The organism is Synechococcus sp. A18-25c (genome assembly GCF_014280035.1).
Classification (GTDB): domain Bacteria; phylum Cyanobacteriota; class Cyanobacteriia; order PCC-6307; family Cyanobiaceae; genus Synechococcus_C.
In genome coordinates, this window is record NZ_CP047957.1 from 334,658 (window position 1) to 551,629 (window position 216,972).

A 216,972-nucleotide genomic window follows, 5' to 3' on the forward strand; every position below is an offset into this window, starting at 1 on the left:
GAGTCGAACCACACATCCATGGTGTCTGTGCCCTTGCGCCACTGGTCAGCCTGGTCGGAATAGGCGGGCGGGAGCAGATCCGCTTCGTCGTTCTCCCACCAGACATCGGCACCGTGTTCGGTGATCAACGCTTGGATGTGCTCCAGGGTGTCGGCATTCAGCAGCACATCGCCATTGTTGCGGTGATAAAACACGGGGATCGGCACACCCCAGGTGCGTTGCCGGGAGATGCACCAGTCGCCCCGCTCCTTGACCATCGATTCGATGCGGTTGCGCCCGGTGGCAGGAGTCCACTCCACTGCGGCGATTGCATCGAGTGCCTGTTGGCGGAACCCTTCCACGGAGGCAAACCACTGTTCGGTGGCTCGGAAGATCGTGGGTTTCTTGGTGCGCCAGTCGTAGGGATAGCGGTGGCTGTAAGCCTCCTGCTTGAGCAGGGCCCCAGCGGACGCCAGTGCCTCAATGATTGTGGGGTTGGCGTCTTTGAGCACATTCAGGCCCGCGAACGGCCCGGCTTCGTCGGTGAGATTGCCGGCTTCGTCCACGGGACAGAGCACCGGCAGGCCGTTCTTCTGGCCGGTGTGGAAGTCGTCGACGCCGTGACCCGGCGCGGTGTGCACGAGCCCAGTGCCCGATTCGGTGGTGATGTAGTCGCCGCCGATCACCACCGGACTGGTGCGATCCAGCAATGGGTGGCGGTAGGTCAGACCGGCGAGCAGAGCGCCTTTGACCGTGGCGCGCCGGCTCAGCGGTCGTTCCAGGGTGCTGCTCAGCGTTTCGATCAGATCGGCTGCCACCAGCAGCAGGCGACCGTTACCGTCGTCGGCCAGGGCGTAATCAAGCCGTTCATTCACCGACACCGCCAGGTTGGCGGGCAAAGTCCAGGGGGTTGTGGTCCAGATCGCTACTTGCAGGGCCTGGCCCAGGGCGTCTGTCTCGGTGGGCAGCTCTACGCCCTCCGCTTCGAGTGCATCTCGCAACGCTGCCGGCAGCTGCATTGCGGGGAAGGCCGCGTAGACGCTAGGGCTGGTGTGGCCGTCGGGATATTCCAGTTCCGCCTCAGCCAAGGCGGTGCGTGAGCTCGGGCTCCAGTGCACCGGTTTGAGCCCCCTGTAGATGTGCCCCTTGAGCACCATCTCGCCAAACACGCGGATCTGGGCGGATTCGTACTCCTTTTGCAGGGTCAGATAGGGCTGTTCCCAGTCCGCCCAGATGCCCCAGCGCTGGAAGCCTTTCATCTGGCCTTCTACCTGTTTGCGGGCGTAGGCGGCGGCCTTTTTGCGCAGCTTGATGGGTGTCAGGGCCTTGCGCTGCTCCTGATCCATCGACTGCAGCACCTTGAGTTCGATCGGCAGGCCATGGCAGTCCCATCCCGGCACGTAACGCACCCGCCGCCCGTTCAGCACCTGATATTTGTTGATGACGTCCTTCAACACCTTGTTGAGGGCATGCCCCATGTGCAGGGCGCCATTGGCATAGGGGGGGCCGTCGTGGAGTGTGAAGGTTGGACCGGTGTTGTCGAGGCCCAGCTCGCCATCAATTCCCTGGTCTTTCCAAAAGGCCTGCAGTTCAGGCTCACGCTTCACGGCATTGGCACGCATGCCGAAGCCCGTCTGCAGCAGATTGAGTGTGTCCTTGTAGGAGGGGCGTCCTTCGGCAGTGGCGTCGCGCGTCTCCTTGCTCACATTGGGGCAGCTGCAGAGGAAATTATCCGTCCTCGTTGGCCGAAGTGGTGACGACGTTGCTCACTGGGCTTTCGCTCTTGCCGCTGGAGTCATGGTCAGAGGCTGCTTGAGGCTCGGATTCTTCCGGACGAACCCAGCGCTTGCCACTGCGGCTGCTGCCCTCCGGTTTCTCGGCGGCGGGCGCCGGAGAGCGCAGGCTGCCGACGGCTTGGCCGGTGTTGCTGATGAGGGTGTTGAAGGCGGTTCCGAGCTGCTGAACGCTGGTGGACCAGCGTTCCCGTGAACGAAGACGTTGTTGCTCTTCCGGGCTGAGGCGCTGCCAGCGGGATTGCGCCACTTCCGCGGTGAGGCGACTGATCAGCAAGCCCCCACAGACGACGGCGAGCATCGGGGCACCGCGCAGTCGATCGCTGCTGGTGACCAGCACCAGGCCAAGCAGCAGCACCACTCCGCCCCAGGCACCATCTCTGGGCCGACTGAGTTCCGTGGCCAGCAACGGCAGCAGCAGCACTGCCAGGCCCAGTAGCAGGCAGACGTCTCCAGCAAAAGTGGCCAGCATCAGCACACAGGGATGTCTGAGTTCATTGTGGGTCGCTGCCTAAAGTTGTGGCTTGCCCATCTGGCGGAATTGGTAGACGCGCTGGTTTTAGGTACCAGTGGCTTCGGTCGTGGGGGTTCAAGTCCCCCGGTGGGCATTCATTTACCTAATTTGGTATCGATTTCTGTCAACGGCCAACGCGCTTCGCTGAATGACCCAGGCTTTTGCACAACCCGCAACGCCGCCCAGTGAGGGGCGTCTGCGTTCGGTGCCGAAGCGCTTCGTGGATCCACCCGCGGCGTTGAACCCCACGGTGGGTCTGTTCCTTGGGGGCTATGCCTTGGCAGCACTGACGATCTGGGGCTGGTTTGTCGCCGATTGGCCGTTGCTGGTGCTGCTCTGCACAGGGTTTTTAGCGCTGCATCTTGAAGGCACCGTTGTTCATGACGCTTGCCACAAGTCGGCCCATCCCGTGCCCTGGATCAACCAGGCCATGGGCCACGGTTCGGCCTTACTGCTCGGTTTCAGTTTTCCGGTGTTCACGCGGGTGCACTTGGAGCATCACGCCCATGTGAACGATCCGAAGAATGACCCGGATCACATCGTCAGCACATTCGGCCCCCTCTGGCTGATCGCGCCACGATTTTTTTATCACGAGGTTTTCTTCTTTCAGCGCAAACTCTGGAAGCGCTGGGAATTGATGCAGTGGGGATTGGAGCGTGCTGTGTTCTTCACGATCATCGCCGCTGCCGTGAGCTTCGATTTCCTGTCGTTCATCTTCAACTGTTGGTTTGCACCGGCGCTGATGGTGGGTGTCACTCTCGGCTTGTTTTTCGACTATTTGCCTCACCGGCCCTTCACGTCCCGCAACCGCTGGACGAACGCACGCATTTATCCCGGTAGGATGATGAACTGGCTAATCATGGGCCAGAACTACCACCTGGTGCATCACCTCTGGCCATCGGTGCCTTGGTTTGAGTACAAACCGGCCTACGAAGCCACCAAGCCTCTGCTGGATGCCAAGGGTTCACCGCAACGTCTGGGCATCTTCGAAACACGCGCTGACAGCGCCAATTTTCTTTACGACATCTTGGTTGGCGTGCGCAGTCATAAGCGCCGCAGCGGCAAGATGCGCCGTGCGGCACGCTTCATTCCTGGACGCTCCTTGCAGCGCAGCTGGCTGGGTTTCGTCGACCGCATCGCGATCAAAACCCAGCCACGCCGGCCCCATCAGCGTTGATCACTCAGCCAGGATCTTCGGCACACGGAAGAAATCGCCTTCCCGCAGAGGGGCTTGATCCAGAAGTTCCTCTCTGACTTCGGTCGCCACCACCTTGTCTTGACGCGTCACGTTGACCACCTCCACAGCGCGCGTGGTGGGTGGCACTCCATCGGTGTCGACTCCCTGCAACTGATCGACGTAGTCGAGGATGCGCTCGAGTTGACCGGTGTACGTCGTGATCTTGGCTTCGGGGAGATCCAGACGCGCCAGATGGGCCACTTTGCGAACGTCGTCGGCCGTGATCTTGCTCATGCGGCGTTGAGAAATGTACTCAGATCTTCGCGCAACGCCTCCGCTGCTGTGTGGAGCAGCTCTTGACCGTGTTCCGGTTGGGCAAGAAAAGGATCTGATCCCATGCGTCCGTCGGGGTAACGGCGGCGGAAATCGGCTGGTCCATGAATCGATCCGCAGGGGGCCGCCTCAGGCAGCGGGCGCTGTTTGCCGATGAGGCTGTCGTGCAGGTGGAGCGTGACGGCGATTTCGCTGGGTGTGGCGTGCTGGCCCTCGCGATCGCCGTAGAGCTCACGGGCCCGCCGCATGACGGGGCCCGCCATGAACCAATTAGAGAGCCTGCAGCGCAGTCGGGGTGCAACTTCGAGGCCGCGGCTGGCAGCTGTGCCGTAGGCCTGAGCAAAAGCGGCTCTCGCCGTGGCGATGTTGCCTCCATGACCATTCACCACCAGGATCCGCTCGAATCCATGGGTGGCTAAAGACAGCACCAGGTCATGGAGCACGGCTAGCAGTGTGGCCGGCTGCAAGCTCATCGTTCCTGAAAAGCCGAGATGATGTTCGGCCATGCCGAAGGCCTGAACGGGGGTCACCAGAACGCCGCTCCTGCGGCCCAGTTCCAGTGCGACGGCTTCGGCGGTTAAAGCATCGGTGCCGATGGCACCGGTCGGGCCATGCTGCTCGGTGGATCCCAGTGGAATGATCACGCCTTTGCAGGTTTCGAGGTAGCGATCCACATCCGGCCAGCTCTGCAAAGCAAGGCGGATGGCATCCGTGCTGGCGACAGGTCCTGGGAGCGAAGCGGTCATGTCCACATTCGGGCGGATCCTGATGATGGCGCTCAGTGCGCTGTGCCGTTGCCGTCGTACTTGTCGGTGTTGTAGTAACCGCCGCGGGTGCCGAAGAACGCTGTGGCCAGCACGAACAGGCCGCTGCCGAAAAGAAGCACGGTGCCCAGGTTGAATCCAGAGAGTGCGGCGTCCATGGCAATGCTCGATGTCTTATCAGCCTGGCAGGGACGAGCCCGTTGTCATCGCCTGCATGAGCGGATCGTCATCGCCGCCGATCTCACTGCCGGAGCTGGGGATGTTCAGCCACTGCCGTAAGGCCCGGGTGATCCAGATGAAGGGCAGGGTGTCGGCGAGGGCCGCGACCGCTTTAAACAAATAGCCGCTGGCAATGAAAGCCAGCAGTTGCGGCGCCACCGGCTCGTCGGGCCTGACGGGAAGCACACCTGCGGCATAGTGGCTGATCAGCACCACGGCACTGGTGTCCACCAGTTGACTGACCAGGGTGGAGCCGTTGTTGCGCAGCCAGAGCGCCCGTCCATGGCTGAATTGCTTCCAGAAGTGGAACATGCGCACGTCCACAAACTGCGCGGCGAGATAGGCCGCCATGGAGGCGAGTACAGCTCCAAATGCCAGCCGCTGGATCTCAAAAAAAGTGTCGTCAGGAGCCCCTTCCAGGCCCGGAAGCATGCCCCCAAGCCAGAGAATCAGCACCACCCAGCCATTGAGCAGCAGGCCCACCCACACCACTTGGGCGGCGCGTTCTTCTCCCCAGATCTCGCTGATCAGATCCGTGCAGAGGAATGTGATCGGGTAAGGAAGCGCCCCGACCGCCACCACAATCGGCCAGGAGCCGATGTGCCCTAAAGCCAGAAACCGGGTCAGCCCAAGGATGTTGAGCATGGCCAGAGTTCCTAAGAACAGTCCTGCCAGCACCAGAAAGGCCAGATCACGCCTGGCCTGTAAGGCCTTGGCTTGCTGAGCATCGAGCATCAGTGGGGGCAGCACGGTTGGCCGTGGCCAATCAAACGTTGTTTTAAGACAGATCCACGACGAAGCTCAGTGGATCAACTGAATCATCACCATCGGGATAGTTGGCGAAGCCCACCACTTGATCGGCGTAGATCGAATTGGCTGTGCTGAAGCCACTTTCAATGTCGGTTCCGCTTTTCATGATGTCGAGGGTGTTCCACTCCGCTGCTTCCTTGAAGGAACCGCTGCGATCGCGTTCAATGGTTGCCACTGAGGCGATGGCTAGCCCTTCGTCACCGTTCAGATCAACCGACGTCGCAGGCAGGTGGTAAGCCCTATCGTCGTCTCGATAGATTCCTTCGAAGTGAGTGATTAGATCGGCGCAGTCTTCCCCATTGTTGTAAGAAAAAGTTTGATAATTAAAAAACCGACCGGTGATTGAGTCGTAATCAATCAAGTAGCCATTGCCAATGGTGAGTGTGTCGTCTTTTGAGTCGAGGACTGAGCCGCTTCCTCCGGCAATTGTGTAAAACCGGTTGTTGTTCTGCCAGATGCCATAAGCGGTATGCGTGACCAGAGGATTGCGATCTCCAGGGAAGCGAATGAATTGCTGTTTTCCGCTTTGAAGGTCAACGAGAAAAGCTGTGGATTTCAAGCTGAAATATCCTGTTCTTCCGTCGCGATCCGCCTCGTCGGTATTGCCAACGGCCAAGCCGCCGTCCACGGAGTGGACAAAGGTGTAGGTCGCGCGTTGTCTGGACTTGGTAATGCCTTGGATGGCGTTCCAGCCACGGGTGGTGGAGCCGTCCGAGCGTCCGGTATACGTGAAAAGCCCACAACCGCCGGGTCGAAGGGGGTCGGGCTGCCCTCGATATCTCTGGTGAAAGCGCCCACGTAATTGACGCGGTCAACCCCCGGCAGCCGATCAGGTCCGTACACGCTGGTGCCAGCTGCTTCGAATCGCTTAGGGATGGAAACAATGGACCAACTCCCTGATCCGCTGACGCCATTGGATTGCACCGCGTCCAAGGGGCCTTGATAAACCAGGCCGACGGGATTGGGGCCGGACGAGTTATTCGCGCCGACCAGCAAATAGCTGTTGTCTGTCTCGCCGCCTTTAATTCCCTGCAGGTAAGTGACGACCTTGGGCGAAGATTCTGGGTTGTACTGAAAGGGCGAGATGGTTGATTCAGGCTTGGTCATTGCAACCCATTTCCTATTCATCAATTCTGGCGTCTGCTGCAGGTAGGCATGCGTTGCTCAATGTTTTTTAAAATCTTCCAAGATAAAGTTGTTTGATCTGTTGCGGCTGGATATTTAGCGTTGATGAATGATATGCTGGCTTTTGTGACTGTTGCTTTGCTTGAAAATTCTCTCTAGTCGATATGCAGTCTCCTGTAAATGATTTTATTGTTTTATTTTGTTCGAATTTGATTCGAGTTCTGGGCTCGTTTGCGGACGCTGAAGTGATGAGGCTGGGCCAAGAAAAGCGCCTCCTTTAGCATCAATGGCGTGCGCCATTGGCCTTTTAATGGAAGTTTCTTCAGTGCACGCTGTCGATGCGGTTTTGGAGAGAATTATCAGCCGTAACCATATCTTGCTGAGCTTGAGTTGCCGTCAATCACCTTCTGAATAAGAAGAGAGCATAAACTCGCCAACACAGGCATCGGTCCACGGATCCAGGGACGTGGCACTGGCAAAGAGTTCCGAATCACCACATCCAAGACTGCAAGGGGCAAGATTCAATGCCGTGGCAACCAGATAGAGCTGCTGCATGATGCCCCCCACATGTTTGAGGATTAAGGCGTAAACAATTCCCTCATATTTCCAGCTCAAGCGCCCGTAACGAGCAGCGAATTGAAACAGCACATCGGGTGACTGCTCTGCGCCTGTCGCGTGACAAGCATTCTGGAGAAGCTGCTCACAAGCGTTATTCAGCGCATCGAGGCGCAACAATTGATGCCCTTGAGGGTCATAGCGATACACCCCGGACGCCACCCCATCGCAGCGTTGAATCAGCAGATAGGTATCAATCTCTTGCATGCCACCACCGCAGGCCACCGGTCGTGAAGCCCCTTCATAGGAGTGGGCCATCCCTGGCTTGGCAGGAACGACCTTTCGAATACGCAGGGATGCCCAAAGCAGTTGGCCGAGCTGCTGCAGGGTCGGCGGCTGCCGGCCAGGACGACGATGCGAACGGCGTTGTTCGAGAACGCTGAAGAAACCGGGGTCTGGAGCATCGGGTTCCGGTCGAGGCAGGCGAACAGCATCCAGACTTGAGCCCTGATGAAGTAGAGGAGGAGCAGGGCCGCGCACAGCACCCGGAAACGTGGCCCCCAGATTGCGGTCGGCCCACCCGTCTCGGGATCGATGATGAAGGCTTAGATCCTCCCTTGACCAACGCTGCTGATTCGCTTGGTGATCGCAGCTTGGCGTGCCATCAGCCTCTACAACTCCCGCCACGCCAGCGGTGAGCAAGAGCATCAACAGATCATTCCTCAGCTCTTGAAACTCCTGCGGCAAGCCTCGGACTGTGTCGATCCAGTCGCTTGGGCCAGCCAGCTCCCAAATCAAAGGCAACAGGCCGGCGTGTTGCAGCAACAGTCGGGTCCCTTGGAGCGGCCCCTCCAACAGCACGCCATCAGTCTCTGGCGTGATCTGAATCAAGCGCGACCAGCGGATACACACTGCGCCAGCAGGGGGGTGACAGCGTTCCAGAACCGTCGACTGCGGCTCCAGCGTGACAAGCGACTTCTCCCCGCTGACCAGTTCCAGTGCCAGCCAACCCCGCTGCTCCAACTGCTGCAGGGTGAAAAATGGAGCAAGAGATGACATCCCCTGCATCAAAGACAGAAGCGTTCCGCCCCCCTCGCCCAAGCGCCGCAGCATGGTGACCAAAGGCTGTGACGGTGCCGTGAGCCGCAAGGTGCGCCCCCGTTGATCGACCAGCAGCAGATCGTCCGCATCGCGGTGCTCCTTCACGCCGTGCTTGAAACGAAGTTGAAGCGCCATCTCAGAAAAAGATCGGGATCGGATTGAGTTGGTCTTCCGTCAGGGGCTGAGGTAGCTGTCCCATTCGCACCGGCACGTCGTAGAGACGCCCAGGGGCAAAACGGGCCCAGAAATGGCGCAGGCCAGGAACCACCACCTTCACCACCGGCAACCCCACCAGCTCACGGGTTTGATCCAGCACCAGCACCTCAAAACCATGCGCTTCCACGCAAGCGCAACAGTGCTGGATGTCTTGCAGCAAATCACCACTGTGGTGATCGGCGAGCGTGTCCACTTGGCGCAGTGGGGATTCCGAATCAGGCAGCAGATAGGGCTGATTCACCACGCTGGCCGTCTGGAGCCATTCGAGGGTCTCCCAGTCATCAAGCCTGTTTGCAGGATCTTCGAGATTGGCGTCAGCAATGCCAAGCATCTGATTCATTTCAGCTAGGGCTCGCTGCACGGCAATGCGGGGGTCGAGGTGAGAGCCCAACCCCATCAGAATGCGATCAGCATCCCCCTCGCGATCGCGGGAGACGGCCACCACGGTGGTGATGCCTAGGTCACTGGTGAGATCCAGGGCCCAAACGTCGCGGCCGATGGTGTTGTAGTCCTGAATCAGGCGCGTGATCCAGGCATCTCCGCAGCTGGTGAGATCAATTCCTGGACGCGTAAGGCGGTTGTACCACCAGATCGCCACCGCGTCGCGTTCCACCAACTCCAAAAACCCCTGCAACACCGCTTCTTCGAGGGTGTTGCCGGCGGCATTGCCATTGGAACAGCCCATGGCGATCCAGGGGTCGGCGTTGTCGCCGTTGCAATCAGGCTTGCGCCCTCGAACCATCATCAAGAACTGCGTGGGTAGGAAGCAGCGGCGTTGTCGACTGATCGACCAGATCGGTGTCCAGTCGATCTCCTGGTCATGATCCAGCGGTCTTGGTACGCAGTTGAAACGGCTGCCTTTGGCATTCCACTGATCACGATCAGCGAACTGCTGTTCACTGAAGTGCATGACGTCATTGGGAACGATCACGGCATCGCCATAACGCCGCTGCATCTCGTGCACACTGCCCCTTTCACGCGGAACACCAGGGTGATCTTCTGCGCAGAAGCGCTCCAGCGCTTCTGCCAACGCACTGGCCCTGGCCTGCTCCAAGGACGCCCCTTTCCCCGCCGCGGAACTGCGGAGGTTGCGGCGTAGATCGTTCAAACTCTCCACCTCTAGCCCCTGCGCAGGGTTATGGCCGGCCACCACCACGTGCGCAGACGTCAAGGAGCTGGGAATAGACCGCAACTCCGTCACGATCCCAGTGATGGGACTGATCAAGCCGCTAAAGCGTTCCAACGTCTCTGCGGCTGAGACATGTCGATGACCTCCGTCGTGGTCGAAGCGAACCTTGCAGGGCTGCAACGCGATCGGTTCACTGCGAGGCTCAACGGGGCATCCACAGGCTGGGCAATGGGGATCCACTACCAGGGCATGCCGCCCACTGCTGTAGTCGACCAGATTGAAGGTGACGACATGGTTGGTGGTTTGCGGCGAAACACCCGCCAGGATCCGAGCCACCTCGAGCGCCGACCAGTGACAAGCCGCCACAGCACCACCGGGGGCCTGCATAGGTTTAGAGATCTGATCTAACGACGTCTTCGTAACAACAGCAGCAAACCGCTCCACTTGACGTTGGCGCACGAGCAAGCGCTGCAGGCAAGCCCAACACCCCGGTTGCTTGGGATCGAAGAATGGGCCCAACCAGAGCTCACGTCCGTGGGGTTTGACCAGGAGCCAGCGTCGCCCCTGCCGGCGATAGCTCTGATTCAGAGCATCCAGATCCGGATGCAGGTAGTTCTCACACACCACCACGGTGAGATCAGCCTCCGCATCAACATCCACCACGGCCAGTCCCAGGTTGACCAAGGCCTGGACCATCTGCTGCACGGAGGCATGATGGTGCGGCAAACCCACCGGCTTTAGTGCCACGCGCGACGCCTGGATCAGACCAACCGCCTGCTCTGGATCAAGACCAAGATCAGCCCAGTACGCCGCCGCCTCCGGAGACAGGGTCGTGAGGGCTTGACAGAGATAGTTTCGAGATTGGAGCGAAATGAGCGTGAAGTACACCTGCGCCGCGGAAAACTCCGGGGTCAGCGCCTGGACCAGCTGATCGGCGGAGCGGGTCCCATCGAGCAAGGGGATCAAACGCTCATAGAGATCGCCACGCAGCACACGCGCCGCTCTTTCATTCAGCAGTAAGACGCCCTCTCCGGGGCTGATCACAGGGACGAAGTGCGGCTGAAGGCGTGGATGACGAAGCACAGCCATCGAGGCCATCACTATTGAATGTGCAACCTAGGCGTGATGAAACAATCTGGCATAAACATTGTGAAATCAAAGAGCCACGATTGGTGGTTAGTTGAAACCAAATTGTTCTAATTCAAGGCATTCTCACCGGCGCTTGATTTGATTGTAAAGGCTGGCTCCACCGTTGAATTTCAGCATACTGATCATTTCCGAAGCCCCGACGAAAGATCCTCAGGTAGATCGTCGTCGATGTCTGCATTGATACCCATCAAAGGCTTGCAGCGATGCTCGCTTTCGGTGTACAAATGCATGATTCATCCACTCAATCGTTCCAGGTATCGGAGGCTGATTGATGGGGTTAGTCAGACTATTGACGCAATAAAAAGCCCCTGTCAATGCAGAGGCTTGGGGGCGTAGGGTTGAGGGTTGCACACATCCATAAGTATCGTTAACAGATCATTGCGCGGCGACCGCTCTGTGTAAATTGAAGGGTGTTTCTGACCCAGTGCCGACCTGGCGTTCTCCCCTTCACGCCATCCCTAGTCCCGTTGTTCCTCCATGCTCCAGCCCCGCCTGTTGCACCATCCAGCTCCTTATCTGGCACTTCTGGCTCGGTTGTAGATTGCACTGGTTGAATATCTTCTGCGGTGATTGCAAACCCAGATTCTTTGGCGATTGCAACAGTAGCTTCGAAAGTAGTTGCTGCTGCGAGCTTTTCATGAAGGCTGGTGTTTCTTTTGACAAACTCTATAAAGGCTTTGAGTTGCTCTTCTGGAATTATTGATTGAGAGTGTATTTGCTGCTACTAGCACGATCAGTCGTTATCGACTGTTCTTTGTCAAATAGTCAAACAGCAACTTCTGTTGAGCAACGCCCATAGCCACCCAGCCCTTCACCGAGCATTTCCAAGCCCTGCCCCACGCTTTCTTCTGCCGTCCAGCAGAAGTTGTCGGACCAGAATTAGTGGGCTGCAGGTTGGTGAAACGCCAATCGGACGGAGGTTTGCTGTGGGGCGTGATTGTGGAAACGGAGGCGTATTTCCAGGACGACCCCGCCTGCCACGGCTACCGCCGCCGCTTACAGCAAAAGGAGATTCTGCAGTGCACATGTTATGCCTCTGCTAAGGAGTATCTAACTGCAAGAGTCACCAGCTCCTGCCACGCCGTGAAGAGAGGCAAGAAGTTGGCGTAAAATGGCAGTTGGAGGGAGATGCCTGGTGGATCAAGAGGAGATCATGCAGCAGCTGCAAGCTGCAGCTGCATTACATAACCAGGGAGAGCTGGATCGGGCGGAAGCGATCTATCGGCAAATATTAGCTATCGATGTAAATAATTTTTATGTTCTTAATTTCTATGGTTGTATCTGTCGCGAGAGGAAGCGGTATCAAGAAGGAATTTATCTATTGAGCAGAGCAGTGTCACTGCAGCCTGGTAATCCAGATTCCGTTTACAACCTAGGGAATGTCTTTAAGGATACTGAGCGATGGGATGAGGCGATCTCTTGCTATGAAAAGGCTCTTTGTTTGAGAGCAGAGTTTCCAGAGGTCTTGAATAACCTTGGTATCTGCCTAAAGGAGGCTGAGCGCTATGAGTACTCAGGAAAAGTCTTGACGCGAGCAGTCTCAATCCAGCCAGGTTTCTCAGGGGCTTGGTTAAATCTAGGCAATACGTTTAAAGCTCAAAAAAAGTACAAGGAAGCTGTCGCAAGTTATCGGAAGGCGATCGAAGTAAAGCCTGATTATGCGGAAGCTTATTTAGCTCTTGGTTTAGTGTTGCAGGATGGTGTAGATATGGAGCAAGCGGTTACGTGTTATCAGAAGGCTATCGCATTGAAGCCTGATTTTGCGGATCCTTATTTTGCCCTTGGTTTGGTGTTGAAGGAAGAAGGAGATGTAGAGGGAGCGATCAAATGTTATCGGAAAGCTATTAGGGTGAAGCCCGATTTTGCAGATGCATATTTAAATCTTGGTGGCGTCTATCAGGAAAATGGAGAGGCTGAGGCGGCTGCAGATGCTTTTGCTGAGCACTATCGCCTTAAGCCAATTGCGCAGAGTTTCTCCCTCGCATCTGCAGCCGCTTTGCAGTCTCTTAGTGCTTCAGCTGAGTTAGTAGTGCCTGAGTGCGCAGAATTCATTCCTTCTTGTATTTCGGATGCGATTCCATTCGGGAATCACCTGATGTATGTGCACATACCCAAGGCAGGAGGTGTTCGGTTCTCGAATCCGATTTTTGAGTGTATTAAAGAGATGTTCTTCAGGGGAGGGTGGGAAAAGTATCAAGATCTCACTGTTAGTGCATTTGGGCGGCATGAGTTTGCCGCGATGGCAAGTCATCGTATTGATTCTGCTCCGATGCGAGATGGAATTATTGCTGCTTTTTCTTCATATGATCTTCCTTCCCTGGACTTTTCATTCCTTACCTCTCATGGAGTCTCTTCTCGTGAGCTCTCGCTTGCGATGAGGGATCAGTTTGATGTGCAGCCGATTCGCCTTGCGACTTGGAGAGATCCTTGGGAGCGTTTGAAATCAGCTCTGCACTACTGGTATCGGACCTCTGGAGGTGATCTTGACGTTGTTAAGGCTAAGATTGATCAAAAGGATCCTTTTCTTGACAATGCAATCTGTCGGGGGTGCTTTAGTAACTTCTCATCTCAGCTGTCGCCTGATGAGCTGCATGATGCCCAGATCGATTATCTGATTGATATCGGAGACTTCTCTGTGATGAATCAGGTCATGAGCTCTTTTCTATCCAGGTGCCGTCTTCCAAATATTGTCGTCAATAAAAAGGTAAATGTTACATCTGATGATAAGAGGATGGATGCTGACGTCGCTGATTCTCTGGCCGATCAGTGTGTAGAGGCGGGATTTATTTCTCTTGACTGTGCTCCTGAGATTGAGCAGATGGTTTCCAGGGGGCTGCCAGCGGAGCTTGATCTCAAGATTGATGCTTCTTCCACGTCTTTGCATCCTCTAACATTTGTGGTCAATTCAGTGACTGATGTGAAGACTTCTGGCGTTACTCATCTTCTGCCTACGAATTATTTGATCACTGGACAGGGTCAGGAGTTTTTGCAGAAGACTTTTGCTAAGTGAGCAATTAGCTGCCATAAGCCTAAACCAAGCCAGTTTGGGGGGTATGGAGGCATTACCACTGAGTTTCTTCTGCCGTCCAGCAGAAGTTGTTGGACCTGAGTTTGTGGGCTGTCGGCTGGTGAAACGCCAAGCGGATGGAAGTTTGCTGTGGGGTGTGATTGTGGAAACCGAGGCGTATTCCCAGGACGACCCCGCTTGCCACGGCTACCGCCGCCGCTCACCGCAAAACGAAACCCTTTTGGTGAGCCAGGGCGTTTTTATGTCTATGTCAGCTATGGCATCCACCACTGCGTGAATGTGGTCACCGATCGCTGAGAAATAAGGCTGGGCGTGGGTTGGAGTTTGAGGTGTTGCAGAAATAAGCCAGAAACAAAGCCGCAAACGGGGAAAGACGAGGAGTGGCAGCTGAGGGGGAAGCAGAGGAGCTACGGATGGCTACGGCAGTGGCGGGTGGGATTGGCTTGTGATGTGAATCGGCTCTAGCCCGCAGGGAAGCCAGGTCCAGAAGCGAGTGAGCGGGGGAGTTGTGATGCGGAGACCACCGTCATTGCGCAATAACAACGGTGCGGTGCAGGTCAGGGTGCGCCTGGGAGGGAGAGATCACTTCATCAACCGCTTGGGCAGGTGGGATGACCCTGTGGCTGTTGCGAGGGCACAGGCACTGACCGCCAGGATCTGGAGTGATGCCACCGCTGGAAGCCTGGATCTGAGCCTGAAGAGCTATCGGGACTCAGTGATGAGTGCATCAGGTGAGGAGATGGCTGCTGAGTTGCCTTTGGAGGAGGTGCTGAGAGTCAAAGCAGAGCGGACTCGGCAAGCGGTAGTGATCCATGCCCATCGGACGCTGTTGAGGTTTGGAGCACCGCTGAGGACTGCTGCTGAGGTGCAGGGATTTGCCGACTGGATGCGGGACGAGGGATTAAGCCTGCGGACAATTGCAGGGGTGCTGGGTCACTGCAGAAGTTGCAGCGGCAGCCAGAGGTATCTGTTTGAAGCCGTGCTCAAGAAAAGATTGCCGAAGCGATCAGTGCATTCCGATGTGCTCAGCACCGAGGAGATCCAAGTCGTGCTGATGGATCTGCAGAGCAAGGAGCCATGGTTTTATCCATTGTTTCTGCTGTGGCTGAGCACGGGATTGAGAAACGGAGAGATCAGAGGACTGACCTGGGACTGCATCAGGTGGGACGAGGGTGAGTTGCTGGTGTGTAAGACCCTGAGGCGAGACGGATTCAAGACGGGGCAACACAGCTGGGCACCCACCAAGACAGGAAAGGAGAGGGTGGTGCCGCTGCCTGTGCAGGTGCTGGAGGTGTTGAAGAAGCATCAGATCGCAATGAAGGAGCTGATTCTTGATCACCCCAACGCTTTGGTGTTTGTGACGCCAAGCAGTCATGGCGTTGTTTACGACCAACTGCTGGGGAGGGTGTGGAAGCGGAGCCAGAAGCGATGTGGATTGCAGCCCAGGCGTCTTTACAGCCAACGGCACAGTTTCTTGAGTCATGCGTTGGCGATGGGGAATTCACCAGCGGACCTGGCAGCAGCGGCTGGACATTCCACCAAGGTGCTACTGGAGACTTATGCGAAACCAACAGGCAGGTTGAGGCTGCCCCAGTGGCAGAGGGCTGTTGGATGAGGGAGGAGAAGAGAAAGGAGATGTATCGCTGCGGTTATTGCGGGCAGTTGGTGGGTTGCAGTGAGCAAGACGAGATCGGAATGTATTCAATGAAGATATTGAGAAGTCACGAGAGAAGTTGCACTAACAATTCTCGACCAAACTTATTTAAAGATGATATAATCAATTGTCGTAAATGATATCTAGTATGGAATTAAGTGATTGGATGAATCGTCTTTGTGGTCGCCTTGGAAAGATCCAAGAAGCTTCATCTTGCTATCGCTTTCGTTGTCCCTATTGCGGCGATAGTCAGAAGAGCCATGCGAAGGCAAGAGGGCATGTGGTGGAGAAGTGGGGCAAGCAATTCTTTAAGTGCCACAACTGCGGAATCTCGAAGACTTTTGATCAATTCTTGAAGGATCTAGATGCTGATCTGTATGCCGAGTATGTCAACCAGGAATGCCCTGAGAGGCATCTAGAAGACGCTGCAACACCCCTGAAGGAGGAAGAGGGTGTGAAGCCTGCAGCCACACAGTATTTGCCCAGAGGTGGATGCAGTGATTATCAATCTTGGAGGCGATGCAAAAGATCAATGCCTGCTCATTTGCATCGAGGAGAGAAGAAAAGATTCTAGAAATATTAGAGATCACTGATAATTGAGCAGAAAATGACTCGAAGTTATATAGATAGAATGCGCCCTTTGAGAATTCAAGTCTTTAAGGGTGGCTTGAGGGGATGCGGAAGAAGCTCTGGGGAGTCAAGATCTCTGCAGAGGATGGTTGGAGCCTAAATAGATTCAGGGTCAGTTTTGATGGAATCTTGCTCAAGATAGATGAAAAGGATCTTCTTAAGGTGACTGTGTTTGTTGTCTCAGAGAGCTTGCTTCCGCAACTGCTGATCTGGTCCCATCAAGGCTCCATCCATTATGTCACTAACGATAAGACGATGCTAAACACACCAACAAGCAATATTTCCTTTAGTCAAAGGGAGAAGACCTTCTTCCATCGCCTCGAGGAGGAGTTGATGAAGAGGACCAAGATGAGCAAGTCAGGTTGCTATAAGCAGGCATTGCTGGAGTATCACGCCAGGTTGACCCAGTCAGCCGCCATTCGCTGATGGAGTCCCCCCATGCTGAAGATCAACAATCGAAAGATAGAAGATCAGATCAAAGAGATCCTGCAACGCACGAGTTATGCCTCTGCTGAGGAGTATCTGACCGCAAGAGTCGCTAGAGACCACCAGGCAGTGAAGCGCGGTAAGAAGTTGCAGTAAAATAGTGCCAGGTGAGAGATGCCTGGTGGATCAAGAGGAGATCATGCAGCAGCTGCAGGCTGCAGTTGCATTGCATAACCAAGGTGAGCTGGATCAGGCAGAAGCGATTTATCGGCAAATACTTACTGTTGATGGGAATAACTTTTATGCATTGAGATTTTTAGGTTGCCTGCAATCTTCCAAGGGATTTTATCAATCTGCGATCTCACTTTTGCGTAAAGCAACAGTTGTCTCGTCTGAAGACTCAGAATGTTGGTTTAACTTGGGTAATGCTTATAAAGGGGCGACTCAGCTTGAGGAAGCAATAGTTTCATATCGCTCAGCAGAAGAGCATGGATCGACCAACCCTCAGATTTTTAATAACTGGGGGCGGTGCTTGCAGGATTTGTCTAGGCAAGGAGAATCAATTCCGATTTTAGAAAAGGCTGTTGGGATCGATAGTGATTGCTTTGGGGCTTGGTTTGCGCTTGGAAATAGCTGGAGGGATGTCGGTGACATTTCACGAGCTGTTTTTTGTTATTTGAAATCAATCGATGCATCTCCATCATTTGTAGAGGCATATTTGAATCTGGGAATTTTATTGAAGGAAGAGGGAGAAGTGGAGGAAGCGATCGCAAGTTATCGGAAGGCGATTGAAGTGAAGCCTGATTTTGCGGATGCGTATTTGAATCTCGGTTATGCGTTGAAGGAAAAGGAAGAGGTTGAGGCGGCTACAGATGCTTTCTCTGAGCACTACCGCCTTAAGCCGATTGCGCAGAGTTTCTCTTTCCCTCCTGCTGTCGCTTCCCAGCCTCTGAATATTGCATCTGAGGTGAAGGTGCCTGAGGGCGCAGAATTCATTCCTTCTTATGTTTCAGATGCGGTCCCTTTCGGGATGCATTTGATGTATGTCCATATTCCCAAGGCTGGGGGTGTCCGCTTCTCGAGTCCGATTTTTGGGTGTATTCAAGCGATGCTCCTGAAGGGGGGATTGGAGAAGTTTCGAGATCTTTTCGCTAGTGCTTTTGGGTGCCAAGGGTTTGCCGCGCTGGCAAGTGATCGGATTGACTCTGCTCCGATGCGAGATGGGATTGTGGCTGCTTTTTCTTCATACGATTTTCCTACGCTGGACTTTTCATTCCTCACCCCTCATCGGGTCTCTTCTCGTGAGCTTTCGCTTGCGATGAGAGATCAGTTTGACGTGCAACCGATTCGCCTTGCGACTTGGAGAGATCCTCGGAAGCGTTTGAAATCAGCTCTGGATTATCTGTATCGGACGTCTGAGGGTGATTTAGATCTTGTCAGGGAAAAGATTGATCAGAAGGATCCTTTCCTCGATAATGCGATTTATCGCGGGTGCTTTAGTGACTTCTCTCCTCAGGTGTCACCTGATGAGCAGCGTGATGCCCAGCTCGACTATCTGATTGACATCGGAGACTTCTCGGTGATGAATCAGATTATGAGCTCTTTCCTTTCAAGATGTCGTCTTCCAAATATTGTCGTTAATAAAAAGGTCAATGTCACATCCGCTGATAAGAGGATGGATGCTGGTATTGCTGCTTGCTTTATGGAGCAGTGTGTGGAGGCTGGATTTATTTCTCTCGACTGTGCTTCTGAGATTGAGCAGTTTGTTTCTAAGGGGCTGCCAGCCGAGTTTGATCTGGAGGTCGATCCTTCTTCCACGTCTTTGCATCCCCTCTCGTTTGTTGTGAATGCTGCGACTGAGGTGAAGACTTCGCTGAATAATTGCCTTCTCTCTACGGAGTATTTGTTGACTGAGGAAGGTCAGGAGTTTTTGCGGAAGACCTTTGCTTAGTGAGGAATCTGCTGCCATAAGCCAGAAACCAAGCCAGTTTGGGAGGTATGGAGGCACTACCGCTGAGTTTCTTCTGCCGCCCTGCTGAGCTGGTGGGACCAGACCTGGTGGGTTGCAGGTTGGTGAAACGCCAAGAGGACGGCAGCTTGCTTTGGGGCGTGGTGGTGGAAACGGAGGCGTATTCCCAGGACGATCCCGCTTGTCACGGTTATCGCCGTCGCTCCCCCAGCAACGAAACGCTGTTTGGTGAGCCTGGACGGTTTTATGTGTATGTGAGCTATGGCATCCACCACTGCGTGAATGTGGTGACGGATCGCGCTGAATGGGCGAACGGCGTGTTGCTGCGTGCGGTGGCGCTCCCGGATGAACCCGAACGGGTGGCTGCTGGCCCGGGTCTGCTGGCGCGCCGTTTTGGCATCGATCGCCAGCGTGATGCCTGCTCAGTCTGTGATGAACATGGCCTGTGGCTGGCGCCGCGCTCCGCCGGATTGATCGATCCAGTGTTGATCACCACCACCCGCATTGGCATTTCCCAGGGGCAAGAGCTGCCTTGGCGCTGGTATCTGCAGGCCAGCCGCAGTGTGAGCAAGCGCGCGCGCGGCGATCGCTCCCCCAAGCCGGTTGATGCCATTCGACCTGGTTGAGCTGTGGGCGGATGCACGGTGTGCCTCTACGGTGATGGATAGTGATCGGCCGCCCAGTTGAGCGCCTGGACCCACCGTCACATCCTTGATCTTGCGGACTTTTCCCGCGAGGACTTCACCATGGTGCTGGAGCTGGCTCATCGCTTCAGCTCGATGCCAGCGACGGGCGCCCGGAGGCTGCCGGCCCTGCAGGGACGTCTCGTAGCCACATTGTTTTTCGAGCCCAGCACCCGCACGCGTAGCAGCTTTGAATTAGCCGCCAAGAGGCTTTCGGCGGATGTCTCCACGTTTTCGCCGTCCAGCAGTTCACTAAGCAAGGGTGAGTCGCTGCTGGACACTGCTCGCACCTACGTGGCGATGGGTGCGGATGTGCTCGTGGTGCGGCATCGCTGCACGGGTGTTCCCCGTCAGCTGGCTGAAGCGTTAGAGCGCACTGGTGAACGCACGGTGGTGCTCAATGCCGGTGATGGTCTGCACAGCCACCCCAGCCAGGGTCTTCTGGACCTCTACACACTCGCTCATTACTTCGATCCGAACAATCCTTTGCCCGAGGCCCTGCGGGGACGTCGCATCGTGATCGTGGGTGATGTACTCCACTCCCGTGTAGCGCGTTCCAATCTCTGGGCGCTCACCGCTTGTGGCGCGGATGTTGTGCTTTGCGGTCCCCCCAGTCTGGTGCCGGAGGCGTTCGCTCATTTTCTCGATGCTCCACCACCGGGTCAGCGGCAAGATCCGGTGTCGCAACGCGGTTCGCTCACGCTCAGCCGGGATCTCGATGCCGCTTTGGAGGGAGCAGATGCCGTAATGACATTGCGCTTGCAGAAAGAACGCATGCGCCAGAACATGCTCACCGATCTCGATCGTTACCACCGCGATTACGGACTCAGCCATGAACGGCTAAGGCGGAATCGATGCAGCATCCCAGTGCTGCACCCAGGGCCTGTGAATCGGGGCATCGAGATGAGCGGCGCTCTGCTCGACGACCTGAACGCCAATCTTGTGGAACGCCAGGTGACCAACGGCATCCCGATCCGCATGGCCCTCCTCTACTGGATGGCGGCAGCTGAATCCGCATTGGATCCGCCGTCGTTGGTTTGAGTGGGTTGGCCTGATACCTGGTTGGAGTAGTAATCCATCGCTGCGCGGAGCGCCGCCCCGGGTTCGGCAATTGAAGGACCTGTCTCAGGAGCCATCGGGAACGCAGCATCCGGTGAATCAAGCCCCATGTGCTGGCTGGGCATGCCTGTGAGAAGCATGGAGGCGCGAGCCTGTGACACCACAGCAAACATCCACTTCACCAAGAGTGTGACTCGGTTTTCACGGGTGGGCATGAAGGCCAGGTGGGCTGCGGCCCAAAGCAGCCAGCCGATGCCGCCTTTGAATTTCAAGCCTCGCAGGTCAGCGACGGCATCGATGCGGTCGAGCACTGCCATGCTGCCGAAATCAAACCAACTGAAGCTGGGCCGTGTCGTGCCGGCCACGATGGCGGCGATGTCTTTGCCGACGAATCCACCAGCCTGGGTGGCCGGTCCTGCCATGCCTGGCAGCGGCTTGCCGTTTCGGGTGTGCTTGTAGCTGCAGAGGTCTCCCACCACGCGAATTTCGGGATGGCCAGCCACTGAGAAGTCGGGTTCGACCACGACGCGCCCGGCTCGATCGGTCTCACAGCCGATGGCATCGGCCAGCTTGCGTCCCAGATGAGAGGGGCGCACACCTGCGGTCCAGATCACCGTGGCGGCCTGCAGGCGCTGTTCACCATTGGGTGTCCCCACAATCACCTCGCCGGGTTTCATGGCTTGCACCCGGCCTTTGAAGAGAAATTCAACGCCAAGATCGCTAAGTGAAGACTGTGCCGCTTCGGAGAGTTCTTCCGGCATTGCGCGAAGCACTCTTTCGCCCGGATCCACCACCACGATGCGGGTGTCGGCTAGATCCAGCTGTCGGAATTCCTTGCGCATGGCATTGCGCATCAATTCCGATGTGGCACCAGCCATCTCGCAGCCTGTAGGGCCAGCACCAACAATCACGACGGTTTGCAGGAAGCGCCGGGCCTGCGGATCGGGAGTTTGTTCGGCCTGTTCCATGGCCATCAGCAGACGACGGCGAATCTCTTCGGCGTGCTCAAGGATTTTCATCGGTGGCGCAAAGGTGCGCCAGTCCTCGTGACCGAAGTAAGTGCTGCCCGACCCCGTGGCCATCACCAGGTGGTCGTAGCTGTAGGTTTTGCCGTTGAAAACGATCTGTTGGCTGTCGGCTTTGATCTCGGTGACTTCACCAAGCAGGACCTGCACATTGCGCTGACGTCCCACCAGCTGGCGGAGCGGTGTGGCGACATCACCTCGCGACACCAGCCCTGTTGCCACTTGATACAACAGCGGCTGGAAAAGGTTGAAATTGCGCTTGTCGACCAGGGTGACGCGCACGTCAGCCTGCGCTAGCGCTTTGCAAGCCCGGACGCCTGCAAAGCCACCACCAACCACCACCACATGGGGAGCTTTGCGCAGGCGCTCTTCGGGTGGCTCCAGCTCGAGGAAGAAATGCTCTCCAGCCATGGATGCAACGGCGGCAGGTTCGTTTGCAGCGTATGGATGCCAATCCGATTTGTCTGCGCTTTTCGCAGCACTTTCGACTTTCAGAGAAGTTTGAAACCTTCCAGCAGTAGCCCGTAAAGCAGACCCATTCGCGTCATGTCGAGCAGTTGCCGGCCAAGGTGACTGCGCTTGTCACGTGCCCAATGGCGCCGCACTCGCACCATTACTTCCATCAACCCCACGCTGAGCATGGCGGCCACGGGATCCATCAGACCCAGGCTGCCTGAGATTGAGGCAATCCCGTTTCCAATCATGAAACTGCCGGTCAGTGCAATCAGCAGTAAAGACGCGCGTCTCCAGGGATTGGTGGCCCACAGATCCAATCGGGTCAACGCGTCGCCGACGCTGCGCTGCAGACGGGTGGATTGGAGGCGTGCTGTCACTCGAAATCTCCCCCACGAAAGGGGCAGGGAGGACGACCGATGATCCCCATCACCCGGCCCGCGACCCTGCCTCCAAATGTATACACCATTTGTGGCGTGTTTGCCTTTATCAAGCGCTACATATTGGGGCTTTTTATGAAAAAAGCTCGGAGAATGTCCGAGCCGGATGATGGGGACTGGCGAAGGAAAGCCTGAACAGTCCTCTCTTGCAAGGGGTTATTTCCGGATCAGTCAGATTCGGCCTTGGCTTTGCGGGAGCTCTTGCCTTCAAGAAGTTCAAGTAACGCTTCCATCTGCGCCATCACACCACGCACCTCTCCGGCTTCTGGCAGCAGACCGTCTTCCATCACGCCTTGATGCATTTCGCGCAGTTCCTGGCGGATGTAACGCAGGTGGCTGACCACCTGTTCGCGTTTCGACTGAGACATCAATCGTGGCTTTCTCAACCTCTCTTTTACCGCATGGCCTGAACCTGAGGCCTCATCGGCTGAACATCAGCGGCGCGCCAGCCCTCCAGCCAGCAGAATCAGCCCGTAGGTGAGCAGTGCCGACGGGCGCATCAGCACAGACAAAAAGGTGGTCATCGTCAACGCGCTCAGCAGCACCGGTCGGATCGAACGTCGGTAGCCGTTCAGAAAGCGTGCCATCACTCAGCGTTGTGCAAATTGTGCGCGTGCTTCGGCGTAAAAAGCAGCATCGATGCATTCGAGCTGACGTTCTTTTGCCAAGGATTCGATTCTCCGCCGTACGGCGGGACGCACGAAGAAAGGAACTTCTTTGAGTGATTTTTCCGCTTCAGCGCTCCAGTTCACTCAACTTCAGTCAACCACGATGGAGAATAGGGGATTCGAACCCCTGACCTCTGCGGTGCGATCGCAGCGCTCTACCAACTGAGCTAATTCCCCGCGCTGCGCAACTTAGCGCCTGTGTTCGTGATCTTCTGGAGGCAGGATGGACACAAGTTCCAACGTTTTGGATGCCAATTTCACCGGAGCGACTGGCCGCCTTTGATGAAGCCTCGGTGGCCACGTTGGCCCGTCGTCTTGAAGATGACGACTATCCGACGCCGTTTGAGGGTCTCGGTGATTGGCATCTGCTGAGGGCGCTTGCGATTCACCGTCCGGAACTCACGGCTCCTTATGTCCATCTGATTGATCAGGAGCCCTTCGACGAGGACTGAAAATGGAGGGTCTGCTCAAGGGGCGAAGGGTTCTGGTAGCGGCCAGTGGGAGCATTGCCGCCGTGAAGACGCCGCTGCTGGTCAGCGCGCTGGTGAAGGCCGGTGCTGAGGTGCGTTGTGTCGTCACTAAAAGCGCTGCCGAGCTGGTTAGCCCACTGGCCTTGGCCACCCTCAGCCGTCAGCCCTGCTTGCAGGATTCCGACCAGTGGGATGCCGCCAGACCCCGGCCTCTGCACATCGAATTGGCGGAATGGTCCGAGCTGGTGATCGTTGCTCCTCTGAGTGCGTCATCGCTGGCCCGTTGGGTTCATGGGGATGGCGAGGGCTTGCTGGCCAGTCTTTTGTTGGCCTGTGAATGCCCCGTGCTGGCTGCAGCCGCCATGAACACCGCGATGTGGCAGCACCCTGCCGTGCAGCGCAACTGGCATCTATTGCAACAGGACCCTCGCGTGTTGCCTCTGCAGCCTGAGGGTGGGTTGCTGGCGTGTGATCGGATTGGCACCGGCCGGATGGCGGATCCAGGTCAGATCGAATTGGCTGCAGCCAGTGCCCTTCTTCAGACGGATGCGGAGGGCAGCATCGCCCGAGATTGGCAAGGACGCCATGTGTTGGTGAGTGCCGGTCCAACGCAAGAAGGCCTGGATGGCGTTCGTGTGTTGTCCAATCGCAGCAGTGGCCGAATGGGGGTTCTGATGGCTCAGGCCGCTCGCCTGCGGGGTGCCAGCGTTGATTTGGTGCACGGCCCGCTGCAAGTGCCTGTCTCCTGGCTGGAGGGGTTGCGATGCCATCCGGTGCAGTCGAGCGCGGCGATGGGTGACTGCCTGGATCAGCTACAGCCCTCCGCAGATACCGTGTTGATGTGTGCGGCTGTTGCGGATCTTCGACGTGTTGAGCCCGAGGGGAGCGTTGATCCCAAGATGTCCAAAGATCAGCTCCTGCAAGCGATGGAGAGTGGCTGGGAGCTGGTCCCTGATCTGCTCGGGCAGTTGGCGGGCAGGCGCCCCGAAGGTCAGCTCGTGCTGGGTTTCGCTGCTTTGGCTGGTTCCGAAGAGCACTTGCTGTCCCGTGGTCGTGAAAAGTTGCTCTCGAAAGGGTGTGATTTGTTGATGGTCAATCCAATCGATCGTCCCGGCCAGGGCCTTGAGAGTTCTCAAAACGGTGGCTGGCTGCTCGGACCTGCCGAGGAGATCGAGGCGTGCCCGCCACAACACAAGCTCGAGCTTGCACACCATTTGCTGAATTGCCTGCGGAGATTGGCGGCTTAGGCAGCCATATCGGCGGGACCTTGATCAAGAAGATCAATAAACGTTCGCAACTGCAGCCGCGGGATGTAGGGCCACCCTCCGCTGCGTTCCATGGTCTGTAGCAGTCCGAACAGCTTCTGGCGATCTTCTGGAAGGCTGGCCCGGAAAGCACCGTCTTGAATCTCCCGATGCAGTGCTTCGAGATTCCGCAGCAGCATCAGCAATGTTTCTGGATCACCCTGGTGCTCTTCAGACAGATCGCGAAGCTGATCCAGCATTGGCTGCAGCGTGTCGTGAATGGATTGGGCGCCGTTGCTCTCCACTAGAGAACGCTTCACGTTGTTGAGACGTGCGAAAGGCTAGCCGGTACGGCCGTTTGCCCCTTGTAGGATCCGCAAAACCGGTGGATACCGACATCGTCCGGCCTTTGGGCTTCTCCTCCATGCGCTTCCGTCCTTTGCTGGCCCTGGTGCTGGCTTTCTGTCTCACCTTCGTGACCGCCTGCAGTGGCGGTGCCAAGGCTGTTGAACGTTCCAACGTCACGTACGACGACATCCGCAACACAGGCAAGGCCAATGATTGCCCCACCCTGTCTGAATCGGCGCGTGGCTCGATCGCTCTGACCCCTGGCAGCGCTTACGAGTTGCGTGGCATTTGCATGCATCCAACCCAAGTGTTCGTGAAGGGTGAGCCTGCCAACAAGCGTCAAGAAGCCCAGTTCGTTGAGGGCAAAATCCTGACGCGCTACACCTCCAGCCTTGATGAGGTCTATGGCTCGCTCGTCGTGGGCGAGAACGGCATCGCCTTCCAGGAAGAGGGTGGCATCGATTTCCAGCCCATCACGGTTCTGGTTCCCGGCGGTGAGGAGTATCCCTTCACCTTCTCCAGCAAGAATTTGCAGGCTGAAGCTGAAGGTGCTGCGATCACCACCAGCACAGACTTCGAGGGCACTTACCGCACCCCCAGTTATCGCACCAGCAACTTCATCGATCCCAAGGGACGTGCCCTGACCACAGGCGTTGACTACCCCCAGGGTCTGATTGGCCTGGGAGGTGACTACAAGGAGCTTGAGACTGAAAACGTCAAGCGCTACATCGATGGCCAGGGCGTGATGAGTCTGTCCATCACCAAAGTGGATCCAGAAACCGGAGAATTTGCCGGTGTGTTCTCAGCCATTCAGCCTTCCGACTCCGACATGGGTGGTCGTGAAATCGTTGACGTGAAGATCAACGGTGAGCTGTTTGGTCGTCTGGAAGAGGCCTAATCGCACGCCGAGTTGATCCATCCCTAGTGATGGGTTTTCGGCAGAGGGGGGCATGGCCCCCCTTTTTAATGTCTTGGTGTCGGATGTCAGCCTTCACGCTGCGGTCTGGGAGAATCGCGCCGATATCCATCCGCTCCGGCCTGCCATGACCGCCAGCACCTCTGCTTCAAAGACCGGTGTGATCGCCCCCTACGGCGGCACGCTCGTTGATCTCATGGCGCCGGAGGCTGACCGGACCGTCGTGAAGGCCTCGGCGACCAAAACCATGGAGTGTTCTGATCGCAATGCCTGCGACGTGGAGCTGCTGACGGTCGGTGGTTTCTCGCCCCTGCGTGGGTTCATGCACGAGGAGGACTATGACGCGGTGGTCAGCGGCCATCGTCTGGCCTCAGGTCAGCTGTTTGGTTTGCCGATCGTCATGGACACCGACCGCGAGGACGTGGGCGTGGGCGACAAGCTGCTGCTTACCTACAAGGGTCAGGATCTCGCTGTTCTTTGCGTGGAGGACAAATGGGAGCCCAACAAGGTCGCTGAAGCACAGGGGTGTTACGGCACAACGTCGATCGAACATCCGGCGGTGCGAATGATCACGATGGAGCGCAAGCGTTTCTATCTCGGAGGCAGCGTTCAAGGTCTTGAGCTTCCCCAACGCGTTTTCCCTTGCAAAACCCCTGCTGAAGTGCGTGCCGGTCTTCCTGATGGCGAAGACGTTGTGGCGTTCCAGTGCCGCAACCCCATTCACCGCGCCCACTACGAACTCTTTACGCGTGCGCTGCACGCCCAGAACGTCAGTGAGAACGCCGTTGTGCTGGTGCACCCCACCTGTGGTCCCACCCAGCAGGACGACATCCCTGGCGCTGTTCGCTTCCAGACCTATGAGCGCCTTGCAGCGGAAGTAAATAACGACAGCATCCGCTGGGCCTATCTGCCCTACGCGATGCACATGGCAGGTCCGCGTGAGGCTCTGCAGCACATGATCATCCGCCGCAACTATGGCTGCACGCACTTCATCATCGGCCGAGACATGGCCGGCTGTAAGTCGTCCCTCAGCGGCGACGACTTCTATGGCCCCTACGACGCGCAGAACTTCGCCAAGGAGTGTGCGCCTGAGCTCACCATGGAGACCGTGCCTTCGCTCAACCTCGTGTACACCGAGGAGGAGGGATACGTCACCGCTGAGCACGCTGAAGCCCGTGGGCTGCATGTGAAAAAACTCAGCGGTACCCAGTTCCGCAAGATGCTGCGTGGTGGTGAGGAGATTCCTGAGTGGTTTGCCTTCCGCAGCGTTGTTGAAGTGCTTCGGTCCGCCTGAGCTCTCAGGTTCCTATTAACATTCCTTCACCAGAGGCGGTAGACCCTTGAACAAGCGTTGGCGGAACATTGGCCTCGGGGCCTTGCTGGTGCTGGCGATCGTTGTGATCGCTCCGGCTTTCTTTGGAGGTGGCAGCGGTCCTCAACCGGAGGCTCGCTCGCTGCGCTACAGCGATTTCGTTGAGCGCGTGCAGGAGGATCAGGTCAGCAGAGTGCTGCTCTCCCCTGATCGCGGCACTGCCCAGATCGTGGAGACCGACGGTCGCCGTGCAGAGGTGAATCTTGCTCCCGACAAAGACCTCCTAAAGCTGCTCACCGACCACAACGTCGACATCGCCGTTCAGCCCTCCCGTCAGCCTGGAGCTTGGCAGCAAGCTGCCACCAGCTTGATCTTCCCCTTGCTCCTCCTTGGGGGGCTGTTCTTCCTCTTCCGTCGTGCCCAGGGCGGCGGAGGTGGCGGCAATCCCGCCATGAACTTCGGCAAGAGCAAGGCACGCGTTCAAATGGAGCCCTCAACACAAATCACCTTTGGTGATGTGGCCGGGATCGAGGGTGCCAAACTCGAACTCACGGAAGTCGTTGACTTCCTCAAAAATCCGGATCGCTTCACCGCCGTCGGAGCCAAGATTCCCAAGGGTGTGTTGTTGGTTGGCCCTCCAGGAACCGGTAAAACTCTTCTCGCCAAAGCTGTTGCAGGAGAAGCTGGAGTTCCATTCTTCTCCATCTCGGGTTCTGAATTCGTCGAGATGTTCGTCGGTGTTGGCGCGAGCCGCGTTCGGGATCTGTTCGAGCAAGCCAAGAAAAATGCGCCCTGCATCGTCTTCATCGACGAAATCGATGCTGTCGGTCGTCAGCGTGGTGCTGGTCTCGGCGGTGGCAACGATGAGCGTGAGCAGACCCTCAACCAGCTCCTAACTGAGATGGATGGTTTCGAGGGCAACACCGGCATCATCATCGTGGCAGCCACGAACCGTCCAGACGTCCTTGATGCAGCACTGATGCGTCCCGGTCGTTTTGACCGTCAAGTGACAGTGGATCGTCCCGACTACGCCGGACGCCTCCAAATTCTCGGCGTTCATGCCCGAGGCAAAACCCTTGCCAAGGACGTGGATCTCGACAAGGTGGCGCGGCGGACGCCTGGCTACACCGGCGCCGATTTGTCCAATCTGCTCAACGAAGCGGCCATCCTGGCGGCGCGCCGGGATCTCAGCGAAGTCAGCAACGACGAGATCAGCGATGCCATTGAGCGTGTGATGGCCGGTCCGGAGAAAAAAGACTCCGTCATGAGTGATCGCCGCAAGCGTTTGGTTGCCTATCACGAGGCCGGCCATGCCCTTGTTGGTGCCTTGATGCCCGACTACGACCCGGTTCAGAAGATCTCCATCATTCCCCGCGGCAATGCGGGAGGCCTCACGTTCTTCACTCCCAGCGAAGAACGGATGGAGTCAGGCTTGTATTCACGCACCTATCTGCAGAATCAGATGGCCGTGGCGCTCGGCGGCCGTGTGGCTGAGGAGATCGTCTATGGCGAAGATGAAGTCACCACCGGTGCTTCCAATGACCTGCAGCAGGTGGCGTCCACGGCACGGCAGATGATCACGCGGTTTGGAATGAGCGACAAACTCGGTCCGGTAGCACTTGGTCGCTCCCAGGGAGGCATGTTCTTGGGCCGCGATATCGCCGCTGAACGTGATTTCTCGGAAGACACCGCCGCCACCATTGATGAGGAAGTCTCTGAGTTGGTCGCCGTTGCCCACAAGCGTGCCACCAAGGTCCTGCTAGACAACCGCTCGGTGCTCGACGAGCTTGCCGAAATGCTCGTGGACCAAGAAACCGTCGATGCTGAGGAGTTCCAAGAGCTTCTGATTCGCAGCGATGTCCGCATTGCCGAATACGTCTGATCGATCAGAGAGGTTGATTCGCAGCCTGCGTGTTCAACCTCTCTTGGTCGTTCTGCGTCCTGACGCCAACGACTTTCAATCTGCTTTGCCTCACACCCGTCTCTGTCGTCAGCTGGATCAGCTGGCCGAGGCGGGTGTTCTTCATGTTGAGTTGGCCTGGACGGCTGATCCTGGCTGGGCCGATCTGGTGATGGATTTGAAGTGTCGTCATCCTCAGTTGCAGCTTGGTGCCGCGTCGATCACAGAGCTGTCTGCTCTCGAGCAGGTAGCCGAGCTCGACATCAGCTACGCCATGTCTCCTTTGCTGGATCCAGCGCTTCAAGACAGAGCCGTTGCGCTGGATTGCTTGCTGGTGCCAGGTGTGATGACGCCATCCGAGATTCGCCAGGCGGCCAAGCTCGGTTGTCGTTTGGTCAAGTTGTTTCCAGCCAGCGTGCTGGGTTGTGCGTTTCGTCAGCAGATTGCTGTTCCGATGGGTGCGCTTCCGTTCTTGATTGCAGCAGGAGGGCTGCGTGCCAAGGATCTATCTCCTTGGCTTTGCGCTGGTTATGACGCCATCGCTCTGGGGCGAACGGTGTTTGAAGACGATCAACTGGATCCTTCGCTGGCCGCGTGGCTCAGCGATCAGTGGTGATTGTGAGACTCATCTGCTACACCTGAGATAGATATTGCGTTGCTGATGTCTCAGCTCTCCATCAAGTTGAGCGATAAGGCTGATGCCTTAATCGCTCAGTTGCAGAAGGAGATCTTCAATCGACGCCGAAAGAAGGTCACCGCTGCTGGTGTTGTCGAGTCTCTCGTTGAGAGTGGTGCTCGCTCCCAATCCGACAAGCGTTTCGCCACCTCTTGGGTCAATCTGATCAAAGACATTGAAAAGGCGGCCAAACTGGCGAATGCGCATGGCAGCAAGCCGTCTTCACTAACCGATGAAGAGTGGGTGATGGTGCTCAGCCATCGCAACCGCCAGGCTGCTGCGAAGCCAGCGCGCCAATCAGCCGCCAAGCAGCGCACGGCCATCACGAAGTCAGCTGCAAAGGCGGCAACGTCTCGCAAGACGGCTGCCAAGACAACGGCTGCCAAAACGACGGCAGCTCGCGCCACCAGGAAGGCTGCGAAAACCAGCACCTCAAAGGTTGCTGCTGCCAAGAGCGCCCCAGCGAAGACCACGTCCGCCAAAACCACTGCGTCGGTGGCATCCGCTGGCAAGTCGCGACCCGCACGGAGAGCGCGCAAAGCCACCAAGTCTGCGTCGGTCGGATCAGCAGCCGGTCGCATGGCCAAGGCTGCCGCTCAGCTTGCGAGCGCCAACGGGTTCAGTTCCCCCGCACGCAGCTGATGAGTTGCATGCAGCCTTCTGCTACCAGAGGCTGCATTGACCCTGCTGTCTCAGCAGGTGATCGGCCAGGACGAGGTTCACCATCGCTTCCACCATCGGCACGGCCCTTGGCAGCACGCAGGGGTCGTGACGTCCTTTGGCGGCGAGGGTCGTCGCTTCCCCCTTGTCGTTGATGGTCTGCTGCTCCTTGCGGATCGTGGCGGTGGGTTTGAAAGCCACGCGAATCACAATCGGCTCACCGTTGCTGATGCCGCCCTGAATGCCGCCGGAATTGTTGGTGGCTGTGCGCAGTCGACCGTCTTCGCTGGGGAGGAAGGCATCGTTGTGCTCGCTGCCTTTCAGCTGTGTTCCGGCGAAGCCAGAACCAATCTCGAATCCTTTGGTCGCCGGCAGTGACATCACTGCCTTCGCCAGATCGGCTTCCAGCTTGTCAAACACCGGCATGCCAAGACCCACCGGTGGACGATGGACCACGCATTCGATAAGGCCACCGCAGGAATCTCCCTCCCGGCCAATGGCTTCGATGCGCTCGATCATCCGGTCTGCCATGACGGGATCAGGACAACGCACGATGGTCGCTTCCACGTCATCTCTGCTGACACTGTGAATGTCGATGCTGGCCTCCAGATCGTGAATGCGTTTCACCCAGGCAACCACCTCGGTGCCATGGGCCTTGAGCAGCATCTGTCGGGCAATGGCCCCGGCCGCTACCCGTCCAATCGTTTCGCGCGCTGAGGCGCGACCTCCGCCGCTGCGTGCCTGAATGCCATATTTGGCCTGATAAGTGGCATCCGCATGGGATGGCCGGAAGGCCACTTCCACCTCCTTGTAATCCTGCGGCCGCTGGTCTTTGTTGCGCACCACCATGGCGATCGGTGTTCCCAGCGTCATGCCGTCCATCACGCCGCTGAGGATTTCCACTTGATCGGCTTCCTTGCGTGGTGTCGTAATGCGACTTTGGCCAGGCTTGCGTCGGTCCAGTTCGGCTTGGATGGCCTCTCGACTGATCTCCAGCCGTGGTGGACAACCCTCCAGGATCACGCCAACCCCGCCCCCGTGGGATTCCCCAAAGGTGCTGATACGGAAGAGGGTGCCGAAACTGCTGCCCAACGGAATGCCTTCGCTGGCACGAGCGTAAGAGAGCTCAGATCAGCGTGTTCAACGCACCAGGTGGGTGCTGGTCAGAGGAGCGGTCTCGCAGCATCTCGAAGTCATCAAAGTCGAAGCCAGGCCCGACGCAGCAGCTCACTAAGGAGTACTGACCTTCCGCCCGGGCCGCCATCCAAGTCCCGGCAGGCACCACATGAACCGGTTGATGCAGGGACAACACCGTCTGTTGGGCCACGCCACCCTCTGGTTGCAGGGTCCAGAGGCTCAGGGGTGAGCCTTGAAGGTGTGTCCAGACTTCGTCAGCGTGGTGAACGGCATGCCATCGGCTGAGGGACTCTGCATCCAGCAGATAAAGAATCGTGGTGATGGCTGGGCGTTGCTGCCCATCGTCTCGCTGAACCGACAGCGCGCTGCGGTGCAACTCCTTAAACCAGCCGCCTTCCGGATGAGGGGTCAATTGCCACTCTCGGATCAGTTGATCCACCACTTGTTGGGGGGATCGCGTCGATGAGGGGGTGTCCGGGGGCGAGTCAGGCATCAGTTCTGAGCTTTCACGAGGCGCAGCTGTCCCCAGAAGAACCTGAGCTCATCGTGAGCGCAACCCACGGATCCATCAGCGTCACGGGCGGCTTCCCCCGAGAGAGTGGTTCAAGAGCCGCAGGTCACGCTGTTGGCATCGCTGCTGAAAGGTATGGTGATCGTGGCGGTCTGTTTCGGCTGTCGACTCAGCCCGCCGCGGGTATTGCCGGCTTGTTGGAGTGCAGGCCTCGCCGCCAAAGGATGAAGGGAAGGATGGTGACCGTCATCAGCACGCCGTAGACCGCTGAAGGAAGGCTGAAGCCGTTCAGTTCTCCCTGCGTCAGTGCGGGGCCAATCAGCGAGCCGACGACGATGCCGATGGTGCCGTTTTGAAAGCCCGCTTCAATCGACAGGGTTGTGGTCTGAGCCGTGGGTAGCTGTAGCAACGCACCGAGCGCAAGGCCGATGGCCAGCATGAGCACATTGAGACTTAGCAGGGTGGGTCCGATGATCGAAAGATTGGAGGTGAACACGCTCCATTGACTGATCAGGGTTCCAACCACGATGAGCAGGAACAGCAGATTGGCCAGCCGACTGGCTGTCGGTTCCACACGTTCACAGAACTGTGGCGCGAGCTGTTTGAGCCACACGCCAATCAGCACCGGCACGGTCGCGATTGAAAACACCTTCAGGCTGAGTGGAAGGATCGAGAGCTGCATGGTTTGATTCGGCACGAACACTGGTGCTGTGACGCCAAGAATCAGCGGCAGGCTGATGGCCGTGAACAAACTGGCCAGCGCGGTGTAGGAGATCGACAGGGCAACATCACCACGTGACAGGCGTGTCATCACATTGGAGGTAATGCCACCCGGGCAGCAGCTCAGCAGCATCACGCCGACGGCCAGTTGACCATCGAGACCGAACAGGCGGAGCAGCAGGAACGCCACCACTGGTAGCACGATCACCTGAGCGAGCGAACCGGCCAGCAGTGCTCGTGGTTGTCGAAAGGCGCGGGTGAAGTCTTCCAGTTGGAGCGACAAACCCAGGCTCAGCATGATGAAAGCCAGGCCGACGGAGAGAACGAGTTCGATCAAGGGCGATCCAGCCGCACAAAAAACTTCGGCAAGACTATTGGCAAAACTAACTGTGGCCCTCCAGGCAATCGTTGAGGCTCGCGACCAAAGTTTTTATTGCATCATCAGTGCGTCTGAATGCACATGAAAATCATTCCAGTCGCGACGCACTTGCTCTGCATAAGGTTGTGACACTGAGCGCACGAAATATTGGAACTCTGAGGGCTGATCGTAAGCAATGAGATTGAGCTTGTCCTCGAAAGGGGATGTTGCTTGATTGTTGGCGAGACGCCGCGCTGCGCGTCGATGTTTGAGAGCAAGCACTTCTCCCCACTGCTTCGCCATCAGGAGAAATGCTTTGGAAGAAAGTTGTGTTGTATCAAAGTCGCGCTTGTAAGGACAGCGCTCGCGTATCGAGTAACTTTCATGTTCGAGGTTGAGCCATCCCAGATGATGATCTGGGAAATCAGAGAGTGCCCTGTAAGCATCAGCATGACGAATAGCATGACTAGAGAAGTTCTGGTTGTATTCGTCTGTCTCCTCTCGGCTCATGTATCCATAGGCTGTGGGTTGATGTTGGAGTTTGATATCTAGGATGAGGTCATGCTCTTCTGAACCATGATCCCTTTCGCGGATCAGAGCATAAAAGCGTTGATTGCCCAATGAGCCTGTGCCTGCCCCGATTCGCTCAACAACATCAAGAATTTGCATGGGGCTTTCTGTAAGTTCGAGACCTAACGATTCATCGCGACGTTTTCGATAGCTGTTGAGAGCAGCCCTTAATTGTTCACTCCGCTGGGCGTCCAGTGGCTTAACTTTACTTGGGTTATCCCTGAAAAGACGTTTTTCTGAACCGATTGTCCATTTTTCGAGCATTCTTCTCCTGGAGCTTTTCTTTTCAGTTTTTTTTAGAAATTCCGAGAGTGGTTTGCAGGTGTTGTTGGAGGTGAATGTGGCGGCGAATAGTTTTTCTGCTTTGATTGTTTTCTTAAAACTCTTTAAGTAAGAGCTGGAAAATGTATCGAGCGCGGTGCTGATTGTTTCTGCGTCAAAGAGGTGGCGTTCCCAGCAGTCGAGAACGATGCTCGTTGAGAATCGCCAAATGTCGTACTGATAGTCGGCAACAAGCGAATCGTCGAAATCGTCAAAGCCAAAACAGACACTTTCGCCTTGATGCTTGAAGGCGCCCATGTTGTAAACATGAGAATCGCCTTGAAGCCATGTTCTAGACCATGCAGCTCCTCCGAATTGATGGAGTCTCCAGGATCCTGCAAAATCCGCCCAGAACAAATGGTTGGTTCCGCGATAAAAAATATAAGGGGATTGAGCCATCTTTTGGAATTTGATCCGTTTTGGCTCCTGTGGCAGATACGAATTTTGGCCCCGAATCGCTTCTAAGATTTTGCCGTTCCGGTCATAGCTTTTTGATTCGCCAATCAGGTCTCTCATGCTGGTGGCGCCTCTCCCTTTTCTGCTGTTGTTCTAGCTAGGAGCGTTCCACCGATTCGTCTTTAAGCCAACAAAAAGCCCCCTCGTGAGAGGGGGCTTTCCGATTCAACCGAAGCTGAATCTTTTGCAGACTTCAGCCTCAGCCGATGGCGGGAGCTTGCAGAGCCACAGGAGTGGACTCAGCAGCAGCCAGGTCGAGGGGGAAGTTGTGAGCGTTGCGCTCGTGCATCACTTCCATGCCGAGGTTGGCGCGGTTCAGCACATCAGCCCAGGTGTTCAGGACGCGGCCCTGACCATCAAGGATGGACTGGTTGAAGTTGAAACCGTTCAGGTTGAAAGCCATGGTGCTGACGCCCAGGGCAGTGAACCAGATGCCGACAACGGGCCAGGCAGCCAGGAAGAAGTGCAGGCTGCGGCTGTTGTTGAAGGAGGCGTATTGGAAGATCAGGCGACCGAAGTAACCGTGGGCAGCCACGATGTTGTAGGTCTCTTCCTCTTGGCCGAACTTGTAACCGTAGTTCTGGGACTCGCTCTCGGTGGTTTCACGCACCAAGGAGGAGGTCACCAGGGAACCGTGCATGGCGGAGAACAGGGATCCACCGAACACACCTGCGACGCCCATCATGTGGAAGGGGTGCATCAGGATGTTGTGCTCAGCCTGGAACACCAACATGAAGTTGAAGGTGCCAGAGATGCCCAGGGGCATGCCGTCAGAGAAGGAACCCTGACCGAAGGGGTACACCAGGAACACGGCGGAGGCAGCAGCCACAGGTGCGCTGTAAGCAACGCAGATCCAGGGGCGCATGCCGAGGCGGTAGGAGAGTTCCCACTCGCGGCCCATGTAGCAGAAGATGCCGATCAGGAAGTGGAAGACAACCAGCTGGTAAGGACCGCCGTTGTACAGCCACTCGTCGAGAGAGGCAGCTTCCCAGATGGGATAGAAGTGAAGGCCGATGGCGTTCGAGGAGGGCACAACAGCACCGGAGATGATGTTGTTGCCGTAGATCAGGGAGCCAGCAACGGGCTCACGGATGCCGTCGATGTCGACGGGGGGTGCTGCGATGAACGCAACGATGAAGCAGGTGGTGGCAGCCAGCAGGGTGGGGATCATCAGCACACCGAACCAGCCCACATACAGGCGGTTGTTGGTGGAGGTGACCCACTCGCAGAAGGACTGCCAGCCATTGGCGCCGGAGCGCTGCTGAATGGTGGTGGTCATGAGAACGGGAAAGAATGTCTCCGAGGAGACGGGTTATGGAAGGGCAGGAAGCCCTGCCGAGCCAGAGTGTAAAGCAACATTGAGCAACGTGTAGGCACGTTCATGAAGCTGACATGAAGAACCGTTGAGCTGGTGGTTCGGCGCTCCAGCAGAGGTGCTTGTTAGCGTCCGATCCATGCAGGGAATCACTCAACAGCCAGCGTTATCAGCTCTGAATGATCCGTCAGACGAACGGGTGCTTCTTGTTCGCCTGCCTTGCAACCCCATCTTTCCGATCGGCCCGATCTATTTGGCTGATCATCTGCACAAGTGTTTTCCCGGCATGCCACAGCGCATCCTGGATCTCGCGGCGTTGCCGGTGCTGGATGTGCACCGCGTGCTGCGCATCACCATCGATCAGTTCCGTCCCACGCTTCTGATCTTCTCCTGGCGAGACATCCAGATTTATGCACCGGTGGATGGGCGTGGTGGTAACCCGCTGCAGAACTCTTTTGAAGTGTTCTATGCACGCAATCCGCTGAAACGGATGCATGGGGCCCTCGGTGGTTTGCGGCTGATGACCAGCCACTACGGAGAGTTATTCCGCAATCAAGCGCTGGTGCGCCAGGGAGTGAAACGAGCGCGGCGCCACCATCCCAAAGCTCGCGCTGTGCTCGGTGGTGGTGCCGTCAGTGTGTTCTATGAGCAGCTGGGGCGTTCACTGCCGAAGGGAACCATCGTCTCCATCGGAGAGGGAGAGCCTTTGCTCGAAAAGCTGATCCGCGGTCAGTCACTTCAAGCCGAGCGCTGTTTTGTTGTTGGAGAAGCCATCCGACCAGGGTTGATTCATGAGCAGCCGGAAAGTCGTCCCAAGACAGCCTGCGATTACGACTACATCGCTTCAATTTGGCCCCAGCTCGACTGGTACCTCGAAGGTGGTGATTTCTACGTTGGCGTGCAGACCAAGCGCGGTTGTCCCCACAACTGCTGCTACTGCGTCTACACCGTGGTTGAGGGCAAGCAGGTGCGCCTTAATCCCGTGCAGGAAGTGGTGAAGGAGATGCGACAGCTCTACGACCGCGGTGTGCGCGGGTTCTGGTTCACCGATGCACAGTTCATCCCCGCTCGGCGTTACATCGAAGACGCCAAGGAGCTTCTCCGTGCCATCAAAGCTGAGGGGCTGACCGGCATCCGTTGGGCGGCCTACATCCGTGCCGACAATCTTGATCCCGAGTTGGCTCAGCTGATGGTCGAGACCGGCATGAGCTACTTCGAAATTGGTATCACCTCGGGTTCGCAGGAGCTCGTCCGCAAAATGCGCATGGGATACAACCTGCGCACAGTGCTCGAGAGCTGTCAGATGCTTGCGGAGGCCGGATTCCGTGACCACGTCTCGGTCAACTACTCGTTCAACGTCATTGATGAGCGCCCAGACACGATCCGTCAGACGATCGCTTACCACCGAGAACTGGAACGCATCTTCGGCGCCGAGCAGGTGGAGCCGGCCATCTTTTTTATCGGCTTACAGCCCCACACACACCTGGAGCAATACGGATTTGAACAAGGGCTGATTAAGCCGGGCTACAACCCGATGAGCATGATGCCCTGGACGGCACGCAAGCTGCTCTGGAATCCTGAGCCCATGGGGAGCACCTTCGGCCAGGTATGTCTTGAGGCCTTTGATCGCAACCCCTCCGACTTCGGGCGCACGGTCATGAATCTGCTTGAACGTGATTACGGCGAAGCCCCACTGAACGAAGCACTCCGTGCCTCACTTCATGGTCGCGCTGCCCTGGCTAAAGCCGTCAGTTGACGCTGAAGCAGCAGGCTGAGGGCCGCGATGCCGATAAGTCCACCCAGGGGGTTTGCATGAGGTCCCCCCGGACCAATGAGCCACTCCGGTGCACTAGGCGAGATCTGCAGCAGTCCGGCCCTCAGGGCGAACCAGCCGCCAACTAGGCCACCGTGAAGTCCAACGCATCCCCATAAGGACCCTCCATCCAGTCGGCGTTGCACGGCAAGCACCAGCCCAAGCAGCATCAGACCTGTCAGCAACCCCATCATCGGGATGACTCCTTGATCGAAGCGGGTGTGCGCCAAGCTGAAAATGACCGCCTGAGCGATCACCGCGAGACGGCTGCCGGCGAGCTCATGCAACTCTCCCCAGAGCCAGCCGCGGAAGAGCAGCTCTTCCGCCAGGCCCACGCCGAAGCAGAGCAAAATCGCATTGAGGACGTCTCCGCTGGTGAGCTCTCCCAGCCATCGTCCCCATGACCCAAAGATGAGTGGGAAGCAGATCAGCGCCAACAGACCTACGGAGCGCAGCAATCCGTAGCCCAGGCAAACAACACCAGCGGGCTCTCCCCTGCGACTGCGAAGCCCCAGTGTCAACCAGGGGTGGCGACTGTTCCAGCGCTGCCGTACCCAGCTCGGCAGCAAAAGAATGAATAGCAGCAGGCTCCCGATCGTGCCGATCAACGACAGCCGTGCCGCCGAGGCCTCGGGCAGCACTTGGGCCAGCGGTTGCGCCAGGAGCCACCCCAGCCCATAGAGCACCGGAATCAGCAAGGTGGTTGTGATCCAGCGCGGATGTGCCTGGAGCAGACGTCTCCAGGTCTTCACGATGACGTGAACGATCAGTTTTCCGGCTCGATACTGCTAGTGAGGCCCTTGCCTTTCAGCGTTTCGCAGTAGAACTCGGCTGGCTCAAGGTCGCAGACGATGACGAGCCCGACCCCCGTGTTGTGAGCTTCGAGCATCACTGCCATGCAGTCCTGTTCACTCAACTGCGGGACCACCTGACGCAGGGTGGCGACCACGTACTCCATGGAGTTCACGGGGTCGTTGTGAAGCAGCACCTTGTAGCGGGGTGAGCGCTTGCGCACCCGCTCCGTTTCTTTATCTAGAACCGCAGCACCACCGGGTTTTGAGCTGGGAGACTCCACTGCCATCGCCATGGTTTTCAGCTGATTGAAATGTAAAGCGACCGAGGTCAAGGTGGGATCAGAGGGCCTTGATCCGAGCCATCGCCATGTCGACATTTTCGCGACTGTTGAATGCCGACAGTCGGAAGTACCCTTCTCCGGCTGCACCGAAACCACTTCCTGGCGTGCCCACAACATTCGCCTGATTGAGCAGGTGGTCGAAGAATCCCCAGGAATCCATGCCGTTGGGGGTTTTGATCCAGACATAGGGAGCATGTTCACCGCCATAGGTGGTGAGACCCGCGGCATTGAGTTCACGGCGAATGATCGCGGCGTTCTCCATGTAGAAGCCCACCAGGGCCCTCACCTCCTGTTGTCCCTCTTCGGAATACACCGCTTCAGCACCGCGCTGAATGATGTAGCTGACTCCATTAAATTTGGTGCTCTGGCGGCGATTCCAGAGTCCCCAGAGTTCCACGGATTCGCCGTTGGCGGCCTTGCCTTTCAACCCTTTGGGCACCACCGTGAAGGCGCAACGGGTGCCTGTGAAACCTGCGTTTTTGGAGAACGAGCGGAATTCAATAGCGCACTCCCGCGCTCCTTCGATTTCAAAGATCGAACGGGGCAGGCTCGGATCCTGAATGAACGCTTCATAAGCAGCATCAAAAAGGATCAGAGCACCGTTGCTGCGCGCGTAATCCACCCAGGCCTTGAGCTGCTCCCGTGTGGCCACTGCACCGGTGGGGTTGTTAGGGAAGCAGAGATAGATCAGATCGACCGGCTCATTGGGGATCTGAGCAGCGAAGCCATTGTCAGCGCTGATCGGTAGATAGCTCAGGCCCGCGTAGCGCCCCTCATCGCCGGCATCACCAGTGCGTCCGGCCATCACATTGCTATCGACATACACGGGATAAACAGGGTCGGTCACCGCGATGCGATTGCCTTTGCCGAGAATGTCGAGGATGTTGCTGCTGTCGCACTTGGAGCCATCAGAGACAAAGATCTCCTCAGCGCTGATCTCGCAGCCTCGGGCTTGAAAGTCGTGCTTGGCGATCGCATCGCGCAGCCAGCCGTATCCCTGCTCAGGGCCGTAGCCGTGGAAGCCCTCCGCAGTCCCCATTTCATCGATGGCCGCTTTCATGGCCTCTCGGCATGCCAGCGGCAGCGGCTCGGTTACATCACCAATGCCGAGGCGAATCAGAGCCGCGTCGGGATTGGCAGTGCTGAAGGCTTTCACTCGACGGCCGATCTCGGGGAATAGATATCCCGCCTTGAGTTTGAGGTAGTTGCCGTTGACCTGAACCACGGAAAAGCCGCTGTGTTGCGGGCATCCTCCTACATACGATGCAGTGAGCCGGGTCGGCACAACGTGACCGTCGCTCTGAACCCATCCATCGCACCGGTCGCGTTCGATGCCCTTGTGGATGCCGGCATCAACCGGCCAGCCCGCTACATGGGCCATGAACTCGGTGTGGAGCCCCGTGACTGGCAAGGAGCACGCGTGCGCTGGGCGCTCACCTACCCCGAGATCTACGAGGTGGGCTCCAGCAACCTCGGGCACATCATTCTCTATTCGATCCTCAATGCCCTTCCCGGCCAAGTGTGTGATCGGGCCTATCTCCCTGCCGCCGATCTGGCTCAACGTTTGAAGGAGCGTGATCAAGCACTCTTCGGTGTGGAAAGCCGTTGGCCGTTGAATGCCTTCGACATCCTGGGCTTCAGCCTCAGTTATGAGCTGGGTGCCACCAACATCCTGCAGATGCTGGATCTCTGCAGGGTGCCGATTCGTGCCGCGGATCGCGGTGATCGACCTTTGGGTGACCCTGACGCTCCGCCGCTGATCTTCGCTGGGGGCCCCACGGCCACCAGCAATCCGGAGCCCTATGCCGCGTTCTTCGATTTCATCGTGCTTGGTGACGGTGAAGAACTGCTGCCTGAGATTGGGCTTGTGCTGGCGGAGGGGAAAGAGGCGGGGCTGAGTCGCTCGGACTTGTTGCGCGACCTTGCTTTGTTGCCAGGGGTCTATGTGCCCTCGCTCTATGCCCCCGGGGCGGACGGAGTCACCATCGAACCCTTGGAACCAGGCCTGCCTCCGAGGGTATTGCGTCGGGTGGCAACGCCGATGCCCCATTACGCCATGGGTCTTGTGCCTCATGTGGAGACGGTGCATGACCGGCTCACCGTGGAGATCCGTCGCGGCTGCACCCGTGGCTGCCGGTTCTGTCAGCCAGGAATGCTGACCCGCCCTGCCCGCGATGTGGAGCCGGAGGCGGTGATCGAGGCCGTGGAGACCGGTATGCGCAAAACCGGCTACAGCGATTTCTCGCTGCTGTCGCTCAGCTGCAGTGATTACCTGGCCCTGCCTGCCGTTGGTGTTGAGCTCCGCAACAGACTTGCGGACCGCAATGTCACCCTGCAGCTGCCCAGCCAACGGGTGGATCGCTTTGATCAAGACATTGCCCACATTCTTGGTGGCGCGCGTCAGGCAGGGCTGACCTTTGCGCCCGAAGCAGGCACGCAACGCCTCCGCGACATCGTCAACAAGGGCCTCACCGATGACGACCTGTTGCAGGGGATCCGAACGGCGATGCAGAACGGATATCGCAAGGTCAAGCTCTATTTCATGGTCGGCCTTCCCGGGGAAACGGATGCCGATGTGCTGGGTATTGCAGAGACCTGCCGGATGCTGCAAGAGCGGTGCAGGGATCTGGGGCGCCTGAGCCTCAACATCACCATCAGCAACTTCACACCAAAGCCGCATACGCCATTTCAGTGGCACAGCGTGTCGACGGCGGAATTCATCCGGCGCCAGCAGTTGCTCAGGGACGCCGGACGGCGATTGCGGGGTGTGCGCTTCAACTTCACCGATGTCCGTCTCTCGGCCATGGAGGATTTCATCGGGCGCGGTGACCGACGTCTGGCGCCCGTGATCGAGGCCGCCTGGCGCGCAGGTGCCGGAATGGACGCCTGGTTCGAGGCGCTCGATCGCACCTATGAAGCTTGGACAGGTGCCATCGCAGCGGCCGGTTTGGACGGGCGTTATCGCCAGATGGAGCTGGGTGGCTGGGCTGCTGTGGCTGCTCTGGAACGAGAGGATCTCAAAGGATTATGTGCTCAGCCTTTGCCCTGGGATCACATCGACAGCGGCATCGACAAGGCCTGGCTGGCGGAGGATCTTCAGCAGGCTCTAGCGGCCACTGTGGTGCCTGACTGCTCCTTCGAAGGATGCAGCAGTTGTGGGGTTTGTGGGTCTGATCTGGGGCACAACGTGGTGGTGCCTCCACCTCCGGTGCCCGGTGCTTTTGCCCAGCAAGCCCCTCCGAGTGAACGGGTCTGCCGTCTACGTTTTCGCTTCAGCAAAACTGGGGCCATGGCCCTGCTGAGTCACCTCGATCTGGTGCGATTGCTGGAACGCGCCCTGCGTCGCAGTGAATTACCGGTGAGCTTCACCGGTGGCTTCCACCCCTTGCCCCGCCTGCAGTTGGCCCTGGCTTTGCCTTTGGGTGTTGAGGCGGAAGGGGAATGGATGGACCTTGAGTTCCTCGAGCCCATGCCTCCCGCCGAGGTGATGGAACGTTGGCAGAAGGCACTGCCGCCAGGACTGCGCCTGCTGGAGGTTCAGGAGGTGCCGGTGTCGTCGCCCAAGCTCTCGCAGCAGCTCCAGGCCAGTCGGTGGCGCTTTGTGCTCAGCGGTACTCTCAATGCGCCGTCGAATGGGGGTTCTCTCTGGCAGCAGGCCATCCGTGATCTGCTCGATCTGCGGGAGCTGATCTGGGAGGACACCGATAAGAAAGGACGACCGCGTCGCCGCGACATGCGGGGGCTGCTCCAAAGCCTCAGCCTCGTGGAACTGATCGCTGACAACCCTGCTGCTGAGCCATGCGCTGCCGAGCTCGAGTTGATCGCTGCCATTGATTCTCAGGGCCGCAGTCTCAAACCAGCGCAGCTGCAAAGCTGGTTGGCTTGCCAGCTGGGTTTTGAGTTGTCACTGTCGCGCGTGCGACGGATGGAGCTCACCCTGCTGCAATGTTAAATTCGGGTCAGGACTTCAATCCAGAGGCTTGAGCCATGGATGCGTCCCGGTCTTCTTGTCCCATTCATTGTTTGGAACGAGAGGTCTGAGCCTTCGTTCCAGCCGGCGTCACAGCGCTGAAGCGGATCGACCATAGGAGTGTTTCACTCCGTGCCATTGCGACCTGCGGGTCCTTTCCAGAAGCAATTTCAATTTCCTCCGTTTAACGGCCCAGTTGGTCCGTTGAACGGCATTTGTCCTGACGGGCTGCGTCAGTTCCTGTTTATGCCCCAACAAATCGTCATCGCCGAGCAGCTGCGCATCGCGGCAGTTCTGTCTGATGACCGCGTTGATGAACTGATCGTGGCGCAGGGCCGCTATCAAATCGGCGATGTGTATCTCGGCACAGTGGAAAACGTTCTGCCGGGCATCGACGCCGCTTTCGTGAACATCGGCGAGAGTGAAAAGAACGGTTTTATTCATGTCACGGATCTCGGTCCGCTGCGTCTCAGGAAAGGGGCGGCAGGAATTACAGAACTGCTGGAGCCTCGCCAGAAGGTGCTGGTTCAGGTGATGAAGGAGCCCACCGGCACCAAGGGCCCCCGTCTGACCGGCAATCTTGCTCTGCCGGGGCGCTACCTCGTGCTGCAACCAAGCGGACAGGGCGTGAACATCTCCCGTCGGATTGGTGCTGAGGGGGAGCGCAACCGTTTGCGTGCCCTCGGTGTTCTGATCAAGCCACCGGGCGCAGGCCTCCTGATTCGCACCGAAGCTGAGGGAATCAGCGAAGATCTGCTGATCGACGACCTGGAGTCACTGCTTCGTCAGTGGGAAGCCATCCAGAAAGCAGCGGAAACGGCATCCCCCCCTGTTCTGCTCAATCGAGATGAGGACTTCATTCACCGCATCCTTCGGGACCACATTGGTCTTGATCTGGTGCGTGTGGTGGTCGATGAAGCGGATGCCGTTGAGCGGGTGACCAGCTTCCTCGGTCAGGAAGGCGCCAACGTGTTAGTGGAAGCGCACAGCGAATCCGATGAGCTGCTGGAGCACTTCAAGGTGAACGCCGCGATCCGTGATGCGCTCAAGCCGCGGGTTGATCTCCCTTCAGGCGGCTACGTGATCATCGAGCCCACCGAGGCGCTCACGGTGATCGATGTCAATTCGGGATCGTTCACCCGGTCCGCGAATGCGCGTGAGACGGTTCTTTGGACCAACTGTGAGGCGGCTGCTGAGATCGGCCGGCAGCTGAAGCTCCGCAATATCGGTGGGGTGATCATCGTCGACTTCATCGATATGGATTCCCGCCGGGATCAGCTCCAGCTTTTGGAGCACTTCACGACCGCGATCCGTGATGATTCCGCGCGCCCTCAAATTGCGCAGCTCACGGAGCTGGGGCTTGTGGAGCTGACACGCAAGCGCCAGGGGCAGAACATTTATGAGCTGTTTGGGCGCGCGTGCCCGAGCTGCGGCGGACTGGGCCACGTGGCGGTGCTGCCCGGTAAAGATCTCCTGCAGCCTCTGGCGACCGCGACCGGCTTGGTGCGGTCGGCAGCCTCTGCACGAGCGGAGGTCTCTGCTCCATCCGAGACTGGTGGAGGGCGCCGTCGTCGCGGTGGCCGTGGTCGTGTAGGAGCTGCGTCTGAAGCAGTAACCCCAGCGGAAGCACCCCTGGACGCTCAGGTTGCTGGCGAATCCAACACGGAGGCGACGGAACCCGCAGCTGCCACCCGTCGCCAGGATCCAGAACTGGTGGCCGTTCCGATGGATGACGATCAGGTAAAGGTGTACGGCTGGCTCGGCCTGAATCCTGTGTTGCTTCTGGATCCCCCGCCAGAGAACGACAACTTGATGGTTCGCGTTGTGCGACCTGGGGAGGATGCCGACACTGTGCTCGAAGATGCGCGTCAGCAACTGGCCGCAGGTTCTGGGCGTCGCCGGCGTCGCGGCAATCGTGGTGGTCGAGGCAGCGCGCGCACTGCTTCTGCATCCCCCACGTCAGCACCTGAACCCATCGCTGCGCGCGCGGACGAGAAGCCGTTGTTGGTGGAGATCACACCCCTGGAAGTGGCCCCCCTCATCGAGCTGCCACCGGAACCCACTCCGGCGGCTGTTGCGGCCCAGGAACCTGTCGCCGTGGCTGTTGCAGAGCCCGAGATGCCTCTAGCTGAAGCGCGTCCTGGTCGCCGCCGGCGTCGCTCTTCGGCCGTCATGGAGTGATCGTTGGTGTTGATGAGGTTGGTCGTGGCTGTTGGTTCGGTCCCGTCTTTGCTGGCGCGGTGTGCCTCACCCCTAAAGCCGCCGAAGCGCTTTCTGATCTTGGACTGACCGACAGCAAAGCGCTGTCTCCGAAACGACGTGCGGCACTGGTTCCGGAAATTCAAGCCCGGGCCATGGTTTGGGCCCTTGGTCAAGCATCAGCGCGTGAAGTGGATGCCCGTGGCATTCGTGTCGCGACGGAGCTGGCGATGTTGCGGGCCCTCCAACGCCTTCCGAAAGCGCCGGATCTGTTGCTCGTCGATGGTGTTCTCCCCCTGCGCCTCTGGCCCGGTGCACAGCGCACCATTGTCCGAGGAGACAGCAAAGAAGCCTCAATTGCTGCAGCCAGTGTGCTGGCCAAAGAAGCGCGCGATGCCCTGATCCGCCGCATGGCGCTGCGTTTTCCCGGGTATGGGTTGGAGCGTCATGCTGGTTATGGCACAGCCCGCCACCGGGCGGCGCTGCTCGAGGCAGGGCCGACGCCGATGCATCGCCAAAGCTTTCTCAGCAAAGTCTTGCCGGCTTCATGACCGGGCCTCATTGAGCCCCGCCTCTTGATGCGGAGATTGGGCACACCAATCTTGAAAATCTCTGACCAGTTGCCGGCCCACCCGGCCCTTGATCGTTACCAGGATGCCGTTGAGAATCGACTCACCGGTGCTCTCCAAAACACGTTTTGGAATCAGTTTCAGCAGCGGTGGCTGGCTCACGGTAACGCCCAGTCGGGCTTCACCCTGCAACCCATGATCGCTGACTTCCAGCACGGCTTCCAGGCTCAGCTGAAAATCGTCCACCAGACCCAACCCCTGCAATGTGGCGTCTAACGCCTGAATGGAAATCGATCCGTCTCCGCACTCAGTTTTCAGGGAGACCACGGGTGCGACCTGAAGTTGAAACACCTGCAGGGTCGTCACCGTGTAGCGATACCGCGAGGGGCCGGTTGCTTCCAGTTGCTGGGGATCCAGCAAGGCCTTGATCACGCGGTCCTCTTCCTGCAGGTAGCGGCGCAGGCGGTCCGTCTGATTCGCAACCGGCAGATCGAGATGCTGTCTGGCGCGGAAGGCCAGGCTCATGCCCCTTGTGCTGACACGGCATGATCCTATCGATGCGAGTGCAGGGATCCATGCCGATGCGGGTGGCGTTTCTAGGGCCGAAGGGCACCTATGGCGAGCGGGCTGCCAAAGCAATGCTGCAGTTGGAGCAGCTCGGCGATGCTGATCTTGTGGCTTGCACCGGATTGCGGGCGGTGGTGGAGCACGTGGCAGATGGCCGCTGCGAGGCCGCCGTCGTGCCTGTTGAGAACTCGGTCGAGGGAGGGGTTACTGCCAGCTTGGATGCGCTCTGGACCCATCGTGAGCTCTGCATCCGCCGCGCTCTGGTGTTGCCCATTCGTCATGCGCTGCTGAGCAGTGGCACTCTGGAGGGCATTAGCGAAGTGCTGTCGCACCCACAGGCTTTGGCGCAATGCAGCGGTTGGCTGGCCACGCATCTGCCACAGGCGCTGCAGTTGCCCACCACTTCGACAGCCGAAGCCGCCCGGATGGTGAAGGGCAGTCGCTTCAGAGCGGCGATTGCGGATCGAGCGGTGGGCGAGCATCAGGAGCTCGATCAACTCGCCTTCCCCATCAACGATGTGGCAGGCAATTGCACACGGTTTTTGCTCCTCTTCCGAGGAGAGCCACTACGGGAGGGACAAGTCGCAAGTTTGGCGTTCTCGCTGCATCGGAATGCGCCTGGTGCTCTCATTGAGGCACTCCAGGCCATCGCGGGTTTAGGGCTCAATATGAGCCGGATCGAGTCACGTCCCTCGAAGCGTGAACTTGGTGAGTATGTATTTTTCGTTGATGTGGAACTTCCAGCCGAGAACTCTGCAGCAGCGCTGACCCAACTGGCGAGCCGCCTTGAACCGCTCTGCGAGCACCTGGCGGATTTTGGTGCTTACCCCAGCTCTGAGCTCAGTTGATCAGGATTGAGGCGGAACACCCCGAACTGCATCATCCCCCGCGCAAAGGCCCAGCGCATCAGCATCAGGGTCGGTGTTTCCCGCAATCCCTGCAGCACGGCGGGTGGTCCGAGTCTGAGCACGGCCGCCGGTCGGCGAAAACCTTCAAGGATGGAATCATTCCAGGATGGCAGCGTGGATTCCGTCCAGTCGCTGGTGTCGACCAGGCCGCGACGTTGATCACTGCATTCCAGGTTGTGCTGGAACCCAGGGATGCTGGCAAATTCCGGATGAGCCCATTGGGTCAGCAACTGATGCATCACCCAGCGTTCCCGTGAATCAAGGGCACCGTCGCGAGGGTCGCGGCGGTTCCAGTCGGCGACGGCCAATGCCCCTCCGGGCTTGAGCACTCGGAGCAACTCATCGGCGAAGCGTTGTTTGTCAGGCATGTGAGGACCTGCTTCAACACTCCAAACGCCATCGAATTCGCCATCGGCGAGGTTCAGATCCAGGGCATCCATCACGGCGAAGCGGCAGGACAGCCCCTCCGGAGTCAATTCGGTGGCTCGTCGGATTTGGGCCGGGCTGATGCTGATGCCGAGCACATCAAAGCCATAGTCGCGAGCCAGGATTCTGGCGCTGCCGCCAATGCCACAGCCCACGTCCACCACCTTGGAACCCGGCGGCAGCCGATCCAATCCACTCCAGTGCACGAGTTCATGTACGAAATCAGCCTTGGCTCGCCTGAAATCACGACGTCTCGGCGGATTGCCGTAATGCCCGAGATGGACATGCTCACCCCAGAGGGTTTCCAGTAATCGATCGTCGGTCCAGGCGTCGTAGGCGGAGGCCACGCTTTCGCTGGAGTGGTAGGCCCGGTTGCGGCGCGTCCAGAGTGCGTATATGCCGGCAGCAGCAGCAATCCCAACGGCAGTTGGGGCAAGGAAAGTGGGGAAAGACATCAACCGTCGTTGCCGGAATCGGCGGAGGAAAGGGTGTCGCGCAGCACCGTGCGAGCCGCGAGCTGACGCCGCGTTTCATCGAGCATTTCGAACTCCTGTTCGAGCCTGGTGCGGGTGCAAGTGAGTTCCAGCAGTTCCTGCTGTTGATCGGCCACGGGGCCGCCGAGATGTGCACCGATCCAGAACGACAATTCCCGAGGTAGATCAGGAAGGTCTTCCGGCAGTGCGGTGGGAGAGTCGGTGAGCTTGCCTGTGAGCTCGACCACATCACGGAGGGCGGTGGTCACCGATTCAGTGAGCGTGTGCAAAGCATCGATGTTGTCTTCCGGATCGTCTTCGATCCAGCTGACCATGGCACTTCGGAACGGAGTTTCACGGGTGACGTTCAGCACTCTGAATCGCTGTTGGCCCAGCGTGATGATGTTGCTCCGGCCGTCCTCGCCGGTCTGGTGTTGAATCACTTCCGCGCAGCAGCCGATCGGGGCCATGCTCTGGCTGCGGGGATCCCAACGCACCACTCCAAAACGTCGATCGGTTTCGAGGACGCTCTGCAGCATCATTCGGTAGCGCGACTCGAAGATGTGCAGCGGCAGAACGTCGCTTGGAAAGAGAACGACATCCGGCAGAGGAAAGAGAGGCAGTTCTCTGACGGACAGATCAGCCACGCAGGAATCAATCGAAGGGGGAGATCCTAGGCAGCTGATCGGGGCTTTGTGCTCGGCTCAGAGCTTCACTTCGATGTCAACGCCACTGGGCAGATCCAGCTTCATCAGGGCATCAATCGTCTTGGCAGACGGGCTATAGATGTCGATGATGCGGCGGTGGGTGCGCGTCTCGAAGTGCTCACGGGAGTCTTTGTCGACGTGCGGGGAGCGGAGCACGCAGTAGATCTTGCGCTTCGTGGGAAGAGGGATCGGGCCGATAGCAGTCGCTGCTGTGTTGTCAGCCGTTTCAATGATTTTGTCGCAGGACAGATCCAGCATGCGGCGGTCAAACGCCTTGAGGCGGATGCGGATCTTCTGCTGAGCGATGGCAGTGGACATGAAGCGCGAAGAAATCTCCGAAGGAGATGACGAAAGGTGGATTGTCGAGGTGCAGATCGAATGTCAATCAGACAGTTCGACTCGATCAAAAAATAGTAAGGGATGGCCCGGCCGGAACCGGACCACCCTCAGAGATCTGGGACTCAGATCACTCGATGATCTTGGAGACCACGCCGGCACCAATGGTGCGGCCGCCTTCGCGGATGGCGAAGCGCATGCCTTGCTCGATGGCCACGGGGCAGATCAGTTCGCCGGTCATCTGGATGTTGTCACCAGGCATCACCATTTCAACGTTGCTGCCGTCTTCGGCAGTGAAGGCGGTGATCTGACCGGTCACGTCCGTTGTACGGATGTAGAACTGCGGGCGGTAACCAGCGAAGAAGGGGGTGTGGCGACCACCCTCTTCCTTCTTCAGCACGTACACCTGACCCTCGAACTTGGTGTGAGGTGTGATGGAGCCGGGCTTCACGAGCACCATGCCGCGCTCGATGTCTTCCTTCTGGATGCCGCGGAGCAGGAGACCAACATTGTCACCAGCCATACCCTCGTCGAGAAGCTTGCGGAACATCTCAACACCGGTGACGGTGGTCTTGCGGGTGTCCTTGATGCCGACGATTTCGATTTCTTCGCCGACCTTGACGATGCCACGCTCGATCCGGCCGGTGGCCACGGTGCCCCGACCGGTGATGGAGAAGACGTCTTCAACGGCCATCAGGAAAGGCTTGTCAACCTCACGCTCGGGCTCGGGGATGTTGGCGTCAACAGCCGCCATCAGCTCTTCGATCTTGGCTTCCCACTCGGCTTCGCCTTCGATGGCCTTCAGGCCGGAGACCTGCACCACGGGGATGTCATCGCCGGGGAAGTCGTAGCTGGAGAGCAGCTCGCGGATCTCCATTTCCACCAGCTCGATGATCTCCTCGTCATCGACCATGTCGCACTTGTTCAGTGCAACCACCAGTGCGGGAACACCCACCTGCTTGGCCAGAAGGATGTGCTCCTTGGTTTGAGCCATGGGGCCGTCGGTGGCGGCACACACCAGGATCGCGCCGTCCATCTGGGCGGCACCGGTGATCATGTTTTTCACGTAGTCCGCGTGACCGGGGCAGTCAACGTGGGCGTAATGACGGCTATCGGTTTCGTACTCAACGTGGGCGGTGTTGATGGTGATGCCGCGCTCACGCTCCTCAGGAGCACCGTCGATGTCGGCGTAATTTTGCACTTCTGCCTGACCCTTCTTGGCGAGCACGTTGGTGATCGCAGCGGTGAGGGTGGTTTTGCCGTGGTCAACGTGGCCGATGGTGCCGATGTTGACGTGGGGCTTGTTCCTTTCGAACTTCTCGCGTGCCATTTGTGTAAAGAATCGAGGGGTGAATTAAGAGTGTTTAGAGATCAGGAATTGCCCTGATTCTTGGAGATGATGGCCTCGGCCACATTGCGAGGAACATCCTCATAGTGGCTGAATTCCATCGAGAAAATACCCCGACCCTGGGTCATGGATCGGAGCTCGGTGGCGTAGCCGAACATCTCGGCCAGGGGCACCTTGGCCGAGACTTTCGACGTGCCATCGTCAATTGCCTGACCTTCAACCTGTCCTCGACGGGAGGACAGGTCACCGATGATCGAGCCGAGGAAATCCTCGGGGACCTCGACCTCAACTTTCATCATCGGTTCAAGAAGCACAGGATTGCACTTCTTGACCGCATCTTTGAAAGCCATGGAGCCGGCGATCTTGAACGCCATCTCCGACGAGTCCACATCGTGGTATGAACCATCGACCATGGTGACTTTCACGTCGATCATGGGGAATCCGGCAATCACGCCGGACTCGCAGGTTTCCTTCATGCCCATTTCAGAGGGCTTGATGAATTCCTTGGGGACCACGCCGCCAACAATTTTGTTGACGAATTCGAAGCCGGATTCAGGCTCGCCGGGCTCCATTTCGATCACAACGTGACCGTACTGACCCTTACCACCGGTCTGACGGGAGAACTTGCCTTCACCACCAGCAGAGCTGCGGATGGTTTCGCGATAGGACACCTGAGGAGCGCCGATGTTGGCTTCCACTTTGAATTCTCGCAGCATGCGGTCCACGAGAATCTCGAGGTGCAGCTCGCCCATGCCGGCGATCACGGTCTGACCAGTTTCCGCATCGGTGTTGACGCGGAAGGTGGGATCTTCCTCAGCCAGTGCAACCAGCGCTTTGGAGAGCTTCTCCATGTCGCCCTTGGTCTTGGGCTCAACAGCCACAGAGATCACAGGCTCAGGGATGAACAGGGTCTCCAGGACGATCGGAGCGTCAGAGGAACACAGGGTGTCACCTGTGGTGGTGTTCTTCAGTCCGAGCACGGCACCAAGATCGCCGGCGCGCAGGGCGTCAACTTCCTCGCGGTCATCCGCCTTGAGCACCACGAGGCGGGAGATGCGCTCCTTCTCACCCTTGGTGGAGTTGAGCACGTAGCTGCCTTTCTCGAGCACGCCGGAATACATCCGGACGAAAGTGAGCTTGCCATAGGGGTCGGCCATGACTTTGAACGCCAGAGCGCTAAAGGGTGCGCTGTCGTCAGACGGACGGACGGCTTCCTTGCCATCGGGCAGCACGCCTTGGATGGGAGGAACGTCGATCGGCGCAGGCAGGTAATCGACAACGGCATCGAGAACCAGCTGGACGCCCTTGTTCTTGAAGGCGGAACCGCAGAGAACCGGCACCAAACCATGCTTCAGCACGCCTTCACGGATGCCTTTCTTCAGCTCTTCAGTGCTGAGTTCGCCAGATTCCAGGAACGTCTCGATCAGGGCCTCGTCGGTCTCGGCGACGGCTTCCATCAGGAAGTTGCGCCATTCCTCAACCTGATCCTTCATGTCTTCAGGAACATCGGTCACTTCGATGTCCTGTCCAAGGTCATCTTTATAAATGTGTGCCTTGTTCTCGACGAGGTCGATGATGCCGCTGAGTTCCCCTTCAGCTCCGATGGGGAGCTGTATCGGTGCTGCGTTGGCCTTAAGGCGATCTTTGATTTGGCCGTGGACCTTAAGAAAATCCGCACCGGTGCGGTCCATCTTGTTGACGAACACCATCCGGGGAACGGAATAGCGATCGGCTTGCCTCCAAACGGTTTCCGATTGGGGCTGAACACCGCCCACAGCACAGAACACGGCGATCACTCCATCGAGCACACGCATCGAGCGCTCCACCTCAATGGTGAAGTCAACGTGCCCAGGCGTGTCGATGATGTTGATGCGGTGATCCTTCCAGCTGGTGGAGATTGCTGCAGCTGTGATGGTGATGCCACGCTCACGCTCCTGGGCCATCCAGTCGGTCACTGCGGCGCCATCGTGAACCTCGCCGATCTTGTGAACCACACCCGAATAAAACAGGATCCGTTCTGTCGTGGTGGTTTTGCCAGCATCAATATGCGCGGCAATACCGATATTTCTGACGCGTTCCAGGGGGAAGTCGCGGGCCACAGGAATTCTCCGGGGTGGGGCGTGAAAAGGCGGGTGAGACTCTACAGGTCAGCCATGAACATTCGTGTTGATGGCTGTCCTGTAAGGAATCAGTAGCGGTAGTGGGCGAAAGCCTTGTTGGCCTCGGCCATTTTGTGGGTTTCTTCGCGCTTGCGAACGGCGCTGCCCGCTTCGTTGGCAGCGTCCATCAGTTCACCAGCCAGTTTCTGGGCCATGCTCCGGCCGTTGCGTGCACGGGAGAAGCTCACCAGCCAACGCAGAGCCATGGCTGTGCCCCGCTCCTGGCGCACTTCCATGGGCACCTGGTAGGTCGCACCACCAACACGACGTGCACGCACCTCAACCAAGGGAGTGGCGTTCTTGACAGCGGTTTCGAACAGTTCGATGGGGTCACCGCCGGTCCGCTCGCCGATCAGGCTGAACGCATCGGAAAGAATCCGCTGTGCGGTCGACTTCTTGCCGTGCTTCATCAACCGAGCCACCAGCATGGTGGCGAGGCGGTTGTTGAACTGAGGATCAGGAAGAACCGGGCGCTTAACGGCGGCGTTACGGCGTGACATGGACTGTCAGATCTGAATGAAGAACAGGGTGTTGGGGGTGACGGTTACGGGGCGGTCCCGATGAGGACCGCATGGCATCACTCCTTGGGAGTCTTGGCTCCGTACTTCGAGCGGGACTGGCGACGGTCCTTCACACCGGCGGTGTCAAGCGTTCCGCGAATGATGTGGTAACGCACGCCAGGCAAGTCTTTGACACGACCACCGCGAATCAGCACCACCGAGTGCTCCTGAAGGTTGTGGCCAATGCCGCCGATGTAAGCGGTCACCTCGAATCCGGAGGTGAGGCGCACACGGGCCACCTTGCGAAGGGCCGAATTGGGCTTTTTGGGTGTGGAGGTGTACACGCGGGTGCACACGCCACGGCGCTCGGGGCAGGCCTTCAGGGCGGGTGATTTGGTTTTCGCCTTAGAGCTCTGGCGCTCAGTGCGGATCAGTTGCTGGATGGTTGGCATCGACGGTCGCGTGGCGGCCGGAGATCCGACCTGGTTCGACAATCCATCACTTTACCGGGTCGCCTTCCCTGTTCCTTTCAGATCCGGCTGAAGGCGCTTCCGCAGGCGCAGCAGCGCACTTGATCACTGCTGAGGATCAAAAAGCCTCCCCCGCTGATGTCGCTTCGGTAGTCGAGGGTCAGCCCTTCAAGCAATTTGAGCTGCGCTTCGGGGGCGTGGAGTGTCACGCCATCAGCCCGGGCAACGGGAGTGCCAGCGAGATGCCCTGGCTGCAGGCGAATCACGTTCTGTTCGCAGTGCCCCTTGGTGAGATCGAGGTGCATCAAACCTGGGGTGCCAGCAACCGCGGCCTGGCGGCCCAACTCAGCGGCGGCGGTTGCGGTGATCTGCAGCACGGCTCCCATGGTCTGCGGCACGACGGTGTATTGAGTTTCGCAGCATCGCGTTCAGGGGCGGACAAAGCCAAGCCCGTTCTGAATGCGGGGTGTGACGCCGCGACCGGTCATCAAGGTGTGGTTGGCCGCCACCAAGGTGGTGGAGCTGCCGCCATCAAGATTGAGGGCGTCGCTAATCCCCAGCTGCTGCAAGGCCAGTGTGGTCTCCAACAACGTGGGATCGCTGCCGGAACGACCTCGCAGGGTGAACAGCCACACGCGTTTGTCGTCCTGTCCCACCACAGTGCGAGGGGCTGATTGGGAAAGGAACCCTTGACTGAAGCCTTCCTGACGTCCTTTCAGCACCACCTGGCCCCCCCTCAACAGCAAGGGGCCTCCCCCAAGAATCTGAGGTTGTTGGCCGACTGGGCTTGAGGGTCGAAGGTTGATGCTGACCTGATCCCCTGGCTTTGCGGGCAGCGCTACTCCCGCCCGCGACACGATCAAGGAGCTGCCGGCGGCAAGAGGCACGCCGCGTATCAATGCGGCTCCATCGTGCAAACCGATGACCTTCCCAGCGCGGATGGAGATGGCTTTCTCCTCGCCACTGAGCGCTGTGTAAACCGGCCCCCAGGCGCGGGTGTAACGACTCAGCCCCCGCTGCACATAGCCGCTGTTGAGCTGGCCGAGATCCCATCGACGTCCTCCAGCGACCTCGAGGGTCTGATCCAGCTGCAAGCGGTCGAAGAGCAGGGGCTGGCCGATGGACCAGCCGACCGCACCGCGGTTGAGAATCGGGCCTGAGACCCAGGTGCCATCGACGCGAATGGCACCCAGCGGGAGTTGACGCACTCGATTGAAAAACCCACCGTTCACAGCGGTGAGAGCCCGTTCCTGCTGCGCCAACTGCGTCAGATAGCGGAGTCCGGTCTGGGATCCCTGGGCTGCCAGCGGACGCAGGCTGAGGTTGTTGCTGTCAAAGCGCGTGCCAGCGCGGTAGATGAGCAGCGGTTTGACCCCAACGCGCACGGTTCGCACATCGAGCACCAGTCCCTGAGCTTGCGCGGTCTTGATCGCAGGGCTCATCAATGCCGCATGCAACGGGTTGCCTTGGGCCAAAGGGCTTGGACTCTGTGTCGCGTTCAGGCCATCGATCACGATCCGCCAAGGCCCCGCCAACGTGAGCGTTGGCTGTTCGCTTTTGCCCATCAAAACCAACGATTCAGACTGGCGTCGCGTGGTCAGTCCGATCCGCTTGAGCTGCGCGTTCTGTGCAGGGGTTGTCCTCACTCCGAGGAGCAGGTCATCATCCCTGCGTTGCATCAGCGCCGGGCCACTGAGGTCAAGCACCAGGCGTCCTGCTGTGCTGCCTTTGCCTTGACGCAGTGCGAGCACGCGTGGCGAGGGGAGTGTGAGCGATAAAACCTCGCCGTTTCTGCTGCTGCTCACATTCAGAGATCTGAACCAGGGTGCGGCATCCACGGCGACCTCATCGTCCAAGGTGCGCGTCGGTAGTGATGCCAGCAGGCGCCGCTCTCCGAACCATTCGAGCGCCTCGCCCGCTCGCTCCTGGACTCGGTGGAATCCCAGCCTGCCGATGAGGATGTCGAGGGGAATCCAAAGCTGTCGAGGGGATCGTTGGTTGCCACCGATCCAGGACCAAGCTCCCTCGGTGGTGATTCCACCGATGCGAATCGCATCGCCTTGGCTCTGCTCCGCTTCCCGAATCTCAATGGTGGGAGGAGGGGGAGGAGGAGGTGGTAAAGGCATGCGAAAACGCTAGCCGGGGTGGTCAATCCTTAGGATTTGATAGTGCGGCGTATGGATGAGGCATCCAGCTGCGGCGTTCATCCGACTTTTCTGCAGGTCATGACTCACCTTCCCGGTTCCCATTGGCCCTACAGCGACAGTGCTGCGCCTGAGGCCGTGGCCGGTGAAAAGGATGCTTGCGGCGTGGGATTCCTCGCGAATCTTCAGGGTGAGACCAGTCATTGGGTTTTGCAGCAGGCCTTGCGTGGTCTGGGTTGTATGGAGCACCGGGGGGGATGTGGCGGCGATGGGGACTCGGGCGACGGTGCCGGTGTGCTCTGTCAGATCCCCTGGGCTTATCTACGAGAGGTCTGGCCGGAAGCCGCTGCAGCGAAAGGTCTCGGCATGATGTTCATGCCCACGGATGCAAGCTGCCGGGCGGATGTTCGCCGCGTCTGTGACGCGGAGGCCAGTGCTTTGGGGTTGCGTCCGCTGGGGTGGCGAACCGTTCCTGTGGATCCAACCGTGCTGGGTCCCATGGCGCGAGCAACGGCGCCTGTGATCGAGCAGTGGGTGCTTGATGGCCACGCGGATGACTCGGCTTTCGAAGGTCAGCTGCTGCGTTTGCGCCGCAGGATTGGAGCTCGCATCCGCGCCGAATTTGGCACCTCTGGTGGTTACGACCTCTATGTGGCGTCCTTGAGCAGCCGCACGGTTGTTTACAAAGGCATGGTGCGTTCCGAAGTCTTGGCGCACTATTACGCCGACCTCAGGGATCCGCGCTTTGCCGTCAGTTTCGCGGTTTATCACCGTCGTTTCAGCACCAATACCCTGCCGCGCTGGCCCCTGGCGCAGCCGATGCGGCTTCTGGGCCACAACGGTGAAATCAACACCCTGCTGGGCAACCTCAACTGGGCCAAGGCGTCAGAAGCCAGCCTCGAGAACGTCTGGGGGGAAGCTGCCGACGATCTGATTCCGGTGGTGAACCCTGCCTTCAGTGATTCCGCCAACCTTGATGCCACTTTGGAGCTGATGGTGCGCAGCGGGCGTTCGATCACCGACAGCCTGATCACGCTGGTGCCCGAAGCCTTCCGCAATCAGCCCGACCTCGACAGCCGTCCCGATGTGACGGCGATGTACGAGTTCAATGCGGGCATTCAGGAACCCTGGGATGGTCCGGCCCTGTTGGTCTTTGCCGACGGCAAGCGGGTGGGTGCCACGTTGGATCGCAATGGGTTGCGCCCGGCGCGTTGGTGCACCACCGATGACGGCTTCGTGATCATGGGATCGGAGACCGGTGTGGTGGATCTCAGCGGCAAGACCATCGTCAGGAAAGGGCGACTTGGACCTGGACAGATGGTGGCCGTGGATCTGGAACGCGGCGAGTTGCTGGACAACTGGTCTGTCAAGGAGGACGCGGCGCGTCGATTCCCTTATGCCGAATGGCTGAAGCAGCACCGCCGCAGCGTGGCCCCGCAGCCTTGGATCCAGGATCAACAGGTCAGTGAACTCGATCTGCTGCGCTTGCAGACCGCCATGGGTTTCACCGCCGAGGATTTCGATCTGATCATTGAAGACATGGCGGCCCTCGGCAAAGAGCCGACCTACTGCATGGGGGATGACATTCCACTGGCGGTGCTCTCCGAGAAGCCACACCTGTTGTTCGACTATTTCAAGCAGCGCTTCGCCCAGGTCACCAATCCGCCGATCGACCCGCTCCGGGAAAAGCTGGTGATGAGCTTGGAGATGCATCTCGGTGAACGACGACCGGCCCTGAAGCCCCAGGCCGAGGCTGCCGCCGTGATTCATCTAGAGACCCCGGTGTTGAACGAGGCCGAATTGGCGGCCATCAGCCAGCAGGGGCTGCCGGTGCAGACCTTGTCCACGCAAGTCGCGGTTGAAGCTTGTGCCGGCGGGTTGCAGCCTGCGCTCGAAGCTCTCTGCCACGCCGCAGAACGAGCAGTCCGCGGTGGTGCTCAGGTGTTGGTGCTTTCCGACCGTGTCGATGCGTCAGGGGTCGCTACTCCGCTCACCCCCACCACGGTGGCCATGCCATCGCTGTTGTCCGTAGGGGCGGTGCACCATCACCTGCTGCGACAAAAGCTGAGGCTGCAGTGCTCCTTGGTGGTGGATACCGCGCAGTGCTGGAGCACGCATCACTTGGCTTGCCTGATCGGTTACGGCGCTAGTGCCGTCTGCCCTTGGCTCACCTGGGAGACCACCCGTCACTGGCTGGAGCACCCCAAAACCAAAAAACGCATTGAGCAGGGCAAGCTGCCGGCCCTCGACGCTGATCAGGTGCAGGCCAATGTGCGCGAGTCCCTTGAAAACGGCCTTCGCAAAATTCTGTCCAAGATCGGAATTTCTCTGCTGGCCAGCTACCACGGCGCTCAAATCTTTGAGGCGATTGGTCTTGGTGCCGATGTGATCGAGATCGCCTTCAGCGGTACCACCAGCCGGGTGGCAGGCATGACCCTTGCCGAATTGGCCAATGAAACCCTGTCGATGCATGCCAAAGCTTTCCCCGAGCTGAACCGCAGCAAGCTGGAGTTCATGGGTTTTGTTCAGTACCGCAGTGGTGCGGAATACCACCGCAACAACCCTGAACTCTCCAAGGCGCTGCACAAGGCCGTGGCACAGGGCCCCGGCTACGACCATTTCTCCACTTACAAGGCCTTGTTGGAGAACCGACCGGTCATGGCCCTCAGGGACCTGCTCGAGTTCAAGTTGGCGCCCACCCCGCTTCCCCTCGATCAGGTGGAGAGTGTGGAGAGCATCTGCTCCCGCTTCTGCACGGGTGGGATGAGCCTCGGCGCCCTGTCTCGTGAAGCCCATGAAGTGCTGGCCGTGGCGATGAATCGCATCGGCGGCAAGAGCAACAGCGGCGAAGGCGGTGAAGACCCAGCCCGTTTCCAGGTGTTGAAGGACGTCGATGGGGAGGGGCGATCGGCGTCCTTCCCCAGCATCGGCGGACTGCGCAACGGCGACACCGCCTGCTCCGCGATCAAGCAAGTGGCTTCAGGGCGCTTCGGAGTGACGGCTGAATATCTGCGCAGTGGTAAGCAGCTGGAGATCAAGGTGGCGCAAGGGGCCAAGCCCGGTGAGGGCGGCCAGTTGCCAGGTCCGAAGGTGGACAAGTACATCGCCTGGCTGCGCAACAGCAAGCCAGGTGTGGCCTTGATTTCGCCGCCCCCGCACCATGACATCTACTCGATCGAAGATCTCGCCCAGTTGATCCACGATCTCCACCAGGTCCATCCAGCAGCACCTGTCAGCGTGAAGTTGGTAGCTGAAATCGGCATCGGCACCATCGCTGCTGGTGTGGCGAAAGCCAACGCCGATGTGATTCAGATTTCGGGCCACGACGGCGGCACTGGAGCCTCACCGCTGAGCTCGATCAAGCATGCCGGCGGCCCCTGGGAGTTGGGCCTGACTGAGGTCCACCGAGCCCTCTTGGAGAACGGTCTTCGTGATCGGGTTCTGTTGCGGGCCGATGGTGGCCTTAAAACCGGCTGGGATGTGGTGATCGCCGCGCTCCTCGGCGCGGAGGAGTACGGCTTCGGTTCGATTGCGATGATTGCCGAAGGCTGCGTGATGGCCCGCGTTTGCCACACCAACAACTGCCCAGTCGGTGTGGCCACACAAAAGGAGAACCTGCGCAAGCGCTTCACCGGGGTCCCCGAGCACGTCGTCAACTTCTTCTGGTACGTGGCTGAGGAAGTGCGCCAGCTCATGAGCTTGCTGGGTGTGAGCAGTTTTGAAGATCTGATCGGACGCACGGATCTGCTCAAGGCCCGATCGATTGAGCTGGCCAAGACCAAGTGTGTGGATCTCTCCAGCCTGCTCGCTCCAGTCCATGGTGCTGAGGATCGCTCTTGGCTTCGCCACAGCGCTCAGGCCCATGGCAATGGCCCGATCCTCGAAGACCGATTGTTGGCTGATGTGGAGCTGATGGCTGCGGTGGAAAGCCATGGTTCGCTCAGCCGCAGTGTGGAGATCATCAACACCGATCGCAGTGTCTGCGCTCGACTGGCGGGTGAAATTGCCCAACGCCACGGCAACCGTGGTTTCAACGGACAGCTTGATCTGACCTTCCGTGGCGCGTCTGGGCAGAGCTTCGGTGCTTTCCTCGTGCAAGGGATGAATGTTCGGCTCGAGGGTGAGGCGAATGATTACGTCGGCAAGAGCATGAACAGCGGCAGGATCGCTTTGGTGCCCGCTGATGCCACCGCCAACCCTGGTGATCAGGTAATTCTCGGCAACACCTGTCTCTACGGAGCGACCGGTGGTGAACTGTTTGCCCTTGGTCGTGCCGGTGAGCGCTTTGGTGTTCGCAACAGTGGAGCCCGTGCGGTTGTGGAGGGTGCTGGAGATCACTGCTGTGAGTACATGACTGGTGGTGTTGTGGTGGTGCTCGGCAGCACTGGACGCAACGTCGGTGCTGGCATGACTGGTGGCGTGACCTTCCTGCTCGACGATGGCGAACGGGTTACTCCCCGCGTCAATCCTGAGATCGTGGAGGTGTGCAGCATTACTACCGATGAGCAGGCCTCATTGCTGAAGCAACTGCTCGAGTTGCATGTGGCTGCCACAGGTAGCGAGAAGGCCTCATCGCTGCTGGCGGATTGGTCAGCGGCCAAGGCAGGGTTCAAGGTGCTCATTCCTCCCAGCGAACGTGAGGCTATGGGCTTGCTGGATCGGGCTGCCGTGGCGGTCTGATCGCTGCCGATCCATGCCTTGGTTCGTCAAGCAGGAGGTGTTTACTCCATCCATGCGGGCACTTTCAGCAGATGAGCGTCGCTCCCACTGCGATGCTCATCGCACCTGGTTGAATGCTGAGCGCGAGAAAGGCTGGAGGCTCTACAGCGGTTTTCTCGTGGATGGCCAGGAGCAGCCCGGAGGCGGTGGCTTGATGATTTTTGAGGCCCCCTCCTACCAAAGCGCCCATGATTGGGTGACGCGTGATCCAATGATTCTCCGCGGCCTGGTGACCTGGTCGCTTTATGCCTGGCGCCCGGTCTGTGCCGATGCCTTGCCTGTGTCACAGGCTTGGTGAGCCGGAGCCGAAACCATCCTTGTCTTCGCCCTGGCTGGCGTCTGGTCAGCGGGGATGGCTGAGCATCAGCTTTTGCACTTCTCCGGCGTGGTAGCTGCTGCGCGTCAGCGGTGTGCTCACCACCTGGAGGAACCCCAGATCACCCTCCCCCAGCTCGCGGTAGTGGTCGAACTGCTCTGGTGTGACGAAACGGTCCACCGCTAGGTGCTTCGGCCCGGGTGAGAGGTATTGGCCGATCGTGACGATGTCAACGTGATGGGCACGCAGGTCGCGCAACACCTGGATCACTTCCGCATCGTTTTCCCCGAGCCCCACCATCAGTCCTGATTTGCTGTATGCCTTGGGCCAGCCTTCACGCACACGCTTCAACAGTTCCAGCGATCGCTCGTACTCACCCTGTGGTCTGGCTTGTCGGTACAAGCGAGGCACGGTTTCGATGTTGTGGTTCAGCACATGGGGTCCTGCCTCCATCACGGTGGCGAGGGCATCCCAGTTGCCGCAGAAGTCTGGGATCAGCAATTCGATGGTGGTGAGCGGTGAGCGCTGTTTGACCTGTTCGATGCAGGCCACGAACTGGGAGGCGCCACCGTCGTCAAGGTCATCGCGGTTCACTGAGGTGATCACCACGTGCTTCAGGCCGAGCCTGGCTACAGCCTCCCCCAGGCGTTCAGGTTCCGTGGGATCGAGCTGCCGAACGCTTTTGTCGAAATCGATGTCGCAGTAAGGGCAGGCGCGCGTGCAACCGGGTCCCATGATCAGGAATGTGGCCGTCCCTCCGGCGAAGCATTCCCCGATGTTGGGGCAGCTGGCTTCCTGGCAGACCGTATTCAGCTTCAGGTCAAGCAGCATGTCCGCAACGGCTCCGATGCGTTCCCGTTGAGGAGCTTTGACGCGGAGCCAATCAGGTTTCAGGACGGAGGTCATCTTCTAGAGTCGGGCCTTCGGGATGTAGCGCAGCTTGGTAGCGCACTTCGTTCGGGACGAAGGGGCCGCAGGTTCGAATCCTGTCATCCCGACTGCAATGGCCGGCATCAACTGAGCGCGGCTCCGGGATAACCACGGGGGGTCACCATGCGGCCACCCATGACCCGACTGCTGCTGTTGCCGACCACCAGCACGGTGAGCATGTCAACGTCCTCCGGTTGGAGGTTAGCCAGCTGAAACAGGCTCACGTTCTCCTCCCGTCGTCCGAGTTGGCGGGCCATCACCACCGGTGTTGTGGCAGGTCGATCCTTGAGCAGGATCTCAATAGCTCGCTGCAGCTGCCAGTCGCGGCCTTTGGAGCGTGGGTTGTAGAGCGCCACCACAAAATCTCCTTCTGCAGCAGCGTGCAGCCGTCGTTCAATCACCTCCCAGGGTGTGAGCCTGTCACTCAAGCTGATGGTGCAGAAGTCATGCATGAGCGGTGCTCCGGCCTTGGCCGCCGCCAGCTGCAGGGCTGAGAGGCCTGGGTGAACTTGGAACAGCGGTCGATGACTCTCGGGAAGGTCCATCCACAATTCCAGGGCGAGTCCGGCCATGCCGTAAATCCCGCTGTCGCCCGATGACACCAGTGCAACCTTGGTGCCCTCACGGGCCATCTCCAAGGCCTGCTGGCACCGGTCGCGTTCCCGTGTGAGCTGTCCATCCACGCGCACCTGATCATGGCGGCGCAGGGGCTCAAGCAGATCCAGATACAGCCCATAACCAACCCAGGACACACACCGACTGAGGGCCTGTCTGGCATCGGGGGTGAGCAGATCCAAGGCCCCTGGCCCACTGCCGATCAGATGCAGTTCGCCCCGTTGAGGTGCAAAGGCCTGGCTTGCCTCAGCGATGGCGACCGTGACGGCACCCTGTTCGCCTGGATCGGCATGAAGGATTTGCTTGGGATGACGTAACTGCGCGCCGTCTCCTGCTGCCAGCAGAGCCGCTGCTTCCGCAACCGATGCTGTTCCCATCTCCGCGTTGACCACCTCTGAAGGCGTGGGCACGGCAACCGCCGCCAAACTGGAAGCGCAGTGCAGCCGAAAGGGCCATTCGTGCTGTTCGCTCAGGCGAATGAGTGCTGGCTCATTGGCCTTGACGTCGATGCTGCTGATTCCGGCCACCGCTTCCCGGGCCAGTGATGCTTGAGCAAGAGCTGATGCGACGGCACGTTCGACCAGGCCAAGGCTGGTGTTGCGCTCGCAACCGATGCCGATCCAGAGGGTGGGGGGATGCCAACGACAGGCTGCAGCATCGGTTTTAGCCCCGATGCTCAAGGCGGGAGATTGATGGGAGCCATCCCGATGATGGAGTCGTTGGCTGCCAGCACTGGTTGACCAGAGCGTTGTTCCGCTTTGCTGCGTCAGGCTCAGCGGTTGCTCCATGGCCTGGGATTGCATCAGCTGATGCCAGGCGCTCGCTTCGCCTCCGCGCTTCCAACCCCATGCCTCGCCAAAGGCATCCAGTGCCAGGCGACCTTGTGTGCTGGCATCACCGGTGAGAACGGCTCGACTTCCAAGTGCGGCGGCAAGATCTCGTGCCAGCTGCTCTGCCCCAGCGGAATGACCGCCCAAGAGCGGCACCACATGCTCGCCCCGCGCATCCATCACCACAACCGCAGGATCGGAGTGCTTGTCTTGCACCAGAGGAGCAATCAGCCTTGTAACCGCTCCAATGGCGCCAATCACCAGCAGGTTGCCCCCGCGGGTCCAGTTGGCTTTCAGCAGTTGCGACGCTGGACCAATCCGCAGATCCGCGGGCATGTCCTTCAGCGTGGTTGCAGCACCGGGCGTCAATGCGATTGCCTTGATGCGCTCCATCTGCTGCAGGCGCTGCAGGAGCGGCCAGGCACTGGCTGAAAGGCCAAGAGCCAGCGTCACGGTGTCGGCCTGGTGCGTGTTGGTGGTGTCAGCGTTCAGGGCAAAAGCTTCGGAAGATCAGCGCTGGGTGCCATTGGCGTTCAACAGCTCCCTGGCTGATCCTCCCAGGCTGCTGGTGGGGGCATTGGTGTTGGCCCCCTCCGGAGGCGTGGGTGGCGAGGCGATTGCCTGGGGTTGACGGTCGCTCGGGGTTTTGGCGGGGTCGTTCTCTGAAGGTCTTGCCTTGGATGGGTCTGGCGGCTCAGGCGCCTCGTCGCGGGCTGGTGCGGGCTGCGATTCCAGCTGGATCGGGTCCTTGTCGACCTCCATGGACTGTGGGTCTGGTGTTGATGTCGTGTCTTCGGCGGGGGTGGGGGTGGCTGGTTGAGGCTCAGGGTCATCTGATTGCTCTAATTGGAAGGGCTGCTCCGTCGTGACAGCACCCGCTGGCTTGGCTGGTGGCGTGGGTTCTGGAACGGCCTCTCCCAGCAGTCGTGCGATCTGCTGATCGGAGAGCTTGGATTGCATCCAAATCGGCCGCTCCCCTGATAAGGAGTCTTGGGAGCGGAATTGATTGTTGAAGACCGGAGTGATCGGGTCTCCCATGCCATCCAGGAGTTCCATCTGAACACCGCCATTGCCGGCACCCTTCAACCAAAGGGCGTCCTGGCGGTCGACCAGAAAGCTGTCGCCGTTCACGCTGATGCGCAGCCTCCAACGTCCATCGCCTTCGCGAAGGTTTTGCAAGGGCGCATTCCAGATGAGCCAGTCGATCAGCAGCGGCTCGCCGCGTCCCAGCTCTGCAGGACTGACAACGGCAAGCCAGGGAGCATCCTGATCGGGTTGGGTGCCAATCAGTTCTTGAAGAAGGTCCAGTCGCCACTGAAGACTCGCCCCAGGCGATTTCACGGCTTCTCCCCAGGGCATGGCTGCATAGGCGCTGAAGCGATGACTTCCAGGGGAGAGGTCAGGCAGGTCAACGGTCAGTCGACCCTGGCTGGCCTGGCTGAATCGCAACGGCGGCTGATCGTCAATTTGCAGAGCCACGTGGGCCCCTAGCCCCAGTTGTGGGTCTTCGGTCAGTGGCCAGTCCTCGATTTGAAGTTCAATTGATGTGCGGCGAGTCTTCAGCAGGCTTCCATCGCGCGGACTGATGAGGGTTAGGCGCGGCTGGTAATGGTTGAGGGCCTGTTGCAGTTGTTGCACGGCGCCGGGCGGGCTCACTTCCTGCAGGCGACCCGTTGGCGCGCTGGCATCGACGATGTGATGTCCGCGCGCTTTGGAACTGGTCTGATCGCCTCCCCAGGACCAGGCCTGAACAGGCGCGGCCGGCCAGAAGCTGATCAAAAGCACCAGCACGGCTGCCAGCCAGCGTTGGAGGAAGTGGTTTCGGCCTGATGCCGTCATGGAGCCGAGCTTGAATGCAGTCATTCTGGTCATCGACGCCAGGTCGCAACTCGCTGGGAAAATTTGCATTATTTAGGCGAATATTTTTTGTCTTTCGGTGATGTTTACTCCCTTGAATCAATCTTGCTTCGCTGATATTCAGTCTCGGGAAAATCCTAGGTGCAGACAGGCCAGCAGCCGGATTGAACCTTTGTAACTCCCTTGGGTGTGATGCGGGTCTGCGCTCCTATGCTTCCGCCAGCGGTCCCCTCATCAGGGGCCCCAGCTCCAGTGGCTGTCAGGGATCTTGATCCTTGAAAGCCATTGGTGCCCGGCCGTAGTGAGGCTCGTCCGAGCTTCGGCCGGGGCCCCGGTGAATCTCCGGATTTGCTGGAGGGGTGTCCCACCACCTCGATCCCGTCCCTCGAGGAACGACTCGATGACCATCAGCCCACCAGAGCGTGGGAACACCGCGAAGACTCAGGTCGAGAAGGTCGACAATCCAGCGACCTTCGAGCTGTTCGGCAAGCCCGGACACTTTGACCGAGCCCTCGCGAAAGGTCCCAAAACCACTACCTGGGTTTGGAATCTCCACGCCAACGCTCACGACTTTGACAGCCACACGAGTGACCTTGAGGAGGTTTCTCGGAAGATCTTTAGTGCTCACTTCGGCCATCTGGCCGTGATCTTCATCTGGCTGAGCGGTGCCTTTTTCCATGGCGCTCGCTTCTCCAACTTCTCCGGCTGGCTCGCCGACCCCACCCACGTGAAGCCCAGTGCTCAAGTGGTGTGGCCGGTGTTCGGCCAAGAAATCCTCAACGGCGATATGGGTGCCGGTTTCCAGGGCATCCAAATCACTTCAGGCCTGTTCCACATGTGGCGGGCTTGGGGCATCACCAATGAGACACAACTGATGTCTCTGGCCATTGGCGCCCTGGTGATGGCCGGTCTGATGCTGAATGCAGGCGTCTTTCACTATCACAAGGCAGCTCCGAAGCTCGAGTGGTTCCAGAACGTTGAGTCGATGCTCAACCACCACTTGGCTGGTCTGTTCGGTTTGGGATCTCTTTCCTGGACCGGTCACCTGCTGCATGTGTCCCTGCCCACTACCAAGTTGATGGATGCCATAGACGCCGGCCAGCCGCTGGTGCTCAATGGCAAGACCATTGCTTCTGTGGCGGACATTCCCCTTCCTCACGAATTCTTCAACCAGGATCTCCTGGCTCAGCTCTACCCAGGTTTCAGCGCCGGTATTGGCGCTTTCTTCCGCGGTGACTGGGCTGCCTACAGCGATTTCCTCACCTTCAAAGGTGGTTTGAATCCGGTGACCGGAAGCATGTGGATGAGCGACATCGCTCATCACCACCTGGCCATCGCGGTGATGTTCATCGTGGCCGGTCACATGTACCGCACCAATTGGGGCATCGGTCACTCCATTAAGGAGATCCTCGAGGGTCAGAAGGGTGATCCTCTCCTCTTCCCTGCAACCAAGGGCCACGACGGTCTGTTTGAGTTCATGACCAACAGCTGGCATGCTCAGCTGGCCGTGAACCTGGCCATCGGTGGTTCCGTGAGCATCATCGTTGCTCAGCACATGTACGCGATGCCTCCGTATCCGTACATGGCGATCGATTACCCGACACAGATCGGTCTGTTCACCCACCACATGTGGATCGGTGGCTTCTTGATCGTCGGCGCTTCCGCTCACGCGGCCATCGCCATGATCCGCGACTACGACCCCGCCAAGCACGTCGATAACGTGCTCGACCGGGTGCTCAAAGCACGCGATGCCATCATCAGCCATCTGAACTGGGTCTGCATCTGGCTGGGTGCCCACAGCTTCGGTCTGTACATCCACAACGACACCATGCGTGCTCTGGGGCGTCCCCAGGACATGTTCAGCGACTCCGCCATTCAGCTGAAGCCGATTTTCGCTCAGTGGATTCAGGGTCTGCACGCCTCCGCTGCCGGCAGCACTGCACCCAACGCTCTCGCCAGCGTCAGTGAAGTGTTCAACGGTTCAGTGGTTGCCGTCGGCGGCAAGGTTGCTGCTGCGCCGATTCCCCTCGGCACCGCTGACTTCATGGTGCACCACATTCACGCCTTCACGATTCACGTGACGGTGCTGATCCTTCTCAAGGGTGTCCTGTACGCCCGTAATTCCCGTCTCATCCCCGATAAGGCCAACCTCGGCTTCCGCTTCTCCTGCGATGGCCCTGGTCGCGGCGGCACCTGTCAGGTGTCTGCTTGGGACCACGTGTTCCTTGGTCTGTTCTGGATGTACAACTCCCTGTCCGTTGTGATCTTCCACTTCTCCTGGAAGATGCAGAGCGACGTGTGGGGAACGGTGAGGCCTGACGGTTCCGTCCAGTACCTCTCCAACGGCAACTTTGCCAACAGCGCTATCACCATCAATGGCTGGCTGCGCGACTACCTGTGGGCTCAAGCCGCACAGGTGATCAACAGCTACGGATCCAACACGGCCGGCTACGGAATCATGTTCCTTGCAGGCCACTTCGTTTGGGCCTTCAGCCTGATGTTCCTGTTCAGCGGCCGCGGCTACTGGCAGGAGCTGATTGAGTCCATCGTCTGGGCTCACAACAAGCTGAAAGTGGCTCCGGCCATCCAGCCCCGTGCGCTGTCCATCATCCAGGGCCGTGCCGTGGGTGTTGCCCATTACCTCCTGGGTGGCATCACGGTGACGTGGGCCTTCTTCCACGCCCACATCCTTGCGGTGGGCTGACCTTTCCTGACCTTTCCCTCTAATGGCAACGAAATTTCCTTCGTTCAGCCAGGGTCTGGCACAGGACCCGACAACCCGCCGTATCTGGTACGGGATCGCCACGGCTCACGACTTCGAGAGCCATGACGGAATGACGGAGGAGAAGCTTTACCAAAAGCTCTTCTCCACCCATTTCGGTCATCTCGCGATCATCGGCCTGTGGGTTTCGGGCAACCTGTTCCACATCGCCTGGCAGGGCAACTTCGAGCAGTGGGTCGCAGATCCTCTGCACGTAAGCCCAATCGCTCACGCAATCTGGGATCCCCACTTCGGTGAAGGCGCCATCACGGCATTCACCCAGGCGGGAGCGTCCTCACCGGTGAACATTGCCTACTCAGGCTTGTATCACTGGTTCTACACAATCGGCATGACCACCAATGCCGAGCTGTACCAGGGATCAATCTTCATGATGATCCTGTCAGCTTGGGCTCTCTTCGCCGGTTGGCTGCACCTTCAGCCCAAGTTCCGGCCTTCCCTGGCTTGGTTCAAGAACGCTGAATCGCGCCTGAATCACCACCTGGCTGTGCTCTTCGGCTTCAGCTCGATCGCCTGGACCGGTCACCTGGTTCATGTGGCCATTCCTGAATCCCGCGGTCAGCACGTCGGTTGGGACAACTTCCTCAGCGTGATGCCTCACCCCGCTGGTTTGGGTCCCTTCTTTACCGGCAACTGGGGTGTGTATGCCCAGAACCCAGACACCATGGGTCAGGTGTTCGGCACTGCTGAAGGATCCGGCACCGCGATCCTCACCTTCCTCGGTGGTTTCCACCCTCAGACCGAAGCCCTCTGGCTGACCGACATTGCCCACCACCATCTGGCCATTGGTTGCATCTTCGTGATCGCCGGCCATATGTACCGGACCAATTTCGGCATCGGTCACTCCATCAAGGAGATCCTGGAAGCCCACAACCCTCCGAAGGGCACTCCTGGAAACCTCGGTGCAGGTCACAGCGGTCTGTACGACACCCTGAACAACAGCCTGCACATGCAGCTGGGTCTGGCTCTCGCCTCCCTCGGTGTGGTCACCTCCCTTGTTGCTCAGCACATGTACGCCATGCCGTCGTATGCCTTCATCGCGAAGGCCTACACAACGCAGGCTGCTCTTTACACCCACCACCAGTACATCGCCATCTTCCTGATGTGCGGTGCCTTCGCCCACGGTGCGATCTTCTTCATCCGTGACTACGACCCCGAAGCCAACAAGGACAACGTCCTGGGCCGGATGCTCGAGCACAAAGAAGCGGTCATCAGCCACCTGAGCTGGGTCACTCTGTTCCTCGGCTTCCACACCCTGGGTCTTTACGTCCACAACGACGTGGTCGTGGCCTTCGGTACCCCCGAAAAGCAGATTCTGGTTGAGCCCGTCTTCGCCCAGTTCGTTCAAGCCGCTTCCGGCAAGGCGATCTACGGCTTCGATGTGCTGCTGGCCAACGCTGGCGGTGCTGCCGCCAATGCCAACGCTGCTTACATGGGTGGTTGGATGGACGCCATCAATGGCGCCCGTGGCAGCAACGATCTGTTCCTGCCCATCGGCCCTGGTGACTTCCTGGTTCACCACGCCATCGCACTGGGTCTCCACACCACCACCCTGATCCTTGTTAAGGGTGCTCTGGATGCCCGCGGCTCCAAGCTGATGCCCGACAAGAAGGACTTCGGCTACTCCTTCCCCTGCGACGGCCCCGGCCGTGGCGGCACCTGTGACATCTCCGCTTGGGACGCCTTCTACCTGGCAGTCTTCTGGGCGCTGAACACAGTGGGTTGGGTCACCTTCTACTGGCACTGGAAGCACCTCGCCATCTGGCAGGGCAATGTTGCTCAGTTCAATGAGTCCAGCACCTACTTGATGGGTTGGTTCCGCGACTACCTGTGGCTGAACTCCTCCCAGCTGATCAACGGATACAACCCCTTCGGCAGCAACAACCTTGCTGTTTGGGCTTGGATGTTCCTCTTCGGTCACCTGGTGTGGGCCACCGGCTTCATGTTCCTCATTTCCTGGCGTGGCTACTGGCAGGAGCTGATCGAGACCATCGTTTGGGCTCATCAGCGCAGCCCCATTGCCAACATGATGGGTTGGCGTGATAAGCCTGTGGCACTGTCCATCGTTCAGGCTCGTGTTGTTGGCCTGGCTCACTTCACAGTGGGTTACGTCCTCACTTACGCGGCATTCCTGATCGCCTCGACCTCAGGCAAGTTCGGCTGATCCAGCAGATGCTGCTTTGATCAACTAGTCGTTTCTCGAAATCTCCCCCGCCCGGGCTTGCCGGGCGGGGGTTTTTTCTTGCTTGTGGTGTCTCAGCCGACCACCGAGTCAGCTGATTGCTGGATCAGTTGCTGAACAGAATGTCGAGGGTGCGCAGATAGGTGTGCAGTCCCGCGTCTTGGATGGGAAGCACATAGGCATCAGCGCTGGACTCGTTGTGATGGGAATGCCAATACCCCGGTGGCGTGACGAATGCGGCACCTGCCACCCAGTCTTCTCGATGGGGATTGAGGATTCGACCCTGGTCGTCTAGCTCGGTGCCGATCAGGGTGTAGCAACCGGGTTCGCAGTCCACGGCGAAATCCAGGGCAATCGACTGGTGGCGGTGAGGTTTCTGCTCTTGGCCGGCGGGGAGAATTCCGAGCATCGCCCAGAGTGTGTGGGTCACCGTGCGGGTCTGCGGAAACGCGGCATTGCCCAGCAGCACGCTGACACGATTGGCGCGGGCTCCGCTCGGGCTCGCTGCGATGTCCGCCAAGCGCCCCTGGCTGTCGAGATGGCTGTAGAAGGTTGGCTCAAAGCGGGATTCACTGGGCGTGACGCCCAGATGGCGCAGCAGTGGCGCGTCGTGCACCCAATAGAGAGCTCCCTTGCTGCGACTGGTGTGAATGGCATCACCGCCTGCGGGCAAGACGAGCATGTCGCCTTTGCTCCAGCTGAAATGCTCGCCGCAGGCTTCGGTTTCTCCTTCCCCATCGGCGACGAAAAACAGCTGGCTTGTGGCTACAGCGGCTGTACGCAGTTCGGTGTCGTGCACGCGAATAAAGTTCGCGCAAAGTGAGGGACCGGTGGCTGGTCCGTTGCAGTTGAGCTCTGCACTGAGGTCGAGCGCCAGCACGGCACTGCCAGTGTCATCGAAGAATGTCGGTGAGAAGCTGCGATAGGGCACCAATGAGGTCAGCCCGCTGCGGATCGGATTCGCCGCCTCGCCGTAGGAAAAGAACTGCGCTTGTTCCGAAGAAGCCCGACTGTGCGTCGTGCTGATCACCATGGCGCGGCCTCTTCGAACAAACAGGGCACCCACACTACGAATCGCTGCATCCAGGGGTTGTATGCATTGCGTCATGGTTCTCACTGGTGTCAGTCACGGGCTGGTTGCATTCATGGTTTGGACTGAGAACCCTCCAGCGTCGTTCTCCTTCCATGTCCATGGCTTCATTACCCCCAAGGCTTGAGCTCGTCGTGCTGCTTGCAGGGGCTGTGGTCGGTTACAACCTCACAATGCAATACCTGCCAAGTCAGCGCATCAACCTGGGGCAGATCGAGGCTCAAGATCGACTCGATCGTGGAGAATCCTGGCCCGCGAGTGCTGCCAAGAGCTCCCAGCCGGCCGCCCCATCCGATGCGATGTCTACAGCACTGGCCTTGAGTTCAGGCGTCTGCACCGTTCCAGCGGGCGGCGGGCCTGCCTTGAACGAACGCTTCGAACCCTGCTAGTCGGAGTCCTGGCCGCGGTGTTCGAGCCAATGACGACCGTGGTTCAACCATCCAGCTCTGGCATCGCTGGTCCCACACCACGCCAGCGTTTGATTGAGAAGTAAATAGCTGGCACCACAAAGAGGGACAGCAGAGTTGATGCCAGTAGACCACTGAACACCACAGTGCCAATGCTGATCCGGCTTGCTGAACCGCTCCCTGTGGCAAGCAGCAAGGGCAAAAAGCCTGCCAACGAAGTCACGGCGGTGAGCAGGATCGGCCGCATTCTGTTGATGGCGGCTCCTTCAATGGCCTCGAGTAGACCAATGCCCTGTTTCAAGCGTTGATTGGCGAACTCCACGATCAGGATGCCGTTCTTCGCCGCCAGGCTGACCAGCACCAGCAGACCCATCTGAGCGTAAACATCAAGGCTGAGACCACGCAGTTTTAGACCGATCAGTGCTCCCAGGAGTGCCATGGGCACGGTGAGCAGGATGATCAAAGGATCCACGAAACTCTCGTACAGGCCTGACAGCAGCAGATACACCACCGTGAGGCCGAGGGCGAACAGCACCCACGACACTGACTCGGCGCGGGTTTCTTCTTTGGCCAGGCCCGTGAAGGCCAGGTCCAGGTTGTTTCCGCCGGTCCGTTCGCTGAGTGCTTTCAGCAGATCGATGGCCTGGCCGCTGCTGATGGTGTCTTCGGGTACGGCCGTGATGCTGATCGATCGGTCTTGGTTGAAATGGTTGATCGTGTTGGCGCCGGTGTCACGGGTCAGGCGTGCCACATTGGCGAGCGAGACCAGCTCACCGCTGCGGTTGCGCACCATCAGGCCGGTTAGGTCGCTGGGTGTGCTGCGATCCCGTCCTTCCAGCTGGATATAAATGCTGCGGATCTCCCCGCCTTCAAAGGTGTCGTCGATGTAGCGGCCGCCGATGGCCGTGCCGATGTCTCTCAGCGTTGGTCCCACTGGCAAGTCCAGCGCTGCCATCAAGCTGCGGTCAACGTCCAGGCGCCATCGCGGTGAACTGGCATCGAAACGGGTGCTGACCCGTTGGAAGCTCCCGGTGGCTTCTGCGGCCTCAATGAATTGCTGAGCCTGTGCCTCAAAGGCTTGCAGGCTGAGTTGGCCCCCGCTTCGGTCGAGTAACTCCAGTTGGAGACCCGACTCACTGCTGAATCCCCGCACAGTAGGGGGCGTGGTCACGATCACTCGGGCATCGCTGATGCGCTGACGCAATGCACGGTTCAGCCGTTGTTTCACGGCTTCACTGCTGTTCTCGCGTCCCGGTCTGTCCTTGAGTGGTGTGAGACGCAGATAAAAGGATCCCGAATTCTCTCCGCTCTGTCCGAAGGAGCTTCCGGCATAGAAATTGCCGCTCCGCACTAGTGCTTCTTCTGCGACCACCGAGCGGATGCGCTTCATGATGGCTTCGGTGCGCTCCAGGCTGGCTCCGTCTTGAAGGGTGAAATAGCCACGAATCTGTCCTTGGTCCTCATTGGGGATGAAGGCTGTGGGAATGGCGGCCAGGCCAATCCCTGTGATGATCAGACCAGACAGCAACAAGGCGATCACCAGGCGACCGCGTGGGAGCCACACCCCAAGCAATCGGCTGTAGGTCTGTTGGAGCTGGGTCATTCCACGGCGTAGTCCGCGACTGAGTTTCTGCACCGGTCCTGGCAACCGTCCGCCACCGGGCCCAAGAACGCGCGCGCAGGCCATTGGAGTGAAGGTGAGGGCATTGAAGGTGGAGAACAGAATCGCGCCACAAATGGCGAGAGCGATCGGTTCATAGAGACGGCCGATGGATCCTGGGATGAGCAGGACTGGCAAAAACACAGCTGCCAACACCAACGAAGTGGCGACCACGGCGCCACCCAGTTCAGCCATGGCATCTTCGGCGGCCCCTTGGGGTTCGGCACCGGCTTCAATGCGGCCGGCAATGTCTTCACTCACCACGATCGCGTCGTCCACCACGATGCCCGTGGCCAGCACGAGTCCGAACAGGATCAGGCTGTTCAGATTGGAACCGCTCAGCCGAACGACAGCAAGACTGCCGATCAAGGCGACGGGCACACTCAGACCAGGGATCATGGCCAGTCGCCAGCGCCCTAGGAACAGCACCAGCACAACGAGCACCAGCACCACCGAATCGCGAAGCGTTGCGGTGGTGCGATCGAGGTTGGCTTGAATGTTGTCCGCTACATCGACGATGACTTGCATTGTCAGGCCCGGCGGGAAGCTGCTTTCCATCCGCTTCAGCGCATCCCTGACCGCCCGGCTCACCGCAAGAGCATTGGTGCCGTCACGTTGATAGATCCCCATCGCGACCGAGCTTTCTCCCTGCAGGTTCAGGGCTCTGCTCCCGTAGTTGCGCTGTCCAAGCTCTACGCGACCGACATCCTGCAGCCGCACCAATCCTCCGTTCTCCGTTCGCTTCACAACCATTTCTTCGAAGTCGCGAATGCTGCGCAAGCGCCCCTCTGCATCCACCGGAAGGCTGAACAACTGATCACCTGGTGCCGGTGCTTTGCCGAGGTTGCCGACCGCAGCCAGAACGTTCTGTTCGGATAACGCGGCGCTGATGTCGCTGGTGGAGAGGTTGAACTGTTCCAGTCGGTTGGGATCCAGCCAGAGGCGGAATGCCAGTTCGCTGCTGCCGAACACCCGGACGTCACCCACTCCAGATGCGGAGCGCAGGCTTTCGCTCAGGTTTTGATCCAGCCATCCACCGAGAAAGATCGGCTCATACATCCCGGCTGGAGCGCTGAAGCCAAGAATTAACAGCAAATCATTGCTGGATTGGCTGACGGTCAGCCCCTGACGGGTCACGGCCTGGGGCAGCCGGCGGCTGGCGAGGTTCACCTCGTTCTGCACCTTGATGGCGTTGAGCTCGGGGTCCCCGGATGCAAATCGCAAACTGATGCTGGCGCTTCCTTGCCGGCTGCTGGAGGTCATGCTCTCCAGTCCGTCGAGACCGTTGAGCTGTTGTTCCAGCACGGTGGTAACGCTCTGCTCCACCACCTCAGCCCCCGCCGCCGGAAAATTGGCGCGCACACTGACGCGTGTTGGCGCCAGTGGCGGCAGATCCTCGAGTCCGAGTCCCACCAAGGACACGACACCCGATAGCAACACCAATAGGCTGCAGACGATCGTGAAGACGGGCCGTCTCAGGAATGGCTGGGAGATGGACCGCACTGCTTCGATCTCAAACGCAGTGGCAGACCGACAATAAAGATCCCCTCCAACATTCGCCGATGGTTGGAGGGGATGGAAGGGGGATTGAGTTCAGAAACGCCCCCAGTTGCTCAGCCGACGCTCCAGACGCCTGCAGCAATCTTGAACAGGTCCTGAACGTGGACGGTGTTGCACAGGAACCAGGCGAACACAGCACCACCACAGCCGCCAAGCCAGAAACCACTGGTGAAATCAGCCCAACCCATCCGGGTGAACAAATCAGCCGGAGGATTCGCCACGGTGGGGTCCGAAGGTGGGACGTTCGGTTGAGCACCCGGCTGGTTGTAGAGCAGGAACAGCAGGGTCAGGATGTGCACAGCACCGATGGCAGCAAGCAGGCCTGCCGTCTCGGCATAGTCTGTGTTGCGAAGTGGTCCACAGATCGTGAAGGGTCCGTAGAGCAGATAGCCGAACGCAGCGCCGGTTTCGATGCCACGGAAGTTGGCTGAAATTCCTGGTCGGTATAGAGGCAGGTTGTTGATCAGCGCCTTGATGAAATAGCCACTGTTGACGGGGGTCGCCAGGTTCCCAACACAGGGATCAGACGCTGGAGTGACGGTCATTGGATGAAAAAGCCGAGGTTGAAGGGTTTGCAGCCAGCGATCACTCAGCTGCTGTAATCACACGTCCAACGAGAACGATGAAAACTGCGGGGAAAACAATTCCGATGATCGGAACAAAGATCACCGGCAGCCATGCGGCTGCAAATTCTCCAGTCATGGCAGCGGCCAAAAGGTCCGCCGTTACTGTAGGGACTGCCTTTCTGCCGGTCTCAGACCAGGCGGATCGGCGACATAAAAGTTCAATCCATTCGGCCTTCGCCTTTCAGTGCCCATGACTCAGCTCCTTGCAGGTGGTGCCGCACTCGTGCTGATGGCTGTGCTTTGGGGGCTGGGCCGTCGCCCTGGAAAAGTCCTCTTGCGCAGCACGGATGCAGCGTCGGTGGCGGCGATCAATCGGGCACAGCTGGGGGTGGTTGAAACCGTGCTGATTCAGGAGAACGATGCCTCCCCAGTTGAGTCAGCCAGCGCCGAGGTCGCAGCGGATCAGTTCCGGCCTCCATCGGGTGTGTCGGAGCGCATCGCCTTGGAACGTCACTTGCGCCAAGCCATGCAACAAGGCGATCCCCTGCTCAGACTTGACGCCATCGTTGAAGCCGGTGTCTGGGGGCATAGGAATGCCTTGCCACTGCTGCGCCGTGGTTTGCGTGACGCGGACAGCCGTGTTGTTGAAGCAGCTGCAGCGGCGATTGCTCGTCACCGAGGGGCCATGAGGGTGCCCGCGGTTCAAGTGGCTCGACCGCCTCGCAACGTGGCGCGGATGCGGTAAATCGGCCGTCCTTGGCTTTCGTGATACGTGCGAATCAGGAGCTCCGCGAGCAGTCCGAAGCAGAACAACTGGATCCCCGCAAGCCCAAGCACCACGGCCATCGTCAACAAAGGACGGTTGCCGATGTCCGCGCCCATTAGCTTGATCACCAACAGGTAAGAGCTCGCGACAAGGCTGGTGGCAATGGCAATCAGTCCCCCGAATCCGAACACATACATGGGTCGGGTGAGAAAGCGCTTCATAAACCACACCGTGAGCAGATCCATCAGCACGCGGAAGGTGCGGTCAATGCCGTACTTGCTGGTTCCGTATTGGCGGGCCCGGTGATTCACCTTCACCTCGGTAATGCGAGCCCCCTCGATGAAGGCCAGTGCGGGGAGAAAGCGATGCAGTTCCCCGTAGAGCCGCATGTCAGAGAGCACATCGCGGTCGTAGGCCTTCAGTGAACAGCCGTAATCGTGGAGCCGCACGCCGGTCACGCGGCCGATCAGTCGATTGGCCAGCCGCGAAGGGAGTTTGCGCTGAAGCTCCGCATCCTGGCGATCGAAGCGCCAGCCACTCACCAGGTCGAAGCCCTCACGCAGCTTGTTCAGCAGCTGTGGAATGTCGGCGGGATCGTTTTGAAGATCCCCATCCAGACTCACGATCACTTGCCCCTGAGCGACATCGAAACCGGCGGCCATGGCTGCGGTCTGGCCGTAGTTCTTGCGCAGCAACACGCCGACCAGTTCGGGAACCTCGGCACTGATGCGCTCCAGAACATGGGAGGTTCCATCGGTCGACCCGTCGTTCACGAGCACCAGCTCGAAGCGTTCACCAGTCGGTCGAAGCGCTGTCAGGAGCTGCTCCACCAGCTCCGGCAGGCTTTCCTCTTCGTTGTAAAGGGGAACCACGACCGAAAGGTCCAGCCCAGCCGTCATCGAAATCCGATCGATTTCAGAGCAACTTAATCGGCGTCAGTGAACACACCTGCAGGCCAGAGCTTGATGGCCTGTTTTGCTCTCAGGGCAAGGTGCTCCCGTCATGGCAGCGAGTAACCCGCCCCGCCCCGCGTAGTTCCGCTCTGTAGTGGCTGGCCACGGGATGACCATCAGCAGGATCAAGGCTGTCGATGCCAATGCCATTGCGGCCATGGTCACGGCCAGAGCTGTGTAGGTACCGACCATCTCCCAGATGGATCCCCACATGGGTGCAGCGCTCCGGCTGGCCGAAGAAAATCAGATCACCCGGTCGCAGTTGGCCCGCATCCTGTGGGCTTACAGCCACCGGATGGCAGAACCGTTCCTGCTGGTAGGCATCACGAGGTAGCCAGATCCCGGCACTGGCGAAGGCGGTCTGAACCAGGCCGGAACAGTCGAGATCAGGACCGATGGTCCCTCCCCAGAGATAGGTGTTGCGGCGCTTCGAGGCCATGGTCAGCCAGGCGAGAACGTCGCTGAGGCGAGCGCTGATGGCATCGGCGCTGAGCAGATGGGGTTCCCAGGCAGAGCAGGCAACGGCCTGTCCATCCAGCTCGCTGAGGGACAGCCAACAGGGATAACCGTCCTCCATCAGCACCACCCGCATCCGGTCGTGCGCGTCGGGCTCCAATGGTTCGATCACCTTGCAACGTCGACCTGCTGCTGCCTGGGTGGCCAGGCCCTCTCCATGGTTTTGGGCGTAACCATTGAGGTCACGACCCAGACTCCAGCAGCTGCCGACGCGGATGAGGTCCGGTGCGATCGGGGTGCCTAGGGTCGGCATTGCCACAAGCCATTGCCATGGCGTTCTACCGCCCCGAGCAGGGGATGCAGAGTCATCTCGCTGCGTTGATCGATCGGTTGGCGGATGATGGCCGTCCCGGCCTTCATGACCAGATCTCTGTCACCTGGGTCCGTTATGACGGCTCTTCACCCACCAGTGGCAGTGGGATGGGTGCTGGATGGTCGGATCAAAAACAGCGTTATCCCGCCAGTGTCGTCAAGTTGATCTACGCGGTTGCCGCGGAGCATTGGCTGCAGCGAGATTTCATTCCCGACAGCGAAGAGCTTCGCCGCGCGCTTCTCGACATGCTCGCTGATTCGAGCAACGACGCCACCGGGCTCATTGTCGATCTGCTGACCGGGACCACCAGCGGTCCGACGCTGCGCTCGCCGTTTCGAGAGCAATGGGAACAGCAACGCTTCGTCGTCAATGACTGGCTGCAAACCTTCGGATGGCCTGAGTTGGAGCACATCAACTGTTGTCAGAAAACCTGGGGAGATGGTCCCTATGGCCGTGAGAAAGCGTTCTACCGGGGTGACAACAGCAATCGCAATGCACTGTGCACAGCTGCGGTCGGACGCATGCTCGAGGCGGTCATGACCGATGCGGTGCTGTCACCCCCCGCTTGCCAGCGCTTGCGTGATCGTCTTCTGCGTTCCCTGGATCTCACCGCACGCGCTGCGGATCCTGAGAATCAGGTGGATGGATTTCTTGGAGGTGGTCTGCCGCCAAAGTCTCTCCTCTGGAGCAAAGCCGGGTGGATGAGTGAGGCCAGGCATGACGCGGCCTGGTGGATGGTGGAGGATCAACCCCCGACGCTTCTCATCGTCTTCTCTGAAGGCAGAAAACAAGCGGCAGACGAAGCGTTGCTGCCCAAAATCGCCAAAGCACTTGTTGCTTATCAGGCCATTTAAGAGCTTCTGTTCAATTCAACGGAGAGGGAGGGATTCGAACCCTCGACAGAAGTTGCCTCCTGTAACTCCTTAGCAGGGAGCCGCTTTCAACCACTCAGCCACCTCTCCAGCGGCCCGCCCACCCTATCAAGCTGACGTCCGATCAGACCACCAGTCGCGGGAGGCGATGTTTGAAGCTGCATAGCACTTCCCAGGGGATGGACTGTGCCAGCTCCGCCCAATCCTGAGGGCGAATCACGTCCTGACCGTCTTGCCCCAGAAGTGTGACTACATCGCCAATCTCGACATCCGGATGGTCGGTGACATCGAGCACCAGTTGATCCATGGTGATCGCCCCCACCTGAGCCAGGCTTCGACCACGGTGCAGCGCATGAATGCGTCCTGACAAACAACGACTAACGCCATCGGCGTAGCCGATCCCAACCACAGCCAATCGACTCGGTCGGTCGGTGATGAAGCGGTGGCCGTAACTCACGCCAACGCCGGCATCCACCTCCCGGATCAGGCTCACGCGCGCTTTCACAGCCATGGCCGGCTGCAGATCCAAGCTCTTTTCCAGGTGGGCACTAGGCGCATGGCCATAAAGGGCCAGCCCGACCCGCACTTGATCGTGATGCAGCGAGGCATGGCGGAGCGTTCCTGCTGAGTTGGCGAGATGGCGTTCCAGACCTTGAGCTCGGTGGGCACGCGTGACCGCCTCGAAGCGCTCTTGTTGCAAGCGGGTGATGCGCTCAGCATCACCGTTCAGTTCTCCATCAGCCAGTGCCAGATGGCTGTAGACCGCACAGAGGTGCAATTGGTCAAGCTGAAGGATGGCGTCGGTCAGACGTTCGCCGTCCTCCCAGTTGCAGCCAAGGCGGGTCATGCCTGTATCAATCTTGAGCTGCACTGTGAAGCGGCGACCGCTACCGCTGGCGAGGTTCTGACAAAGCAGTGCTTCACGCATGCTGCTCAACGTTGGCATCAGTTGCCAGTTCAGACAGGCGCGCAGCTCCTCCGCCTGAGTCAGGTTGCCAAGCACCAGCACAGGTTGTTCCAGTCCCGCTCGGCGCAGTTCAATGCCTTCCTGCAGGGTGGCGACACCGAGGCTGCTGGCTCCACCGCAGATGGCTGCACGGGCCACGGTTTCAGCCCCATGGCCGTAGCCGTCTGCCTTCACCACTGCCATAAGAGCGCAGTCATCCGCCAGCAATCGTTTGATGGCCCGTGCATTGGCCTCCACGGCCGCGACTGACACCTCCATCCAGGCACGCTGGCGAGGATCAGCCCCAACAACGCGTTCCGGGCCTGAAGCGCTGTTGGGTTCGGCGGACAAATCAGGCATGCGGGCCAGAGTAGTGAAGGTCACAAAGCTGACTTGGTGACCCCGTTAGCATGACGTGGATTCTTGGGGCTGGCATGGGACAGGTTCTCGTCCTCAATGCGTCCTATGAACCGCTGAACATCACCACCTGGCGCCGTGCCGTCGTGATGATGATTAAAGGCAAGGCTGAAGGTCTTGAGCATGATTCGCAGCGACTGGTGCGCTCCGACCTGCATGTGCCCACCGTCATCCGTTTGCGTCAGTTCGTGCGGGTGCCGTTTCGTCGAATTCCTCTCACCCGCCGCAACCTCTTTCAGCGGGACAACCACACCTGTCAGTACTGCGGCAGTCGCGAGCAGCTTTCGATCGATCATGTGATTCCACGCAGTCGCGGGGGCCAAGACATCTGGGAGAACGTCACCACCGCCTGCACCAGTTGCAATGTCCGTAAGGGCAGTCGAACGCCAGATGAAGCGAACATGCCCCTGCAGCGTCCCCCGCGTCGGCCGTTGAGCAGTCTGAGTTTCGAGGCGGTTCGTCAGATCGATTCAGGTCGCCACCGTGAATGGGCGAAGTACGTCATTGGTGTCTGATGGCTGCGAGGTCAATCGTCGGACTGTTCGCTCAATGCTTCCAGTTTGCTGCGTTGTTCTTCCGCGACGCAGGCTTCGATCACGTCCTCCATCTGTCCTTGAAGCACTGGATCAAGGCTGAAATTGCGACCTAGGCGATGGTCGGTGACGCGGTTGTCTTTCGCGTTGTATGTGCGGATTTTTTCGCTGCGATCCCCTGTGCCCACCTGGGCGCGACGGGCTGAACTCTCGCGTTCATTAGCTTCGGCTAATTGCCGCTCGTAGAGCTTGGCCCGGAGGATCTCCATGGCCCGCTCCCTGTTCTGCAGCTGTGACCGCTCCTGCGTGCAGAACACCCGGATGCCGGTCGGCTTGTGCAGCAAGTCAACCGCGGTCTCCACCTTGTTCACGTTCTGTCCTCCGGCACCGCCTGAACGGGCTGTGCTGATGTCCAGGTCACCGGGATCGATCTGGACTTCCACAGGATCCGCTTCCGGCATCACGGCCACGGTTGCCGTCGAGGTGTGAACGCGTCCTTGAGATTCCGTTGCGGGAACCCGCTGCACCCGGTGCACGCCGGCTTCAAATTTCAGTGCGCTGAACACGGCGTCACCCTTCACGGACAGAATCAGCTCGCGATACCCCCCCAGGTCTGCTTCGCTGGCGCTGACAGGTTGCACACTCCAGCCCCGACGGCTGCTGAACCGCTCATACATTCGTGCTAAGTCACCCGCCCAAAGACAGGCTTCGTCGCCACCGGCACCCGCTCGGATTTCGAGCATGACACTGCGTTCATCACGGGGGTCCCTTGGTAGCAATGCCAGTGTCAGTTGTTGAATCAAGGCGTCGTGGCGGGCATCCAGAGCCTCCAGCTCCTGCTGAGCGAGCTCCTCCATCTCTGAGTCCCCGCGGCTTTCGCGGAGCAATGACCGCGCCTGGTCCCGTTCATGAATCACGGTTTGCAGAGCTGCGTAGTCGAGCACCAGGGGTTCCAGCCGCGAACGCTCTTTGGCGATTGTCTGCAGACGTTCAGGATCCGCTGCCACATCAGGGTCAGCGAGCTGACGTTCCAGGTTCTGGAAACTGCTGGTGGCCGCGTCGAGGCGACTATTCAGGGTTGAAGGATCCATCGCCACAGGGGCACTGTCTTGAGCGGGAATGGACAGGAAAGTTCAAACAGAAAAAAGCCCCGAAAGCAGAGAAGAATCTGCTTTCGGGGTTCTGAATCAAGAGACTCCAATTCAGGAATCGGCCTTGGTGTCGCTGGTCTTGTCGTTGGATGTGGCGCTGGTGCTGCCCATTCCGTATTTGCGCATGAAGCGATCCACACGTCCTTCGGTATCCAGAATTTTCTGGGTGCCGGTGAAGAACGGATGGTTGCCGCTCCAGACGTCGACGTGGATTTCGGGTTGGGTGGAGCCAGTGGTCATCACCACTTCCCCGTTGCAGATCACCTTGGCATCGGGATACCAGGTGGGATGGATGTCGGACTTGGGCATGACAGAGATCAGCGCTTGGAGAACTGGGGAGCCTTGCGAGCTTTCTTGAGGCCGTACTTGCGACGTTCCTTGGCCCGGGGGTCACGGCTGAGGTGTCCTTCCGTCTTGAGAGGCTTGCGATTGTCAGCGGATAGCTCGCACAGCGCGCGGGCGGCACCTTGCTTGATGGCGTCGGCTTGGCCGGTGAGTCCACCGCCACGAACGTTCACCAGAACGTCGTATTCAGCGATGAGCCCAAGGGTCTGCAGCGGAGCCTTGACGGCTGCGATGTAAGCAGGGTTGTAATTGAGGTAGTTATCGCCCGGACGACCATTGATGGTGATCGTGCCGTTGCCGGGGACGAGGCGAACACGAGCAACGGAGGTCTTGCGGCGACCGGTGCCCCAGTAGACGACAGAATTGGAAGTGCTCATTGGGCGGAAGCGGCGGGATCGAGCTGCAGGGGCTGGGGCTGCTGGGCGGCGTGGGGATGCTCGGCACCCTTGTACACCTTGAGCTTGCGGAACATCTGGCGTCCCAGAGCATTGTGGGGAAGCATGCCTTTAATGGCTTTCTCCACAATGCGCTCGGGGAGTCGCTCTTGGAGGTGGGCGAAAGTCTCAACCTTCATGCCACCGGGACGACCGGAGTGACGGCGATACAGCTTCTGCTGTGACTTGTTGCCACTGACGCGCACCTTGTCGGCATTCACGACAACGACGAAATCGCCGGTGTCCAGGTGGGGGGTGTAACTGGCTTTGTTCTTGCCGCGAAGCACGGAAGCCACTTCGGTCGCGAGGCGGCCGAGGGTTTGATTCTCAGCGTCCACCAGATACCACTGGCGTTCGATCGAATCGATGGAAGGGACGGAGGTCTTGTTCATCGCGCCGGCACGCCGGTTCGGTTATGCCCCGTCGCATGACGACGAAGCTGGGCAGGGAGCATCAGTGACGCCGTGGCGTTCTGACTAGAGCTCAAAGATCGACTTTACCTGTCCGAGGGGCTCCCCTTGATCAATCAAGGAAGAATCGTTCGTTCAGGCATGGTGTGGCCAAGGTGGTGGATCCGGGGGCGGATCTTCCGAGGCCAAAAAATACGTCGGTTGACAATCGTACCAGCCGCCCTTGCTAAAGATCTCCTCGGGGTACCCAGCGCGCAGCAGGCACAGACCCTGGGCCGGTGCTCCATCTTTCACTTCATGCCGTCGACGTTCACGCCAGCGTTGCTCGAAGTGTCGCAGGGTCAGTCGGTGTTCTCCCACAGCCACCAGTTGGCCCATGAGCAAGCGAACCATGCCATACAGGAATCCACTGGCCTGGATCTCGACATGAATTAGATCTCCCGCGCGCTGAATGCAAACGTCTTGAATCGTGGTGCGGGAGTGTGCGCGTCGACTGCCGGCGCGCTGAAACGCTGCGAAGTCGTGGCTGCCAAGCAGGCCTTGCAGCGCCTGCTTCATCACCTGTTCATCAAGCCGCGCCTGGTAGCGATGCCAGCTCCACGGTGCAAGAAACAGGTTGGGGCGACGACCGTTGTAAACGGTGTAGCGATAGCGCCTGTAACTCGCGGAATAGCAGGCATGCCAGTCGAGCGGTCGCTCCACTGCCTCACGCACTCGGATCGAACCAGGCAGTCGCCCGTTCAACGCTGGTGCCCATCGGCTCGCGGGGATGGGACCACTGCAATCGAAGTGGACCACCTGTCCAGCGGCATGAACTCCGGAATCGGTGCGACCGGCGGCCACGCTGTTCACAGGCCGGAGGGGATCCAGGGCTGCGATCGCGTCATCAAGGACGCCTTGAACGCTGGTGCCCTGACGCTGCCGTTGCCAACCGCAAAAAAAAGACCCCTCGTACTGAAGACTGAGGGCAATGCGTCGTGGACGATTGCCCTCAAGTTCAGTCAAGAAGTCAGTTGCGGATCGCTTGGAAATGCTGATACCAGTCAGTCTCAGACCAGTTCAATGATGGCCATCTCGGCATTGTCACCACGGCGACGAACCGTTCGAGTGATGCGGGTGTAACCGCCCTTGCGATCGCTATAACGCTCTGGAGCCTTTTCAAACAGGGCGTGCACCAGCTGTTTGTCGTACACATAGCCCAGTACCCGGCGACGGGAGGCGAGGCTGCCTTCCTTGGCAAGGGTGATCATCCGTTCTGCCTCATCACGAAGCGCCTTGGCACGCGCTTTGGTGGTGGTGACGCGACCTTCGCGGATCAGCTGCGTGGTCAGGCCACGCAACATGGCCTTGCGTTGGTCAGCGGGGCGACCCAGCTGCGGGACTCGGCATTGGTGACGCATGGTTCTGTCGGGACTGGAGGCGTATGAAAGGGGAATGAAATCAGGCGCTGGTGCGGCTCTGAGGAATCTGGATGCCGATGCGCTCGAGAGCCTCGATCACTTCGTCAGCAGACTTGGAACCGAAGTTCTTGATTTCCAACAGGTCCTCGTAGCTGAAGCCCATCAGATCGGAAACCGAATTGACCTGCGCGCGCTTCAGGCAGTTGTAAGCACGCACTGACAGATTCAGCTCCTCGAGAGGAATTTGAGCTTCTGCTGTGGGTTCGGGTTCTGCCGGAACCTCTTCCACCATGGTCACGGTGGCCAGGGGTTGGAAGAGTTCAATCAGCTGATTGGCCGATTGAGCAATGGCGTCATCGGGTGTGATGGAGCCATCGGTCACCACCTCCATCCGCAGACGCTCGCGAGCGGATCCCCCTTCTGCGACAGCGGTTTCATCAATGGTGAAATTCACCCGGTGGACGGGCATGAACACCGCATCGATCTGGAGAAGATCGATGGCGCTGGTGTCTTCGCTATGGCGATCCACTGGGCGATAGCCCACGCCGCGCTCAACGTGGACTTCCAGCTCCAAGCTGTAGCCCTCACTGACGGTGGCGATCACGCGCTCTCCGTCAACAACTTGAACTTGAGAGGAGAACTGCAGGTCCTTGGCTTTCACCGTGGCGGGCCCGGCAACGATCAAGCGACCGATTTCCAGTTCGCTGGTGCGGCTGTTAACCGTGATCTGCTTGCAGTTCAGCAAAATGTCGAGCACATCTTCCCGAACTCCGGGGATGGTGGCGTACTCATGATTGACACCGGCGATGCGCACGGCCGTCACGGCTGTGCCCTCGAGGTTGCCCATCAGCACCCGACGAAGCGAATTGCCAAGCGTCGTGGCTTGACCACGTTCCAGCGGGCCGATGAGAAACACACCGGTCTGGGAGCGATCGTCAGCGATCTGATGCTCGATACGGTCGATCTGGTATTGCAGCACGGTCTGAGGCGGGGGAGAGAGGGACCTGAACAGGGACGCGTTGATCAGACGCGACGACGCTTGGAACGACGGCAGCCGTTGTGGGGCAGCGGAGTCACGTCGCGGATCAGCGTGATTTCAAGACCTGCAACTTGAAGGGCTCGAATGGCGGTTTCGCGACCTGAACCAGGTCCACGCACCAACACTTCGATCTGACGCATGCCCTGTTCGAGCGCACGTCGGGCAGCCGCTTCAGCTGCGGTTTGGGCGGCGAAGGGAGTGCCTTTGCGAGCACCCTTGAAGCCACTTGCACCAGCCGACGACCAGGAAATGACTTCTCCGGTGGTGTCGGTGATCGACACGATCGTGTTGTTGAAGGTGCTCTGGATGTGAGCAACGCCGTTGGGGACGTTGCGCTTGGCCTTCTTAGGACCTGATTTCTTGACGGTTTTGGCCATGGGCCTGCAGTTAGAGAGGGCTTATGGAACAGAAAGATTCGATCTGCCGAGGAAGGCTTACTTCTTCTTGCCGGCCACGGTTTTGCGGGCGCCGCGGCGGGTGCGGGCATTGGTACGGGTCCGCTGACCGCGCACGGGGAGGCTCATGCGGTGACGACGTCCACGCAGGCAACCGATGTCTTGCAAACGCTTGAGGGCCATGCCCTCTTGGCGACGCAGATCACCTTCAATGGTGAAAGCTTCGGTGGCACCGCGCAGTTTCTGCACATCGCCATCCTCGAGATCCTTGACGCGCGTGTCGGGGTTGACACCGGTTTTGGAGAGGATGGTTTTGGCCCGTGTGGGACCAATTCCGTAGATGTAGGTGAGGGCGACTTCGATCCGCTTGTCGCGGGGGATGTCGACACCAGCAATCCGAGCCACTGAGCTAACAATCGAGGGGGAACAGGTGCCGCCGTGAGGCGGCGGGGGGGCGATCAGAATCAGTCGTCCAGGGTCAACCCTGGCGCTGCTTGTGCTTGGGGTTTTCGCAAATCACCAAGACGCGGCCGTGGCGACGAATCACCCGGCACTTGTCACACATTTTCTTGACCGAGGCACGCACCTTCATGGTGTGGCTCTCCAAAAATTCCAAACAGCTACCGTATCACAGAGGGTCAAGCAACAACGGCTTCGATGCGCTCCGTGATGGCTTCGACGCTTCCATGGGCTTCGACCGACACCAGCAGGTTTTTCTCGCGGTAGTAGTTGATCAGCGGGGCTGTTTGCTCTTCGTAGACCGCGAGTCGGTTGCGAATGACGGCTTCGTTGTCATCCGCACGGCCACGGCCCAGAAGGCGCTCGATCAGCACCGCATCGTCGAGTTCCAACAAGACCACGCTTTCAATGCTCTGGTTGAGCTCTTGAAGGAGCGGTTCGAGCGCTTCGGCCTGAGCCACATTGCGAGGGAAGCCATCCAGAAGCCAGCCCTGGCCATTCAGGGCGGAAAGCTGGGATTTCACAATTGCCAGCACCAGGCTGTCGCTCACCAGCTCTCCACGATTCATCACCGCTTCGGCTTCTTTACCCAGTTCGCTGCCGGCGGCCACTTCAGCGCGCAGTAGGTCGCCTGTGGAGAGGTGTCGGAGATCGTGGGCCTCGCAGAGCCGGGCTGCCTGGGTGCCTTTGCCGGCACCGGGGGGGCCAACGAAGAGGAGGCGTTGCTTCATGGAATTCAGAGACTGGTCGGAAAGGGTCTGTGGTTGTCGGATCTATTGGCGCACGAGGCCTTCGTAGCGCTGAGAGATCACGTAGGTCTGCACCTGCTTGGCCGTGTCGATCGCGACACCGACGAGGATCAGCAATGAGGTGGCACCCAATCCCTGAAAGGTGGTCACGCCAGTGGCGCGCTCCACGGCTGAGGGAATGATGGCCACAGCTCCGAGGAATAAGCCTCCAAGCAGGGTGAGCCTGTTTTTCACACCCTCCAGGTAAGTCGCGGTTGCGGTGCCTGGGCGTACACCCGGGATGGCCACACCTCCACGCTTGAGATTGCTGGCCACGTCCACGGGGTTGAACGTCAGCGAGGCGTAGAAATAGGAGAAGCCAAGAATCAGCGAAAAGAACACGAGGGCATAAATCCACGCATTGGGGCCGCCGGGGTTCAAGGCGCTGGCCGCTTTGATCAGGAACGGGTTGTTGCTGACATTGGCGAGGGTGAGAGGCAGGAAAATGAGTGCCGACGCGAAAATGATTGGCATCACGCCGCCAGCGTTCAACTTGAGCGGCAGATAGCTCTGACGATTGGGAAGAACAGCACCACCCCCGACCTGGCGCTTGGCGCTCACGATCGGTAGACGTCGCTGCCCCTCCTGCACAAAGATGATCCCCACGATGGTGATCAGGAACACCAGCACAAGAATCACGATGCCGAAAACGTCGTTCCGATCGCCTGTCTGCGCTTTTTCGATGGTTGAACCGAGGGCTTTGGGCAAGGTCGCAACGATGTTCAGGAAAATCACCAAGGACGCGCCCTGACCAATTCCCCGCTCGGTGATCACTTCACTGAGCCACATCACGACCATGGATCCCGTCACCAGAGCCAAAGCGGTCTGGGCCACAAACACCAATTCAGACAGGCCTTCCACGGCATAGGGCCGCAGGATCATCGCGAAGATGATGCTTTGAATCAGACCCCAGCCAAGCGCGACGTAGCGCGTGATCTGAGCCAGTTTGCGCCGGCCTGCTTCCCCTTCATTTTTCTGCAGGTCTTCCAGCTGTGGCAGCGAAGCCGTCAGTAGCTGCAGGATGATCGAGGCATTGATGAACGGCAGGATGCCGAGGGCGAAAACACCGAGCGTCGAAATGCCTCCGCCGGTGAAGATGTCGAGGAAGCCGATCAGCTGTCCACCTTGTTCGATGAACGACTGAAAGGCGATGCGGTCGATCCCCGGCATCGGGATGTAGATGCCGAGACGAATCAACATCAGCAATCCCAGCGTGGTGAGAACCCGGCCTCTCAGCTCTGGGTTCTGAACCAGCTGGGTAATGACTTCAGCAGCGCTGGGGTTGCGTCCCCGACTGACGAGCATGGAACAGAGATTGTGTGGGTTGGGCTTGATGCAGCAAAGCCGTCCGCGGAGGGGACCCAGCGGACGGCTTTGACCTTAGATCTGTGGAGATTGATCAGTGTGGATCTCAGTCCAGCAGTTCGCAGGTGCCACCAGCTGCTTCGATCTTGGTCCGTGCGGAGGCCGTGAAGGCAGCGGCTTGAACGGTCAGCTTGGCCTTGAGTTCCCCGTTGCCGAGGATTTTCAAGGGGTGCTTGGGGCTGGTGACAATGCCGTCTTTCACGAGTGAATCGAGATTGACGGTGCTTCCAGCCTTGAGTTCACTTAGAGCTGAAACATTCACCACGGTGAAGTTCTTGGGGTTCACCAGCGGAAAATGCTTCAGCTTCGGCACGCGCCGATAGAGAGGCATCTGGCCACCCTCGAAGCCGGGGCGGGTCGGACGGCCCGAGCGGGACTTTTGTCCGCGCATGCCGAAGCCGCAGCTCGCACCTTGGCCAGCGGCAATGCCGCGACCCTTACGCAGTTTGCGACGACGGGCACCTTGATTGGCCTTGAGAGAGTCGAGTCGGAGAGTCATGGGGAATCAGGAGTAGATCTGCTCGAGGGAGATCCCCCGTTCCTTGGCGGTCTCCTTGTGCGTGCGGAGACTGTCCAGGGCCACCATGGCAGCCCGGGCGTTATTGAGGGGTGTCTTACTGCCGAGGCGCTTGGCCAGCACGTTTTTGATGCCAGCCAGTTCGAGCACGGTGCGGATGGAGCCACCCGCGATCACACCGGTACCAGGAGCTGCAGGGCGAATCAGCACGCTGGCAGCACCGTCACGCCCGTTGGACAGCGTCGGAATGGAGTTGTGACGGGTAAGAGGCACTTTCACGAGGTGCTTCTTGCCATCAGCAACGCCTTTGCGCACGGCACCGATCACGTCACCGGCTTTGCCGACGCCGACGCCGACCTGACCGCGTTCGTTGCCGACAACAACGATGGCGCGGAAGCTCATCTTCTTACCGCCTTTCACGGTTTTGGAGACACGTCGGATCTGCACCACCCGTTCTTGCCATTCGGAGTCACGCTCCTGGTTTCGGCGGTCTCCGCGACGTCCGCCACGGCGGTCACCACGGTCGCGACCACCACGACGCTGCTCCTGCTGCTGACCTTCGGCCGCTGCAGGGACGTCGGACGCTGCCGGGACGGCGTTGGAGTTGGATTGAGGGTTGGAATCGGTCATGGGTTAAGCAGGAATCAGAACTGAAGGCCCGCTTCCCGGGCGGCGTCGGCAAGGGCTTTCACCCGGCCGTGATACAGGTTGCCGCCGCGATCGAAGACCACCTGTTGGATGCCCTTGGCCAGGGCACGTTTGGCGAGCAGTTCACCGACGGCAACAGAGGCGGTGCAGGTGCTGCTGGTGTCTTTGAGACTGGTGCGCAGGTCTTTGTCGAGGGTCGATGCCGAGCACAGAGTGCTCTGCGCATCGTCGTCGATGACCTGGGCGTAGATGTGACTGTTGGAGCGGAACACAGCCAGACGGGGACGCGCGGCTGTGCCACTGAGGTGACGACGCAGGCGCCGGTGGCGCTTCTGTGTCTGTTGTTTGCGGGAAAGGGTCGACATGGTGGGTAATGCGGAAGGGTGTCTGGCAGTGGATTACTTCTTGCCTGACTTGCCTGCCTTGCGCAGGATGCGCTCGCCCGCGTATTTGATGCCCTTGCCCTTGTAAGGCTCGGGGGGGCGGATCGCGCGGATCTTGGCGGCTTCATTGCCCACCAGCTCCTTATCGATGCCGGAGACCGTGACGTTGGTGTTGTTCTCCACCGCGAAGGTGATGCCTTCAGGCGCCAACATTTCGATCTGGTGGCTGTAGCCAGCGCTGACGACGAGCGTCTTGCCTTTCACCTGAGCTCTGGAGCCCACGCCGACGATTTCCAATTTCTTGGAGTAGCCGTTGTTGACACCTTCGATCATGTTGGCCACCAGCGTGCGGCAAAGGCCGTGACGCTCCCGAGAGGTGCGCTTGGTGCTGGTGGGGGCCACCACGATGGTGTTGTCCACCTGATTGACACTCACGCCATCGGGGAGTGTGCGCTTCAGTTCGCCCTTGGGTCCCTTCACGGTCACGGCGAGGCCATCGAGGCTCACGGTCACCTTGTCGGGAACTGGGATGGGGGATTTACCGATACGAGACATGATTGCGGCTCCGGATCAATAGACGTAGCAGAGCACTTCACCGCCGACGCCTTGTTTGCGGGCGTCGCGGTCGCTCATCACACCCTTGGAGGTGGAGATGATGGCCACCCCCAGTCCGCCGAGGACCTTGGGAAGGCCGCGGGTGTTCTTGTAGATGCGCAGGCCAGGCTTGCTCACGCGCTGCATCGAGCGGATGGTGGGCTGGCGGTGCTTGCCGCTGTACTTCAGCTCCAGCACCAGACTGGTGTGGACGCCTTCGCCTTCTTCACTGATTTCGGCAATGAAGCCTTCCTGCTGCAGCACTTTGGCGATGCTGCGCGACATGCGGGAAGCGGGAACTTTCGTGTTTTGGTGACGTTTCTCACTCGCATTACGAATGCGGGTGAGCATGTCGGAAATAGGGTCGTGATTGGCCATGGTGGTTTCCGAGGAGGGCTCAGTTGCTGCGGAATGGCATTCCCATCTCGCGGAGGAGGGCCCGGCCCTCTTCATCCGTGCGGGCAGTGGTCACAATTGTGATGTCCATGCCCCTGATGGCGTCGATCTGGTCGAAGGAGATTTCAGGGAAGATGATTTGCTCTCTCACCCCCAGGGTGTAGTTGCCGCGTCCGTCAAAGCTCTTGGGGCTCACGCCGCGGAAATCGCGGATGCGGGGCAGTGCCAGGTTGATCAGGCGCTCCAGGAAGGCATACATGCGATCGCCACGCAGGGTGACGGCGCAGCCGATGGGCATGCCTTGGCGGATCTTGAAGCCGGCGATGGCTTTTTTGGCGCGGGTCACAACGACCTTCTGGCCGGTGATCTGCGCGAGCTCGTTCACCGAAGCCTCGAGAGACTTCGCATTGGCGGCGGCTTCGCCGAGTCCCCGGTTCACGGTGACTTTCAACACCTTGGGAACTTCGTGGACGTTGGAGAGACTCAGATCTTTCAGCAACTTGGGCTGAATGGTCTCCCTGTAGCGCTGTTTCAGTGACATGGCTGGGGGATGAAACTTCTGGACTTGGTCAGAAGGCGGTTCGAGATGATCAGTCGATCACTTCGCCGGTTTTCTTGAGGCGGCGCTTCTTGCTGCCGTCTTTGTCAGTGATCAGCTCGACTCGGCTGGCCACTTTCTTGTCGGTGGAATAGAGCATCACGTTGGAGGCGTGCAGGGAAGCCTCTTCCGTGACGATCCGACCGCTTTCACCTTCCTGGGTGGGCTTCACATGCCGGGTGCGCATGTTGATGCCTTGGACGATGACGCGGTTTTCGGTGGGAAGGGTGCGGAGAACTTCTCCGGTCTTGCCCTTGTCCTTGCCGGTGATCACCTGAACGGTGTCGCCCTTGCGCAGGCGCATCTTGAGGCGCTGCGAGGAGCCGGATTTGGGGGTTGCAGTTGCCATTTTCAGATCACCTCCGGTGCGAGGGAGACGATTTTGGTGAAGTTGCGATCACGCAGTTCACGAGCGACTGGACCGAACACGCGAGTGCCCTTGGGGTTTTTGTCGTCGTTAATGATCACAGCTGCGTTGTCGTCGAACCGGATCGAGTTACCGGTGTCGCGACGCAGGGTGGCCTTGGTGCGGACCACCACGGCCTTCACCACATCAGACTTTTTCACGCCCATGTTGGGCATGGCGTCTTTGACGGCGGCCACGATCACATCGCCCACGTGGGCGTAGCGACGGTTGGTGCCCAGCACACGGATGCACTGAATGCGCTTGGCGCCGCTGTTGTCAGCGACGGTGAGGAACGATTCCTGTTGGATCACTTGGCGACCTCCTCAGCTTTCGGGCTGTGGCTGAGAACTTCGGCCACGGCCCAGCGCTTGTGGCGGCTGAGCGGACGTGTTTCGGTGATGCGAACACGGTCACCGACGCGAACGCTGTTGTTCTCGTCATGAGCCTTGTAGCGGGTGGTGCGGCTCACCGTCTTTTGATAGATGGGATGGGGGAAGCGGTTTTCCACCGCCACCACCACCGTTTTGTCCATCTTGTCGCTGACGACGGTGCCGACCCTTTCCTTGAGTGCCATGGGAATGAAACGGAGGATCAGGAGGCGGTGGAGCTTTGACGCTCCTTCTGCACCGTCAGGAGCTGGGCCAGCTTGAGGCGGCTTTCCTTAAAACGGTGAGTGTTGGCCAGCTGCCGGGTGGCTTGCTGGAAGCGCAGGTCAAACAGCTCGCGACGGAGTCCGTTGATCTGGTCGGTGATGTCTGCATCAGAGAGTTGACGCAGCTCGGAAGCGTTGGAACGGGCCATGGTCAGGACTCCACGGTGGCGGCAGCAGCTGCCGGGGCCTTGGCACCGGAGGACTGCTCCTGTTCATCAAGGGTGATGAACTTGGTCTTCACAGGGAGCTTGTATTGCGCGAGGCGCATGGCTTCCTTGGCGATTTCGGGGGTGATTTCATCACCGCCCATCTCGAACAGAATCCGACCGGGCTTAATCACCGCAACCCAGAATTCAGGGTTGCCCTTACCGGAACCCATCCGGGTTTCAGCAGGGCGCATGGTGACGGGCTTATCCGGGAAGATTCGGATCCAGATCTTTCCGCCACGCTTGACGTAGCGGGTCATGGCACGACGGCTGGCCTCAATTTGGCGGGAGGTGATCCAGCCGCACTCTTGGGCCTGCAGAGCGAATTGACCGAAGGCGATGGTGTTGCCACGAGTGGCGACACCGCGCATGCGGCCGCGCTGCTGCTTACGGAATTTGACGCGTTTTGGACTCAGCATGGTTCAGGCCTCCTGTTCACCCCTCGTTGGAGCGGTCTTCGAACTGTTGGGGCCTGCGACCGGCCCGTCGACGCGGGGTTGCCCCCACAGGCAGCTGCTGCTGGGCGTCATCACCCAGCACTTCGCCTTTGAACACCCAAACCTTGATGCCCAGCACGCCGTAGGTCGTGCTGGCCACCTTGGTGGCGTAATCGATGTCGGCGCGAAGGGTGTGCAGAGGCACACGACCTTCTCGCGTCCATTCGGTTCGTGCGATCTCTGCACCGTTCAGACGTCCTGAGACCTGGATCTTCAGGCCGAGAACGCCGGCGCGCTGAGCGCGCTGAACGGCCATGCGGATGGTGCGACGGAAGGCGACGCGCTTCTCAAGCTGCTGAGCGATGTACTCAGCAAGCAGGAAGGCATCAGCGTCCACACGCTCCACCTCGACCACATTGATCCGCACCTGACGGTTGCGGTCGCCGACGGTCTTCTGAATGCCAGAGCGCAGCTCTTCGATGCCACTGCCCTGGCGGCCCACGAGGACGCCGGGACGTGCAGTCTTGAGCTCCACTTCAAGTTGATCGGCTTTCCGAGCAATCAGCACGTCGCTGATGCCGGCGGAGCCGTACTTCTTGTGGATGAACTTGCGGATCCGGTCATCCTCTTGGAGGAGGCTCGGATAGCTCTTGCTGGGTGCGTACCAGCGGGACCGGTGCTCCTGGGTAATCCCCAGGCGTAAGCCGGTTGGATGGATTTTGTGTCCCATCAGTCGGTGTGCTCGGGGGTCAGGAGTCGGTCTTGGCTGCCACAGCAATGCTGATGTGGCAGGTCTGCTTTTTGATCTGGTAAGCCCGGCCTTGGGCACGGGGCCGATAGCGCTTCATGGCAGGGCCCATGTCGGCGCTCGCTTCAGAGATCACCAGGGTGGAGGGATCAAGACCGAGGTTGTGCTCGGCATTGGCCACTGCAGAGCGCAGAACCTTGGTGATGGGACCAGTGGAGCGATAGGGCATGAACTCGAGCATGATCAGCGCGTCGCGATAGCTGCAACCGCGGATCTGATCGAGCACCCGCCGCACCTTGGACACGGAACCGCGGATGTAGCGGCCGTGGGCCTGGGCAGTGGTTGCCGTTGGGGATGACGTTGTCATGGTCTCAGCGGCCTCCTTTTTTGTCTTTGATGTGGCCCTTGAAGGTGCGGGTGGGCGCGAATTCGCCCAGTTTGTGACCCACCATCTGCTCGGTCACGAACACGGGCACGTGGGTGCGTCCGTTGTGAACGGCGATGGTGTGGCCGATCATCATCGGCAGGATCGTGGAGGCCCTGGACCACGTTTTGATCACCGACTTGTCGTCGGCTGCATTTTGCTTTTCAACCTTGCGAAGCAGGCTGTCAGCGATGAAAGGGCCTTTTTTAAGTGAACGTCCCATGGCGGATTAGGCGAACGGCAGAACAGTGATGAACATCAGGAGTCGCGTCCGCCTCTGCTCCGCTTGGACGTCTTGCGACGCTTCCGGAGGACGAACTTGTTGCTCGGCTTGTTGCGCTTGCGGGTCTTCAGACCCAAGGCAGGTTTGCCCCAGGGGGTCACCGGGCCAGATCGGCCGATGGGTGCCCGACCCTCACCACCACCATGGGGGTGATCGCAGGGGTTCATCACGCTGCCTCGCACCTGAGGACGGCGGCCGAGCCAACGACGTCGACCCGCTTTGCCCAGGCTGGTGTTGCGGATCTCTGAGTTGCCGACCTCGCCGAGCGTGGCGTAGCACTCACGACGAACGAGGCGTACCTCGGTTGAGGGCAGCTTGAGAGCGACGTAATCACCCTCTTTTGCCATCACCTGAGCGCTGGCGCCTGCCGTTCGCACCATTTGTCCACCGCGTCCGGCATACAGCTCGACGCAATGAACGCTGGAACCGAGAGGCACGGACGAGAGCGGCATTGCATTGCCAACTTCGATCGGTGCTTCAGGACCGGACACTACGGTTTGACCAACGGCCACTCCTGCAGGAGCAAGGATGTAGCGCTTCTCGCCATCGGCGTAGAAGAGCAGGGCCAGACGCGCATTGCGATGCGGGTCGTAGTGAATGGCTGCCACCTTGGCGGGGACGCCGTGCTTGTTGCGCCGGAAATCGACGATGCGGTATTGCCGCTTGTGACCGCCACCACGATGGCGGCAGGTGATCACGCCGCGGTTGTTACGCCCTTTGCGGCGGTGCTTGGCCACCACGAGGGAACGTTCCGGCTTGCGGCCGGTGACTTCACTGAAGTCGGTGACCACCCGGGTGCGGGTTCCGGGGGTGTAGGGGCGGAAGGTACGGATTGCCATGACGTTTCAGACCCCTCAGGACTCAGGGAAGAGTTGGATGGAGTTGCCCTCGGCTAGGCGCACCACGGCCTTCTTCACCTGAGCACGCTTGCCGGCGAAACGGCCGACCCGGCGACTGCGGCGGGGAGGATTCATGGTGCTAACGCCGATGACCTTGACGTCGAACAGCTGTTCGACAGCCGCTTTGATGTCAGGCTTGGCGGCCCGAGGGTCCACCTCGAACGTGTACTGGTTCTGTTCCAGTGCACGGGTGGCTTTTTCTGTGATCAGAGGCCTGCGGATCACATCCGCGAGGCGTGCGGTGAAGCGCTCAGTCATCTCCGTAAACCTCCTGGATGGTTGCAAGTGCCTCTTCGCCAAGCACCAGTGCGTTGGCGTGGAGCAGATCGAAGACGTTGAGCTGATCAGCAGCGATCAGTTTCACCTTCTCAAGGTTGCGCACAGAGCGGCGAACCGCTTCAGACGGTGATGTGAGAACGATCAGCACCTTGGCGTCAGCCGCAATGCCCAGGCGACCCAATGCGTCGAGGACTTCGCGAGTCTTGGGGGCTTCGAGGGACGTGCCGAAATCCTTCACCACGGTGACGTCATCCAGGCGAGCCATCAGCGCTGTGCGCAGGGCCAGACGACGCTCCTTGCGATTCATCGCAAGGTTGTAGCTGCGGGGTTTCGGACCGAACACGATGCCGCCACCGGGACGCAAGGGGGTGCGGATCGAACCCTGACGAGCGCGGCCGGTGCCCTTCTGCTTGTAGGGCTTGCGACCGCCACCGCGCACTTCCGAGCGGGTGAGGGTGCTGGCAGTGCCCTGACGGCTGTGAGCCTGCTGACGCAGAACAGCGCGATGCATCAGGTCGAGGGCGGTGGATTCTTTGGCCACCTTCAGGTCCAGGGAAGCTTTGCCCGCTTCCTTTCCCTGCCAATCACGAACAACACAATTGGCCATCACTTACCTCCTTTGGCGGGCTTGGCACCCACGCGATTGGCGGGACGGATGTTCAGCAGTGAGCCGGGCTTGCCGGGCACAGAGCCTTTGACCACGAGCAGATTGCGATCACTGTCCACTTTGAGGATGGTCAGAGCGCGTGTGGTGGTCTTCTTTCCGCCGTAGCGGCCTGCCATCCGCTTGCCGGGATAGATCCGTCCAGGCGTGGTGCCTGCACCGGTCGAACCAGGTTCGCGGTGGTTCTTTGAACCGTGCGTCATCGGGCCACGGCTGAAACCGTGGCGCTTCTGATAACCAGCGAAGCCTCGGCCCATGGTGTCGCCACTGACGTCAACCTTCTGGCCGGCTTCGAAATCACCAACGGTGATGGCGCCACCCAGCTCGAGACCACTCAGGTCGTCGACGCGGTACTCACGCAAATGACGGAGCACCCCATCACCTGACTTGGCGAGGTGACCCTTAGCGGGCTTGTTGACCAGCTTGTCGCGCGTTTCGCCAAAGCCGATCTGGACGGCCTCATAGCCGTCAGTTTCTGTTGTCTTGAGTTGGGTGATCCGGCAAGGGCCCGCCTCGATCAAGGTGACCGGGACGGCTTTGCCTTGCTCATCGAAGAACTGGGACATACCCAGCTTCTTCCCAAGGATGCCGATGGACATGGGAGGTAATGACGCCAGCGTGGACAACCTTCATTGCTGCGGCTGAACGCTGCAGAAATGACGGCCTGAAGGGCGCTGATCGATTGGACGCAGTCATGACCGAAATCGCAGAACGAAGCCGTTCTGGCGTTTCGGATTGGGGCTAGCGAGCGAATCAGCTGGCTGGGACTTGCCCGATCAGGAGGATCGGTAGTTTCCCGGCAGCGCATCGAACAAGTTCGTTGAGCTGCTCTGGCCTGTGGATCCGGCGCAATCGCCGGACCTGCTCGTCGTACTGGAGGCCCGGCTAGCGGACGGGCACAGATCGACAGAGCAAACAAAAACACTACACCACGGGGTTCCTGATTCCCTAGCCCTCGCTTCTACTGCCAGACTCCCCACCATCTGAATTAAATCCATGCCGTTGTTGCTTTCAGGTCGGGGCTTCCGCCGTGAACTGGAGTCGGCTGGAGTGATGGCGGTTCATGCCCCCCTTGAGGGCGGTGCGGAGACACGACTGCTGCGACGCCTTCGTGCCGCCGGTTATCGCACGCAGATCACCTCCGCTCGAGGCCTTGGTGATCCTGAGGTCTTCCTCCTCCAGAAGCACGGCATCCGACCGCCCCATCTTGGTCATCAGAGCGTTGGCCGAGGTGCCGCCGTCGGGGAAGTTCAAGAGGTGATCCCTCAGCTCGGCGAAGTGTTGCTCGGGGACAAGCCTGTAGTTCTCTGGTTGTTGGAGGGTCAGGTGCTGTCGCGTTCGGAGCTGCTGTCGCTGTGCGATCTCTGTCGCCGTGAGCCTCGTTTAAAGATTGTGGTGGAGATGGGTGGGGCCAGAAGTCTTCGTTGGCAACCTCTGAGTCAGCTTCTCGGGGTCTGACCCTCCTTTTCATTGACAACCAGCGGTACCTGCCTTTCTGGTGATGACGCTCTGGCGCAGGGGCGATGGGTCAAGTTGATTTGCGGCGCCAGCAATCAAGACCTGGCTTCCATTGCCGATCTCTGTGCCCTCTATGCCGTTGCAGGTGTCCACTGTGTAGATGTGGCGGCAGATGTTGCCGTGGTGCGAGCGGCGCGCCTCGGTCTCCAATGGGCTTTGGAGCGCACCGGCCACCGTCCATGGTTGATGGTCAGCGTCAGTGATGGTGCTGATGCCCATTTCCGTAAAGCTGCGTTTGACCCTTCTCTCTGTCCTTTGGATTGCCCGAGGCCCTGCGAGGCGGTGTGTCCTGCGGACGCCATTGATGCGAACACGGGAGTGGTTCGGAATCGTTGCTATGGCTGCGGGCGCTGTCTCCCCGCCTGCCCGCTCGGGCTGATCGGCACCTCGGATCATCGCGTCGGTCTTCAGGACCTTGGGTCCGTGTTGGAGCAGTTGCGTCCGGATGCCTTGGAGATCCACACCGCTCCTGGGCGTTTGGATGACTTTCAACGCACGGTGGATCAAGTCGTCGCTGCTTCGATTCCGTTGCGACGGCTCGCTGTGAGTTGTGGACTCGAGGGGCATGGCTTGAAACCCGACGACTTGATTCGAGAGCTTTGGGGGCGCCATCAGGTTCTGCGACGGTTGGCTTTGAAACCCCTCTGGCAACTGGATGGGCGCCCGATGAGCGGTGATGTCGGCCTCGGTACTGCGAGGGCTGCTCTGCGGCTTTGGCAACAGGTGCGCACCAGCGCGCCGCCAGGGCCTCTTCAGCTTGCGGGAGGAACCAATGCAGCCACACTCGCGTTGTTGGATGGTCTTGGCATTCCGCGCAGCCATGGTCCTGCCGGCATTGCTTTTGGTGGCCGGGCACGTGCACTGGTGCAGCCTCTTCTGCAGGAGGCAGAGGTGCGTCGATGCAGTCTCCGTGACTGGCCTGAGGGATGGTCCAAGGCTCTCAAGCTGGCCCGCAGCCTGGTGGATCCCTGGCTGGCCCGTGGCTTGACACCTCAGCAGCAGCCTGAGTCCTGCTAGAAGGCGGAGGTGATCCGATTTGCCATGGGCCTTCGACCATGAGCACCGAGCGAATTACCGATGACCTGAAGCGCCTGCTGGAGCTGTTGCCAGCCATGGTGCAGGACGCGCTTGAACCTGAGGAGCGGCGCGATCAGCTCCTCGAGGTGGTGCTGGATCTGGGCCGGGTTCCTGAGGCGCGTTATCCCGGACGCTCGATTGAGCTGGGCAGCCGTTGTCTTGAGCGTCAGGATCTGGAGGAGGTGGTGAATCGTGTCGGTCAGTTCGGTGCCGATAACCGTGCTGGCATTGAGAGAACCCTGCATCGCATCAGTGCGATGCGCAATCGCCGTGGTGAGGTGATCGGCCTCACCTGCAGGGTTGGTCGTGCTGTGTTCGGCACGGTTGCCATGGTCCGGGATCTGTTGGACACCGGACGTTCGCTTTTGCTGATGGGTCGCCCGGGGGTAGGCAAGACCACGGCATTACGCGAAATCGCAAGGGTGCTTGCGGATGACCTGCAGAAACGCGTGGTGGTGATCGACACCAGCAATGAGATCGCCGGCGATGGTGATATTCCGCATCCCGCCATCGGCCGCGCACGCCGGATGCAGGTGGCCAGACCCGAGCTTCAACATCAGGTGATGATCGAAGCGGTGGAAAACCACATGCCTGAGGTCATCGTCATTGATGAAATCGGCACGGAACTGGAAGCCCAAGCAGCCCGCACCATCGCTGAGCGCGGCGTGATGTTGGTGGCCACAGCCCATGGCAATGCGCTCGCCAATTTGATCAAGAACCCAACGCTTTGCGATTTGATCGGGGGAATTGAGTCCGTGACGCTTGGTGATGAGGAGGCCCGGCGCCGTCGGACTCAGAAGACTGTGCTTGAGCGAGCCGCAGAGCCGACCTTCCCTCTGGCGGTGGAGATGCACAGTCGTGACCGCTGGGCTGTGCATGAGGACGTGGGACGCACGGTGGATTTGCTGTTGCGTGGCCAGAATCCCAGGCCTCAGCAGCGTGAACTCCTTGAGAACGGCCAAGTGCGCTTGGTGGTGTCTGATCCGTCCGAGCTCCGGCCGCCGCAGCGCCGTCCAGCCCTCGCTGTGGTTCCAATGCCCGACCCCAGGCAAGGTCGCAACAGCACCGGTCGCGCAGGTGAATCGCCTGCAGTTGAAGGTGCCGCTCAGCCAACGGCCCGCGACGCTGTTGCGACTGAGCCCCCAACCAAGATGGCCGCTGACCTGCAGGTGCTCTGCTGTGGGCTCAGTCGACAGCGCCTCGAGGAAGCTGTGCGCTGCCATCGATGGCCCGTGCTGGCGGTGGACGATCTGGCCGATGCAGACGTGCTCCTCAGCGTCCGACAGGGGCTCGGTCGTCAGCCCGCCCTGCGGCGTCAGGCTCGAGAGGCCGGTGTGCCGATCTTGGTGATTAAGTCGGATTCGCTCGCCCAGGTGGAACGGGCTCTGGAGCGTTTGCTCAGTCGTCGGCTCAGCGCCACCTCCGATCAAGATCCTGCATCCGCAGCCGCCTCATCGGATCACGGTGATGCCTTGGCGGCGCTTGAGGAATGCCGTCTGGCGGTTGAGCAGATTGTGATGCCGGAGGGACGACCTGTGGAGTTGCTCCCACGCAGCGAAGCCGTCTTGCAGATGCAGGCAGACCTGGTGTCTCGCTACAGCTTGAGCAGTGATGTTTATGGTCCTTCGGATCAGCGCAGGCTCAGGGTTTTTCCCCCCTGACTCTTCCGTTGTTGGCTACTGCGGATTGACGAAGGTCACTCTGCTGTGGGTAACTATTTGAACCCCGGTTTTGCGCTCCGCAGGGAGCCGCAAATCTGGAATCAATGGGCCGTCGCCAAGTGGTAAGGCAGCGGGTTTTGGTCCCGCCATTCCTAGGTTCGAATCCTAGCGGCCCAGTTTTTTCTTTCTCACGGTGCTCTCTGCCGAACTCCTGGTCTTTGATTTTGACGGGGTGATTGTGGATGGCATGCAGGAATACTGGTGGAGTGCCAGGCGGGCGTTGTTGACGCTGCAGCCCCAAGCATCCCTCCAGGAGAGCATTCCTGAGTCGTTCCGCCAGCTCAGGCCCTGGATCCATCAGGGCTGGGAGATGGTGCTGATGGCTGCACTGATCTCGGAAGCGGATGGGCCCCTGCAGCAACGCGGTGTGATGGCGTTCGTGGGTGATTACAACCGACAGTGCAAAGCCGCACTTGCTCGATTCGGCTGGGAGCCTTCATTGCTGCAAACAACCCTGGAAGTTGTGCGCGCCAATGCGGTTCGGGCTGATCGCGACGGCTGGCTTGCTCTGCATCAGCCGTATCCCAATGTTCCCGAGCGTTTGAAGGCCCTGGCTGAAGAGGGCATTGCTTGGTCCGTGCTCACCACGAAGGGAAAGGCGTTCACCGCGGAGCTACTGGCCGGAATGGGGCTCGTGCCTGCCCGTCTCGATGGTCATGAGTCGGGCCCGAAGCCTCAGGTGCTGTTGCGCCTGGCTGAGGAGTGGCATCTGCGCGGATTTGTGGAAGATCGTCGTCCCACCCTGGAGACCGTCCGTGCCACCGAAGGTCTGGAGGCGCTTCCGTGCTGGCTTGTCAGCTGGGGTTATCTGCAACCCACCGATTCTCAACAGCTTCCCAACGGCATTCGCCTGCTGAGCCGAGATTGCTTCGCGTCCCCCTTGGCGGAATGGCACTGATTCGATAACGTACACCTGTACTACGTGAGACGGATGGCCTGATTCAGGGCACTGGATGGTTTGTCCGGTGTCTGATCTCACCGCGACGTCGGTTCCACCGCCGTCCTGATCAGCTGCTTGCGACGTCCTTCTGCTCTTTAACTGTCTAAGCCATGCCTGCCGACGTGAAAACCTCCCAATCCTCCGGCGGAGATGTCCGCCCGGGTGAGCGCGATAAAGCGCTCAACCTTGTGCTCGGTCAGATCGAACGCAACTTCGGCAAGGGCTCAATCATGCGCCTTGGAGATGCCTCCAGGATGCGGGTTGAAACCATCTCCACCGGTGCCCTCACGCTTGATCTTGCCTTGGGTGGTGGGTATCCCAAAGGCCGTGTGGTCGAGGTGTATGGCCCCGAGAGCTCCGGTAAAACGACGCTCACTCTTCATGCCATCGCTGAGGTGCAGCGCAGGGGTGGTGTTGCGGCCTTCGTCGACGCCGAGCATGCGCTCGATCCGGTTTATGCAGCGTCGCTCGGCGTTGATATTGAAAATCTGCTGGTCTCGCAGCCTGACACCGGCGAGATGGCTCTGGAGATCGTTGATCAGCTCGTGCGTTCTGCTGCCGTCGACATCGTGGTGGTTGACTCCGTTGCGGCTCTCACGCCCCGGGCCGAGATTGAAGGAGAAATGGGTGATCTGGCGGTGGGCAGTCAGGCCCGCCTGATGAGCCAGGCGATGCGGAAGATCACCGGCAACATCGGTAAATCCGGTTGCACCGTGATCTTCCTCAACCAGTTGCGCCTGAAGATCGGTGTGACCTACGGCAACCCAGAGACCACCACCGGTGGCAACGCGCTCAAGTTCTACGCCTCGGTACGTCTTGATATCCGCCGCATTCAGACGCTCAAGCGTGGAACAGAGGAATACGGCATCCGGGCCAAGGTGAAGGTGGCCAAAAACAAGGTGGCCCCGCCCTTCCGCATCGCAGAATTCGACATTCTCTTCGGCCGGGGGATCAGCACGCTTGGCTGTCTGCTCGACCTCGCTGAAGAAACCGGTGTCGTCACCCGTAAAGGCGCCTGGTACAGCTATGAAGGCGACAACATTGGTCAGGGTCGTGACAACACGATCGGCTGGCTGGAGCAAAACCCTGAGGCCAAGGAGGCCATTGAAGTGGTGGTGCGTCAGAAGTTGACGGAAGGCTCGGAAGTTACCTCCAACTCCATGCGACCACTGGCAGCGGCTGCGCGCTCTGCAGCATCCAAGCCTGCAGCCAAGTTAGACACTGCTCCGTCAGTCAAGGGTGCCGCCTAATCACCCTTGAAGGGACTCAGGGGAGCTGGTGGTTCGGCGGCTTCCCTGGAGATTGCTGGCAATGCGTTGAAGTTCCTGAATGGCTTCTGCGCCTTCGAATTTCACCAGCTCTCGTCCATTGCGTGATTCAACCCAGCTGATGCCGAAATCGGACACCAGGAATCGCACCATGTGTTGGTCGCCGAGCTCAGCCATGAACGAGGCGCCGCTCCCATTGCGGCCCTCACCGTCGTCGCAGACGTAACACGTTGCTGTGATTCCTTCTTTCTTCAGGCTGGAAGCCAAAGCCTGCAGGCTCATCACCAAGTCTTGAACGACCGAGCGGTACTGCTCGGATAGTCGGAGAAACACGGACAGCGGCCCCCAGAGCAAACAAACTCTAAAGGTTTTCTTTTGATTTTCAGCGTTCAGTGGTGTTTGTCCGCTTCAGGGCATGTCAGCCAAAGTCCACCAGCCTGCAGCAGGACCGATAAAGCGCACCACGATCCAAAGCACCACCAGTGCACCAATGCCGATCCAGGCGCCTCGTGTGGTGATGTCGACGAACTGAGCGCCCTGGGCGCGGGTGAGGGGTAGCCAGGCGATAAAACGTTCGGCCTCCTTTGGGTCTGGTTTGCGTTGCCGCGGGGGGAGTCCTTGGCTTGCACGACGGCGGGCTTCACCCATCACATGAGATCCATCTCAAGAGCAGCCTAGAAGTGATGCTTACTCCGGTCGCAATCTCTGCAACGGCTCCCAGGGTTCCATGGCACGCAAAACCTGTTCTCCCCAGCTGCGTCCACGAACACGTCCATCGAGCATGGCCAGCCGGCCACCGCTTTGCCGGAGCGGGGCAATGGCGGGTGTGAGTTTCGTCAAGGCTTCCGGGAGCAGCAGGGTCCTGAACCAGTCCTTGCCTTGACGCTTGAGCGACTCCACGCGAGCAGCTGTTAGTGGTTCTTCCAGGCTGGCAATCGGAAGCATCGCAGCGATCAGTTGATCCGGGGCCGGAAGTTGTTGCTGATGGTCGAGCCACCAACTCCAGCGGCAGCAGATCACCCCATTCACTTCGGGTGCGGTGCTTTCCAGAGTGACTCGACTGCCGAACTCCGCCGCAAGTTCACTGCAAAGGCGCTGGCGCATACCTGGCGGGTCGAGCAGCACAACAGTGACACCTGTGCGACCGAGGATTAAACGTCGACTTTGTTCCAGCAGGTGGCTGGAATAAATCTCTGTGTTGGGGAGTGGCTGACGTCTCGGCAAATAGAGCGGGATCGGTTCAGCTCGCGGGGCGTCGCGAAGATCGATGTGCAGTGCATCGTCAGACGTTTCAGTGGAGTCGCCATGGCGGCGACAGCCTCCGTCTCCATGCAGCAATGTCCAGGGATGCGTGTTGAACATCCGCTCGAGAGATTGCAGCGGTTCCAGGGGTTGAAGATGCCAGCTCCACTGCAGAGTTTTTGCATTCCAGCTGGCCCAGCTGGCGCAGGACGACTGGTCAAGTGCCATCAGGTCGCACCAGGGTGCGGGCGTGGAACCCAACAACTGCAGGAGATCCCGCACCAGCGTCAGAGCGCTCTCAGGCATGACGACATCACGGTCTGCACCTGTTCCGCAGGAGACCACCTGGCGGGTGAGACGTTCGTGCAGTTCCAATAAGCCTTCCCTTGCTGCGGGAAAGGCTGTGCGCAATTGTTCCCAGTGCATGGAGTCGATCTGCATGGCCATGGCCAGGCGAAGTCGCGACGCCAGGGTTTCTGCCGCCGGGATGACCAGATGGTCTTCGGGCCTCAGCCTGCCGGCGCCATGCAGATTGACCAGCTGCTGCGGGGTCACCAGCCAGAGCTGATCTCCTGGCGGGGGAGCATCGTCGGTCCAGCAACTCATTCGGATGCCGCTCTCCATCAGTCGAGGGCGTTCAACCTGAAGCAATCGCTGTTGTTGCAGGGTGTCCAGCACCAACACCGTGTGACGGCTTTGCAGGGCCAGGGGCACCATCAAGGCCAGCCACCAACGATCGTTGCTGCCAGCTGATAGTTGGATCCGGGTTCGATCCCCGCGGCGCAGGCTGCGTCCCACCAGGCGGCTGAGCGTCAGCTCGTGTTCCCAGTGCCCTTCGCTCCCCCTGAGGAGGTGCTTCAGCTGCTGATGGGCCTGAACTTCCAGCATGCGCGCCACCCTAAGAAGCGTTTACCTGCTGGTTGGTTCACGCTGAGCTGTTCCTTCACGGTTGACGGCCAAGCAACATGGATGGCTTGTGCAGGGTGGGCATGAACGACGGGCGGGTTCGATCACTGAACATCAGCCGTGTGGGTGTGGTCGGTCTTGGTTTGATCGGCGGTTCGATCGCCCTTGATTTGCGCGCTCTTGGTGTGCCTGTGCAGGGACTCGTTCATCGCGCCAGCACCGCCGAGAGGGCAATGGCAAGGGGTCTAGTTGATGCCGTCAGTTGCGATCCCGCCTGCCTACAAGGTTGTGATGTGGTGGTACTGGCGCTTCCCATGGAGGCTCTCTTGGACCCTCCGCAGTTGCTGGTGAAGGCGCTGCCGGACGCCGCCGCCGTGACCGATGTGGGGTCTGTGAAAGGCCCGGTGCTTCATGTCTGGAGAAATCGGCATCCCCGGTTTGTGGCGTCGCATCCGATGGCTGGAACCGCGGAGTCCGGTGTGGAATCCGGTTGCGCCGGGCTGTTTCGTGGACGTCCTTGGGTTGGAACCCCCGAGGCCGGCACGGATATGGATGCTGCGCAGCACATTCAGCGGCTGGCTGAGGCCCTTGGCGCGCATTGGATTCAGGCTGATCCGCTCATCCATGACCAGGCCGTTGCTCTGATTTCGCATCTGCCCGTGATGGTGAGTGCTGCTTTGTTGCGTGCTGTCGGCGAGGAACGAGACCCGCGCGTGCGGGAGCTCGCCAAGCAGTTGGCGTCCAGCGGCTTTGCGGACACCACCCGGGTGGGTGGCGGTAATCCCGCTCTGGGAACGGCCATGGCTTCACGCAACACTGACGCTTTGCTCAAGGCACTCGCGGCTTATCGCTGGAGTCTGGAACAGTTGGAGGAAGCGATCCTCAACGGTCACTGGGCCCAGTTGGAGCAGGAACTCCAGAACACGCGAGCATTGCGACCGCAGTTCCTGAACGGTCCGTCGCCGTCCTCTAGTGCGTCAGGCTGAGTTCCCGTCCGCGCGCTGCCATCATCTGCCGGCAGGCCATCAGTGCGGACAGGCTCACGCCCGCGGTCCCCTCGCCAGGGTGAATGGAATCTCCGCACAGCCAGAGATTGGCCACCGGTGTTCGGCTGGCCAGGCCAAAGGGGCCGAAACGGTCAGGACTTTGCCCAAGGCCACCCACGATGCCCTGCGGTCGACCGGTCCATCGGGCGAAGCCGCGGGGTGTGGCCAGTTCTTGATGCAGCCAGGCTTGATCGGGCAGATCAAGCGCTGCGTTGACCCCCTTTCGAATGGTGGCGAGCAGATTCTGTTTACGGCTCTGATAGGCCTCCTCGTCCATGGTGTGCCATCCCTGCGGGGAGGTAAACACGCTGGCGATCACGGTGGCTCGACCTGCTGGGGCTCGGCCGTCACCGTCATGGCTCACGGAAAGAAACAGAGAACCAGGTGAGGCTTGATCGCGCTGCAGATGGCCTGGACAGTTTGAAGGCAGGTGTCGACGCTCCAGTGCTCCGTAAAAAACAATGGCGCCACTGGGTGCGTCGAGAGTCTCCAGGTGGCGTCGGTAGGTTTCCGGCATCAGGCCGGGGTCAGGTAAGAGAGCCGGCAGGCTCTGGGGAGGCAGGCTGCAGATCACATCGCTGGCGTGGAGGCTTGGCTTGGATCCATCCGGCAGGTCCACATGGACACTCCATCCGGGACCCTCTGGATGGCGTCGTAATCCCGTGACTCGATGGCGCAGCAGCACCTTGCCACCGTCGCGTTCGATGGCGCTTTGGAGGCTTTCGCTGAGACTCTGCATGGAACCCTGCAGGTGCCAGAGTCCCAGTGGGGCCTGACACATCTGCAGCACCGTGGCGCCGTAGAGCGCTGCCGTGCGGTCACAGGGCTGCTGGGAATAAAGGCGCAGCTGCAGGTCGAGAAAGCGGCGCAGCCGTTGGTTCTCGCCGCAACCTGTTAATCGCAAGAGGTCGCCCACCGTTAGCAGGCCGAGAGGGGCGCTGATCAGATTCCCCAGCCGCAGCGCTGCGAGCGTTCGATTGAGATCCCAGCCGCTGCGTACGGGAAGCACAGGATCAGCGGCGGCGAACTGCCAGTTCTGCTGATGAATCCAGCTGCAAAGCTGCCAGAACCGTTCAGTGCCGGGGAACTGCGCTTCACGCTCCTGATGCCAGCGCTGAGGGTCGTGCCAGAGATGGATGGCCGCTGAGCCGTCGTTCAGGTCCACCACGCAACCTGGGTCGAGTCGCTTGGCTACTGGGGGGGTGATGTTCAGGTGGTGGAACAATCGAGCGTGGCTGCCACCCGGTTCCAGTCCGGCCACCTGCGTGGCGCCGACATCGAAGGTGTAGGGCCCCCGTCGGAAGGTGCCCGCACATCCACCCAGCTGATGGTGGGACTCCAGCAAGGTGACTCCGATCCCCTCATGGGCAAGAAGGGCTGCGGCCGTGAGGCCGGCAATCCCCCCGCCGATCACGATCACATCCTGGCTGGCGTCCATCCGCGGCAGCCTCCGTCATTGTTTTTGATCACGTCATGCTGGCAGCAGCGACCGATCAGCGTGGATGCGGGACGAGCTGGAGCAGGCCCTCATGGCGGCAGGCGATCTGCTGGCCGGTCGGCAGATCATGGATCTCAGTCCTGTGGGTGGTGGAAGTGTCGGCACCAGTTGGCGCGTGATGCTCAGTGATGGCGAGGCACTGTTCGTCAAGCTGGCGCGGCCAGACCAGCTGATTGCTGAGCAGTCGGGATTGGCGGCGTTGCGGCAATGGGCCGATCCCAAGTTGATTGAAGTTCCTCAAGTGCTTGCTTGTCTGCGCTTGGGTTCACGCTCCGCCCTCGTGATGGCCTGGTGGCCTTCAGGGCGCGGTGATCAGTTTCAGCTTGGTCGTGGCTTGGCTCGACTGCATCGCAGATCAGCCCAATCGAATCCCCGTCGCTTCGGCTGGGCTCAGGACGGTTTCATTGGCCTTGGGCCTCAACCGGGTGGCTGGTGTGAGTCCTGGGGAGAGGCCTTCACACAATTGCGTCTGCGCCCTCAGTTGGAATTGGCGCGTGATTGGGGTCTCGTTGAAACGGATTGGGAGTCGTTGCTTTCACCTGTGATGGATTGGTTGAACCGGCATGCGCCACAACCGTGCCTAGTGCATGGAGACCTCTGGGCCGGCAATGCAGCAGTCCTTGAAGACGGCCGTGGACTCTTGATTGATCCAGCAAGTTGGTGGGCCGACCGTGAGGTCGATCTGGCCATGACACAACTGTTTGGTGGATTCACTCGTCGGTTTTGGGAGGGATATCAGCAGGAATGGCCTCTGGATGACGGGGCTGAGCAGCGGATTGAGGTGTTGAACCTCTACCACGTGCTGAATCACGCCAATCTGTTTGGTGGCGGGTACCAACAACAAAGCCGCAACATCCTCAAGGAGTTGCGGCGTGATTGGCTCTGAGCGAACGCGATGCGTTCTCATCAGCGCAGGGATTCAGCCCAGATACTCTTGACGCAGGGATTGGATCCGGGTGACCAGAGCACTGCGCTTGTCGCTTGTGGTGAGGTTTTTCCAGCTCCACTGACCGACGACCACCACGCCGAGCAGCTCGAGTAGGCCGGGCACAACCGGAAGCAAATTGATGGTGTCAAGAATGCCTTTGATCAGGATCTGAGCAACGATCACCGCGGCAAAAATCCCGACAACTTTGCCGATGCGTCCAGCTTGACTCCAGTCGACTTTGTCAAGGGTTTCATTCACCTTGCCGAGAATGTCTTTGTAGCGTTCAGCAAAATCGACGGTGTCAGTGCTACCGGTGGTCTCGGTCGCCTGAGTGGTGGTTTCGTCGCTCATGACGCCTTGGCATGGATTTAATACTCCGAGACAATATCGGCAAGCTCAGTCGAATGCCATGGCAGCTCTGCATCGATGTGGAGTGTCTGATGATTCTCAGGTCTTCTCTTGAGGCCGTAGCACCCGAGGAAGGTTGCGCCCTCCTGATCGGCGAGTCGTCTTCAGAGTGGTCGGTTCGTCAGGTGTGGCCTTGTTGCAACGTGTGGATCCCTGGGCTTTTTGGCTTTTCGGAACTGGACTGCAACGGTGCTGCCGATTCCCAAGCGGTGCCATCACGATGCTCGCGATTTGCGCTCGATCCACGTGAGCAAATCGCAGCACAACGCTGGGCAAGAGCCCGTGGTTGGCAGGTGCTGGGCAGTGCGCATTCCCATCCAGGCGGTGAGCCGGTGCCCAGTGCCGTCGATCGTCGATGGGCTGCTGCCGCTGGTGTGATGCTGATCGATGCCGGCAGGGGCGGTCTCGCGGCATGGTGGCTCCAGGGACCTTCACCGGATGCTGTGCACGCACTGCCGCTGGTGACCTGCCAGACCATCCCCGCTCAGCCCAATTCCTCTTGCCTTGGTGATGACGGAACCTCAAGTCCAAGTCGATCTCAGCTCAGATGAGCGGGGGCGGTATGCCAGGCACCTCACCTTGCCGGAATTGGGTGTTGAGGGTCAGAAACGATTGAAAGCTGCATCGGTGCTCTGTGTCGGCGCCGGTGGACTTGGCTCTCCACTGCTTCTGTATCTCGCGGCAGCGGGCATCGGCAGGATCGCCATCGTCGATGACGACTGTGTGGAGGTGTCCAATCTGCAACGTCAGGTGATTCATGGTGAGGGAACGGTTGGTCAGTCGAAAGCACAATCGGCCAGTCAGCGGTTGCTTGATCTCAACCCTCATTGCCGGGTGGTCGAGCATCGCTGCCGGATCACCGCCATGAATGCCCTGGATCTGATCACGGACCATGACTTGGTGGTCGATGGTTCCGACAACTTCCCTACGCGTTACTTGATTAGCGATGCCTGCGCTCTGCTGAACAAACCATGGGTCTATGGCTCGGTGCAACGCTTCGAAGGGCAGGTGAGCGTGTTCAACCTTGGACCCGCGTCACCTGACTATCGCGATCTGGTGCCCGAACCACCTCCACCGGGTCTCGTCCCCTCTTGCGCTGATGGTGGTGTGATGGGCGTGATGCCTGGGCTGATCGGCCTGATTCAGGCCACTGAAGTGATCAAGGTTCTTGCCGAGATCGGTGACCCTTTGGATGGACGTCTTCTGTTAGTGGATGGCTTGTCGATGCGCTTCCGGGAGCTTCGGCTCCAGCGCCGACCGGCCCGGTCACCGATCACCGGCCTGGTTGACTATCAAGCGTTCTGCAATGCCGCTGGGACCAAGCGCGGCAAGGAGTCGACAGCGGTGAACAGCATTTCCGTGCGCGAGCTCAGTGCCCTGATGGCCCAGAGTTCCGAGTGGGTTTTGATCGATGTTCGCAATCCCGCTGAAGCCGATGTGGCGGTGATCGAAGGTGCGCACTTGGTGCCCCTCGCCAGGATTGAAAGCGGTGAAGGTGTGGAGACTGTGCGCAGCCTTGCCGGCACAAGAGCGATCTATGTGCACTGCAAATTGGGTGGCCGTTCAGCCCGTGCGGTGGAGTTGCTGGCGCAACAAGGGATTGACGCCATCAATGTGACCGGAGGCATCAATGCCTGGTCCCAGGAGGTGGATGCCAGCGTTCCGGTTTACTAAGGGCCTTCGCAGCCTGCCGTCAGTAGTCCACACCACGCTTCAGATCCACCCCCTGTTCGGCGTAGTGCTTGTGGCAGACCATTTCGGAATGGACGCTGGCTAAATCGAAATAGGCCGGGGGATGTTTGCAGCGGCCCGTGATGATTACTTCAGTTTCAGCTGGCTTGCGAACCAGGGATTGGACGATCGGCTCCACTGGTAGCAACTCCAGATCCACGGTGGGATTGAGTTCATCGAGGATTACGGTCTTGTAGAGGCCGCTGGCGATGGCCGCCCGGGCAATCTCCCAGGCCCGTTCAGCCTCCACGTAGTCAATCGGCTCTTGCTGGCCTCTCCACACGATTGCGTCACGCCCCGAGCGCAGATGGTCGACGAGATGCGGGTAGCTCTCACGAAGGGCAGCGATTGCAGCATCCTCGGTGTAGCCGCTCCCCCCTTTCAGCCACTGCAGGATCAACACGCGGTGGCTTTTGTCCTGACTGATGCCGCGACCGATGGCTTGCAGTGCTTTGCCGAGGGCGCTGGTGGATTTGCCTTTGCCTTCTCCGGTGTAGATCTCGATTGCACCAGGAGAGGTGAAAGGAAGGAAGGTGTCGTCAGCAGGTTCAATTCTGCGATGGGCGCGCATCTCTGAGTGAAGATCGGCGATCTGAATCAAGGGCTGTGGTGCAGCCCGCCCCGTCACGATGATCTCCATGCCTTCCGGGCGCGCAGAGAGGGTCTTCACCACATCGTCAACATCCAGCAGTCCCAGATCGAGCAAGGGGTTGAGCTCGTCGAGAACCACGACCGAGTACAGCGCGCTGGCGATGGCTCCACGGGCGATATCCCAACCGCGTTGCGCTTCTTGTTGGTCGAACCTTGTGGCTTCCTCTGCATTGAAGTAATCGGCCCGGCCCGTGCGCACCTGGTCGATCAGGTGCGGGAAGCCTTGCTGGAGCGCCTCGATGGCCGCGTCTTCGTCGTATGCGCGCCCCGGTCCTTTGAGGAACCGCAGCAGCAGCACGCGCGTACGCCGCTGCTCGCAGATGCCAAGACCGATCGTTCGCAACACCACGCCAAGTGCCGCTTGACTTTTGCCCTTGCCTTCTCCGTCGTAGACATGCAGCTGACCGAGGCTGCGCTCTCGGCTGTCGGCAGCGGTGACGATGCCAATGTCTCGCTTGCTGCGATGTCGTGATCCGCTCGAACTGCCGGATGACCGGGTTGCGTCCATCGTCAGGACCTGGATGGCGCTTCGTACGATCGGAGCATACCCAGATTCCCGCGTTCAGCAGTGGCTTTACAGACTTTTCGCCTGCTGGAACGCCTGTCATCTGAGGATGCTCAGCAGCTCGGGGATTTGCGGACATGGATCCACGACTGTGACCAGGTCTGCGTGGCTTATTCCGGTGGCGTTGACAGCACCCTGGTTGCCGCCATTGCTAAGGAGCAGCTGGATGAGCGCGCTTGGGCGATCACGGGTGTTTCCCCCGCTTTGGCACCTCACCTGCTCGCTGAAGCCCGTCAGCAGGCGGATTGGTTAGAGATGCAGCATCGCGAGGTGGAAACTCGTGAATTAGAGGATCCTGCCTACAACAGCAATCCCACGGATCGCTGTTACGCCTGCAAACGGGAGTTGCACAGTCAGCTCGGGCCGATTGCGCAGGCAGCGCAGGGAGCTCAGGTCCTGGATGGGGTCAATCTGGATGATCTTAGTGACCACCGTCCTGGTATTCAGGCTGCTCGGGATGCCGGTGTGCGCTCTCCTCTTGCGGAGTTGAAGATCGACAAGGCTGGAGTGCGTCGTCTCTCAAAGGCACTCGGTTTTCCGTGGTGGGACAAGCCAGCTCAGCCTTGTCTTGCCTCGCGTTTTCCCTATGGCGAGGCGATCAGCCACAGCCGTTTGCAGCAGGTGGGCCAGGCCGAGGCCTGGTTGATTCAACAGGGTTTCCCACGGGTGAGAGTGCGCTCACAGGGACTGTCGGCCCGGATTGAAGTGCCCCAAGAGCGACTGCCAGAACTGTTGGATCCCGCTCTACGCACCGCGGTGGTTGAGGCGCTGATGCAGCTTGGTTTCACTAGCGTCAGCCTGGATCTCGAAGGATTGGTGAGCGGCAAGCTCAACAGAATTTGAGGAGCCAAGACTTGCTCAGCCGCGCTCTGGGCAAGGTGTGCGTTCAGCCTCCGCAATGGCTGCAGGGGTCTCCCGCAGAAAACTACGGAGCGCATGCTTGCGGGCGCCCAATTCGATTCTCAGGTGTTCACAAGCTGATTCCGGCATGGTGTGGTCTCCGCAAGTGAAAACATCAACTGCGGCGTAGCCGTTTTCGGGCCAGGTGTGGATCGAGATGTGTGATTCCGCCAGCAAGGCCAGACCGGTGACCCCTTGGGGCTCAAAACGGTGGGTGATGAGGTTGAGAAGCGTTGCACCAGCACGTTTCGCTGCTGTTGTGATGGTGGTTCTCAAAAAAGCTTCGTCGTCGAGCTTGCTGTGATCGCATTCGTAAAGCTCGAGAATGCAGTGCTTGCCCACCATGTCGGTGGCACTGGTGTTGGCAGGGCTGGAACTGGAAACGGGATTGATCTGGGCGTCGCCCCATCCTGGGTTGGGATGCAGGCAAGGCAGGGATTGCTCCATCAGTGGACGCTACAAAGGGTTGCTGAATTTAGCTTTTTCTCATCCCGTTCCTCAAGTGATCGGCCTTGAGAATCTGGGAGTGTTGACGCCAGCCTCCTTCGAATGCGTCCAGGTGGGTTGCACTCACAAGGCACTGATGGGTATCCCCAACGGCTTCCAGCAGGGCAAGCTGCCGGCGTGGATCCAGTTCGGCCAGCACGTCATCTAGCAGCAGCAGTGGAGGGTGTCCGCATAATTCACCCACCAGTTCCAGCTCTGCCAGCTTGAGGGCCAGCACGATCGTTCTCTGCTGACCGGCAGAACCAAAGCGGCGCGCAGCCGTGCCGTTCAGCACTAGTTCCACTTCATCGCGGTGGGGGCCCACCCTGCAGCTGCCGAGTCGTTCTTCTTCCGGGCGCTGTTGTCGTAACTGCTCTTCGATTGAGAGACGCCAGGGTTCTTCCGCCTCTTCACCGTCCAAGCGGCTGCCTGGCGCATAGCGGAGCTCCAGCTGCTCCTGCCCTTCGCTGAGGCGATCCTGCCAGGCTGCTGCCAGGGGTTCAAGCCTGGCCAATGCGCGGCGCCGGCGCCGGTGGATGCGCGTGCAGACCAACGCCATTTGGGTGTCGAAGCTGTCCAGCAAGACCTGCTGTTCCGATGAGGATCCGAGCCCACCGCGGCGCCAGAACTGACTGCGTTGACGCAGGAGCCGGTTGTAGCGACCGATCAGATCGGCATAAATCGGCTCCAGCTGCAGCACCACTCGGTCCAACCATTGCCGTCTGAGGGCGGGTTCGCCTCGTACCAGATGCAGATCGAGGGCACTGAATCCCACACAGCGCAGCGGACCCACCAGGTCCATCTGGCGCTGCAGAACCTTGCCGTTGCGTTTGGCCTGGCGGCCGCCTTTCCGCCTGAGTTCCAGTTCCACCTGCTCATCGTCAGGACAGGTGGCCTTCAGCAGGGCACGCGAGGCATCCCAGTGGATCAGATCGGCGTCCTGACTGGAGCGATGGGAGCGAAGACTTCCGAGCAGTTCTACGGATTCGAGCAGGTTGGATTTCCCGATGCCGTTGCTACCGATCACAAGCAAACGCGGAGCATCAATCTCCAGCTGCAGTTGGCAGTGGTTGCGGAACGCCTGCAGTTCGAGCCGGAGAAGCCGAATGAGTCCGGTTGCGGCGTGTCGCTAAGGTAACTGTCTCGCGGTTGATCTCACAGCCAAGCGGGGGCATGTAGCTCAGTTGGATAGAGCATCAGATTCCGGTTCTGAGGGTCGGGGGTTCGAGTCCCTCCATGCTCGTGTTCAGACAGGTTGTTCGCTCAGCGGAGCCTCAGCCCCATGGCTCTGATCCCTCCGGGATCGAGCAAAAATCCTTGTGACTTGATCGCATCCAAGGCTTGGGCTGGTGCGGCGATGGAAATGCTGCATCCCGGTAGGTCTCGACGCAGGCAGGCCAGAGAACGATGCACGAGTGCCTTGAGCAGCTTGGGTTGATCCTCGCCGGGGGCTGCGGCCAGATTCCAGAGGTTGGCATTGAGTGCCTGGTCGCTGGTGGCTCGGACGAATCCGACCAGTCGCTGCTCCTCTTGATCAAGGATGCAGAGATGCCAGAGGCTGCGTTGCAGCGCGAGAGGCCAGCGCTCGACTGGATGCGGTTGGTCGCCGCACGCCTGCAACAGGGCGTTGATACATTCGCCATCAGGAACATGCTCCATGCTGAAGCAGTAGCGCTCAGGCAGGCGTGGAATTGCAGCTTGTTGGCGAAAAGGAAGCAGTCCCACTTAGCCGGTATTACGCATGCCTGCAGCAATGCCATTGATGGTTAGCAGAGCGCCGCGAAGCAATTCGCTTCGGCTGTAAGTGCGACCGTCTCCATCACTGGATGACTCACTCATGGGCGGCTGGCGGTTCTGATCCCTGAGGCGCTTGAGCAAAGCCACCTGAAGGAAGCCGAGCGGCACGATCGTGCGGTTGCGCAGTCCAACGGAGAGCTGTAGGGCGGGATCGGCATCGAGCAGCCTTTCCTGCCGGGTGATCTCCAGCACCAGCCGCCGGGTCAGGCTGTATTCCTCAGCGATGGTGCTGTAGATGCGCTCGAAAGCCTCTCGATGTTCGGCGCTGCCGAGACTGCTCACATAGTGGCGGGCCAGGTCGAGATCCACTTTGGAGAGGGTCATCTCCACTTTGGAGATCAACATGCGGAAGAAGGGCCAGCGCTGATGAAGCGTGCGCAGCAACGACAGCTGATCCGGATCAGCCTCCAGTTCTTCGCTGAGGGCGGTGCCAACTCCGAACCAGCTGGGAAGTAGGAAGCGGCTTTGGGTCCAGCCGAACACCCAGGGAATGGCGCGGAGGCTCGAGAGGTCTCTGGCCCCTGATTTCCGTCGTGCGGGTCGACTAGAGATCTGCAACTTGCTGATCTCTTCGATTGGGGTCACTTGTTCAAAGAAGGCCACCAAATCGGGGTTGTCGTGCACCAGGGCTCTGTAGTGACGCCGGGAACATTGGGCCAACCGTGCCATCAGTTCATTCCAACTGGGCGTGGCATCCAATTGGTTGGTCACCAGGCTGTTCTGCACCACCGCGGTGGTGACAGTTTCAAGGTTGTAGAGCGCCAGTTCTGGCAGGCTGTATTTCGAAGCCAGCACCTCTCCCTGCTCGGTGATCTTGATCCGACCCTGGAGGGTTCCACTGGGCTGAGCCAGGATCGCTTGGTAAGCCGGGCCACCGCCGCGGCCGACGGAACCGCCACGTCCGTGGAATAGTCGGAGGGCCACGCCGTTGTGGGACGCCAAATCCTGAAGCGCGATCTGGGCTTTGTGGATCTCCCAATTACTGGAGAGGAAGCCGGAGTCTTTGTTGCTGTCGGAATAGCCCAGCATCAATTCCTGCAGGGGCAGGCTTAGGCCACCCACCCGTGGCAACAGATCTCGGTAGAGCGGGGTCTGGAACAACTGCTCCATTACTTCAGGTGCCCGCTGGAGATCCTCAACGGTCTCGAAGAGGGGAACCACCAACAAATCCGCATGACCGGCTGAGGGATCCACCAAGCCGGCCTCCTTGGCCAGTAGAAGGACTTCCAGCAGGTCAGACACGCTGTGACTCATCGAGATCACGTAAGTGCGACAGATGCGGCTGCCGAACTCGTCCTGAAGACGATGCAGCATCCGGAACACATCCACGGTTTCGGCAGTGTTGGCGGACCAGTCCACGGAGGGGGGGATCAGTGGCCGTCTTGTCTGCAACTCCTGGAGCAACCAGGCGACCTTCTCGTCTTCGTTGAGATCTCCGTAGGCCTGATCAGGAGTCAGGTAGCGACTCAGTTCATCGAGGGCATCGCTGTGCCGGGTGCTTTCTTGACGGATGTCGAGGCCCGCAAGAGAGAACCCGTAGATATGCACCTGGGTGAGCAGGGTGTCGAGGGGTTCACAGGTGAGATCTGTACTCACGAGGCTGGTGCGGATCAGCTCGAGTTCGCTGCGGAATTCAGCGATCGATCCGTAATGAAGGGCTTCACTGGGTTGCGCATCCGGTGGGCAGGGCGCTATGCCATCCGCAGGGGCTCGCCAGCCAGCCTCCGCCAGCTGATCGTTACGCAGTTGTGTGAGACGCAGCCGTTCCAGCATGAAGCTGAGCTTCAGTCGGTAGGGCTCCAGGCGGTAGCGGGTTGCGCGTTCTTCATAGACCTCTGGAAAGCGCAGTCGGTCCATTTCAAGGGATTCCAGCAGCGGTGCACTCACCTGGCTCCATTGCATGGAGATGCTCAGCTGGTCGCGGAGGTTTTGGACCGCGTTGATGTAGCGGTCAAGCATTAATTGACGCTGGTAACACGCAGTGCGCCAGGTGATGTCCGTGGTCACGGAGGGGTTCCCGTCCCGATCGGATCCAACCCAGGAGCCAAAGGTGCAGAACGAAGAAGGCGGCAACTGCACATCTGGATAGCTGCTGGACAGTGCTGTTGAGAGGCGCCGTCGCAGCTGAGGCATGGCTTCAAACAACACCTGCTGGAAGTAGTGCAAGGCGTAATCCACCTCATCCAGCACCGAGGGTTTGAATTGGTGCAGCTCATCGGTTCTCCACCAAAGCCGGATTTCTTCTTCCAGCTGCAGACGGATGCCAGAGGCTTCGGACGGGCTGGTGTCGGTTTTGGATTCCAGTTGCTGCAGCAGGCTGGCTACACGTCTTTGCTTGTGGCGCACCGTGTGGCGCACGATCTCGGTGGGGTGGGCTGTGAACACCAGTCGAATGTCCAGCTCCTGGAGAAGTGTCTCCAGATGCTTCGGTGGAACGTTCAGTCGGCGCAAACGTTCGAATAGCTCGCAGAACGTTGCCGGTTCGGTCTGGGTCGCGAGCGGTGGAGCAAAAGGGTCGATCTGGTCAATCAGTTCTTGGGAGCGGACGATGCTCTCCAGGTAGCTGTCTTCCTCGATGCGTTGCTCGAGGATGTTGACCAGCTGGAAATAAAGCGAGAACGCACGGGCCGCTGCAATCGCTTCGGACAGATCCATGTCGCGGATGAGCGACGCCACGCCACCGCTGCTCTGGTCGCTGCTGTCCGCAACGCCAGGATCGCTGAGTTGCTTCATGCGCAGTAGCCGTTCGGCTTGATCCGCAGGACATTCGCTGCGCAGCACCGTCTGCCAGAGATCCTCGACCAGGGCCAGTCGCTGCTGAAGCAGCTGGCCGTTACCGCGACACTCCGAGACCTCCGCCCTGGGCTGATCGCTCGCAGGAATCGTTGTGGAGGAGGAGGACATGGACAGCGGGCCGGGATCGGAAGTCGTCATGATCATCCCAAAGCGCGTTCAGCTGAGACACAAACACCACGCATCTCTTCGTCCTGCATGGCACTAATGCTGCTTCGCAGCATGGCTTCGATTGTGTCGCCCCGATCGATGCCATCCAGCCAGCGCATGGCCTGATTGCCATGCATCAGGATGGATTGGAGGGGCTTTAGCTGCTCATGCAATCCCAGCTCATGAGCGAGTGGGACGACGGAGTCGATCAGTTGCTTGAGCCAGTCGCGGCAGGAACGCTCATGGCCGTCATGCCAGTCACAAAGCGTGGCATCGAGGCTTGACTGAGCCGCGGCTCGATCGTTGTTCATGCTCAAGATCTCCAGCTCTTCAAGGCTGAGGCTGCTGCTGTGCAGAGGGTCGTGGGACTGAGGGTCACGCAACACCTGCTGCACTCTCAGTTCAAGCAGAGCGGTCACTGCCAGCAGCATGTCTGGATCCGTGATCAGATCGCAGATGCGCAGCTCAAGCCGATTCAGTCGATGGGGGCGATCCGGTCCGTTGGCACGGACCGACGTCCACAGGTGTCGCACGTTGTGCATGGTGCCGGCATCGATCTGGGCTTCGGTCCACGTGATGAAGTGCTGGTGATCGCGGAACAACGGCACGCGTGATGGCGTCAGGGGGAATTGCAGCCATCGCTGGGAATGGGCGCCTGTGACCTTGCCGTTCAGGAATGGCGAGCTGGCACTGAGCGAGAGCAACAGTGCGGCTTCACAACGCACGAGACGCAAAGCAGCGAACAGGTCTTCTGGGTCGTCAATGCCCAGATTGACGTGGACGCTGGCCGTCACCACCGCGGTTCCATAGGTGGCTTCAATCAGGGCGTGGTACGGATTGTTGGGGTCAGAGCGTTCGAAATGCTGCGTGTCGCCGAGACTGAGCGTGCTGCCTGGCAACAGCGTGAGGTTCTGGTCCATTAGCCAGCGACGAAGCCTGCGTCGTGGTGACAACAAGGCTTCCGACAGCCCCTCGTAATCGGCTTGGGGAGCGGTGACATACTCCAGATTGCGATGGTCCGGTTCGGTGACGAACCCTGTCAGCTCCTGTTTGGCACGTGCCGCAACGCCGACGTTGCGCCCATCTTTACGGCCGGTAAACAGCTCCACTTCGAACCCCTTCAACAGGCGATCGCTGCTCATGCCGGGGAAGCCTCGAGGCAGGCCAGTGCTGTCAGCATTCCTCTGGCTTTGTTCAGGGTCTCTTGAAACTCCGATTCTGGTTGGGAGTCGGCAACAATTCCGGCACCAGCCTGCACATGCAGTGTCCAGCCACCACTCTGCTTAGGTTCAACCACCATGGTTCGGATCGTGATGGCGGTGTTCAGCGCACCGGCGAGGTCAACGGAGCCATACACGCCGGAATAAGGACCTCTGGCATCGGGCTCCAGCTCGTGGATCAACTGCATGGCACGGATCTTCGGAGCGCCGCTCACGGTGCCGGCAGGGAAGGACGCCATCAGCAGATCCCAGATGTCCTTGCCTGGAGCCAAGCGTCCTTCCACTTCACTAACGATGTGCATCACATGGGAATAGCGTTCGATCACCATCAGGTCGCCGACCGAGACCGAGCCTGGTGAGCAGACTCTGCCGAGATCGTTGCGACCCAGATCCACGAGCATCACGTGTTCGGCTCGTTCTTTGGGATCGGCGAGTAAGTCGGCTTCGAACTTGCGGTCTTCCACCGGGTTGGCACCACGCGGGCGCGTGCCTGCAATCGGCCGGAGCACAGCGCGAATCCCGCCTTGATCCGGCTCTGCCTTGACCATCACTTCCGGGCTGGAGCCAATCAGCTGCCAGTCGCCGAAATCGAAAAAGGCCATATACGGCGATGGATTGATCATCCGCAGACTGCGGTAAAGATCCAGTGGAGGGTGGCTGACATCCGCACTCAAGCGCTGGCTGATCACCAGTTGGAAGGCATCCCCTGCAGCGATGTGTTCTTTGGCGGTGTCGACAGCCTCGTGAAAGTCCTCTCGTGTTCTGTTGCTCGACGTCGTTGGCGTGTTCCCACGATCCGGCAACCAGTTCAAGGGACGCACGGGTGGCAATGGTGCCGCCATGCGCTCACGCAGGTCGTTGATTCGCGCCATTGCACTGCTCCAGGCCAGTTCCGGACTGGATGATGCGCCCCGTTCGGCACTCAAATCGCCATAGGCAACGGCGGTGATCAAGCGTTTGACCTGATCAAAGATCAAGATGCTGTCCATCAGCATCCAGACGCCATTCGGGGGAGATCCCTGCTCCGGTTGGTGAACGGGAACGGAGGGCTCAATCCAGTGGATCAGTTCATAGCCCCACATTCCATACAGCTGGCCGAGGGGCGGCAGGCCGGACAATGAAGTTGGGATATAGGGCTTAAGGCAAGCGCGCAGGCAGTCGAAGGGGTTGCCCGTGAAGGCCTCCTGATGACCATCTCGCCAGACACGCTGCAAGCCTTGAGACCCTGCTGAAAGGGTCCAAAGTGGATCACAGGCGACAACACTCCATCGGCCCAGCGTTTCCCCGCCTTCAACAGACTCGAGCAGAACACCTGGCGGCCGTCCATTTCCCACCTTGAGCCAGGTGGTGAGCGGGGTTTCGAGATCCGCTGGCCAGCTACAGGCAACAGGAATCAAGGTGGAACCCGATTCGGCGGATTTCAGGAAAGCTTTGCGGTCGGGGCTGAGCATGTCGAAATCGTCAAACCGACCGCAGACCATCATGCCGGGTGATTGCCCGGCGTGATGGCTGGGTGATCAGGCGATCAGGAGTCGAACGTGTTGCGGCCGCTGAATTTGATTTTGGCCGGGTCGGTGTTCTGACCGATGCGGCGAGCATTGTGACCCACCATGGATCGTCCTTCGTTCACTTTTTCAGGGAAAACGCCGTCTGCAGGATGAAGGAACTCGGTGTCACCGCCAGGGAAGATCCGGTAGATCTTGTAATCCTCAATCCGAGGCTTGAACTTGGTGCGCAGCTGGGTTCCAAGCGCCAGGCACTGCTCCTTGCGAGCGAAATACATGATGTTTTCGCCTGAATTCATCATGGCTGCGCCGCCTGTAGGGAGTTCGAACGCCTGATCGGCATTGCTGCTCCAGGTGATCGCGTACTTCTCCTCCGTTTCAGCGGAGTTGAGAAGGCCGCCGGTGCTGCCAATGAACTGTGGAAGCTGTCCTGTCAACGCCGTTGATGCCATGGCTGTCCTCGAGAGATCGGAGTGCCGATATGGCTGGAAAGTAGCAAATGATTTGGGACGAATTCCTCTTCTGGCAAGGACCTTCACACCCGTCAACATTGGCCTGCAATGGGAAAGAAAACAGTTAGTCCCCGATCACGGCGCTGGGTGAGGCGCCCGCCCAGTCGTTCGAGTAAATCCCGGGTGGCGTTTTGGCTGAGTTGCAGGCCTCCTGTGCTCGTGTTCCAGCTAAGAACGGGACCCAGTTGCTCTTGTGAGAGGTTGTCGCTGTCGAGGCTCTCGGGTTGGTCGGGAGTGCGATTGAGCAGCTGAAGTTTGAGCTTGGCGCCAGCAGGCTGCAGGGTGAGTGTCAAGCTGCTCCCCGTGGGCAGACCGCGGCTGCAGCGATCGATCAGGCCGCCCAGCATCGGTTCCAAGCGTCCAGGGTCACTGAGGACTGGAGACAGGTCCTGCTCAAGCCTGAGTTCCAGAGTCAGTCCGCGGCGCTGAAGTTGTTGTTCCCAGCCTGGGGCGAGTGCCTGCAGCATCGCTCCAAGGTCGGTGCGCGCTAAGGCTGAGGGGCTTTCGGGCTGGCGCTGAAGTTCGGCAGCCTGAAAGATCAGACCGAAGCGGTCGATCTGTTCGCTGCATTCGGTGTCGATCTGGGAGAGACGATCCAGCACCTGCTCTGGCAGGTCGCGTCGTCTCAACAGGGAACGAATCAAGGTGCGAATCGTGGCCAGAGGGGTGCGCACCTCATGGGTGATCGCTTCCAGCAACGACAGTTCCGCATCAGCCTTGTCCGTGTTGGATTGAGGCTGCGGCTGCTCGTCAGAGAGATTGGTGTCGCGGACTGCCTGAAGCGTGACGGTGGGAACCATGCTGGCCAGTCGCTCGGCAAGCTGCGGCCAGAACTGCATGGCGAGGTCACTGCTGCTCTGCAGCGGTCCCAGCAGGCGGATCGCCCTCTGTAGATCGTTGGCTTGGTCTGGGGCGTCGCGGCGAAGACGCTGCTCCACAAGAGTCAGCACTTGTCCGAGGATGTCTGGCTCACTGCGCATCAGCAGCTGACGCTGGCCTTCAGGGCCGTAGAGGGCCAGGGCAACCTGCAGCTTCCCGGTGATCACTATCAGAAGCGGGTCTTGACTGTCGGAGTTTTGAAGCGGCAAACGCTGAAATCGGTTGCACTCGGTCGCTTCCGCATCCAAATCAGGTGTGCGTCTTCGATCGGGAGGAAGCAGCGTTGACCGCTCAGCGGCGTGCAATGCATCGAGGGCTTGCGGTGCCCAGACCCACCCCTGAAACCGTTGCAGCAGGTCCGGCGCATAGAGGGCTGGAAGTGGGGCTGCCAGCCAGAGCCCTCCACTGGCATCCTCATCGGACCCCAGCAGATCCTGCAGAACTTCCAGGGCCGCCCACCAGAGCCGGCGAGCATGGGCATCGTTGGCGTGTCCCTCTGGAACGCCCGCGGCCATGCAGGCATGGATCGACTGCAGAAGCGGTGTGGAATCTTTCAACGGATCGAGGCTCGCCTGGATCGTCTCGCCACCGAGAGGCACAGGCCAAGAGCAATGAAATTGACGACCATGGCGCTACGTCCGTAGCTCATAAAGGGAAGCGGGATTCCTGTGACAGGGCCAAGTCCAATTGTCATGAAGATGTTCACCACAATCTGAAACATCAACATCGTCGCAACTCCAATCACTGCAAGGGATTCGAAGTCGGTGCGAGCTTTCCCTGAAATCTGCAGCAAACGCCCCATCAGCAGCGCGAAGCTAACGACGACCAAAATCGTCCCAAAAAAGCCCATTTCTTCGCCAAGTGCGCTGAAGATGAAATCAGTGTGTTGTTCGGGAATGAAGCGAAGTTTTGTGAGTTGTCCTTGCAGCAGGCCGGTCCCGAACAGCTCTCCGGAACCAATTCCCACTGTGCTTTGCAGGAGGTGATAGCCACCACCCAAAGGGTCCTTGGTCGGGTCAAGAAAGAGAACCAGTCGATCGCGCTGATAATCCTGCAAGCCGTTTTCCCAGAGCCATGGGGTCACGACCGCAGCTGCACTTTGAACCGCTAGGACCAGCGCCAGCGCTGTTTTTTTCCAGGGAAGCGATCGGTAAGCGACAGCGAGAGTGAGAGGAATCCACAGGGCCAGGCCCCAGGGAAACAGTCCAGCCAGCAGCGCTGTAATCAGGGGAGAGAGCAGCAGCACAAGCCACTCAAACGGCATCCCTGACCAATAGAGCATCGTGAGCAGCAAGGCTCCGAAAACCAAAGAGGTGCCCAGGTCGGGTTGGATGAATACCAGCATCCAGGGAATTGAGATGATTCCCAAGGGACGCAGCAGATCGATCGGTCTTTCGACAGGGTGCCGATCAAGCACAGCTGCCAGTAGAAGAATGGCTGACAACTTTGCAAATTCCGAGGGCTGAACATTGAAGGGTCCGATGCTGATCCAGCGCTGTGCGCCCAGTGCAGTGACCCCGATAAATCGAACAGCGATCAGACTGATCACTGTGAAGATGTAAATAGGAAGTAATAAAGGTTTTAAACGTTGGAGCCTTAATTTGGCGATAAAAAGAGCAATAAGGATGCCAAAAAAGGCTGTCACAAGCTGCGATAACCACAGCTGGGTGTTCATGAATCGAAGAAGGCCTGTGAAGCTAAGAGAGAACGAAGAAAGCCCTTCCAATGCTTCTTGACGCTCGATGCTGAGAATTAAAAAGCTGGAAATTGTCACCATGATGAGTGGCACGCCCCAGAGAATCCAGTCGCGCTCTCGACCCTGCCGTTGTCCTGGCCGTCTGACCAAGGGCTGTCCGTTGAGGCCAACTCCGGACACCATCTCAGTGTTTCTGGATGACCGTTGGTGAGAGTCGCTCAGCTAGATCGAGGAAGGTACGAGCACTCGCCGAGTCGGGATGAGCGAGGGTGATGGGCTGGCCCCGGTCGCCTCCTTGTTGCACAGGCATTTCCATCGGGATTTGAGCGAGCAAGGGAACCTCGAAGGCGTCGGCAAGGGTTTGGCCGCCGCCGCTGCCAAACAAGGCATAGCGCTTGTCGGGCTGATCCGGGGGAATGAAGGCACTCATGTTCTCGACAACGCCCAGCACCGGAATGCTCATCTGGCGGAACATCGCCAGGCCGCGGCGCGCATCCTGAAGAGCCACTTGCTGCGGTGTGGTGACGATCACCACACCTGCCATCGGGACGGCTTGCGCCAAAGAAAGTTGGGCATCGCCTGTACCTGGCGGCAGATCCACCACCAGAACATCCCGCTCGCCCCAATTCACTTGATATAGGAATTGGCGAATGATGCCGTTGAGCATCGGACCTCTCCAGATGACGGGCTGGTTTTCTTCGATCAGCAGACCCATCGACACCATGGCCACACCACAGGTTTCGATCGGCTGCATGGTCTGGTTTTCGCCACTGCCGCTCACTTCAGGGGTGCGATCGGCGACGCCGAGCATGGTCGGAGCGTTGGGCCCATAGATGTCCGCATCCAGCAAGCCCACGCGGAGACCTTGGGCCGCCAAAGCGCACGCCAGATTGACGGCAACGGTGCTTTTGCCAACGCCGCCCTTGCCGCTGCTCACAGCGATCACATGGCGAACGCCGGGAATGGATTGCCGCTCGGCTACCTGGCCGTGTCCGGCCTGACCAATGCCGCCCTGTGACGGCGGTTGACCGAGCTCAAACTGAACATCATCGATGCCTTCCAGCTGCAACAACCGTTGTTTGGCTGCGTTCACGATCTGATCGCGCTGGCTCTGGGCAAAACCAGGCAGGTTCAGTCGGATCACGGCTCGAGGGGGCGCCACTCTGACCTGATCAAGCCAGCCAAGTTCCAGCAGTGAGCGCTCGCTTCCAGCATCGCGGAGGTCGCTGAGGGCCTGCGTCGCCTGTTCTGCTGTGGTCATGTATCCCTTTCGATGGGCTGGATCCTAGGGGCGCTTCCCATGACAGTCCTTCACACCCACTTGTCGGAGGTGGGTCTGTGCTGAAAAGGTCAGAAGAATTCTGTCCTTCTCAAAATGGTCCGTTCCTTGCTGAAGCGTGTGAAGGGCCGAGTGCTGAGTGGTGGTTCGTCGTCCCCTGCCGTCGCTGTTGGCGAGCGTCCGCCGGCTGGCTCGCGCGAGCGCGCTCGCGCTCTCGTGATGGGACTGCAGGACGAGATCTGTGCCGGCTTGGAACAGCTCGATGGTGTCGGCCGTTTCCAGGAGGAGAGCTGGGATCGTCCTGAAGGAGGCGGTGGCCGTTCCCGTGTGATGCGTGAAGGCCGGATCTTTGAGCAAGGCGGCGTGAACTTTTCGGAAGTTCATGGCGAGGAACTGCCTCCTTCCATTCTCAAGCAGCGCCCCGAGGCGAAGGGGCATCCATGGTTTGCCACCGGTACCTCAATGGTGCTGCATCCCAGGAATCCCTACGTCCCCACAGTGCACCTGAACTACCGCTACTTCGAGGCTGGTCCTGTGTGGTGGTTTGGAGGAGGAGCGGATCTCACGCCCTTCTATCCGTTTCTCGATGATGCACGCCATTTTCACCGCACCCACAAGCAGGCCTGTGACACGGTGGATCAGCGCCTTTATCAGGTGTTCAAGCCTTGGTGTGATGAATACTTTTTTCTGAAGCACCGCCAGGAAACCCGGGGGATCGGCGGAATTTTCTACGACTACCAGGATGGTTCAGGGCGGCTGTATCGCGGACAGGATCCTGATGGTCCAGCAGCCACCAAGGCTGGTGACATCGGACCCGTGAGCCTGAGCTGGGAACAGCTCTTCGCTCTCGCCCAGGCCAACGGCAAAGCATTCCTGCCGGCCTACACCCCGATCGTTGAGAAGCGCAACGGCCTTGCCTATGGCGATCGTGAGAGGAACTTCCAGCTCTACCGGCGCGGACGGTATGTGGAGTTCAACTTGGTGTGGGATCGGGGAACGATCTTTGGCCTCCAGACCAATGGACGGACGGAGTCCATCCTGATGTCGCTTCCCCCTCTGGCTCGCTGGGAGTACGGCTATCAGGCTCAGGAAGGATCCCGTGAGGCCTTGCTGACGGATCTGTTCACCCGTCCTCAGCACTGGTTTGATGACCCATCGCTGGAGGAGCGCTGCCGTCCGCATCAGGCGGTGAACTGATGGCTAGCCGCGGTTGATCGGGTTCGACCCCAAGTTGGATCGCTTCAACAGTCCGATGCGCCAATGCTGTCACCACAGCGTCACGGCTCATCGACTCGCAGTTTTGCCTCCAAGGCTCTCTCTAGCTTCCCGATTTCCAAGATGCTGATGCCCAGCTTGGGGCGCCATGCCCGCAGCGCTGAGAGCGATGATCGGATCCCGCCGCTGCTTTCTGCATGGTCAGATCGGCGAGGAGAGCAGTGCCCCGTCGCTGGCTAGTTCCAGCGATTCGGCCAGGGCCAACTCAAGGGCAATCAGCTCATCGCGATGGGCGCGAAGACGCAGGGTGCTGCCGTCGTGGGGTGCGGGCTCAATCAGCCGGATCTGAATTTCTTCGGTGCGCTTTGATCGGCGGGTGTAAATCAAGCCCGCCAGCGGTCCGAGTGCAGCAAGAAGCAGGGGCCACCAGCTCAGTGCGGGATTCACTTGGCGGACGACCAGGCCGAGGCTGCTTGCGCCCACGGTTCCCAGCAGTGAAAGCAGCACCGCCAGAGGGAGGCTGCTGTCCACCTGGCCCCTGTATTCCAGGACGCAGCGTTCAGCATCGCCGCCCTGCTGGCTCCAGCCACGCTCCTTGAGCCATGCATCCAACCCCTCGAGCACCTCAACGGGTGGACGAGGGGAGTGCACCTCCACGATGGTGGTGCGGTCTTTGCTGGCTGCTCTCAGGAAAAAGACGAGTCCGATGCCCAAAAGCACGGTGAGCAGCAGCGTGGATGTCTGAGGCGATGGCATCCGATGCTGCTAAAGGCCTGACCGTTCTAGTTGGTCAGTGGGCCATGCTCGTGCAGCCAGTGTTGCCAGGGCTTCATCAGACGTTCTGCTTGGTCTCTGGCGTCTTGGTGCAAGTGCAGCATGCGCCGTGGCCGGCCTCGGCTCGGGCAGCGCTTGGTGTATGAATCGAGCATCTCCTGGCGCTCGAGGAAATCGACCGCCTGATGCAGCACTGTCTCGGAGAGCCTCAGCTGCGGATGATCGGTCTGCAGGCGATGGAGCAGTCCAGAGGGGTAGTTGTCGTCCTGCAGGAGGCAGGCCAGCACCCAGCAGACGGCCAGCTCGAGATCCAGGAACAACGGGGGCGGCTGCTGGAAGTAGTGCTCAATGTCTGCAAGGCAGGCGCGCGCGGGTTTCCGTTGGGTGAGCATGAGGATCTGCTGTCTCAATTGTGTCTAACTCCGTCTCATTCTGATTTTCAAGCGTCCAGTTAAAACTCGTTTGCTGGGGGCTGTGGCGTCAGAGTGGGCCCTGGTTGGCCTGCTCCCTGCTTCTCTCCTATGGCTGAGATTCCCAATGAACCGCGTGCCTTCGCCGTCTTTGACGGCGATCTTGATCAGGATTGGTTTGATCGGTACGCGAGGGCTCAGGCCCTCGCGGTCGACACTGAAGCGATGGGCCTGATTCATGGTCGGGATCGGCTCTGTCTGGTGCAGATCTGCGACGAGAACGATCAGGTGGCCTGCATTCGCATCGCTCGCGGTCAGGCTGATGCGCCACGGTTGAAGGCCTTGATGGAATCCAGCTCGATTGAGAAGGTGTTCCACTTCGCCCGTTTCGATGTGGCGGCCCTCGCCACCGGTCTTGGGATTCGGGTCAACCCCATTTTCTGCACGAAGGTGGGAAGCCGCTTGGCGCGCACCTACACCCCCCGCCACGGTTTGAAAGACCTTGTTAACGAGCTCGTGGGGGTGGAGTTGGACAAACAAGCCCAAAGCAGTGACTGGGGCCGCGTCGACGAATTGAGCGATATGCAGCTGGCTTATGCCGCCAACGACGCCCGTTATCTGCTGCCAGCTCGGCAGCAGCTGGAGATGATGCTTCGGCGTGAGGGGCGCTGGGAACTGGCAGAGCGCTGTTTTGCGTGCATCCCTGTCATGTCGGATCTGGATCGCTTTCGCTTCATCAACACCTTTGAGCACTGAGCGTGGCCACCGAGAGCCCAGCATGCGGGCTCTCGGTGGTCTCAATCCTCAAGCATGAAGTGCTGGTCTTTCGGTTCTGCTTCGAGCAAGCGATCCAGATTGATACCGGCTGGGGTCTCCGCTTGATCTGCGCGGGCTTCATCCAACAGCTTTTGCGCCATGGCTCGTCGGCTTTCCACATCCCTGGCTCCGTCTCGAGCAGCTTGCTGATCCACCCGGCGTCGGGCCGAGGCCTGGCTGATGCTCAGCAGACTGGCCAGTTCCGCGCAAAGCCTCAGATAGTCGCGGTCCTGGATGGCAGCCATGGCGATGGGAAGATGAGGAGTCTTTGGGATCCATCTCCAGTATCAGCGTTCGGGTGCGAGCTGTTGGATGACCTGCTTTGCGATGGCATCGCTGCCACCGGCCGGGCCCATGCGTTGGCGCCCCACGCGTCCCATTTCATGCTGCAGCTGTGGGTTGTTCAAGAGTTGGTCCAGGCGGCGACCCAGCTCTTCCTCGGAGTTGCAGATGCGGACGGCGCCCCCCAGCAAGCGGCTCTGGCGTTGGGCAAATCCTTGGGTGAACTGCGGCCCGCGACCCGGTAGGGAGAGGGCGGGAATTCCCAGTCCCACCAGTTGTTCTGTGGCGGTGCCGGCGGTGGCGACGCCGGCTTCGCCCCAGCTTGCCCACTGGCCAAACCGCCCTGAGCCAAGCAGCAGCAGCAGCGGTCCACGAACCCAGCATTCCGTGGCTCCTAAATCGGCACTCGGAGGAGGACAGTGGCGAAAACCCAGCTCTTCGAGGAGCGGTCGCAGCTCGTGGTGCGCGGGTGCCGAGCCCATGGCGGCCAACACAGCCACTGGAACAGGGCTCTGCAATTGGACCAGTGCGCTCATCAGTCTGCGAAAGTTGCTCAGTGCCTCCGGCATCCGGCTTCCGCAGAGCAACAAGATGCGCCGACAGCGTTCAAGGCTCTGGGGTGCAGATGTCCGACAGAGTCCGTCCATCATCGGGTTGCCAGGACTGTCCGCTTTCACGCCGTGGCGACGCAGCCCTCGGGCAGTGAGCCTGTCGCGGGCAGAAACCAGCCTGCAGAGACGATGCTTCATTAGGTGCCATTCCCAGGGATCCCATTCACTGCCTTTGAGCGCGTGGTAGCGATCGCTGAGCGCGCGCCCAGGCCCGCTAGTCCAGGTGTAATCACTCTTTGGGGTGCCGATGAAGCCATAGGGCAGACGTGAATTCCAGGCCATCAGCAGCGGAAGCAGATCACCCACGGCAAGAATTCCTGCGAGGTCATGGCGCGTTTTGCGCAGGCTTCGCCACTGTCGCCAGGTGAGGAGTGGAAGCCCGGCCAGTAGGTCCGAGAGCAGTGCTTTGAAGCTTTGATTACTGAATCCCCCACTCGGCAGGTGGGCGCCTGGGCCGATCCGCTGCAGCCACCCTTCCCTCTCTGCTGTTTGAAAGCAGCGCCCTTCTCCCACCAGAGGCAACACTTTGAGCCTCCAGGCGGGCTGCCGTCGATGCAGGGCCTCGAGAATTTTGAGGGCGATTAAATCCTCTCCGTGTCCGTTGCTGATCACCAGCAGGGCCGGGGCGGTCTCGCTGATACGATCCGCCAGTGGGGCGTCAGCGCTCCGGACGGCGGCATGGCCAAGTGGTAAGGCAGAGGATTGCAAATCCTTTATCCCCAGTTCGAATCTGGGTGCCGCCTTCGTCATTTTCTGATCCTTTGCGAGTTCAGAGGGTTGCTTCAGCAAGAATCTGCCCTCCGTTGGGTCCTACGGCCAAACAGCGGATCGTGTTGTCAGCGCGTGTGCATTGGCCCGACTTGGCCGGCCAGGCGTTTGGAACGCTGACGGCCAGGCCATCGTTGCCATAGCGAGCGATGGCAACGCTGTTCACTCGGCCAGCCCAGCTTGGAGCTTCCAGCTCACAGCGCCCGTTCTGACAGCGCAGGGGAACGCTCGGATCTGACAGGGACACCACGAAGGTCAGTGTCTCGATGGAGCCTTGCTCCTCTCCATCGCCAAAAAACCGAATGGTGAGAACGGAGTCCGTGCGTCCATCAATCTCGACTCGCCAGCAGCGTTTGCTCACTCCTCCGAAATTCGTTTTCAGACAGTTTTGGCTCGCGATTGCGAAGCGACCCGTGAACGACTCGAGCTCGGGTTGTGCCATGGCCGGAAGCATGAGCCCTTGTCCAAGGCTTAGGGCGACGGCCATTCGCCGGAGCAGGTTGCCTAAACGCATGGGCTCAGTATTCGTTATCGGCCACGCACATGCCCATGCAGCGAATCCCGTTGTTGGCCGTTCGTTGGCAATGCGGACAGAGCACGCGATCGCCAGGGCTCAATGCATCATCGGTCTTGTCATCGACGGGAGTCGGTGCTGATTCGGCAGCGGAGACAGACATCGTTTGAGCCGTTCTGCAGCGATCATGGCGTGCAGCGATCCAGGCCGGTGTGACAGGAATCGGATTTGGCACGTGGTCGTGGGGCAATCAATTGCTGTGGGGATATCGCCCGGAGCGAGATGATCCAGATCTGAAGGCCACGTTTTCAGCAGCTGTTGCAGCCGGTCTTCATCTCGTGGATACGGCGGATTCCTATGGGACAGGGCATCTGAATGGACGCAGTGAGGCCTTGCTTGGTCAGTTTCTGGCCGAGATGGAGCCATCCGCGTGCCAGCAGATGATCGTCGCCACCAAGCTCGCGCCATTCCCCTGGCGCCTGGGACGTCGAGGTTTGTTGAAGGCATTTGAGGCCAGCCGCCAACGTCTGCAGGGCCGCCTCGACAGGGTCCAACTGCACTGGAGTACGGCGCGCTATGCCCCTTGGCAAGAGCTGCCCCTGCTCGATGGTCTTGCCGACCTGGTGGAGCGGGGTGAGGTGCATGAACTTGGGCTTTCCAACGTGGGGCCCCGTCGTCTTGGTGTTCTGCATCGCAGGCTTGCGCAACGTGGCATCAAGCTGGCCAGCGTTCAGGTGCAGTTTTCGCTGTTGGCTCCGGAACCGTCACAACCGGGTGGCATCCTCGAAGTGTCACGGGATCTCGGCGTTGAGGTACTCGCTTACAGCCCTCTTGCACTGGGCATTCTGGCCAGGCCGCCAGGTTGGGCCCCCCAGCGCGACACGGCTTTGCGTTCAAGCCTTTACCGACGGTTGCTGCCTGGTAGCGAGGCTCTGCGTCAGGCCATGGCGGCGATCGGAGCGGCGAGAGGAGTTACCCAGATGCAGGTAGCTCTCAACTGGTGCCGTTCCCATGGAGCCAGTCCGATTCCAGGTTTTCGCCGTCCATGCCAGGTGATTGACGCTAGTCAGGCTCTCAACTGGACGCTCACAGAGGAAGAGCGAGGTCAGTTGGATCAGCTCAGTGTCGAGTCAGCGGTGAGAATGCCCAACAATCCCTTTCAGAGCGCCTGATCGCTGGGCTCAGGATCAGGACTCACGACCACCGGCAGGCTTGAGGCTTGCGGCTGCAGGGAAATCACTTTGAGCGGGGGCTTTTCATCCTTGATCGGCTGATCTCCGCTGTTTTCGCAGGCAGTTAGCGCTTCTTGCAGCAGGGAGTCGAAGGTGGCTCCAGGTAGACGGTGTCGCGCGATCTCAAGAAAAGTCCGGGGCAGGGATTCGCCAGCTGCCATGCGGATGGCTGGATTGTCGCGACGCTGTTGTTGTTCATCTTCAATCGCCCTGAGAAAGCGATGGGTGACGTCTCGTTTGGTGCAGGCTTTGATCAGGGTGTCCCGGTCACCTTGAATCTGCTCCAGTTCGCTGATGCGACGTTCCAGGCTGGTTAGCACCTCTGACGCCTCTTTGCTGATGTTGGCAAGCTGCCCATCGGCCAGAAAAGGCATATCAGCGACGAATACCTTTCCGTGGTCTTTGAGGGCTAGGAATGTTGGCCTAGGACCACTTTGTCGTTGGGATCCGTTCTTGTCGTAACCGATGGGGGTTGGACGCCGAGGAGGCGTTGGGCCCGCCGATGAACGGCGTCGAGTTGTGCGCTGCTGCGGCCTATCAAATGGCATGTCTCTAAGACGTATGTGACGACGCTTGGATCGACGGCATGTCGATCAGTCTGTGTCGACGATAACGAGCGCACTCGATCCCAGGGCGTTTTCTCTCGAGGCTGTTGGAGATTGTTGGATCAAAGTTCTCTCAGGCTGGCAACCCGATCACAGGGGCGTGTTCAGAGCCATTTGCGTCGCTGATGCTGCCGATGGTCCAAGCCTGGAAACCCCTGCTTTCGCAGTGTTGGAGAGCGCCTGCCACGTCCGTTTCGGGGAGCACAAGGCAGTAGCCAATCCCGAGATTGAAGGTGTGCCAGAGATCTCGTTCCTGAATCTCGCCGGCGCGTTGAAGCCATTGGAACAGCTCCGGGCGGGGCCAGCACTCAGCGTCCACCGTGGCGATGAGTCCAGAAGGTAGGCACCGCGGCAGGTTTTCAGGAATCCCTCCCCCTGTGATGTGGGCCATGGCATGAATGGAGGCTCCCTTGCCCAGCAGGTCTTTCACCAGGCCTCCATAAAGATGTGTCGGACGCAGGAGGGAGTCGATCAGCAGCGTGTTGTCTGGGCCGAAGCGAGTGTCTGCGGTCGCGCCACTGGCCTCAAGAACTTTTCGCACCAAGCTGAAGCCATTGCTGTGAACGCCGCTGCTGCTGACGCCAACAATGCGATCGCCGGCTTTGACGCTTTTCCCGTTGATGACGGCGTCCTCGTCGACAACCGCAACGCAGAATCCAGCCAGGTCGTAGCGCCCTGGCGGATAAAAACCGGGCATTTCAGCGGTTTCTCCGCCGAGCAGCGCGCAACCGCTTTGGCGGCAGCCATCGGCAATCCCCTCCACCACGGTGGCCATGGCGTCCGGGCTCAGGGCGCCGGTGGCCATGTAGTCGAGGAAGAACAGCGGTTCGGCACCGCTGGTGATCACATCGTTCACACACATCGCCACCAGGTCGATGCCGACGTTGTGATGAGCCTGGTGCTCTTGAGCTAACTCCAGCTTGGTGCCCACGCCATCGGTTCCGGACACCAACAAAGGCCGTTTGATCCCTGAAGGCAACCGGATCATGCCGCCGAAGCCTCCGAGGCCTCCCACCACTTCCGGTCGGTGGGTCGCTTCCACCCCGGCTTTAATCCGGTTCACGAAGGCACGCCCCGCTTCAACGTCAACACCGGCGGCTCGGTAGTCCATTCGCAGCAACAGTTCACACCTGATCCTCTCCCCTCGCGGGCGCCGTGGCTTGATCCGGGGCTGTGGCGGTCGATCAGCCGGCCGTGACCTGATTAGCAGGGCTTGTTGATTGGATTGTGTTGACTGATGGTTTTGGCTTGTTCCTTCTAAGCGCGCATCCCAGTGGCAGCCAGCGCTGGGACCATGCATTTACTCCAAAGACCAAAGCACTTTGCTCATCAGGTCGCGTTTAAGAGCAGGGGTAGGCATTTTTACGGTCACATCACTTTGGTTTGTTCAGGTCTGCGGCTAGGCGACTCCAACGTGACGTCACCTCGACCCGATGATCGCCGTCCGACCGCTATTTATGGCTCGACACTTTCGCTCAGCCGCTGTACTGACCGCAGTTTCACTTTCTGCTGTGGCTCTGTTCCCTGTGTTCGCACGGGACCTGGAGGGTTCTGAGTTCACAGACCCACTGGATCTGGTGCTCCCATCCGAACCTGCTGCTGCCATCGAACCCTCCGCGTCCGCCCTTGAGCCTGCCGATCAATCGGACTTGGCCATCGTCGAGCCTCGGGAGGCTTCGCCAGAGCCCGTGCTGCCACCACCGCCGCCTCTCCCGACAGGGCCTGTTGTGATCTCGACGCATTCAGGAGAAGCCAGTTGGTATGGCCCTGGCTTCTACGGCAACCGCACTGCCAGCGGCGAGGTTTACCGGAAAGGGACCATGACAGCGGCCCACAGGACACTTCCATTTGGTACCCGCGTTCGCGTGACCAATCTCTGGAATGGTCGGATCGCTGTGGTTCGTATCAACGACCGAGGGCCGTTTGTTGGTCACAGAGTCATTGATTTAGGCCACGGCGCCGCCCATGAGCTGGGTTTGGTGAACAGCGGCATTGCCCAAGTCCGTCTTGAGGTGCTCCGCTGAGTCTTCAAGTGCTTCGCAACCTCGCTGAGCTTCGTGCTTGGCGGGCTTCACGGCAGGGGAAAGTGGATTTCGTGCCCACCATGGGTGGTCTCCATCATGGCCATGCCTGCTTGATTCGATCAGCACAGATCGACAGCCCAGCGGTGGGGTCAGTGCTGGTCAGCGTGTACGTGAATCCTCTTCAGTTCGGAGAGAGTGAGGATTTTGATCGCTACCCCCGCTCATTGGCGTCGGATTGTGATCTGGCCGATCGCTCTGGGGCGGATGCGATCTGGTGTCCTGATGATGGCCAGATTTATCCCGAGGGTCTCAACAATGGCTGGAGGCTGAAGGCCCCATCAGCGCTGCAATCGAGCCTCTGTGGACCTCGGCGACCGGGCCACTTCGATGGTGTTGTCACCGTCGTTTGCCGTTTGCTTGCTTTGGTACGTCCTGATCAGATTTGGCTGGGAGAAAAGGACTGGCAGCAGCTGACCATCCTGCGTCGGATGGTGGCTGATCTCGCTCTGCCAGTGCGTGTGAGGGGGTGCGCCACAGTGCGAGAGGTTGATGGTGTCGCAGCCAGTTCGCGCAATCAATATCTCTCTCCTGCGGATCGCTTGAAGGCCTGCGAACTGTCAGCAGTACTGCGGGAGACTTCGATCGACCTTCGCAATGGAGATCAAGCTCTGGATGTCGTGCTGTCAGAGCGCAAGCGGCAACTCCATCAGGTCGGTTTCAAGGTGGAGTATGTAGAGGTCGTTCATCCAGCCACGCTGAAGCCGTTGGCTTCCCCTCGGTCGCTGCGTCTCCTTGCTGCTGCGGTCCAGTGCGGTTCAACCCGACTGATTGATCACGTCTTCGTTATGACCCGTTCTCCCATCGTTGCCATTGATGGTCCTGCCGGTGCTGGCAAAAGCACGGTCACCCGCGCGTTTGCTGAACGCTTGGGTCTGCTCTATCTCGATACTGGTGCGATGTATCGGGCGGTGACTTGGTGGGTCCAGGAGCAGGGGGCTGATCCTGCCGATGAACCTGCAGTGAACGCCCTGCTCGATGGTCTGGAGGTTGATCTCTCGCCTCTAAAGAACGGTGTGCAGTCCGTTCGCGTCAATGGCAAAGATGTGACCGATGCCATCCGAGATCCCAAGGTCACCGGGTCGGTTTCGCTGGTGGCGGCTCATCCCTGTGTTCGGCAGCTGCTGACCCAACAGCAGCAAAGGCTCGGCGAACGAGGTGGGCTTGTGGCCGAAGGCCGCGACATCGGGACGGCTGTGTTTCCTGACGCCGAGTTAAAAGTGTTTCTGACGGCAACGCCTGAAGAACGAGCCCGCCGCCGTGCCAAGGATCTTGTGGCTCGCGGTCATGCAGTTCCCGATCTCGTTGAGCTCAAAGCGCAGATCGTCGAACGCGACAGGCTCGATAGCACCCGCGCGGTGGCGCCACTTGTTCAAGCGAAGGATGCAACAGAAGTGATCACCGATGGCATGTCCATCGAAGCGGTGATCGATGCTCTGGAAGATCTTTTCCGGTTCCAAGTGGCTGAAGAGGTTTGGCCAACGCCGACGCGGGATTGATCTCAGGGTTGAGCGTCTCTGCCTGTGCTAGTGGACATCAGCTCGTCAAGCAATGCTGTGCAGGCATCGTCGAGGAGGTCGAGCACATGCTCAAATCCCTCCTCTCCTCCGTAATACGGATCAGGCACTTCCGTCTCGTTGAAACGCTTGGCGTAGCTCAGCATTGGACGAATCTCTGCGCAGGCTCGAGCTCCTGCTTCCTTGGCCAGGCTGGTGACAGCAGCAAGGTTTGCATCGTCCATGGTGAGCACCAGGTCAAACTCCTCCAGATCGCTGAGCTGGATCTGGCGGGCACGGCTGGGCAAGTCGATGCCGCGCCGATGGGCTGCGGCCTGCATCCGTCGATCGGCTGGGTTGCCGACGTGCCAGCTGCCGGTCCCGGCGGAGTCGACCACGAACCGGTCACTCAGGCCTCGTTCCCGCAGATGATGCAGAAACACTCCCTCGGCAGCGGGAGAACGGCAAATGTTGCCGAGACACACGAACAGCAGCTTCTGAGTCATCGCTTTGACACGCGGAGCAGAGCTAAATCAGCCCTCTGGCGCACCACCTTGACAGGCTCCTGAACCGATGCCAGTTGGCTCAGAACAGTCATCGCCTTGGTTTGAAGCGATGGTGTGAGGTCTCTGGACACCAGACGTTGTTCAAGGCCATAGGCCGCGGCATAGCGAACCACCCATTCGTCATCAACACCTGCTTGAAGCAGGCCCTCACAGCAACGGACGAGTTCATCGGTTTGATCCGGCAGGTCAAGGTCCAACTCGGCCAGGCCCCGCGCGGCGGATCGACGCACGCTGGGAGCAATGTCGGCACGCAGCGCGTGATCGAGCAGGTCAAGACCACGTGGATCTCGCAGTGCAGCCAGTGCCTTCACCACCCATGCCCGCGCTCCGTAATTGCCTGTGTTCATGCTCGACAGCAGCTCGGGCACGACCACTCGGCCCAGAGCAATCAGTCCTTGCGTCGCAATCGCTGCCACAGCAGGGTTGTTGTAACTCAGCACCTTGATCAACGTGGGTGCAGCGTCGGCGTCGTTCAAGGCACAGATGGCCCGTGTTGCCTGAACAAGTTCGGGAGTTGATGTGGCCCGATCGAGTTCCAGCACTGCAGTGCTTAAGTCGTTCATGTCCTCTAGAGCAGGGAATCCATGGCGTCCAGCACCGTGCTGTCATCACTGGATTCCGCCAGGCCACGCAGGGCCACCAGCTTGAGACTGGCTTCGACGCTGGCGTCTTGAATCGCCGGGAGTGCTCCTGTCCAGCCAGTAGCGCCCAGATCAAGCAGCGCTCCCCTCCGCACCAGTGGTTCCGGGTGCTGAAGCAGGCGGATTAGTTCCTCACCGAAGTGGGCCTCCTGGGTCAATTGCAGCAGCGCACGGCAGGCAGCTGCCCGCACCAGTGGCCTGGGGTGGTGCTGGAAGGGGTGGAGTGTGGTGGTCACCTGAGCAGTGTTCAAGCCGATGTCGCCCAGAGCCTCCAGCAAGGCTTCACAGGGTTCGCGCAGACGAGGGCTTCCGTTCTGTTCGGCTCCTGCTTGTTCGATGCCACTGCTGAGGCGATTGCAGATGGGCTGGATAGCAGCTTCGGCTCGGATCGAGCCCAGGCTGCGGGCCGCTTCTTCCCGCACGGTGTAATCATCGGACTGCAAGAGCTGGATCAGTGCATCACTGGCTGCATCGTCCTGAAGCAATCCAAGGGCGCGAATTGCATTCAAGGCCACACCGCGCTGGTCAGCATGCGTGCCGTTTTGCTTGAGATAAGCAAGACACTGGAGCAGCAGAGGGAGTGCGTCGGGATGCCGTGAACGCTTTTTCCCCAGCCACCATGCTGCGTAATATTGCGCCGAACAATCCTGTTGCTGGCGAAGATTCTTGAGAATCTGTTGTTCGCTCAGAGGTTCCATCACGTCCAGTTGGCTGGAATGTGGGTTGCCCAGCTCGCTGTTTTTTGGAATTTGAACTCACCGGCAATGGATCCCCAGCAGCGTTCGTTGGTTTCGGGATCATGTCCTCGATCCAGGGTCTGCAAGGAATCACCTTCCAGTCGAAAGGTGCTCACCAAGACGGTGTCTTTGCCGTTGCGGTGCACAATGCAGCGGCAGTTGGGTTCCATTGACCCCTCATACACACCACTGTGTTCAATGACCTGGTAGTGGCATTGGTCAAGACAGATGAGGTCGCCGTCTTGAATCGTGTTGCGACAGTCATCGTCAAAGATGGCAGTGCTGAACCGTGTCGGATCTCGAAACGTGTGGTTCCAGAGCTTGATCACGCCCTCCTGTTGCTCTTCGGCACGGATCACGCGCAGGCGGTAGGGATTTTTGGGATCAACGGCATAGGTCTGTTCCAGCAGGATGGAGCCCGCTGGAAGGTGCGCGATCGGCCGATAGCGGAGATGGATATGGGCGAACAGGGGGGGATTGTCGAAGGCCTGCTTTTGATTGCTGTATTCCCCGCAGAGCAGAGACAGAAAGCGCCCGACGGTCGACGTCATCAAGAGTTCTTCCCGCGTCAGAGTCTGAACATTAAAAAAGCCCTCCGGAGGAGGGCTGGGACTCAAGCTCGCTGATCGATCAGATCAGGGCGTTGATGGCGTAATCGATGTAGCTGTTGGCTTCGGTTGCTGCGTCGCCGCTCAGACCGTGGTTGGCCTTAATGTGCTTCAGAGCTTCCACGTACCAGGAAGGGGAGAGCTCGAAGGTGCGGTTGATCTCGTCGAGACCGGCGATCAGATAGTCATCCATGGGGCCGGTGCCGCCAGCCACCAGGCAGTAGGTGACCATGCGCAGGTAGTAGCCCACGTCACGGGAGCACTTGGCCTTGCCCTCAGCGGTGGTGGAATAGTTGGACCCCTCCATCTGAGTGGTGTAGGGGAACTTGGTGTACACAGCCTGTGCAGCACCGTTCACCAGGGAATCAGCCTTGGCGGACAGAGCTTTGGCAGCTTCGAGGCTGGCCTTGGCGCGGTTGAAGCGGCCGGATGCGGCCTGCACCTCAGTGTTGCTCAGGAAGCGGCCCTGGGAGTCGGCAGCTGCGACGGCTTCGGTCAGGGGGGTTTTCATTGATCGTTAATGGTGAAGAGAACGACTGATCCGAGGGGTCGATCAGGCGACAGCGGCTGCAGCGCGGTCGAAGTAGGTGCCGATTTCGCTGCTCAGGGAAGCGCAATCGCCGGAGGTGACGCCAGCTTTGTCATTCACGATGGCCAGGGCGGCATCCTTCATCAGGTTCACGCCAGCGGCAACGGAAGCGCCGGGGGTGCCTAGAGCCAGGTATGTCTCGCGCAGGCCGTTCAGGCAGCGGTCTTCGAGTACGGAAGCATCGCCAGCGAAGCTTGCGTAGGTGACGTAGCGGAGGATGATCTCCATATCACGCAGGCAGGCAGCCATGCGGCGGGAGGTGTAAGCGTTGCCGCCGGGGGCGATCAGCGCAGGCTGCTGAGCGAACAGCTGGCGAGCTGCTGCTGCAACAATGCTGGAAGCATTGCTGGAAATGCGATTGACAGCATCAAGGCGCTTGTTGCTATCAGCCACCATTGCGGCCAAGGCGTCGATTTCGCCGGCGCTGATGAACTGTCCCCGGGCATCGGCCTGGGCGACAACCTTGGTGAAGGCGTCGAACATGAGTGAACTCCTCTTGCAGCGTCTAATGAAGGGGCTTCAAGACCTAAGGGGACTTGTCAAAAAGACCCTTTGGCTCGGTGCAGATTCTCGCGAAATGCTCCTTGCACATTCGAAGGCTGTTCATAATGCTTAACTCCTGCACCTGCCTGGAAGTATTGAATGCAGGTGAGGTTTGAAAGCGCTAAAGGTCGAAAAGAACTTTATGAATGTAATCCTCTGTCCATTGGCTTCCATAGAATCGAGATAACATTCCTCTGGCAGGATCTTTCTCGGCTCGGTACTCCGTATACCTTTTTTGACCAGCCAGTAGAAATTCGCTTCGATTTTTATCGACTGCTTTTGATTTAGAAGTTAATTCAAGATAAAGGGAAAGATAATCGTTGAAAGCTGGTCTAACTACATTTTCGATGATTTCATCGCCTTCGTCACCCAAGGGTAGTCTTGTCCATAGAAAACCAGGTGAGAAAAAAGGCTGAGCTTCTTCTGGAATCGGACCACCGCTCGGTAGCTTGGCGCTCCAATATTCAAATTTTGGAAGTAACTGATCCCAGACGTGTTGTGTATGTTGAGGGTCTGATTTGCAAGCTGGTTGCAAATCGAGTGCTAAGAGATGCCCTGAAGGAAGAGTGACTAAGTCACCTCCAAAAAAAGGTAAGTCGAAGGACGTTGAAGGATTTATAACAAAGTTTAGAACAGATGCCGAGGCGCCTGCGCTGACACAGGCTGCTCGCACTTGTCGGAATTTCTCTGTCTGGCAAGCCCAGGTCGCAGTTGTAACGGGAATGGGCTTGGATTTCGATCCGGTGATTCCCTCTTTGAGAAGAAAGTCTTTTTCTACTGGATAAGGTGTGATCTCAAAGGCTTGCAGAGCACGAATGGCATCATCAAGGAAAGGCTGCCAACTCCAGCCTGGAATTTCTATTGGATCTGTGCTTGTAGATCGGCTCATGCTCAAGATTTAGATGATGAAGGGAACAAAAATTCATGTAAGAATCGATCCGACCACTCCTTGCCAAAGTGACTGGTGAATAGGCCGTGAGCGGGATCTCGTTCAGCGCTATACACGTCGTACTGCTCTTGGAGCTGTTTAACCTCATCAGGAGCAATGGTCGATGGGGTCAGCGAGGCGTCATCGTGGAGTTTCCAATAAGCATCAAGAAAAGAGCTAAATGCTGGCGGTAATGATGTTTCAGCTTGCTCGGCACCTCCTCTGCAGAAGAGCAACCAGGATGAAAAATATTGGTTTGGATCAAACGAGCGCATTGTTTCCTCACCGTTCAATTCCGGATATTCTTTGTGTAATGCCTTGAGTCCATCAAAATAACGATCTAAATAGCTATTGTCTTGTATTAAGGGTTGAAAATCAAGGACTGCCACAAGTTTTTTTCGTGCTCCGAACCATAGGAGATCAACGCCCATCAAAGGATGATCAAGTTCATAATTTGGATACGCCACGGAATTAAGAACCTGAAGTTGTTCTCCTGCATCAAGTCTGGTGACTCTCCAGCGACGAAAGCCAGGTACATTCCATAGCCAACTACGGATCGTGCTTGTGCCCTTGGCAGAATGATTAACTTCTAAGCCTTCGGGTACATCAATGGTGGTGCCTCCACGGGCTTTGATCCCTTTAGTTAGCTGGTGGAGAAATGGATCAAACATTCGATTAGATAACGGGTGGATTGTTTGTGGCTAGTTTTCGTGCTTCATTCGCGGTTCTCAGGATCTCCTCATCGGTGGGACATTTGAATTCAGTGCAATAAGTCGTCATGGCAACACCGTTGAGGCATTGGACAGAGCTGACACGCATTCGAATTTGATCTGTCACGAACCAGCATCGTTCAATTCCCATGTTCGTGTCATATCGAGTTGTGATTGTTACAACTCCATCGTCGGCAAAATAATAGGTGCTGAGGACGGGTTGTTTCTCGACGTAGCCAACGTCTCTTAGTAAGAATCCTTTGCGTGGATCATCTTGATTTGGAATGTCAATGACGACAGCTGCGTAATCATCGTTACGCACTCCTTTCTTATTGTTGCTTTCCCACCAAAATCTTGCCCCACCTCTGCAGTCTTCAGACTTGATGTTGAGATCAGCGCAAACAGAATCGACGACAGAGTCTGAAGCGTTGAAAGGTTCGATGATCAGATTTGAATCGGCTGCTTCATCATCTTGGTGGTCATGATGGTGGACAGCACGCCGATTGAGCCAAGTTCCACGGCTTGCTTCGAAAAAATCCACCATGTTCATTGGTGTCGTTAACAATGGATTGGCCATAAGCAGCTCTCTTGTAATAAACGTGTTTTGGCTCCGAGCGTTAGATTATTTTGCTTCTTCAGATTTTTTTTGATTCACCAATTGAATCATGATTTCGTCCAGCCGTTGAAGTTCCGGATGAGCGGCAATGGTGGCGTCGATTTTCTTCTGGGAAAGTCGTAATTTTTTCCCAAGATTAACAACATCCTGGTACAACCTTTCCCTGTAAGTTGCTAGCTCATCAATGGACTCTTGTAATTCCTTAAGAGAGGGCTTTTCGGCAGGTTGTGGTTCGGTCATCATAAGAAAAAATACTGAGTCACCTTAGGTTATTGAGAATAACTTGGCGAGTTGATCGTCCTTAATTTGCATAATGCTCTAAGCACTGTCCCGCTGCAACTGCTGCAGTTCTACATATATGTTGATCAAATGCTGCGCTTGACGTCGCAAGATGACAAACCCTTGCGTGATCAACGCCCTTTTTGGGCCCCCCCCTTGCCAAGGGCTTAGCTTGACATAGCGCTTCCACCCCTACCTGGTGGTGTCAGGCCTAAGCGGCTTGTTCCCCGGGCGGTTTCAGAAGCACTGCATCTCCAAAACTGTCTGGCCCCCCAATGCTCGACGCATTTTCTCGCACAGTCGTCAGCGCTGACGCCAAAACTGCACCTGTTGGTGGTAGCGAGCTCGCTGACCTCCGTTCCTATGTGCGTGACGGCAACAAGCGTCTTGACGCTGTTAACGCCATCACCTCCAATGCCTACTGCATCGTTTCCGATGCAGTTACCGGCATGATTTGTGAGAACACCGGTCTGATCCAAGCCGGTGGCAACTGCTATCCCACCCGTCGCATGGCTGCATGCCTTCGTGATGGTGAGATCGTTCTCCGTTACATCAGCTACGCCCTTCTGGCTGGCGATGCTTCGGTTCTCGACGATCGTTGCCTGAATGGTCTGAAGGAGACCTACATCGCTCTGGGTGTTCCCACTCAGTCAGCAGCTCGCGCTGTGGCCATCATGAAGTCCGCAGCTACAGCACTGATTGATCAGACCAACACCCCTGCAAGTGGTGGTTCTAAGTACCGCAAGATGGAAACCACCCAGGGTGATTGCTCCGCGTTGGTGTCTGAAGCTGGTTCTTACTTCGATCGCGTGATCGGCGCCATCAGCTGATTGGCATCTGATTCCGACTCTTTTTTCCTTTTCAGCATCACTAATTAGGGATCACAAATGAAATCCGTTGTCACCACTGTTGTGACTGCAGCCGATGCTGCAGGTCGCTTCCCTTCACAAAACGATCTCGAAGCCGTCCAAGGCAACATTCAGCGAGCTGCTGCTCGTCTTGAGGCTGCTGAAAAGCTGGCTTCTGGTTTGGACAACGTCACCCGTGAAGCGGGCGACGCATGCTTCAACAAGTACGCTTATTTGAAGCAGCCTGGTGAAGCTGGCGATAGCCAAGTCAAAATTGACAAGTGCTACCGCGATCTTGGTCACTACCTCCGTCTGATCAACTACTGCCTGATTGTTGGCGGTACTGGTCCTCTGGATGAGTGGGGCATTGCAGGTGCTCGTGAGGTGTATCGCACCTTGGGTCTTCCTACAAATGCTTATATCGAAGCACTCACCTACACGCGTGACCGTGCATGTGCTCCTCGCGACATGAGCGCACAGGCTCTGAACGAGTTCAAGAGCTATCTTGACTATGCAATCAATGCTCTCTCCTGATCTCTTGGATCATTAGAGAATTCTGAGGGGCGTAAGCCCCTCTTTTTTATTGGTCGTGATAACCGTATCAAAGAATCATCACGCAATGCGGATGTTTCGTTTATGGTTTGATTTTAAAAAGAAGATGACAACCTTTTTGATTTCTCATAATCTTCAAGTTGACTCTGAGAATGTTCCTTCTTTTGATTTGACACAGTTATCAGAAGGATTGCAGCGCAAGGCTAATTCGGTTCAAAACATCGAATTGCTTGGCCATCCGCATTGGTTGATGTCAATAACCTCTTCTCGTTCTCCCCAAGAGCTTGCAGAGGAACTCGTTGAGGCTTGGATCCAACTCAGAGTTGAATTGGGTCATCAAGCCAATCATGTTGTTTTGGCTCTTGGAGGCAGGAAAGACTCAGACGCGGCTCCTGGATCACCTTTGCAAAGGGGTTTTTGGGGAGTTGATGTTGTTGAGACTATTGACCAGGCGGCTTTTTTAAATGCCATCAACTGGGAGAGTCTCAAAGGGAATCGCCCAGTTGAAAGTGTGTTTGAAGTGTCTACTTCAAAGAGTTAGACGAACGCGTTCATGAGGCTTTTCGCCGATTGCGACGTCGACCGCTTCGTTTGTTGTCTTTGCGCTCCTCGACCTTTTCTGTTGTCAAGGCTTTTTTGGGCGCAGAAGAGGTTTCTTTTTTTAATGGAATCAAAGGCTTGATATTACTATCTGTCGAAACTGTCAATTTTGAGACATGGAGGATTGACACACCACAACGATGTGTTGCTTGCATCCATTGATTCATGAATCTGGTGTCGATGCATATTGTTCGACTTGTTGAAGGCCTTGACCCATCCATCACGCCGGTCGAGATACGTAGGCGCTGTCCTGAAAAGGGTCCCATCCTTAAGAGTTCATCTATTAGACATCTTGCAGGTTTACTCCTGCATTGGAAAGACCGTTAAAACGTTTCTTATCCTCTGGACGAGTCGAGCTTACGTGTGGTTGTGTAGAATTTTTGCTGAAGAGAGGGGTCAGTCATGGCAGGGCTTTTTGACAATATTCATTTGGGGCTTAAGCGCGATGACGCAATCGCAATCCTTACCAAACAAGTTGTTGATTTAGAAAGTGCAAGTGATTTTTATATGGCATGTTCTCATCTGATTAATTTTCCTTGTGATGAAACAGAAGAGGCTCTTATCCTATTCCTGAGTCGATCTTCAGCAGATAATGCTGTGCGCTTGGCGCAACGCAAAGCGATAGAAGTTCTCGCACGATTAAAGTCTAATCGTGCACAATTGATCATTGCAGGTTTTCTTGAAAGTTCTGATTCTTATACAGTTGAGAATGCTGCTTGGGCGTTGGGTGAGTTGAATTGTTCAGATCGCTTAATTCATGAATCCATGATTTCTTTGCTAAGTGACCCTTCACAAAATCAGAGGGTGTTAATTCAATCGTTGGCAAAGCTTTCAGTTTCTTCTGCTATTCCATCCATCGAGTGTTTGTTGGCAAGTGAAAAAACACCGATTCGAGGTGCTGCATTGGCGGCGCTCTCCCGCTTATCAGGGGAGCAACCAAACCTTGACGATTTATCTGATTACCTTTATGAAGCCAATCAGATGGATCGACAATCGGCTGTTCAGGACATTATTGACGCTGATGCATTTCAGATACTGCCAGATCTACTGACAGCCCCAATCTCCCCTGCATTTCGCATGAGAGCGCTCCGCTCTTTAGTCAAACAATCCGATAATCTTGAACGAAAGCAGTTTGGCCTTGAAGCCATTCAAAAGGTTCTTCTAGACGATCCAAGGGATATTGTTGTTGTCCATCGTTATGACATGTCTCCTTCAACCTCATTGCTAGTTGAGAGCTTGTTCCATCCCGATTTCAGTCGTTGTTATCTTGCAATGCAATCTCTATTGTCTAGAGATGTAGAAGAGCTCTATCCTTTAATTGAAGATTGCTGGAATTCTCGAGCATATAATGATTACGGTGCTCATTACTTCTTAATGCGTTTGTTTGGGTTGATGGAGGGTTGGAGTGTGGAAGCGTTAAATCTGATCAAGCCAATTCTCCGCCAAGCGATTGCAGACAAGCGTCCACAATTTAAGAAGTCTGCTCCTGCTGCTTTCCTTTCATATGCAAGGTTGTTCCCTAATGATTGTCATGATCTCATAGAGCAATGGCTTGGTGTAGAGGGTGAACAGTCTTGGGATTACCGTTATGTGGCTCTGATGGTTATTCAATCTGATCCTAAACGGTTCGAGATCCAACAGTTTTATGAGCCAATCAAGCAACTTTCGTGCACAGATCCTGATTGGGCTGTGCGATATAAAACTGAATCAATTCTGGGTACTGTGTGAATCTATATACAGGCCTTGGAGCAACTGAAGTCACTCCGAATGCTAAGATATTCCCTGATCTGTATGTACGGGTAAATGGAAAGCAATTCTTCTTTCCCTTCGATTGATGAATTGTTTTCTGATTTTCAACATCCTAATCCGAGGATTCAGGAAGATGCCTGTGCATTGATGGTTGAACATTACCCTCAAGAAGCACTTCCCAAATTAATTGATCTACTTACCGATAAAGATCCTAAGGTTTACCGTGCAGCGGTAAAAGGTATTGGTTTGTTTGGTAGCTCTGCATTCCTTCCTTTGTTAGATGTTTATTCATCAACTGATAACCAAACTGCAAGACGTTGTGTTCCAAAGGCTTTCGTCCAGTTGTTTAAGAATTTTCCAGATCAAGCTTTCCCTGAAGAAGTGATGACCCTTCTGGAAAAAGGAGTTGATGATGATGATATGGTCGTTGTTCAAGGTGTATTGATGTGTCTTGGGCAAATCGGAAAGCAAGAAATAAGATCTAAGGAAGCAATTAAAATCCTTTCAAACTCACTCAATAGTGAAAATATTGCTTTGGTTTTTAGTGCTTCTCAAGCACTTGCCGATATTCCTGACCCTGACTCTGAAGTTGCATTGAAGGCTCTTCTTAGCGGTGCCAGTGATCCGATGATTCGCGGAGCTGCTGAATCTTCACTGGCAAGACTTGAGAATCTTATGTCGAGGCAACAGGATCAGTAGTTGCTCATGAAACAGTTTCTATTCCTGAATAATATCCACCAGCTCTGAAGTCGAAGCGTTCAACTTTGTCATCTTTGCTGCATGTTGTTTGAGAGTAATGCAAGAGCGTCTCATACCCCTCTGGTATCATTTTGGGGCATAGTCTTCCAACATCATTGGCAAAAGGACAGAAATAAACACCTGCCCAGCGATTTAAGAAACGTCCTTTAATTTCGTCAGAAAAATCAAAACCATTTTGATCGGCCAACCTAAGAATCTCTTCAGGCTCGGCTTCTGCAAAGAGCTGTCTGAATGAGGCGTTTTCCTCTAAGACTCCAAGGAAACGGATAAATTCTGCGCGTGACATGAGACATCTGCTTAGAAATACACTTTATCATTCAATGATCAAATCTGTGCGCAAGTTGCATTGTTTATTGACTCTTTATTTGGCTGGTAAATTTATTCTGATGTTTTAAAAGCACTCTCCCCTTTTGCTGACATCTATTTGGTTCGAGGACTTTTACGAGCGTAGCTTTCTATTCGCTTTCTTCTTGTGCATCTCTGCTCAAGATGTTGATGGCTACACTAAAGACTGCGGCAACTGATTCGTTGCTTTCGATTGATTTCGCCTCTCTTATCGCTTCAATTTTATTGATGGCTCCAAGTTTCATTAATGCCATGGCAGTGTTCTTTCTGACTTGAAGGTCTTCGTCAATCAACATTTTGGTTAATAGCTCTTCGACATCCTCGGCGTCACACGATTTTCCTATTAGTGTTACAGCTTCTGCTCTTACATCCGGAGAAACATCTTCTAAGGCTTCAAATACTTTTCTCTGGGCTTTTGTGTCACCCAGCGATTGTATTTGGTCTCCTAATGCTGAAATTGCTGCGACTCTTACTTCCGCTGAGTCAGAATCAGCGGCACTTAACAAGGTTTCCGGTGCCTTCGCACCAATGAAGCTCAGTGCGAGGTTAATCAGTCCTACCTGGAAAGGAGTGCAGTCTGGATTTTTGAGGATTCCCAGTAATGTTTCCATCGCATCTGGTCCAATTGTTGCCATGGCACCTGCTGAGGATCCAAGCACAACTGGGTCGTCATCTTCTAAAAATGCCTCTAATAAAAATGGCAAAGCCGCTTTATCACCAATTAAATTAATTGTTTTTGCTGATGCTCTTCTTACTACAACATTCTTGTGATGACGTAGGGCATCGCATAAAACTGGTAATGCTGTATCTCCCACGGCACCAAGGCTTTTTGCAAATGTAAGTCGTAGTGCACCTCTTTTATCTCCCAAGCCTGCAACCATCTTTTGAATTGATTCAGCGTCCGAATTTGGTATTTTGCCGTCACTTAATAGACTTCCAAGCTCTTCTGCTAAATGTAGAGCCTCTTCTTCGGTGAGCTGACTATCGCTGGTTGGCGACTCTGCATTTGAATGTTCAGACACCGAACGCTTTTTCAATCTTTTTCTAATCTACATGACGATCTTCTCGGTTGTGTCATTTGACTTCTGGACTGACCTTGCTATTAAAAAAAAGCACCCTATAGAGATAGGGTGCTTGCCGGTCAACTTTTAATGAGCCAGCTGCTTTCCGTCTTTGAATTCACTTTAAAAGTGAACTCCAAAAGGCCGGAACGGAACATTACCAGTCTGCTTGGGAGGTTGGTGTCCCGAGTATTGCTGTTGGGGCAAACGTGGTGCAGGTTTGGCCACTGCCTTATAAGTGAAGCGCACTGGCTGCACTGCATTTGCTGCAGCAGTTGCAAGGGGGTTAACAGTTCTGCTTCTGCTGCCTTGAGCATTGTCGCTCACGGCTACTTTTGTGCTAGCAAGCTCTCTCATCATATTGAATGATGATGTCATCATGCCTGCATAAGAGTCGCCTGTACGCCAATAAGGAACGATATCGGAACCGAAAACTTCAGCGTATTCTGCACTGTCAGTAAGGCTGTCAATTAAAGCATCAAAGCCTGATTCGGCCTGGAGTTTGATACTTTTTTGAATTTCTCCTTGATTCAGTGGAGGACGGCCAAGCAGGTGCTTGTAGTTCAGCTCAATTCCGCGCTGTGGAGCAACAGAGTGAAAATAGTTCTTCTTGTAAAAGGGTGATTTCGCAAGACCATTGACGAAATCACGAACTGTGATTTCACCATTCATCAAACGGGCTTCTAAGGAGCTGAGACGCTCATTTTCTGTCGGCGGTAAATTCCCCAAGACTTGTCGGTAGGCTGCAATGATTGTTCTTTCGAGAGCTGCCGAGTCCCCAGGGTGGTACTGGTCGAATACAGACCCAAAGGGACATTCGCTATGAAGTCTCGGCCCTATGCCCAAGCTCATTGTTGAGCAGGTGTTGCGTTTGAATTCTGCAATCGAACCAGCGACAGTGCGATGCGTCGTGTTCTTTCCAGCTTTACTGGTTGTGGAATAGGATGCAGGTTGTGTACGGCTTGCTGCAGCCATACCATCACGACTTGTCTGGGTACTCAGCATGATGCTAAAGGAGGGATGATTTGGGTTGAGTTTTCTCTTGAGTCGGCTTTTTTCTGAGCGAAAAATCGCTTGATCAGATGTGCTTTGCAGGAGAAAATTTGATGGCTATACGTAATTAAATCTGTTGATGATTGAATTTTGTTCTTTCTTCCCTTGTCGGGTGGGGTGTGGGGGATTTGATGTCTGCCGATTCCAATCCCTGAAAATTGGAGATATTATCTAAAAATTGGAATTGAAATCGACAAGGTAAAAAAAAGGTGGGCTTTCGCCCACCCCCTCCATCAAATCGAGAACATCAATCAGCTAAAGCTGAATATCAGCCCAGGGAGTTGATGACGTAGTCGAGAAGCTGGTTGTAAGCGGTCAGAGCCTGAGCGCTCATGTCGCGAGGTGCACAACCGCGGGAGCGGATGTGAGCGAAACCGGCAACATAGGTACCAGCATCGATGCTGAGTGCCTTGTACACTTCCTTCTGACCGTTGATTGCCAGCTCATCCAGGGGGCCAGTGCCGCCGGTGACCAGGCAGTAGTTGATCAGACGCAGGTAGTGAACGAAGTCACGCTTGCACTTCTCTTTGCCTTCGGTGGCGCACTTACGGGGCTGACGGCCGGTGGCACCGTTGGGGTACTGGGCGTACACGGCGTCGACAGCTTCTTGAGCCACGGCGTCATAGTTGCCGGCCAGCTTTTCAGCAGCCTCAAGACGTGCGGCAGCACGTTGGATGGAACCCTGAACCGACTCCATATCGGAGGAGGAAGGGAAGCGGGATGCGCTATCGGCTGCGCCGACGACGGTGGTGATGACGGACTTCATGATTGAAAATGGTTTTTTGAAGATTTATCGAAAAATCAACCTGTTGTTCAGCTGATTGCGCTGATCACCATGTCGAAGTAGCTAGCGGACTCAGCAGACAGGCTGGAGCAATCGCCAGAGGTCAGAGCCATTTTCTTGGAACCGCTGTTGGTATTAGTGATCAGAGCACTAGCAGCAGCTTTCATGATGGCGACGGCACGTGAAGCAGAACCGGTAGGAACGCCCAGTGCGGCATAGGTCTCGCGCAGGCCGTTGAGGCAACGGTCTTGCAGCACAGATGCGTCACCGGCGAGCAGTGCGTAGCTCACGTAGCGGAGAACGATCTCACCATCGCGCAGGCAAGCAGCCATCTTGCGGTTGGTGTACACACCACCGTTAGGAGCGGTCAGTCCGGTGTTCTCGCAGCAGATGCCAGCGACAGCGTCAGAAACGATGCAAGCAGCGTTGGAGGTGATGGCGTTCACTGCGTCGAGACGCTTGTTGCCATCAGCAATGAAGCTTTTCAGAGAAGCGAGCTCGCCACCGCCAATAAAAGCGCCGCTGGAATCGGCGGATACGGCAGCCCGGGAAAATGCGTCGAGCATGGGGGTTGAGGAATACGTTGTTGAGGGAGATGCATTCCGCATCACGAGTGACTTTAATCATGCTTTTTTCCTCTTCTCTTCCGGCAAGCCTGTCAGGAAACACAAGTTGACAAAAACTGCTTGAGTGTTGATTCAATACGCTTCAGCTCATGCCGCCCTGATCTTGCTAGCAGTTTTATGACATCTTTTTAAGCACTTGTAGGCAGGTCCATCTGAGAGGTATCCAGGCTGCTGTGTTAGCAAGGTCTTTAAGAAGATGCTTTTGGTCATCGAGGCCCATGGCCAGGCACCCCCAGGCTGCAGCAATCCTGGACTTGGTGTACTGAGGGATGGTTTCTGCCAGTGCTAATCGGACGAGATGGCTACGTTCGTTGATTGCTTGTAAGCTCACGACGGCTGTTAAGTAATAATGAGTTACGTAGTCACTCCATAGTTTGTCCTTGATAGCATCTATTATTAATAACTTCTCTGTTGTAGGCAAAGCCATAAGGCTCGCTGCTCCACCGTATTGGCGGGCTTCATCGCGATGCTGCAAATTGTTTTCGATTTCGATCGGTGCGGCTGGGCAGATCCATTCGGTTCTTAATCTTAATGTCTGCGGATTGTCTTGAAGTAAGCGTGTTAATGGATCAATGAATTGATCTGGAACGATGCATTTTTTCTCCGGATCAACGAGTTGAAATGCACTTTTCGCCCGAAGCGACATCGAAACTGGAGCATTTACAAGGGATTCCAAGCGATTGATATCTCCAGCATCACCCAGATCAATTACGGCCGACCGTCGTCTTCCCGCAATCGGATCAGTCAGTTGCGGAATTAGATCATCTAACCCTTTTGTTTCCCCATGAACTCTTGCTAGGTATGCTTTGGCAGCGCCGGCTACTAATGGGTTGCCGTCTTTTGCTTTTGTCCTGATGGTTTGCTCACCCTTGGTGACGCCCATTCTGCAAAGGGCTTGAATGACAGCTCTTTGCTGGATGGCTTCACCGGTCAGAGTCGCCAATAATTTGTCATGATCTTCTTCTGAAAGTGGTGCATCAATTTTTGTGATGGAATCGATTGCATTGATGATCGCTGCTTCGTCATCGCCTTTGAGCGCTTTGAATAAGTATGGCAATGCTTTGGCATTTTTTCTTCTTCCCAAGGCATCAATTGCCTTTCTCCGAGTAATTCGGTCGTATAGATTTTCAGGATCTAATTCTGATGCTTTGAGTAGGTATTCAAGTGAAATATCTGTATCACTCGCTCCTAGCCTTGTTGCAGCCATGTATTTATCGACCGGTCTTTCCAGTGTTTCTGGCTTGGCAAGGATGACCGATAGGGCGCGTTCCTCAGATAGACCCTCTACTAAGTTGTCAAACCTTTCAGGCATGTCATTGGATGATTGTTAACGGCAATCTTTTCGCAGAATGGGACTCCTGCTCCAAGATTGCTGTTTCTATTCAGTGACTCTACCATCGAGTTGGTTTTAGAGCCTTCTTTAAGGCTTTTGATGGTTGGAGCATTAATTGATAGTAGGGTTTTTCCCTGCTCTCTTGTTGCAAATATTCAATGGTCTGGTCTGTTAGCATTTAATCGTCTTTGTCTTTCTGTGATGCCAGTCTCTCCAGAAATTGAGCAATCTCTTCATCGCTTTGTGGATGCTGTCAAAGAAACAGTTACCGTTCAATCACAGCTGAACGAGATCACAGATCTTGAGCAGCTTAAAACTGTTGTTCGATCTATTGATCCGATCATTACTGGTTCTGCACTGATCCCGTATGAGCAAGCTACAAGTCCTCCGAAGATCACCATAGATTCGGGTATTCTTCAAGAACAAATTCCCTGGAGACTTTTGCGTTGCCCAGGGGGACCATTGGTTTTGCAGATGATCTGTAAAAATGTGAACTTTGCATTGTGGATTGAAAGCTGTTGATATGTCCTCTTCTCAAATTCAGGAATTTGTCGCCAAGGTTGTTTACGACCATTCAGTTGCTACGGGATTGAAAGCCTGTCAATCTGATCAGCAAATTGTTGATTATGCTTCGCAAGTTGGTTTTAATATTTCAATTCAGGAGTGGTTAGTTTTCGTTGAGTCTGATTTCTCCAGTTTGTCTTCAACAGAAAAAGAACGTATCGCAATCGTTGAGCCTCAGCATTGGTCTTGGGCATTCCGTCGGGTTCAGCCCTGGAGATCAATGCTTATGGATGGTGCATGAGCTTGCCATTGACGCAAGCCTAGAATAGAATAATTGAAATGATTCTTAGTGCAGTCATGGATGCTTCTGTCACCAACGACCAAAAAGATGCAGTTTTAGAGTCGTTTATAACTCTTGTGCGCAATGACTCTGATCTCCAAGCGCAGGTAAAATCTGCCTTGAATCAAGATCAAGTCATTGATATTGCAGCTTCACTTGGATATTCTTTTGATTCGACTACAATTTTAAGAAAATGGAGTAAGCATACTGATTTTTCTCAAGACACATGGATGGGCTGGTTTGGAGATTAACTCAGTATTTAACTATTTATATCTGAATACCTTGTTTGCTTGCTTCCTTTTTTAGCCCAATACGTTACTAGTTTCTCTCCCCCCGGCCTTGGTACTGATGCTATCGCGCGTAATATTTTGAAGGTTCTGTTAGGTCCCATTGGCCAATTTCCCACTGCTTTAACTGTTCTTATTTTGCCACCCATTCTCTTGAGACATTCTTCGAACTTATCCAGCTGAGTTTGATCAACTGTTTCAAACATGAAATCACTACCCTCGCATATTAAATGATGAGAGCGAATCCATGCTTTCATTTGTTTATCTACATCAAACATTACTGCTTATGTGTTTTCTCCAATCATCGTTAATTATATCGTCAAGGTATTTGATTCGCTTGAACTTAAGTAGACCATGCTCTGACCCCCACAGTTGTTCATCCGTTTTTGGATCATATCCTCTATCTCTGCTGATCCATTTTTCTTGATTGACTTCTACTTCACTCACTAAATAGGTTAGTTTGCCGTCACGGGGAACTAGGCATTTCTTGCCAGGTTCAACTCTCCCTATATACTCACCTTTTTTAATGAGTTCGAAGTGCATTGCGCATCCGCATCTTTCATTCATTGACAACTCTTTTAATCCTTTAAGTATTTCTGGGTTTTTCCCCCCACCTGCTAGTCTCTTTGGCTTCTCAAAACCATAATTATGCATTATAAATAAATTATCTTGATGGGTTAATTTGTGAATGCCTTGTCGATATGGGTCCCAAGGAGCGTAGTCATAACATTGTTCTGAGTAAAAACCTGGCCCGTCAAATATCTCCCATGGTAATGGGCGAAAGTAGATGTTAATTCTCGCAAAATCTTGGGGATTGTTTTGAGATTGCTCTAAATTGTCGTAGACACCGGAGAGAGTTTTTGCAAACTCTAATAGCTTAATGTCTTGCATTACAATTAATTAGGGTTGAATCCGACGAACTTCTGAGGCAAATGATGTTTGTAAAATTCCAGATCCGGCTGATGTTTTGAGTATTGATGATCTGCACCTTACATTTTCAGTTGCGAACCAAATCCGTTCTTCAGCAATTGATTGCTCGTATTGAGTGGTTAAAATAAATGTACCGTCTTCCAAAAAGTGATAGTCTGACTTCGCTGTTTCAGACTCTGCATATCCAACACTTCTTAGCAATTCACCTGATGAATGGCCTTTTGGAATGGGCAAGATGATGCAACTTCCTTTTGCGACTTCAGTCGGATCATCAGGTTCCCAATCACTTTCAGCAGACCACTCCATTTTAAATGGCGATATTATTGATGATATAAGTGCTTCAGAATGATTGTAAGACTCAAGCAGACTCTTAACTCTTGGGTCGTTTTTGCTTATCTTCTCTATCTTAATTTCACTTAGAACATCTTCGAAGTATTGAAAAGCAAGTGAATGACCGGACCGCATCGATCGCCATTCGCCCTCACTTTGAGCAACGAATTGCTCAATATTCATTTGAGTTGTTAATTCCGCTGATGATACGGTCATCCAAGGCAGGACGGTTATTCTGCATCATGTTAACCATAGAATCGATCATCATGGACATCGCCATGGGTTTAGACGATACAGATTGATGAAATGCTTTGTCTTGATTAGGTTGTTCGCTTGAAGTAGGGCGAAGAATTGGCATTTGTTAACCCCCTTCAGGGTTGATTCGTTTTGAAATGGCTTGGGATATGGTGATTCCCGTAACCAATTATCGCCGATGGCAGTCATTGGTTATGGGTTTACGTCTTAGCTTTAAGCCTTCGTAATGGAAATGATTTTGCCACCCTGAGCAAGGATACTTCGGATGGTCCCTGACATGGAACTTTGCATCACTACAGATTTTTGTACTGCCCTTCGGTTACCCCCAACTTGGCGTCGCGAGGTCCAATTAATTGTGAGAGCCGCAGCATTTCCCACACTCTTTCTTTCAAGTATTGTCGGGGATTGATTCGTGCAAATGCTGGTCAGAAGCGTTGACTCTTTTTTTGCTCCATCAAAGCCAGCATACCCAGCATCACTAACGGCTGCACGTGTGTAGAAATTGGTTTGACCACCTACGATAGAATTTCTCGCTCTATTGTATGGAACAGTATCAATTCCAAATGCAGCTAGATACTCTTCGCTGTACGTGTAACTTGCCATTTCGGCTTCATACCCTTCGGTTTGGAGAAGTTTTACGTGCTCCATCACTTCTGTTTGATCTTTGGGTGGGCGTCCTAATAAATGCTTGAAATTCAGTTCTACAAATTTATACGGATTGTTTGGGGTTAGGAATAATTGCTTATATGTCTCTGATTGAGCCATTGCGGTCACCATTGCCTGTACGGTCAAGTCACCGTTCATAAACAAGGCCTCGATTGACTCATTTTTATCAAGCTCCATCATGTGCCGGTTACCGAAAACTTGGCGATAGGCTTGCTGAATTACTTCAGCGGCGTGGCTGGTATCAATGTTTGCTTTTGAAGCAAGAGTTGTTGTGGTTGTCATGTGTCAGAGAAGTAAAAAAATAGAGGGTTTCTTTCGCTGAAACCCTCTAATGAAATCGTCGGTTTTGGTTTACATCACTTCTGTGATGGATACAATTTTCCCGCCTCTTGCATGGATGTATTTGATTTGGCTAGACATGTCTTTGCCCGAAACGAGATAGGTGCTTCCAGATGTTCTTTGTCTAGACATCCGCGTCTGATTGGCAACAACAATTCTGAAGCGTTTTTTGGTCGGATCTGGTGCACCAGACTGTGTGCCAGTGCGATTAATCCGTGTTGTTGTACTGCTCCAACCTTTGGGAACAGTTCCTGTTGCGACGGACCGTACAAGTGATGAACTGCTCAAAACAGTGTCACTCGCTGCAAATCCTTCGGCAAGGCTCAAGTGCCTGTTAAAGGCAACCTGTGAACGTCCGCTTTCGCTGAGAATCCTTGCATAGGGAACAGTGTCTTCGCCAAACACACTTTGGTATTCTTCCGAATCCACATAACTTGCGATTTCTGCTTCATACCCCCCTTCCGCGAGAATTTGGGTGTGTGCGCTGATTTCTGCCTGAGACTGTGGTGCCCTTCCAAGGAAGTGCTTGAAGTTCAGTTCAATGAAACGATAAGGTGCATTTGTTTCAAAGAAGCGTTTCTTGTATTCCGCGGAAAGGCCAATCGCACGAACCAATTCGCGAGTACTCAAATAACCATCGATGAACTTACTTTCGGCGGAAAGAGCTCTTTCAAACTCCATGAGATGAGGATTCCCCATCACCTGTTTGTAAGTTGCCCGAATCAGTGTGTTGAGTTGATCACTGGTGTCTCCAGGGCAACGTTGGAATGTTTCCTGCTCGCGTTGTCCAAGACCAAAGGTCACATATGAATCACCGCGCATCGGTGCACTATCTTTCCCTGAAGTGATACCGGGCTGTTTGCTATCAAATCTTCCTTTCGCGAAGGTTTTGCTTGGAATAACTCCAACAGCTTGGCTGGGAACACTGATTCTTGGAGCTAACCCACTTGCCAGACTACGAGTAAGTGCTGGGCTTCCTCCTCTTGCACTGTCGCTACCAGCAAAACTCTTTTGCAACGCTGCAAGCATTGGGAATGCTGCGGTTGAAAGATCTGCAGGTGAGCTCCAGGAACGTGCGTAAGGAACGATATCGCTGCCAAATACTTCAAGATATTCAGCAGAATCAACAATGCTATCGATAACTGTATCGTGCCCATGTTCCGACAAGAGTGCAATTTTTGCTGAAATTTCTGCTTGAGTCTCTGGGGCTCTTCCTAAGAGATGTTTGTAATTCAGCTCAATGCCACGTTGTGGTGCGACCGAACTAAAAAATCGAGATTTGTAGAAACTTGATTTTGCGAGCCCTTTAATGAATTCTCTTACAGTCAGTCTTCCATCTCTAAGTTCAGCTTCAAGCTCAACGGAACGCTCAAAGTCCATGACGTGAGCGTTGCCAAACACCTGACGATAAGCCGCCGCGATGACTTCGTTAAGTGAGGCAGAGTCATCGGGGCTGTAGCACTCTGTTGTCACCCTGTGTGGGCAATCTTCGTGGCTCCTTGGGCCCACTCCAATTGCCATGTTGTCGCATGATTGCTTCAGAAACTCTCCAATTGTGAGAGCAGCTTTCGGCGCACCCTGGTTTTTCCTTTGGAAACCCACAGGGGTGTTCCATTTTGATGTTGCACCGAAGCCGAGGGAAGAAGCGTTGCTTGCCATGATTTGCGTCGAGTGGAGGGATTGAAGGGGTGGAGAGGGAAGTGTGCGAACTGATTCTTATGTCACTGGTGTAATGCTTGAAATTTTTCCGCCTTCCTTATGAATACGTTTGAATTGCTCCGATAGTTTATCGAACGGAACATAGTAAATTCGATTGCTTCTTGTGTATCTTGATATTCTCTTGAGGTTGGTCGTGCTGTAGCCGGTGACTTCGATCTTGTAGGTTTGCCCTTGATCGCTTGCCCCGGCTCCCAATCGAGTTGCTGCATCCTCGAGATTTTTCGATGGACGGAAACTCCAGCCAGTTGCTTCTGTTGAGGATGGTGGGACCACCGCAATGGGCCTGTTCTGATAAGCAGAGCCTCCAAGCTTGCTCCTAATGCCTGCCAAGTCACCCTTCAAGCTGCTGCTGCTATTTCCTCGAAGGAGTTGGAAGCTCCAAGTAAACTCCTGCATTGTTCCACAGCTTTCAGTTTTCCAACCTCGCTGATAAGGGACAATCCATTCACCAAATGTATTTTGATAATCTGCTGAATCTAAAAAACTATCGATGTCGGCTTCATAACCTTTGCTATCTAACCGATCTGCGTGGCTCCGCATCTCTTCATAGCTTTCTGGTGCGCGACCTAGGAGGTGTCTGAAGGCTAATTCGATGTACCTGTATCTTGCGCATGTGTCGAAGAACCGACTGGTGTAGAGAGAACTCTTCGCAATTCTGCGAACCATTTCACGAACACTGATCTCTCCCAACTTGAATTGGGATTCAGTGATGACTTGTCGTTCGCTGTCCATGACATAGGCATTCCCAAGCACTTGCTTGTAGACAGCCCTTATGATTTGCTCCTTCTTGGCGTCATCGTCGCCAGAGATCAGTTCTAGAGGTGCTTCACTCTCTTCCGAGAAGCGTTCGACCCCGAGGAGCGAAGCAGGACCGAAGGGCATGAAGGTTCTCACATGTCGCCTAGCAATACTCGTTCACCTCCCCTCCCTGGGGGCCGGTTCTTTATAAACCTCAATCAATCTTGTCCGAATATTGCTAATTGTTGAGAATCTGGTTTTTTCTCCTTTTTAGCGTTCTTTCGTGGTAAGGATCACCTGCCAATTAAGCTCTCTAAACTGCTTCTAGTTGTTGAGCGAGTGTACGGGTTCCAGCAATCAAGCTCTATAGCAGATCTCGCAAGCAGTGCATCTACTTTGTCTTCTAAACCCCTGCAGAATGAAAAATCTGCTCCTTTGATTGATTGAACGGTATCGAGTGCTGCGCCCTCAAGGTCTGCTCCTCTGAGGTCAACTAGATCCATTTCGCAGGTCCCAAAGCGAGTGTTTCGGCACATGGTTCCGCGCATGGTGGCTGATCTCAAGTCTGAGCCAGCTAAAGACACATTATCTAGTATCGCTCCACTTAAGTCAGTGCCGCTGAGGTAAGCGCCAAGAAGTGCTGCTCCTCTTAGATCGATCCCTCTTAAATCAGTGTTATTCAGATAAACTCCATTCAGTTTTGCTCCTGGTCCTACGGCTCCTGAAGTTCTGATGTCAAAGCCATCTGGAGTCTTTGTTGTGTTGTCGTAAATAGCCAGTCGTAAATCAGCGTCCTTGAGGTTACATTGACTCAGATCAGTCCCCCTCAAATCACATCGACACAGTTTTGAGCCGGATAAATCAAGCGAACCCAGATTCTTGTTACGCCAGTCTGAGCCGCGCGCGTCGTTGACCTTCTCGTCTGAGTCTGGTGAACAAAGCTCCGGTTCTGACCATGTCTTGAGGTTTAGAAAACCTTGGTTTGTCATTGAATTGACTCTTTCTTGTTTGCCGCCAATTCTAGAATAATGACCATAGCACCAACGCCTATATATTTTAAATTCTCTGCCAACGCTCACTCTTTGTATATTGATTCTTCAATGCTCCTTTTTTAGGTTTATGGAATACTCTCCCTATATTTGTTCTGTCAATTTATACATGCAAAAAACCTGTTGACCTCGGAGAAGGAGTCAACAGGTTTGTGCTATTTAAATGGCGAATAATCGTTATAAGTTCACCCGAGTTGCGTATTGATGTTTCAGCGCCATGTTTTTGTTGTTTTGGGTTGATACATCGATTGAAATGCTCTGGATTTCGGGTCTGTTACTGCTGAAGAATACTTGAATCCGCTGACGTCTCCTCCTTTCGCTGAACTGAGATTCCGTGCAGCAGCAAATTCCATGACGAGTTGGCTACGGCCTTCGATGATCGTGTCCGATGCAGCATTTCCTGTGGTGACTTTGCCAAGGTTGACAAATGTCGAGCAATAAGAACCAGCTTCTGAATTCCATGCTCTGAGGTAGGGAACAGTGTCTGTTCCAAAAACTTCAAGGTATTCCCCAGAATGTGTGACGCTGTCAACCAAGGCATCAAATCCTTGTTCAGCGATTAGTGCAATGTATTTGCTGACTTCTGCTTGGTTGCGAGGTGGTCTTCCGAGAAGATGCTTGAGGTTTAGTTCTATGCCGCGAATGGGAGACACTTTTGAATAATATTTTTCTTTGTATAGGTCTGATTTTGCCAAGCCATTCACAAAATCTCTTACCGTGATTTCTCCGCTGCTTAACTTTGATTCAAGTTCAATGCATCGTTGCGAATTACTGGGTCGCAGATTTCCGAAAACTTGCCTGTAAGCACCTTCAACTGCAACCTGGAGAGCTGCTTGACCTGTGCTTGCGTATTCATCTGCAATGCTGCTATATGGGCATTCTGAATGCAATCGTGGGCCAATGCCAAGTCCCATTGCATTGCAATGATTCTCTTTGAATTGCTGATTTGTTTTCGCGGCTTTTCCGTTTCGTGGAATTAAAGAACCGCTAGAAATCTCTTGTCGATAACGATTGATTGCTGTGTTTTGGCGGGGCTTCGCAGCGTTGCTGGCCGTATAGGACACTCGGTCTTCACTGGTGAAATCCCGTGTCGGCTTGATTACGACCATGGCGTAGTGCTTTCAATATCGCTGCATAATTTTAAGTGCCTTGCTCGGTATAAGTTCCCCCTTGTTCGTCGCTCGCAACAAAATGTTTCGTGCGTTTTGCCTCTCTCTGATTGTTTTTAGTTAGGTCTTGCCGATTGGGGCAGTCTTGGTTGGATGTGCTGTTTGTTAAGTTTGGTGACCGTGCCCGCGTTCTGATTTTTAAGGGGTTTCGTCCTTCCGAAGAGCTTTGCTATTGCTCGTGCTCTGCGTTAATGGTTTTTTATCGTTTTGATTTTTTTGTGCGACTTTGTTTTTATTCCGTGTTCTTTGGTTGGTTTGACCTGTTTCTTTTTTCTCCTTGTCTGTTGAGGTTTTGGTTACCGGGTGGTGTATATCTCTGCAATAAGAGTTAATGTAATTCTCGTTACCTCTATGCCTCCGACTGTTATGAAGGCTAGCCAGGCTCTTAGAGCCCATTCTGGCGTTTTTTGCAATTTGGGTGTATCGAGTGTGTTGTTCGTCTGGATTTTCGTTTCCCATTGCATGTCTCGCCAATCAGCGTCGTATCGCGGTAATTGTTGGTATATCGGTTGTTCTCCAGTTGGTTTGCCTGGGATAACTCTTGTTCTTTGAGATGGTATTTCGTCGTACCCAAACGATTGCATGTACTCATCGCTGTTTAAGATCTCGTCAACAAAAGTGTTAAAGCCTTTTTCCGCGATGCGAATTGACCAGCTGATTCTTTCACTTTGGCCATGTGTTTGTCGTCCAAGCACTCTTCCAATCACTTGGTCAACGAGTCGATAGTTTGTATTACAGTTTACATACCCTTCTTGAAACCGCCGAGACAGTAGTAATCCTCGAATGAAATCCCGCGCCGTAATGCTGCCGTTGCGAAATTGCGATTCTAGGTTGATATCCCTGTCGCATTTCATGGCATGGAAAAACACTTGCCTGTAAGCATCTTCAATTTGGATGTTTCGGTCTTCTTGACTTGGGAATGCCGCCTTCTTCGGCTGTGAGCTCAGGCCTCCTAGGTCACCGACGCGTTGGTTCTGGCTTGTCAACGGGTACTCCAGCAGCTGAAGTGCCATCGGTAGAAATGCTTAGTTGATGCCAAAAAGTCTCGGCCTTTTTGTCTCGTCAGAGAGATTGTCTTCGTGTCTCTTCATCACGTGTCGAATCGTGTTGCTGATGTGGTTAACGGTTTCCCCTAGCGCCTTCGCTTGGCCTGCTGAGCAGAGATCTGCGTAGGCTTGCATGGAGTGTTGACGGAGGTGGGCGAGGGCTCGCAGGAGTGCCGGTACCGGCACATCAAGCAGGCTGTAGAGCTCTGCTAGAGCAACCATGCCTTCCCGATCGGTGATTTCCGTGCGCTTTAGCGCGATGCCATACAAGCTCACGCGTAGGAAGTGAAAGCAATCTCGCCAGCAGGCATCTGCTCGCTCTTGGGGGTGGAGCTTGCCGCCAGGTTTCACCAGGTCGGGCTCGTCGCTGAGCAGTTCCCATCGTGACTGGTTCACGAGCTCAGGGACGAGGTCTTGAAGGCTGACCAACGGAGCGCAGTCCACCCCTGACCACTGACAGCAGTGCTGCAGTTCCTCAGCGGTGAGCAGACGTTGATCGCGGTTCGCTGTGGCAATCACCTGGCGCAGATTGATAGGGATGGTGGGGTCCTCGTCGAGGCCGCAGACCTTGGCCCGTTGTGCCAAAGCTCTGATCTGATCTGCACTTGCAGCGTTCATTGCTGCGCCGATCCCAAGGGAATGTTGGGCAACACCGGGCAAGCGGTCAGCCAGCCGTGGCGTTCGAGGTAGAACGCCCAGACGATGTCTCCACCCACGCCTGGGCAGTGCTTTGGCATGGCCTCCGCAAGGGTGGAGCTGATGCCCAGGTGCTGCAACAGCGCTCCTGCATCCAGTGCCGATTCGACGTCGGCGGATCGAATGGCAGCTCCCACCACCCAGGTCAGTCGCGTCGACTCAAGGGCGCAGCTGTCGCTTTCGCAGGCCAAGAGGATGTTTCCTGGCTGCGGCATGGCGGCGTAGGTGTCCTGCCAGAGCTTCAGATCATCGGGTTTCAGGTTCAGCCGGAGAACGTGCTGATCGATGGTGTGCAGCTGCTCGTTCTCTTCCCCGAGATTCTCCATCAAGGACCTGAGGCTCGCCTGTGGTGATTCGTTCATCGCTCGACTCAGGCCAAACCAACTGTATCGGTGTTGTTTGGAGACATCTCACGCCTCTAAAGGTGTTGCCACAAATGGGTGAAAACGACGTCGCTGGACAAGTTCTGGACGATCGATACCATCAGGCCGACACGGCGCTTTCCCCATGGCCGCAGCTGACTCCAGTTCCGCGATGGTTCAGCAGCTCAGTCGTCAGCTGCATGCGGTCAGTGGCATTGCTGAATCGCTGACGCTGCGCTTGCTGGCATTGGAAGAGCGCTTTGCGCAGATCGAGACTTCTCTTGATGCTGCGCCTGAGCACGCCGAACACGATGCTGACTCCCAGCAATTGTTGGTCGAAAGCAGTGATCGCCTGAAGCATCTCCAGGGCCTTCTGGAAGACATGCCGGCTGAGGTTGTCACCGCTCTCCAGGCCGTTGATGAGCCCGCGGTGTTAGCTGTCGTTCAAAACAACGACTCGGTTGAGAACGACCTGATGGAGTCGGAGGACGAGCTCGACGCTGATCTCACCGAGACGGTGTACGTGGATGATCCCCAGATCAGTCACCTCGACGAGCAGCAGGAGGTTGTGAGCCAGGAGAGTCACGAGGATCAGATTGATCTGCTGAGCGCCTGAGCGACCCTCTCGGTTCTCCCAATTCAGCTATTCAGATCCAGAAGACGCACCCGGAAATGGGCCACCTGTCGAGCCTGTGTGGGCTCGGATTGCACAAAGGGGTGCTCACTGAGGTGTTTCAGCACGGTTTCGATCCGCTCTTCTAGTGATTGGTCGTCAAGTTCACCTGCCTTGAGGCAGCGTTGCCAGGCTGGATCGAACACCATGGCAAAACCATCGGCGTTGTTGAACTGGCGATCGTCGTTGATCGGGACGGGGATCAAGGAGCGATTCAGCGAAATGCCAGGACCCAGATTTGAACTGGGGACACGGCGATTTTCAGTCGCCTGCTCTACCAACTGAGCTATCCCGGCTCGTGGTCTGAACCACCCTCAAATCTTAAATCACGGCGTGACGGCGAGGCGTGTTCGCGCCAGACAGATCACTCCATGGATGACGATCCCTGATGTTTGCAGAGCATCACGGGCGGCCATCACAGTCGCCCCGCTCGTGACGATGTCATCCACGAGCCACACCTGCGCAGCGTTCGAGATGAGAGTTTCCCCCTGCCCTATCGCTGGGAGGCGGTCCTCCAGCACTCGAAAGCTGCCCTGTTGATTCAGCAATCGCTGCCTGCGGTTGAGGTGGTGTTGGCCCACGGTGGGGCGACATCGTTTGAGCACGGGGATGCTCGGTCTCTGGAGGCTGCGGCACAGCAACCGTGGAAGAGGATTGGCACGGGCTTCCGCTTTCCACCCAGGGATGGGAATCAAGAGCGCGCGTGTGCACAGCGCATGACGCAGCCCCTTGCATAAACCGTGCAAAACAGCAGGATCTGGTGTGATGCGCAAGCGCAGAATTATCTGTCTGAGCTCAGCCTCATACCAGCCGGCAGCATGCCAGGACAGTGGCTCTGCCCCCCGCAGCCCAGATTCTTTCAGTCTGAGCCTGTGCCGGCATGTCTGGCAGAGGCCTTCCCGATCAGGGGCGGACAGCTCGGGCGTCTGGCAATGCCAGCAAACGGGCTGAATGAGCAAGTCGCTCAAGCAGCGTTGAAGGGAGATCAGCACGTCATGGCAACAGGGGTTGCCGTCAGGATTCCCCGCTTTCCGTCGCGGCAGGCATGGCACGAAGCATGGCGACCATTGTGCGATGGGCGTCTTCGCTGTCAGTGAGAGTGTGATCGAAGCGGATGCTGACCGGCTGATCATTCACGTTCAAGATCATGGCCTCAGCAGTCACTTCCGTCATTTTGGCGGCTGTGGCATCCGTGAAACCGCCGTAGTGACGGGCATAACGCAGCACGGCATCACTGTGGTCGTCGTTCATGTGACGGCAGATGCGTTCGCTGACTGCGGGAGTGAGGGGATCGGCGGCCATGGGAAAAAATTGGGGTGGAGAGGAACAGGTCAGCTGAAACGCTGCCAGAGCAGAAGGGCCAGGCGGAAACCGCTGAATCCCACGTATCCAGCCAGCACGATGAACAGCCCGATGGAGAGTGCGTCGCGAAGTCGGTTCGGCAAGGGCTCATGAAGGCGCATGCGATTCTCCCTCGGAAACCATGGATTCTTCACTCCTCTGTTGCAGAGCATGCAACGCCAGCCGTGCAACGCCAGCGGCTGGGGGCGACGCACAACTGCGGATCGGCATCTGCAGAAAGCGCTCCCTGATCCGTCGCCATTGCGGATTGCGGGCTCCGCCGCCGAGGGTGACCAGGCGTTTCGGTGCTGGGGCCCCCAATTGGGTCAGTTTGGCCCACCCCTGGCATTCAATCCGGCTCAGTCCTTCGAGCAGGGCGTGAAGGTAGAGGGAATCACTGACCGGACGAGGCGTCAGCACCGCTTCCATTTCGGGCGCGTCTACAGGAAAGCGCTCCCCTCGACCGATCAGGGGACGCAAGTCCCATCCACTGTCTTGATCAGGATCAATCTGACGGCTGAGCTCTGCCAGATCGATGCCTGGAAAGCACTGAAGCAAGACAGCACCGCCGCTGTTCGATGCACCTCCCGCCAGCCAACGGCCACCGACACGATGGGTGGAGGTGCCAGCTCCACTGTCGAGGGGGCAATCCGTGAAGCGTTTGAGAACCAGCGTGCTCCCTAAAACGGTGATGCCTTCGTCGTCAGCGGCATCTGCCGTCAACACCGCTGCATTGGCATCAGTGGTCCCCGCGATCACCTGAAGCTGCTCAGGCAAGCCCAGCTGTCTGGCCAGCTCAGGCGCGATGGTGCCCAGCATTGTTCCGCTGGGACGGATGTCCGGCAGGGCCCCCTTCCAGGACTGATGTTGGAAGGCTTCTGGCCACTGGTTCTCGCTCAAGCACCAGCCGAGGCGAAGGTTGTTGCCTTCTTCTCCGTAGCGCCAGTTCTGCATGAACCAGCCGCTGATCCAGTCGGCCTGGTGGCGTAGCAGCAGCGGTTGCGAATACTGCTGAATCAAGCGCAACGCACGCGCCAAGCTGCCGCTCGCGCTGGCCGCAGGCCCTCCTGTTGGAACCAATGCGGTAAGCGTGGAGAGGTGTTCAGGGCACGCCAAGTGGTAGGGCAAGGCGTTGCCGAGGGGTTGGCCGTCATGGCTGCAGGCCACAAGCGTGCCCGATGTGCCATCGACGGCCATCGCCTCCAACCGCATTCGGTCAGCGTTGGGAATGGCTTGGATCAGTTGGCTGCATCCGGCGACCCAGTCTTCGGGATATTCCAGGCCTCTGCGGTAACCGACCGCTTCGCTGAACAGCAGTTCCCGTTGTGCATTCAAAACGGCGACACGCACGCCACTGGTGCCCAGATCAATGCCGAGCACCAGAGGGCCGCCCATGCTGATGTCAGGCGTTGCGCAGTTCCACTGCTTTGGCATCCACGTCTTCCCAGGGTGCCTTCAAATCGTTGCGGCCAAAGTGCCCGTAGGCCGCGGTGTTTTGGTAGAAACGCCCACCACGTTTCTGGGGCAGGTGCCGGAGATCGAAGGATTCGATGATGGCTCCAGGGCGCAGATCAAAGTGTTGCTGCACCAATTCAGTCAGTGCACCGTTGGCCAGCGCACTGGTCCCGAAGGATTCCACCAGAATCGACACGGGCTTTGCCACACCAATGGCGTAGCTGAGCTGCACTTCCGCGCGTTCAGCCAGTCCCGCCGCCACGAGGCACTTGGCGACATAACGCGCTGCATAAGCTGCAGAGCGGTCCACTTTGGTGGGATCCTTTCCGGAGAAAGCACCACCACCGTGGCGGGCATAACCGCCATAGGTGTCGACAATGATCTTGCGGCCGGTGAGTCCGGCGTCTCCTTGCGGTCCGCCCACCACGAATTTGCCGGTGGGATTCACCAGATATTTGGTCGCTTCCCGGTTTGGTTTTAGGGCGAGATCCGCTGTGGCCGGTTCCACGACATGGGTCCAGAGGTCTTCGGTGATGCGCTCGCGGATCCCTTGCTCGTCGCTGATGCCTGCGACTTCTTCAGTGTGTTGCGTTGAGATCAGGATGGTGTCGATCGCCACGGGCTTGTTGTTTTCATAAACAACGCTCACCTGGGTTTTGCCATCAGGCAGCAGGTAGTCGAGGGTGCCGTTGTGGCGCACTTCCGCAAGGCGCCGCGACAAGCGGTGGGCCAGGCTGATGGGCAGGGGCATCAGCTCAGGTGTTTCATTGCACGCATAGCCGAACATGATTCCCTGATCACCAGCACCAACGAGATCAAGAGGATCACCGGCATGGTCATCGGCCTCGTTCACCCCCTGCGCGATGTCTGGGGACTGCTGATCGAGAGCAACCAAAACAGCACAGCTGTTGGCATCAAATCCACCCGCCCGGGCTCCGCTATAGCCGATGTCTTGGATCACGTTGCGGACCAGGTGGATGAAGTCGACCTGGGCTTTGGAGGTCACCTCACCGGTGATCATGCACAAGCCGGTATTCACCACCGTTTCGCAGGCAACGCGGCTGGAGGGATCCTGGGCCAGAAGGGCATCGAGCACGGCATCACTGACTTGATCGCAGATCTTGTCGGGATGCCCCTCCGTCACAGACTCGGAGGTGAAGACGTATCGACTCATGACCTTCGGTAATCGCCCGGACTGTAAGGCGTCGGTGCCTCAGGACTTGTTGGACCGCCCCTTGATGGTGAGTTCACTCCAGTCGTGAATCAGCTGCTCATGTTCCGTGAGCTCAGGAGACTGGTGCCAGCCAGCCACGTAACCCAGGGTGATGCCGATTCCGGCTTGTCTTGCCATGAGCAGATCCGTATCGGCATCGCCAATCAGGGCGCAATCTGATGCCCTCAGATTCAGCTTGGCGCACAGTCCGTGCACGGCTCCAACGTGAGGTTTGGTGGGGAGGTGGTCGGCACTCCACACATCGGCAATGCAGTCATCGAGTTGATGCGCATCGATGAAGCCTTGAATCCCGGCTTTGGTGTCATTGCTGATTAAGGCGCACACCACGCCTGCTGCGTGGAGTTCTCTCAGGACCTCTGCAGCACCTGGGAGGAGCGCAGGGGAGTCCACTGCGGAGCTCGTGGTTTGGTGGCGGTGGTCCACCGCATCGAAAATCTCATCGGCCAACACAAGGGCGCGTGGCCAGCCCAGCTGCATCTGACAGAAAACGGTCGCGGTGCTGAGCAGGTTGTGCTGCCGAGAGGCCACAGCCAGAGTTCCTTCGGGGGTGACTCCGGACTGACAGCGGCCATAGGTTCTGGCCAGCAGGTCGTGCAGTTCGCTGCGCTCGCTCTGGGACGCACCCATCGCCTGGAAGCGTTCCAGGGCTTCAGTGATCCGAGCGTCTGCAAGAGCAATCAGGCGAGGCTCGCTATGGGAAAGGGTGCCGTCCTTATCGAACAGCACCCCTTGCACTGGGCCGAGTGAACGGCCTCTGAGTTGGAGATGAGCCACAGGCTCAGACACCTCAGATCATCATGGAGCCAAGGGGCTCTTCGCCCTCTTCAGCCTGCTCAAGCAGCATCTGCTTGTAGCGGGCGGCCATCTCCTCGGCTTTGTCGAACACCTTCTGGGGATCAGTGAGCATGTCACCGGGCTCCGGTTCCAGTGCTTTGGTGGAGAGGGAGATCCGACCACGCTCAGCATCGAGGTCAATGATCATCACCTTCATCTGATCATTCACATTGAGCACCGAGTGGGGTGTCTCAATGTGCTCGTGACTGATCTCAGAGATGTGCAGCAGACCGCTGACTCCGCCGATGTCGATGAAGGCGCCGTAAGGCTTGATGCCGCGGACGGTACCAACAACAACCTCACCGACTTCCAGGCGATTCATCTTCCGCTCGACAAGCGCACGGCGGTGACTGAGCACAAGGCGGTTGCGCTCCTCATCCACCTCTAGGAACTTCAGAGGGAGGAAGTCAGCAACGAGTTCTTCCTTGGGTTTGCGGGTGCTGATGTGTGATCCGGGGATGAATCCACGCAGACCCTCTACCCGAACCAGAGCACCACCTCGGTTGGTGGCAAACACTTCGGAGTAGATCGTGGCGTCTTCTTTTTGAAGCTGACGCACGCGTTCCCAGGCGCGTTGATATTCGATCCGACGAATGGAGAGCGAGAGTTGACCGTCTTCGTTCTCTTCACTCATGATGAAGAACTCCCGGATTTCTCCGGGCTGGAGCACATCGCTCAGGCCTTCAACACGATTGATCGAGACCTCTTGAAGAGGCATGAAGGCTGCTGTTTTGGCCCCGATATCGATCATTGCGCCTTTCGACTCGAGCGCGAAGACTGTGCCGTTGACGATGTCGCCAGGCTTGAAGTTGTAGTCGTACTTACTGAGCAGTGCTGCGAACTCGTCGAGCGTGAAACCAGCGCTATCCATGTCCCGGCTGGCAGCTCTGCTGCTGGGGTCGTCAGCAGTCGGGATGTCATCAGGAATACTGAGGTCTTCATCCGTGCCGAAGTCAGCCTGAGCTGCGCCTTCAACCACTGCGTCAGACGCGGATGCGACGGCTTCAGCGGAGTCCACGGCAGAGTCCTTAGAGGGATCTGTGGGCGTGACAGTCATGGAACGATGGCGGTCTGTCCGAGAGACAGAGCGAAAGAAACCAATCCAGGCCCGCCGACCTGAATCGAGCAATCTCGCATTTTACAGGGTGGTGGCCAAACTCAGATTGCGGCTGTCAGCTCCGTCTTCGATGCACTGATTCCCTCCAGAGTCGCCACGAAATCACTGACTCCGCTGAACTGGCGATAAACCGATGCGAAGCGGATGTAGGCGACCTCGCTGATCATTTTGAGTTGATCCAGCACCAGTTCGCCGATATCGCTGCTGGACACTTCACGACCACTGCGCTGTTGGAGGCTGAGTTCAAGCTCTTCAACGATGGTTTCTAAGCGTTCAGGTGCAATCCCGGTTTTTTCGCAGGCCCGACTCAGGCCGTGCAGAAGTTTGCTGCGACTGAATGTTTCGCGGTGGCCGTTGCGTTTGATCACCGTGATGGGCACTGTTTCAACCCGTTCGTAGGTGGTGAAGCGAAATTCGCAATTGAGACATTCCCTCCTGCGTCGCACACTTCGTCCACCATCGGCGGCTCTTGATTCGAGCACCCGGCTATCGGTGTTTTGGCAGGAAGGGCACTGCATGCCCGCAAATTCGCGTTACTGAATGAATTGTACGTGTTGCGTCCACCCATGACCGCTTGCGTTTGAAATCATGCCTTTTGACATAAAAAAAAGCCCCGCCGGAAGGCGGGGCCAGAAGGATTACTTGCCGATCTTCGGGGGATCGCGGAAGGCGATCGCGAAAAACAGAGTGGCAATCGCAAGGGTGAGGATGAGGATGTAAGCGAAGCTTTCCATCGATTATCTCCTGTAGGGCGATTAGCTGAGAGGGGAACCTGCCGGGGGCACGAAGCCTTCGGGCAGACGACGCGTCGAGCGGTCTCCCAGTTTCTGGAAGAGACCAAATTCGACTTGTTCGCCGAGATCGGGATCGATACCTGCGAACACGTCGCGGTAGAGGGTGCGAGCACCGTGCCAGATGTGACCGAAGAAGAAGAGCAGTGCGAAAGTGGCGTGACCGAAGGTGAACCAGCCGCGGGGTGAACTGCGGAAAGTACCGTCCGAGTTGTAAGTCTCGCGGTCAAACTCGAAGGCTTCGCCAAGCTGGGCTTTGCGAGCCAGGCGCTTCACCTCGGCTGGATCTGTGAAGGTTTGGCCATCCAGGGCACCGCCGTAAACAGTGGCAGTAATGCCTTGCTGTTCGAAGGAGTACTTCGCTTCAGCACGACGGAAAGGGATGTCACCACGAACCACACCATCGCTGTCTTCGAGAATCACAGGGAAGTTCTCGAAGAAGTTGGGCAGACGGCGTACTTGAAGATCGCGACCTTCTTTATCAGTAAAGGAGATGTGACCCAGCCATCCGGTGGGAAGGCCATCCCCGTTCACCATGGGACCAACACGGAAGAGACCGCCTTTGGCAGGACTGTTGCCGACGTAGTCATAGAAAGCCAGCTTTTCGGGAATCGATGCATAGGCCTCGGAGGCCGTTGCACCTTGATCCATCGCAGTTTGAACGCGACGATTGATTTCAGTCTTGAAGTAGCTCTGGTCCCACTGATAGCGAGTCGGGCCGAAGAGTTCGATTGGGGTTGCAGCCGCGCCGTACCACATCGTGCCGGCAACGATGAAGGCCGCGAAAAACACGGCAGCAATTGCGCTCGCTAGCACAGTTTCGATGTTGCCCATGCGGAGAGCCTTGTAGAGACGCTCCGGTGGTCGCGTGGTGATGTGGAAAATGCCAGCAATAATGCCAACAATTCCAGCGGCGATGTGGTGAGCCACGATCCCGCCCGGATTGAAGGGGTTAAAGCCTTCAGGTCCCCAGGAAGGTTGAACGGGTTCGAGATGACCTGTGATCCCGTAAGGATCCGAGATCCACATACCCGGGCCAAACACACCAGTGAGGTGGAAGGCACCAAAGCCGAAGCAACCGAGGCCTGCAAGCAGAAGGTGGATGCCGAAGATTTTGGGGAGATCCAGGGCAGGCTCTCCGGTGCGCGGATCCTGCCAGATCTCGAGATCCCAGTAGGTCCAGTGCCAGATGGCCGCAAGCATCAGCAAACCACTGAAAACGATGTGCGCAGCAGCAACACCTTCGAAGCTCCAGAAGCCTGGATCAACACCGGTGGCCCCGGTGATGCTCCAGCCACCCCAGCTGTCCGTCACGCCCAGGCGGGCCATGAAGGGCATCACGAACATGCCCTGACGCCACATGGGGTTCAGGACTGGATCGGAAGGGTCGAAGATGGCGAGTTCATAAAGAGCCATCGAGCCGGCCCAGCCGGCAACGAGGGCTGTGTGCATGAGGTGCACGGCCAACAATCGGCCGGGGTCGTTGATGACGACCGTGTGCACCCGATACCAGGGCAATCCCATGGGTCAGGTTCGGGGGAACGGAGCTGCCAATGCAGCCAGACCCGGGGATCGTAGGCCGTTCGCTCCGGCACACGCGTCCTGCTGTCGCGAGCCGCAATGTCTGGGTCTCCGTTTTTCGGGGATCGAAGTTCTGGGCCCCGCGCGTGTCCTGGCATCGGAGCTGACGTTCCACGCCGAGTCCAGGGGGGTTACAAAACGCAACCTCTCGGGACAAAGTGGTTGCGTTTCGGCGTGTCACAGCGCCTGTTGTTTCGGAGGTCTCGTGCCCGTTATCCGTTTCGTTCGCGAAGGTCGAGATGTGGAGTGCTATCCCGGTGAAAACTTGCGTGAGGTTGCGCTTCGCGAGGGAATTCAGCTCTATGGGCTGAAAGGTCAGCTTGGTAACTGTGGTGGCTGCGGTCAGTGCATCACCTGCTTCGTGAAGGTTGAAGGTGAGTCCTCCGAACAAGCACTGAGTCGGAGAACAGCCGTTGAGGGCGTCAAACTCAAGCGACGGCCGGAAGGCTGGCGTCTGGCTTGTCAAGCCTTGGTCGAGCAATCGGTGGTTGTGGTGACCAAACCTCAAACCTCGATGGCAGATCAGCAGAGGCGTGTCGCGGCTGCTTTGCAGGCGCCACTGCCCACTGGGCCTGTTGAGTGGCCGCGTCCTGTCGGGGCTGATGAGGACGATGAAACTGACGTGGAGGGCTCTGCCGAAGCCGAGATGGATTCAGAGGAGACAGCTCCGCCTGCTACGCCCGGTGACGAGCGCTGATCGGTTCACGTCAAAGCTTTCCGGACGGTGATACGTTCCAGCAGGTTCTTTCACGTTCATGGAAACCAACGATCTCGGCTTCGTAGCCAGCCTGCTGTTTGTTCTGGTGCCGACCGTCTTCCTGATCATTCTTTTTATTCAGACCAACAGCCGAGAAGGTTGAGCCCTTGCGGCTGTTGAACGATCGGGAGTTCAACTCTCGGCAGGTTGGAGGGCAGGATGTCAGTCAGCCCTGCTCCGGTTCCCTCACCAGGAGAACAGGGGCGGGAGCGTGAACTCTGATGTAATCGCTCACAGAGCCACCCAGCAGTTTGTCGAGGTCCACTAGGCCTCTGGCGACGAGCGGGCGTCGGTCTTGGGATGCCAAAACCACGAGATCGGCATTGATCTCTTCCGCGGCACGGCAAACTCCTCTGCCGATGTCTGGGTCGGTGACGTGGAGAGGTTTCAGTTCCACCCCGAATGTCCGCGCCCGTTGAATGGCTTTGTCGAGATAGCTGTCACTGCCTGTGGAAGCTCCGCGTGAAGGCGTTGGTTCCTGCCTTGCCACATGCACTCCGGTGAGTTGGCCGCCGGGAATGTCCCGCACCATTTCGCAAGCCAGCTTCAAGGCGTCGTCACCAACCCCTGTTCCATCAATCGTGACCATGAGGCGATTGATGTGCCTCACGTACAAGTCGTCACGCACCAAAAGCATCGGTCGTGTCGAGAGTTGAAAGACGTACTGGCTTGCGCTGTTCGACAGGATCGATTGCAGGCGCCCGAGGCCCCTTGAGCCCATCACGATCAGGTCGACGTTGAGTTCGTCGGCAACCTTCAGAACAGTCTGCTTGGCGTCGCCGTGTCGGATGATTGAGTTGACCTCCTCCGGATTGAGACCAAGCTTTTGAACGGATGAGGACAACAGGTTCCCGGCTTCCGACCAATGCTCCTCGGACTCGTTCTTGCTTTGTTCGGTCACCACGTGAAGGAGGTTCACGCGAGCGGCCTTGAAGGCCGGTAAGTCGCGCAGCATGTTGATCATTTCTCCGACCTGGCCTTTGCCGGAATCGGCGATCAGAAGGTTCTTGAACACGGCGAAATCTCAGCCCGTGCAGCAGCCTATGGCCGATTACAACGTCTCGCAGACATGGTGAATGAGAGCGTTACGGCCGCCTGGTGTTTGACCAAGCAGGTGCATCCTCAGCACACCGACCACGGTGGCGTGATGTGGCATGGCGCCTACGTGGGATGGCTTGAGGAGGCGAGAGTTGAGGCCCTGGCTTCGGCAGGGCTCCCCTACGCGCAGATGACGGCAGCAGGATTGGAGATGCCGGTGGTCAATCTGCAAATTCGTTACCGAGACGCGTTAAGGCTCGGTGACCGAGTTGTTCTGGCGAGTCAATCCGAGCCGCAGCAAGGGGTCCGCTGGCCGTGGAGAACGCATTTTTTGCGCCATGGGGTTTGTATCGCAGAGGCTCAGGTGGATCTTGTGTTGCTGCGGGTGGATTCCCGGCAGGTGTTGCGGCGTCCCCCTGAGTCCGTGGCTCAGGCCTTTGCAGCTTTACGGCTGGGCCCTCAGACCTATGAGGAGTAGTTTATTTGTACTGCTTTGGTCTTGCTCTTGCGTTCTTGGTGGTGGTTGTGGTCGGCATGTCCCCAGATCGGTTCAGTGCGGATGCGCCAGCTCGCTGCGGTTGCGGCGGTGCTCCCCGGGGGGTGGCAAGAGCTTTGGCGTTGGCCGTTGGAGCGCTTCCGACAGGAATTTGCTTGGTCTGAATCGGTGCTGGCCAGCGTTGATTCCTACCGGTCGTCGTGTGGTGACACCCAGCCATCTGAGGTGCCGGCTCAGGTGTTGTTGCCCTGTGATTCCCTATGGCCACCGTTGTTGAATGATTTAGAGCGGCCGCCGCTGACTCTTCAATGGGAAGGCGATGCGTGTTTGCTGCCCTGGCTCGCCTCCCAGCAGTCTGTCGCTGTGGTTGGCACCCGACGTCCCTCGGCCCATGGCCTACGAATGGCTGAACGCATTGGTGGATCCTTGGCTAGTGCCGGTTGGCCGGTGGTCAGTGGTCTGGCAGAGGGGATTGATGCCGCTGCCCATCGGGGTTGCTTGCGTAATGGTGGTCGTCCTGTCGCGGTTCTCGGTACGCCTTTGCATCGTGTGTATCCGCCCGAACATCGTGCTCTTCAACAGGCCGTGAGTCAGTCGGGAATGCTGGTCACCGAGCTCCGCCGCGAAACCAGGGTTCACCGGTCCAGTTTTGCGTTGCGCAACCGTTTGCTCGTTGCGTTGACACGCGCTGTTGTCGTTGTGGAGTGCCCCAAAAGCAGCGGTGCGCTTCTGTCCGCGGCCATGGCTCAACGTTTGGGCGTGCCTGTTTGGGTGGTGCCTGGAGATGCGCTGCGCGATTCAGCGTGCGGCAGCAATGCACTGCTTCGTTCCGGAGCGCATGCGCTGTTGGATCCAAACGATTTGCTTGATGCATTGGGTCCTGGTCCAGCGGACGCGTTGTGCTCTCCGCGGGTCGCACAGGGAACGACATCTGAAAGATCTCCGTCGATTGGCGGTCTTCAAAAGCAACTGCTCCAACTTGTCGATGCCGGCTCAACCCTGGAGCAGATGGTCCAGGCGTTGAAGCTGGATTCACAGGCTGTGGCCGCGGAGTTGCTCAGACTGGAGCTGGATGGTTTGGTCTTGGCTCAGCCAGGACTGTGCTGGAGACGGCTCTAGGTTGATGCAATGGTCTCCCACGCCTGTTCCGGTGATGAGCTGCTGGCTTGGCGTCGAGGCCAGCTTGCCCTTGGAGGCCGCGCTGTTGATCTCGACTGGCTCCTGGATCTGCGGGGCGAGCTGAGTTGGGCCGAGCTTCAAAAATTGCGACTGCGTCCGGAGTTAACGGTGTCGTTGGCTTGTTCTATGGAAGCTCTTGAACACCTCTGGAGGCAACATCTGGATGACCATGTTCCTCTGCAGCACCTCGTCGGCCGTTGCCCCTGGCGTGATCTGGACCTTGTGATCAGTTCCGCTGCCTTGATTCCACGACAGGAGACGGAGCTCCTCATCGACTTGGCACTGGAACGCCTCCAAGACCCTGCCTTCGCACCTCATCGTCGGGATGCACGCTGGGCTGATCTGGGAACAGGAAGCGGTGCGATGGCTATCGCTCTAGCCCGTGCGCTGACGGGATGGCACGGACATGCTGTTGATCTCAGCCCGGCGGCCCTGGAGCTGGCCCAGATCAATCTCCGGCGATTGGCACCAGAAGGTGGATGCCAGTTGCATCTGGGCCATTGGTGGACTCCGCTTCGGCCTTGGTGGGGGCATTTCGACCTTGTGGTTTCTAACCCTCCTTACATTCCCACCAGCGTGGTTGATGCGCTTGAGCCTGTGGTTCGAGACCATGAGCCTCAACTGGCGCTCTGCGGCGGCGCAGATGGTCTTGATGCCTGTCGGGAGATCGTGGAGCTTGCTCCCCAAGTGCTTGCTCCAGGAGGGTGGCTGCTCCTCGAGCATCACCATGATCAAAGTGAACAGGTGCTTCAGTTGATGGAGTCTTCTGGACTGGTTGCTGCGGAGGCCCGCTGTGATCTTGGCGGAGTGAAGCGCTTCGCCATGGCCTGTCGAGCGCCCGGATCTTCCTCTTCGTTGCCCCCCCTGCATGACCACTGACGCATTGCCATGGATGCAGGTTCAAGAGATGGCGCTCCATCTGCGCCAAGGTGGAGCTGCTTTGGTGCCCACCGACACGCTGCCGGCTCTCGCTGCCGCACCTGACCATGCGGCTCAGGTTTGGACCCTCAAACAACGTCCGCAGGACAAACCGTTGATCTTGATGGCGGCTGATGCCGACGCGCTTCTCAGCCTCACCACCGATGAGGTGCGTTTGGACGCAGAACCATTGGCGCAGCGCTACTGGCCCGGCGCGCTCACCCTGGTTCTGCCGGTTGAGGGTGGGCGTTACGCCCGGCTCAATCCAGGGATGAACTCGCTGGGCTTGCGAATTCCTGACTGCCCAACGACCCGCGAACTGTTGCGAGCCTCGGGTCCCCTTGCCACGACGAGCGCCAATCGATCAGGGGTGCCAGCTAGTCAGAACGAACTGGAAGCCTCCGTCGCTTTCCCGTCCTTACCTCTTCTAGGGCCTCTCCCCTGGCCAACGCCTTCTGGTCTCGCCAGCACTGTGATCGCTTGGATGTCCCCTGGGAGGTGGCATTTGCTGCGTCAAGGCGCTGTGATGGCCAATGAGATCAACGGATCCCATTTATGCTCTGGCTGATCGGCCTTGTGCTTGTGCTTCAAGCCGCCTTCCATTGGATGCTGGAGCCTGTGATCCAAGCGGTGACGCCGTGGTTTGAGCTCAAGTTCATGCCCTGGGTTTTGGCTGGCATTGGGCTGTGGCTGCTGTCCGGCGGCAAAGACGCGGATCATCCCTCCTGAAGACAGGGGTGGATGGGATCAAAAAGCCGGCTGACGGATTTGAACCGACGGCCTTCGCTTTACAAAAGCGCTGCTCTACCACTGAGCTAAGCCGGCAATGGGGGAACTTTACCGGTGCACATCTCCTCCAAGGACTGTCTCTGTTGCATCCACCAGAGCGTGAGTTGCAACCGGGATTGGCAGCCGGATTTGTCAAGCGCGCGGCTGATGTGACTCTCTACCGTCCGAATGCTGACCAGGCGAGCTGCAGCGATAGAACGGTTGCTCATGCCCTGGAGCAACAAGTTGAGAACCGCGACTTCTGCTGGCGTGAGATTGAAATTGGCCATGCTCTGGGAGTGACTGTTGCAAGCATTCCCCCGGAGAGACTTGATCGAGAAGTGACCTTGATGAAGAGGGGACCACGATTACTCAGGTGTGCTTGTCGCCAGTGTTCGCCGGATTGGCAGGTTTGCCACCAGGGCCGTGACGCGATCTTCGGTTTCAAGACTCACATCGCCCTCCTCCAGGTCGATGTCGACATACTTCGCCACCACTTCGAAGATCTCCCGTCGCATCTGATCTAATTGTTCCGGGCTCAGGTCACTGCGGTCATGAGCCAGGACCAACTGGAGACGCTCTCGCGCCGTTGTGGCACTGGCTGGCTGACGACGCAGAATTTTGTCGATGAGGTCGCGCAAGTTCATAACGGTCAGAAAATCTTGGTTTGGATCAAACGGCGCACCTTGGCGCGGAATCCACGACGCCCGTCTCGGGCTGGATCCATGAGTGGGATGTCTTCACCTTGAAGACGTTGGGCGATGTTTCCGTACGCTTTGGCGGCTGGTGAACCGCTTCCATTCAGAGTCAATGGTTCACCGCGGTTGGTGCTGACAATCACCTGTTCGTCTTCCAGGACTAGGCCCAGCAAAGGCAAAGCCAGGATGTCGGTGACGTCGTCTACCGCCAGCATCTCCTGACTGGCCATCATCTTGGGCCTCACGCGATTGAGCACGAGCTGCACTGGAGAAACGCCATGGGTATTGAGCAAGCCAATCACTCGATCGGCGTCTCGCACGGCTGACACTTCGGGAGTTGTGATCACGATGGCTTCCTTAGCCGCGGCGACAGCGTTTTTGAACCCGTCCTCGATTCCTGCTGGGCAATCGATCAGAACGTAGTCGAAGCGTTCAGAGAGCAGGCCCGCAATGGTTTGCATGTCTTCGGGCTTCAACCACTCGAGCATGCGTGGGTTACCTGCTGGCAGCAAGGCAAGGTTCGGCTCCTGCTTGTGCTTCACCAGCGCTTGATCGAGGCGGCAGGTCTCAGCCAGCACCTCCTGAGCGGTGAAGACGATCCGATTTTCCAGGCCGAGAAGGAGATCAAGGTTTCTCAGGCCGAAGTCGGCGTCCAGAACAACAGTGCTGGCTCCTTGTCTGGCCAGGGCAATGCCCAGATTGGCGGTGAGGGTGGTCTTGCCGACACCCCCTTTTCCCGAGCAGATCAGGATCGTTCGCGAATTGGTCACGGGGTCCCGGTTGGTCGAGCCACATTAGTGGCATTAACCCTTCTCGTCTTTCTGCATTCGTGATCGCTGCAACGCTGTAAAAGGAGCTTTGGCTGCTTCGATCAAGATGGCCCCATCACTAACGCAGGCTTGTTCGGCCAATCCTTCTTGAGGTGTGTCCTCCGGCCCCCTGGCGACGAAATCGGCAATTCGCAGCTGCAGGGGCCTGAGCTGAAGCGCCACGATCCGTGCGGATTGATCGCCGCTCCGACCGGCATGAGCACGTCCGCGCAGTCGTCCCCAGATGTACACATCGCCGTCCGCTGAAACGGATCCGCCGGGATTCACATCACCCACAATCAGCAGATGTCCACGGGCTTCCAGGTGATCCCCTGATCGGAGCGTCCCCTGATGAATGCTCAAATTTTGATTCGGTGCATCGTCTTGATTCACCGGTGCGTCGCACTGATCGGCGCTCTCAAGAGATTGTCTTGATTTCAATCCCAGTGCTGCTGCACTGATCAGGGTCTGCTGGCAATGACTCGTGACTTGCTGCAGTACGTGGCCGCTGGATTCGAAAACCTCAAGGATCGATGCAAAGTCCCTGCAGGTCAGCGTCCAATCGCAGGTATCGAGGTCGATGGGCCCAGCTGGCAATAATGCGAGCTGGGCAGGGAGCCACTGTCGCCAGGGGTTGGTCTGGAACGGTGGAAGCTGCAAACGCAAACTCGGCTGTGGAATGGAATCGACGTTCATGGGCGAACGCTAGATCGATCCGCTGTGCCTAGTGCGTCTTGGTAAGGGCTTCTCGCAGTTCTTCAGTAATTTCGCTGGGGTGAATCAACCAGGCTGTGGCCGCCGGTGTCGCCAGGCTGTTCACGAGTGGTGAGCACTGTTCGAGAGCTTGCAGATTGAACCCATCCCAGAGCCGCAGACCGCCGCGATAAGGGTGGTAGCCATGAATCTGATGGTGACGGAGCCCGCAGCAGAGTTCCGGGTCCAATCCTGCGCGGTCAGCACTGGTTTGCGCCATGGCTAAGAGTTCCAGTTGGGAGGATGAAGACAACTGACTCACGTCAAGGGCCTTAAACAGACGGCGACTGAGAAAACGGTCGCAGAGCTCTGCGAGCGGCTCGGGTGCCTCGTCTCTCCAGCGCTGCAAGTGATAGCCAGTGCGGATGTCGTCATTGGCGAGGTAGTAATCAAGATCCAGTTCTGAGGCATCCCATAACCAATGCCGCATCGTGTTGTCGGCCCAGACGCGATCAGGCCCCAGACGTCGGGCCTGACAGATCAGCTGCTCCAGTAACCAGTTGCAGACCACGTTCAGGCGGTGGTTGTAGACACTCCTGTACATCAGGTTGCGCACCACGAGGTAGTGCTCAACGGCCATGAGGCCTTTGGGATGAATCGCCATTTCCCCGTCGGGGGCCAGGGTGATGGCAGCGAGAATCCGTTCAAGATCGAGTTGGCCATAGCGGGCACCGGTGCTGTAGCTGTCGCGCAGCAAATAGTCGAGTCGGTCGCAATCCAACTGGCTGCTCACAAGCGCCTTGATCACACCGCGGCTAGAGCGACCATGCTCCAGCAGGTCTCCCACGGCTTCTGCTGTTCCTGTTGCGAAACACTCCAGCGGCGTTCTGATCTGAGGATGGTCGCGGATGATCCGGGCGGACCATTGCTCGTGGTGCGTGCCGAACATCTCCTCGCCTGTGTGGCTGAGGGGGGCATGGCCGACATCGTGTAGTAATGCGGCTGCGTAAAGCACGCCCTTTTCGGATTCGAGCGAGGGGTCGAGTTCGCTCAGCCGGCTCATGGCGCGGCGTGCAATGGCGAATACCCCGATTGAGTGTGTGAACCGGCTGGATTCTGCGCCGTGGAATGTGAGGAAAGCTGGTCCGAGCTGACGGATGCGGCGAAGCCTCTGAAACGGGGCTGAATCAACCAGGGCAAGCACCATGGCCTCCGCTGGCTCATCACTGTCCAGGCTGATCCCATGGTGCAGAGGATCGTGATAAGTCCTCGAGGGCATTCAGCTCTGTTCCTCGTCCATGTGATCGAGCGTGGGGGCAGGTGATTCCTCTGCTACCTGACTGGCCTCCTGGTCGATCAGCAACTGCAGCGTGCGCTCTGCATCGCGTAGCCAGCGATCGCCTTCCCCTCCTGGGTTGAGTGGCTCAGGCCCATCGAGAATTTTGTCCGGTGTGATGCCTTGCCCCTGGATGTCGCGACCGCTTGGAGTTACGTAGCCGGCCACAGTCACCGCCAGGCCACTCCCATCACTGAGATTGGTGAGTGTCTGGATCAGTCCTTTCCCAAAGGTGTTGCTGCCAAGAAGAAGAGAACGCTCATCGTCCTGGAGTGCACCGGCAAGGATTTCACTGGCGCTTGCCGTCCCGCCATTCACAAGGGTCACCATTGGTCCTGAATAGAGAACCTCGGGCCCTGCCTGAATCGGATCGGCAATCCCGTCTCGGTTGCGGGTCTCCACGATCGGTTGCTGATCCAGGAAGGCATCGGCAACTGCCAGACCAGCACTCACCAATCCGCCTGAGTTATTGCGCAAATCAAGGACCAGGCCTTCGACGTCTTTATCAGAAAGATCCTCAATCGCTTCACGCACCTGATCGGGCACGCTGTCACTGAATTGCGTGATGCGGATGTATCCGAGTGTGTGTGCATCACTGCGAAGGCGCCGGGTTCGCACAGGACGCAAATCAATGTTGCGGCGCTCCAGGGTCAGTTCCTCTGGGTCTCCCTGCGGTGGAAGAAGTGTGAGGACCACCTGAGTTCCGACCGATCCCCGTAGACGGGCAGCCGTTGTCTCCAGGCCAAGCGTCTCGACTGATTCACCGTTAACCGCCAGCACTTCTGTGCCACTGATCACGTCAGCCTCAGCAGCAGGAGAACCCTCCAACGGAGCAATGACCACAATGGCGTTGCTGTCTTGCCGATGTCCTAGTTGAAGGCCGACGCCACTGAGACTCCCTTCATTGCTGGCTTTCATCACGGCGTAGTCGTCAGGCCGAAGGAGCCGCGTATACGGATCGTCGAGCGGCGACAGCATCGTTTCGATGGCGCTGTAAGCCTGCTCACTTGTTTCAATCGTGTTCTCAAGAGCCTTTTGGCGGAGGCGTTTCCAGCGGATCCGATCGAACTGGCCAGGGTCTAGGTATCCCTGGTTCACCAGACGCCAGCTTTCCACCACCAATTGCTGTGCATCGTTCAGCGCTAACGCGGGAGTGCCAGCCAACAGCAGGATCAGTGTGATCACCATTGCTCCAGAGGCCAGACGCCGCAGGCGATCTGACCACCCGTTAACAGTCGGCAACATTGGCTTCATCCCGGTGCGTAACAGGAACGTCATCGGTAGACTCTCGCAATCCAAGCCCCCCTCTGCATGGCGAACTCCTCACCTGTCTACGACTGGTTCCAGGAACGTCTTGAAATTCAGGACATTGCTGACGACATCAGCAGCAAGTACGTGCCCCCGCACGTCAACATCTTTTATTGCCTGGGCGGGATCACGCTTGTGTGCTTCCTGATCCAGTTCGCGACAGGGTTCGCGATGACCTTCTATTACAAGCCCACTGTTGCGGAGGCCTACAGCTCCGTTCAGTACCTGATGACAGATGTGAGCTTTGGCTGGTTGATCCGTTCGGTACACCGCTGGAGCGCCTCCATGATGGTGCTCATGCTGATCCTCCACGTGTTCCGCGTCTACCTCACGGGCGGTTTCAAGCGTCCCCGTGAGCTCACCTGGGTCACCGGGGTGACCATGGCTGTGATCACGGTGTCCTTCGGAGTGACGGGCTATTCACTCCCCTGGGATCAAGTCGGTTACTGGGCTGTGAAAATCGTGTCTGGAGTTCCCGCGGCAATCCCTGTGATCGGCGACTTCATGGTTGAGCTGCTTCGCGGCGGCGAAAGCGTTGGTCAGTCAACTTTGACTCGCTTCTACAGCCTGCACACCTTCGTGATGCCTTGGTTGCTGGCCGTCTTCATGCTCATGCACTTCCTGATGATTCGGAAGCAGGGCATTTCCGGTCCCTTGTGATCCGTTTCAGTCTTTAAGTCACAAGTGCTCAGCTTGATTGATCTGTTTAAGGTTTCAACAACACCCACTTGATCCATGCACATTCTCAAGAAGCCGGATCTTTCTGATCCCAAGATGCGCGCCAAGCTCGCCAAGGGCATGGGGCACAACTATTACGGCGAGCCAGCCTGGCCGAACGACCTGCTTTATATCTTTCCGGTCGTGATTTTGGGAACCATTGCCTGCATCGTGGGCTTGGCTGTGCTCGATCCGGCCATGCTTGGCGACAAGGCCGATCCCTTCGCAACCCCCCTGGAAATTCTTCCCGAGTGGTATCTCTATCCGGTGTTCCAGATTCTGCGTGTCGTGCCCAACAAGCTTCTGGGTATTGCTCTGCAAACGCTGATTCCTCTGGGTCTGATGCTGGTCCCCTTCATTGAGAGCTTCAACAAGTTTCAAAACCCTTTCCGCCGCCCCGTGGCCATGGCTGTGTTCCTCTTTGGCACGGCCACCACGATTTACCTCGGCATCGGCGCAGCTCTCCCTATCGACAAGTCCTTGACACTTGGCTTGTTCTGATCAGGTTCAGTGCTGACCTAATCCCTTTTTCAACAAAAAGCCTGGCCATTGCCGGGCTTTTTTTATGTCGATTGCCCTGACTTCACCGCATCGGCTCCCCCGTTGGATGCCATGGCCGATCGCTCTGATCTTCAGGTCTCCCCTGGTTCTGGCACGGCACCATCGTCCAGATCGAGCAACAGAACATCGTCGGGTTTCACGCGCAGAAAGTGATGGAGAAGCAGAAATCCCACAATGGTCCAGGTTTGGTAAGTCCTGGACTGTTGTCCGACCCATGTTCCGGTTGGTCCATCGAAGTATTCCGCCCATTGTTGCCTGGGCAGCTGATTGAGATGACTCCAGTACGACTCCTCCAGCAGAGCCTTCATCTGCCCCATCAGCAGCACATCAGCGTGGGGGTGACGACGTTCATGGAGAAGGATTGAACTGCCGAAGAACCACAGCAGACTGGGCCAGTGACCTCCGTTGTGATAGCTCCATGGCCAGTTCTTGGGGTCAGAGCCTGTCTTGTTCTGCCATTCGAGACTGTCCATCGGGGGATGACAGATCCGCATGGGCATCTCAGCCATGAGATGGTCCCGGTTGTGCAAGGTGAGCCTGAACAGAGCCCGTTGCTGAGGCGCTGTTAACAAGCCGAAGAGGCAGCCGAGTGAATTGCCAAGGCTGTAAAACCTGAAATCGGGTCTGCCGGTTCGCATGTTGCCGATCAGATAGCCACCACGGTTTTCCAGCCAGTCCTGCAGCCAATCAGGAATCACCTGGGGTTGAACATTGAATTCATTCTGGTGCTGGTTTTCTCCGTACTGTTCCGTCGGACGGCGACGCAGCACCTGCATGGTCTTGCTGGTGACCCAGTAGTGCTTGAGCAGAAACTGGCGCAGGTCGTGCACCCACTGACGCGTGAGCACGAGCCGTTGATCCAGCAGTCGGCTGCCCTGATGCTTTCTCCCCAGTTCCATCAGCTGAGTGCAGCAGCGCAGCGATCCATACAGCAGCACTTCCACTTCCAATGGAGCTCCCCAGACATCCATGGGTCGATCAATCATGAAGGCACAGTCCGGAACAAAAAGAACGGGTGTGCCTTCAAAGGTGGGGTGAAGCACCAGATCCAGAAGCAGTTGCACGCCGCGTTGCACTGCCTGACTTGAGGCGAAGTCTTCGTCTCCGCTTGATTTCACATACATCCAGCACAGCACGGGCCACCAGAGGCTGGCGTCCACCGATGTGATGCGACCGATTGATCGTTGTCCGTAGTCAGCGATCAGCTGTCCCTTCTCTTCGACAAAGGAGGTCGGGAAGACACCTCGCGTCTGATAGGTGGTGCTTTGCAGATCCAGACAGATGCTCAGGAACTGGCGAACGATGTCAAACCGCTTCTGGGTCAGCAGATACAGCATGACGGGAACGTTGTCCCGCAGGAAGATTTCGCCGTAGTTGGCTGCTTCGTCGTGGCGAGGGTGTTCCAGTGCGGCAACACTTCCGGCCAGCTGACCTTTCACTGGGACCAGCGTCCGCTCGAAGTGCTCGCGCGCCTTCTGCACCACTTGATCTTCTTTGGAGCTGGGACGAACACGCTGGTTTTGCTGGCTGAACCGTCCTGCCATGACTGCACTTCATACATCTGAAACGTAGTGATGGCGACAGATGTCGGCAGTGGAAGCAACCCTTGAGAAAGGGGAGGGGGTTGCGAGTGGGGGAGTAGTTGGGTTATGGTTTTGGACTGCGCGGGAGGCCAAAGCCTGAAGCGCAGCTTCTGAACGTGAAGAGCGCGAGCTTGTAGTGTTTAGAAGTGCTTACGAGGCCAAGAGGGAGCGATCCCACGGTGTTGTAAGTTCTACAAGCGGCCGGGAGGCCGCACCGCCAACCGCTCCTGAGAGGGGGCGCGAAGGCAGAACCTGGACAATCGAAAAGTTTAGGAACTGACGCTTTCATCGCGTCAAAGTCTGCGAGATGCATCGCGAGATGTGTGTCGCAGTTTTGATGAATGAGCGATGAAGGTGTGAGGTCCCGTCAACAATTATTCGTTGCAGAGAAGCATCGTGCTTGCAACTTGAAAGTTTTCACGAGCTTTGAAGTTGTCGGTGTGCGCGATGTTGAGCAACAACCGGATCTGAGATCCTGGAAAGTCATTGAAAGAGAAATCTAGAGATGCACTCTTAAGAACCCTTTCTGTGTCAGCGGGAAGGAGGCCTCAACTGTTGCCAGTGAAAACTGAGCAATGGGTGACGCAAATCATTTTGAGGAAGTGAAAGCTTCTAAGAGGAAATGATCTACAACGGAGAGTTTGATCCTGGCTCAGGATGAACGCTGGCGGCGTGCTTAACACATGCAAGTCGAACGAACCTTCGGGTTAGTGGCGGACGGGTGAGTAACGCGTGGGAATCTGCCCTCAGGAGGGGGATAACGGCTGGAAACGGCCGCTAATACCCCATATGCCGAGAGGTGAAATGAATTTCGCCTGAGGATGAGCCCGCGTCTGATTAGCTAGTTGGTGAGGTAAGAGCTCACCAAGGCATCGATCAGTAGCTGGTCTGAGAGGATGATCAGCCACACTGGGACTGAGACACGGCCCAGACTCCTACGGGAGGCAGCAGTGGGGAATTTTCCGCAATGGGCGAAAGCCTGACGGAGCAACGCCGCGTGAGGGATGAAGGCCTCTGGGCTGTAAACCTCTTTTCTCAAGGAAGAAGATCTGACGGTACTTGAGGAATAAGCCACGGCTAATTCCGTGCCAGCAGCCGCGGTAATACGGGAGTGGCAAGCGTTATCCGGAATTATTGGGCGTAAAGCGTCCGCAGGCGGCCCTTCAAGTCTGCTGTTAAAACGTGGAGCTTAACTCCATCATGGCAGTGGAAACTGTTGGGCTTGAGTGTGGTAGGGGCAGAGGGAATTCCCGGTGTAGCGGTGAAATGCGTAGATATCGGGAAGAACACCAGTGGCGAAGGCGCTCTGCTGGGCCATAACTGACGCTCATGGACGAAAGCCAGGGGAGCGAAAGGGATTAGATACCCCTGTAGTCCTGGCCGTAAACGATGAACACTAGGTGTCGGGGGAATCGACCCCCTCGGTGTCGTAGCCAACGCGTTAAGTGTTCCGCCTGGGGAGTACGCACGCAAGTGTGAAACTCAAAGGAATTGACGGGGGCCCGCACAAGCGGTGGAGTATGTGGTTTAATTCGATGCAACGCGAAGAACCTTACCAGGGTTTGACATCCTGCGAATCTCTTGGAAACGAGAGAGTGCCTTCGGGAACGCAGTGACAGGTGGTGCATGGCTGTCGTCAGCTCGTGTCGTGAGATGTTGGGTTAAGTCCCGCAACGAGCGCAACCCACGTCTTTAGTTGCCAGCATTTAGTTGGGCACTCTAGAGAGACCGCCGGTGATAAACCGGAGGAAGGTGTGGATGACGTCAAGTCATCATGCCCCTTACATCCTGGGCTACACACGTACTACAATGCTACGGACAAAGAGCAGCAAGTTCGCGAGGACAAGCAAATCTCATAAACCGTGGCTCAGTTCAGATCGTAGGCTGCAACTCGCCTACGTGAAGGAGGAATCGCTAGTAATCGCAGGTCAGCATACTGCGGTGAATACGTTCCCGGGCCTTGTACACACCGCCCGTCACACCATGGAAGTTGGCCACGCCCGAAGCCGTTACTCCAACCCTTGTGGAGGAGGACGTCGAAGGTGGGGCTGATGACTGGGGTGAAGTCGTAACAAGGTAGCCGTACCGGAAGGTGCGGCTGGATCACCTCCTAACAGGGAGACAACACAATGATTTTGATGCCTGAGTACTTTTATTCTTAGGCCGAAATCCTGTCACCTTAGGTCGATCGGTACCTCAGCATTAAGAGCAGTGATTGATGAGTAATCATCAAGAGACTGAAGGAGATGTTCAGTTCCTAAACTTTGTCTAGGTCACACCCCACAAGGGTTGAGTCTTCCTGGGCCATTAGCTCAGGTGGTTAGAGCGCACCCCTGATAAGGGTGAGGTCCCTGGTTCAAGTCCAGGATGGCCCATTCGGTGTTGGGGGTTTAGCTCAGTTGGTAGAGCGCCTGCTTTGCAAGCAGGATGTCAGGAGTTCGAGTCTCCTAACCTCCACTGACCGAACTTAATCTCCATCTTCTGAACAGTGGAAGGTGAACTCGTAGGTGTGTGATTTAGATGTGTCCGCTGGCATGAACTCAGCTTCCTGTCATTCCAAATGATGAGTGTTTGCTTTGAATTTGGTTGATAAGATGCTGGGCTCGAACTGAGCGATCAGTTTGATGTCTAGCAGAACCTTGACAACTGCATAGGTGAGTCTGGAAAGAATAAAGCATCTCTCATGGATGCATCATTCTTTGATGAATGATGTCAATTCTTGAGCAAGAGCCGAGACTCCATCACGTTCTTCTGATTGTGTCGAGCAATCAGGAGTTTGATTATTGATTTAGTAATAAATCAGTGAGAATCCGTTTCAACGACGGCAAGCGTGTTGGAGATTATATGGTCAAGCTACAAAGGGCTCACGGTGGATACCTTGGCACACAGAGGCGATGAAGGACGTGGTTACCTGCGATAAGTCTCGGGGAGCTGGAAACACGCTTTGATCCGGGAATTTCCGAATGGGGCAACCCTTAATACGGCCAGCTGAATCCATAGGCTGGTGCGAGCCAACCCAGCGAACTGAAACATCTTAGTAGCTGGAGGAAAGGAAAGTAAAAACGACTCCCTAAGTAGCGGCGAGCGAACGGGGAAGAGCCTAAACCGATAGTTTCGACTATCGGGGTTGTGGGACAGCAATGTGGAAAAGGAATGTTAGTGGAAGTGTTTGAAAGACACGCCACAGAGGGTGAAAGCCCCGTACACGAAAACTGAACTGACCTAGCTGTATCCCGAGTAGCACGGAGCACGTGAAATTCCGTGTGAATCTGCGAGGACCACCTCGTAAGGCTAAGTACTCCTGTGTGACCGATAGCGAAACAGTACCGCGAGGGAAAGGTGAAAAGAACCCCGGGAGGGGAGTGAAATAGAACATGAAACCGTGAGCTTACAAGCAATGGGAGCCCTACTCATAGGGTGACCGTGTGCCTGTTGAAGAATGAGCCGGCGACTTATAGGCACTGGCGGGTTAAACCGGAAATGGTGGAGCCATAGCGAAAGCGAGTCTGAATAGGGCGTTTGTCAGTGTTTATAGACCCGAACCCGGGTGATCTAACCATGGCCAGGATGAAGCTTGGGTGATACCAAGTGGAGGTCCGAACCGACTGATGTTGAAAAATCAGCGGATGAGCTGTGGTTAGGGGTGAAATGCCAATCGAACCCGGAGCTAGCTGGTTCTCCCCGAAATACGTTGAGGCGTAGCGTCTCGTGCTCCAGCAGGGGGGTAAAGCCACCATTTCGGTGCGGGCTGCGAGAGCGGTACCAAATCGAGATGAACTCTGAATACCCTGTGTGTAGCGAGGCAGTCAGACTGTGGGGGATAAGCTCCATGGTCGAGAGGGAAACAGCCCAGACCGCCAGCTAAGGTCCCCAAATCAACACTAAGTGATAAAGGAGGTGGGATTGCCCAGACAACCAGGAGGTTTGCCTAGAAGCAGCCATCCTCAAAGGAGTGCGTAATAGCTCACTGGTCGAGCGATCCTGCGCCGAAAATGAACGGGGCTAAGTGTTGTACCGAAGCTGCGGATTTATGGTAGGGGAGCGTTCTATGTGGGGCGAAGCGTTAGCGTGAGCGGGCGTGGACTGCATAGAAGTGAGAATGTCGGCTTGAGTAGCGAAAACATGGGTGAGAATCCCATGCACCGAAACCCTAAGGGTTCCTCCGGCAGGCTCGTCCGCGGAGGGTTAGTCTGGACCTAAGGCGAGGCCGAAAGGCGTAGTCGATGGATAACAGGTCAACATTCCTGTACCGGTTATGTTTTGGGAAGAGGGACGGAGAAGGCTAGCCAAGCCAGATGTTGGTTACTGGTTCAAGCGTTCAAGGCGTTGAGGAGCGGCGAAAACGTTCCGAGCTGAGGCGTGAGTACGAGCTGCTACGGCAGCGAAGTTGGTGATGTCAAGCTTCCAAGAAAAGCTCTATACCCGTTAAGGCATAACTGCCAGTACCCGAAACCGACACAGGTGGGGTGGTAGAGAATACCGAGGTGCGCGAGGTAACTCTCTCTAAGGAACTCGGCAAAATGGCCCCGTAACTTCGGGAGAAGGGGTGCCACCGCAAGGTGGTCGCAGTGAAGAGGCCCTGGCGACTGTTTACCAAAAACACAGGTCTCCGCTAAGTCGCAAGACGATGTATGGGGGCTGACGCCTGCCCAGTGCCGGAAGGTTAAGGAAGCCGGTCAGCGTAAGCGAAGCTGGCGACTGAAGCCCCGGTGAACGGCGGCCGTAACTATAACGGTCCTAAGGTAGCGAAATTCCTTGTCGGGTAAGTTCCGACCCGCACGAAAGGCGTAACGATCAGGGCGCTGTCTCGGAGAGAGGCTCGGCGAAATAGAATTGTCTGTGAAGATGCGGACTACATACACCCGGACAGAAAGACCCTATGAAGCTTTACTGTAGCTTGGTATTGTGCCCGGGCTCTGAATGCGCAGGATAGGTGGGAGACGTTGATCTCGTGCTTGTGGGTACGAGGGAGTCAATGGTGAGATACCACTCTTTCAGAGCTAGGGTTCTAACGTTCACCCGTTATCCGGGGAGCGGACAGTATCAGGTGGGCAGTTTGACTGGGGCGGTCGCCTCCTAAAAGGTAACGGAGGCGCGCAAAGGTTTCCTCAGGCTGGTTGGAAATCAGCCGACGAGTGCAAAAGCAGAAGGAAGCTTGACTGTGAGACCTACAAGTCGAACAGGGACGAAAGTCGGCTTTAGTGATCCGACGGTTCTGAGTGGAAGGGCCGTCGCTCAACGGATAAAAGTTACTCTAGGGATAACAGGCTGATCTCCCCCAAGAGTTCACATCGACGGGGAGGTTTGGCACCTCGATGTCGGCTCATCGCAACCTGGGGCTGAAGTCGGTCCCAAGGGTTGGGCTGTTCGCCCATTAAAGCGGTACGCGAGCTGGGTTCAGAACGTCGTGAGACAGTTCGGTCCATATCCGGTGTATGCGTAGGAATATTGAGAGGATTTCTCCCTAGTACGAGAGGACCGGGAGGAACGCACCTCTGGTGTACCAGTTATCGTGCCAACGGTAAACGCTGGGTAGCCATGTGCGGAGTGGATAACCGCTGAAAGCATCTAAGTGGGAAGCCCACCTCAAGATGAGTATTCCCATGGGGTAACCCAGTAAGGTCACGGGAAGAACACCCGTTGATAGGCTCTACGTGGAAGTCCAGCAATGGATGCAGCGGAGGAGTACTAATAGACCGAGGGCTTGACCATTCATTTGGCTCTTGTCTGAGGCAAGTTTTATTCAATCGAGACCATCATCTGAAGCGAAAGTGGAGGGTGATGACCTATGCAGTTCTCAGGGTTCAACCTTGGGAATGTTTTCTATCCTGGTGTCCATGGCGCTGTGGTCCCACTCCGATCCATCTCGAACTCGGTTGTGAAACGCAGCAGCGGCGACGATATTTGGGGGGTAGCCCCCTGAGAAAATAGCTCGATGCCAGGTAAAACATTCTGATCACGGACGTGATCCAAAGAAAGCCATCCCGCTGTGGGGTGGCTTTTTTTGTGCCTCAACGCGCTAGTTTGAGTTGAGGTTTCTAGGTTTGAGCGAATTCATGCCTAAAAAAAGGCTACTGATTCGTCGATTCGTTCGATCTCTTTGGAAGGCTTATCTCCGGTGGGCTGATGCTGACTGTGTGGATCTCAGTGCGGCGTTTGCGTATTACACCTTGCAGTCGATTTTTCCGATCCTTCTGATTACGTTATCTGTGGCATCTTGGCTGCTTGGTCGCCAGCAGAATTTGGATGATCAAATTATTAGTTATGCCAGTGGTTTGTTGCCTCCTACGGCCGTCTCTATCGTGAAACAAACTACGGAGAAGTTGGTGCAGCAAGGCTTCGGAGCTGGATTGCTTGGCGCCGGTGTGCTGCTTGTGACAGCTGGTAATGCTTATCTCACGTTGCAACGCGGGGCTGATCGTTTGTGGAGTGATGTGCTGCAACCTCTTCCCAATGCGTTGCCACTCGGTGCACAGGCTTATCAATTCGTACGCGTCAGAATCGAAGCTTTTTTTGTCGTCATCCTGGTTGGAGTGCTTGTTGTTATTGATCAGATCAGCGCCAATCTGCGGATGTTGCCTGCAGCACTGATGACTGAGCTAGGGCAATCTTTGCCTTGGCTCGGAGATCTGCTTTCGGACATTCCTGTGCTCCAGTTTGGTCGCCTATTGATTCCTTTTGTGGGTTTTTCGGCGATGGCATTGCTTTTGCAATTTCTTTTGCCAAGTCGACGTGTGCCCTTCTCTCCACTGATTCCTGGTTCGTTGTTGATTGGCTTTCTTTTGACAATGTTGAATCTGGCTGTCAGCCGAAGCATTTTGTCGCTGGGTGCTCGATTTCAAGCGTATGGAGTGATTGGAGGTGTACTGGTTTTGACCTTGTGGGTCTGGATGGTTGGCGTTGTGATTTATTTCGGACAGTGTTGGAGTGTTGAGTTGGCCAACATGCGAAAGAATAAGGACGGTGATCCGCTCCTCAAGCTCAGCCAAAACTGACGTCAATCGATGATCATGTCACCAAGCCTTTGAAGGAGTGAATTGGCATGGGTCGCGTGTCTCCGCTGATTTGGCTGCTCGCTTTGCTGTTGTTGTTGCCCACAGCCGCTGGTCGCGCGCTGATCGATGTGTTGGGCGGGCTCGCGCTGGTTGTGCTGGCTCTGCCTCTCCTTCTCGGAGGCTTGGGATGGATTGGCTGGAAGTTGATCCAAAGCAGGATGCAGGTTTGCCCTGCCTGCGGCGCGGCAACCTTGCAGCGTTCACCAACTTGCCCCGTCTGTGGCAGCGCCATGCCGATTCCCAACCGTTCAAGTGACGGTGCTGCCAGCGTTGATGCTGTCTCAACACCCGCCAGCTCCGCCACGATCGACATCACAGCTGAAGACGTGGAGTCTTGATGTCGCTCTGTTCAGTTCGCTGTTTCGGCTGCGTCGAGTTCTTGCAGCCGACGTTCACGCAGGTGCAAGAACAAGGGTCCGCCGCAAGCAAATGACACCGTCACACACAAGATCAATGTCATCCACCATCCACGCACTTGAAGACGTCGCCCTTCGACGCCGATCCAAATCGTGAACGCTGATGCTGCAATCAGGAGATCTCGACTCAGGGATCGTGAAGCGGCCGTCAGATTGGCGTCATGGATGAAGCTTGGTAAGTCAAATCCTGGGCTTGCGGCCGCTTGCATGAACTCCAGATTCGCTTGCCAAGGCAAGATCGCTCCCAGCAAAGCAAGAGCGAGATAGCTCCAGGTCAAAGCGCTACGCATCCTGTTGTTGCTCAAGAGGTTGGGTTTCCAACGTATCCGGATTGAGTTCCAAAACGCTTTGCTCCACATCGCTCAACAGGGCTTGGCAGCGTTGCAGATAGATCTCTGCACGCTGATGGCTGCTCTGAAGATCCGACAAGGGTAAGGAGTCGTCTTGAAGTTTCACCAGCAGGAGGTCGAGAGCCTGAAAGGCTTCCTCATAGGTCAGCGCTTGAGCTTCCTTGGTCCATGTGGCGGCCAAGTCGTTGTTGGTGGATTTGGATTTCTTGGGCATCAAACACAACCGTCAGGATGTGGGTAGTTAGAGGTTGCCTCGGTCATAAACGGTGAAGCATTCGCCTTGAGCTTGAAGTCTTAACCGTCGTGACATTGACCTCGAGGAGGCCATCGTGCACCTGAACAATGAGATCGTCCCCTGGGCGCGCATGGCTTGTGGATTGGAGCAACGATCCGTCAGCACGCATTACCTTGGCAAACCCACGGCTCAACCAGCGATCCGGATTTAAGGCGTTTAGCAGTTGCTCTCGCTGTGTCAGCTGTGCGCGCCGCTGGCTCAACAGCGCTTTTGGCTGAAGACTGCTGAGGGTCTGGCTGCGTTGATGGAGTCGCTCCTGTTCGCTTAGTAGACGCCAGCTCTGCTGCTGTCGCAGCCGTAGACGCTGCTGCTGCAAGGTCTGCAGCACCGTGGTTCGGCTGGGGAGAAGACTCACCATCGCGGCGGTTGGCGTGGCCGCACGGTGATCAGCGACGAGGTCGGCCACCGTCAGGTCATCTTCGTGTCCAAGACCGGTCACAACAGGGCATGGACAGTGAGCCAAAGCCCGACACACCTGCTCATCGTCAAACACCATCAGATCCTCTCTGCTGCCTCCACCCCGTGCCAGCACAAGAGCATCCAGCTTCAGCGCTTTGTGGGCCGCTGTGAGTTGATCGATGGCATGGCAGATCGTGTCGGCCACGGCGCCTTGCACTGGAATGGGCACCACCAACAGCTCCGTGAGCGGCCAACGGTCTCTGGCCGTGCGCAACATGTCGGCAAGGGCTGAGCTCGGAACGCTTGTGAGCACGGCGATCCGTTTCGGCTGAGCTGGTAAAAGACGGCTTCGGCTTGGGTCGATCAAGCCTTCCTGCGTCAGCAGTGCTTTGACAGTTTCAAATCGACGTTCAACGGTGCTCAGGCTTGGCCGAATGTCGACGGCTTGGACGGCAAGAGAGGCTCGGGCTGCCCAGAAATTGATTTTGCCGACCACCGTGATTCCCTCACCGTCTGTCGGAACAAAGTCGAGCTGTTTCAGTCGTGAAGACCAGCAAACGACGGTGATCGTGGCGTCTCCATCTGTGAGATTCAGCCAGAGATGCCCTTTTTTGACCTGTGGGCGGGAGGCAGTGCCTTGAACCAGGAACCGTGGTGCGAATCCACGCTCCAGCAAGGCTCCAATGGCTTGATTTAGCTCCTGAACGGAGTAACTAGGAATGGTGTCAGCGATCAAGGCGGCGATACGCGACACCCCAGTAAAGGCAGACCATGCTTGCGATCAGGGATAGAACTTGGCCCCAGCGCTGGTCAAGCTGGGTCATCCCGATGGTCAGGAAGACCAGTGCACTGCTCAGCAGCCTGGCACCATCGCGGCGATTGCCGGCGAAGAAGGGGAGCAAGGACAAAGATCGACTAGGCATACTCTCTCGCAACGACAGGCCACGAAAAAAGCCCCGATGGAATACCACGGGGCTAATTCGATGAGGCATGAGCCCCTAGAGCTTGATGCAATTGAATCAGCCGAGGCCGATCTGAGACAGGATGCCTTGGCCGGTCAGCAGCTCGGTTCCGAGGCCGATGACGAAGCCCAGCATGGCCATGCGGCCGTTCCAGGTTTCAGCGAAGTTGACGAAGCCAAAGCGGGAGGCGTTTTCAGACATGGGTGAAGATCCGTGACTAGTACCAATGTAACAAAGAATGGAGTTTTGTTGCCTGTCGTAATGGCGACATCAGAGAGCTTTTTTAGTCTTAGCGGTCGGGACAGCAGTCATGGGTGATTCTGGCCATGGGTGTTTCGGGTAGCGGCCACGCATTTCCCGGCGAACATCGTTGTAGCTGCCATCCCAGAAACCTCTGAGATCGCGGGTTCGTTGCAGTGGGCGACCAGCCGGTGAGAGGAGCTCCAGGGTGACGGGCAAGTCGCCGTCCAGCAGGACAGGTCCTTCGGCGCAGCCAAACATTTCCTGCAGCTTTACCGCGAGGATCACCTCCTCCTCGCTGTAGTGGAGGGGTGCGTTGCGGCCGCTGGGAATCGTGAGTCGCTCAGGGAGGAGACGATCCAATTCGCGCCGCTCCGGCCAGCTGAGACTTCCCCACAGTGCTTCCTGCAAGGTCGGGCTCTCCAGCTCTGTCCAGCTGGAACAGCTCAGGCTCGCCTCGAGGATCCAGTCCTCAGGAACTTCCTGCAGCCTCTGACGGCTGCGGTTCGGCCACGGCGGTCCAAGACGGCGATGGGCCAACTGCAAGCGACGACGCAGCTGCTCGCAACGGTCATCCCAAGGCAGCAGGTCGAGCCCGCTCTCGCGCAGTCGTGTCAAGAGCACCTCACTCACCAAGTCAGAGGATGGACGTGGAAGTTGTTGTCGCTGCAGCTCAAGCGCCCCCAGGTTCAGCACCCGTTCAGCGCGGATTTTCTGCTGCTTCTCATCCCAGATCACCTGGTCCTTCCACTCGCCAGCTTCCTCGGCCATGGCCTGCAGCGTGGAGCGGCCAAGGGGAACAGCGATCCGAATGCGCGCATCACGGTCCTTGAGGTCGAGTTGGGCGACGGCCAGTGCTGCACAGGTGCTGAGCGGATCGCTCTCCGGCAGCATGGCCCCACGCCCCTGCTGGAGCACAAAGGCACCGACGCGTCCGGGTCGTGCCATGGCCAGCCACTCGGGGAACGCGGTTGCAATCAGCCAGGCCATGGCGAGATCGGTCGGTTCGTCGAGGAGGGTTCCCTCGGTCTCCAAATCCACCTGTTTCAGCTGTCGCTGCCATTGGCGGCTCTGCTGGCGGATGGTGCTGAGTCCATAGGCCCGATGGGGTGTTCGGAGCGACCGGAGGCGCTGGCTGAGGTCGGCGCCAATATTGCGGAACTCTGATGCGTCCCGTTCGCTTAGCAGTGCGGCTAAGTCGCAAGCCAGAGGCTCGACCCCCCAGCGTTTGGCCTGCAGCAGCATCCGTCCGAGGCGTGGGTGCATGCCGAACCCCGCGACGCGCCGACCGTCAGTTGTGATCTGTCCTGCGCTGTTGAGCAGTCCAAGCTGTTTCAGCTGCTGCTGTCCTTCCTCCAACAACGCGCGAGGCGGTGCTTCCAGCCATGGCAGGTCTTCGCCGAGTCCTGCGCCCCACTGAGCGAGGTCGAGAACAGTGGGTTGCGGATCAGCACGCTGCAATTCAGGCCGATCTTGCAACGGACGGCGTTGATGTTCCGCTGCTGACCAGAGCCTCACGCAACGTCCAGGGGCCTGGCGACCTGCACGCCCGCAACGTTGCTCGGCGCTGGCCAAGCTTGCAGGAACCGTGACGAGCCCTTCCATGCCGGTGCCCGGGTCAAAGCGCGTGTGGCGACTCAGGCCTGTGTCAATGACCAGCCGGATGCCATCCAGGGTGAGTGAACTTTCTGCAATCGAGGTCGCCAGCACGATGCGGCCGCTCCAGCATCCATCGCAGGGGCTTAAGACCTCGTTCTGTTGCTTTAGCGGCATCTGGCCATGCAGTGGCCGTATGTCCCAGTTCTTCAGGCTTGGGGCAGTCAGCAACCGCTGCCTGCAGCGTTCAATTTCGCGGATCCCTGGGAGGAATACCAGGACGCCAGGGGGCGAACTGTTGGCACTCCTCTGCTTCTCTAGACCCTGGAGCTCTTCTTCGACTGCACGAAGAACATGCTGTTCCTGGGTCTCCCGCTCTCGTTTCGGACAGTGACGAAGCTCGACGGGGTAGGCGCGGCCTTCGCTGGTCAGGCTCTCCGCATCATCCAGCTGTGAGGCCAGCTCCTGAATCTGCAACGTGGCTGACATCAGCAGCACTTTGAGATCAGGTCGCAGGATGCGCCGGGATTCCCGCAGCAGTGCAAGAGCCACGTCGCTATCACGCCGGCGTTCGTGGAACTCATCGAAAATCACGCAGTCCACGCCAGGTAGGTCCGGTTGAGACTGCAGGCGTCTCAGAAACAGCCCGTCCGTGATCGCTTCAACATGGGTGTAGGCGGATCGTTTCTGCTCATTGCGCACGGAGTAGCCCACCCGATGTCCGAGCGGTTCGCCGATGGACTGGGCCAGCCTCGCTGCAGCAGCGCGTGCTGCGAGCCGGCGAGGTTCGATCAATAAGATGCGCCCTTTCAGGCAGGACGTTGCCCCCAACTCCCCCATTAAGGCGAGAGGCACCCGCGTCGTTTTACCAGCACCCGGTGGTGCCTGAAGGATCAGGGTCCCAGCGTCGAGCAGCCGAGCACAAAGCTCCGGAAGCAACGGATCGATCGGGAAAACACTCAACGTTGACGTTCGGCGTCAGCTGAACAGATTGAGCAATCCCAGCAACAAAATGCTGCTAAGCGCACCCATGGCGGCGAGCAAGCGAACCAAGGGAGCAAACCGGAAACGCAGTGTGGCCATAAAGAAAACCTTAAAGGCCGGAGTGACTTTGTTTTAGCTCTCCTCGCTTGCCGTGCGCCGTATCAGTTCGCACGGCTTCACATCTCCGTCAACACCAGTACAGAACTCAGCGAACGTGCCGGGCACCATCCACTGGGTGGTAGTCCTCACCGGTGAGTTCTTCGTAAACAATGGCCGGGAGTCCTGTCTCGAACATGGTTTGCAGGGCTTCTTTGAGGTATGGATTCCAGCCGCCGGTGCTGACCTGCCCATGACGCACGGTCCAATCCCATGTGCCCTGGAGGTCTCTGGGGATGCGCCCTTCCCGGTCCCGGCGTGCCACCAGATCCAATGATTCCACCAATCCAACTTGAATTGGATCTTTCCCGTAGGCGGGAGTCAGGCTGAGCTCCAGGCGAACGGGGTCTTCTTTGAGTAAGCGCAAGCGGAAGCGAGGAGGCAGTTTCACGGATTTGATCACTGCAGCTACGACCCGTGTTCTTTGATCCACCAGAAGGTTCTCCCTATGAGTCCGTGACGAGCTGACTGACAGCTTCCTTTCCCAACTTATTCACCGGGACGGGTGCTCGACTCACCGCTCTCTTCATCGCCACTGAATCGAACAGTCAGTAGGTCCTCTTCGGTCAGACGTCCATCGCCGTCGAGCAGCTCGGGATGAATGGTCACCTTCCCGGTGCGGTCCTTGCCCGAGTCGGGAGTGCCCAAGGGTTTTCCCGCTGCACTGAAGCCACGTCCCATCACTTGGAAAGCCTGCCAGAGCAACACGATGAAGACCAGGCCGTAAATCAGAGGGAAGAGGCTGCTGAGCATGGAGTGGCTGCGATGGGCTGTCTGGGGTAGACGTTGACAACCACCATCATCACCATGGCGAGGCGGTTTTTGCTGCCTCAGGAGGGGGCAGCGGTTGCATCTGGTCATGGAAAGGTGGGCAATTCACCCTGTGCTGATCAGCAACATCTGCTTACGGTCTGATCCAGGAAGCACGTCGTTGCCCTCGCCATGGTTGTGACATCCCGTCAACTGCCTCAGATCTCCGGTTCAACGTGGTGGCGTTGCCGCACTGCCTTGCCCTTGGTGATGGGACTCACGCTGCTTGCTCCAGATGTGATCGCCTTGCCAGGGCGCAACGTTTTGGCGGCGCCGAGTGAATCTGTGGAACGCATGCCACGTTCCTTCGTGGCCGAAGCCGTCGCCCGCAGTGGTCCCGCTGTGGTCACCTTGGAAACCTCGCGAACGGTGCGCACTGCGGGTGTGTCGGGGCTGCCCCAGGGAATGTTGAAAGATCCGTTTTTTCGGCGGTTTTTCGGACTGCAAGTTCCTCAGGCCTCTCGTTCACGGGTGGAGCGTGGACAAGGCAGTGGTGTGATTTTCGACCGTCAGGGTCTGGTACTAACGAACGCTCATGTGGTGGAAAACACCGATCAGCTGATGGTGGGGCTTCCGGATGGACGCCGCGTGCCTGGTCAGGTGGTGGGGCAGGACTCGGTCACGGATCTGGCAGTCGTCCGGATCAAAGGGCAGGGTGTCTGGCCAACCGCCCCTCTGGGAGATTCCGACAGGCTGCGGGTTGGTGACTGGGCCATCGCTGTCGGCAACCCCTTCGGTTTGGAAAACACCGTGACACTCGGGATTGTCAGCAACCTCAATAGAAATGTGTCCCAGCTTGGAATTCAAGGAAAGCGTCTGGATTTGATTCAGACCGATGCAGCGATTAATCCCGGCAATTCAGGCGGCCCGCTTCTCAATGCGTCCGGTGAAGTGGTGGGGATCAACACCCTGGTGCGCTCAGGGCCCGGTGCAGGTCTGGGATTCGCCATTCCGATTAATCGAGCCCGCACCATTGCGATGCAACTGGTCAATCAGGGACGGGCCAGTCACCCCATGGTCGGGATCGGACTTTCAACGGTTCCTGCCCCAACACCCGGTGAGGCAGTCCCTCCAGGTGCTGTGGTGCGTTCGGTCATGCCCCGTGGGCCGGGAGCCTTGGCTGGGCTTCAAGTGGACGATGTGATCGTGGCAGTGGGCGGCGAGCCGGTGCGAACTCCCGCTGACGTGGTGACCGCCATTGATCGCAGTGGCGTTGGGCAGCCCTTGGTCATCGACATCAGACGTCAGGGACAGAGTTTGCCTTTGACAGTGATCCCCCTGGAAATGCGTGCTCTGCAAGTGCGTTGATCAGGTATTAATTGTCTTCGGATTCACGCAGCTGTTCCACACAGCGTGTGATGCACTCCCCATCATCGAGGGAGCATGTCGTGATGCATTCGAAATAGGTTTCGACGGCATCCCATGTCTGCTCATGGTCTGCGTCGCTTGGCTGAGGCTGGCTGCTGACGTTGATTCTTCCTATGGATGTCATGTTCGGCTCCCTCAGTGATGTCAGCTTATGCAGACGTTCTGGAGCGGTAAAGACAAATAAGTCTTCCTGCCTAAATGTTCGTGAAGATTCGTTTTGGCGGTTCTTGCACTCGTCTCAGGCCGCATTCTTGCGACGTGCTTCCCGTTCTTTTTGCTTTTCGCGCTTGGCCTTGCGCTTAGCCTCTTGTTCAACCGCGAGTCGTACTTCTTCTGCAGCGGCGCGCTCTTCGGCTTTTTTTTCGAGGTAGTAGGCGTAATCACCCCTGTACAGCACCAGTTCCCCGTCTCGCAACTCGACAATGCGATTGGCGACCCGTGAGATGAAGTAGCGGTCATGGGACACCAGAAGAGCCGCTCCCTCGTAGGAGCAAAGGGCATCCTCCAGCATTTGCTTGGCCGGAATGTCGAGGTGGTTGGTGGGCTCATCCAGCACGAGGAGATTGCAGGGACTGAGCAGCATCAGTGCCAGAGCAAGACGAGCTTTTTCCCCTCCACTGAGCTTGCCGACCTCTTTGAAGACCGTGTCATTGCTGAAGCAGAAACTTCCCAGCAGTGAGCGCACCTGGGTTTGCGTCCAGTCCGGGACGGCCTCAAACATGGTGTCGATCACGGTTTTGCTCAGATCCAGGGCTTCGGCCTGGTTCTGTTCGAAATAACGCGCGATGACGTTGTGCTCGCCGAGGCGTGCTGAGCCTTCGTCGGCAGTCTCGCTGCCCATCACCAGTCGCAGCAAAGTGGACTTGCCAGCGCCATTGGGGCCAACAAAGGCAATCCGATCGCCCCGCTCCACCTCCAGTTCAGCACCGAGAAAGAGGATCTTGTCTCCGTAGCTGTGGGTCAAGTTTTCGATCACAGCCACCTGTGCCCCGGAACGAGGCGCAGGTGGGAAGCGAAAGCTCGGACCGCCAACGCTTTCAATCGGCGCGTCGACCAGCTCCACTTTTTCCAACTGTTTCTCCCGACTTTTGGCCTGGGTGCTGCGAGTGGCGCTGGCACGGAAACGATCGATGTAAGCCTGCTGTGTGGCGATCTCCTTCTGCTGTCGTTCATAGGCCGCCTGTGTCGCTTCCTGTTCCTGTTGTTTCTGCTCCAGATGAGCCGTGTAATTGCCGAGATAACTCCGGGAGATCCCGCGCTCGGTCGACACGATCTGGTTGCAGACGCGGTCCAAGAAGGTGCGGTCATGGCTAATCACGACCAGGGCAGCGGTTTGCTCCTGTAGGTAGTTTTCCAGCCACTGGATGGTTTCCACATCGAGGTGGTTGGTGGGTTCGTCGAGCAGCAGGAGATCCGGATCTTGGAGCAGGATCTTGCCAAGCGCGATGCGCATCTGCCAGCCACCTGAGTAGTCCCTCACCTGCAGTTCAGCGCCTTCGGGAGTGAAGCCGATGGTGGGCAGAAGCTTGTCGATCCGGGCATCCAGTTCATAGCCATGCAACCCCTCAAAGCGGGTCTGCAGGCGTCCCAGCTCGTGAATTAGCTCATCGAGATGATCCGGGTCCTCCGCTGCTTTCTCTGAGGCCATCGCATCTTCCACCTCGCGCTGACGATTGAGCACCGTCGCGGCTTCGCCGAAGGCCTGGAAGAGTTCTTCGCGCACTGTGCGGTCAGGATCCACGTCGAACTCCTGCTGCAAGAAGGCGATCCTTGGCTCACCCTGGCGAACCACCTTGCCGCTGGTGGGTTCCTCATGGCCTGCAATGAGACGCAGTTGCGTGGATTTGCCGGCACCGTTGACACCGACCAGGCCGATGCGATCTCCAGGTTTGATCTCCCAGGTGACATCCCGTAGCACTTCGCCGGTGGGATAGATCTTGCTGACGTTCTCGAGTCGCAGCACCGAAGAGGACGCGGACGACCTCCATCATCTCGTGCGGGGGTAAGGGCAGACTGGTGGAACTCAGGGATGCAGGGCTGATGCGAAGGCTGGAGCAGGTCGCTGCGCTGGTGGTGGCTGCGGGGCTGGCCCTGGTCAGTTACTGGCTTTTCTTCAGCTGGGCGGATGGGGGCGGCAGTCGCGAGAGACAGCGTGGGCCTGAGCCAGCTCCTCAGTCGTACGCGCTTCCGTTGAAGCCTCTGCTCACAAACCGCCCCGAGCTTTGATCAGCCACTGCTTGCTGAGGTCGTCATCCAGGCTGCTGATGAAGGCCTTGACGTCATCGGTGCTGACGGGAAGCTCAAGCTCATCGCCAACTTGGCAAATTGTTTCGATGGCGCCAGATGGGTTCTGCAGGGCCTGTCGGAACAAGGCGCGGGTTAGGTCTCGGTCTTGTTCGATTCTTTCGTAAAGCGCAGCTGCGTTGCTCATGGCGCCGAACCAACTCACTGAAATTTGTTCATCTCAAACCTATCCATGCCCTTTGGAGCTGCCTACTCACCGCACCATGAATTGATCGAGACCGCTTGGATGAGGGCGCCTCGACTTCAGGCGGCTTGATCAAGGTCGGATTCCTTCAGACCGCAGGCGGAGGCATCTTCCATGCTCCGGGCGTCCATGCAGAGCACCTTGCGCAATTGGGCGTAGTTAGCGGCCTGGGAGGTGCGCCCTTCCTGCACTGCGCCGTACTCAGCGCGTTGGAGCACATGGTGCAGGTGCGTGAGCAGATAGGAGCTGATCACCGCTGACACCAGCACGTCACTCGTCTCGGCGGCCCGGCGGCTGCGTCGTGAACCGGAGGATCGACGGGCGCGAGGAGCAGGCTTGCGGGTCGTGGTGGCCTGGCTGGTTGTACGGGGCATGGCAGTCCTGGCGGTGGGTTGAGGCAGAGGTCCTTGGAGCGGAAAGCCGGGCGTCAGGGGTCCGATCAGTGCCAGCATCATAGTGCTGGATACTATCCTTGCGCATCTCTGTACACTTTCAAGTATCTCTGCCTCACCGTTCGTGGCCACCCGCCAAACGTCATCCAGCGGGAAGCCGAAGTCGCCACGGATTCAGGTGGTGCTTCCTGAAGATCTCTGCACCCGATTGACGGCGCTTGCCGAGCAGGAATCACGCACTGTCAGCAACATGGCCAAAGTGCTGATCCAGCAGGGTGTGCAACGTCTTGAACAGGGGGTTGTCTCTGCGGCACCGACGCCGCCTCCCTCGTCGACCGAACGGCTTCGCTCTGCTTTGGAGGCTCAGCAGCCCCGGCGTCTGCGCGGTGCGCCTCGGCGTTTGAGGCTGCACCGTCCAACCTGACTTTCAACGTTCACACCCTGACCCAGGATTTTCAGTTCGCTCTTGGGTTAGGCGATTGGTGCAGGTGGTTGGTTCAGGGAGGATCAGCGCGTAAACCCAATACACAGGTGCGCTCTGCGCCTGTCACCGCCGGGGCGTTGCCTGGATGACGGCATGCGTGCCACCAGGCGAGCAATGCAAACACCAATGCTTCTCTGGATTGACTTGGGAGGTTGAGGTCGTCGCTGAGGCGCACCCTGAGGCCGCGGCAGCGCGTGTTCAGCTGGCGCATCAACGTGGGGTTTCGGCTGCCGCCCCCGGCTACCACCATCTCCACAGGCAGCGATCGCCCACGTGTTCTGAGGTGAAGAAGATCCTGCGCGACAACTGCTGCCGTGAAGCTGGTGAGGGTGGCGATTTGGTCTTCTGCCGAGCAGTGGCTGAGGTCATGCAGCCGCCGGGTCAAATCGTCCTGACCGAACAGTTCTCTCCCAGTGGATTTGGGTGGGGACAGTTGGAAATACGCTTCTTGGAGCCAGCGCTCGATCACCCCTTCTTCGGCGTGTCCCTGAGCGGCCATGGCTCCCTCGCGATCGAATTGATCCCGCCCGTCACTGAACCAGCTCATGGCCAGATCAATGAGGCTGTTGGCAGGGCCGCAGTCCCATCCAAGAACGGGCTGCCGTCGTTCAGGTCCCCGACGGGGTGGGATCAGGGTGAGATTGGCAATCCCTCCCAGATTCAGCAGAGCTCTCCATCCATCGATTCGGCCCATCAACGCCGCATCGGCCATCGGAACCAGCGGTGCACCTTGGCCTCCAAGCGCTAGGTCTGCCGCCCTGAAGTCATGAACCACGGGGCGGTGGAGCATGGCCGCCAGGAGAGGCCCCTGCAGCATTTGCCAGCTGCTTCCGCGGCGCGGAACGCCCCCAGCACCTTTGCCGGGAGGGCGATGCCAGATTGTCTGGCCATGGCAGCCCACGAGCTCAGCGGACTGCTCGGGATCACAGGCTTTAGCGGTCTGCGCTTGCAGCTCCGTAATCGCTTCGGAGAGTTCCAGCAGAACTCCAGCCTGGGTGGGCTCCCCCTGGGCCACGGCCAGCAGCCGTGCGCGCAGCTCGCGCGGGTAAGCGCAGGATGCTTCGCTGACCAGTCGCCAACGCGGTGCCTCCGGCCGACCCTGGAAATCGGCGAGAACAGCATCGACACCATCAGCACTGGTGCCGCTCATCAGCCCGAGCACGCGCATCGATTGGCTCAGATTTTTGGCAGGTTCTGGAGGTCTTCCGTGAGCCCCATCACCACCAGCACATGCCCTTCCATGAGCACATAGGAAGCCGGGGGGTTGACCATCAGTTCTCCGGCGGGCCCAGCGGCCAGCACATTCACTCGATAGTTCTTGCGCAGGTTCAGATCGCGCAGTGACTGGCCCCTGAAGCGTTCTGGCACCTTGATCTCCTCGATGGAGTTGTGGTCATCCAGTTCGAGCCGCTCGATCAAGTTGGGGCGAACAAGTTCCAGTCCTAGGCGCTCTCCCTGCATGCGGGAAGGAAACACCACGCGGTCGGCACCGACACGCTTCAGCATCTTTTCGTGCAGATCGCTCGTCGCCCTGGCAATCACCCGTCGCACCCGCGTGCCTGCACTGTCCTTGGCGATCAGTGTGGCTGTGATGCTGGCTTCGATCGGTTCACTGATCGCGACTACCACCGTATCCATGTCGAGGATTCCAGCCTCCCGCAAGGACTCCTCCTCTGTGCAGTCCAGCACTCTGGCCTCAATGGATGGCTCCAGCTGCCGCAGCTCCTCGATCGCCTTCGATGAACGGTCCACAGCCAGGACGTCGGCACCGTTCTGCATCAGCTGACGGCAGACCGCACTGCCAAAGCGTCCAACGCCGACGACGCCAAAGCTGCGGACATCGTCGTCACTTGGCGGCGACCAGTTCCACCACTCCCTCATCGGTTCAGTCGCAATGGAGCGTGGTTAAACATAGAGATCCTCTCGTGGATAACCGATTCGATTCTGGCGTTGCAGTTGATTGCGATCGAAGCTCTCCCAGATGGCACTCAACAGCAGCAGGATTCCAAGTCGACCCACGAACATGCCCACCACCAGGATCAGCTGGCCGAAGCGCCCCAGCTGTTCGGTGACCCCCAAGTCAAGTCCAACAGTCGCGAAGGCAGAGATGCAGGTGAATAGCAGCTCCAGGAAGGTCAGAGGTTCTTCAACGTTCTGATTGGTGCTCAGGGCGAGAAGCATCGCCATCACCAGCACAAACATCAGCGACGCCATGGTGATGCTCACGGCCCGCAGCACCACTTTGTCGGAGATCTGGCGATGACGAATGACCACGTCGTCCTGACCGCGCAGGGTGGAGCGGGTGGCGGCCATCAGTGCTGCCACCGTGGTGGTCTTGATGCCACCGCCGGTGCCTCCAGGGCTGGCACCGATGAACATCAGCGTCATCAGCAGAAGCAGGCCTGAATCCGAGACGCTCTGGACCGACAGAGGCAGGGTGGTGAACCCCGCCGTGCGTGCACTCACCGACGCGAACAGGGCGCTCATCATCCGTTCACCCCAGCCCATCGTCGTCATCACGTGCCCCTTGGACAGAGATTCGGTCAGCAACAGGCCGAGGGTGCCTACCAGAACCAGCAGGATTGAGGTTCGCAGCACCAATCGGGTGTGCAAGCTGAGGTTTTTGCGCTTCAGGCGTTGACGGTTGCTCCACAAATCGCTGGTCACTCGCCAGCCCAGGCCTCCCAGCACAATCAGAACCACGATCACGCCGTTGACCACCCGGTTGGTCCGGTAGGACACGAGGCTGTCGCTCCAAAGTCCGAACCCTGCGTTGTTGTAAGCCGAGATGCTGTGAAAAATGGATGCCCACAGCCGCTCTCCGCCGGCGGGAATGTCTGAGAAGCCGAAGTTGTAGAGGAGCGCAGCTCCGATGATGATCAGCACCGCTGCTGTGAGTGCAATGCTCCGGAAGGTGCCGCCCACGCCGCCCACACCGAATTCGTCAAGGGTCTGACCGCGGTCAAGACGTCGGCGGAGCGAGGCACCGCGCACCACGAAGCCTTGAAGGAAGGTCGTGATGGCCATCAGGCCGAGCCCTCCGACCAGGATCATCAGCGCCAGAACGGCCTGTCCGAAGGTGGTCAGATCTTTGCCGACATCGATCACGGTCAGACCGGTCACCGTGACGGCCGACGTGGCGGTGAACAGTGCTTCCCATAAGCCCACGCTCTGGCTGGAACAGAGGGGACTGGCCAGCAGCAAGGTGCCGAGGCTGATCACGAGCAGACCCGTCACTACCGTGAACTGAGGCACTGTCAGCCGTCGATACCATGCCTGTGTGCGATGAATGGCCTTTGGAAGAGGCATGGGCGTCAGAGGCCTCCTGCCTGGGCAAGGATCAGCCCCGGGACAAGCAGGGTCATCAACACGGTGAGTCCAGCCCCATAGCGCGCCACATCGAAGAAGCGATACCTTCCTGGACCGAACACCATCAGGTTGGTTTGGTAGCCCATTGGGGTGAGGAAGGATTGGCTGGCCCCGAAGAGAACCGTGAGCAGTAGGGCCTGGGGAGGCAGGTTCAAGGAGGGAGCGAGTTGCGTGGCCACAGGCACCAGCAGCGCTACCGAGGCCGCATTGCTCATCACGCTGGTGACCAGGTTGGTGGCCAGGAAGATCACCAGCAAGGCCCAGTAAGCCGGCCAGTTCAGCACCAAACGCTCCATGTCGGTCGCCAGAGCATTGGCCAAACCGCTGGACTGCAGCGCCACGCTGAAGCTGGACAGGGAACCCAGCAGCAGGATCACATCGAGACGGATCGATCGTTGGACTTCTCCGGTGCGCAAACAGCCCACCAGCACCAGCAGCACCACAGACAACAGCACCGAGGCCACCAGGGGGATGTTGGTGACTGTGGGAACCAGCAGCATCAGCGCCGTGATGGTGATCGCTTGAGGTTTGCGCCGGATCGTTGGCAAGTCGTTCTCAAGCTGATCGAGAACGAGCAGGTCGTTGCTGGCCTGAAGCCCGCGGATGGCATCTTGCGGAGCCTGCAAGAGCAAGACGTCGCCTTCGCGCAAGATTGCTTGACCGAGGCGCTCTTGAACCGTTTGCTGGCCGCGGCGCAGGGCCAAGACCGTGGCATTGTGCCGTTGACGGAACCGCAATTCGCGCAAACTTGCTCCGGCCAGCGTTGATCCTGCAGGAAGCAGCACCTCCACTGTCTTCTGCCCCTCCTCTTCTTCACCGAAAAATGACGACTCCGCGCCGCCCATGGACGGTTCTGACGCCGGAGGACGGTTGGTGGAGGCGAGTTGAACGGTGTGCTCGTGCTGCAGTCTCAGCAGATCTGCACGGGTGACCCGCAGCAGCAGGCGATCTCCTGCCTCAATGCCGCGATCAGCAAGAGGAGGAAGGATGCGTTCTCCTCCCCGCTGCAGTTCCAGCACATCAACATCAAATCGACGCTGCAGGCGGCTGTGCCTGAGGGTCTGACCCACCAGGCTTGATGTCGACGGAATCGTGACTTCCGTGAAATATCCAGTGAGTGCCTGGCTGGTGTTCAGTTGATCCTCAGGGCCTCGGCGATCGGGCAGCAGCGCTCGGGGCGCCAGCAGCATGTAGGTGGCGCCGGCCAGCCACACCGGGATGCCGATGGAGGTGAAGCTGAACAGATCCAGCGCTCCGTAGCCCAGCTGCTGGCTGACATCACTGGCCAGCAAATTCACGGAACTGCCCAGGAGTGTGAGAGTTCCTCCCAACAATGTGGCGAAGGAGAGGGGGAGCAAAACCCGTGATGGGGCGATCCCTCGCTTTTGACACCAGGTCTCCAGCACCGGCAACAGGCTGGCCACGATGGGCGTGTTCGGTACCACACCGGAGATCGGTGCCACCACAAGCGTGAGCAGACCGACCATCCTGCGGGAGCTGCGGATCCGCTCCGATGCGATCAGTTCCCGCAAACGATCCAGTGCGCCGCTGCGAAACAGAGCCGCTGAAACGGCAAACAGACCCATCAGCGTGATCAGAGCTGGACTTCCGAAGCCGCTCAGAGCTTGCAGGGGGGTCAGCACACCTCCGATCATCAGCAGCGAGACGCTCAGAAGCCCAACCAGTTCGGGTGCGATCGCACCGCTGATGAACAGCACCACCGCCAAGAGCAGCACCCCTAGGGTGATCAGGGCATCTCCGTTCTGCAGAGCAGCACTGAGCTCAACCATGGGGTGGCGTGCCTGCCGGCTCCCAGAACGTCTGTTCGAGCCATGTTCGCAGACCCTTCAAGCCTGTTCCTTGTGTGGCGGAGAGATAGAGCGTCTCTGGCTCCAGTGCATGGATCTGCTCGAGCGCACCTGCATCGCAGCGGTCGATCTGATTGGCCAGGACTTGTCGCGGTTGTGAGCAACCCAGGTCATCCAGAATTGTATGCACGGCCTGCAGCTGCCCTTGCCAATCAGGATCTCCCAGGTCAACCACCAGCAGAAGCTGGTCGGCATCACGTGTTTCCTCCAGGGTGGCCATAAAGGCCTGGGTGAGGGGGGCAGGCAGTTCCCGAATGAAGCCGACGGTGTCGGTAATCAGCACTTCTCTGGGCGCGGCGCCAACCCTTGGAAGACAAAGTCGACGCGTGGTGGGATCAAGGGTCGCGAACAGAATGTTTTCAGCCTGCACAGCTCCGCCCTGGCCTCGGTCACAGAGCGCGTTGAGTAAGGATGATTTCCCCGCATTCGTGTAACCCACCAGCGCAACGCGTGGCAGTTCGCGGCGTCGCTCCCGCAGCCGGGCGCGATGGGCTCCGAGTTGGCGAAGTTCGCGTCCCAGGTGCTCAATTCGGCGGCTGATCGCTCGACGGTCTTTTTCGAGCTGCGTCTCGCCCGGTCCGCGGGTGCCGATGCCTCCGCCCTGGCGGGAGAGGCTCAGTCCACGCCCTGTCAGCCGAGGCAGTCGATAGCGCAGCTGGGCCAGCTCCACCTGAAGCCGGCCCGCAGCGCTCGAAGCCCGTTGGGCAAAGATGTCGAGAATCAACTCACTCCGATCGGTGACCGGGCTGTCCAGCAGCCGTTCCAGATTGCGGGCCTGAACGGGCGTGAGCTCCCTGTCGGTGATCACCAGCGTGGCGCCTTGCTTGCGGATCTCCAGCGCTGCTTCTTGCAGTTTTCCGCGTCCCCAGAGCGTCTGTGGATTGATCTGTCCTTCACGCTGGCGACACACGGCCACGGTGCGTGCACCAGCACTGCGAGTGAGACCTTCAAGTTCCGCCAGCTCGCGCTCGTTGCAAGCGGGGTCCGTTCCTGTGAGGGTCAGCAGCAGCACCCGCTCGGGCTCCACCATGGAGGCATTGGTCATTGCCTCGTGGTCTGGCGCGACAGGTGGGAGCTCAGGAGCGTCCTGGCAGAGGGTCGATAGATCGCCTCGATCGCAGCATTGCCATCCTCCAGAGGTGGCTGGATCAGGCCGCCATCGCGCACCAAGACGGGTGCCGGCCGGCGAGAGCAAGGCCTGATAACGCAACCAGTCAACCGGCTCCACATCCAGGGCAATCACGGCGTCTCGGCCTTCGGGGTTGAGATCTGGGGATCGCCGGCCCAGCATCACGCTGATCAGTCTCCAGCGTGTGGATCGCCGCCTGCCCCCACTGGGGAGATGGTGTTCCAGTCGATCCGACTCGCCCAGTGGGCCTATCCACAGCAGACGGCAGACCCCCCGGTCGTCCAGAAGCAGGTGCAGTGGTGTCTCCAGCTCAAGCGCGAGTTCGGCGAGCCGCTCCAGGGCCAGCAGATCCGCACCGCTGATGTTGGGATGACGGCGGTGACTGAGGCGCTCCAGTTGTTTGAGTTGTGACGGACGCAAACCTCGCGTGCGTCCGGCCAGGTGGGTCTGCTTCAAGGGCTAACGAGCCAGGCGCCTGCGGATTTGAGCCCAAGCGACAACCCAGGCAGACGCGTGAGATAGGTGAGCCTGCGCAATTTGAAGGCGAGAGGTCCTGCAAGGGTGATGCCAAGACCGGTGAGTGAGGCGTCGCCGATGCCCAGACTCAGCATTTCCCCCAGATCCCGAAAGATAAACGGACCTGGATCACTTCCCTTCAGATGAGATTGCAGGCACTTGGCGGCAAATTGCCCCTGCTGGATGGCGGCCTGCGCTGAGAGAGGCCAGTTGGATGCCTCGTCATCTGAGCTGTGCGTGACGATGTCGCCCAGGGCCATCACCTCACTGTGGCCCTCGAGACGCAATGCCGACGTGACGGGTAAGCGACCGCCCTGCAGCGTCACGGCAGGGGTGAGATCCGGAATCTTGGGGCGACTGCCGGCGGTCCAGATCAAGCCGTCATGGGCCAGCGTGAGAGCCCCCTCCGCCCCGTTCAGATTCACAGAGGTTGGAGTGACGGCGTCAACGCGTGTGTTTAAGCGGACCGTGATGCCTCTTTTCTGCAGGGCTTGCTGCGCCTGCTCTCGGTTGAAGGCTCGCGACCTGGAAAGGATCCGTTCACCCAGTTCCACCAGCTGAATCGCTGCGGCACCATCGAGCATGTCGAACAACTTGCAGGCCAGTTCAACGCCAGTGGCACCGGCCCCTGCGATCACCAAGGTGCTGCTGCCAGAAGGCCGCCGCCGCACCTGCTGCAGGCACTGTTGCAGGGGAGCGAGATCCGACAGGGTGTGAAAGCGCAGCGCGTGGTCGCGCACGCCTGGGATGCCGAAATCCGTCGGTTGTGCGCCGGTAGCGATCACCAGCTGGCTGTAGGTCATGGTCTGCGCTGAAGCTGTTTTCAGCGTTCGCGCCTTCAGATCGACGGATTGAACGTGATCCTGCACATGACTGATGCCACGACCTTGCAGCAAGGATGCGTAGGTGGGCGCCACCTCCCACCCCTTCAGTTCACCACTCAGCAGCTCATACAGAAGGGGAACAAAAACGAAACGCTCCCTCGGTTCGATTAAGACAATCGGTGGCCGGGGATGCACATGACGGAAGGCCAGTGCCGTGGTCAATCCGGCGAAGCCACCACCGATCACCACTATCGGCGCAAGTTGATCGCTGGCAGCGGTTGACAAGACAGTCCTGGAACCCTTTTGTGAACCATAGGCAGTGCGGTGGTCCCCCCGGCATTGGAGGATGGGGGAATGAGGCAAGGCATCAGCAACATGATCAGCACCGCTGGCGGTGTCGACTCAGGCGCGGCAGATGCCGACCTCAGCGCGTTGCGCGCGCAGCTGGAGCCTCTTGAGCCGCAGCAATGTCTGCAGTGGGCGCTGGATCGCTACGGCGCCGGGTTCGCAATGACCACAAGCTTTGGGATCCAGTCCTCTGTGCTGCTGCACATGCTGAGCCGATTGCCTGGCGGAGAGGCAGTTCCTGTGATTTGGGTGGATACCGGTTATCTCCCACCTGAGACCTATCGCTACTCCGAGACCCTGTGCAAACGCCTGGGGTCGCACCTCGTTGTGGCGCAGTCGAGCGTGTCACCGGCCCGTATGGAGGCGCTGCATGGTCGCCTCTGGGAAACAGGTCGGGAGGAGGACATGGACTTTTACTTACGACTGCGCAAGGTGGAACCTCTCGAGGAAGCTTTGGATCAAGCCAAGGTGCGCTGCTGGGCTAGTGGTGTCCGTCGCGGGCAAACCGACCTACGCAACACAATGACCGTGTTGGATCCCATCCGAGATCGGCTGTCGTTGCGTCCCCTGTTGGGTTGGACCAATCGGGATGTCTTTTATTACATGCAAAAGCACGAGCTTCCGCAGCATCCTCTGTTTGATCAGGGATATTCCACTGTTGGCGATTGGCATTCCAGTGCCCCCGATGGCCTCGAAGGAGAGGGGCGTAGCACCCGTTTCGGCGGACAAAGGCAGGAGTGCGGCATCCATGTGCCCGGAGTAATGGGCGATGGCATCTGACCATGGAGGCGCAGCAGCATTGTCTGCTCATCGGCAACAGCCGTTGGCATTGGGCTGAACGACTTCCAGCCGGTTTGGCTGCCGCTTCTGGTGCGGATGCTTGGCGCTTTTCTCATGGTCTTCCAACCCAGACGCGGCTGGATGACCTGTCTTCGCTGGCCGGCTGGGCGGCTGTTGGGCCCGTTCCCTCCCATCCACTGTTGCAATCCACGTGTCGTCTCGGCCTGGGAGAAATACCGCTTGGTGAAAAGCCCCCCTGGCTTGGCGTTGACCGAGCCCTGGCCGGCTGGGGGGCATGGGTGCGTGCCGGCCAATCGTCTCCAGTGATGGTGGTGGATGCGGGCACCGTTCTCAGCCTCACCCGCGTGTCGAAAACAGGATGCTTTGCAGGAGGGTGGCTGGCTGCTGGCATCAGTCTTCAGTTGCGTGCCATGGCCGAGGGAACGGTCGCTCTTCAGCTCCCCGGCTCGACATCCGAGCTCTTAGCCGGCGGAGATTTTCCCCTCGACACTGCACAGGCCATGCGGCGCGGCGTAGCGGAAAGCCTGATCGGGTTGATCTGGCGGGCTCAGGAGAAGGACCCCTCTGAACTCTGGTTGTGCGGTGGTGATGCCCCAGTACTGGCGTCGGAACTGATCTCCCGGGGCTTGGCGGTGATGCATGCCCCGGATCTCGTGATGCAGTCGATGGTGTCGTTGGTCAGCTCAAACTCAAATCGTTGAGGACCTGATCAGCCATCGAGTCGGCTTTCACCTTGCGATAGATCAGTTCGAGCTTGCCCTCGGCATCCACAACAAAAGTGTGGCGCATCATTCCCATGTATTCGCGACCCATGAATTTCTTCAGGCCGTAGCTCTCATAGGAACTGGCGACAGCGCAGGGCTCTTCATCCGTTAGCAGGGTGAAGGGAAGCTCCTGCTTGGCGATGAACCGGGTGTGAGATGCCGCGTTGTCTTTGCTAATACCGACCACTTTGATGTTGTGCTTCTGCAGATCACCCCAGCGGTCACGGAAATTACAGGCCTCTTTGGTGCAGCCAGGGGTGGCGTCTTTCGGATAGAAATAGATCACCACTCGCTGTCCCTTCAGAGATGACAGGGTTACGGGCTGTCCATTTTCATCTGGAAGCGTGAAATCAGGGGCGGGATCGCCGATCTGCAGTGTCATGGGCGGCAGAACAAACGGCGGCAGCGTAACGGCTCTGTGGATGCAAGAGTCACGATCTGAGCCCAGCGATGATCCTTTGGGGCTCACGGCAGAAGAGAAGGCCTGGGCTGAAAGCCTTCCCCAGCGTCGCGCCATTCACTTCCGGCGCTCACGGCTTTGGATGCGGAGCTGTTTGGCGTCTCTGCATGGTTGCTCCGCCCGAGAGGTTCCTTTGACGGCACCGCCGGGGGTGCCGCCATTCCTGGCTCCTGGTTGGGGCTACATCAGCCTCAGCCACTGCGTCGATGCTTGCTTGCTGGCCTGGAGCCTTCAGCCGGTCGGTGTTGATTTGGAGCGAGCTGATCGTGCCTTTGCTGCGGATGCCTTGATGCGGCGCTTTTTCACCTGCGCGGAGCGCAGCGATCTGGTCGCCTTCCAGGGTGAGCGCCTGCGTCGTGAGGTCCTGGATCGCTGGCTGATTAAGGAATCGGCCATCAAGTGGCAACGCGGAACGTTGGCCAGTGACTTGCGCTTCTGGGACGTGAGTGCATGCCTGGGATGGGCTCGGCACGGTGAGCTGGCCGTTGAGATCGCAGCTGAATTGCGATCTCAAGGTGATTGGCGCATGGCGATCGCCGTCTCCGACAAGCAATCTCTGCGGGATTGTCGACTCTGTCTCGCGTGAACCAATCGCTCTGCAGCCTGGTATCGCCTGACCTCCGAAGGCATTGAGTTTCACCGTTTGCCAGCGCGTTTGCCAGTGCAGCTCTGCTGGCGAGTCTTGGTGCTTCCGGCCTGTTCCAACGGCAGGCCCGATCGCCAATGTTGGTTTTCTGTCGGGAGCCTTCTTTGACAGTGATCCATGCTCGTCGGGCTGGACTGCATGGCCTCATTCATCTCCCGTCTGAATCTGCAACATCCTTCCCGCGCAGGTGACATTGGATTCGCCGGGACACGTTTTGGTCTTGCTGAGAGTTCCGCGCATCTGGTGGGAATCGTGAGACTTGAGATTGTTTGAGCCCGATCGTTCGATTTTTTTACTGATGATCTTGCCGCTTTCGGCGATTTTGTTGGCGACTATTTTTTTTACAGCTAGTTTTTTAAAGACGTCTTTGTTCGCCGTCCGTGTTCACCCGTTTTGCAGCAGGCGCACTTGCCGCCGCTTCTCTTACTACTTTGGCTGTCGCCGCTGAAGCAAGTCACCGCCCCGTGCGCTGGGTCTCCGGTGGCGCTGTCTGGTCCACCGAAGACAGTGCTTTCGCTACCTTCTTCAGCGAAGGCGAGATGACCGACCGTGCCCTCGAAGCCGGCATCTACAACTCCGGTTGGACTGCCGATGAGGTCCAAGAAGGCATGACCAAGACCTACGACGTGGATCTGCTTGGCGTTGCCAATTTCCTGTATTCCGCCGATGGCGTCGCATTCCTTGACGACCAAACCAGTAGCTATTTCCCCTATTGGCAGAAGAAAAAGACCGCTGTGGTCGCTCTTCGCTCCGCCATCATTCTCGATGCTGTTGACGGCGAAATCTCTTCCGCCAGCATCATGAGCAACCTGCCCGTTGACTTCCGTCTAAACGACAACGGCACTTCTGACGGTGCTCAGAACGTCTGCAAGGCTGGCCTCGATGCGCCTCAGTCCACCTCCCTGATGTCCTGGTATGTGTTTCTGCCCGCTTGCGTGCAGGCCAACCAGATCCTCCCTATGGAGCCCGCTTCTGTCGCCGCCCCTGTTCGCGGCCTCTGGTGATCGACTCGAACCTCGGGTTCGACTGCATCGCTTCACAGGCCCCGGCAATGTCGGGGCTTTTTTGATGGGCTTCTAGAGATGCACACCTGCAAGTCGCCAGTGGCGCAACCGTTGAGGCAGGGGATGTCCGAGCAGTTGCGTCAGAGCTTGTCGGAGCAGAGAAAGCTCTTCTGAGGGGGCGTCTTCTGATGTTTTCATCGCCTGCTGATAGGGACGGTTGTCTCCGAGCCATCGCTCGATCAGGTTGGAATCCACAGTCAGCGTCAGGGATTCCTGCCAACTGGATGGCTTGATCGTCCAACCGTTTATGTCGAGGGTCGACAGCAGACGGTTCCGTTGCTTGTCATGAGAAAGCCAATGGCATTCCCGCTGGGCCAGTGAGGTCAAAGCCTCATAAATCGGATCGGTGATGTCGTCGTCGACCATCTCCAGCACTGCGGCAGCGGGTCCGAGCTGAGGCTCACTGAACAACAGACGCAGCTGTGCATCCGGCATTGCCCTTGAACTGAGGGCTTTCCAGGTGGTCTCCAGCTCAGGTGAGGACAGGTCTTGAGTATTGAGCCGTCCTCCCAGGACCTCGAATCGGTGATCGGCATTGAACGTGTCCAGCGCTCTCGGACTGTCCAGCACGGTTGGTTGATGGAGCGGGTCAAGCAGTTGCAGCTGTGCGTCGAGTCGTTGCTGTTCAGTGCGGGAGGAGCAGAGGATCGTCAGTCCACCTTCGGCGACGGCTCCCAGCGGGTCGAGTGACCACAGCAGCGAGCGTCCTCCCAGGACGACGACACGGTCCGTTCGCTTCCAGTCGAGATCCGACCAGAGCCGTTGGCGCAGCTCCTGCAGGCGTTCACCATCCACGGCTTTTTGCCGCTGCAACCATCGCTCCAATTGGGGTTCTTCCGGGCCGCTGCTCATCAGCAGCGGGTGCTCATCCACGGCTTCTGCGGACGCTGCCAGTTGTGCGGCCCGGCGCTCCAGCATCCGATCACGTCGTTGACCTTCCCATCCCTGGTTGCTCGCCGACCAGAACACTTCTCCTTGCAGTGCTTTGGGAAGGTATTGCTGGGCCACCCAGTGTTCGCGGAAGGCATGGGGATAGCGATATCCCTTGCCATCGCCGAACGCATCGCCATCGCGGTTGGCATCGCGAAGGTGGGTCGGCACCTCCTGACGTTGGGCGTCACGCACGCTCCGCAGCGCCTCGAAGACACCGGAGGTGCTGTTGCTTTTGTCGGTACAGGCCAGATAAAGAGCTGCCTGGGCCAATGGGTAGAGACCCTCCGGCAAGCCGATGCGTTCAAAGGCCGCAGCACAGGCTTCGACCACCACAACCGCTTGGGGGTCGGCTAATCCCACATCTTCTCCGGCGGAGATCAACATGCGGCGAAAAATGAAGCGTGGGTTTTCTCCGGCTTCGATCATCCGGGCCAGCCAGAACAGAGCCGCGTCAGCGTCAGAACCGCGCAGCGATTTGATGAAGGCACTGATCGTGTCGAAATGGGCATCCCCCTGCTTGTCGTAGAGCACGGCTCTCTGCTGAATCGATTCTTCAGCGATGCCGAGGTCAATCTCGATTACACCTGTCGCGTTGGCTGGTGTGCTCTCCACGGCCAGTTCCAGGGCATTCAGCAAGCTGCGAGCGTCACCGCCGGCAACGTCCACCAGGTGGTCTGCCGCCTCAGGTGTGATCTCCACCTTTCGGTTGCCGTATCCACGTTCGCCATCGCTGATTGCGCTCCTGAGCAACCGACTCAGGTCATCGGCTCCCAAGGCTTCAAGTCGAAACAGCCGAGAGCGGCTGACCAGCGCCTTGTTGACTTCGAAGTAGGGGTTTTCCGTGGTCGCGCCGATCAACGTAAGGGTGCCGTTTTCCACCCATGGCAGCAACGCATCCTGCTGAGCACTGTTGAAGCGGTGCACCTCGTCGATGAACAGGATCGTGCGCAGTCCGTGGCGTTCCAGGCGGCGATGCGCTTCATCGACCTCATGGCGCAGATCCTTCACCCCGGCCAGCACGGCATTGAGCGAGCTGAAGTGGGCTCGTGTGTGATTGGCAATGATCCGCGCCAGGGTGGTTTTGCCGACTCCTGGAGGACCATGCAAAATCAGATTTCCGACCCGATCGGCGGCAATGGCGCGTCTGAGCAGCCTGCCTTCCGCGAGGATCGCCCCCTGACCGACGAATTCATCCAGATCGCGTGGACGCAGGCGGTCGGCGAGGGGTGCCAGCTGACGTCGTAGAGATTCGCCGTGATGGCTGAACAGATCCTGATCTGATGGTCCGCCCACGGCATCGAATCCTGATGTGGTGATTCTTGCCTGATTCAGGCAAACCAAAAAGCGCAGTCATAATGCGGCCGTCTGACATCCGACCGTGCGTCTGAACCGACCCCTGATTCCCTTGGCCTTGACCACCGTCATGTTGACGGCTTGCGGGATGGGCGGAGGAGCACAACGACCATTACCCGAGGTGCAGCAGGCTCCTGTTGAGGAAGCCATCTTCACCGACGATGTCGACACGGTGAGCACTCTCGAAGCGACTGATCTGGTGCAGCTGGCGGCTCAAGCTTCAGGACGCATTCTCGAGCTGAAGATTGCTCAAGGTGATCAGGTGAAGCCAGGTCAGTTGCTCATGGTGCTGGATCAGGCCGCGGAACAAGCACGTTTGGCCACTGCTAGAGCTGAAGAGCAGAAGGATCTGCTGGAGCTCAAGCGCTACGAATTTTTGGTCCCCCTGGGGGCCGCAGAGGCGTCAGAACGCGATCAGCGTCGAGCGGTCTACATCGCCTCCCGCAACAAGGTTCTGGCTCAAGAGGCGCAACTGGCTTACAGCAATTTGGAGTCACCCATCGCTGGTTTCGTCGCGGATGTCTCCGTGCAGGTCGGTGATGTCGTGCAGATCGGCGACCCCTTTACCAAGCTCATTCGCGACAACACGCTGGAGGCCAGAGTTGAGGTGCCTTCCACCTACGCCAACCGCATCCGCTTGGGGCTGCCGGTTCTGCTCAGCCTTCCTGGCAGCGATGAAGTATTGGCGCAAAGCACCGTGTCGTCTGTGGATCCGGGAATTATCTCTGGCACTCAGGCCCTGTTGGTGTTGGCGGAATTTCCCAATCCCGATGGATCCCTGCGCAATGGTCAGCGACTGCGTACCCGGGTGCAACTGGATGCCCGCGAGCTTCCCTCAGTTCCCTTTTCGGCTG

237 protein-coding genes, 11 tRNA genes, 3 rRNA genes and 1 pseudogene (2 of these 252 only partly in view) are annotated in these 216,972 nt (G+C 57.8%); 83 read left to right on the plus strand and 169 right to left on the minus strand.

Annotated features, from left to right (window positions below):
- A protein-coding gene (gene ileS, locus SynA1825c_RS01595) for an isoleucine--tRNA ligase (protein ID WP_186470007.1) crosses the window boundary here: on the minus strand, positions 1 to 1,685 show its 5' portion. It extends 1,240 nt beyond the left edge of the window; only the first 1,685 of its 2,925 coding nucleotides appear in the window; the start codon lies at positions 1,683 to 1,685; its stop codon lies beyond the left edge, outside the window.
- A gap of 22 nt (positions 1,686 to 1,707) precedes the next feature.
- Positions 1,708 to 2,244 carry a hypothetical protein gene (locus SynA1825c_RS13575; protein WP_255478430.1) on the minus strand — a complete coding sequence of 179 codons (537 nt, stop codon included), beginning with the start codon at positions 2,242 to 2,244 and terminating at the stop codon, positions 1,708 to 1,710.
- Positions 2,245 to 2,298: 54 nt separating this feature from the next.
- Between SynA1825c_RS13575 and SynA1825c_RS01605 the strand changes: the two genes are divergently transcribed.
- Positions 2,299 to 2,380: transfer RNA gene (locus SynA1825c_RS01605), tRNA-Leu, on the plus strand.
- Between the two features lie 54 nt (positions 2,381 to 2,434).
- Positions 2,435 to 3,463, plus strand: coding sequence for a beta-carotene hydroxylase (gene crtR / locus SynA1825c_RS01610; RefSeq protein ID WP_186470008.1), 1,029 nt, complete (start codon positions 2,435 to 2,437; stop codon positions 3,461 to 3,463).
- Here crtR and gatC read toward each other — a convergent pair whose 3' ends face one another.
- From gatC to SynA1825c_RS01655, 9 genes are all read right to left on the minus strand, one after another.
- Positions 3,464 to 3,757, minus strand: coding sequence for an Asp-tRNA(Asn)/Glu-tRNA(Gln) amidotransferase subunit GatC (gatC, locus tag SynA1825c_RS01615; RefSeq protein ID WP_186470009.1), 294 nt, complete (start codon positions 3,755 to 3,757; stop codon positions 3,464 to 3,466). It lies immediately after the preceding gene.
- Positions 3,754 to 4,542, minus strand: a complete 789-nt coding sequence (locus tag SynA1825c_RS01620; protein WP_186470010.1) for a creatininase family protein — start codon at positions 4,540 to 4,542, stop codon at positions 3,754 to 3,756. The genes gatC and SynA1825c_RS01620 overlap by 4 nt, the downstream gene beginning before the upstream one ends.
- A 32-nt stretch (positions 4,543 to 4,574) precedes the next feature.
- Entirely contained in the window at positions 4,575 to 4,718 is a 144-nt protein-coding gene (locus SynA1825c_RS01625) for a hypothetical protein (protein WP_186470011.1), read from the minus strand.
- A 19-nt stretch (positions 4,719 to 4,737) separates the two neighbouring features.
- Positions 4,738 to 5,514: a queuosine precursor transporter gene (locus SynA1825c_RS01630; protein WP_186470942.1), complete on the minus strand. Its 777-nt coding sequence runs from the start codon at positions 5,512 to 5,514 to the stop codon at positions 4,738 to 4,740.
- A 43-nt stretch (positions 5,515 to 5,557) separates the two neighbouring features.
- Entirely contained in the window at positions 5,558 to 6,148 is a 591-nt protein-coding gene (locus tag SynA1825c_RS01635; protein ID WP_186470012.1) for a hypothetical protein, read from the minus strand.
- Positions 6,145 to 6,696, minus strand: a complete 552-nt coding sequence (locus SynA1825c_RS01640; RefSeq protein WP_186470013.1) for a hypothetical protein — start codon at positions 6,694 to 6,696, stop codon at positions 6,145 to 6,147. The genes SynA1825c_RS01635 and SynA1825c_RS01640 overlap by 4 nt, the downstream gene beginning before the upstream one ends.
- Positions 6,697 to 7,110: 414 nt before the next feature.
- The gene (locus tag SynA1825c_RS01645) at positions 7,111 to 8,505 is read right to left on the minus strand and encodes a SagB family peptide dehydrogenase (protein WP_186470014.1); all 1,395 of its coding nucleotides are present in this window, start codon (positions 8,503 to 8,505) and stop codon (positions 7,111 to 7,113) included.
- A 1-nt stretch (position 8,506) separates the two neighbouring features.
- Positions 8,507 to 10,804 (minus strand): TOMM precursor leader peptide-binding protein, encoded by a 2,298-nt coding sequence (locus tag SynA1825c_RS01650; RefSeq protein WP_186470015.1) that lies wholly within the window; start codon positions 10,802 to 10,804, stop codon positions 8,507 to 8,509.
- 427 nt (positions 10,805 to 11,231) lie between these two features.
- The gene (locus SynA1825c_RS01655) at positions 11,232 to 11,579 is read right to left on the minus strand and encodes a Nif11-like leader peptide family natural product precursor (RefSeq protein ID WP_370593794.1); all 348 of its coding nucleotides are present in this window, start codon (positions 11,577 to 11,579) and stop codon (positions 11,232 to 11,234) included.
- Between the two features lie 182 nt (positions 11,580 to 11,761).
- Between SynA1825c_RS01655 and SynA1825c_RS01660 the strand changes: the two genes are divergently transcribed.
- From SynA1825c_RS01660 to SynA1825c_RS01700, 9 genes and pseudogenes are all read left to right on the plus strand, one after another.
- The gene (locus tag SynA1825c_RS01660) at positions 11,762 to 11,974 is read left to right on the plus strand and encodes a DNA-3-methyladenine glycosylase (RefSeq protein ID WP_370593766.1); all 213 of its coding nucleotides are present in this window, start codon (positions 11,762 to 11,764) and stop codon (positions 11,972 to 11,974) included.
- Between the two features lie 25 nt (positions 11,975 to 11,999).
- The gene (locus tag SynA1825c_RS01665) at positions 12,000 to 13,874 is read left to right on the plus strand and encodes a tetratricopeptide repeat protein (protein WP_186470016.1); all 1,875 of its coding nucleotides are present in this window, start codon (positions 12,000 to 12,002) and stop codon (positions 13,872 to 13,874) included.
- A gap of 43 nt (positions 13,875 to 13,917) precedes the next feature.
- A pseudogene (locus SynA1825c_RS01670) lies at positions 13,918 to 14,186 on the plus strand (DNA-3-methyladenine glycosylase); the annotation flags it as partial.
- A gap of 217 nt (positions 14,187 to 14,403) precedes the next feature.
- Entirely contained in the window at positions 14,404 to 15,507 is a 1,104-nt protein-coding gene (locus tag SynA1825c_RS01675) for a site-specific integrase (RefSeq protein ID WP_186470017.1), read from the plus strand.
- Positions 15,508 to 16,221: 714 nt separating this feature from the next.
- Complete coding sequence (locus SynA1825c_RS01680) at positions 16,222 to 16,602, plus strand: hypothetical protein (protein ID WP_186471251.1); 381 nt, start codon at positions 16,222 to 16,224, stop codon at positions 16,600 to 16,602.
- A gap of 12 nt (positions 16,603 to 16,614) precedes the next feature.
- A complete protein-coding gene (locus tag SynA1825c_RS01685; RefSeq protein WP_186470018.1) occupies positions 16,615 to 16,758 on the plus strand; it encodes a hypothetical protein in 144 nt (47 codons plus the stop codon).
- Positions 16,759 to 16,783: 25 nt separating this feature from the next.
- The gene (locus SynA1825c_RS01690; protein ID WP_186470019.1) at positions 16,784 to 18,553 is read left to right on the plus strand and encodes a lipopolysaccharide assembly protein LapB; all 1,770 of its coding nucleotides are present in this window, start codon (positions 16,784 to 16,786) and stop codon (positions 18,551 to 18,553) included.
- Between the two features lie 47 nt (positions 18,554 to 18,600).
- Positions 18,601 to 19,197 carry a DNA-3-methyladenine glycosylase gene (locus SynA1825c_RS01695; protein ID WP_186470020.1) on the plus strand — a complete coding sequence of 199 codons (597 nt, stop codon included), beginning with the start codon at positions 18,601 to 18,603 and terminating at the stop codon, positions 19,195 to 19,197.
- A 57-nt stretch (positions 19,198 to 19,254) separates the two neighbouring features.
- A complete protein-coding gene (locus SynA1825c_RS01700; RefSeq protein WP_186470021.1) occupies positions 19,255 to 20,295 on the plus strand; it encodes an aspartate carbamoyltransferase catalytic subunit in 1,041 nt (346 codons plus the stop codon).
- On the opposite strand, the gene SynA1825c_RS01705 is transcribed toward SynA1825c_RS01700, so the two are convergent.
- From SynA1825c_RS01705 to SynA1825c_RS01730, 6 genes are all read right to left on the minus strand, one after another.
- Positions 20,244 to 21,749: an NAD(P)/FAD-dependent oxidoreductase gene (locus SynA1825c_RS01705; RefSeq protein ID WP_186470022.1), complete on the minus strand. Its 1,506-nt coding sequence runs from the start codon at positions 21,747 to 21,749 to the stop codon at positions 20,244 to 20,246. The two genes, SynA1825c_RS01700 and SynA1825c_RS01705, sit on opposite strands and share 52 nt — an antisense overlap.
- Before the next feature lie 80 nt (positions 21,750 to 21,829).
- Positions 21,830 to 22,171 (minus strand): DUF565 domain-containing protein, encoded by a 342-nt coding sequence (locus SynA1825c_RS01710; protein ID WP_186470023.1) that lies wholly within the window; start codon positions 22,169 to 22,171, stop codon positions 21,830 to 21,832.
- A 227-nt stretch (positions 22,172 to 22,398) separates the two neighbouring features.
- Complete coding sequence (locus SynA1825c_RS01715; protein WP_006042295.1) at positions 22,399 to 22,599, minus strand: hypothetical protein; 201 nt, start codon at positions 22,597 to 22,599, stop codon at positions 22,399 to 22,401.
- Between the two features lie 66 nt (positions 22,600 to 22,665).
- Entirely contained in the window at positions 22,666 to 22,818 is a 153-nt protein-coding gene (locus SynA1825c_RS01720; protein WP_186471252.1) for a hypothetical protein, read from the minus strand.
- 3 nt (positions 22,819 to 22,821) lie between these two features.
- Positions 22,822 to 22,983 (minus strand): PCP reductase family protein, encoded by a 162-nt coding sequence (locus SynA1825c_RS01725; protein ID WP_186470024.1) that lies wholly within the window; start codon positions 22,981 to 22,983, stop codon positions 22,822 to 22,824.
- A gap of 20 nt (positions 22,984 to 23,003) precedes the next feature.
- A tRNA-Ala gene (locus SynA1825c_RS01730) sits at positions 23,004 to 23,076 on the minus strand.
- Positions 23,077 to 23,147: 71 nt separating this feature from the next.
- Between SynA1825c_RS01730 and SynA1825c_RS01735 the strand changes: the two genes are divergently transcribed.
- Together SynA1825c_RS01735 and coaBC are read left to right on the plus strand one after the other, a co-directional pair.
- A complete protein-coding gene (locus SynA1825c_RS01735) occupies positions 23,148 to 23,351 on the plus strand; it encodes a DUF2555 domain-containing protein (protein WP_186470025.1) in 204 nt (67 codons plus the stop codon).
- Positions 23,352 to 23,353: 2 nt separating this feature from the next.
- The gene (gene coaBC, locus SynA1825c_RS01740; protein ID WP_186470026.1) at positions 23,354 to 24,616 is read left to right on the plus strand and encodes a bifunctional phosphopantothenoylcysteine decarboxylase/phosphopantothenate--cysteine ligase CoaBC; all 1,263 of its coding nucleotides are present in this window, start codon (positions 23,354 to 23,356) and stop codon (positions 24,614 to 24,616) included.
- Here coaBC and SynA1825c_RS01745 read toward each other — a convergent pair.
- The gene (locus SynA1825c_RS01745) at positions 24,613 to 24,873 is read right to left on the minus strand and encodes a hypothetical protein (RefSeq protein ID WP_186470945.1); all 261 of its coding nucleotides are present in this window, start codon (positions 24,871 to 24,873) and stop codon (positions 24,613 to 24,615) included. The two genes, coaBC and SynA1825c_RS01745, sit on opposite strands and share 4 nt — an antisense overlap.
- Positions 24,874 to 25,037: 164 nt before the next feature.
- On the opposite strand from SynA1825c_RS01745, the gene psbO reads away from it, so the two are divergent.
- From psbO to SynA1825c_RS01770, 5 genes are all read left to right on the plus strand, one after another.
- Positions 25,038 to 25,859, plus strand: a complete 822-nt coding sequence (psbO, locus tag SynA1825c_RS01750) for a photosystem II manganese-stabilizing polypeptide (protein WP_186470946.1) — start codon at positions 25,038 to 25,040, stop codon at positions 25,857 to 25,859.
- A 145-nt stretch (positions 25,860 to 26,004) separates the two neighbouring features.
- Entirely contained in the window at positions 26,005 to 27,171 is a 1,167-nt protein-coding gene (gene sat, locus SynA1825c_RS01755) for a sulfate adenylyltransferase (protein ID WP_186470947.1), read from the plus strand.
- 46 nt (positions 27,172 to 27,217) lie between these two features.
- Entirely contained in the window at positions 27,218 to 29,071 is a 1,854-nt protein-coding gene (ftsH, locus tag SynA1825c_RS01760) for an ATP-dependent zinc metalloprotease FtsH (protein ID WP_186470027.1), read from the plus strand.
- Positions 29,046 to 29,705: a bifunctional 4-hydroxy-2-oxoglutarate aldolase/2-dehydro-3-deoxy-phosphogluconate aldolase gene (locus tag SynA1825c_RS01765; RefSeq protein WP_186470028.1), complete on the plus strand. Its 660-nt coding sequence runs from the start codon at positions 29,046 to 29,048 to the stop codon at positions 29,703 to 29,705. The genes ftsH and SynA1825c_RS01765 overlap by 26 nt, the downstream gene beginning before the upstream one ends.
- Before the next feature lie 45 nt (positions 29,706 to 29,750).
- Entirely contained in the window at positions 29,751 to 30,407 is a 657-nt protein-coding gene (locus SynA1825c_RS01770; RefSeq protein ID WP_186470029.1) for a hypothetical protein, read from the plus strand.
- Positions 30,408 to 30,428: 21 nt separating this feature from the next.
- On the opposite strand, the gene aroC is transcribed toward SynA1825c_RS01770, so the two are convergent.
- The 5 genes from aroC to psbA all read right to left on the minus strand — a co-directional run bounded on the left by aroC (position 30,429) and on the right by psbA (position 35,777).
- Positions 30,429 to 31,517 (minus strand): chorismate synthase, encoded by a 1,089-nt coding sequence (aroC, locus tag SynA1825c_RS01775; RefSeq protein WP_186470030.1) that lies wholly within the window; start codon positions 31,515 to 31,517, stop codon positions 30,429 to 30,431.
- A 34-nt stretch (positions 31,518 to 31,551) separates the two neighbouring features.
- Positions 31,552 to 32,055: a cupin domain-containing protein gene (locus SynA1825c_RS01780; RefSeq protein ID WP_186470031.1), complete on the minus strand. Its 504-nt coding sequence runs from the start codon at positions 32,053 to 32,055 to the stop codon at positions 31,552 to 31,554.
- Positions 32,056 to 32,242: 187 nt separating this feature from the next.
- Positions 32,243 to 33,199, minus strand: a complete 957-nt coding sequence (locus tag SynA1825c_RS01785; RefSeq protein WP_186470948.1) for a bile acid:sodium symporter family protein — start codon at positions 33,197 to 33,199, stop codon at positions 32,243 to 32,245.
- Between the two features lie 24 nt (positions 33,200 to 33,223).
- Entirely contained in the window at positions 33,224 to 34,558 is a 1,335-nt protein-coding gene (locus SynA1825c_RS01790) for a DUF2252 family protein (protein WP_186470032.1), read from the minus strand.
- 139 nt (positions 34,559 to 34,697) lie between these two features.
- Positions 34,698 to 35,777, minus strand: coding sequence for a photosystem II q(b) protein (gene psbA, locus SynA1825c_RS01795; protein ID WP_006040880.1), 1,080 nt, complete (start codon positions 35,775 to 35,777; stop codon positions 34,698 to 34,700).
- Positions 35,778 to 35,952: 175 nt separating this feature from the next.
- Here psbA and SynA1825c_RS01800 point away from each other — a divergent pair, with 175 nt between their 5' ends.
- Complete coding sequence (locus SynA1825c_RS01800) at positions 35,953 to 37,569, plus strand: photosystem II high light acclimation radical SAM protein (protein ID WP_186470033.1); 1,617 nt, start codon at positions 35,953 to 35,955, stop codon at positions 37,567 to 37,569.
- On the opposite strand, the gene SynA1825c_RS01805 is transcribed toward SynA1825c_RS01800, so the two are convergent.
- Genes SynA1825c_RS01805 through SynA1825c_RS01815 form a run of 3 tightly spaced genes read right to left on the minus strand, consistent with a single transcriptional unit; the run spans position 37,533 to position 39,986 of the window.
- On the minus strand, positions 37,533 to 38,381 hold the full coding sequence (locus tag SynA1825c_RS01805; RefSeq protein WP_370593795.1) for a lysostaphin resistance A-like protein: 849 nt from the start codon (positions 38,379 to 38,381) through the stop codon (positions 37,533 to 37,535). The two genes, SynA1825c_RS01800 and SynA1825c_RS01805, sit on opposite strands and share 37 nt — an antisense overlap.
- 11 nt (positions 38,382 to 38,392) lie before the next feature.
- Entirely contained in the window at positions 38,393 to 38,713 is a 321-nt protein-coding gene (gene clpS, locus SynA1825c_RS01810; protein WP_186470950.1) for an ATP-dependent Clp protease adapter ClpS, read from the minus strand.
- Between the two features lie 46 nt (positions 38,714 to 38,759).
- The gene (locus SynA1825c_RS01815; protein WP_186470034.1) at positions 38,760 to 39,986 is read right to left on the minus strand and encodes an LL-diaminopimelate aminotransferase; all 1,227 of its coding nucleotides are present in this window, start codon (positions 39,984 to 39,986) and stop codon (positions 38,760 to 38,762) included.
- Between the two features lie 147 nt (positions 39,987 to 40,133).
- Between SynA1825c_RS01815 and SynA1825c_RS01820 the strand changes: the two genes are divergently transcribed.
- The 3 genes from SynA1825c_RS01820 (at position 40,134) to SynA1825c_RS01830 (ending at position 45,481) form a co-directional block, all read left to right on the plus strand.
- Entirely contained in the window at positions 40,134 to 42,713 is a 2,580-nt protein-coding gene (locus tag SynA1825c_RS01820; protein WP_370593796.1) for a TIGR03960 family B12-binding radical SAM protein, read from the plus strand.
- Between the two features lie 264 nt (positions 42,714 to 42,977).
- Positions 42,978 to 44,912 (plus strand): Rne/Rng family ribonuclease, encoded by a 1,935-nt coding sequence (locus SynA1825c_RS01825; RefSeq protein WP_186470036.1) that lies wholly within the window; start codon positions 42,978 to 42,980, stop codon positions 44,910 to 44,912.
- Entirely contained in the window at positions 44,909 to 45,481 is a 573-nt protein-coding gene (locus SynA1825c_RS01830; protein WP_186470037.1) for a ribonuclease HII, read from the plus strand. Before SynA1825c_RS01825 ends, SynA1825c_RS01830 begins: the two co-directional genes overlap by 4 nt.
- On the opposite strand, the gene SynA1825c_RS01835 is transcribed toward SynA1825c_RS01830, so the two are convergent.
- A complete protein-coding gene (locus SynA1825c_RS01835; RefSeq protein ID WP_186470038.1) occupies positions 45,476 to 46,024 on the minus strand; it encodes a DUF1997 domain-containing protein in 549 nt (182 codons plus the stop codon). The genes SynA1825c_RS01830 and SynA1825c_RS01835 overlap by 6 nt on opposite strands.
- Before the next feature lie 50 nt (positions 46,025 to 46,074).
- On the opposite strand from SynA1825c_RS01835, the gene pheA reads away from it, so the two are divergent.
- Positions 46,075 to 46,914: a prephenate dehydratase gene (gene pheA, locus SynA1825c_RS01840; protein ID WP_186470951.1), complete on the plus strand. Its 840-nt coding sequence runs from the start codon at positions 46,075 to 46,077 to the stop codon at positions 46,912 to 46,914.
- On the opposite strand, the gene SynA1825c_RS01845 is transcribed toward pheA, so the two are convergent.
- From SynA1825c_RS01845 to SynA1825c_RS01885, 9 genes are all read right to left on the minus strand, one after another.
- Positions 46,890 to 47,855, minus strand: a complete 966-nt coding sequence (locus SynA1825c_RS01845) for a methyltransferase domain-containing protein (RefSeq protein ID WP_186470039.1) — start codon at positions 47,853 to 47,855, stop codon at positions 46,890 to 46,892. The genes pheA and SynA1825c_RS01845 overlap by 25 nt on opposite strands.
- Positions 47,855 to 48,520 carry an LON peptidase substrate-binding domain-containing protein gene (locus SynA1825c_RS01850; protein WP_186470040.1) on the minus strand — a complete coding sequence of 222 codons (666 nt, stop codon included), beginning with the start codon at positions 48,518 to 48,520 and terminating at the stop codon, positions 47,855 to 47,857. The genes SynA1825c_RS01845 and SynA1825c_RS01850 overlap by 1 nt, the downstream gene beginning before the upstream one ends.
- A 57-nt stretch (positions 48,521 to 48,577) precedes the next feature.
- Positions 48,578 to 48,898 (minus strand): 30S ribosomal protein S10, encoded by a 321-nt coding sequence (rpsJ, locus tag SynA1825c_RS01855; protein WP_006042265.1) that lies wholly within the window; start codon positions 48,896 to 48,898, stop codon positions 48,578 to 48,580.
- A 148-nt stretch (positions 48,899 to 49,046) separates the two neighbouring features.
- Complete coding sequence (gene tuf / locus SynA1825c_RS01860; protein WP_186470041.1) at positions 49,047 to 50,246, minus strand: elongation factor Tu; 1,200 nt, start codon at positions 50,244 to 50,246, stop codon at positions 49,047 to 49,049.
- A gap of 41 nt (positions 50,247 to 50,287) precedes the next feature.
- Positions 50,288 to 52,363 (minus strand): elongation factor G, encoded by a 2,076-nt coding sequence (fusA, locus tag SynA1825c_RS01865; RefSeq protein WP_186470042.1) that lies wholly within the window; start codon positions 52,361 to 52,363, stop codon positions 50,288 to 50,290.
- An 89-nt stretch (positions 52,364 to 52,452) separates the two neighbouring features.
- Positions 52,453 to 52,923: a 30S ribosomal protein S7 gene (gene rpsG, locus SynA1825c_RS01870; protein WP_011932305.1), complete on the minus strand. Its 471-nt coding sequence runs from the start codon at positions 52,921 to 52,923 to the stop codon at positions 52,453 to 52,455.
- Positions 52,924 to 53,000: 77 nt separating this feature from the next.
- The gene (rpsL, locus tag SynA1825c_RS01875) at positions 53,001 to 53,375 is read right to left on the minus strand and encodes a 30S ribosomal protein S12 (protein WP_186470043.1); all 375 of its coding nucleotides are present in this window, start codon (positions 53,373 to 53,375) and stop codon (positions 53,001 to 53,003) included.
- Between the two features lie 77 nt (positions 53,376 to 53,452).
- Positions 53,453 to 53,779 carry an AIR synthase gene (locus SynA1825c_RS01880; protein ID WP_186470952.1) on the minus strand — a complete coding sequence of 109 codons (327 nt, stop codon included), beginning with the start codon at positions 53,777 to 53,779 and terminating at the stop codon, positions 53,453 to 53,455.
- Positions 53,780 to 53,821: 42 nt separating this feature from the next.
- Positions 53,822 to 55,519: a phosphodiester glycosidase family protein gene (locus SynA1825c_RS01885; RefSeq protein WP_186470044.1), complete on the minus strand. Its 1,698-nt coding sequence runs from the start codon at positions 55,517 to 55,519 to the stop codon at positions 53,822 to 53,824.
- A gap of 99 nt (positions 55,520 to 55,618) precedes the next feature.
- Here SynA1825c_RS01885 and gltB point away from each other — a divergent pair, with 99 nt between their 5' ends.
- Positions 55,619 to 60,217, plus strand: coding sequence for a glutamate synthase large subunit (gltB, locus tag SynA1825c_RS01890; RefSeq protein ID WP_186470045.1), 4,599 nt, complete (start codon positions 55,619 to 55,621; stop codon positions 60,215 to 60,217).
- Between the two features lie 13 nt (positions 60,218 to 60,230).
- Positions 60,231 to 60,554, plus strand: coding sequence for a YciI family protein (locus SynA1825c_RS01895; protein ID WP_186470046.1), 324 nt, complete (start codon positions 60,231 to 60,233; stop codon positions 60,552 to 60,554).
- A 45-nt stretch (positions 60,555 to 60,599) separates the two neighbouring features.
- Here the strand turns inward: SynA1825c_RS01895 and lipA are convergent, their stop codons facing one another.
- Positions 60,600 to 61,478: a lipoyl synthase gene (gene lipA / locus SynA1825c_RS01900; RefSeq protein WP_186470047.1), complete on the minus strand. Its 879-nt coding sequence runs from the start codon at positions 61,476 to 61,478 to the stop codon at positions 60,600 to 60,602.
- An 18-nt stretch (positions 61,479 to 61,496) separates the two neighbouring features.
- Here lipA and SynA1825c_RS01905 point away from each other — a divergent pair.
- Positions 61,497 to 61,570 (plus strand) — tRNA-Pro (locus tag SynA1825c_RS01905).
- A gap of 15 nt (positions 61,571 to 61,585) precedes the next feature.
- Here the strand turns inward: SynA1825c_RS01905 and cobJ are convergent.
- Together cobJ and SynA1825c_RS01915 are read right to left on the minus strand one after the other, a co-directional pair.
- Complete coding sequence (gene cobJ / locus SynA1825c_RS01910; protein ID WP_186470953.1) at positions 61,586 to 63,340, minus strand: precorrin-3B C(17)-methyltransferase; 1,755 nt, start codon at positions 63,338 to 63,340, stop codon at positions 61,586 to 61,588.
- 117 nt (positions 63,341 to 63,457) lie between these two features.
- Positions 63,458 to 64,786 (minus strand): hypothetical protein, encoded by a 1,329-nt coding sequence (locus SynA1825c_RS01915; protein ID WP_186470048.1) that lies wholly within the window; start codon positions 64,784 to 64,786, stop codon positions 63,458 to 63,460.
- 418 nt (positions 64,787 to 65,204) lie between these two features.
- On the opposite strand from SynA1825c_RS01915, the gene psaA reads away from it, so the two are divergent.
- On the plus strand, positions 65,205 to 67,508 hold the full coding sequence (gene psaA / locus SynA1825c_RS01920; protein ID WP_186470049.1) for a photosystem I core protein PsaA: 2,304 nt from the start codon (positions 65,205 to 65,207) through the stop codon (positions 67,506 to 67,508).
- Between the two features lie 22 nt (positions 67,509 to 67,530).
- A complete protein-coding gene (psaB, locus tag SynA1825c_RS01925) occupies positions 67,531 to 69,747 on the plus strand; it encodes a photosystem I core protein PsaB (RefSeq protein ID WP_186470050.1) in 2,217 nt (738 codons plus the stop codon).
- 124 nt (positions 69,748 to 69,871) lie between these two features.
- On the opposite strand, the gene SynA1825c_RS01930 is transcribed toward psaB, so the two are convergent.
- On the minus strand, positions 69,872 to 70,798 hold the full coding sequence (locus SynA1825c_RS01930; protein ID WP_186470954.1) for a cupin: 927 nt from the start codon (positions 70,796 to 70,798) through the stop codon (positions 69,872 to 69,874).
- A gap of 158 nt (positions 70,799 to 70,956) precedes the next feature.
- Between SynA1825c_RS01930 and SynA1825c_RS01935 the strand changes: the two genes are divergently transcribed.
- On the plus strand, positions 70,957 to 71,244 hold the full coding sequence (locus tag SynA1825c_RS01935; RefSeq protein ID WP_186470051.1) for a hypothetical protein: 288 nt from the start codon (positions 70,957 to 70,959) through the stop codon (positions 71,242 to 71,244).
- A gap of 43 nt (positions 71,245 to 71,287) precedes the next feature.
- On the opposite strand, the gene SynA1825c_RS01940 is transcribed toward SynA1825c_RS01935, so the two are convergent.
- The 3 genes from SynA1825c_RS01940 to SynA1825c_RS01950 all read right to left on the minus strand — a co-directional run bounded on the left by SynA1825c_RS01940 (position 71,288) and on the right by SynA1825c_RS01950 (position 75,184).
- Entirely contained in the window at positions 71,288 to 74,425 is a 3,138-nt protein-coding gene (locus SynA1825c_RS01940; protein ID WP_186470052.1) for an efflux RND transporter permease subunit, read from the minus strand.
- 110 nt (positions 74,426 to 74,535) lie between these two features.
- Positions 74,536 to 75,027, minus strand: coding sequence for a photosystem I reaction center protein subunit XI (locus SynA1825c_RS01945; RefSeq protein ID WP_186470053.1), 492 nt, complete (start codon positions 75,025 to 75,027; stop codon positions 74,536 to 74,538).
- Positions 75,028 to 75,067: 40 nt separating this feature from the next.
- Positions 75,068 to 75,184, minus strand: a complete 117-nt coding sequence (locus tag SynA1825c_RS01950; RefSeq protein WP_186470955.1) for a photosystem I reaction center subunit VIII — start codon at positions 75,182 to 75,184, stop codon at positions 75,068 to 75,070.
- 114 nt (positions 75,185 to 75,298) lie between these two features.
- Between SynA1825c_RS01950 and SynA1825c_RS01955 the strand changes: the two genes are divergently transcribed.
- Entirely contained in the window at positions 75,299 to 75,793 is a 495-nt protein-coding gene (locus SynA1825c_RS01955; RefSeq protein WP_186470054.1) for a hypothetical protein, read from the plus strand.
- Here the strand turns inward: SynA1825c_RS01955 and SynA1825c_RS01960 are convergent.
- Together SynA1825c_RS01960 and SynA1825c_RS01965 are read right to left on the minus strand one after the other, a co-directional pair.
- The gene (locus tag SynA1825c_RS01960) at positions 75,751 to 76,713 is read right to left on the minus strand and encodes a glycosyltransferase family 2 protein (RefSeq protein WP_186470055.1); all 963 of its coding nucleotides are present in this window, start codon (positions 76,711 to 76,713) and stop codon (positions 75,751 to 75,753) included. The genes SynA1825c_RS01955 and SynA1825c_RS01960 overlap by 43 nt on opposite strands.
- Positions 76,714 to 76,795: 82 nt before the next feature.
- The gene (locus SynA1825c_RS01965) at positions 76,796 to 77,536 is read right to left on the minus strand and encodes a C40 family peptidase (protein ID WP_186470056.1); all 741 of its coding nucleotides are present in this window, start codon (positions 77,534 to 77,536) and stop codon (positions 76,796 to 76,798) included.
- 17 nt (positions 77,537 to 77,553) lie between these two features.
- Between SynA1825c_RS01965 and SynA1825c_RS01970 the strand changes: the two genes are divergently transcribed.
- Entirely contained in the window at positions 77,554 to 78,450 is an 897-nt protein-coding gene (locus SynA1825c_RS01970; RefSeq protein WP_186470057.1) for a serine hydrolase, read from the plus strand.
- A 19-nt stretch (positions 78,451 to 78,469) separates the two neighbouring features.
- Here SynA1825c_RS01970 and SynA1825c_RS01975 read toward each other — a convergent pair.
- Together SynA1825c_RS01975 and alr are read right to left on the minus strand one after the other, a co-directional pair.
- A tRNA-Ser gene (locus SynA1825c_RS01975) sits at positions 78,470 to 78,558 on the minus strand.
- Positions 78,559 to 78,592: 34 nt separating this feature from the next.
- Positions 78,593 to 79,774, minus strand: coding sequence for an alanine racemase (gene alr, locus SynA1825c_RS01980; protein WP_186470058.1), 1,182 nt, complete (start codon positions 79,772 to 79,774; stop codon positions 78,593 to 78,595).
- Positions 79,775 to 79,848: 74 nt separating this feature from the next.
- Here alr and SynA1825c_RS01985 point away from each other — a divergent pair, with 74 nt between their 5' ends.
- Entirely contained in the window at positions 79,849 to 80,346 is a 498-nt protein-coding gene (locus SynA1825c_RS01985; protein WP_186470059.1) for an HNH endonuclease, read from the plus strand.
- A gap of 11 nt (positions 80,347 to 80,357) precedes the next feature.
- Here SynA1825c_RS01985 and prfA read toward each other — a convergent pair whose 3' ends face one another.
- The 30 genes from prfA to rplC form a co-directional block, all read right to left on the minus strand.
- Complete coding sequence (gene prfA / locus SynA1825c_RS01990) at positions 80,358 to 81,455, minus strand: peptide chain release factor 1 (protein ID WP_186470060.1); 1,098 nt, start codon at positions 81,453 to 81,455, stop codon at positions 80,358 to 80,360.
- Positions 81,456 to 81,566: 111 nt separating this feature from the next.
- The gene (rpmE, locus tag SynA1825c_RS01995) at positions 81,567 to 81,824 is read right to left on the minus strand and encodes a 50S ribosomal protein L31 (protein WP_186470061.1); all 258 of its coding nucleotides are present in this window, start codon (positions 81,822 to 81,824) and stop codon (positions 81,567 to 81,569) included.
- An 8-nt stretch (positions 81,825 to 81,832) separates the two neighbouring features.
- A complete protein-coding gene (gene rpsI / locus SynA1825c_RS02000; RefSeq protein ID WP_186470062.1) occupies positions 81,833 to 82,237 on the minus strand; it encodes a 30S ribosomal protein S9 in 405 nt (134 codons plus the stop codon).
- The gene (rplM, locus tag SynA1825c_RS02005; protein WP_186470063.1) at positions 82,234 to 82,686 is read right to left on the minus strand and encodes a 50S ribosomal protein L13; all 453 of its coding nucleotides are present in this window, start codon (positions 82,684 to 82,686) and stop codon (positions 82,234 to 82,236) included. The genes rpsI and rplM overlap by 4 nt, the downstream gene beginning before the upstream one ends.
- Positions 82,687 to 82,839: 153 nt before the next feature.
- Complete coding sequence (truA, locus tag SynA1825c_RS02010) at positions 82,840 to 83,709, minus strand: tRNA pseudouridine(38-40) synthase TruA (protein WP_186470064.1); 870 nt, start codon at positions 83,707 to 83,709, stop codon at positions 82,840 to 82,842.
- A gap of 44 nt (positions 83,710 to 83,753) precedes the next feature.
- Positions 83,754 to 84,104 (minus strand): 50S ribosomal protein L17, encoded by a 351-nt coding sequence (rplQ, locus tag SynA1825c_RS02015; RefSeq protein ID WP_186470065.1) that lies wholly within the window; start codon positions 84,102 to 84,104, stop codon positions 83,754 to 83,756.
- A gap of 40 nt (positions 84,105 to 84,144) precedes the next feature.
- Positions 84,145 to 85,083: a DNA-directed RNA polymerase subunit alpha gene (locus tag SynA1825c_RS02020; RefSeq protein ID WP_186470066.1), complete on the minus strand. Its 939-nt coding sequence runs from the start codon at positions 85,081 to 85,083 to the stop codon at positions 84,145 to 84,147.
- A gap of 44 nt (positions 85,084 to 85,127) precedes the next feature.
- Positions 85,128 to 85,520 (minus strand): 30S ribosomal protein S11, encoded by a 393-nt coding sequence (gene rpsK, locus SynA1825c_RS02025; RefSeq protein ID WP_007099867.1) that lies wholly within the window; start codon positions 85,518 to 85,520, stop codon positions 85,128 to 85,130.
- Positions 85,521 to 85,577: 57 nt separating this feature from the next.
- Entirely contained in the window at positions 85,578 to 85,943 is a 366-nt protein-coding gene (gene rpsM / locus SynA1825c_RS02030; RefSeq protein WP_186470067.1) for a 30S ribosomal protein S13, read from the minus strand.
- A 73-nt stretch (positions 85,944 to 86,016) separates the two neighbouring features.
- A complete protein-coding gene (rpmJ, locus tag SynA1825c_RS02035; RefSeq protein ID WP_186470068.1) occupies positions 86,017 to 86,130 on the minus strand; it encodes a 50S ribosomal protein L36 in 114 nt (37 codons plus the stop codon).
- A gap of 46 nt (positions 86,131 to 86,176) precedes the next feature.
- Positions 86,177 to 86,728, minus strand: coding sequence for an adenylate kinase (locus SynA1825c_RS02040; RefSeq protein WP_186470069.1), 552 nt, complete (start codon positions 86,726 to 86,728; stop codon positions 86,177 to 86,179).
- Between the two features lie 42 nt (positions 86,729 to 86,770).
- The gene (secY, locus tag SynA1825c_RS02045) at positions 86,771 to 88,090 is read right to left on the minus strand and encodes a preprotein translocase subunit SecY (protein WP_186470070.1); all 1,320 of its coding nucleotides are present in this window, start codon (positions 88,088 to 88,090) and stop codon (positions 86,771 to 86,773) included.
- Between the two features lie 106 nt (positions 88,091 to 88,196).
- Positions 88,197 to 88,649 (minus strand): 50S ribosomal protein L15, encoded by a 453-nt coding sequence (gene rplO / locus SynA1825c_RS02050; RefSeq protein WP_186470071.1) that lies wholly within the window; start codon positions 88,647 to 88,649, stop codon positions 88,197 to 88,199.
- Between the two features lie 6 nt (positions 88,650 to 88,655).
- Positions 88,656 to 89,297 carry a 30S ribosomal protein S5 gene (rpsE, locus tag SynA1825c_RS02055; protein WP_186470072.1) on the minus strand — a complete coding sequence of 214 codons (642 nt, stop codon included), beginning with the start codon at positions 89,295 to 89,297 and terminating at the stop codon, positions 88,656 to 88,658.
- Between the two features lie 14 nt (positions 89,298 to 89,311).
- On the minus strand, positions 89,312 to 89,680 hold the full coding sequence (rplR, locus tag SynA1825c_RS02060; RefSeq protein ID WP_186470073.1) for a 50S ribosomal protein L18: 369 nt from the start codon (positions 89,678 to 89,680) through the stop codon (positions 89,312 to 89,314).
- Positions 89,681 to 89,713: 33 nt separating this feature from the next.
- Complete coding sequence (gene rplF, locus SynA1825c_RS02065) at positions 89,714 to 90,253, minus strand: 50S ribosomal protein L6 (protein WP_186470074.1); 540 nt, start codon at positions 90,251 to 90,253, stop codon at positions 89,714 to 89,716.
- Between the two features lie 15 nt (positions 90,254 to 90,268).
- Positions 90,269 to 90,670 (minus strand): 30S ribosomal protein S8, encoded by a 402-nt coding sequence (gene rpsH, locus SynA1825c_RS02070; protein ID WP_186470075.1) that lies wholly within the window; start codon positions 90,668 to 90,670, stop codon positions 90,269 to 90,271.
- 19 nt (positions 90,671 to 90,689) lie between these two features.
- Positions 90,690 to 91,229, minus strand: coding sequence for a 50S ribosomal protein L5 (gene rplE, locus SynA1825c_RS02075; protein WP_186470076.1), 540 nt, complete (start codon positions 91,227 to 91,229; stop codon positions 90,690 to 90,692).
- Positions 91,230 to 91,278: 49 nt separating this feature from the next.
- Positions 91,279 to 91,635, minus strand: coding sequence for a 50S ribosomal protein L24 (gene rplX / locus SynA1825c_RS02080; RefSeq protein ID WP_186470077.1), 357 nt, complete (start codon positions 91,633 to 91,635; stop codon positions 91,279 to 91,281).
- Positions 91,636 to 91,637: 2 nt separating this feature from the next.
- Entirely contained in the window at positions 91,638 to 92,003 is a 366-nt protein-coding gene (gene rplN / locus SynA1825c_RS02085; protein ID WP_038543134.1) for a 50S ribosomal protein L14, read from the minus strand.
- Entirely contained in the window at positions 92,000 to 92,266 is a 267-nt protein-coding gene (gene rpsQ / locus SynA1825c_RS02090) for a 30S ribosomal protein S17 (protein WP_186470078.1), read from the minus strand. The genes rplN and rpsQ overlap by 4 nt, the downstream gene beginning before the upstream one ends.
- A gap of 17 nt (positions 92,267 to 92,283) precedes the next feature.
- Positions 92,284 to 92,493, minus strand: a complete 210-nt coding sequence (gene rpmC / locus SynA1825c_RS02095) for a 50S ribosomal protein L29 (RefSeq protein ID WP_186470079.1) — start codon at positions 92,491 to 92,493, stop codon at positions 92,284 to 92,286.
- Between the two features lie 2 nt (positions 92,494 to 92,495).
- Entirely contained in the window at positions 92,496 to 92,969 is a 474-nt protein-coding gene (gene rplP, locus SynA1825c_RS02100; protein ID WP_186470080.1) for a 50S ribosomal protein L16, read from the minus strand.
- A gap of 16 nt (positions 92,970 to 92,985) precedes the next feature.
- Positions 92,986 to 93,717 (minus strand): 30S ribosomal protein S3, encoded by a 732-nt coding sequence (gene rpsC / locus SynA1825c_RS02105; protein ID WP_186470081.1) that lies wholly within the window; start codon positions 93,715 to 93,717, stop codon positions 92,986 to 92,988.
- Between the two features lie 19 nt (positions 93,718 to 93,736).
- On the minus strand, positions 93,737 to 94,102 hold the full coding sequence (gene rplV / locus SynA1825c_RS02110) for a 50S ribosomal protein L22 (RefSeq protein ID WP_186470082.1): 366 nt from the start codon (positions 94,100 to 94,102) through the stop codon (positions 93,737 to 93,739).
- A gap of 4 nt (positions 94,103 to 94,106) precedes the next feature.
- A complete protein-coding gene (gene rpsS, locus SynA1825c_RS02115; RefSeq protein ID WP_006854824.1) occupies positions 94,107 to 94,382 on the minus strand; it encodes a 30S ribosomal protein S19 in 276 nt (91 codons plus the stop codon).
- Between the two features lie 35 nt (positions 94,383 to 94,417).
- Positions 94,418 to 95,281: a 50S ribosomal protein L2 gene (gene rplB, locus SynA1825c_RS02120; RefSeq protein ID WP_186470083.1), complete on the minus strand. Its 864-nt coding sequence runs from the start codon at positions 95,279 to 95,281 to the stop codon at positions 94,418 to 94,420.
- Between the two features lie 15 nt (positions 95,282 to 95,296).
- A complete protein-coding gene (locus SynA1825c_RS02125) occupies positions 95,297 to 95,599 on the minus strand; it encodes a 50S ribosomal protein L23 (RefSeq protein WP_186470084.1) in 303 nt (100 codons plus the stop codon).
- Entirely contained in the window at positions 95,592 to 96,227 is a 636-nt protein-coding gene (rplD, locus tag SynA1825c_RS02130; RefSeq protein ID WP_186470085.1) for a 50S ribosomal protein L4, read from the minus strand. Before rplD ends, SynA1825c_RS02125 begins: the two co-directional genes overlap by 8 nt.
- Positions 96,227 to 96,883 carry a 50S ribosomal protein L3 gene (gene rplC, locus SynA1825c_RS02135; protein ID WP_186470086.1) on the minus strand — a complete coding sequence of 219 codons (657 nt, stop codon included), beginning with the start codon at positions 96,881 to 96,883 and terminating at the stop codon, positions 96,227 to 96,229. Before rplC ends, rplD begins: the two co-directional genes overlap by 1 nt.
- Positions 96,884 to 97,280: 397 nt before the next feature.
- Here rplC and SynA1825c_RS02140 point away from each other — a divergent pair, with 397 nt between their 5' ends.
- The 6 genes from SynA1825c_RS02140 to recA all read left to right on the plus strand — a co-directional run bounded on the left by SynA1825c_RS02140 (position 97,281) and on the right by recA (position 102,790).
- Positions 97,281 to 97,742 carry an NAD(P)H-quinone oxidoreductase subunit N gene (locus tag SynA1825c_RS02140; protein WP_186470087.1) on the plus strand — a complete coding sequence of 154 codons (462 nt, stop codon included), beginning with the start codon at positions 97,281 to 97,283 and terminating at the stop codon, positions 97,740 to 97,742.
- Positions 97,743 to 97,754: 12 nt separating this feature from the next.
- Positions 97,755 to 98,819 carry an LdpA C-terminal domain-containing domain gene (locus SynA1825c_RS02145; protein WP_255477024.1) on the plus strand — a complete coding sequence of 355 codons (1,065 nt, stop codon included), beginning with the start codon at positions 97,755 to 97,757 and terminating at the stop codon, positions 98,817 to 98,819.
- A gap of 38 nt (positions 98,820 to 98,857) precedes the next feature.
- On the plus strand, positions 98,858 to 100,540 hold the full coding sequence (locus SynA1825c_RS02150) for an AAA family ATPase (RefSeq protein WP_186470088.1): 1,683 nt from the start codon (positions 98,858 to 98,860) through the stop codon (positions 100,538 to 100,540).
- Positions 100,541 to 100,645: 105 nt separating this feature from the next.
- Positions 100,646 to 100,717: transfer RNA gene (locus SynA1825c_RS02155), tRNA-Gln, on the plus strand.
- 16 nt (positions 100,718 to 100,733) lie between these two features.
- On the plus strand, positions 100,734 to 101,498 hold the full coding sequence (locus tag SynA1825c_RS02160) for an HAD family hydrolase (protein WP_186470089.1): 765 nt from the start codon (positions 100,734 to 100,736) through the stop codon (positions 101,496 to 101,498).
- 152 nt (positions 101,499 to 101,650) lie between these two features.
- A complete protein-coding gene (recA, locus tag SynA1825c_RS02165) occupies positions 101,651 to 102,790 on the plus strand; it encodes a recombinase RecA (protein ID WP_186470090.1) in 1,140 nt (379 codons plus the stop codon).
- On the opposite strand, the gene SynA1825c_RS02170 is transcribed toward recA, so the two are convergent.
- From SynA1825c_RS02170 to SynA1825c_RS02180, 3 genes are all read right to left on the minus strand, one after another.
- Positions 102,791 to 103,141: a DUF1815 family protein gene (locus SynA1825c_RS02170; RefSeq protein ID WP_186470957.1), complete on the minus strand. Its 351-nt coding sequence runs from the start codon at positions 103,139 to 103,141 to the stop codon at positions 102,791 to 102,793.
- Between the two features lie 75 nt (positions 103,142 to 103,216).
- On the minus strand, positions 103,217 to 103,456 hold the full coding sequence (locus SynA1825c_RS02175) for a DUF2839 domain-containing protein (RefSeq protein WP_186470091.1): 240 nt from the start codon (positions 103,454 to 103,456) through the stop codon (positions 103,217 to 103,219).
- Positions 103,457 to 103,495: 39 nt separating this feature from the next.
- On the minus strand, positions 103,496 to 104,938 hold the full coding sequence (locus tag SynA1825c_RS02180; protein ID WP_186470092.1) for a helicase: 1,443 nt from the start codon (positions 104,936 to 104,938) through the stop codon (positions 103,496 to 103,498).
- A 101-nt stretch (positions 104,939 to 105,039) separates the two neighbouring features.
- On the opposite strand from SynA1825c_RS02180, the gene SynA1825c_RS02185 reads away from it, so the two are divergent.
- Positions 105,040 to 105,942 carry a prephenate/arogenate dehydrogenase gene (locus SynA1825c_RS02185; protein ID WP_186470093.1) on the plus strand — a complete coding sequence of 301 codons (903 nt, stop codon included), beginning with the start codon at positions 105,040 to 105,042 and terminating at the stop codon, positions 105,940 to 105,942.
- Here SynA1825c_RS02185 and crtD read toward each other — a convergent pair.
- Positions 105,926 to 107,440 carry a C-3',4' desaturase CrtD gene (gene crtD / locus SynA1825c_RS02190; protein ID WP_186470094.1) on the minus strand — a complete coding sequence of 505 codons (1,515 nt, stop codon included), beginning with the start codon at positions 107,438 to 107,440 and terminating at the stop codon, positions 105,926 to 105,928. The genes SynA1825c_RS02185 and crtD overlap by 17 nt on opposite strands.
- 64 nt (positions 107,441 to 107,504) lie before the next feature.
- On the opposite strand from crtD, the gene SynA1825c_RS02195 reads away from it, so the two are divergent.
- Positions 107,505 to 108,386 carry a fructosamine kinase family protein gene (locus SynA1825c_RS02195; protein WP_186470095.1) on the plus strand — a complete coding sequence of 294 codons (882 nt, stop codon included), beginning with the start codon at positions 107,505 to 107,507 and terminating at the stop codon, positions 108,384 to 108,386.
- Between the two features lie 33 nt (positions 108,387 to 108,419).
- Here SynA1825c_RS02195 and SynA1825c_RS02200 read toward each other — a convergent pair whose 3' ends face one another.
- Entirely contained in the window at positions 108,420 to 108,779 is a 360-nt protein-coding gene (locus tag SynA1825c_RS02200) for a CAAD domain-containing protein (protein ID WP_186470096.1), read from the minus strand.
- A gap of 11 nt (positions 108,780 to 108,790) precedes the next feature.
- Between SynA1825c_RS02200 and SynA1825c_RS02205 the strand changes: the two genes are divergently transcribed.
- The gene (locus SynA1825c_RS02205; protein ID WP_255477026.1) at positions 108,791 to 109,387 is read left to right on the plus strand and encodes a M67 family metallopeptidase; all 597 of its coding nucleotides are present in this window, start codon (positions 108,791 to 108,793) and stop codon (positions 109,385 to 109,387) included.
- Complete coding sequence (moeB, locus tag SynA1825c_RS02210; RefSeq protein WP_186470097.1) at positions 109,347 to 110,510, plus strand: molybdopterin-synthase adenylyltransferase MoeB; 1,164 nt, start codon at positions 109,347 to 109,349, stop codon at positions 110,508 to 110,510. The genes SynA1825c_RS02205 and moeB overlap by 41 nt, the downstream gene beginning before the upstream one ends.
- Positions 110,511 to 110,529: 19 nt before the next feature.
- Here the strand turns inward: moeB and SynA1825c_RS02215 are convergent, their stop codons facing one another.
- Positions 110,530 to 111,726, minus strand: coding sequence for a cob(I)yrinic acid a,c-diamide adenosyltransferase (locus SynA1825c_RS02215; RefSeq protein WP_186470098.1), 1,197 nt, complete (start codon positions 111,724 to 111,726; stop codon positions 110,530 to 110,532).
- A gap of 60 nt (positions 111,727 to 111,786) precedes the next feature.
- Between SynA1825c_RS02215 and larE the strand changes: the two genes are divergently transcribed.
- Positions 111,787 to 112,626 (plus strand): ATP-dependent sacrificial sulfur transferase LarE, encoded by an 840-nt coding sequence (gene larE / locus SynA1825c_RS02220; RefSeq protein WP_186470099.1) that lies wholly within the window; start codon positions 111,787 to 111,789, stop codon positions 112,624 to 112,626.
- Positions 112,627 to 112,641: 15 nt separating this feature from the next.
- On the opposite strand, the gene speD is transcribed toward larE, so the two are convergent.
- Complete coding sequence (gene speD / locus SynA1825c_RS02225) at positions 112,642 to 113,130, minus strand: adenosylmethionine decarboxylase (RefSeq protein ID WP_186470100.1); 489 nt, start codon at positions 113,128 to 113,130, stop codon at positions 112,642 to 112,644.
- Positions 113,131 to 113,158: 28 nt separating this feature from the next.
- Positions 113,159 to 114,256: a DNA replication/repair protein RecF gene (gene recF, locus SynA1825c_RS02230; RefSeq protein ID WP_255478480.1), complete on the minus strand. Its 1,098-nt coding sequence runs from the start codon at positions 114,254 to 114,256 to the stop codon at positions 113,159 to 113,161.
- Positions 114,257 to 114,338: 82 nt separating this feature from the next.
- Here recF and SynA1825c_RS02235 point away from each other — a divergent pair.
- A tRNA-Arg gene (locus SynA1825c_RS02235) sits at positions 114,339 to 114,412 on the plus strand.
- 20 nt (positions 114,413 to 114,432) lie between these two features.
- Here the strand turns inward: SynA1825c_RS02235 and SynA1825c_RS02240 are convergent.
- From SynA1825c_RS02240 to SynA1825c_RS02275, 8 genes are all read right to left on the minus strand, one after another.
- Positions 114,433 to 114,894, minus strand: coding sequence for an N-acetyltransferase (locus SynA1825c_RS02240; RefSeq protein WP_255477027.1), 462 nt, complete (start codon positions 114,892 to 114,894; stop codon positions 114,433 to 114,435).
- Positions 114,895 to 117,906 carry a phosphoenolpyruvate carboxylase gene (gene ppc, locus SynA1825c_RS02245; RefSeq protein WP_186470101.1) on the minus strand — a complete coding sequence of 1,004 codons (3,012 nt, stop codon included), beginning with the start codon at positions 117,904 to 117,906 and terminating at the stop codon, positions 114,895 to 114,897.
- Positions 117,903 to 119,051: a glutamate--cysteine ligase gene (gshA, locus tag SynA1825c_RS02250; RefSeq protein ID WP_186470102.1), complete on the minus strand. Its 1,149-nt coding sequence runs from the start codon at positions 119,049 to 119,051 to the stop codon at positions 117,903 to 117,905. The genes ppc and gshA overlap by 4 nt, the downstream gene beginning before the upstream one ends.
- Complete coding sequence (locus SynA1825c_RS02255) at positions 119,048 to 120,580, minus strand: anthranilate synthase component I family protein (RefSeq protein ID WP_186470103.1); 1,533 nt, start codon at positions 120,578 to 120,580, stop codon at positions 119,048 to 119,050. Before SynA1825c_RS02255 ends, gshA begins: the two co-directional genes overlap by 4 nt.
- Before the next feature lie 74 nt (positions 120,581 to 120,654).
- Positions 120,655 to 121,086: a photosystem I reaction center subunit II PsaD gene (locus tag SynA1825c_RS02260; protein ID WP_186470104.1), complete on the minus strand. Its 432-nt coding sequence runs from the start codon at positions 121,084 to 121,086 to the stop codon at positions 120,655 to 120,657.
- Positions 121,087 to 121,178: 92 nt separating this feature from the next.
- Positions 121,179 to 122,582 carry a sensor histidine kinase gene (locus tag SynA1825c_RS02265; protein WP_255478432.1) on the minus strand — a complete coding sequence of 468 codons (1,404 nt, stop codon included), beginning with the start codon at positions 122,580 to 122,582 and terminating at the stop codon, positions 121,179 to 121,181.
- Positions 122,579 to 123,904 carry a rod shape-determining protein RodA gene (rodA, locus tag SynA1825c_RS02270; RefSeq protein WP_186470105.1) on the minus strand — a complete coding sequence of 442 codons (1,326 nt, stop codon included), beginning with the start codon at positions 123,902 to 123,904 and terminating at the stop codon, positions 122,579 to 122,581. Before rodA ends, SynA1825c_RS02265 begins: the two co-directional genes overlap by 4 nt.
- A 1-nt stretch (position 123,905) precedes the next feature.
- Positions 123,906 to 124,982 (minus strand): Mrp/NBP35 family ATP-binding protein, encoded by a 1,077-nt coding sequence (locus SynA1825c_RS02275; protein ID WP_186470106.1) that lies wholly within the window; start codon positions 124,980 to 124,982, stop codon positions 123,906 to 123,908.
- Between the two features lie 114 nt (positions 124,983 to 125,096).
- On the opposite strand from SynA1825c_RS02275, the gene hemF reads away from it, so the two are divergent.
- On the plus strand, positions 125,097 to 126,197 hold the full coding sequence (gene hemF / locus SynA1825c_RS02280) for an oxygen-dependent coproporphyrinogen oxidase (protein WP_186470107.1): 1,101 nt from the start codon (positions 125,097 to 125,099) through the stop codon (positions 126,195 to 126,197).
- Between the two features lie 219 nt (positions 126,198 to 126,416).
- Here the strand turns inward: hemF and SynA1825c_RS02285 are convergent, their stop codons facing one another.
- Both SynA1825c_RS02285 and SynA1825c_RS02290 read right to left on the minus strand, forming a co-directional pair.
- Positions 126,417 to 126,971, minus strand: coding sequence for a cofactor assembly of complex C subunit B (locus tag SynA1825c_RS02285; protein WP_186470108.1), 555 nt, complete (start codon positions 126,969 to 126,971; stop codon positions 126,417 to 126,419).
- 26 nt (positions 126,972 to 126,997) lie between these two features.
- Positions 126,998 to 127,381 carry a helix-turn-helix transcriptional regulator gene (locus SynA1825c_RS02290; protein WP_186470109.1) on the minus strand — a complete coding sequence of 128 codons (384 nt, stop codon included), beginning with the start codon at positions 127,379 to 127,381 and terminating at the stop codon, positions 126,998 to 127,000.
- 129 nt (positions 127,382 to 127,510) lie between these two features.
- On the opposite strand from SynA1825c_RS02290, the gene SynA1825c_RS02295 reads away from it, so the two are divergent.
- The gene (locus SynA1825c_RS02295) at positions 127,511 to 128,155 is read left to right on the plus strand and encodes a ribonuclease D (protein ID WP_186470110.1); all 645 of its coding nucleotides are present in this window, start codon (positions 127,511 to 127,513) and stop codon (positions 128,153 to 128,155) included.
- 41 nt (positions 128,156 to 128,196) lie between these two features.
- Here the strand turns inward: SynA1825c_RS02295 and SynA1825c_RS02300 are convergent, their stop codons facing one another.
- Both SynA1825c_RS02300 and SynA1825c_RS02305 read right to left on the minus strand, forming a co-directional pair.
- Positions 128,197 to 128,460, minus strand: coding sequence for a hypothetical protein (locus tag SynA1825c_RS02300; protein WP_186470111.1), 264 nt, complete (start codon positions 128,458 to 128,460; stop codon positions 128,197 to 128,199).
- Positions 128,461 to 128,502: 42 nt separating this feature from the next.
- Positions 128,503 to 129,720 carry a lipid-A-disaccharide synthase-related protein gene (locus SynA1825c_RS02305; RefSeq protein WP_370593768.1) on the minus strand — a complete coding sequence of 406 codons (1,218 nt, stop codon included), beginning with the start codon at positions 129,718 to 129,720 and terminating at the stop codon, positions 128,503 to 128,505.
- Positions 129,721 to 129,780: 60 nt separating this feature from the next.
- Between SynA1825c_RS02305 and SynA1825c_RS02310 the strand changes: the two genes are divergently transcribed.
- A tRNA-Cys gene (locus SynA1825c_RS02310) sits at positions 129,781 to 129,851 on the plus strand.
- A 26-nt stretch (positions 129,852 to 129,877) separates the two neighbouring features.
- On the opposite strand, the gene SynA1825c_RS02315 is transcribed toward SynA1825c_RS02310, so the two are convergent.
- Positions 129,878 to 130,390: a hypothetical protein gene (locus tag SynA1825c_RS02315; RefSeq protein WP_186470112.1), complete on the minus strand. Its 513-nt coding sequence runs from the start codon at positions 130,388 to 130,390 to the stop codon at positions 129,878 to 129,880.
- A gap of 4 nt (positions 130,391 to 130,394) precedes the next feature.
- Positions 130,395 to 130,553: a hypothetical protein gene (locus tag SynA1825c_RS02320; protein ID WP_186470113.1), complete on the minus strand. Its 159-nt coding sequence runs from the start codon at positions 130,551 to 130,553 to the stop codon at positions 130,395 to 130,397.
- 49 nt (positions 130,554 to 130,602) lie between these two features.
- Between SynA1825c_RS02320 and SynA1825c_RS02325 the strand changes: the two genes are divergently transcribed.
- Entirely contained in the window at positions 130,603 to 131,562 is a 960-nt protein-coding gene (locus SynA1825c_RS02325; RefSeq protein WP_186470114.1) for an aldo/keto reductase, read from the plus strand.
- Here SynA1825c_RS02325 and SynA1825c_RS02330 read toward each other — a convergent pair.
- A complete protein-coding gene (locus SynA1825c_RS02330) occupies positions 131,550 to 132,170 on the minus strand; it encodes a histidine phosphotransferase (protein WP_186470115.1) in 621 nt (206 codons plus the stop codon). The two genes, SynA1825c_RS02325 and SynA1825c_RS02330, sit on opposite strands and share 13 nt — an antisense overlap.
- 130 nt (positions 132,171 to 132,300) lie before the next feature.
- On the minus strand, positions 132,301 to 133,338 hold the full coding sequence (purM, locus tag SynA1825c_RS02335; RefSeq protein WP_186470116.1) for a phosphoribosylformylglycinamidine cyclo-ligase: 1,038 nt from the start codon (positions 133,336 to 133,338) through the stop codon (positions 132,301 to 132,303).
- A gap of 346 nt (positions 133,339 to 133,684) precedes the next feature.
- On the opposite strand from purM, the gene SynA1825c_RS02340 reads away from it, so the two are divergent.
- Together SynA1825c_RS02340 and SynA1825c_RS02345 are read left to right on the plus strand one after the other, a co-directional pair.
- Positions 133,685 to 134,251 carry a septal ring lytic transglycosylase RlpA family protein gene (locus SynA1825c_RS02340; protein WP_186470117.1) on the plus strand — a complete coding sequence of 189 codons (567 nt, stop codon included), beginning with the start codon at positions 133,685 to 133,687 and terminating at the stop codon, positions 134,249 to 134,251.
- A 62-nt stretch (positions 134,252 to 134,313) separates the two neighbouring features.
- Entirely contained in the window at positions 134,314 to 135,807 is a 1,494-nt protein-coding gene (locus SynA1825c_RS02345; RefSeq protein ID WP_370593797.1) for a bifunctional pantoate--beta-alanine ligase/(d)CMP kinase, read from the plus strand.
- Positions 135,808 to 135,809: 2 nt separating this feature from the next.
- Here SynA1825c_RS02345 and SynA1825c_RS02350 read toward each other — a convergent pair whose 3' ends face one another.
- The 10 genes from SynA1825c_RS02350 to SynA1825c_RS02395 form a co-directional block, all read right to left on the minus strand.
- Positions 135,810 to 136,310: a low molecular weight protein-tyrosine-phosphatase gene (locus SynA1825c_RS02350; RefSeq protein WP_186470118.1), complete on the minus strand. Its 501-nt coding sequence runs from the start codon at positions 136,308 to 136,310 to the stop codon at positions 135,810 to 135,812.
- Positions 136,307 to 136,933, minus strand: a complete 627-nt coding sequence (locus SynA1825c_RS02355) for a HEAT repeat domain-containing protein (RefSeq protein ID WP_186470119.1) — start codon at positions 136,931 to 136,933, stop codon at positions 136,307 to 136,309. Before SynA1825c_RS02355 ends, SynA1825c_RS02350 begins: the two co-directional genes overlap by 4 nt.
- Before the next feature lie 5 nt (positions 136,934 to 136,938).
- Entirely contained in the window at positions 136,939 to 137,709 is a 771-nt protein-coding gene (locus SynA1825c_RS02360) for a HEAT repeat domain-containing protein (protein WP_186470120.1), read from the minus strand.
- Positions 137,709 to 138,299 carry a chromophore lyase CpcT/CpeT gene (locus tag SynA1825c_RS02365; protein ID WP_186470121.1) on the minus strand — a complete coding sequence of 197 codons (591 nt, stop codon included), beginning with the start codon at positions 138,297 to 138,299 and terminating at the stop codon, positions 137,709 to 137,711. The genes SynA1825c_RS02360 and SynA1825c_RS02365 overlap by 1 nt, the downstream gene beginning before the upstream one ends.
- A 79-nt stretch (positions 138,300 to 138,378) precedes the next feature.
- Positions 138,379 to 138,867, minus strand: a complete 489-nt coding sequence (gene cpcA / locus SynA1825c_RS02370) for a phycocyanin subunit alpha (protein ID WP_186470122.1) — start codon at positions 138,865 to 138,867, stop codon at positions 138,379 to 138,381.
- A gap of 42 nt (positions 138,868 to 138,909) precedes the next feature.
- Positions 138,910 to 139,428, minus strand: coding sequence for a phycocyanin subunit beta (locus SynA1825c_RS02375; RefSeq protein WP_186470123.1), 519 nt, complete (start codon positions 139,426 to 139,428; stop codon positions 138,910 to 138,912).
- A 181-nt stretch (positions 139,429 to 139,609) separates the two neighbouring features.
- A complete protein-coding gene (locus SynA1825c_RS02380) occupies positions 139,610 to 140,377 on the minus strand; it encodes a phycoerythrobilin:ferredoxin oxidoreductase (protein WP_370523176.1) in 768 nt (255 codons plus the stop codon).
- 2 nt (positions 140,378 to 140,379) lie between these two features.
- Positions 140,380 to 141,087 (minus strand): 15,16-dihydrobiliverdin:ferredoxin oxidoreductase, encoded by a 708-nt coding sequence (locus tag SynA1825c_RS02385; RefSeq protein ID WP_186470125.1) that lies wholly within the window; start codon positions 141,085 to 141,087, stop codon positions 140,380 to 140,382.
- Positions 141,088 to 141,091: 4 nt separating this feature from the next.
- On the minus strand, positions 141,092 to 141,703 hold the full coding sequence (locus SynA1825c_RS02390) for a phycobiliprotein lyase (protein WP_255477029.1): 612 nt from the start codon (positions 141,701 to 141,703) through the stop codon (positions 141,092 to 141,094).
- 45 nt (positions 141,704 to 141,748) lie between these two features.
- Positions 141,749 to 141,982, minus strand: a complete 234-nt coding sequence (locus SynA1825c_RS02395) for a hypothetical protein (protein ID WP_186470126.1) — start codon at positions 141,980 to 141,982, stop codon at positions 141,749 to 141,751.
- A 314-nt stretch (positions 141,983 to 142,296) separates the two neighbouring features.
- Between SynA1825c_RS02395 and cpeB the strand changes: the two genes are divergently transcribed.
- From cpeB to SynA1825c_RS02420, 5 genes are all read left to right on the plus strand, one after another.
- Positions 142,297 to 142,851: a class 1 C-phycoerythrin subunit beta gene (gene cpeB, locus SynA1825c_RS02400; RefSeq protein ID WP_186470127.1), complete on the plus strand. Its 555-nt coding sequence runs from the start codon at positions 142,297 to 142,299 to the stop codon at positions 142,849 to 142,851.
- 57 nt (positions 142,852 to 142,908) lie between these two features.
- Positions 142,909 to 143,403 (plus strand): class 1 C-phycoerythrin subunit alpha, encoded by a 495-nt coding sequence (gene cpeA, locus SynA1825c_RS02405; RefSeq protein WP_186470128.1) that lies wholly within the window; start codon positions 142,909 to 142,911, stop codon positions 143,401 to 143,403.
- Between the two features lie 91 nt (positions 143,404 to 143,494).
- Entirely contained in the window at positions 143,495 to 143,962 is a 468-nt protein-coding gene (locus SynA1825c_RS02410) for a DUF2656 family protein (RefSeq protein ID WP_255478434.1), read from the plus strand.
- Positions 143,963 to 144,423: 461 nt separating this feature from the next.
- Positions 144,424 to 145,749, plus strand: coding sequence for a HEAT repeat domain-containing protein (locus SynA1825c_RS02415; protein ID WP_186470129.1), 1,326 nt, complete (start codon positions 144,424 to 144,426; stop codon positions 145,747 to 145,749).
- A 75-nt stretch (positions 145,750 to 145,824) separates the two neighbouring features.
- Positions 145,825 to 146,469: a HEAT repeat domain-containing protein gene (locus SynA1825c_RS02420; protein ID WP_186470130.1), complete on the plus strand. Its 645-nt coding sequence runs from the start codon at positions 145,825 to 145,827 to the stop codon at positions 146,467 to 146,469.
- A gap of 4 nt (positions 146,470 to 146,473) precedes the next feature.
- Here the strand turns inward: SynA1825c_RS02420 and SynA1825c_RS02425 are convergent, their stop codons facing one another.
- The 6 genes from SynA1825c_RS02425 to SynA1825c_RS02450 all read right to left on the minus strand — a co-directional run bounded on the left by SynA1825c_RS02425 (position 146,474) and on the right by SynA1825c_RS02450 (position 151,710).
- Positions 146,474 to 146,815, minus strand: coding sequence for a Nif11-like leader peptide family natural product precursor (locus tag SynA1825c_RS02425; RefSeq protein WP_186470131.1), 342 nt, complete (start codon positions 146,813 to 146,815; stop codon positions 146,474 to 146,476).
- 169 nt (positions 146,816 to 146,984) lie between these two features.
- Entirely contained in the window at positions 146,985 to 147,911 is a 927-nt protein-coding gene (locus tag SynA1825c_RS02430; protein WP_255477031.1) for a HEAT repeat domain-containing protein, read from the minus strand.
- A gap of 147 nt (positions 147,912 to 148,058) precedes the next feature.
- Entirely contained in the window at positions 148,059 to 148,940 is an 882-nt protein-coding gene (locus SynA1825c_RS02435; protein ID WP_186470132.1) for a phycobilisome rod-core linker polypeptide, read from the minus strand.
- Positions 148,941 to 149,256: 316 nt separating this feature from the next.
- Positions 149,257 to 149,754 (minus strand): class 2 C-phycoerythrin subunit alpha, encoded by a 498-nt coding sequence (gene mpeA / locus SynA1825c_RS02440; protein ID WP_186470133.1) that lies wholly within the window; start codon positions 149,752 to 149,754, stop codon positions 149,257 to 149,259.
- A 47-nt stretch (positions 149,755 to 149,801) separates the two neighbouring features.
- Positions 149,802 to 150,338, minus strand: a complete 537-nt coding sequence (locus tag SynA1825c_RS02445) for a bleomycin hydrolase (protein ID WP_186470134.1) — start codon at positions 150,336 to 150,338, stop codon at positions 149,802 to 149,804.
- Between the two features lie 175 nt (positions 150,339 to 150,513).
- Complete coding sequence (locus SynA1825c_RS02450; RefSeq protein WP_186470135.1) at positions 150,514 to 151,710, minus strand: HEAT repeat domain-containing protein; 1,197 nt, start codon at positions 151,708 to 151,710, stop codon at positions 150,514 to 150,516.
- Positions 151,711 to 151,932: 222 nt separating this feature from the next.
- Here SynA1825c_RS02450 and SynA1825c_RS02455 point away from each other — a divergent pair, with 222 nt between their 5' ends.
- From SynA1825c_RS02455 to SynA1825c_RS02465, 3 genes are read left to right on the plus strand one after another with little or no spacing between them, the layout of a single operon-like run.
- Positions 151,933 to 152,253 (plus strand): hypothetical protein, encoded by a 321-nt coding sequence (locus SynA1825c_RS02455; protein ID WP_186470967.1) that lies wholly within the window; start codon positions 151,933 to 151,935, stop codon positions 152,251 to 152,253.
- Position 152,254: 1 nt separating this feature from the next.
- Positions 152,255 to 152,536: a Nif11-like leader peptide family natural product precursor gene (locus tag SynA1825c_RS02460; protein ID WP_186470136.1), complete on the plus strand. Its 282-nt coding sequence runs from the start codon at positions 152,255 to 152,257 to the stop codon at positions 152,534 to 152,536.
- 56 nt (positions 152,537 to 152,592) lie between these two features.
- Complete coding sequence (locus SynA1825c_RS02465) at positions 152,593 to 152,826, plus strand: Nif11-like leader peptide family natural product precursor (RefSeq protein WP_186470137.1); 234 nt, start codon at positions 152,593 to 152,595, stop codon at positions 152,824 to 152,826.
- 8 nt (positions 152,827 to 152,834) lie between these two features.
- Here the strand turns inward: SynA1825c_RS02465 and SynA1825c_RS13580 are convergent, their stop codons facing one another.
- The 11 genes from SynA1825c_RS13580 to SynA1825c_RS02515 all read right to left on the minus strand — a co-directional run bounded on the left by SynA1825c_RS13580 (position 152,835) and on the right by SynA1825c_RS02515 (position 162,161).
- A complete protein-coding gene (locus tag SynA1825c_RS13580) occupies positions 152,835 to 153,140 on the minus strand; it encodes a CpeR family transcriptional regulator (protein WP_222930222.1) in 306 nt (101 codons plus the stop codon).
- On the minus strand, positions 153,133 to 153,753 hold the full coding sequence (locus SynA1825c_RS02470) for a chromophore lyase CpcT/CpeT (protein WP_186470138.1): 621 nt from the start codon (positions 153,751 to 153,753) through the stop codon (positions 153,133 to 153,135). Before SynA1825c_RS02470 ends, SynA1825c_RS13580 begins: the two co-directional genes overlap by 8 nt.
- A 9-nt stretch (positions 153,754 to 153,762) precedes the next feature.
- Positions 153,763 to 154,305, minus strand: a complete 543-nt coding sequence (locus SynA1825c_RS02475; protein WP_186470968.1) for a phycobiliprotein lyase — start codon at positions 154,303 to 154,305, stop codon at positions 153,763 to 153,765.
- A gap of 285 nt (positions 154,306 to 154,590) precedes the next feature.
- Complete coding sequence (locus tag SynA1825c_RS02480) at positions 154,591 to 155,325, minus strand: phycobilisome rod-core linker polypeptide (protein WP_186470139.1); 735 nt, start codon at positions 155,323 to 155,325, stop codon at positions 154,591 to 154,593.
- 69 nt (positions 155,326 to 155,394) lie between these two features.
- The gene (locus tag SynA1825c_RS02485; RefSeq protein WP_186470140.1) at positions 155,395 to 157,041 is read right to left on the minus strand and encodes a phycobilisome rod-core linker polypeptide; all 1,647 of its coding nucleotides are present in this window, start codon (positions 157,039 to 157,041) and stop codon (positions 155,395 to 155,397) included.
- 57 nt (positions 157,042 to 157,098) lie between these two features.
- Positions 157,099 to 157,983 carry a phycobilisome linker polypeptide gene (locus SynA1825c_RS02490; protein ID WP_186470141.1) on the minus strand — a complete coding sequence of 295 codons (885 nt, stop codon included), beginning with the start codon at positions 157,981 to 157,983 and terminating at the stop codon, positions 157,099 to 157,101.
- 149 nt (positions 157,984 to 158,132) lie between these two features.
- Positions 158,133 to 158,828 carry a pentapeptide repeat-containing protein gene (locus tag SynA1825c_RS02495; protein ID WP_186470969.1) on the minus strand — a complete coding sequence of 232 codons (696 nt, stop codon included), beginning with the start codon at positions 158,826 to 158,828 and terminating at the stop codon, positions 158,133 to 158,135.
- A 269-nt stretch (positions 158,829 to 159,097) separates the two neighbouring features.
- The gene (locus SynA1825c_RS02500; RefSeq protein WP_186470142.1) at positions 159,098 to 159,997 is read right to left on the minus strand and encodes a phycobilisome rod-core linker polypeptide; all 900 of its coding nucleotides are present in this window, start codon (positions 159,995 to 159,997) and stop codon (positions 159,098 to 159,100) included.
- A 356-nt stretch (positions 159,998 to 160,353) separates the two neighbouring features.
- Positions 160,354 to 161,070, minus strand: a complete 717-nt coding sequence (locus SynA1825c_RS02505) for a phycobilisome rod-core linker polypeptide (RefSeq protein WP_186470143.1) — start codon at positions 161,068 to 161,070, stop codon at positions 160,354 to 160,356.
- Between the two features lie 12 nt (positions 161,071 to 161,082).
- On the minus strand, positions 161,083 to 161,721 hold the full coding sequence (locus tag SynA1825c_RS02510) for a phycobilisome polypeptide (protein WP_186470144.1): 639 nt from the start codon (positions 161,719 to 161,721) through the stop codon (positions 161,083 to 161,085).
- Positions 161,718 to 162,161, minus strand: a complete 444-nt coding sequence (locus tag SynA1825c_RS02515; protein WP_186470145.1) for a hypothetical protein — start codon at positions 162,159 to 162,161, stop codon at positions 161,718 to 161,720. The genes SynA1825c_RS02510 and SynA1825c_RS02515 overlap by 4 nt, the downstream gene beginning before the upstream one ends.
- Before the next feature lie 145 nt (positions 162,162 to 162,306).
- On the opposite strand from SynA1825c_RS02515, the gene SynA1825c_RS02520 reads away from it, so the two are divergent.
- Entirely contained in the window at positions 162,307 to 162,777 is a 471-nt protein-coding gene (locus SynA1825c_RS02520) for a hypothetical protein (RefSeq protein ID WP_186470146.1), read from the plus strand.
- Between the two features lie 23 nt (positions 162,778 to 162,800).
- Here the strand turns inward: SynA1825c_RS02520 and SynA1825c_RS02525 are convergent, their stop codons facing one another.
- The 12 genes from SynA1825c_RS02525 to psbB form a co-directional block, all read right to left on the minus strand.
- Positions 162,801 to 163,040 carry a hypothetical protein gene (locus SynA1825c_RS02525; RefSeq protein WP_186470147.1) on the minus strand — a complete coding sequence of 80 codons (240 nt, stop codon included), beginning with the start codon at positions 163,038 to 163,040 and terminating at the stop codon, positions 162,801 to 162,803.
- 17 nt (positions 163,041 to 163,057) lie between these two features.
- Positions 163,058 to 163,130, minus strand: a tRNA-Phe gene (locus SynA1825c_RS02530).
- Between the two features lie 30 nt (positions 163,131 to 163,160).
- Positions 163,161 to 163,607, minus strand: a complete 447-nt coding sequence (locus SynA1825c_RS02535) for a ComF family protein (RefSeq protein ID WP_255477034.1) — start codon at positions 163,605 to 163,607, stop codon at positions 163,161 to 163,163.
- A gap of 241 nt (positions 163,608 to 163,848) precedes the next feature.
- Entirely contained in the window at positions 163,849 to 164,136 is a 288-nt protein-coding gene (locus SynA1825c_RS02540) for a DUF2470 domain-containing protein (protein WP_186470148.1), read from the minus strand.
- A 29-nt stretch (positions 164,137 to 164,165) separates the two neighbouring features.
- The gene (locus SynA1825c_RS13585; RefSeq protein ID WP_255477157.1) at positions 164,166 to 164,297 is read right to left on the minus strand and encodes a hypothetical protein; all 132 of its coding nucleotides are present in this window, start codon (positions 164,295 to 164,297) and stop codon (positions 164,166 to 164,168) included.
- A complete protein-coding gene (locus SynA1825c_RS02545) occupies positions 164,284 to 165,570 on the minus strand; it encodes an FGGY-family carbohydrate kinase (protein WP_186470149.1) in 1,287 nt (428 codons plus the stop codon). Before SynA1825c_RS02545 ends, SynA1825c_RS13585 begins: the two co-directional genes overlap by 14 nt.
- A 7-nt stretch (positions 165,571 to 165,577) precedes the next feature.
- Entirely contained in the window at positions 165,578 to 166,804 is a 1,227-nt protein-coding gene (gene metK, locus SynA1825c_RS02550; RefSeq protein WP_186470150.1) for a methionine adenosyltransferase, read from the minus strand.
- A 39-nt stretch (positions 166,805 to 166,843) separates the two neighbouring features.
- On the minus strand, positions 166,844 to 167,638 hold the full coding sequence (locus SynA1825c_RS02555; RefSeq protein WP_186470971.1) for an HAD family hydrolase: 795 nt from the start codon (positions 167,636 to 167,638) through the stop codon (positions 166,844 to 166,846).
- A 13-nt stretch (positions 167,639 to 167,651) separates the two neighbouring features.
- Positions 167,652 to 168,755, minus strand: a complete 1,104-nt coding sequence (locus SynA1825c_RS02560; protein WP_186470151.1) for a 30S ribosomal protein S1 — start codon at positions 168,753 to 168,755, stop codon at positions 167,652 to 167,654.
- A 101-nt stretch (positions 168,756 to 168,856) separates the two neighbouring features.
- Positions 168,857 to 169,333, minus strand: a complete 477-nt coding sequence (nrdR, locus tag SynA1825c_RS02565) for a transcriptional regulator NrdR (RefSeq protein ID WP_186470152.1) — start codon at positions 169,331 to 169,333, stop codon at positions 168,857 to 168,859.
- A 120-nt stretch (positions 169,334 to 169,453) separates the two neighbouring features.
- Entirely contained in the window at positions 169,454 to 169,549 is a 96-nt protein-coding gene (locus tag SynA1825c_RS02570; protein ID WP_006042122.1) for a photosystem II reaction center protein T, read from the minus strand.
- Between the two features lie 21 nt (positions 169,550 to 169,570).
- On the minus strand, positions 169,571 to 171,130 hold the full coding sequence (gene psbB / locus SynA1825c_RS02575) for a photosystem II chlorophyll-binding protein CP47 (protein WP_186470153.1): 1,560 nt from the start codon (positions 171,128 to 171,130) through the stop codon (positions 169,571 to 169,573).
- A gap of 262 nt (positions 171,131 to 171,392) precedes the next feature.
- Between psbB and SynA1825c_RS02580 the strand changes: the two genes are divergently transcribed.
- On the plus strand, positions 171,393 to 171,884 hold the full coding sequence (locus SynA1825c_RS02580; RefSeq protein WP_186470154.1) for a 2Fe-2S iron-sulfur cluster-binding protein: 492 nt from the start codon (positions 171,393 to 171,395) through the stop codon (positions 171,882 to 171,884).
- A gap of 58 nt (positions 171,885 to 171,942) precedes the next feature.
- Positions 171,943 to 172,047, plus strand: coding sequence for a photosystem II reaction center protein PsbM (gene psbM / locus SynA1825c_RS02585; protein ID WP_006042119.1), 105 nt, complete (start codon positions 171,943 to 171,945; stop codon positions 172,045 to 172,047).
- Positions 172,048 to 172,110: 63 nt separating this feature from the next.
- On the opposite strand, the gene SynA1825c_RS02590 is transcribed toward psbM, so the two are convergent.
- Entirely contained in the window at positions 172,111 to 172,959 is an 849-nt protein-coding gene (locus tag SynA1825c_RS02590) for a universal stress protein (protein ID WP_186470155.1), read from the minus strand.
- 54 nt (positions 172,960 to 173,013) lie between these two features.
- Between SynA1825c_RS02590 and SynA1825c_RS02595 the strand changes: the two genes are divergently transcribed.
- The 5 genes from SynA1825c_RS02595 to SynA1825c_RS02615 all read left to right on the plus strand — a co-directional run bounded on the left by SynA1825c_RS02595 (position 173,014) and on the right by SynA1825c_RS02615 (position 176,304).
- Positions 173,014 to 173,460 carry a thioesterase family protein gene (locus SynA1825c_RS02595; protein WP_186470156.1) on the plus strand — a complete coding sequence of 149 codons (447 nt, stop codon included), beginning with the start codon at positions 173,014 to 173,016 and terminating at the stop codon, positions 173,458 to 173,460.
- Positions 173,461 to 173,541: 81 nt separating this feature from the next.
- Positions 173,542 to 174,597: a DNA-processing protein DprA gene (locus SynA1825c_RS02600; RefSeq protein WP_186470157.1), complete on the plus strand. Its 1,056-nt coding sequence runs from the start codon at positions 173,542 to 173,544 to the stop codon at positions 174,595 to 174,597.
- A 9-nt stretch (positions 174,598 to 174,606) separates the two neighbouring features.
- Positions 174,607 to 175,536, plus strand: a complete 930-nt coding sequence (prmC, locus tag SynA1825c_RS02605) for a peptide chain release factor N(5)-glutamine methyltransferase (protein WP_186470158.1) — start codon at positions 174,607 to 174,609, stop codon at positions 175,534 to 175,536.
- A complete protein-coding gene (locus tag SynA1825c_RS02610; protein WP_186470159.1) occupies positions 175,526 to 176,143 on the plus strand; it encodes an L-threonylcarbamoyladenylate synthase in 618 nt (205 codons plus the stop codon). Before prmC ends, SynA1825c_RS02610 begins: the two co-directional genes overlap by 11 nt.
- Positions 176,131 to 176,304 carry a hypothetical protein gene (locus tag SynA1825c_RS02615; protein WP_186470160.1) on the plus strand — a complete coding sequence of 58 codons (174 nt, stop codon included), beginning with the start codon at positions 176,131 to 176,133 and terminating at the stop codon, positions 176,302 to 176,304. Before SynA1825c_RS02610 ends, SynA1825c_RS02615 begins: the two co-directional genes overlap by 13 nt.
- A 24-nt stretch (positions 176,305 to 176,328) precedes the next feature.
- On the opposite strand, the gene SynA1825c_RS02620 is transcribed toward SynA1825c_RS02615, so the two are convergent.
- The 7 genes from SynA1825c_RS02620 to ctpZ form a co-directional block, all read right to left on the minus strand.
- A tRNA-Thr gene (locus tag SynA1825c_RS02620) sits at positions 176,329 to 176,400 on the minus strand.
- The gene (locus SynA1825c_RS02625) at positions 176,391 to 176,633 is read right to left on the minus strand and encodes a response regulator transcription factor (protein WP_186470161.1); all 243 of its coding nucleotides are present in this window, start codon (positions 176,631 to 176,633) and stop codon (positions 176,391 to 176,393) included. Before SynA1825c_RS02625 ends, SynA1825c_RS02620 begins: the two co-directional genes overlap by 10 nt.
- 78 nt (positions 176,634 to 176,711) lie before the next feature.
- The gene (gene minE, locus SynA1825c_RS02630; RefSeq protein WP_186470162.1) at positions 176,712 to 176,990 is read right to left on the minus strand and encodes a cell division topological specificity factor MinE; all 279 of its coding nucleotides are present in this window, start codon (positions 176,988 to 176,990) and stop codon (positions 176,712 to 176,714) included.
- 5 nt (positions 176,991 to 176,995) lie between these two features.
- Positions 176,996 to 177,811, minus strand: coding sequence for a septum site-determining protein MinD (gene minD, locus SynA1825c_RS02635; RefSeq protein ID WP_186470163.1), 816 nt, complete (start codon positions 177,809 to 177,811; stop codon positions 176,996 to 176,998).
- A 33-nt stretch (positions 177,812 to 177,844) separates the two neighbouring features.
- Positions 177,845 to 178,546 (minus strand): septum site-determining protein MinC, encoded by a 702-nt coding sequence (gene minC / locus SynA1825c_RS02640; protein WP_186470164.1) that lies wholly within the window; start codon positions 178,544 to 178,546, stop codon positions 177,845 to 177,847.
- Positions 178,547 to 178,574: 28 nt separating this feature from the next.
- Positions 178,575 to 179,822: an HD domain-containing protein gene (locus SynA1825c_RS02645; RefSeq protein WP_186470165.1), complete on the minus strand. Its 1,248-nt coding sequence runs from the start codon at positions 179,820 to 179,822 to the stop codon at positions 178,575 to 178,577.
- Complete coding sequence (ctpZ, locus tag SynA1825c_RS02650; RefSeq protein WP_186470972.1) at positions 179,823 to 181,124, minus strand: carboxyl-terminal processing protease CtpZ; 1,302 nt, start codon at positions 181,122 to 181,124, stop codon at positions 179,823 to 179,825. It lies immediately after the preceding gene.
- 66 nt (positions 181,125 to 181,190) lie between these two features.
- On the opposite strand from ctpZ, the gene petB reads away from it, so the two are divergent.
- Both petB and petD read left to right on the plus strand, forming a co-directional pair.
- Entirely contained in the window at positions 181,191 to 181,847 is a 657-nt protein-coding gene (petB, locus tag SynA1825c_RS02655) for a cytochrome b6 (protein ID WP_186470166.1), read from the plus strand.
- Between the two features lie 75 nt (positions 181,848 to 181,922).
- Positions 181,923 to 182,405 carry a cytochrome b6-f complex subunit IV gene (gene petD, locus SynA1825c_RS02660; protein WP_186470167.1) on the plus strand — a complete coding sequence of 161 codons (483 nt, stop codon included), beginning with the start codon at positions 181,923 to 181,925 and terminating at the stop codon, positions 182,403 to 182,405.
- 131 nt (positions 182,406 to 182,536) lie between these two features.
- Here petD and SynA1825c_RS02665 read toward each other — a convergent pair whose 3' ends face one another.
- A complete protein-coding gene (locus tag SynA1825c_RS02665) occupies positions 182,537 to 184,009 on the minus strand; it encodes a glycoside hydrolase 100 family protein (protein WP_186470168.1) in 1,473 nt (490 codons plus the stop codon).
- Positions 184,010 to 184,677: 668 nt separating this feature from the next.
- On the opposite strand from SynA1825c_RS02665, the gene SynA1825c_RS02670 reads away from it, so the two are divergent.
- From SynA1825c_RS02670 to SynA1825c_RS02700, 7 genes are all read left to right on the plus strand, one after another.
- Positions 184,678 to 186,162, plus strand: a 16S ribosomal RNA gene (locus tag SynA1825c_RS02670).
- 187 nt (positions 186,163 to 186,349) lie between these two features.
- Positions 186,350 to 186,423 (plus strand) — tRNA-Ile (locus tag SynA1825c_RS02675).
- 9 nt (positions 186,424 to 186,432) lie between these two features.
- Positions 186,433 to 186,505, plus strand: a tRNA-Ala gene (locus SynA1825c_RS02680).
- Positions 186,506 to 186,894: 389 nt separating this feature from the next.
- A 23S ribosomal RNA gene (locus SynA1825c_RS02685) occupies positions 186,895 to 189,760 on the plus strand.
- A gap of 115 nt (positions 189,761 to 189,875) precedes the next feature.
- Positions 189,876 to 189,992: ribosomal RNA gene (gene rrf, locus SynA1825c_RS02690) — 5S ribosomal RNA — on the plus strand.
- Together the 16S, 23S and 5S rRNA genes with 2 tRNA genes alongside form the textbook arrangement of a ribosomal RNA operon.
- 112 nt (positions 189,993 to 190,104) lie before the next feature.
- Complete coding sequence (locus SynA1825c_RS02695) at positions 190,105 to 191,043, plus strand: YihY/virulence factor BrkB family protein (protein WP_186470973.1); 939 nt, start codon at positions 190,105 to 190,107, stop codon at positions 191,041 to 191,043.
- Between the two features lie 47 nt (positions 191,044 to 191,090).
- The gene (locus SynA1825c_RS02700) at positions 191,091 to 191,441 is read left to right on the plus strand and encodes a hypothetical protein (RefSeq protein ID WP_186470169.1); all 351 of its coding nucleotides are present in this window, start codon (positions 191,091 to 191,093) and stop codon (positions 191,439 to 191,441) included.
- Positions 191,442 to 191,452: 11 nt separating this feature from the next.
- Here SynA1825c_RS02700 and SynA1825c_RS02705 read toward each other — a convergent pair whose 3' ends face one another.
- From SynA1825c_RS02705 to SynA1825c_RS02740, 8 genes are all read right to left on the minus strand, one after another.
- Positions 191,453 to 191,809 (minus strand): DUF2834 domain-containing protein, encoded by a 357-nt coding sequence (locus tag SynA1825c_RS02705; RefSeq protein WP_186470170.1) that lies wholly within the window; start codon positions 191,807 to 191,809, stop codon positions 191,453 to 191,455.
- Positions 191,802 to 192,083 carry an exodeoxyribonuclease VII small subunit gene (xseB, locus tag SynA1825c_RS02710; protein ID WP_186470171.1) on the minus strand — a complete coding sequence of 94 codons (282 nt, stop codon included), beginning with the start codon at positions 192,081 to 192,083 and terminating at the stop codon, positions 191,802 to 191,804. Before xseB ends, SynA1825c_RS02705 begins: the two co-directional genes overlap by 8 nt.
- 43 nt (positions 192,084 to 192,126) lie before the next feature.
- Positions 192,127 to 193,299, minus strand: coding sequence for an exodeoxyribonuclease VII large subunit (xseA, locus tag SynA1825c_RS02715; protein WP_186470974.1), 1,173 nt, complete (start codon positions 193,297 to 193,299; stop codon positions 192,127 to 192,129).
- Positions 193,289 to 193,471, minus strand: coding sequence for a hypothetical protein (locus SynA1825c_RS02720; RefSeq protein ID WP_255478504.1), 183 nt, complete (start codon positions 193,469 to 193,471; stop codon positions 193,289 to 193,291). The genes xseA and SynA1825c_RS02720 overlap by 11 nt, the downstream gene beginning before the upstream one ends.
- Positions 193,472 to 193,582: 111 nt before the next feature.
- A complete protein-coding gene (locus SynA1825c_RS02725) occupies positions 193,583 to 193,726 on the minus strand; it encodes a chlorophyll a/b-binding protein (protein WP_186470173.1) in 144 nt (47 codons plus the stop codon).
- Between the two features lie 69 nt (positions 193,727 to 193,795).
- Entirely contained in the window at positions 193,796 to 196,324 is a 2,529-nt protein-coding gene (gene hrpB / locus SynA1825c_RS02730; protein WP_186470174.1) for an ATP-dependent helicase HrpB, read from the minus strand.
- Positions 196,325 to 196,550: 226 nt separating this feature from the next.
- Positions 196,551 to 196,934: a hypothetical protein gene (locus SynA1825c_RS02735; RefSeq protein WP_186470175.1), complete on the minus strand. Its 384-nt coding sequence runs from the start codon at positions 196,932 to 196,934 to the stop codon at positions 196,551 to 196,553.
- 56 nt (positions 196,935 to 196,990) lie between these two features.
- Positions 196,991 to 197,254 carry a DUF2973 domain-containing protein gene (locus tag SynA1825c_RS02740; RefSeq protein WP_186470975.1) on the minus strand — a complete coding sequence of 88 codons (264 nt, stop codon included), beginning with the start codon at positions 197,252 to 197,254 and terminating at the stop codon, positions 196,991 to 196,993.
- 267 nt (positions 197,255 to 197,521) lie between these two features.
- Between SynA1825c_RS02740 and SynA1825c_RS02745 the strand changes: the two genes are divergently transcribed.
- Positions 197,522 to 198,619, plus strand: coding sequence for a trypsin-like peptidase domain-containing protein (locus tag SynA1825c_RS02745; protein ID WP_186470976.1), 1,098 nt, complete (start codon positions 197,522 to 197,524; stop codon positions 198,617 to 198,619).
- A gap of 7 nt (positions 198,620 to 198,626) precedes the next feature.
- On the opposite strand, the gene SynA1825c_RS13495 is transcribed toward SynA1825c_RS02745, so the two are convergent.
- Together SynA1825c_RS13495 and SynA1825c_RS02750 are read right to left on the minus strand one after the other, a co-directional pair.
- A complete protein-coding gene (locus SynA1825c_RS13495; RefSeq protein WP_222930021.1) occupies positions 198,627 to 198,803 on the minus strand; it encodes a hypothetical protein in 177 nt (58 codons plus the stop codon).
- A gap of 114 nt (positions 198,804 to 198,917) precedes the next feature.
- Positions 198,918 to 200,642 (minus strand): ABC-F family ATP-binding cassette domain-containing protein, encoded by a 1,725-nt coding sequence (locus SynA1825c_RS02750; RefSeq protein WP_186470176.1) that lies wholly within the window; start codon positions 200,640 to 200,642, stop codon positions 198,918 to 198,920.
- 53 nt (positions 200,643 to 200,695) lie between these two features.
- Here SynA1825c_RS02750 and SynA1825c_RS02755 point away from each other — a divergent pair, with 53 nt between their 5' ends.
- Positions 200,696 to 200,905, plus strand: coding sequence for a hypothetical protein (locus tag SynA1825c_RS02755; protein WP_370593769.1), 210 nt, complete (start codon positions 200,696 to 200,698; stop codon positions 200,903 to 200,905).
- On the opposite strand, the gene SynA1825c_RS02760 is transcribed toward SynA1825c_RS02755, so the two are convergent.
- Both SynA1825c_RS02760 and SynA1825c_RS02765 read right to left on the minus strand, forming a co-directional pair.
- Positions 200,883 to 201,110: a hypothetical protein gene (locus SynA1825c_RS02760; protein WP_186470177.1), complete on the minus strand. Its 228-nt coding sequence runs from the start codon at positions 201,108 to 201,110 to the stop codon at positions 200,883 to 200,885. The genes SynA1825c_RS02755 and SynA1825c_RS02760 overlap by 23 nt on opposite strands.
- A gap of 116 nt (positions 201,111 to 201,226) precedes the next feature.
- Positions 201,227 to 201,541 (minus strand): hypothetical protein, encoded by a 315-nt coding sequence (locus tag SynA1825c_RS02765; protein WP_186470178.1) that lies wholly within the window; start codon positions 201,539 to 201,541, stop codon positions 201,227 to 201,229.
- A gap of 142 nt (positions 201,542 to 201,683) precedes the next feature.
- On the opposite strand from SynA1825c_RS02765, the gene SynA1825c_RS02770 reads away from it, so the two are divergent.
- Positions 201,684 to 201,983: a hypothetical protein gene (locus SynA1825c_RS02770; RefSeq protein WP_186470179.1), complete on the plus strand. Its 300-nt coding sequence runs from the start codon at positions 201,684 to 201,686 to the stop codon at positions 201,981 to 201,983.
- Positions 201,984 to 202,056: 73 nt separating this feature from the next.
- On the opposite strand, the gene SynA1825c_RS02775 is transcribed toward SynA1825c_RS02770, so the two are convergent.
- From SynA1825c_RS02775 to SynA1825c_RS02800, 6 genes are read right to left on the minus strand one after another with little or no spacing between them, the layout of a single operon-like run.
- Positions 202,057 to 203,211 (minus strand): anhydro-N-acetylmuramic acid kinase, encoded by a 1,155-nt coding sequence (locus SynA1825c_RS02775; RefSeq protein ID WP_186470180.1) that lies wholly within the window; start codon positions 203,209 to 203,211, stop codon positions 202,057 to 202,059.
- An 8-nt stretch (positions 203,212 to 203,219) separates the two neighbouring features.
- Entirely contained in the window at positions 203,220 to 203,924 is a 705-nt protein-coding gene (locus tag SynA1825c_RS02780) for a TrkA family potassium uptake protein (RefSeq protein ID WP_186470181.1), read from the minus strand.
- A 24-nt stretch (positions 203,925 to 203,948) separates the two neighbouring features.
- Complete coding sequence (locus tag SynA1825c_RS02785) at positions 203,949 to 205,352, minus strand: TrkH family potassium uptake protein (RefSeq protein ID WP_186470182.1); 1,404 nt, start codon at positions 205,350 to 205,352, stop codon at positions 203,949 to 203,951.
- A 5-nt stretch (positions 205,353 to 205,357) separates the two neighbouring features.
- A complete protein-coding gene (locus SynA1825c_RS02790; protein ID WP_186470183.1) occupies positions 205,358 to 207,202 on the minus strand; it encodes an SLC13 family permease in 1,845 nt (614 codons plus the stop codon).
- Positions 207,195 to 208,865, minus strand: a complete 1,671-nt coding sequence (hflX, locus tag SynA1825c_RS02795) for a GTPase HflX (protein ID WP_186470184.1) — start codon at positions 208,863 to 208,865, stop codon at positions 207,195 to 207,197. Before hflX ends, SynA1825c_RS02790 begins: the two co-directional genes overlap by 8 nt.
- The gene (locus tag SynA1825c_RS02800) at positions 208,862 to 210,034 is read right to left on the minus strand and encodes an NAD(P)/FAD-dependent oxidoreductase (protein WP_186470185.1); all 1,173 of its coding nucleotides are present in this window, start codon (positions 210,032 to 210,034) and stop codon (positions 208,862 to 208,864) included. The genes hflX and SynA1825c_RS02800 overlap by 4 nt, the downstream gene beginning before the upstream one ends.
- A gap of 90 nt (positions 210,035 to 210,124) precedes the next feature.
- On the opposite strand from SynA1825c_RS02800, the gene SynA1825c_RS02805 reads away from it, so the two are divergent.
- Together SynA1825c_RS02805 and SynA1825c_RS02810 are read left to right on the plus strand one after the other, a co-directional pair.
- Positions 210,125 to 210,877, plus strand: coding sequence for a phosphoadenylyl-sulfate reductase (locus tag SynA1825c_RS02805; RefSeq protein WP_255478435.1), 753 nt, complete (start codon positions 210,125 to 210,127; stop codon positions 210,875 to 210,877).
- Positions 210,878 to 210,879: 2 nt separating this feature from the next.
- On the plus strand, positions 210,880 to 211,599 hold the full coding sequence (locus SynA1825c_RS02810) for a type III pantothenate kinase (protein ID WP_186470187.1): 720 nt from the start codon (positions 210,880 to 210,882) through the stop codon (positions 211,597 to 211,599).
- On the opposite strand, the gene bcp is transcribed toward SynA1825c_RS02810, so the two are convergent.
- Complete coding sequence (gene bcp, locus SynA1825c_RS02815; protein ID WP_186470188.1) at positions 211,577 to 212,044, minus strand: thioredoxin-dependent thiol peroxidase; 468 nt, start codon at positions 212,042 to 212,044, stop codon at positions 211,577 to 211,579. The two genes, SynA1825c_RS02810 and bcp, sit on opposite strands and share 23 nt — an antisense overlap.
- On the opposite strand from bcp, the gene SynA1825c_RS02820 reads away from it, so the two are divergent.
- Together SynA1825c_RS02820 and SynA1825c_RS02825 are read left to right on the plus strand one after the other, a co-directional pair.
- Complete coding sequence (locus SynA1825c_RS02820) at positions 212,043 to 212,708, plus strand: 4'-phosphopantetheinyl transferase superfamily protein (RefSeq protein ID WP_186470189.1); 666 nt, start codon at positions 212,043 to 212,045, stop codon at positions 212,706 to 212,708. The two genes, bcp and SynA1825c_RS02820, sit on opposite strands and share 2 nt — an antisense overlap.
- Before the next feature lie 440 nt (positions 212,709 to 213,148).
- Positions 213,149 to 213,772, plus strand: coding sequence for a protein phosphatase (locus SynA1825c_RS02825; RefSeq protein WP_186470190.1), 624 nt, complete (start codon positions 213,149 to 213,151; stop codon positions 213,770 to 213,772).
- Positions 213,773 to 213,844: 72 nt separating this feature from the next.
- Here SynA1825c_RS02825 and SynA1825c_RS02830 read toward each other — a convergent pair whose 3' ends face one another.
- The gene (locus SynA1825c_RS02830) at positions 213,845 to 216,058 is read right to left on the minus strand and encodes an AAA family ATPase (protein ID WP_186470191.1); all 2,214 of its coding nucleotides are present in this window, start codon (positions 216,056 to 216,058) and stop codon (positions 213,845 to 213,847) included.
- Positions 216,059 to 216,188: 130 nt separating this feature from the next.
- On the opposite strand from SynA1825c_RS02830, the gene SynA1825c_RS02835 reads away from it, so the two are divergent.
- Positions 216,189 to 216,972, plus strand: partial view of an efflux RND transporter periplasmic adaptor subunit gene (locus SynA1825c_RS02835; protein ID WP_186470978.1) — the 5' portion only. It continues 278 nt past the right edge of the window; 784 of the gene's 1,062 nt are visible here — the first part of the coding sequence; its start codon is at positions 216,189 to 216,191; the stop codon falls past the right edge of the window.

What these genes read in the sequence shown, in the direction of transcription:
- SynA1825c_RS01720 (WP_186471252.1), bottom strand. Translation starts at nt 22,818, where the DNA reads ATGGCACGCTTTCTGAACGGCTACCGACGTTCGATCCGACCGGTGCTG.
- purM (WP_186470116.1), bottom strand. Translation starts at nt 133,338, where the DNA reads ATGGACTACCGAGCCGCCGGTGTTGACGTTGAAGCGGGGCGTGCCTTC.
- SynA1825c_RS01945 (WP_186470053.1), bottom strand. Translation starts at nt 75,027, where the DNA reads ATGACCGTCACTCCAGCGTCTGATCCCTGTGTTGGGAACCTGGCGACC.
- SynA1825c_RS02375 (WP_186470123.1), bottom strand. Translation starts at nt 139,428, where the DNA reads ATGTTCGACGCCTTCACCAAGGTTGTCGCCCAGGCCGATGCCCGGGGA.
- SynA1825c_RS02350 (WP_186470118.1), bottom strand. Translation starts at nt 136,310, where the DNA reads ATGACTCAGAAGCTGCTGTTCGTGTGTCTCGGCAACATTTGCCGTTCT.
- SynA1825c_RS02780 (WP_186470181.1), bottom strand. Translation starts at nt 203,924, where the DNA reads ATGAGGGAGTGGTGGAACTGGTCGCCGCCAAGTGACGACGATGTCCGC.
- SynA1825c_RS01970 (WP_186470057.1), top strand. Translation starts at nt 77,554, where the DNA reads ATGGCGTTCTACCGCCCCGAGCAGGGGATGCAGAGTCATCTCGCTGCG.
- gltB (WP_186470045.1), top strand. Translation starts at nt 55,619, where the DNA reads ATGACTCACCTTCCCGGTTCCCATTGGCCCTACAGCGACAGTGCTGCG.
- SynA1825c_RS02365 (WP_186470121.1), bottom strand. Translation starts at nt 138,299, where the DNA reads ATGACGTCGACCGTCGGGCGCTTTCTGTCTCTGCTCTGCGGGGAATAC.
- SynA1825c_RS02745 (WP_186470976.1), top strand. Translation starts at nt 197,522, where the DNA reads ATGGGACTCACGCTGCTTGCTCCAGATGTGATCGCCTTGCCAGGGCGC.
- SynA1825c_RS01885 (WP_186470044.1), bottom strand. Translation starts at nt 55,519, where the DNA reads ATGCCTTTACCACCTCCTCCTCCCCCTCCTCCCACCATTGAGATTCGG.
- recA (WP_186470090.1), top strand. Translation starts at nt 101,651, where the DNA reads ATGCCTGCCGACGTGAAAACCTCCCAATCCTCCGGCGGAGATGTCCGC.
- psbO (WP_186470946.1), top strand. Translation starts at nt 25,038, where the DNA reads ATGCGCTTCCGTCCTTTGCTGGCCCTGGTGCTGGCTTTCTGTCTCACC.
- SynA1825c_RS02595 (WP_186470156.1), top strand. Translation starts at nt 173,014, where the DNA reads ATGGTGAATGAGAGCGTTACGGCCGCCTGGTGTTTGACCAAGCAGGTG.
- rplQ (WP_186470065.1), bottom strand. Translation starts at nt 84,104, where the DNA reads ATGCGTCACCAATGCCGAGTCCCGCAGCTGGGTCGCCCCGCTGACCAA.
- SynA1825c_RS02760 (WP_186470177.1), bottom strand. Translation starts at nt 201,110, where the DNA reads ATGAGCAACGCAGCTGCGCTTTACGAAAGAATCGAACAAGACCGAGAC.
- rodA (WP_186470105.1), bottom strand. Translation starts at nt 123,904, where the DNA reads ATGGTGTCCGGAGTTGGCCTCAACGGACAGCCCTTGGTCAGACGGCCA.
- SynA1825c_RS02150 (WP_186470088.1), top strand. Translation starts at nt 98,858, where the DNA reads ATGAGCACCGAGCGAATTACCGATGACCTGAAGCGCCTGCTGGAGCTG.
- SynA1825c_RS02500 (WP_186470142.1), bottom strand. Translation starts at nt 159,997, where the DNA reads ATGGTCGTAATCAAGCCGACACGGGATTTCACCAGTGAAGACCGAGTG.
- psaA (WP_186470049.1), top strand. Translation starts at nt 65,205, where the DNA reads ATGACCATCAGCCCACCAGAGCGTGGGAACACCGCGAAGACTCAGGTC.
- SynA1825c_RS02185 (WP_186470093.1), top strand. Translation starts at nt 105,040, where the DNA reads ATGAACGACGGGCGGGTTCGATCACTGAACATCAGCCGTGTGGGTGTG.
- rplC (WP_186470086.1), bottom strand. Translation starts at nt 96,883, where the DNA reads ATGTCCATCGGCATCCTTGGGAAGAAGCTGGGTATGTCCCAGTTCTTC.
- SynA1825c_RS01685 (WP_186470018.1), top strand. Translation starts at nt 16,615, where the DNA reads ATGCTGAAGATCAACAATCGAAAGATAGAAGATCAGATCAAAGAGATC.
- SynA1825c_RS02390 (WP_255477029.1), bottom strand. Translation starts at nt 141,703, where the DNA reads ATGGCCAATCCATTGTTAACGACACCAATGAACATGGTGGATTTTTTC.
- SynA1825c_RS02300 (WP_186470111.1), bottom strand. Translation starts at nt 128,460, where the DNA reads ATGGCTGCCATCCAGGACCGCGACTATCTGAGGCTTTGCGCGGAACTG.
- SynA1825c_RS02470 (WP_186470138.1), bottom strand. Translation starts at nt 153,753, where the DNA reads ATGCAAGACATTAAGCTATTAGAGTTTGCAAAAACTCTCTCCGGTGTC.
- SynA1825c_RS02645 (WP_186470165.1), bottom strand. Translation starts at nt 179,822, where the DNA reads ATGCCCTCGAGGACTTATCACGATCCTCTGCACCATGGGATCAGCCTG.
- SynA1825c_RS02445 (WP_186470134.1), bottom strand. Translation starts at nt 150,338, where the DNA reads ATGCTCGACGCATTTTCCCGGGCTGCCGTATCCGCCGATTCCAGCGGC.
- SynA1825c_RS02615 (WP_186470160.1), top strand. Translation starts at nt 176,131, where the DNA reads ATGCTCTGGCTGATCGGCCTTGTGCTTGTGCTTCAAGCCGCCTTCCAT.
- SynA1825c_RS02600 (WP_186470157.1), top strand. Translation starts at nt 173,542, where the DNA reads ATGCGCCAGCTCGCTGCGGTTGCGGCGGTGCTCCCCGGGGGGTGGCAA.
- speD (WP_186470100.1), bottom strand. Translation starts at nt 113,130, where the DNA reads ATGGAGCAATCCCTGCCTTGCCTGCATCCCAACCCAGGATGGGGCGAC.
- SynA1825c_RS02725 (WP_186470173.1), bottom strand. Translation starts at nt 193,726, where the DNA reads ATGTCTGAAAACGCCTCCCGCTTTGGCTTCGTCAACTTCGCTGAAACC.
- rplO (WP_186470071.1), bottom strand. Translation starts at nt 88,649, where the DNA reads ATGACTCTCCGACTCGACTCTCTCAAGGCCAATCAAGGTGCCCGTCGT.
- SynA1825c_RS02410 (WP_255478434.1), top strand. Translation starts at nt 143,495, where the DNA reads ATGTTTCGTTTATGGTTTGATTTTAAAAAGAAGATGACAACCTTTTTG.
- psbA (WP_006040880.1), bottom strand. Translation starts at nt 35,777, where the DNA reads ATGACCACCACCATTCAGCAGCGCTCCGGCGCCAATGGCTGGCAGTCC.
- SynA1825c_RS02570 (WP_006042122.1), bottom strand. Translation starts at nt 169,549, where the DNA reads ATGGAAAGCTTCGCTTACATCCTCATCCTCACCCTTGCGATTGCCACT.
- SynA1825c_RS02480 (WP_186470139.1), bottom strand. Translation starts at nt 155,325, where the DNA reads ATGACAACCACAACAACTCTTGCTTCAAAAGCAAACATTGATACCAGC.
- ppc (WP_186470101.1), bottom strand. Translation starts at nt 117,906, where the DNA reads ATGATCATGACGACTTCCGATCCCGGCCCGCTGTCCATGTCCTCCTCC.
- SynA1825c_RS01735 (WP_186470025.1), top strand. Translation starts at nt 23,148, where the DNA reads ATGCCAATTTCACCGGAGCGACTGGCCGCCTTTGATGAAGCCTCGGTG.
- SynA1825c_RS02495 (WP_186470969.1), bottom strand. Translation starts at nt 158,828, where the DNA reads ATGACAAACCAAGGTTTTCTAAACCTCAAGACATGGTCAGAACCGGAG.
- SynA1825c_RS02505 (WP_186470143.1), bottom strand. Translation starts at nt 161,070, where the DNA reads ATGGCACTTCAGCTGCTGGAGTACCCGTTGACAAGCCAGAACCAACGC.
- SynA1825c_RS02355 (WP_186470119.1), bottom strand. Translation starts at nt 136,933, where the DNA reads ATGAACGACTTAAGCACTGCAGTGCTGGAACTCGATCGGGCCACATCA.
- SynA1825c_RS02315 (WP_186470112.1), bottom strand. Translation starts at nt 130,390, where the DNA reads ATGCGTTTAGGCAACCTGCTCCGGCGAATGGCCGTCGCCCTAAGCCTT.
- clpS (WP_186470950.1), bottom strand. Translation starts at nt 38,713, where the DNA reads ATGGCGATGGCAGTGGAGTCTCCCAGCTCAAAACCCGGTGGTGCTGCG.
- secY (WP_186470070.1), bottom strand. Translation starts at nt 88,090, where the DNA reads ATGCTCGTCAGTCGGGGACGCAACCCCAGCGCTGCTGAAGTCATTACC.
- rpsH (WP_186470075.1), bottom strand. Translation starts at nt 90,670, where the DNA reads ATGGCCAATCACGACCCTATTTCCGACATGCTCACCCGCATTCGTAAT.
- SynA1825c_RS01960 (WP_186470055.1), bottom strand. Translation starts at nt 76,713, where the DNA reads ATGACGGCTGGGCTGGACCTTTCGGTCGTGGTTCCCCTTTACAACGAA.
- rplD (WP_186470085.1), bottom strand. Translation starts at nt 96,227, where the DNA reads ATGGCCAATTGTGTTGTTCGTGATTGGCAGGGAAAGGAAGCGGGCAAA.
- rplB (WP_186470083.1), bottom strand. Translation starts at nt 95,281, where the DNA reads ATGGCAATCCGTACCTTCCGCCCCTACACCCCCGGAACCCGCACCCGG.
- SynA1825c_RS01645 (WP_186470014.1), bottom strand. Translation starts at nt 8,505, where the DNA reads ATGGCGCTTCAACTTCGTTTCAAGCACGGCGTGAAGGAGCACCGCGAT.
- lipA (WP_186470047.1), bottom strand. Translation starts at nt 61,478, where the DNA reads ATGACCTCCGTCCTGAAACCTGATTGGCTCCGCGTCAAAGCTCCTCAA.
- SynA1825c_RS02625 (WP_186470161.1), bottom strand. Translation starts at nt 176,633, where the DNA reads ATGGCCAATTTCAATCTCACGCCAGCAGAAGTCGCGGTTCTCAACTTG.
- SynA1825c_RS02465 (WP_186470137.1), top strand. Translation starts at nt 152,593, where the DNA reads ATGGATGCTTCTGTCACCAACGACCAAAAAGATGCAGTTTTAGAGTCG.
- SynA1825c_RS01915 (WP_186470048.1), bottom strand. Translation starts at nt 64,786, where the DNA reads ATGACGGCATCAGGCCGAAACCACTTCCTCCAACGCTGGCTGGCAGCC.
- SynA1825c_RS01955 (WP_186470054.1), top strand. Translation starts at nt 75,299, where the DNA reads ATGACTCAGCTCCTTGCAGGTGGTGCCGCACTCGTGCTGATGGCTGTG.
- SynA1825c_RS01845 (WP_186470039.1), bottom strand. Translation starts at nt 47,855, where the DNA reads ATGTCTTTCCCCACTTTCCTTGCCCCAACTGCCGTTGGGATTGCTGCT.
- SynA1825c_RS02260 (WP_186470104.1), bottom strand. Translation starts at nt 121,086, where the DNA reads ATGGCATCAACGGCGTTGACAGGACAGCTTCCACAGTTCATTGGCAGC.
- moeB (WP_186470097.1), top strand. Translation starts at nt 109,347, where the DNA reads ATGACGGAACCTCAAGTCCAAGTCGATCTCAGCTCAGATGAGCGGGGG.
- SynA1825c_RS02810 (WP_186470187.1), top strand. Translation starts at nt 210,880, where the DNA reads ATGGAGGCGCAGCAGCATTGTCTGCTCATCGGCAACAGCCGTTGGCAT.
- prfA (WP_186470060.1), bottom strand. Translation starts at nt 81,455, where the DNA reads ATGGATCCTTCAACCCTGAATAGTCGCCTCGACGCGGCCACCAGCAGT.
- rpsL (WP_186470043.1), bottom strand. Translation starts at nt 53,375, where the DNA reads ATGCCAACCATCCAGCAACTGATCCGCACTGAGCGCCAGAGCTCTAAG.
- mpeA (WP_186470133.1), bottom strand. Translation starts at nt 149,754, where the DNA reads ATGAAGTCCGTCATCACCACCGTCGTCGGCGCAGCCGATAGCGCATCC.
- SynA1825c_RS02765 (WP_186470178.1), bottom strand. Translation starts at nt 201,541, where the DNA reads ATGCCCCGTACAACCAGCCAGGCCACCACGACCCGCAAGCCTGCTCCT.
- minC (WP_186470164.1), bottom strand. Translation starts at nt 178,546, where the DNA reads ATGAACGTCGATTCCATTCCACAGCCGAGTTTGCGTTTGCAGCTTCCA.
- coaBC (WP_186470026.1), top strand. Translation starts at nt 23,354, where the DNA reads ATGGAGGGTCTGCTCAAGGGGCGAAGGGTTCTGGTAGCGGCCAGTGGG.
- SynA1825c_RS02295 (WP_186470110.1), top strand. Translation starts at nt 127,511, where the DNA reads ATGGCTGAGATTCCCAATGAACCGCGTGCCTTCGCCGTCTTTGACGGC.
- SynA1825c_RS02320 (WP_186470113.1), bottom strand. Translation starts at nt 130,553, where the DNA reads ATGTCTGTCTCCGCTGCCGAATCAGCACCGACTCCCGTCGATGACAAG.
- SynA1825c_RS02520 (WP_186470146.1), top strand. Translation starts at nt 162,307, where the DNA reads ATGGCCGCAGCTGACTCCAGTTCCGCGATGGTTCAGCAGCTCAGTCGT.
- metK (WP_186470150.1), bottom strand. Translation starts at nt 166,804, where the DNA reads ATGAGTCGATACGTCTTCACCTCCGAGTCTGTGACGGAGGGGCATCCC.
- SynA1825c_RS01680 (WP_186471251.1), top strand. Translation starts at nt 16,222, where the DNA reads ATGCGGAAGAAGCTCTGGGGAGTCAAGATCTCTGCAGAGGATGGTTGG.
- SynA1825c_RS02455 (WP_186470967.1), top strand. Translation starts at nt 151,933, where the DNA reads ATGCCAGTCTCTCCAGAAATTGAGCAATCTCTTCATCGCTTTGTGGAT.
- SynA1825c_RS01770 (WP_186470029.1), top strand. Translation starts at nt 29,751, where the DNA reads ATGTCTCAGCTCTCCATCAAGTTGAGCGATAAGGCTGATGCCTTAATC.
- SynA1825c_RS02180 (WP_186470092.1), bottom strand. Translation starts at nt 104,938, where the DNA reads ATGCTGGAAGTTCAGGCCCATCAGCAGCTGAAGCACCTCCTCAGGGGG.
- cpeB (WP_186470127.1), top strand. Translation starts at nt 142,297, where the DNA reads ATGCTCGACGCATTTTCTCGCACAGTCGTCAGCGCTGACGCCAAAACT.
- SynA1825c_RS13575 (WP_255478430.1), bottom strand. Translation starts at nt 2,244, where the DNA reads ATGCTGGCCACTTTTGCTGGAGACGTCTGCCTGCTACTGGGCCTGGCA.
- hemF (WP_186470107.1), top strand. Translation starts at nt 125,097, where the DNA reads ATGGTCCGTTCCTTGCTGAAGCGTGTGAAGGGCCGAGTGCTGAGTGGT.
- SynA1825c_RS02415 (WP_186470129.1), top strand. Translation starts at nt 144,424, where the DNA reads ATGGCAGGGCTTTTTGACAATATTCATTTGGGGCTTAAGCGCGATGAC.
- SynA1825c_RS13580 (WP_222930222.1), bottom strand. Translation starts at nt 153,140, where the DNA reads ATGTTTGATGTAGATAAACAAATGAAAGCATGGATTCGCTCTCATCAT.
- rpsJ (WP_006042265.1), bottom strand. Translation starts at nt 48,898, where the DNA reads ATGTCCACTGCCATCGCTCAGCAGAAGATCCGCATCCGCCTCAAGGCG.
- rpmE (WP_186470061.1), bottom strand. Translation starts at nt 81,824, where the DNA reads ATGCCCAAGTCCGACATCCATCCCACCTGGTATCCCGATGCCAAGGTG.
- SynA1825c_RS01765 (WP_186470028.1), top strand. Translation starts at nt 29,046, where the DNA reads ATGTCCGCATTGCCGAATACGTCTGATCGATCAGAGAGGTTGATTCGC.
- SynA1825c_RS01930 (WP_186470954.1), bottom strand. Translation starts at nt 70,798, where the DNA reads ATGGTGATCAGCACGACGCACAGTCGGGCTTCTTCGGAACAAGCGCAG.
- rplV (WP_186470082.1), bottom strand. Translation starts at nt 94,102, where the DNA reads ATGACAACGTCATCCCCAACGGCAACCACTGCCCAGGCCCACGGCCGC.
- bcp (WP_186470188.1), bottom strand. Translation starts at nt 212,044, where the DNA reads ATGACACTGCAGATCGGCGATCCCGCCCCTGATTTCACGCTTCCAGAT.
- psbB (WP_186470153.1), bottom strand. Translation starts at nt 171,130, where the DNA reads ATGGGATTGCCCTGGTATCGGGTGCACACGGTCGTCATCAACGACCCC.
- gshA (WP_186470102.1), bottom strand. Translation starts at nt 119,051, where the DNA reads ATGAGCAGCGATCGCCTGTTGAAGGGGTTCGAAGTGGAGCTGTTTACC.
- SynA1825c_RS02200 (WP_186470096.1), bottom strand. Translation starts at nt 108,779, where the DNA reads ATGAGCGACGAAACCACCACTCAGGCGACCGAGACCACCGGTAGCACT.
- alr (WP_186470058.1), bottom strand. Translation starts at nt 79,774, where the DNA reads ATGCCTGATTTGTCCGCCGAACCCAACAGCGCTTCAGGCCCGGAACGC.
- SynA1825c_RS02040 (WP_186470069.1), bottom strand. Translation starts at nt 86,728, where the DNA reads ATGAAGCAACGCCTCCTCTTCGTTGGCCCCCCCGGTGCCGGCAAAGGC.
- rplR (WP_186470073.1), bottom strand. Translation starts at nt 89,680, where the DNA reads ATGTCGACCCTTTCCCGCAAACAACAGACACAGAAGCGCCACCGGCGC.
- petD (WP_186470167.1), top strand. Translation starts at nt 181,923, where the DNA reads ATGCACATTCTCAAGAAGCCGGATCTTTCTGATCCCAAGATGCGCGCC.
- SynA1825c_RS02215 (WP_186470098.1), bottom strand. Translation starts at nt 111,726, where the DNA reads ATGGACGCAACCCGGTCATCCGGCAGTTCGAGCGGATCACGACATCGC.
- SynA1825c_RS02420 (WP_186470130.1), top strand. Translation starts at nt 145,825, where the DNA reads ATGGAAAGCAATTCTTCTTTCCCTTCGATTGATGAATTGTTTTCTGAT.
- SynA1825c_RS01825 (WP_186470036.1), top strand. Translation starts at nt 42,978, where the DNA reads ATGCCCCAACAAATCGTCATCGCCGAGCAGCTGCGCATCGCGGCAGTT.
- SynA1825c_RS02610 (WP_186470159.1), top strand. Translation starts at nt 175,526, where the DNA reads ATGACCACTGACGCATTGCCATGGATGCAGGTTCAAGAGATGGCGCTC.
- sat (WP_186470947.1), top strand. Translation starts at nt 26,005, where the DNA reads ATGACCGCCAGCACCTCTGCTTCAAAGACCGGTGTGATCGCCCCCTAC.
- SynA1825c_RS02385 (WP_186470125.1), bottom strand. Translation starts at nt 141,087, where the DNA reads ATGTTTGATCCATTTCTCCACCAGCTAACTAAAGGGATCAAAGCCCGT.
- psbM (WP_006042119.1), top strand. Translation starts at nt 171,943, where the DNA reads ATGGAAACCAACGATCTCGGCTTCGTAGCCAGCCTGCTGTTTGTTCTG.
- SynA1825c_RS01935 (WP_186470051.1), top strand. Translation starts at nt 70,957, where the DNA reads ATGGCTTCATTACCCCCAAGGCTTGAGCTCGTCGTGCTGCTTGCAGGG.
- rpsG (WP_011932305.1), bottom strand. Translation starts at nt 52,923, where the DNA reads ATGTCACGCCGTAACGCCGCCGTTAAGCGCCCGGTTCTTCCTGATCCT.
- SynA1825c_RS02560 (WP_186470151.1), bottom strand. Translation starts at nt 168,755, where the DNA reads ATGACTGTCACGCCCACAGATCCCTCTAAGGACTCTGCCGTGGACTCC.
- rpsK (WP_007099867.1), bottom strand. Translation starts at nt 85,520, where the DNA reads ATGGCCAAAACCGTCAAGAAATCAGGTCCTAAGAAGGCCAAGCGCAAC.
- SynA1825c_RS02450 (WP_186470135.1), bottom strand. Translation starts at nt 151,710, where the DNA reads ATGCCTGAAAGGTTTGACAACTTAGTAGAGGGTCTATCTGAGGAACGC.
- SynA1825c_RS01880 (WP_186470952.1), bottom strand. Translation starts at nt 53,779, where the DNA reads ATGGGAGCCGTGCTGCAGATCACCGCAACCGCCGCCGCTGAGTTGGGC.
- SynA1825c_RS02775 (WP_186470180.1), bottom strand. Translation starts at nt 203,211, where the DNA reads ATGCGCGTGCTCGGGCTGATGAGCGGCACCAGTGCTGATGGTGTCGAT.
- pheA (WP_186470951.1), top strand. Translation starts at nt 46,075, where the DNA reads ATGCCGATGCGGGTGGCGTTTCTAGGGCCGAAGGGCACCTATGGCGAG.
- crtR (WP_186470008.1), top strand. Translation starts at nt 2,435, where the DNA reads ATGACCCAGGCTTTTGCACAACCCGCAACGCCGCCCAGTGAGGGGCGT.
- SynA1825c_RS01950 (WP_186470955.1), bottom strand. Translation starts at nt 75,184, where the DNA reads ATGACTGGAGAATTTGCAGCCGCATGGCTGCCGGTGATCTTTGTTCCG.
- rplE (WP_186470076.1), bottom strand. Translation starts at nt 91,229, where the DNA reads ATGTCACTGAAACAGCGCTACAGGGAGACCATTCAGCCCAAGTTGCTG.
- SynA1825c_RS02175 (WP_186470091.1), bottom strand. Translation starts at nt 103,456, where the DNA reads ATGGGTGAAGCCCGCCGTCGTGCAAGCCAAGGACTCCCCCCGCGGCAA.
- SynA1825c_RS02425 (WP_186470131.1), bottom strand. Translation starts at nt 146,815, where the DNA reads ATGTCACGCGCAGAATTTATCCGTTTCCTTGGAGTCTTAGAGGAAAAC.
- minE (WP_186470162.1), bottom strand. Translation starts at nt 176,990, where the DNA reads ATGAACTTGCGCGACCTCATCGACAAAATTCTGCGTCGTCAGCCAGCC.
- SynA1825c_RS01630 (WP_186470942.1), bottom strand. Translation starts at nt 5,514, where the DNA reads ATGCTCGATGCTCAGCAAGCCAAGGCCTTACAGGCCAGGCGTGATCTG.
- SynA1825c_RS02395 (WP_186470126.1), bottom strand. Translation starts at nt 141,982, where the DNA reads ATGACCGAACCACAACCTGCCGAAAAGCCCTCTCTTAAGGAATTACAA.
- SynA1825c_RS02515 (WP_186470145.1), bottom strand. Translation starts at nt 162,161, where the DNA reads ATGAACGAATCACCACAGGCGAGCCTCAGGTCCTTGATGGAGAATCTC.
- SynA1825c_RS02740 (WP_186470975.1), bottom strand. Translation starts at nt 197,254, where the DNA reads ATGCTCAGCAGCCTCTTCCCTCTGATTTACGGCCTGGTCTTCATCGTG.
- SynA1825c_RS02330 (WP_186470115.1), bottom strand. Translation starts at nt 132,170, where the DNA reads ATGCCATTTGATAGGCCGCAGCAGCGCACAACTCGACGCCGTTCATCG.
- cpeA (WP_186470128.1), top strand. Translation starts at nt 142,909, where the DNA reads ATGAAATCCGTTGTCACCACTGTTGTGACTGCAGCCGATGCTGCAGGT.
- rpsQ (WP_186470078.1), bottom strand. Translation starts at nt 92,266, where the DNA reads ATGGCACTCAAGGAAAGGGTCGGCACCGTCGTCAGCGACAAGATGGAC.
- SynA1825c_RS02540 (WP_186470148.1), bottom strand. Translation starts at nt 164,136, where the DNA reads ATGGCCGCCGATCCCCTCACTCCCGCAGTCAGCGAACGCATCTGCCGT.
- SynA1825c_RS02290 (WP_186470109.1), bottom strand. Translation starts at nt 127,381, where the DNA reads ATGCTCACCCAACGGAAACCCGCGCGCGCCTGCCTTGCAGACATTGAG.
- rplF (WP_186470074.1), bottom strand. Translation starts at nt 90,253, where the DNA reads ATGTCTCGTATCGGTAAATCCCCCATCCCAGTTCCCGACAAGGTGACC.
- SynA1825c_RS02510 (WP_186470144.1), bottom strand. Translation starts at nt 161,721, where the DNA reads ATGAACGCTGCAAGTGCAGATCAGATCAGAGCTTTGGCACAACGGGCC.
- psaB (WP_186470050.1), top strand. Translation starts at nt 67,531, where the DNA reads ATGGCAACGAAATTTCCTTCGTTCAGCCAGGGTCTGGCACAGGACCCG.
- crtD (WP_186470094.1), bottom strand. Translation starts at nt 107,440, where the DNA reads ATGGACGCCAGCCAGGATGTGATCGTGATCGGCGGGGGGATTGCCGGC.
- SynA1825c_RS01675 (WP_186470017.1), top strand. Translation starts at nt 14,404, where the DNA reads ATGCGGAGACCACCGTCATTGCGCAATAACAACGGTGCGGTGCAGGTC.
- SynA1825c_RS01835 (WP_186470038.1), bottom strand. Translation starts at nt 46,024, where the DNA reads ATGAGCCTGGCCTTCCGCGCCAGACAGCATCTCGATCTGCCGGTTGCG.
- SynA1825c_RS01985 (WP_186470059.1), top strand. Translation starts at nt 79,849, where the DNA reads ATGGGACAGGTTCTCGTCCTCAATGCGTCCTATGAACCGCTGAACATC.
- prmC (WP_186470158.1), top strand. Translation starts at nt 174,607, where the DNA reads ATGGTCTCCCACGCCTGTTCCGGTGATGAGCTGCTGGCTTGGCGTCGA.
- SynA1825c_RS01965 (WP_186470056.1), bottom strand. Translation starts at nt 77,536, where the DNA reads ATGCCGACCCTAGGCACCCCGATCGCACCGGACCTCATCCGCGTCGGC.
- rplM (WP_186470063.1), bottom strand. Translation starts at nt 82,686, where the DNA reads ATGAACAAGACCTCCGTCCCTTCCATCGATTCGATCGAACGCCAGTGG.
- SynA1825c_RS13585 (WP_255477157.1), bottom strand. Translation starts at nt 164,297, where the DNA reads ATGCGCCTTCATGAGCCCTTGCCGAACCGACTTCGCGACGCACTCTCC.
- SynA1825c_RS02435 (WP_186470132.1), bottom strand. Translation starts at nt 148,940, where the DNA reads ATGCTGAGTACCCAGACAAGTCGTGATGGTATGGCTGCAGCAAGCCGT.
- SynA1825c_RS02380 (WP_370523176.1), bottom strand. Translation starts at nt 140,377, where the DNA reads ATGAGCCGATCTACAAGCACAGATCCAATAGAAATTCCAGGCTGGAGT.
- cobJ (WP_186470953.1), bottom strand. Translation starts at nt 63,340, where the DNA reads ATGGAGCGCATCAAGGCAATCGCATTGACGCCCGGTGCTGCAACCACG.
- SynA1825c_RS02360 (WP_186470120.1), bottom strand. Translation starts at nt 137,709, where the DNA reads ATGGAACCTCTGAGCGAACAACAGATTCTCAAGAATCTTCGCCAGCAA.
- gatC (WP_186470009.1), bottom strand. Translation starts at nt 3,757, where the DNA reads ATGAGCAAGATCACGGCCGACGACGTTCGCAAAGTGGCCCATCTGGCG.
- SynA1825c_RS02695 (WP_186470973.1), top strand. Translation starts at nt 190,105, where the DNA reads ATGCCTAAAAAAAGGCTACTGATTCGTCGATTCGTTCGATCTCTTTGG.
- SynA1825c_RS02820 (WP_186470189.1), top strand. Translation starts at nt 212,043, where the DNA reads ATGGGCGGCAGAACAAACGGCGGCAGCGTAACGGCTCTGTGGATGCAA.
- SynA1825c_RS01745 (WP_186470945.1), bottom strand. Translation starts at nt 24,873, where the DNA reads ATGCTGGATCAGCTTCGCGATCTGTCTGAAGAGCACCAGGGTGATCCA.
- rpsE (WP_186470072.1), bottom strand. Translation starts at nt 89,297, where the DNA reads ATGACCGATTCCAACCCTCAATCCAACTCCAACGCCGTCCCGGCAGCG.
- rplP (WP_186470080.1), bottom strand. Translation starts at nt 92,969, where the DNA reads ATGCTGAGTCCAAAACGCGTCAAATTCCGTAAGCAGCAGCGCGGCCGC.
- SynA1825c_RS02700 (WP_186470169.1), top strand. Translation starts at nt 191,091, where the DNA reads ATGGGTCGCGTGTCTCCGCTGATTTGGCTGCTCGCTTTGCTGTTGTTG.
- SynA1825c_RS02490 (WP_186470141.1), bottom strand. Translation starts at nt 157,983, where the DNA reads ATGCCCTTCGGTCCTGCTTCGCTCCTCGGGGTCGAACGCTTCTCGGAA.
- SynA1825c_RS02805 (WP_255478435.1), top strand. Translation starts at nt 210,125, where the DNA reads ATGATCAGCACCGCTGGCGGTGTCGACTCAGGCGCGGCAGATGCCGAC.
- SynA1825c_RS02275 (WP_186470106.1), bottom strand. Translation starts at nt 124,982, where the DNA reads ATGACCACAGCAGAACAGGCGACGCAGGCCCTCAGCGACCTCCGCGAT.
- SynA1825c_RS01625 (WP_186470011.1), bottom strand. Translation starts at nt 4,718, where the DNA reads ATGGACGCCGCACTCTCTGGATTCAACCTGGGCACCGTGCTTCTTTTC.
- SynA1825c_RS13495 (WP_222930021.1), bottom strand. Translation starts at nt 198,803, where the DNA reads ATGACATCCATAGGAAGAATCAACGTCAGCAGCCAGCCTCAGCCAAGC.
- SynA1825c_RS02475 (WP_186470968.1), bottom strand. Translation starts at nt 154,305, where the DNA reads ATGAATATTGAGCAATTCGTTGCTCAAAGTGAGGGCGAATGGCGATCG.
- SynA1825c_RS01640 (WP_186470013.1), bottom strand. Translation starts at nt 6,696, where the DNA reads ATGACCAAGCCTGAATCAACCATCTCGCCCTTTCAGTACAACCCAGAA.
- SynA1825c_RS02340 (WP_186470117.1), top strand. Translation starts at nt 133,685, where the DNA reads ATGGCTCGACACTTTCGCTCAGCCGCTGTACTGACCGCAGTTTCACTT.
- xseB (WP_186470171.1), bottom strand. Translation starts at nt 192,083, where the DNA reads ATGCCCAAGAAATCCAAATCCACCAACAACGACTTGGCCGCCACATGG.
- SynA1825c_RS01820 (WP_370593796.1), top strand. Translation starts at nt 40,134, where the DNA reads ATGGGCCATGAACTCGGTGTGGAGCCCCGTGACTGGCAAGGAGCACGC.
- petB (WP_186470166.1), top strand. Translation starts at nt 181,191, where the DNA reads ATGGCGAACTCCTCACCTGTCTACGACTGGTTCCAGGAACGTCTTGAA.
- SynA1825c_RS02285 (WP_186470108.1), bottom strand. Translation starts at nt 126,971, where the DNA reads ATGCCATCGCCTCAGACATCCACGCTGCTGCTCACCGTGCTTTTGGGC.
- rpsI (WP_186470062.1), bottom strand. Translation starts at nt 82,237, where the DNA reads ATGAGCACTTCCAATTCTGTCGTCTACTGGGGCACCGGTCGCCGCAAG.
- tuf (WP_186470041.1), bottom strand. Translation starts at nt 50,246, where the DNA reads ATGGCACGCGAGAAGTTCGAAAGGAACAAGCCCCACGTCAACATCGGC.
- SynA1825c_RS01620 (WP_186470010.1), bottom strand. Translation starts at nt 4,542, where the DNA reads ATGACCGCTTCGCTCCCAGGACCTGTCGCCAGCACGGATGCCATCCGC.
- SynA1825c_RS01895 (WP_186470046.1), top strand. Translation starts at nt 60,231, where the DNA reads ATGCCTTGGTTCGTCAAGCAGGAGGTGTTTACTCCATCCATGCGGGCA.
- SynA1825c_RS02460 (WP_186470136.1), top strand. Translation starts at nt 152,255, where the DNA reads ATGTCCTCTTCTCAAATTCAGGAATTTGTCGCCAAGGTTGTTTACGAC.
- SynA1825c_RS01780 (WP_186470031.1), bottom strand. Translation starts at nt 32,055, where the DNA reads ATGCCTGACTCGCCCCCGGACACCCCCTCATCGACGCGATCCCCCCAA.
- SynA1825c_RS01715 (WP_006042295.1), bottom strand. Translation starts at nt 22,599, where the DNA reads ATGTCTCAGTCGAAACGCGAACAGGTGGTCAGCCACCTGCGTTACATC.
- SynA1825c_RS01695 (WP_186470020.1), top strand. Translation starts at nt 18,601, where the DNA reads ATGGAGGCACTACCGCTGAGTTTCTTCTGCCGCCCTGCTGAGCTGGTG.
- SynA1825c_RS02205 (WP_255477026.1), top strand. Translation starts at nt 108,791, where the DNA reads ATGGATTTAATACTCCGAGACAATATCGGCAAGCTCAGTCGAATGCCA.
- SynA1825c_RS02785 (WP_186470182.1), bottom strand. Translation starts at nt 205,352, where the DNA reads ATGCCTCTTCCAAAGGCCATTCATCGCACACAGGCATGGTATCGACGG.
- SynA1825c_RS02195 (WP_186470095.1), top strand. Translation starts at nt 107,505, where the DNA reads ATGCGGGACGAGCTGGAGCAGGCCCTCATGGCGGCAGGCGATCTGCTG.
- rpmJ (WP_186470068.1), bottom strand. Translation starts at nt 86,130, where the DNA reads ATGAAGGTGCGTGCCTCGGTCAAGAAAATGTGTGACAAGTGCCGGGTG.
- SynA1825c_RS02705 (WP_186470170.1), bottom strand. Translation starts at nt 191,809, where the DNA reads ATGCGTAGCGCTTTGACCTGGAGCTATCTCGCTCTTGCTTTGCTGGGA.
- SynA1825c_RS02485 (WP_186470140.1), bottom strand. Translation starts at nt 157,041, where the DNA reads ATGGCAAGCAACGCTTCTTCCCTCGGCTTCGGTGCAACATCAAAATGG.
- rplX (WP_186470077.1), bottom strand. Translation starts at nt 91,635, where the DNA reads ATGGCAACTGCAACCCCCAAATCCGGCTCCTCGCAGCGCCTCAAGATG.
- SynA1825c_RS01650 (WP_186470015.1), bottom strand. Translation starts at nt 10,804, where the DNA reads ATGGCTGTGCTTCGTCATCCACGCCTTCAGCCGCACTTCGTCCCTGTG.
- SynA1825c_RS02665 (WP_186470168.1), bottom strand. Translation starts at nt 184,009, where the DNA reads ATGGCAGGACGGTTCAGCCAGCAAAACCAGCGTGTTCGTCCCAGCTCC.
- SynA1825c_RS02790 (WP_186470183.1), bottom strand. Translation starts at nt 207,202, where the DNA reads ATGGTTGAGCTCAGTGCTGCTCTGCAGAACGGAGATGCCCTGATCACC.
- SynA1825c_RS02140 (WP_186470087.1), top strand. Translation starts at nt 97,281, where the DNA reads ATGCCGTTGTTGCTTTCAGGTCGGGGCTTCCGCCGTGAACTGGAGTCG.
- SynA1825c_RS01790 (WP_186470032.1), bottom strand. Translation starts at nt 34,558, where the DNA reads ATGAGAGACCTGATTGGCGAATCAAAAAGCTATGACCGGAACGGCAAA.
- rpsS (WP_006854824.1), bottom strand. Translation starts at nt 94,382, where the DNA reads ATGGGACGTTCACTTAAAAAAGGCCCTTTCATCGCTGACAGCCTGCTT.
- SynA1825c_RS02545 (WP_186470149.1), bottom strand. Translation starts at nt 165,570, where the DNA reads ATGGGCGGCCCTCTGGTGCTCGGCATTGATCTGGGCACCAGTGGCGTG.
- ctpZ (WP_186470972.1), bottom strand. Translation starts at nt 181,124, where the DNA reads ATGTTGCCGACTGTTAACGGGTGGTCAGATCGCCTGCGGCGTCTGGCC.
- SynA1825c_RS02125 (WP_186470084.1), bottom strand. Translation starts at nt 95,599, where the DNA reads ATGACTGAGCGCTTCACCGCACGCCTCGCGGATGTGATCCGCAGGCCT.
- SynA1825c_RS02255 (WP_186470103.1), bottom strand. Translation starts at nt 120,580, where the DNA reads ATGCTCAGCCCCGACCGCAAAGCTTTCCTGAAATCCGCCGAATCGGGT.
- nrdR (WP_186470152.1), bottom strand. Translation starts at nt 169,333, where the DNA reads ATGCAGTGCCCTTCCTGCCAAAACACCGATAGCCGGGTGCTCGAATCA.
- rpsC (WP_186470081.1), bottom strand. Translation starts at nt 93,717, where the DNA reads ATGGGACACAAAATCCATCCAACCGGCTTACGCCTGGGGATTACCCAG.
- rpmC (WP_186470079.1), bottom strand. Translation starts at nt 92,493, where the DNA reads ATGGCCCGTTCCAACGCTTCCGAGCTGCGTCAACTCTCTGATGCAGAC.
- SynA1825c_RS01800 (WP_186470033.1), top strand. Translation starts at nt 35,953, where the DNA reads ATGCAGGGAATCACTCAACAGCCAGCGTTATCAGCTCTGAATGATCCG.
- cpcA (WP_186470122.1), bottom strand. Translation starts at nt 138,867, where the DNA reads ATGAAAACCCCCCTGACCGAAGCCGTCGCAGCTGCCGACTCCCAGGGC.
- SynA1825c_RS01705 (WP_186470022.1), bottom strand. Translation starts at nt 21,749, where the DNA reads ATGGCTGGAGAGCATTTCTTCCTCGAGCTGGAGCCACCCGAAGAGCGC.